Raw genomic sequence first — 230,686 nt, forward strand, 5'->3', positions numbered from 1 at the left:
TGCAGCCCGCGTACAGGCCGAACATGCCCGTGTCGGCGTGGCCGCTCGCGAACGAGTACGTCGAGTACGCGAGGCCGCGCTTCTCGCGGATCTCCTGGAAGAGGCGGGACGACATGCCCCCGCCGAGCGCGGCGTTGAGCACGGACAGCGTGAAGCGCCGCGGGTCGGTGGCGGTCAGGCACAGCCCGCCGACGATGACGTTCGCCTGCTCGGTCTGGCGCCGCACCGTCAGCTCTCGCGGGGCGGTGGGCGCGTGGGCGTCGGACGCGGTGCGCCGCGACGCCGGGGCGGTACCGGGGTCCAGCGGCCAGCCGCCCGCCGACAGCGCGTCGACGACCTGCGCGCACAGCGCGTCGTGGTCGACGCCGCCGGCGGCCGTGACGACGAGCGTCTCGGGCCGGTAGTGCTCGCGGTAGTGCTCCCAGACCGCGTCCCGCGGGACCGAGCGGATCGCCTGCGGCGTGCCGCCGATCGGGCGGCCCAGCGGCGTGTCGCCGAACACGGCCGTCGCGAACTGCTCGTGCGCGACGTCGCTCGGGTCGTCGTCGTTCATGGCGAGCTCTTCGAGGATCACGCCACGCTCGGTCTCGAGCTCGCCGGCGTCGAGCCGCGCGGAGGTCACCATGTCGGCGATGACGTCGACCGCCATGGGCACGTCGGCGTCGAGCACGCGGGCGTAGTAGCAGGTGTGCTCCTTGCCCGTGGCCGCGTTCGCCTCGCCGCCGACGGCGTCGAACGCCTCGGCGATGTCCATGGCGCTGCGGCGCGTGGTGCCCTTGAACAGCAGGTGCTCGAGGAAGTGCGTGGAGCCGTAGTGGCCCGACGTCTCGTCCCGGGAGCCCACGCCGACCCACGCCCCGACGGTGGCGGAGCGCAGGCCGGGCATGTGCTCGGTGAGCACCCGGACCCCGCCGGGCAGGACGGTGCGCCGCACGCGGGCGGCCCCGTCCTGCCCGACGACCAGCTCGGCGCCCGGCGTGTGCGGGGCGACGAGCGGGAGGTCCTGCGGCACGTCAGGCGTCGGCGCCGGCGGGCTCGGCCGCCGCGTCCTGCTCGCCCTGGGCGGCGTCGGCCTCGTCGACGACCGCGTGCAGCGACAGCTTGCCGCGCGGGTCGATCTCGCCGATCTCGACCTGGACCTTCTGGCCGATCTTGACGACGTCCTCGACGTTGTCCACGCGCTTGCCGCCGACGAGCTTGCGGATCTGCGAGATGTGGAGCAGGCCGTCCTTGCCCGGCGAGAGCGAGATGAACGCGCCGAAGGTGGTCGTCTTGACGACCGTCCCGACGAAGCGCTCGCCGATCTCGGGCATGTGCGGGTTCGCGATGGCGTTGACCGCCGCGCGTGCCGCCTCGGCGGACGGGCCGTCCGTCGCGCCGATGTAGACCGTGCCGTCGTCCTCGATGGAGATGTCGGCGCCGGTCTCCTCCTGGATCTGGTTGATCATCTTGCCCTTCGGGCCGATGACCTCGCCGATCTTGTCGACCGGCACCTTCACCGTGATGACGCGCGGTGCGAACGGGCTCATCTCGTCGGGCACGTCGATCGCCTCGGCGATGACGTCGAGGATCGCGAGGCGCGCCTCCTTGGCCTGCGTCAGCGCGCCGGCCAGGACGGACGCCGGGATGCCGTCGAGCTTGGTGTCCAGCTGGATGGCCGTGACGAACTCGCGCGTGCCGGCGACCTTGAAGTCCATGTCACCGAACGCGTCCTCGGCACCGAGGATGTCGGTCAGCGCCGCGTAGCGCGTCTCGCCGTCCACCGTGTCGGACACGAGGCCCATCGCGATGCCGGCGACGGGTGCGCGCAGCGGCACACCCGCGTTCAGCAGCGACAGGGTCGCGGCGCAGACCGAGCCCATCGACGTCGAGCCGTTGGAGCCGAGCGCCTCGGAGACCTGGCGGATCGCGTAGGGGAAGTCCTCGCGTGCCGGCAGGACCGGGACGATGGCCCGCTCGGCGAGCGCGCCGTGGCCGATCTCGCGACGCTTGGGCGACCCGACGCGACCCGTCTCACCGGTCGAGTAGGGCGGGAAGTTGTAGTGGTGCATGTACCGCTTGCGCGTCTCGGGCGACAGCGAGTCGATCTGCTGCTCCATGCGGAGCATGTTCAGCGTCGTGACGCCGAGGATCTGCGTCTCGCCGCGCTCGAACAGCGCGGAGCCGTGCGCCCGCGGGAGCACCTCGACCTCGGCCGAGAGCGTGCGGATGTCGCGCAGGCCGCGGCCGTCGATGCGGAAGCCGTCCGTGAGGATGCGCTGGCGGATGAGCGCCTTCTGCAGCGAGCGGTAGGCCGCGCCGACCTCCTTGTCGCGTCCCTCGAACTGCGCGGCGAGCTCCGACTGGACCTCGCCCTTGATCTCGTCGAGGCGGTTCTCGCGCTCCTGCTTGCCCGCGATCTGCAGCGCGGCCGAGAGTCGCTCGGTGGCGGCCTGCTCGACGGCGGCGTAGACGTCCGGCTGGTACTCCGGGAACGTCGGGAACGTCTGCGTCTCCTTCGCCGCGGAGGCGGCGAGCTGCTGCTGCGCCTCCACGAGCGCGCGGATGAACGGCTTGGCGGCCTCGAGGCCCTGCGCCACGACCTCCTCGGTCGGCGCGGTGCCGCCGCCGCCGTGGATGAGGTTCCAGGCGCCCTCGGGGGCGTCCGCCTCGATCATCGCGATCGCGACGTCGTCACCGACGACACGACCGGCGACGACGATGTCGAACGTCGAGCGCTCGCGCTCGGAGTAGCGCGGGAACGCGATCCACTGGCCGTCGACGAGCGCGAGGCGCGTCGCGGCGACCGGGCCGGAGAACGGCAGGCCCGACAGCTGCGTCGACAGCGACGCGGCGTTGATCGCGAGGACGTCGTAGGCGTCGTCGGGGTTGATCGACAGGACCGTCACGACGACCTGGACCTCGTTGCGCAGGCCCTTGACGAACAGGGGGCGCAGGGGGCGGTCGATCAGGCGGCAGGCGAGGATCGCGTCGGTCGAGGGGCGGCCCTCGCGGCGGAAGAACGAGCCGGGGATCTTGCCGGCGGCGTACTGCCGCTCCTCGACGTCGACCGTCAGCGGGAAGAAGTCGAAGCCCTCGCGCGGGTGCTTGCCGGCCGTCGTGGCCGACAGGAGCATCGTGTCGTCGTCGAGGTAGGCGACGGCGGAGCCGGCGGCCTGCTTGGCGATGCGGCCCGTCTCGAAGCGGACGGTGCGGGTGCCGAAGCGACCGTTGTCGATCGTGGCCTCGGCGAACTGGATCTCGGGACCCTCCACGGGTGCCCTCCTTTTGTCATCGAATGCGCCGGCCAGGCCCCGGCGGTCTTCGATCGAGGCCCCCGCACGCGTGGTGCGTCCCGGGGGCCACTACCGAGGACCGGACGAGCGGGTCGGCGCGGGGTTCCGTGCTGGTGGTACCGCGGCTCCGGACGGTGCCGCGTCGTGCGGGTCCTGCGCGTCGGGGGCCGCCCGTGGGCGCCCCCGATGCAGGACCAGCCCGGACCTGACGGTCCGGGCTGGTGCGGGTCGGTCAGCGACGCAGGCCGAGCCGCTCGATCAGGCTGCGGTAGCGGTTGATGTCGATCTTCTGCAGGTAGCCCAGCAGGCGACGACGACGACCGACGAGCAGCAGCAGGCCGCGGCGGCTGTGGTGGTCGTGCTTGTGGGTCTTGAGGTGCTCCGTCAGGTCCTTGATGCGCTGCGTCAGGACCGCGACCTGGACCTCGGGCGAGCCGGTGTCGCCCTCGTGGGTGGCGTACTCGGCCATGATGGACTGCTTCGTGGCAGTGTCGAGCGACACGGTGCTCCTCAGGTTCTCGTTGCGCGGTGCGCCGGGGCATGTCCACCCGGGCTCTCTCGTTCCGCGGCCGGTCGTACGGCGTGGACCACTCTACCAGGGCGGACGCACGCACCACCCCGGGCACGGACGGCGCTCGTCGCCCACTCCCCCGGGCGTCAGCCGTGCAGCACGCCCCGCACGTCCTCCACGTCGGTCGCCATCTGCGCGAGCAGCGCCTCCACGGTCCCGAAGCGCACGGTCGGACGCAGGCGCTCGACGAGGTCGAGCACGACCTCCTCGTCGTAGAGGTCCAGGTCGGTGCGGTCGAGCACGTACGCCTCCACGCGCCGGGTACGGCCGTCGAACGTGGGGTTGGTGCCGACGGACACGGCGGCGGGCAGCACGCGGTCCGGGTCGTCGGTCCCGACCGGCGTGCCGTCGGCGCGGCGCACGCGGCGCAGCCACCCGGCGTACACGCCGTCGGCCGGCACCATGCCGGACGCGTCCGCCGACAGGTTCGCCGTCGGGTACCCGAGCTCGCGGCCACGCGCGTCGCCGTGCACGACCGTGCCGCGCAGCCGGTGCGGACGCCCCAGCACGCGGGCGGCCTGGACCACGTCGCCCTCGGCGAGCAGCTCGCGCACCCAGGTCGACGACCAGCGGCGCCGCAGCGCGTCGGCGGCGCGGTCCTCCGGGCTGCCCGGGTCGGCCGCGACGGACGGCGTCACGTCGTCGATGACCTCGACCTCGAACCCGTACCGCTCCCCGAGCGCGCGCATCGCCGCCAGGTCGCCCGCGTTCTGCCACCCGAAGCGCACGTCCCGGCCCACGACGACCGTCGACGCGTGCAGCGCGTCGACGAGGTAGCGCCGGACGAACTCCTCGGGCGACTGGCGGGCGAAGTCGAGCGTGTACGTCACGAGCAGCACCGCGTCCAGGCCGGTGCCGCCGAGCAGCTCCAGCCGGTCGGCGTCCCCGAGCAGCCGCGGCGGGGCGTCGTCGGGCCGGTGCACGGCCAGCGGGTGCGGCGTGAACGTCACCGCGACGGCGTGCGCCCCCGCGGTGCGCGCGTCGGCCACCATGCGCGTGAGCACCGCCACGTGGCCGCGGTGCACGCCGTCGAAGTTGCCGATCGTGACGACCGACCGGCCCCAGTCGGCCGGCACCTGCGCCAGCTCCGTCCAGACCTGCACCCACGCTCCCGGGTCGACGTCCGCCGCGCGCCGGTCGGCACGCCCGACGGACAAGACTGCCACCTGTCCGCGCCCGGACGCGCACCGCCCGGGTCGGGCGGACGGCCGCGGGCACGCCGACGCCCGTCCCGGCCGGCACCGCGAGGGCCGGCCGGGACGGGCGGGAGGCGGTCAGCGGCCGAGGCGGACCGTGAGCCGTGCGGCCTGGGTGGCCGCGGTGCCCTCACCGTTCGTGAACACCGCCCGGTACTGCGTGCCGTACCCGAACGGCGTCACGGGCACGCGCAGCGTCGCCGAGGACGCGCCCGGCACCGGCAGCCACGGACCCGAGAACCACCGGAACTGCCAGCGCACCGTCGGCGTCGGGTACCCGGACGCCGCCGCGTCGAACGTCGCCCACGACCCGAGGCGCGCGCTCACGGCCTGCGGCTGCCGGGTCACGACCGGCGCCGAGCGCACCACCGCGACGGTGGCCTCCTGCGTCGTCGCCGTGCCGGCCGCGTTCGTGAACACCGCCCGGTAGCGGGCACCGTCCTCGGCCGCGGTCACCGTGACCTCGAGCGTGCCGGACGTCGCACCGGGCACGTCCGCCCACGCCGCGTCGCCGCGCCGCACCTGCCACTGGACGGTGGGCGCCGGCACGCCGGACGCCGCGGCCGTGAGGGTCGCCGTGGCACCCAGCGCCACGGTGGCGCCCGTCGGCTGCCCGGTCACCACCGGGGCCACGGTCGCGGGTGCGCCGTCGCCCTGGTCGGCGACGAACGACGCCACCCACGACAGGGCCGAGTTCCAGTTGATCGTGATCTCGTTGGACGCCCACGACGTGATGTCGTCGAGGTAGCACCGCGCCGGGGCGCAGCCCTCCGTGAACGCCGCCTGCATGGTCGGGTCCCACGTCCCCGTCATGGAGTTCGGACCACCGGCGAGGGAGCCCGGCGGCGGGTGCGGCAGCGCGGGGTCGAGCTGCGCGGCGAACCAGCGCGAGTGCTGGTTCTGCGAGTAGACCGTGCCCCAGCCCGTGACGTACGACTGGTTCAGGGCGTTGCGGCCGAACAGGTAGTCGAGCCCCTCGAGCACGCCGTCGAGGTGGCGGCGGTCGCCCGTCAGGTCGTAGGCGGTCGCCATGACGACGAGGATGTTGGCGACCGAGGAGTTCGAGCCCCAGTCGTACGCGCCGCCGGTGGGCGAGTAGACCGATCCGAACGCGTGGTCCGCCTGCGCCGCGAGGTACTCGTCGGACGCCGCGACGACCGAGGCCCGGACGGCGTCGCGGTCGGCGAGGGCCGTCGGCACCGTGGCGAGCGTCAGCCGGCCGAGCGCCGCCGTGCTGCCCCAGCTGAAGCCGCCGGGCCCGAAGACCTCGCCCGTGTGGTGCGGGCTCGCGGTGACGTCCGCCGCGTACCGGTCCTCACCGGTCGTGGTGAACAGCTCCGCCGCCGCCCAGTAGAACTCGTCGGTGACGTCACGGTCGTCGTAGGGACCACCGCCGTCGGACCCCGCGGCGGCCGGCGCGTAGAGGTCCGGGTGCGCCTGTGCCGCGTCGTACGCGCTGCGGGCCGCTGCGAGCAGCTCGTCGGCGAACGCGGCGTCGTACTCCCGGAACAGCCGGGCGCCCTGCGCCGCCGCGGCGGCGAGGTTGAGCGTCGCCGCCGTCGACGGTCGGTGCAGCGAGCGCACCTGCGGGTCGTCCGCCGGTGCGAGCGGCAGGCCCGTCCACCCCTCGTCGTGGATCTTGTGGTGCACCAGGCCGGCGTACTCCCCCGCCGGCGCGACCATCGTCAGCATCCACTCGAGCTCCCAGCGCGCCTCGTCGAGGACGTCCGGGACGTAGTTGCCCGTCTCCGGCAGCCGGAGCGTGCCGTCGTCGAGGGCGCCCGCCCGCGCGGTCGGCGCGGTCAGCGTGCGCTCGTACGTCGAGAGCAGCTGGGCGACGGAGATGCCGCCGTTGACCACGTACTTGCCGTGGTCGCCCGCGTCGTACCAGCCGCCGGTGACGTCGAGCGTGTAGTCGCACGTCCAGCCGTCGTAGTACTCGCGCGGACCGATGCACGGCACGTCCGTGTCGCCCTGGTTGGGCGGCACGCCGACGTGGCCGGCCTCCCGTGCGTACTCCTCACCGACGATGTCGGCCTCGATCGGCGTGCCCGACCTCGCGAGGTAGAAGTAGTTGAGCGCGTCGTAGCGCAGCTGCTCGTACAGGTCCGCGGCGATCGCAAACGGCCGGCTCGTCTCGCCGTCGGCCACGAGGGTGAACCCCTCGCCGGTGGCGTCCACGTCGGAGAAGTCGACGACGTGCACGTCGGCGTCCGCCGACGCGTCGTGCCCCGCCGGCGTCGTCGTGCCCTCGGCGACGGTGTCGCCCGCCGCGTCGAGCAGCTGCCACGCCACCGCCTCGGTGGCGTCGGTCACGAGGGTCGCGCGCTTGGGCCCCTGCGGCAGGTAGCCGACCTGGTTGACGCGCACCCGCGGGCCCGTGTCCGGCTCGTACGGCGGGGGCGGCGTGGCGGAGGTGGTCAACGACACGTCCGAGATGCAGAACTCGTACGCGCCCGACTTGCCGAGGTGGAACGCCACCTGGCCGGGTGCCGCGCCGTCGGGCGGGAACGTCAGGGTGGAGGTGAAGGCGTACTCGAGCGTGGACGCCTCGGTGCCGAGCGGCGCGGACGCCTGCTCGAACGCGGTGCGGAACGCGCCGCCACCCTCACCGACGATGACCCGCACGGGCGTCGCCGGCGTGGTGCGGGCCGTGAACGACAGCACGTAGTTCTGGTCGGCGTCGATCGGCAGGCCCGTGAACGACAGGCCCGCGTCCCAGGGGTTCGACTGCCCCCCGGGCAGGTCGACGCACATCTCGCCGTCGGCGAAGCGCGGGTCGCCGGTGCCGTACAGGCTCCACGGCCCGAGGCCCTCGGCGAAGGACGTGTGCGGCAGCAGCTCGGAGTCGCTGCTGAGCGAGACGTCGTCGAGGCAGAACGTCCACGCCTCCTCGCTCACCCCGCCGAGCTGGAACGCGATCTGACCCTCGGGCTCGTCGGCCGTCGGCGCCGCCGGGTAGCTCGCCGCCGCGGTGAAGACCTCCTCGACGGGCGTGGGCGTGCTCGTGAGCGCGGGGCTCGTGTCGAGCACCGTCCCGTACGGGGCGCCGTTCTGGCCGATCAGGGCGCGGATCGTCACGTCCGTCGACGCGGTCGCGGTGTACGCGAACGTGTAGGTCGACCCCGCCTCGATCGCGACGCCGTTGAGCACGACCCCCACGCCGTACTGCGCCGAGCCCGCGGGGACGTCCACGCAGAGCGCACCGCTGCCGGTGTCGATCTCCCCCTCGTGGCCGTAGGCGACCCACGCGCCCGGCCCGTCCTCGAAGCTGCCGTCCACGATCAGCGCGCCGGCGGCGGGCAGTGCACCCACCACCGCCAGCGCCACCGCGGCCACACCGCTCGTCAGTGCGGCACCGGTCCGGGCCGCGCGAGTCCTGCTGCGAGAAACCACGTCGTCTCCCTAGCGTAGGAGCGCTCCCACGACGCTGCGGGTGTGCGCTGTTCCGTCGTCGGAGATTAGACCCGAACCGGACGAACCGGAAGGCAGTGCCACGAAGGAGTGCACGGCCGAAAGGATTCGACCGGCGGCCGGCCCGCGGTGCCGGCCGGGCTCAGCCCGCAGGGGCGAGCACGACCTCGGGGCGCAGCAGGTCGCCGCGCCGGGACACCACGGCCACCAGCGCACCATCGGGAGCGATCGCGGCGACCGGGCCGTCCGGGGCGTCGCCGACGGGGACGCCCTGCCCGTAGGACAGTGCGCGCGCCTCGCGCTCGGTGAGCTCGCGCACCGGGAAGGCGGCGCGTGCGGCGGCGGCCATGGGGAGCACGTCGACGGCGACGTCGTCCGGTGCGGCGGCCAGGTCGTCCAGCGTCCGGGCGACGGCGAGCCCGTAGCCGCCGACCCGCGTGCGCCGCAGCGCGGTGAGGTGCCCGCCGACGCCCAGCGCGTCGCCGAGGTCGCGGGCCAGCGCCCGCACGTACGTCCCCGACGAGCAGGTGACGGCGACGTCGACGTCGAGGACCGTCACGTCGGCCCCGTCGCCACCCGTCGCGCTCGCGGTCCGCGCGGCGAGGACGTCGAACCGCGGCACCGTGACCGGCCGCGCCGCCAGCTCGACGTGCTCGCCGGCCCGGACGCGGGCGTACGCCCGCTGACCGTCGACCTTGATCGCCGACACGGCGCTCGGGACCTGCAGGAGGTCTCCCGTGAGAGCCGCGGCGGCCGCCGCGACGGCGTCGGGGGTGACGGCCGACGCGTCGACCACGCCGAGCGTCTCGCCCTCGGCGTCCTCGGTCGAGGTCCGCACGCCGAGGCGCACGGTCGCGGTGTAGTCCTTGTCGGCACCGGTCACGTACGTCAGCAGGCGCGTCGCGCGGCCCACGCCGAGGACGAGCACGCCCGTCGCCATGGGGTCGAGCGTGCCGGCGTGGCCGACCTTGCGGGTCGACGCCAGCCGCCGGACGCGCGCGACGACGTCGTGGCTCGTCCAGCCGGCGGGCTTGTCGACGACCAGCACGCCGTCGTCCGCGGTGGGCCGGCGCGGCCGGCCGTCGTCCCGCGGTCCGCGCCGCTGCCGGTCGCCCCGGCCGTCGGACGCCGGCGCGGCCGTGGCGTCGGTCATGCGTCGGTGTCGTCGTCCTCGCCGGGGCGGCGGTACGGGTCCGCGTCGCCCGCCGGGCGCGCCCGGGCGGCCAGCGCGGCCACCTCGGCGTCGCGGCGTGCCGCCTCCGAGAGCGCCGCCTCGAGGTGCGCCGCCGTCTCCGGCACCGCGTCGAGGTGGAACGCGAGGGTCGGCGTGAGCCGGATCCCCGTCTGCTTGCCGACCTCCGACCGGATGAGGCCCTTGGCGCTCTCGAGCGCCAGGGCGCTGCCGGTGCGGGCCTCCTCGTCGCCGAGGACGGTGTAGTACACGTCGGCGTGCTGGAGGTCACCGGTCACCCGCACGTCGGTGATGGTGACGAAGCCGAGCCGCGGGTCCTTGACCCGCGTGTCGATCATGCGCGCGACGACCTGCTGGATGCGCTCCGCGACCTTCCGCGCCCGAGCCGTGTCCGCCATGGCACTTCCTTTCTGCCCTCCCGGCGAGGTGCCGGGCCGTGCCTGCTGAGGACGATCGGTCCTCCGGGAGGCGCAGCGCGGGGGCGAGCCGTCGGCCCGCCCCCGCGCTGACACGTCACTTGCGCGGCTTCTCGCGCATCTCCCACGTCTCGATGACGTCCTCGACCTGGAGGTCGTTGAACGACCCGAGGCCGATACCGCACTCGAAGCCCTCGCGGACCTCCGTGGCGTCGTCCTTGAACCGCTTGAGCGACTCGATCGTGAGGTTGTCGCCCACGACCTTGCCGCGGCGCAGGACGCGCGCCTTGCTGTTCCGTCGGATCTCGCCCGAGCGGACGATCGACCCGGCGATGTTGCCGAACTTGGAGGAGCGGAAGACCTCGCGCACCTCGGCGGAACCGAGCTGCACCTCCTCGTACTCCGGCTTGAGCATGCCCTTGAGGGCCGCCTCGACGTCGTCGATCGCCTGGTAGATGACCGAGTAGAAGCGCACGTCGACGCCCTCGCGGTCGGCCAGGTCCTCGACGCGCTCCGCGAACTTCACGTTGAAGCCGATGATGATCGCGTTGTCGACCGTGGCGAGGTTGACGTCGTTCTGCGTGATGGCACCCACCCCGCGGTGGATGACGCGCAGCTCGACCTCCTCGCCCACGTCGATCTTGAGCAGGGCGTCCTCGAGCGCCTCGACGGCACCGGACACGTCGCCCTTGAGGACCAGGTTGAGGGTCTCGACCTTGCCCTGCTGCAGCGCCTGCGTGAAGTCCTCGAGGCTGATGCGCTTGCGGCGCTTGGCCAGGAGGGCGGCGCGCTCGGCGGCCTCGCGCTTCTCCGCGATCTGCCGGGCGGTGCGCTCGTCGGGCGCCACGAGGAACGTGTCGCCGGCGCTCGGGACCGACGCCAGGCCGAGGACCTGGACCGGACGTGCCGGGCCCGCCTCGGTGACGTTGTCGCCGTGCTCGTCGAACATCGCACGGACGCGGCCGTGGGCCGTGCCCGCGACGATCGCGTCGCCGACGTGCAGCGTGCCCGACTGGACGAGCACGGTCGCGACCGCACCACGCCCCTTGTCGAGGTTCGCCTCGATGGCCACGCCGCGCGCGTCCTTGTCGGGGTTCGCCCGCAGGTCGAGCGACGCGTCGGCCGTGAGCAGGACGGCCTCGAGGAGGTCCTCGATGCCCATGCGCTGCTTCGCCGACACGTTGACGAACATCGTGTCGCCGCCGTACTCCTCGGCCACGAGGTTGTACTCGGTCAGCTGCTGGCGGATCTTGTCGGGGTTGGCCCCCTCCTTGTCCACCTTGTTGACCGCCACGACGATCGGCACGTTCGCCGCCTGCGCGTGGTTGAGCGCCTCGATCGTCTGCGGCATCACGCCGTCATCGGCCGCGACCACGAGGATCGCGATGTCGGTGACCTGCGCACCACGGGCACGCATGGCGGTGAACGCCTCGTGGCCCGGGGTGTCGATGAACGTGATGGCCCGGTCCCGGCCCTCGTGCTCGGTGCGCACCTGGTAGGCACCGATGTGCTGCGTGATGCCACCGGCCTCGCCCGCGACGACGTCCGTGGAGCGGATGGCGTCGAGGAGCTTGGTCTTGCCGTGGTCGACGTGACCCATGACGGTGACGACCGGCGGACGCGCCGTGAGCTCGTCGTCGCCCTCGGCCTCGAGCTCGGCGTCGAGGTCGATGTCGAAGGACCCGAGCAGCTCGCGGTCCTCCTCCTCGGCCGACACCATCTCGATGACGTACCCGAGCTCGGTCGCGAGCGTGCCGAACGTGTCCTCGTCCAGCGACTGGGTGGCCGTGGCCATCTCGCCGAGGTGGAAGAGCACCGTCACGAGCGCCGCCGGGTTGGCGTCGATCTTGTCGGCGAAGTCGTTCAGCGACGACCCGTGCCGCAGCCGGATGACCGTCGAGCCGTTGCCGCGCGGGACGCTGACGCCACCGAGCGACGGGGCCTGCATGGCCTCGAACTCCTGGCGCTTGGCCCGCTTCGACTTCCGCCCACGGACCGGACGGCCGCCGGCACGCCCGAAGGCGCCCTGCGTGCTGCCGCGACCGGCACCGCCGGGACGACCGCCGCCACCGCCGGGACGACCGGCGAAGCCGCCACCGCCACCGGGTGCGCCGCCGCCGGGACGACCGGCGTAACCGCCGCCACCGCCCCCACGACCGCCACCGGGGCCACCGCGGCCGGGGGCCGCGGGACGCTCGCCGGGACGACCGACGCCGCTGGACGTACGGCCGGGCATCATGCCCGGGTTCGGGCGGGGACCGCCCGGACGCGGGGCCGGACGCGGACCGCCGGGACGGTCGCCCGCCGCGGCGGCGGGAGCGCCCTCGGGCGCCTGCCGGCGCTCGCCGGGACGCGGCATCCCCTGCGAGGGGGCGAACGGGTTGTTGCCCGGACGGGGACCGCCGGGACGCGGGCCGCCCGGACGCTCACCCTGGCGCGGCATGCCCTGCGAGGGCGCGAACGGGTTGTTGCCCGGACGGCCGGCGGGACGCGCACCACCGGGACGACCTGCGCCACCGCCCTGACCGCCACCCTGGCCACCGGGGCGCGGGGCGCCGGGGCGGGCAGCGGGAGCAGGACGGGCCGCGGGGGCCTGCGGCGCGCGGGGGGCGGGCGCCGGTGCTGCGGGAGCCGCCGGAGCGGGAGCCGGCGCGGGTGCCGGTGCGGACGCTGCGGGGCGCGGACCGGGAGCCGGCGCCGACGCGGCAGGAGCTGCCGGAGCCGGCGCGGAGGGTGCAGGCGCGGACGGGGCCGGGGGCGCCACCGGGGCTGCCGGAGCTGCGGGAGCCGGTGCGGACGCGGCAGGCGCCGCGGGGCGCGGTGCCGGCGCGGGGCGCGCGGCAGAGCCGTTGCCACCAGCGGCGGGATAGGTGTCGCGCAGCTTGCGCACGACGGGCGGCTCGATGGTCGAGGACGCCGAACGGACGAACTCTCCGAGCTCGCCGAGCTTGCCCATGAGGGTCTTGCTATCGACTCCGAGCTCCTTGGCGAGCTCGTAGACGCGGACCTTGGCCACATCTCTCCTGTCTCGGTCCGCCCGGACAGGTCGGACCGTCGTTAGTGCTGGGTAGTCATCGTCGGGCACTCATCGCTGCGTGCTCATCGGGTCGCCATCGGCTTCCAACCCGCTTTCCCTGTCGACGGTCGGCGTCGGTGTGGTCCCGGCGCCGTCGTGCTGCGGCTGTGGCTGCTGCTGGTCCGCGTGCCGCGTGACGGCACCGGAGACCGCCTCCGTGTCGAGCGTGCCTGCGTGTCGCAGGGCCCGCCCGAACGCCCGCCGACGGACGGCGAGCTCGAGACAGTGCGGATCGGGGTGCAGCCACGCACCCCGGCCCGGCATCCGGCGACGCTCGTCCACGACGAGCACGGGATCACCCGTGGTCTCGCGTTCCAGCACCACCCTCAGCAGGGCCGATCTCGGACCGGTCGAGCGGCACCCCACGCACGTGCGCACCGGACCCAGATCGGGCACGGGAGGCACGGGATCGGGGGTCCGCCTGCTCGGCGAGGAGAGCCGGCCTTCCGGCCCAGCCTCCGTCAGTCTACCGTGCCGCCTCACCGTGCGTGACCGGAGGTCCCGTCCGTCGCGTCCGCGGGACGGTCGTCGCGCCCGTCGCCGGACTCCTGGGCGTCGGACCGGATGTCGATCCGCCAGCCCGTCAGCTTGGCGGCGAGGCGCGCGTTCTGGCCCTCCTTGCCGATCGCGAGGGACAGCTGGTAGTCCGGCACGACCACCCGGGCGGCGCGCGCCTCGGGGTCGACGACCGTGACGGACAGCACACGGGCCGGTGAGAGCGCGTGGGCCACCATCGCGGCCGGGTCGTCCGCGTGGTCGACGATGTCGATCTTCTCGCCGTGCAGCTCGGTCATGACGGCCCGCACGCGCCCGCCCATCGGGCCGATGCAGGCGCCCTTGGCGTTGACGCCGGGCAGGGTCGCGCGCACGGCCATCTTGCTGCGGTGCCCCGCCTCGCGCGCCAGCGCGGTGATCTCGACCGTGCCGTCGGCGATCTCCGGGACCTCGAGCGCGAACAGCTTGCGGACCAGGTTCGGGTGCGTGCGCGACAGCGTGATCTGCGGGCCGCGCGCGCCCCGCGCGACGTCGAGGACGTACGCGCGCAGCCGCTCGCCGTGCACGTACTTCTCGCCCGGCACCTGCTCGTGCTGCGGCAGCACCCCCTCGACGCCCCCCAGGTCCACCAGCACGGTGCGCGGGTCGCGGCCCTGCTGGATGACGCCGCCGAGCACCTCCCCCGCCTTGCCGCGGAACTGCCCGAGCACCTGGTCGTCCTCGGCGTCGCGCAGGCGCTGCACGATCACCTGGCGCGCGGTCGCGGTCGCGATGCGGCCGAAGCCCGCGGGGGTGTCCTCGTACTCCGGCGTCTCGGCGTCCGGCTGCTCCGGGTCGACCGGGTCCTTCGCCCACACGGTCACGTGCCCCGAGCGGCGGTCCACCTCGACCCGGGCCCGCTGCTGCGCCCCCGGCGTGCGGTGGTACGCCGAGAGCAGCGCCTGCTCGATCGCCTCGACGAGCACGTCGAGGCTGATCTCCCGCTCGCGCTCGATCAGGCGCAGCGCCTGCATGTCGATGTCCACGTCAGTCCTCGGTCTCCACGTCGTCGTCCTGGCCGGCCGCGCCGCTCAGGTCCACCTCCACCCGTCCCGACCGCACGTCGGGCCAGGGCACCGCGACGGGCGCCCCCTCCTTCGGCCGGCGACCCTTCCCGGGGTCGGTCACGGGCACGACCACGACGTCCGGGGCCGCGCCGGCGCCCACCTCGGTGAGGCGCCCGGCCACGACCGTGCCGTCCGCGCGGACGAGCGTGACGGACCGGCCGACCGCGCGCCGCCAGTGCCGCGGCTCCGTCAGGGGCCGGTCGACCCCGGGGCTGCTGACCTCGAGCGTGTAGGCGTCGGGGAGCACGTCGGTCGCGTCGAGCGCGTCGGACACGGCCTGCGTCACCTCGCCGATGCGGTCCAGGTCGAGCTCGCGCTCGTCCTCGGCCGTCTGGTCGACGACCACGCGGACCACGGTCCGGGAACCCGCGCCGGCGACGTGCAGGCCCTCCAGCAGGAGCCCGGCAGCCGTGACGGCGGGCTCCACGACCTCCCGCACCCGGGGTGCGGCTGCTGGCGCGACCATGACACGGCCTCCTGTCGGCTCTCGGCGTGGGCGGCACGAGCGGCGACCCTGGTGACGTTGTGGGCCCCCAGCGTAACGACTCGGGCGGCACCCTCCGTCCCCGGGGCGGTGCCGTGCTGCGCCTCGCGCCCGCACGCGCATGGGAGGATCGCGCCCGATGGACCGTCCCGCTGCCCCCGCCCCGGCCCGCCGCCCGCGCACCCGCGCGCGCCTGCGTGCCGCGGTCGCCCTCGCCGCGGTGCTGCCGCTGGCGGCCTGCGGGCTGCGGCTCGAGACGCCGCCGCCGGTCGAGCCGTCCCCGGACGCGCTCGAGCAGGTGCGCGCGCGCACCGTGGCCGACGCGCTGGACCTCGCCGCCGACGCCGACGCCCTTGCGGCCGTCGTCCCGGAGGGTCCGGAGCGCACGGTCCTGCTGGACGTCGCGGCGTTCTCCGCGCGGCACGCCGAGGCGGCCGGCGGCGTCTACGACTCGGGGCTGCCCGACCCGGCGCCCACGGCCTCGGCCTCGACCTCGACCACCACGACACCCGCCGGTGCCCCCGACGCGGCGACCCTGCTGGCCGAGCTCGTCGACGACGCGGCCGTCGCGGCCGACGACGCCGACACCGTGACCGACGGTCCCCTGGCCCGGCTCGTCGCCTCCGTCGCCACGTCCCGCGACGAGCTCGCCGACCGCCTGTCCGCCGCCACGGCGCTGCCGCGACCCGCGGCCGGCGCCGCGGCGGACGGGGCGCCGGACGGTTCGGCGGACGAGGCGGACCAGGCCACGCCCGGGGTGACGCCCGGGGCGACCGCGAGTGCGTCGTCGTCCCCGGGCGGTGAGGCGCCCGGGACGGGCACCGCCGCCCTGGTGGCCCTCGCCCTCGCGCACGACGAGGCCGCCTACGGGTACGAGGTGGTCGCCGCGCGCGTCTCCGACGACGCGCGCGCGCGGGCCGTCGAGGCCGCGGCGCGCCACCGCGCCGACGCGAACCGGTGGGCTGCGACGGCCGGCGTCGCGGGACGCGCCGGCGACCCGCGGCGCGCGGCGTACGCGCTGCCGGGGGGCCTGGACGACCCGGCCGTCCTCGACGACCTCGTGCGCCGCCTGGAGTCGGGCGTCGCCGACGCGTACGCCGCCGCCGTGGCCGCGGCCGCCCCCGGGTCGCGCGCCGACCTCGTCGCCGGCCTGCGCCAGGCGCACGCCGCGGCGGCCGCGCGCGGTGCGGCGTCCGTGCCGTTCCCCGGCGTCCCGGAGCTGGCAACCGAGACGCTCGGCTGAGCGTCCGCGCGTCGAGCCGCCGCGGAGCCGTCACCCGTCCCCGTAGGGCGGGCGCACGGCAGCCCGGCGCTGACCCCGGCGCCGCGGTGCCCCTCCCGGGATCAGCCGGCGAGGAGCCCGTCCACGAGCTCGGCGACGCGGTCCGCCGCGGCGTGCACCGAGACCTGCTCGGCGGTCCCGCCGGCCCGCGGGCGCACCTCGACGACGCCGTCCGCGAGACCGCGCCCGACCACCACGACGAGCGGGACGCCGAGCAGCTCGGCGTCGGCGAACTTCACGCCAGGCGACACCTTCGGCCGGTCGTCGTAGAGGACCTCGACGCCGCGCGCGGAGAGGGTCGTGGCGAGCGCCTCGGCGGCCGCGAACACCGCCTCGTCCTTGCCGGTCGCGACCACGTGCACGTGGGCCGGTGCGACGTGCGCGGGCCATGCGAGGCCGCGCTCGTCGTGGTGGGCCTCGGCGAGCGCCGCCAGCACGCGCGTGACGCCGATGCCGTAGGACCCCATGGTGACGACGACGGACTTGCCGTTCCGGTCGAGCACCGTCAGCCCCAGCGCCTGCGCGTACTTGCGGCCGAGCTGGAAGATGTGGCCGATCTCGATGCCCCGCGCGAGCTCGAGCGGGCCCGAGCCGTCGGGGGCCGGGTCGCCGGCACGCACCTCGGCGGCCTCCACGGTGCCGTCCGCCGTGAAGTCGCGGCCCGCGACGAGGTCGAAGACGTGCCGCCCCGGCTCGTTCGCGCCCGTGATCCACCGGGTGCCGGGCACGACGCGCGGGTCGAGCATGTAGCGCACCGACGCCCGCTCGCCGTCCGGCCCGGCGGGCGCGTTCGGCCCCACCGCCCCGGGGCCGAGGTACCCGCGCACCAGCTCCGGGTGCGCGGCGAAGTCCGCGTCCCCGGCGGGCTCGACCTCGGCGGGCGCGACGCCCGCCTCGAGGCGCTTGAGGTCGACCTCGCGGTCGCCGGGGAGGCCCACGACGACGAGCTCGCGCTCACCCGTCGGGTGCACGAGCGCGAGGACCACGTTCTTCAGCGTGTCGGCCGCCGTCCACGGGCGGTCCGCACGCGCCTGGTGGGCGTTCGCGTGCGCGACCAGCGAGTCGATCGTGGGCGTGTCCGGCGTGTCCTCGACGTGGGCGGCGGGCGCGTCGGAGAGGTCCACGGGCTCGGGCACCGGCGTGGTGACGGCCTCGACGTTGGCCGCGTACCCGCCCGCCGAGCGGACGAAGGTGTCCTCGCCGATCGCGGTCGGCGTGAGGAACTCCTCGGACCGGGAGCCGCCCATCGCGCCGGACGTGGCGGCGACGATCACGAACTCGAGGCCGAGACGCCGGAAGATGCGCTGGTAGGCGGCCCGCTGGGCCTCGTACGCCCGCGCGAGGCCCTCGTCGTCCACGTCGAACGAGTACGCGTCCTTCATGACGAACTCGCGGCCGCGGATGAGGCCGGCGCGGGGGCGGGCCTCGTCGCGGTACTTGGTCTGGATCTGGTACAGCGCGAGCGGCAGGTCCTTGTACGACGAGTACAGGTCCTTGACCAGGAGGGTGAACAGCTCCTCGTGCGTGGGCGCGAGGAGGTAGTCGGCCCCCTTGCGGTCCTTCAGGCGGAAGATGTTCGGGCCGTACTCGGCCCAGCGGCCCGTGGCCTCGTAGGGCTCCTTGGGCAGCAGCGCCGGGAAGTGCACCTCCTGGGCGCCGATGGCGTCCATCTCCTCGCGGACCACGCGCTCGACCTTCGCCAGCACCCGCAGCCCGAGCGGCAGCCAGGTGTAGATGCCGGGCGCGGCACGGCGGATGTACCCCGCGCGCACGAGGAGCCTGTGGCTCGCCACCTCGGCGTCGGCGGGGTCCTCGCGCAGGGTGCGGACGAAGAGCGTGGACATGCGCAGGAGCATGGGAGCGAGCCTAGTGGGCGCCGTGCCGACCCCCGTCCGCGGGGCCGGAGGGGTGCGGGCGCGCAGGCCCTGGGCCAGGATGGGCCCGTGCCGGAGCTGCCCGAGGTCGAGGCGCTCGCGCAGTACCTGCGCGGGCGGACGGTCGGGCGCACGGTCACCCGGGTCGAGGTCGCCGCGATCAGCGCGCTGAAGACGTTCCGCCCGGCGCCGACCGCGCTGCGCGGGGGCACGGTGCTCGACGTCGGGCGCCACGGGAAGTGGCTGGACACGGTCGTCGAGACGCCCGCCGACGGTGTCCTGCACCTCGTCTGGCACCTGTCCCGCGCCGGCTGGGTGCGCTGGTACGACGCGCTGACCGACCGGCCGGCGCGCCCGGGCAAGTCCCCCATCGCGCTGCGCGTCGGCTTCGACGACGGCTCCGGCTTCGACCTGACCGAGGCGGGCACCCGCAAGCGGCTGGCGGTGCACGTGGTCGCCGACCCCGCCGAGGTGCCGCAGATCGCGACGCTGGGCGTCGAGCCGCTCTCCGACGCGTTCACCCCCGAGCGCCTGGGCGAGCTGCTCGCGGCACGCAACCAGCAGGTCAAGGGCCTGCTGCGCGACCAGGGCACGATCGCCGGCATCGGCAACGCCTACTCCGACGAGATCCTGCTGGTGACGCGCACGAGCCCGTTCGCACCGACGCGCTCCTACGACGACGCGCGCACGCAGCGCCTGCACGAGGCGATCCGGACCGTGCTGACCGAGGCGGTCGAGGCCGCGTCCGGCAAGCCCGCCGCGGACCTCAAGGACGCCAAGCGGCAGGGGATGCGCGTGCACGGGCGCACCGGGCTGCCGTGCCCCGGCTGGGACGGCACGCCGTGCGGCGACACCGTGCACGAGGTGTCGTTCGCCGACTCCTCGCTGCAGTACTGCCCGACGTGCCAGACCGGCGGGAAGCCGCTCGCGGACCGGCGGCTGTCGCGGTTGCTGCGCTGAGCCGTCCCGCCACGTCGGTCAGAACAGGACCGTGGCGTACTCCCCCACCTGGCGGAAGCCGACCGCCTGGTAGGCCCGGACCGCGCGCGTGTTGTACCCGTTGACGTAGAGCGACACCGTCGAGGCGATGTCGGCCCGGGTGGCCTGCACGACCGCCGCCATGCCGGTCTCCGAGAGCCGCTCCCCGCGCCGTTCGGGGTCGACCCACACGCCCTGGACCTGGGCGACGCCGCCGGCGACGGCCGGGACCTCGGCCTTGAACACGACGCGCGGGCGCCGCCACGTGCCGGCGGGCCGCTCGACCCGGACGAACGAACGCCCTTGCTCGATGAGCGCCCGGACCCGCTGCTCGTACGGACCGCCCGGCCCGCTGACCGGCGAGTACCCGACCTCCTCCGTGAACATCCGCACGCAGGCCGGGAGCACGGCGTCGTACTCCTCCGGCACCGAGCGGCGCACCGCGGGGTCGGGGACGACGGCGGGGTCGCCGTCGATGACCATGGAGGGCTGGCTCGCCCGGATCTCCCGCTCGAGCGGCCACGCGCCGCGCAGCCGCGACCAGAGCCCGAGGACCGCGTCCGCGGGACCGACGATCGAGGAGCACCGCCGCCCGCGCGTGCGTCCCAGCGCGGCGAACGCCGCCAGCGCGCGCGACGCCGACGCGTCGTCGTCGGTCGCGAGGACCGGCACGAGGTTCGCCCCGGCCCAGCAGATTGCCCGCAGCTCGTCGTCCTCGGCGTAGCCCCACAGCTCGCCGCCGGCCCGGCGCAGCCCGGTGGCGGCGGCCTGCTCGAGCCGGCTCGCGGCGAGCACGGACCCGACGGGGTCGCTCGCACAGACGGCCAGCGCCGCCGCGACGTCGCCGTCGTCGAGGACCGCGGCCCCCGTGCGTCCCCCGCGCGCCGTCGCGCGCACAGCCGTCATGGCCCGATTGTGCCCCACGTCACACTTCGGTGCCCGGTCGTCGGCGTGCCGGGTACCGGGCGCGTCGGACCCCATCGCGGTCGTGGCGGACGGTCCCGTCAACCGACGGTGACGACCGGCGCGCCCGCGCCGCTCTCCACGGGGTCCATGGCGTCCGCGATCCGCATGGCCTCCTCGATGAGGGTCTCGACGATCATCGACTCCGGCACGGTCTTGACGATCTCGCCCTTGACGAAGATCTGCCCCTTGCCGTTGCCGGACGCCACCCCGAGGTCCGCCTCGCGCGCCTCGCCGGGCCCGTTGACGACGCAGCCCATCACGGCGACGCGCAGCGGCACCTCCATGCCCTCGAGGCCGGCGGTCACCTTCTCCGCGAGCGTGTAGACGTCGACCTGCGCGCGCCCGCACGACGGGCACGACACGATCTCCAGCTTGCGCGGCCGCAGGTTCAGCGACTGCAGGATCTGGATGCCGACCTTGACCTCCTCGACCGGGGGCGCCGACAGCGAGACGCGGATCGTGTCCCCGATGCCCTTGCTCAGCAGCGCACCGAAGGCGGTCGCGGACTTGATCGTCCCCTGGAACGCCGGGCCCGCCTCGGTCACGCCGAGGTGCAGCGGCCAGTCGCCGCGCGCGGCGAGGAGCTCGTACGCCCGCACCATCACGACGGGGTCGTTGTGCTTGACGCTGATCTTGAAGTCGTGGAACCCGTGCTCCTCGAACAGGGACGCCTCCCAGACGGCCGACTCGACGAGCGCCTCCGGCGTCGCCTTGCCGTACTTGGCCAGCAGGCGGGGGTCGAGGGAGCCGGCGTTGACACCGATGCGGATCGAGACGCCGGCGTCGGTGGCCGCGCGGGCGATCTCCCTCACCTGGTCGTCGAACTTGCGGATGTTGCCGGGGTTCACGCGCACGGCCGCGCAGCCGGCGTCGATCGCGGCGAACACGTACTTCGGCTGGAAGTGGATGTCGGCGATGACCGGGATCTGCGACTTGCGCGCGATGATCGGCAGCGCCTCGGCGTCGTCCTGGCTGGGGACGGCGACGCGCACGATGTCGCACCCGGAGGCGGTCAGCTCGGCGATCTGCTGGAGCGTCGCGTTGACGTCGGTCGTCGGGGTCGTGGTCATCGACTGCACCGACACGGGTGCGTCGCCGCCGACCTCGACCTTGCCGACGCGGATCTTGCGGGACGGCCGGCGCGGGGCCAGGACCGGAACCGGTGCCTGCGGCATGCCGAGGCTGATCGGGGTGCTCACGTCCCCATCATCCCACCGACCGGCGGCACACCCGGATCGGCGACGCCGACGTTCACCGAGCCCTCACCCGCGACCCCCGGTGGCGCCCACACCCGCGTGGCGCCGCTCACAGCACCGACACCGGGTTCACGACGTCCGCGTAGACCAGCAGCAGCCCGACCGCCCCGAGGACCAGGAAGACCGAGTACGCGAGCGGCACGAGCCGCGCGGTGTCGAAGGGTGCGGGCCGCGTGCCGCCGCGCACGCGCGCGACCTGCCGGCGCGCGCCCTCCCACAGGGCCGCGGCCACGTGACCGCCGTCGAGCGGCGGCAGCGGGATGAGGTTGAAGACGAAGAGCGCGAGGTTGAGCATCGCGAGCGTCGAGAGCAGCCCCGCCGCGCGCGACGCGAGCGTCTCGTCCTCCAGGGACGCGATCTCGCCCGCGAACCGGCCGACCCCCACGACGCCGACCATCGAGTCCGGGTCGCGCTCGCCGCCCGTGACGGTGGTCTCCACGAGGTCCGCGACCCGCCCCGGGAGCGTGCTGACGACCGAGACCGTGTCCCACGTGCGCGCGGCCGTGAACGCGAGGGCGTCGCCGACCGACTGGCGCTGCGTCTCCTCCTGCGGCGACACCCCGAGGAACCCGACGGGGCGCGTGACGACCTCGCCGTCGTCGTCGGTCACGAACGTGCCGTCGTCCGCGACCACGGGGCGCTCGGCGACGACGGGCGTGACCGTCAGCTCGACCTCGTCGCCGGCGCGCTCCACGACGACCGGCACCGGCTGCTCGCCGGACCCCCGGATCAGCCCGGTGAGCTGGTCCCAGGACCCGACCGGCGCGCCGTCGTAGGACACGACGCGGTCGCCGGGGCGCAGGCCCGCGGCGGCACCGGGCGCGGCCGGGTCCTCCGGGCGGCAGCCGCGGTCGGCCGGCGCGTCCGCCGGCACGACGCACTCGGACACCGAGGAGAGCGTCAGGCCGGGGGTCGGCAGGCCGATGCCGACGTACGCGACGAGGACGAGGACGACCGCGATGACCAGGTTCATCACCGGCCCGCCGAGCATGACGACGAGCTTCTTCGGCGTCGACAGGCGGTAGAAGGCGCGGTGGTCCTCGCCGGGGCGGATCTCCTCCGCGCTCGCGGCGCGGGCGTCGGCCGCGAGGCGCTGGGCCCACGTGCGCGGCTCGCGCGCACCGACGGCCTGCGCCGGCGGGTACATCCCGATGAGCCGGACGAACCCGCCCAGCGGGATCGCCTTGACGCCGTACTCGGTCTCACCCTTCGTCCGCGACCACAGGGTCGGCCCGAAGCCGACCATGTACTGGCTGACACGGACCCCGAACCGCTTGGCCGGGACCATGTGCCCGACCTCGTGCAGCGCGATCGACGCGAGCAGCACGACGACGAACACGAGCACGCCGACCAGCGCCTCCACGGCTCCACCTCCTCGGCTCCGGGGCACCGCCGCCGGACCGCCACGTGCGGGGGCGACGGGTCCGTCGCCCGTCGCGCGGACAGGGTATGCCCGTGGGCGGCATCGTCGCCGCGGGACCTGGGAGCGCGCTGAGAGGTCCACCCGGACGGCCGGGCGCCGGACGGCCACGACCCCGGTGACCGGACGGCGCCGACGGCCCTGGTGGCCCGGCCGGTGCGCGACCCGTCACTCCGACGGCCGGTACGTTGGATCGGTGCACGACCACGACGGCCCGGCCCCGACGACCGACCCGCTGCGCCGCGTCCTGTGGTGGGACCGGCTCCTCGCCGACGACCCCGGTGCCGCGCCGCCCCGCCCGCCGCTCGACGGCGACACGACGGCCGACGTCGTCGTCGTCGGAGCGGGTCTGACCGGGCTGTGGGCGGCGTACTACCTGCTGGACGCCGACCCCTCCCTCGACGTGCTGGTGGTCGACGCCGGCCGCTCGGGTGCGGGCACCGCCGGACGCTCGACCGGCGCGGCGCCGGCCGGCCGGCCGGCCGCGGTCGCGCACGCCCCCGCGGCGGAGCGCGAGCTGCGCGCGGCGCTCCGCGACTCGGTCGTCGAGCTCGGCGGCGTCCTGGCCGCCGAGGAGATCGACGCCGGCTTCCTCTACGGCGGCCTCGTGCGGCTCGCCCGGACGGGCCCGGCGGTCGACCGGCTGGCGGCGGACGCCGCCGCGGCGCCGCAGCGGGGCGACGAGGTGCACCTGCTCGACCCCGTCGCCGCCGGCCGGTACGTCCACGCGGACGGCGTCCTCGCCGCCACCTGGACGCCCGACGCGGCCCACGTCGACCCGCTGCGGCTCGTGCGCGGGCTCGCCCACGTGGTCGAGCTGCGCGGCGGGCGCGTCGCCGAGCACACCCGGGCGCTGCGTGTGGCGCCCCGGGCCGTCGTGACCGACCAGGGCACGGTCCGGGCCCGGCACGTCGTCGTCACCGGCGGCGCGCTCGCCGTCCCGGGGTCGCCCGTCCCGGTGGTGCGGCGACCGGTGCGGCTGCTCGCCACGGGGGCGCTGCCGGGGGACGTCTGGGACGCACTCGGGCTGCGCACGGGCGTGACCGTCGTCGAGGACCGGAACCGCCCCCTGACCCTCGTGCGCACGGCGGACGACCGCCTCGTGGCCGGCGGCGCACCGGGCGTGCCGGAGCGGGTCCCGCAGCTGCTGCCCGCACTCCACGACCACGCCGTGCGCCACACCTGGGACGCCGCGGTGACGACGGCGGCCGACGGGCGGCGGACCGTCGGGCTGGACCGGGGCACCGGGCTGGCGTGGTCCGTCGGCGGCGGCCCCGACGGGCACGACGGCGCGGCCGTGACGAACCTCGCGGGCCGGGTGCTCGCGGACCTGCTCACCGGGACCGAGTCGCCGCTCGTGGGGCTGCCGTGGGTCGCGACGGCGCCCGCAGCGGGGCACCGGCCCGGCGTGCGGACCGCCGTCCCGCGTGCCGCCGTGCGCGGCGCCGCCGCCGCGTGGGCGGACCGCGTGGAGGAGCGGCGCGGCCGCACCAGCGCGCCGGCCGAGCGCGTGCTCGACGCGACCGGCGGCTGAGCCGCGGCGTGGCTCAGCGCGCCGCGAGCCGCTCCCGGGCGCGTGCACGCGCCCAGTCCTCGGCGGCGAGCACGGCGTCCAGCGTGAGCGCCGCGGCCGGCGTCCCGTCGTGCTCGGCCAGGACGCGCTGCACCGTGTCCACCACGTCGCCGAACCCGATCCGCCCGCCCAGGAACGCGGCCACCGCCTCCTCGTTCGCGGCGTTGTAGACGGCGGGGTGGGTGGGCGAGGCCGCGACCGCCTCGCGCGCGAGCCGCACGGCAGGGAAGACGTCCTCGTCGAGCGGCTCGAACGTCCACGCCGTCGCCGAGGCCCAGTCGCACGCCGCCGCGGCGCCCGGGACGCGGTCCGGCCACGCGAGCCCGAGCGCGATGGGCAGGCGCATGTCCGGCGGCGACGCCTGGGCGATCGTCGAGCCGTCGACGAACTCGACCATGGAGTGCACGACCGACTGCGGGTGCACGACGACCGCGATGTCGTCGACCGGGACGTCGAAGAGCAGGTGCGCCTCGATGAGCTCGAGCCCCTTGTTGACCAGGCTCGCCGAGTTGACGGTGACCACCGGGCCCATCGCCCACGTCGGGTGCGCGAGGGCCTGCTGCGGCGTCGCCGCCTTCACCTCGTCGGCCGACCAGCCCCGGAACGGGCCGCCCGAGGCGGTCAGCACGAGCCGGCGGACCTCCGCACGGTCACCGGCGCGCAGGGCCTGCGCGAGCGCCGAGTGCTCGGAGTCGACCGGCACGATCTGCCCCGGCCGCACGGCGGCCGCGTGCACGAGCGCGCCGCCGACGACGAGCGACTCCTTGTTCGCGAGCGCCAGCGTGCTGCCCCCGCGCAGCGCGGCGAGCGTCGGCAGCAGGCCGACCGACCCGGTGATCCCGTTGAGGACGACGTCGGCGCCCGAGCCAGCCAGCTCGGTCGCCGCGTCGGGACCGGCCAGCACGGTGGTGCCCGGCAGCGCATCCCGCAGCCCCTGCGCCGCCGCGGGGTCCGCGACCGCGACGACCGGCACCCGGTGCGCGCGTGCCTGCGCGACGAGCAGCTCCGGGTGGGCGCCGCCCGCGGACAGGCCCGTCACGGTGAAGCGGTCCGGGTTGCGGGCCACGATGTCGAGGGCCTGCGTCCCGATGGAACCGGTGGACCCGAGGACGACGACGCTGCGCTGGCTCACGCCGGCCATCCTCGCAGAGCGCACGGGCGCCGCCGGACGGGCCGGGCCGCGCGCACGCCCCTCACTCGACGCCGAGCAGGACCTCCACCGCCCGGGCGACGAACGCGTCGACGGGGGCCTCCGCGTAGCCGTTGCGGCCGTTGCGCCGCCGGAACGTCGCCGCGCGCAGCTCACCGGCCGTCAGGGGCGCACCCGTGTCGAAGTACGCGATGAGCCGGTGGCACAGCGCGTCCACGTCGGCGGGCTCGTACCCGGGCTCACGGCCCTCCGGCGGGGCGAAGCGGTCGCCGTCGGGGCGCCCGAGACGTCCGTAGAGCGTCCGGGCCTGCGCACCGAGCTGCGACATCCACGCGTCCTGGCCCTTGTCCGCGACGTACTGGGCGCGCTGCCGGGCCACGAACGCCGCCTCGAGGCGGTCCAGCGCGGCGTCGACGGCCGCGGTGACATAGCCGCCCCGGACCATGTCGAACGCGACGTGCCGCACCTCGGCCCCCGACAGCGCGGTCGCGGGGCCCTGCTCGTACAGGGAGCGCGCGTGGGCGAAGAACCCGTCGACCTCGTCGGGGTCGTACCCGCGGCGCAGTCCGGAGACGGTGCGGAACATCCCGTCGCTCACTCGTCCTCCTCCGCGGCGAGCTGGCCGCACGCCCCGTCGATGTCGCTGCCCCGCGTGTCCCGGATGGTCGTGGGGATGCCGTGCGCGCGCAAGCGTGCCACGAACTCCCGCTCCACCTCGGGATCGCTCGCCGTCCAGCGCGAACCCGGCGTCGGGTTCAGCGGGATCGGGTTGCAGTGCACCCAGCCGGTGCCGCCGCGGGCGACGAGCTTCTCCCCCAGCAGGTCCGCCCGCCAGGCGTGGTCGTTGACGTCCCGGATGAGGGCGTACTCGATCGACACCCGCCGGCCCGTCACGTCGAAGTAGCGGCGTGCGGAGTTGAGCGCCTCGTCGACCGTCCACCGGGTGTTCACCGGCACGAGCTCGCTGCGCAGCTCGTCGTCGGGGGCGTGCAACGACAGCGCGAGCGTCACGGGGATGCCCTCGCCCGCGAGCTTGTCCATCGCGGGCACGAGACCCACCGTCGAGACGGTGACGTTGCGCGCGGACATGCCGAGCCCGTCCGGGGTCGGCGCCACGAGCCGGCGGACCGTGCCCATGACCGCCTTGTAGTTCGCGAGCGGCTCGCCCATCCCCATGAACACGACGTTCGTCAGGCGTGTCGCCCCGCCGGGGATCTCACCGGCGGCCAGCGCGCGCGCCGCCTGGCGCACCTGCTCCACGATCTCCGCCGTCGAGAGGTTGCGCGTCAGCCCCATCTGGCCCGTGGCGCAGAACGAGCAGGCGAGGCCGCAGCCGACCTGGCTCGACACGCACAGCGTCGCGCGGTTGGTGTACCGCATGAGGACCGACTCGACCTTGGCGCCGTCGAACAGGTGGTAGAGCGTCTTGACGGTCGCGCCCTGGTCCGCGGTGAGCGTGCGGCTCTCCGTCAGCAGCGGCGGGAACAGGTCCGCGACGAGCACGTCGCGCGTGGCGGCCGGCAGGTCCGTCATCGCCGCGGGGTCGGCGGTGAGGTGCGTGAAGTAGTGCGTCGCGAGCTGCTTGGCGCGGAAGGGCTTCTCCCCCAGCGCCTGCACCGCCTCGACGCGCTCCTCGGGCGTCAGGTCGACGAAGTGGCGCGGCGGCTTGCCGCGCGCACCACGCGTGGGTGCGCTCAGGTCCAGACGGACGGGTGTGGGGTTCACGACGAGCTCCTCTCCCGCGGGTGGCGGACGGGGGCGGACGGCGGGCGGGCCCGGTCGGGGCCCGGTGGGCCGCACGCCCTGGTGAGCGGCGGCCCGGTTCTGCGGTGGGCCCTCGCGGGCCGGTGGGCGCGGCTCAGCCGGCCGGCAGCAGCACGGTCAGGAGGACCCAGACCGTCGGGGCGGTGAGCACGAGCGAGTCGAGCCGGTCGAGGACGCCGCCGTGCCCGGGCAGGAGGCGACCCATGTCCTTGAGCTCCAGGTCGCGCTTCAGCATGGACTCGGCGAGGTCCCCGAGCGTCGCGCTGACGACCGTGCCCAGCCCCAGCAGCACGCCGACGAGCGGATCGCCCTCGAACGCGATCTGCACGCCGACGACGCCGACCACGCTCGCGAGGACGATCGAGCCGAGCAGGCCCTCCCACGACTTCTTCGGGCTGACGGTCGGCGCCATCGGGTGCCGGCCGAGCAGGGTGCCCACGACGTACCCGCCGGTGTCGCACGCGACGGCCAGCAGGATGAACATGACCACGCGCGCGGGCCCGTCGGGCTCCGCGAGCAGGAGCATCACGAACCCGCCGAGGAACGGCAGGTACGCCGCGGCGAACGTCGCCGCGGTGACGTCGCGCAGCGCCGGCTCGCCGCTGCCGTCGAGCACCCGCCACACGACTGCGCCGCCGACCGTCAGCAGGAACGCGACGAACTGCGCCTCGGGCCCGGCGGTGTACGCCGAGACGAGGATCCCGGCGGCCCCGACCAGCAGCGGCAGCAGCGGCAGGTGGATCGAGCGCCGGGTGAGCGCCTGCGCGAGCTCCCACGTCGCGGCGCCCACGGCCAGCACCGCGAGGACGACGAACGCCTCCTTGCGGATGAACAGCGACGCCGCCACGGCGCCGAGGAGCACGACGCCGACCGCGACCGCGGCGGGGAGGTCGCGTCCGGGGCTGGTGGTGCGAGGAGCGGCGAGCTGTGTCATCAGACCTCGAGCAGCTCGCTCTCCTTGGACGCGAGCAGCTGGTCGACCAGGTCGACGTGGCGCTTCGTCAGCGCCTCGAGCTCCTTCTCGGCGCGTGCGACCTCGTCCTCGCCCGCCTCGCCGTCCTTCGCGATGCGGTCGAGCTCCTCCTTGGCGCGCCGGCGCACCGAGCGCACCGAGATGCGCGCGTCCTCGGCCTTGGACTTCGCGAGCTTGACGAAGTCCTTGCGACGCTCGGCCGTCAGGGCCGGCAGCACGACGCGGATCACGTTGCCGTCGTTCGTCGGGTTCACACCCAGGTCGGAGTCGCGCAGCGCCTTCTCGATCGCCGTCGTCGACGACTTGTCGAACGGCGAGACGAGGATGGTGCGCGCCTCGACGACGTTGAACGACGCGAGCTGCTGCAGCGGGGTCGGCGAGCCGTAGTAGTCGACGAACACCTTGGCGAACATCGCGGCGTTCGCACGGCCGGTGCGGATCGCCGCGAAGTCCTCCTTCGCGACCTCCACGGCCTTGTCCATCTTCTCCTCGGCCTCGAGGAGTGTGTCGTCGATCACCGGTGCTCCTTCGTCGATGTCGGTGCGGCCGCGGGGGTGCCGCGGGCGCGGTGCGGTTCGGGTGCGGCGCGGTTCTGCTGCGGCGCGGGGGTGCGCTCAGCTCGCGGTGACCAGCGTGCCGATCTTCTCACCCTCGAGCGCGCGCGTGACGTTGCCGTGCTCCTCGAGCCCGAACACGCGCATCGGCACGTCGTTGTCGCGGCACAGGCTCAGCGCCGACGTGTCCATCACGCCGAGCTCCCCGACGATCGCGTCGGTGTACGTCAGGTGGTCGAGCTTGCGGGCGTCGGGGTCCCGGCGCGGGTCGGCCGTGTACACCCCGTCGACGCCGTTCTTGCCCATGAGGACCTCCTGGCAGTGCGTCTCGAGCGCCCGCTGCACCGCGACCGTGTCCGTCGAGAAGTACGGCAGCCCCGCACCCGCGCCGAAGATCACGACGCGGCCCTTCTCGAGGTGCCGGATCGCGCGCAGCGGGATGTACGGCTCGGCGACCTGCCCCATCGTGATGGCGGTCTGCACGCGCGTGCTCACGCCCGCCTGCTCGAGGAAGTCCTGCAGCGCGAGGCAGTTCATGACCGTGCCGAGCATGCCCATGTAGTCGGCGCGGGCCCGGTCCATGCCGCCGACCTGCAGCTCGGCGCCGCGGAAGAAGTTCCCCCCGCCGACGACGATCGCCACCTGGACGCCCCCGCGCACGGCCGCCGCGATCTCCCCCGCGATCCGCCGGACGACCGGGACCGCGAGACCGACCGAGCCGCCGCCGAAGCTCTCGCCCGAGAGCTTGAGCAGGACGCGCCGGCCCTCCACCTGGTCGGCGCTGCGCGGCGCGTGGAGCGTGCCGGGCGCGGTGCCGGCCTGCGGGCCGTCGGTGGGGTGCTCGGTCACGGGTCCTCCTGGTTCGGGGCGCCGGGGCGCAGGGGGCCGCTGGACGGACGCGGACGCCCGGCGGACCGCGGGCGCCCAGTGCGGCTGTGGCCCCGGTCCGTGAGGACCGGGGCCACCGCCGTCACGACGTGGTCAGGCTCCGACGCGGTAGCGCACGAAGCCGGTGACGGTGCCGCCGACCTCGGCCAGCACCTGGCCGACCGTCTTCTTCGGGTCCTTCGCGAAGGCCTGGTCGACGAGGACCGTCTCCTTGAAGTACCCGTTGAGGCGACCCTCGACGATCTTCGACAGCGCGCCCTCGGGCTTGCCCTCGTTGCGGGCGGTCTCCTCGGCGATGCGACGCTCGTTCTCGACGACGTCCGTCGGGACCTCGTCGCGCGTCAGGTACGTCGGCGAGTACGCCGCGACGTGCGTCGCGACGTCGCGGGCGACGCCGGCGCCGGCCGCGTCCGTGGCGACGAGGACGCCGACCTGGGGCGGGAGGTCCTTGTTGACCTTGTGCAGGTACACCTCGACGTGCTCGCCGGCGAGGCGTGCGACGCGGCGGACCACGACCTTCTCACCGAGCGTGGCGGCCGTCTCGTCGACGACCGTCTGCAGCGGGGTGCCGTCGGAGTCCGCGGCCAGCAGCGCGTCGGCGTCCGCGGCACCCGAGGTGACCGCCGTCGCCAGCACCCGCTGGGCGAGCGAGATGAACGTCTGGTTCTTCGCGACGAAGTCCGTCTCCGAGTTGACCTCGACGAGCACGCCCGTCTGGCCCTCGCCGTCGGGCGTCGGCGAGACCTCGGCCGCGACGAGACCGTCGGAGGCGGAGCGTCCCTCGCGCTTGCCGACACCCTTCAGGCCCTTGACGCGGATGATCTCGAGCGCCTTGTCGACGTCGCCGTCGGCCTCCTCGAGCGCCTTCTTCACGTCGAGCATGCCGGCACCGGTCCGCTCGCGGAGCGCCTTGATGTCGGCCAGCGAGTAGTTCGCCATCAGTTCCGTCCGTCCTTGGGGTCTTCCTGCCGGTCCCGCAGGTCCGCGGGCCGGGGCGGGTGCGGCGCGGTCGGGCGCGCCGCACCCGCGGGAGTGCGTCGGTGCGTCAGGCCTGCTCGTCCTGCGCGGGCGCCTCGGCCGGAGCCTCGGCCTGCGCCGGAGCCTCGTCCTGCGCCGGAGCCTCGTCCTGCACGGCGGCCTCCTCGCGCGCCTCGGCCGCGGCAGCGGCCTCGACGGCGGGCGCGGCGTCCTGACCCGGGGCGACGGCCGACTCGTCGGGGCGTGCCCCGCCGACCGGCTGCTGCGCGTCGCCCGCGGTCGCGGCCGCGGCGTCGACGGCCTCCGGCGCGAGCGCCGGGTCCTGCAGACCGGCCTCGGCACCGGCGAGGAGCTCGCGCTCCCACTCGGCGAGCGGCTCGGCGTCGGCGTCGGCGCCCTGCGTGGCGGCGGCACCGCCCGAGTGGCGCTTCATGAGGCCGTCGGCGGCCGCGTCGGCGATCACGCGGGTGAGCAGCTGCACGGCACGGATCGCGTCGTCGTTGCCCGGGATCGGGTAGTCGACGACGTCCGGGTCGCAGTTCGTGTCGAGGATCGCGACGACGGGGATCCCGAGCTTGCGCGCCTCGTCGACCGCGAGGTGCTCCTTGTTCGTGTCGACGATCCACACGGCCGAGGGGACCCTGGCCATGTCACGGATGCCGCCGAGCGTCTTCGTGAGCTTGTCCTTCTCGCGACGCAGGACGAGCAGCTCCTTCTTCGTCAGGCCCGAGGCCGCGACGTCGTCGAAGTCGACCTGCTCGAGCTCCTTGAGGCGCTGCAGGCGCTTGTGGACCGTCGAGAAGTTGGTGAGCATGCCACCCAGCCAGCGCTGGTTGACGTAGGGCATGCCGACACGCGCGGCCTGCTCGGCCACCGGCTCCTGCGCCTGCTTCTTCGTGCCGACGAAGAGGATCGAGCCACCGTGCGAGACGGTCTGGCTGACGAAGTCGTACGCGCGGTCGATGTAGGACAGCGACTGCTGCAGGTCGACGATGTAGATGCCGTTGCGCTCGGTGAAGATGAAGCGCTTCATCTTGGGGTTCCAGCGGCGGGTCTGGTGCCCGAAGTGGACACCGCTCTCGAGCAGCTGGCGCATGGTGACGACGGCCATGTGACGTCCTCCCGGCGCACGCCGGCCAGGCGTGCGCGCTCGTGCGGGCCTGCGGCCCGCGGTCTCGGTTGTGGTCCGGCCGGCGGCCGGTCCCCTGGTGCCACCCGTCGTCCGCACCGGGCACGAGGCCCGGACCGTGCAGGACGACGTCCGGTCGGCGACCGGGTCATGGCACGCGAATTCGACCGGCACGGGCCGGTCGTAGGTGAAGTCTAGCCCACGCACGACGGTGGCCCGCGCCCCCGGTCCCGCGCCGTCCTGCCACGCTCGCCCGACCACAGCCCGGCGCACCGCAGGGCCCCCCACCGGTCGCCGCGTACGCGTGCTGCGGCGACCGGCGTGGCGGCAGCCTGCCGCCATGTCGCCGACCCCCGCCGCCCCCGCCGCGCCCGCACCTGCCGTGCCCATGCCGCGCCGCCGCGAGCCGCGCCGCCGGGGACGGGAGCGGGCCGGAGCCCTGGTCTCAGCGGTCGCCCTCGCGCTGGCAGGGGCGGCCGCGGCGGCGCAGCCGTCCGCCGCGGGCGTCGGCGCGCCGCCCGCACCCTCCGCCTACCGGGCCCCCGTGCACCCACCGGTCCTCGCGCGGGCATTCGTGGCGCCGCCGGAGCCGTGGGCCGCGGGGCACCGCGGCGTCGACCTGCTCGCCGCGGCCGGTGCGGACGTCGTGTCACCCGCGGACGGCATCGTGTCGTTCACCGGGCCCGTGGCGGGGCGCGGCGTCGTCACGGTCCTGCACCCGGACGGGCGCCGCAGCAGCGTCGAGCCCGTCGTACCCCACGTGACGGCGGGCGACCCGGTCCGCGCCGGGGAGCGGCTCGGCACGGTGGGCGAGGGCGGCCACTGCGCGGGTACGTGCGTGCACTGGGGCGTCCGTGAGGGGGACCGCTACGTCGACCCGTGGTCGCTGCTCGCCGGCGCCGGCCCCGTGGTGCTGCTGCCGGTGCGGTGACGTGGCGCCACGTCCCGCACCCGGCGCGGGCCGTGGGTCAGGCGCGCTCGGCGTCGAGCAGGCGCGTGCGCAGCCGGACCATCGCCGCCGTGTGGATCTGCGAGATGCGGGACTCGGTGACGCCCAGGACCCGGCCGATCTCCGCGAGCGTCATGCTCTCGTAGTAGTAGAGGACGACGACGAGCCGCTCGCGCTCGCCCAGGCACTCGATGGCGCGGGCCAGCAGGTACTTGGTCTCCTGCGCCTCGAGCGAGCCGGCGGGGTCCTCGGTGCGCCGGTCGCCCAGCGTGTCCGCGAGGGTGGCGGCGCCGGGGCGGTCGTCCGAACCCGACAGCATCTCGTCCAGTGCGGCGATGTTGACGGCCGCGAGCTGGGTGTACACGGCGCGCAGCTCGGTGACGGGGACCTCGAGGCGCTGGGCGACCTCGGCCTCCGTGGGGGCCCGGTGCAGGCTGGACTCGAGCTCGCCGTACGCGCGGTCGACCGCGCGGGCCTTCGTGCGGACGGAGCGCGGGACCCAGTCCATCGCCCGCAGCTCGTCGATGATGGCGCCGCGGATGCGGGACGAGGCGTACGACTCGAACTTCACCGCGCGGTCGGTGCGGTACTTCTCGATCGCGTCGATGAGGCCGAACATGCCGTAGGAGACGAGGTCGGCGTGCTCGACGGTCGACGGCAGGCGCATCCCGAGGCGGCCCGCGACGGCGGTGACCAGGGGCACGTAGAGCATGATCAGGCGCTCCCGCGTGCGGGGGCACCGCTCGACGGTGAAGCGCTCCCACAGGGCCGCGACCTCGTCCGCGGTCGCCGCCGGTGCGGAGCCGGCCCGGGCGGGGACGCCGCCCTGGACCGTGCGCTGCTGCGGCACCAGGCCGGCGGGTGCGGTGCCCGGACGGTAGGCACGGAGGGGGGCGGGGGCCGGGGTCCCGACGGTGGCGTCCTGCAGTGCCGTCATCGTCGGCTCCGTCTCTGTGGTGGTGCCTGCGTGCGCGGGCGTGGTGGGGCGGGCGGTGGCGGGTCGCGGGGCGGGTCTCGCGGGCGACGCGGTGGTGGTGCTCACGCCCGTGGATGGGCGAGGCGGTAGGCCGAGCGCAGCCGCTCGGCGGAGACGTGGGTGTAGCGCTGCGTCGTCGCGAGGCTCGAGTGGCCGAGGATCTCCTGCACGGACCGCAGGTCCGACCCGCCCTCGAGCAGGTGCGTCGCGGCCGTGTGCCGCAGCGCGTGCGGGGCGATGTCCTCGACGCCGACCGCGGCGGCGAGGTCGTGGACGACGGTGCGCAGCTGGCGCTGGTCGACACGGCCTCCGCGCCGGCCGAGCAGGAGCGCGGGCGGCGTGCCGTCCCGCACGAGGCGCGGCCGTGCCACGTCCAGCCACGCGGCGACCGCACGGGCGGCCGGCACGCCGAACGGGACGACGCGGTCCTTGCCGCCCTTGCCCACGACGCGCAGCGTCCGCGTGGCGAGGTCGACGTCGGGCACGTCGGCGCCGCACAGCTCCCCCACCCGCGCGCCCGTGCCGTACAGCAGCTCCACCGCGGCCCAGTCGCGCACGTGCACGGGGTCGTCGTCGCGGGCGCGCTCCCGCGCCGCGTCGAGCAGCCGCGTGACGGGCTCGACGGCCAGCACCGTGGGCAGCGGTGCGCCGGCGCGCGCCGAGGCGAGCCGCAGCGTCGGGTCGGTCGCCAGCCGGCTGGTGTGCACGGCCCAGCGGAAGAACGTGCGCGCCGCCGCGGACCGCCGCGCGAGGGTCGCGCGGCTGCGGTCGGCGCCCGCCATCGCGGCGAGCCAGCCCCGCAGGACCGCGAGGTCGATCTGGTCGAGGCGCGTGGCGCCGTACCGGACCGCGTGCCCGAAGAGGTGGTCGAGGTCCCCGAGGTACGCCCGCAGGGTGTGCTCGGAGAGCGCGCGCTGGGCGCGCAGGTGGAGGGCGAAGTCGGCGACGAGCTGGGCCCGCTCGGGGGCCCCCGCCGTGATCTCCGCCATGAACATGCTCCTAAGGTGGCGGGCGCCACTGGTGCGCCACAAGACGCACAGGAAACTACAAGAATGCCCAGTGACGGAATTCGCCGACAATGTCCGGTTCGCTGGCGCGGATTCCCCCTAACGCGGCTTTTTTTCACCCGGGTCGCTGCTCATCCGCTTCGAGCACCCAGCCGCCCCCGACCCTGCGGACCAGCCCGTCGAGCTCGAGCAGGCCGAGCATGTCACGCGCCTCCGCGTGGGTCGTGCCGCCGCGCACGGCCACGTCGTCGACGGTGCGTCCACCGCGCCGCGGCACCGCGTCGAGCACGCGACGCGCGAGCGGTGCGAGCCCGTCCCCCGGCGCCCCGACCTGCGTCGGGGCCTGCGCGGCGTCCGCTCCGACGTCGCCGGCGAGCTCGACGACCTCCGCGGCGTCGGTCACGCACACCGCCACCCCGTCGCGCAGGAGACGGTGGCAGCCGGCGGACGCCGCGGACGTCACGGGGCCCGGCACGGCACCGACCGGCCGCAGCAGCCGGGCCGCGTGGTGCGCCGTGCTCGCGGCCCCGGACCGCCACGCCGCCTCGACCACCACGGTGGCGCGTGCCGTCGCCGCGATCAGCCGGTTGCGCTGCAGGAACCGGCTGCGGGTGGGCGCCGCTCCGGGTGGGACCTCGCTGATGACCGCGCCGCCCGTGTGCACGGCCTCCTCCAGCAGTCGCGCGTTGCCGACGGGGTAGGCGCGGTCGACCCCACCGGCGAGGACGACGAGCGTGGACCCCTCGGCGACGAGGGCGCCCCGGTGTGCGGCCGCGTCGATGCCGTACGCACCCCCGGAGACGACCTGCCACCCGCGGCGCGCCAGGTCGACCGCGAGGTCGACCGCCACGCGTTCGCCGTACCCCGTGCAGGCGCGCGCCCCCACGAGCGCGACCGACCGACGGCGGTGCAGGCCGTCGCCGCGCACCCACAGCGCGAACGGGGCCGCCGTGCCCAGGTCGTCCAGCCCCGTGGGCCACTGCGGGTCACCGGGCACCACGACCCGTGCGCCGACGTGCGCCGCCGCATCGGCGTCGCGGTCGGCGTCGACGTGCGGCCGCCGGACGGCCCATCGCCGCAACGCGGTGCTCACCCGTCGGCGGACGACCTCGCCGCCGGTGCCGGCGTGCGCACCCAGCGCAGCCCAGTCCGGGCGTCCCGTCACGGCGGCGTCCACCCACGCGAGGGCGTCGTGGGCGCCGCACGCCTGGACCAGCGCCCCCGCGACCTCGTCCCCCGGCTCGACGAGCGCACTCCACGTCGCCCGGGCGCGGCGGTCGGCCTCCGCGGTGCTCACGCCCCGTGCCCCCGCGTGCGCAGGGCCAGTGCGCGCGCGACGTCCGGGCGCGCCGGGGCCGCCCGTCCGTCCAGGTCCGCGAGCGTCCACGCGACGCGCAGGACCCGGTCGGCGCCACGCAGGGTCAGCGTCCCGCGGTCGACCGCCCGGTGCAGGTCCGCCAGCAGGCGGGCGTCGGCGCCGAGCGCCGCGTGCAGCGCACGGGCGGGCACCTCGCCGTTCGTGCGCCAGCCACCCGCGCGCCAGCGCTCCCGCTGGGTCTCGCGCGCGTCCCGCACGCGCGCCGCCACGGCCGCGCTCCCCTCCCCCGGCGCGTCGGCCGAGCGTGAGGGCGGGACCTCCAGCTGGAGGTCGACCCGGTCGAGGAGCGGACCCGACAGCTTGCCGAAGTACCGGCGGCGCTGCTCGGGGCGGCACGTGCAGTCGAGCCCCTTGCCCACGGCGCGCCCGCACGGGCACGGGTTGGCCGCGAGGACGAGCTGGAACCGGGCCGGGTACCGCGCGGTCCCCCCGGCGCGGTGCAGCACGAGCTCGCCGTGCTCGAGCGGCTGGCGCAGCGTCTGCAGGACCCCGGTCGTGAACTCGGGCGCCTCGTCGAGGAACAGGACGCCGCGGTGCGCACGCGAGGCGGCCCCGGGTCGAGGCAGCCCCGACCCGCCGCCCACCACACTCGCCGCGGTCGCGGTGTGGTGCGGGTCCTCGAACGGCGGCCGGCGCAGGAGGCCGTGCGCCGGGTCGAACGTGCCGGCCACGGAGTGCACGGCCGTCACCTCCACGGCGTCCGCCTCGCCGAGGTCGGGCAGCAGACCCGGCAGGCGGGCCGCCAGCATCGTCTTGCCCGTGCCGGGCGGCCCGACGAGAAGCAGGTGGTGCCCGCCCGCCGCGGCGACCTCGACGCCGAGGCGGGCGTCCTCCTGCCCGCGCACGTCGGCGAGGTCGAGCACCTCGACGGCACCCCGCCGGGGCGGGACGTCGGGCACGGGCTCCACCTCGGGCACCACCACGTCGGCCCCGTGCCGGGCCGCCACCTGCGCGAGGTGCTCGGCCGCCAGGACCTCGGCACCCGGGACGAGCCGCGCCTCGGCCGCGTTGCCCGCCGGCACGACCACGCGTGGCCGCCCGGCGGCGACCGCGGCCGCCACGGCGGGCAGCACGCCGCGCACCGGCCGCACGCGCCCGTCCAGCCCCAGCTCACCGACGTGCACCCACGCAGCCACGGACGTCGCGTCCACCACGCCGGCGCCCGCCAGGGTCGCCACCGCCACGGCCAGGTCGAACCCGGAGCCCGTCTTGGGCAGCGTCGCGGGCGAGAGGTTCACGGTGATGCGGCGGTTCGGCCACGCCAGCCCGGACGACGTGACGGCGGCCCGGACGCGGTCCCGCGACTCCGCGAGTGACGCGTCGGGCAGGCCGACGAGGCTGAACGCGGGCAGCGACGTGGCCAGGTGGGCCTCCACCTCGACCACGTGGCCGTGCAGGCCGACCAGCGCGACGGCGCACGTGCGCCCGAGCACTCAGACCACCCCCGCCAGGTGCTCGACCGTGGGGCGCCCCCGGGCCTGCAGGGTGACCGCCACGACGTCGACGCGCACCGATCGCGCCGCCACGTCGTGCGCGCTCAGCCAGGCTGCGGTGAGGCGCCGCAGGCGTGCGAGCTTGCGCGCCGTCACCGCCTCCGCGGGGTGCCCGTAGGCGACCGACCGCCGCGTCTTCACCTCGACGGCGACCAGCTCGTCGCCGTCGAGCGCCACGATGTCGAGCTCCCCCTCGGCGCACCGCCAGTTGCGGTCGAGCACCGTCCAGCCCGCCGCCGTGACGAAGCGCGCCGCCACGTCCTCCCCGTACCGTCCCACCGCGTCCGTCGCACGCACGTCGACCACCTCCGGCGCCGACCCTGACGGGTGGCGCGCCACGGCGGACGGGCGCCGGCCGGGACCGGTGCGCCCGGCGTCTGGGGCCGGGGCTGTGGGCGGCTCGCGGGATCGCGCAGGGCCCGCATCAGCGCGGGAAGGCGGCTCCCGAGCCCAGGTCGAGCTCGGCCTTGGCCAGCTCCTCGACGTTGACGTCCTTGAACGTCACCACGCGCACCGACTTCACGAACCGCGCGGACCGGTAGACGTCCCACACCCACGCGTCGACGAGCGAGAGCTCGAAGTACACCTCGCCCGCCGCCGACCGCACCTGCAGGTCGACGTGGTTCGCGAGGTAGAACCGGCGCTCCGTCTCCACCACGTACGAGAAGAGCCCGACGACGTCGCGGTACTCGCGGTACAGCGCGAGCTCCATGTCGGTCTCGTAGTTCTCCAGGTCCTCGGCGCTCACGCGTCCATCATCCCCCATCGCACCCGGCGGCACTGCCGCGGGCCTGGTGACAGCCCGAGGCCGGCGTCAGGGCAGCAGCAGGTCGTCCGCGAGCAGGCCGTCGATCCGCCAGCCCGGACCGCTCGTGGCGGGCGGCGGCGCGACCGTCTCCGGGAGCCGCCACGACCGGCGGTGCAGGGGGCTGGGCCCGTGCAGCCGCAGCGCGGCGAGGTGCTCGGGGGCCGCGTACCCCTTGTTCTCGTCCCAGCGGTACTGCGGGTGGTCCTCGGCGTGCCGGACCATGAGCTCGTCGCGCTCGCACTTCGCCAGCACGCTCGCGGCGGCGACGCTCGCGCACGTGCGGTCCGCCTTCACCCGCTTGTGCACCCGCGGCACGGCGACGGTGTGCAGGTCCCCGAAGAGCTCGTCCTGCGTGCCGAAGAGGTCGGGGGACGGGGGCGTGAGCCAGTCGTGGGAGCCGTCCAGGACCACGACGTCCACGCGCTCGACGACCGTCACGACCGCCGCCAGCGCGCGGGTCCCGGCGAGGCGGAGGGCCGCGATGATGCCGCGTTCGTCGATCTCCTGGGGGCTCGCGTGCCCGACCGCGCGCGCCACGCCCCAGCGCCCGAGGGCGGGGAGGAGCTGACGGCGGGCCGCCGGCGTCAGCAGCTTGGAGTCGGCGACCCCGCGCGGGGCGGACCGCGTGCCGGCGTCCACGACGACGACGCCGACCGACACCGGTCCGGCGAGCGAGCCGCGGCCCACCTCGTCCATGCCGGCGACGAACGTGTGCCCGTCCCGCAGCAGCGCACGCTCGTGCCGCAGGTGCGGGGCGGGCCGCGCCGACGTGCGGCCCGCGCGCGCGGTGGGACGCAGGGCGGGAGCCGGCGCGGTGCCGGCGGACGCGACGTCGGGGACGGCGGTGCTGGTCGTGTCGGCGACGGTCATGCGGCAGCGGGACCTCGGGTCGGGGCGGTCAGGACGGGTCGGGCACGCCGGCGAACGTGTCGGACGGGTTGCGCAGCACGGTCACGCGGTCGACGGGCCACACGGTGACGAACGCGACCCCCACGATGTTGTCGACCGGCACGGAGCCGCCGCCGGGGCGGCCCTGGTTGTAGCGCGAGTCGGCCGAGTGCTGGCGGTTGTCGCCCATCACCCACACCGAGCCCTCCGGCACCACGACGTCGAACGCCTTCTCGCTCGGCTGCGAGCCTGCGGCGAGGTACGGCTCGTCGATCGGGACGCCGTTCACGGTGACCGGCTCGCCGGGCCCCGTGCACGCGACCCGGTCGCCGGGCAGCCCGATGACGCGCTTGACGAGGTGCTCCCCCGCGTCCTGCGGCAGCAGCCCGATCCACGTCAGCCCGTCGTTGAGCGCCTCGCCGACGGGGCCGCGCTCCGGCTGGACGACGGGCTGCAGCCAGCCGCCGGGGTCCTTGAACACGACGATGTCCCCGCGCTGCAGGTCGCGCGGGCCGGGGGTCAGCTTGCTGACGAGGATGCGGTCGTTCTCGACGAGCGTCTCGTGCATCGACTGCGACGGGATGAAGAACGCCTGCACGAGGAACGTCTTGACGACGAGCGAGAGCACGAGCGCGCTGACGAGGATGATCGCCGTCTCGCGGACCCACGACCACGCGGTCGACCGGCCGCGGCGGTCGGTGTCGCGGTCGTGACGACCGCGCCGCCGCTCGCGCGGGGCGTCCTGCTCACGCGCACCCCGGGGGGCGCCGTCGTCGCCGGCCCCCATGCGCGTGGGGGCCCACAGGGGCCGCCCGTCCCCGGCGTGGGCGTCGGCGCCCTGCCCCGGGCCCGGCACCGGCCCCAGCTCCTCGGCGCGTCGCTCGCTCACCGACACACTCTCCCACGCGCACGCCCGCGGCGGGGCACGCGCCCGCTGCGCCCACCCGGCCCCGGCACGCCGACGGGCGGCCACCGCAGCTGCGGTGACCGCCCGTCGGGACGTGCGTGGAAGGCGTGGTGCTCAGCGCTTGCCGGCCGGAACCTGCTGGCGCTTCTCCTTGATCTTCGCCTTCTTGCCGCGCAGCGCGCGCAGGTAGTACAGCTTCGCGCGGCGGACGTCACCACGGGTGACGACCTCCACCGAGTCGAGCGACGGCGAGTGGACGGGGAACGTGCGCTCCACGCCGACGCCGAAGCTGACCTTGCGGACCGTGAAGGTCTCCCGCACGCCGGCACCCTGGCGGGCGATGACCACGCCCTGGAACGCCTGGACGCGGGAGCGGTTGCCCTCGACGACCTTCACGTTGACCTTCAGGGTGTCGCCGGGACGGAAATCCGGGACGTCGGTGCGCAGCGATGCTGCGTCGATCGCGTCGAGCGTCTGCATGACGTATCACTTCCCCGCCCTGCCGCAGGTCAGGAGCGTGATCGACGGGCGCACGCGCTGCCGGGGCAGGGCACGCACCCGTGGGGGCTCGGATCGGGTGGCGGACCGCGGCCGGGGCCGGGTCCGTGCGTCGTGGGCGCTCTCCCCTGCGGCAGAGAGGCGGCCGACGCGCACCGACCGACCAGTCTGCCACAGCCGAGGCCACCGGCCGAATCAGCACCTCGTGCACGTACCGCGCCGACGGGAGGCGCGGCCCCGGTCGGATCGCGTCGCGGCTGGGATCAGGCGTCGCCGGCCGCACGGACGAGGCGTCCGCCGTCCACCACCCAGCCGAGGTCCGCGAGGAGCGCGACGTCGTGCCGGTCGAGCGCCGCCGGGTCGAGGGCCGCGACGAGGTCCGGCCGGCGCTCCGCGGTCCGCTCGAGGGCGCGGTCACGCCGCCAGCGCTCGATGCGTGCGTGGTGCCCCGACAGCAGCACGTCCGGCACGGCGTGGCCGGCCCACTCGGCGGGCTTGGTGTACACCGGGTACTCGAGCAGCCCCGCCGCCCCGTGCGACTCCTCGACGAGCGACGCCGGGTTGCCCACGACCCCCGGCAGCAGCCGCGCGACGGCCTCCACGACGACCAGCGCCGCGACCTCGCCACCGTTGAGCACGTAGTCGCCGAGCGACAGCTCGGTCACCCGGACCCGGCCGGCGTAGTGCTCGGCGACGCGCGCGTCGATGCCCTCGTAGCGTCCGCACGCCACGACCAGGTGCTCCTCGCCCGCGAGCCGCTCGGCGGTCCGCTGCGTGAACACCTCCCCCGCCGGTGAGGGGACGACGAGGTGCGCGCCGTCGTCGAGCACGTCGTCGAGCGCGCGACCCCACACGTCGGGGCGCATCACCATGCCGGCACCGCCCCCGAACGGCGTGTCGTCGACCGTGCGGTGGCGGTCGTCCGTCCACGCGCGCAGGTCGTGCACCCGCAGGTCCAGCAGGCCCGCCGTGCGCGCCTTCCCGACGAGCGACAGGTCGAGGGCGGCGAGGTACTCCGGGAAGATCGAGACGACGTCGACGCGCACGGGTCAGCCCTCGTCGTCCGGGCGCTCGCCGGGCGCGGGGAGGTCCACGACGAGCCGGGCGGCGTCGGCGGCGAGCAGGCCGCCCGGCGGGTCGAGCACGACCCGCCCGCCCGGCACGTCCACGACGGGCACGATCGCCTCGACGAACGGCACGAGCGTGCGCGTCCCGTCGGGCTCGCGGACCACGAGGAGGTCCTGCGCGGGCAGGTGCTCGAGACCGACCACCTCCCCGAGCACGCGGCCGTCGGTGACGTGCTCGGCGCGCAGGCCGACGAGCTCGTGCTCGTACCAGCCGTCGTCGTCCGCCTCGGCGGCGTCGACCTCGACGACGAGCTCGATCCCGCGCAGCGCCTCGACCGCGGTGCGGTCCGACGCCTCCGCGAATGTCACGTACCAGCGCTCCTGCGCGCGGCGGACCTGGGCCAGCGTGAGCGGCCCCGCCGCGGGCGGCTCGGTGTCCAGCCGGGCGCCCACCGTCAGGCGCCGCTCGGGCGCGTCGGTGCGCACGTCGAGCGCGACCTCGCCGCGCAGTCCGTGCGGCCGGCCGATCCGGGCCACCGTCAGCTGCATCCTGCTCTCCTTCCCCCGCCGGTCGTCCGACCTGGCGGGGCTCGTCCGGCACCGGGCGCACGTGCCCGGTGACGCCGACGGCCCGGCCCCTCGCAGGAGGGACCGGGCCGTGGGTGTGGCTCTCAGCGCCGGTCGACGTCGACCACGTCGACGCGGACCGGGCCCTCGGTGGACAGCGCGCCGACGACCGTGCGCAGGGCACGAGCCGTCCGGCCGCCGCGACCGATGACGCGCCCGAGGTCCTCGGGGTGCACACGCACCTCGAGCGTCTCCCCGCGGCGCAGCGGCGACGTGCGCACGCGCACGTCGTCCGGGTGGTCGACGATGCCCCGCACCAGGTGCTCGAGCGCGTCGGCGAGCATCAGGCCTGCTCGGCCTCGGCGGACGCCTCGGCCGGCGCCTCGACGACGGTCGCCTTCTTCTCCGACGCCGACGCCTTGACCTTCTCGGCGTCGAGCGCGGCGGCGTCCACGGCAGCCTGGGCGTCGGCCTTGGGGGCCTTCGTCCGCAGCGTGCCCTCGGCACCCGGCAGGCCCTTGAACTTCTGCCAGTCACCGGTGATCTTGAGGAGCACGAGCACCTGCTCCGACGGCTGCGCGCCGACGCCGAGCCAGTACTGCGCCCGCTCGGAGCTGATGTCGATGAGCGACGGCTCCTCGGTCGGGTGGTACTTGCCGATCTCCTCGATCACGCGGCCGTCGCGCTTGGTGCGCGAGTCGGCGACGACGACGCGGTAGTACGGCGCACGGATCTTGCCCATGCGCTTGAGGCGGATCTTCGTTGCCACGAGGTGGTGTCTCCTGATGTCTGCTGGGGTGGCCCGACCCTCGCTGCTCGTGGGGAGAGCGCGCCGGTCCGGCCGAAGGACGCAACGGGCACAGGTAGAGGGGCTGTGCGCGCCGAGTACAGCCGACCATTGTGCCAGATCCCCGGGGCTCCGCGCGCACGTGCCTCGCACCGCTCCCGCGCCACCTGTGACGGCGCTCGACGCCGGCCGTCGCTACCGGACGCGGACGCCGCGCAGCACCACCGCGGCCGGCTCGGCGAGCACGCGCACGTCGCGCCGCGGGTCCGCGGCGTAGACCACGACGTCGGCGCTCGCGCCCTCCGCGATCCCGTCCGCGCCCAGCCACGCGCGCGTGCGCCAGCTCGCCGCCGCGACGACGTCACGCGCGGGGATTCCCGCGGCCACCATCTCGGCCGCCTCGTCGGCGATGCGCCCGTGGCCGATCGTGCCGCCGGCGTCCGTGCCGACGAGGACGCGCACGCCGGCGTCGTGCAGGTCCCGCACGTGCGCGTGCCGGCGCGCGTGCATGCGCCGCATGCGCGCGGCGAAGCGCGGGTAGCGCGCCTCCCCCTGCGCCGCGATCGCCTCGAACTGGGCGACCTGCAGGAGGGTCGCCGTGACCGGCACCCCCGCGGCGGCGATCCGCTCCACCTGCTGCGCGGTGGCGCCCGTGGCGTGCTCGAGGCAGTCGACGCCGGCGTCGAGGAGGGCGTCGAGCGACTCGGTCGCGAACGTGTGCGCGGTGACCCGGGCCCCCGCCGCGTGCGCGGCGGCGACGGCGTCGGCCAGCACGTCGTCGGGCCACAGCGGGCGCAGGTCGCCGTCGGGCCCGAGGTCGCGGTCGATCCAGTCGGCGACGAGCTTGACCCAGCCGTCACCACGCGCGGCCTCCTCGCGGACCGCGGCCGGCAGCTCCTCGACGGTCGCCAGCTCGCGGCCGTACCGCCGCAGGTACCGCTTGGGCCGCGCCAGGTGGCGGCCCGCACGCAGCAGCCGCGGCAGGTCGGCGCGCTCGTGCACCCACGCGGTGTCCGCCGGCGAGCCTGCGTCCCGGATCAGCAGGACGCCCGCGTCGCGGTCGGCGACCGCCTGCGCCTCCGCCGTGGCGTCGTCCACCGGCCCGTCGGACGCGAGCCCGACGTGGCAGTGCACGTCGACGAGCCCGGGCAGCACCCAGCCGTCGAGCACGGCGTCGGGCACACCGGCCGGCCGCTCGAGCGTGAGCCGGTCGCCGACGACCCACGCCTCGCCGACCTCGTGCTCGTCGCCGAGCACGACCGTGCCGCGCAGGTGGGTGACGGCCACGGCGGGGCTCAGCGGCCGCCGAAGAGCTTGTCGAGGCCGGCCGGCAGCTGCAGGTCCGTCGGCTCCGGCTCGGCGGGCGCGGCGCCGCCGAGCCCGAACGCCGACCCCGCCGGACCGCCGGGCTGCGCGGCGGCGCGCGCCGCGGCGGCGCGCTCCTGCTCGGCCCGCTTGGCGGGGTTGCCCGACCGGGCGCCCTTGGCGCGCTTGGCCGGCGCCTGCTTCCCGCGCGACTTCTTGCCACCCATGCCCGGCAGGTTGCCCATGCCCGGCATGCCGCCGGGCATCCCGGGCACGCCGCCGCCCTTGGCCATCTGGCGCATCATCTTCTTCGCGCCGTCGAACCGCTCGAGCAGCTGGTTGATCTCGCTCGGGGTGGTGCCGGAGCCGCGGGCGATGCGGGCGCGGCGCGAGCCGTTGATGATCTTGGGGTTCTGGCGCTCGCCGGGCGTCATGGAGCGGATCATCGCCTCGATGCGGTCGACCTCGCGCTCGTCGAAGTTCTCGAGCGCCTCGCGCATCTGGCCCATGCCGGGCAGCATCCCGAACATCTTCTTGATCGAGCCCATGTTGCGCAGCTGCTGCATCTGCACGAGGAAGTCCTCGAGCGTGAAGTCCTCGCCGCCGACGAGCTTGCCGGCCATCTTCTCGGCCTGGTCGGCGTCGAACGCCTTCTCGGCCTGCTCGATCAGCGTGAGGACGTCACCCATGTCCAGGATGCGCGACGCCATCCGGTCGGGGTGGAAGACCTCGAAGTCGGTGAGCTTCTCGCCCGTGGAGGCGAACATGATCGGGCGCCCGGTCACGCTGGCGATCGACAGCGCCGCACCACCGCGCGCGTCGCCGTCGAGCTTGGACAGCACGACACCCGTGAAGCCCACGCCGTCCTGGAACGCCTGCGCCGTCGTGACGGCGTCCTGGCCGATCATCGCGTCGACGACGAACAGGATCTCGTCCGGGTCCACCGCGTCCCGGATGTCGGCGGCCTGCGACATGAGCTCGGCGTCGACGCCGAGGCGTCCGGCCGTGTCGACGATCAGGACGTCGTGCTGGCGCTGGCGCGCCGCCTCGAGGCCGGAGCGGGCGACCGACACCGGGTCCGCACCGGCGGGCAGCACGTCGTCCGCGCCCTGGTTGCCGGGGTGCGGCGCGTGCACGGGCACGCCGGCGCGCTCGCCGACGACCTGCAGCTGCGTCACCGCGTTGGGGCGCTGGAGGTCCGCCGCGACGAGCATCGGCGTGTGGCCCGAGCTCTTCAGCCAGTGGGCGAGCTTGCCGGCGAGCGTCGTCTTGCCCGCACCCTGCAGGCCCGCGAGCAGGATCACCGTGGGCGGCTGCTTCGCGAACGTCACGGTGCGCGTCTGGCCGCCGAGGATCGCGACGAGCTCCTCGTTCACGACCTTGACGACCTGCTGCGCCGGGTTGAGGGCGCGCGACACCTCGGCCGAGAGCGCGCGCTCCCGCACGGCACCGGTGAACTGGCGGACGACCGGGACCGCCACGTCGGCGTCGAGCAGCGCGCGGCGGATCTCGCGGATGGTCGCGTCGATGTCGGCCTCGGAGAGCCTGCCCTTCGTGCGCAGGTTCTTGAAGGTCGACGTGAGTCGGTCGGAGAGGGTGGCGAACACCGGACCTCGCTGCTGGACGCGGACGGGCTACGGACGGTCCAGGGTACCTGCCAGGGCGCGCAGCCCTCGGGCGGTGAGGTCGTCGACGAGCGTCGCGCGCCACGTCGTCCAGGCCGTCGGCCCCGCCGCGGACGCGTCCGCCTCGGTGAGCGCCCGCAGCAGCGCCAGGAGGTCGCTGCGGTGGTCGACCGCGTCGAGCAGCCGTGCCAGCGTCGCCGGGTCGTCGTGGTCGGCGCCCGTGGCGAGGTCCGCGAGCGTCAGGTGCTCGCGGACGAGCCGGGTCACGTCGGCGGCGACCTCGGGGCCGAAGCCCATGCGCTGCACGACCGGACCCGCCAGGCGGGCGCCCTCGACGGAGTGGTCCCCCGCCCCGGCGCGCTTGCCGATGTCGTGCAGCAGCGCGGCGAGCAGGAGGGTCTCGGGGGCGTCGACCGTGCGACGGTCCCGACCCGCGCGCGCCACCGTCTCGACGAGGTGCCGGTCGACGGTGTGCCGGTGGATCGGCGAGCGCTGCGGCCGGTTGCGCACCCCAGCCCACTCGGGGACCCACGTCGTCACGACGCCGGCCAGGTCGAGGGCCTCCCACACCGGCACCTGCGCGGGCCCCGAACCGAGCAGGTGCACGAGCTGCTGACGCGCGGCACGGGGCCACGGGGTCGGCAGGGGCGGCGTCGCCTCCAGGCTGGCCACGGTCACCGGGGACAGCACCAGACCGGTGCGGGCGGCGGTCGCGGCGGCGCGCAGGGACAGCACCGGGTCGTCGGCGGGGCGCGCGTCGACCGACAGGACCAGCTCGCCGTCGTGCTCGACCAGCCCCTCGGCGATCTGCCGCAGCCGCGGGGGCGTGCGGCGCCCGCGCACGAGGACGGGTCGGCGCGCGGGCCGCTGCAGGGCCTGGCGCGCGTTGCGGGCCGTGGTGTCCAGCGCGTACGAGATGACCCGGCCGGCCTCGGCGACCGACGCGAGCAGGTCGTCACGGTCGGCGAAGCCGACGAGCGCCGCGACCTCGTCCTGGTCCGCCAGCAGCAGGCGGTTGGTGTGCCGGCGCGTGACGACCTGCACGGCGTCGCGCACGTCCAGCAGGTGCGCGTACGCGTGGTCCACCGCGCCGTGCGGGCGGTCGGTGAGCCACGTCGCGGCGAGCGCGGACAGCACCACCGCGTCGCGGATGCCGCCGCGCGCCTCCTTGAGGTCCGGCTCGATGAGGTACGCGAGCTCGCCGTGCCGGTCGGCGCGCTGCCGGGTGGACGCGAGCAGCTCGGGCAGGCGGCGGCGGGCCGCGGAGCGCCAGTCCGCCAGCAGCGCCGACCGCGCGCGGGCCACGACGAGCCCGTCCCCCGCGACCGGCTGCAGCTCGAGCAGGCCCACCGCGGCGGGCAGGTCCTTCGACGCGACCTGGCGGCACTGCGCGAGCGAGCGCACCGAGTGGTCGAGGTCGAGGTTGGCGTCCCAGATCGGGTACCAGAGGCGCTGCGCCAGGTCGGCGAGCGCGTCGGCGCCGTGCCCGCGCCCCTCGTGGACGAGCAGCAGGTCGAGGTCGGAGACGGGGCTCGCGTCGCCGCGCCCGACGCTGCCGACGACGCCGAGCGCGACGCCGGGGACCTCACGGCCCTCCGTGACCTCGTCCCAGAGCCGACCGAGGGCCCCGACGACGAGGTCCGCGACGGCGCGGCGGCGGGCGACGCCGTCCGTGCCCGGTCCCGTGGTGCGCGCGGCGAGCTCGAGCCGAGCGGCACGCAGGTCCCGCACCCCGAGGGGGTGCGGGACCTGCGGCGACCCGGCCGACCCGGTGGCGGGCGGCCGTCCTGTCGTCATGTGCTGTGCGTGACCGTCCTGCTCAGAGGGCGTCGTCGCCGTGCTCACCGGTGCGGACGCGGGCCACGTCCTCGACCGGGACGACCCAGACCTTGCCGTCGCCGATCTTGCCGGTCTGCGCCGCGCGCACGATCACCTCGGTCACCGCCGCCGAGTCGCCGTCGGCGACCAGGACGTCGATCTTCACCTTCGGCACCAGGTCGACCGTGTACTCCGCGCCGCGGTACACCTCGGTGTGGCCACGCTGACGGCCGTAGCCGCTCGCCTCGCTCACCGTCAGGCCGCGGACCCCTGCCGCCTCGAGGGCGGACTTCACATCGTCCAGCCGGTGCGGCTGGATGACCGCCGTCACGAGCTTCGTCATCACTTCACCTCCGTCACGACGCGGGCACCCGCGCCCAGCGACTCGTACGCCGTCTCGCCGTGGACCGTCAGGTCGAGACCGGACACCTCCTGCTCCTCGGTGGCACGCATGCCGATCGTCGCCTTGAGGATGAGCGCGATCACGAGCGTCACGAGGCCGCTGAACACCATCGCCAGCAGGGCGACGATGATCTGCGTGCCGAGCTGGCCCGCACCGCCACCGTAGAGCAGACCGTTGGACGCGCCCTCGGGGTACCAGGTCGCGTCGGTGTCCGTCGCGAAGAGGCCGATGAGGATCGTGCCGACGAGACCGCCGACCAGGTGGACACCCACGACGTCGAGGGAGTCGTCGTAGCCGAACCGGTACTTCAGGCCCACGGCCAGCGCGCACAGCACGCCGGCGACCAGGCCGATGGCGATGGCACCCCACGTGTCGACCGCTGCGGCGGCGGGCGTGACGGCCACCAGGCCGGCGACGATGCCGGACGCGGCGCCGAGCGACGTCGCGTGGCCGTCGCGGACCTTCTCCGTGCCGATCCAGGCGAGCAGCGCGACCGCCGCGGCGACCGTCGTGTTCACCCAGGCGCGCCCGGCCGTGCCGTCCGCGGCGAACTCCGAGCCGGCGTTGAAGCCGAACCAGCCGAACCACAGGAGCGCGGCGCCCAGCATCACGAAGGGCAGGTTGTGCGGGCGCATCGGCTCACGGCCGAAGCCCTTGCGCTTGCCGAGCACGATCGCGAGCACCAGGCCGGCGATGCCGGCGTTGATGTGCACCACGGTGCCGCCGGCGAAGTCGATCGGCAGGGGCAGCGCGTCGGCGAGGAACCAGCCGCCGCCGAGGAGGCCGCCGCCCCACACCATGTGCGCCAGGGGCAGGTACGCGAACGTCACCCACAGGCCGGCGAACACGAGCCACGCGCCGAACTTGATGCGGTCGGCCACGGCACCCGAGACGAGCGCGACCGTGATGACCGCGAACGTCAGCTGGTAGCCCGCGGCGACGAGGAACGGCACCCCGGTCGCCGCCATGAGGCTCTGGTCGTCCGTCGCGCCCTGGAGGCCGAGGAAGTCGGCGGGGTTGCCGATGAAGCCGCCGACGTCGGTGCCGAAGGCCGTCGAGTAGCCGTAGAGCACCCAGATGAGCGAGACGAGGCCCAGGGCCCCGAAGCTCATCATCATCATGTTCAGCACGCTCTTGCCGCGGACCATGCCGCCGTAGAAGAACGCCAGTGCGGGCGTCATCAGGAACACCAGTGATGCGGCGATGATGATGAACGCGGTGTTGCCACTGTCCAGCTCGAATTCCATGGAAGGTCGCCTCTCCGCTCGCCACCGGGCGTGGCTGGTCGGCGACAACCGTCGCGGAGGGGCGTTTCACACGCGCACGCGGCGCGTTACCGCGAGGTGACAAGCACCGCCCCTGTGTGAACATCGTGTTTCGACCCGGGCGATCGTCCAGCACTCGGGACGATCGGTCCGCCCGGCGGCACCGGACGCGGCGCGGCGCGGGTCCCGTGGGGACCCGCACCGGCGCGCGTCACCGGGCGGCCGGCGCCGGCGTCACCGCCCGCACCACCGCCCGTGTCACTGCCCGAGCAGGCCGTCCACGAACGCCTCCGGGTCGAACGGCGCGAGGTCGTCCGGGCCCTCGCCGAGCCCCACGAGCTTGACCGGCACCCCGAGCTCGCGCTGCACCGCCACGACGATGCCGCCCTTGGCGGTGCCGTCGAGCTTCGTCAGGACGATGCCCGTGACGCCCGCGACCTCGCCGAACACGCGCGCCTGCTGCATCCCGTTCTGCCCCGTGGTCGCGTCCAGCACGAGCAGCACCTCGGACAGGGGCGCGTCGCGGCTCAGCACGCGCGTGATCTTGCCGAGCTCGTCCATGAGCCCGGCCTTGTTCTGCAGCCGGCCCGCGGTGTCCACGAGGACGACGTCGGCACCCTCGGCGCGGCCGGTGCGCAGCGCGTCGAACGCGACGGACGCCGGGTCGGCGCCGTCCCGGTCCGAACGCACGGTCGGCACGCCGACGCGCGACCCCCACGTCTGGAGCTGGTCGGCCGCGGCGGCGCGGAACGTGTCCGCCGCGCCGAGCACGACGGACCGGCCGTCCGCCACGAGGACGCGCGCGAGCTTGCCGACCGTCGTCGTCTTGCCGGTGCCGTTGACGCCGACCACGAGGACGACGGCCGGGGCGGGCGTGCCGTCGGCCGCCGTGACCGGCTCCGTGCGCAGCGACCGGTCGAGGGACGGGTCGACGAGCGCCAGCAGCTGCTCGCGCAGCACCTCGCGCGCCTGGCCGGGCGCCGAGAGGCCCTCGACCCGCACCCGGGTGCGCAGCGCCTGGATGATCTCGTCGGTGGGCCCGGCACCGACGTCGGCGAGCAGGAGGGTCTCCTCGAGCTCGTCCCAGTCGTCCTCGGTCAGCGTGTCGCGCGAGAGGACCGACAGCAGCCGCGCACCCAGCGGGGAGCCGGACCGCGCGAGGCGCTCGCGCAGCCGGCGCAGGCGGCCCGCGCTCGGCGCCGGCGTCTCGAGCGGCGGCGCGGCCAGGTCGTCGACGGACAGGTCGTCGGAGACCGTGCCCTCGAGGGCGCCGCCGGTGCCGTCGACCGCGACGTCGGGCGGGAGCACGGGCGTCGGCACGACGGGCCGGTCGGCGACATCCGTCGCGGTGCGCGCGGAGCCGGTCCCGGCGTCCGGACGGAGGTCGGACGTGCTGTCGGGGCGCCGGCGCCGGCGCACGAGCAGCGCCGCGGCCGCGCCCGCGACCAGCACGGGCGCACCGACGAGGTAGGGCAGGAGGTCGTTGAGGTCCACGACGACAGTCTGTCGGCGTCAGGCGCCGCGGCGCACGCGCAGGGTCTGCGCGGCGCGGTGCAGGTCCTCGGTGAGCTCCTCGACGTGCAGGTAGCCGTCCCCCTCCTGCACGTTCGCACGCAGGAAGTCGGCGAGCGACACGTCCCGGGGCTCGACGGCCGCCGCGGCGGCGGCCTGGGCCTGCTCGGCGTCGGGCTCGCGGCGGGCCCGCAGGCCGCGCCGGAACGACTCCCACGGCGACTCGTCGCCGGCCGCGGCGTCCTCGCTGCTCGCCCTCGCGAGCAGCAGCACGGCACCGGCGGCGAGGAGAGCCAGGAGGACCACGGGCACCAGAGTCATAGGACCATTTTTCCGCCGTCGACGCACCGGCGCACGGCGCCGCGCAGCCGCGGCGTGACCTCTCACACGACCTTCACAGCAGCGCACCCGCGCGCGGCGGACGACGCACTCGAGCGCCCGCCGGGGGCTCGCGTCCGGCGCTCAGGCCGGCTGGTCCTCGCGCATCCGCTGGCTGATGACGGTCGTGACGCCGTCGCCGCGCATCGTGATGCCGTACAGCGCGTCCGCGATCTCCATCGTGCGCTTCTGGTGCGTCACGACGATGAGCTGGGAGTCGTCCTGCAGCTCGCGGAAGATCTCCAGCAGGCGCCCCAGGTTCGCGTCGTCGAGCGCGGCCTCCACCTCGTCCATGACGTAGAACGGGCTGGGGCGTGCCTTGAAGATCGCGACGAGCAGCGCGACGGCCGTGAGCGACCGCTCGCCGCCCGACAGCAGCGACAGCCGCTTGACCCTCTTGCCCGCGGGCCGCGCCTCCACCTCGATGCCGGTCGTCAGCATGTCGTCCGGGTCGGTGAGGACGAGGCGGCCCTCGCCCCCGGGGAACAGGCGCGGGAACACGTCGTCGAAGGCCGCGGCCGTGTCCCGGTAGGCCTCCGTGAAGACCTGCTCGACCCGCTCGTCGATCTCCTTGACGATCTCCAGCAGGTCGGCGCGCGACTTCTTCAGGTCGGCGAGCTGCTCGGTCAGGAAGCGGTGGCGCTCCTCCAGCGCGGCGAACTCCTCGAGCGCCAGGGGGTTGACGCGTCCGAGCAGCGCGAGCCCGCGCTCGGCGGCGCGCAGCCGCTTCTCCTGCTCGGCACGCACGTAGGGGACGGCATCCGGCGCCCCCGGCTCGGGCTCGGTGCCCGGCGGGAGCACGACCGGGACGTCCTGGTGCGGGCCGAACTCCTCGAGGAGGACCGCCGGGTCGAGGCCGAGGTCCTCGACCGCGCGGGTCTCCAGCTGCTCGATGCGCAGCCGCTGCTGCGTCCGGGCCACCTCGTCCTTGTGCGCGACGTCCGTGAGCTCGGCGAGGTCGCGCGCGAGGGCGTCGACCTGGCTGCGGACCGCCGCGAGGTCGCGGTCCCGCTCCGCGCGGGCCGCCTCGGCGGCGTCCCGCTCGTCCGACGCCCGGCGCAGCGCACGCTCGAGCTGGGCGGTCGCACGGACGGCGCCCTCGTGCACCGCGGCGGCGACACCGGCCTGCCGACGCCGCTCCCGCTCGCGGGCGGCGGCCCGTTCGCGCGCGGCCCGCTCCGTGGCGGCGGCGCGCTCGAGCCCCTCCGCGCGCCCGGACAGCGCACGCGCCCGCTCCTCCCCCGTACGCAGCGTCAGGCGGGCCTCGGTCTCGCGGGATCGGGCCGCGGTCGCCTCGGCCGCCGCGGCGTCCCGGCGCTGCGTGGCCTGCGCGATCGCGGCCTCGGCGTCCTCCGGCTGCTCCTGCGCCGCGGCGAGGCGCTGCGTGAGCTCGGCGAGCAGCGCGTGGTCCTCCGCGAGCGTCGCACCGGCCGCGTCGAGGGACGTCTGCGCACGCTCGGCCTCCGCGCGGGCGGACCGGGCCGCGGAACCGAGGTGCCCCAGCTGCTCGGCGACGGCCGCGAGCGCGGCGTCCGACTCGTTGAGGCGCTCGAGCGTCGCGTCCACGGCCTCCTGCGCCGACGTCCGGGCCGCGCGTGCGGCGGCGAGCTCGAAGCGCAGGCGCTCGGCCGTCGCCGCGGCGTGCGCACCCGCCTCCCGCGCCGTCTCCAGCGCGGCCTGCAGGTGCAGCGCGGACGGCGCCGACGCCGACCCGCCGGACGCGCGGAACCGGGAGAGCACGTCACCGGTGCGGGTCGCCACCACGACGTCGGGGTGCGCCGCGACGAGCGGACGCGCGGCCGCCAGGTCGTCCACCACGACGACGTCGGCGAGCAGCGCGTGCACGGCGTCGCGCACGGCCGCGGGCGCCTGCACGAGGTCGACCGCGCGGTCGGCGCCGGCCGGGAGCTCCACCGTGCGGCCCGGGCCCGCGCCGGCCACGAGGAGCGTCGCGCGGCCCGCGTCCTCGGTGCGCAGGTGCCGGATCGCGTCGACCGCCGCCTCGACCGACTCGACGGCGACCGCGTCGGCGACGGCGCCCAGCGCCGCCACGACGGCGTCCTCGTCGCGCGCGTCGACCTGCAGCAGGGCCGCCACCGAGCCGAGCACGCCGGGCAGCGCGTCCGCCGCCAGCAGCGTCCCCGCGCCGTCCTTGCGCGACAGCGACATCTCGAGCGTCTCGGCCCGCGACGCCTGCTGCTCGCGCTCACGCTCGGCCGCCCGCAGGCCGTCCTCGAGGTCGGCGACGCGGGCGACCGCGGCGTCGAGCGCCTCGGCGGCCGCCTCGTGCTCCGCGTCGAGACCCTCCTCGCCCTCCTCGACGCCCGCGACCTGCGTCTCGAGGGCGGCGAACCGCGTCGACGCGTCGCGGGCCCGCTCCTCGGCGGCCGCCAGCGCGTCCCGCAGGCGGCCGATCTCCGCCTCCGTCGCCTCGACCCGGCTGCGCCGCGCGGCGACCTGCCCGGCGAGGCGCGCGACGCCCTCGCGCCGGTCCGCCGCGCCCCGCTGCAGGTCCGCCAGCGCCTTCTCGGCCGCGCTGGCGGCCGCCTCGGCCTCCTGCCGCGCGGTCGTCGCGCCCCCGACCGCCGCCCGGGCGACGTCCACCTCGGCGGCGAGCTCCTGCTCGGCGGTGCGGACGCGCTGGGCCTGCGCCTCCAGGTCGTCCGGGTCCTGCCCCGGCGCGCGCTCCTGCGTCGGGGCGCCGAGCAGCCGCGCGCGGTCGGCGGCGAGCGACGCCGTGCCGCGCAGGCGCTCGCGCAACGACGACAGCCGGTACCAGACCTCGCTGGCCTCGCTCACGGCCGGGGCCGCGAGCGCGGCCTCCCCCTCGAGCGCGACGAGCCGCTCGCGCGCCGCCGTCAGCCGGCCCTCGACGTCCGCCCGGCGCTCCCGCAGCGCCGACTCGTCGGCGATCTCCTGCTCGAGCTGCGCCGTCAGCTGCGCGAGGTCGTCGGCGAGGAGCCGGGCGCGCGCGTCCCGCAGGTCCGCCTGCACGACCGCGGCCTTGCGCGCGACCTCCGCCTGCCGGCCGAGGGGGCCCAGCTGCCGGCGGATCTCCGCCGTGAGGTCCCCGAGGCGGGTGAGGTTGCCCTGCATCGCCTCGAGCTTGCGCAGCGCCTTCTCCTTGCGCTTGCGGTGCTTGAGGACGCCTGCGGCCTCCTCGATGAAGCCGCGGCGCTCCTCGGGCGTCGCCCGCAGCACCGCGTCGAGCTGCCCCTGCCCGACGATGACGTGCATCTCGCGGCCGAGGCCCGTGTCGGACAGCAGGTCCTGGATGTCGAGCAGCCGGCACGGGCGGCCGTTGATCGCGTACTCCGACCCGCCGTTGCGGAACAGCGTCCGCGAGATCGTCACCTCGGAGTACTCGATGGGCAGCGCGCCGTCGGTGTTGTCGATCGTCAGCGACACCTCGGCCCGGCCGAGGGGCGGGCGTCCCGACGTCCCGGCGAAGATGACGTCCTCCATCTTCCCGCCGCGCAGCGACTTCGCGCCCTGCTCCCCCATCACCCACGCGAGGGCGTCGACCACGTTCGACTTGCCGGAGCCGTTCGGCCCGACGACGCACGTGATGCCCGGCTCGAAGCTCAGCGTCGTCGCCGAGGCGAACGACTTGAACCCGCGCAGGGTCAGGGTCTTGAGGTGCACGGGCTGAGCCTAGGCACCGCCGGCCCCGGCACGGCGACGCCCCGCCCACCGGGCGTAGGCCGGATGGGCGAGGCGTGCGGCGGGGGTGTGGGTCAGAGGGCGGGGAACCAGAGCCCGATCTCGCGGGCGGCGGACTCCTCGCCGTCCGAGCCGTGCACGATGTTCTCGATCAGCTTCGTGCCCCAGTCGCGCGCGAGGTCGCCGCGGATGGTGCCCGGCGCGGCGACGGTCGGGTCGGTCGCGCCGGCGAGCGAGCGGAAGCCCTCGATGACGCGGTGGCCCTCGACGACCGCGGCGAGCACGGGGCCGGACCGCATGAAGTCGATCAGCGCCTGCACGAACGGCTTGCCCGCGTGCTCGGCGTAGTGCTCGGCGAGCAGGGCCTCGTCGGCGCGCCGCAGCTCGGCCGCCACGAGCGTGTAGCCCTTCGCCTCGATGCGGCGCAGGACCTCGCCGACGTGCCCGCGGCGGACGCCGTCGGGCTTGACGAGGACGAGGGTGCGCTGCGGGAGGGGTGCGTCTGCCATGGCCGTCACCCTAGTGGTGGCACGGTGGGGGCAGGGCAGGCACAGGAGGTGCCTCAGGCCTGCGGGTGGGCCGCGTCGTACTCCGCCCGCTCCCGGTCGATGCGCCCACCCAGGCGCAGCGAGACCACCCACAGCACGACGAAGAGGCCGCCGACGACGAACATCATCGGCACCAGCACGCCGAACGCCAGGACCACGACCTGTGCGGCGGAGCCGGCGACGTAGCCGCCCGGGCGCCCGACGTAGCCGGCGATGAGGAGCAGCACGAGGGCGGTCACGCCGCCCACGACCCACACGGTGGCGGGCGGGGCGACCCGCAGGCCGTAGGCCACGAGGGTCGCGAAGAACACCAGGAGCGCCTCGAGGATCAGCGTCATCTGCGTGAACTGCGGCTTGGCCGGCCGCTTGCGACCGCCCCGGCCGCCACCGTGCATGCTCATCGCACCAGGCTAGCCGCGCGGGGACGGGGCTCCGACGGACGCCCGCCCCGTGGCCCCGCCCTCGTCGTGCCCGGCGGTCGGCGCCGCGCCCGCAGGCGCCGGTGCCGTCGCACCCGGCTCCCCGGTGCGGCCGGCGCGCGCCGGGTCCGCGACCGCCTCGCCGCGCGCCACCATGCCGGCGACGTCGGAGAGCGTCACCTCGCGCAGGAAGAGCGAGAGCACGAACCCGAGCACCACGAGCGGCACGAGGTACCAGAACGCGGGTGCGAGGGCGTCGGCAAAGGCGTCGACGACCCCGGACCGCACGGGCTCCGGCAGCGCCTCGACGGCCGCCGGCGTCAGGCCGGACGACTCGGGGGCGGTGCCGGCCGGCGCGTCGCCGAAGGCGCCGGCCAGCCGGTCGCTGAGGCGCGAGGTGAAGATGGTCGAGAACAGGGCCGTGCCGACGGCCGCGCCGATCTCCCGGAAGAAGTTGTTGGCGCTCGTGGCCGTGCCGATCTCGGACGGGTCGACCGAGTTCTGCACCGCCAGCACGACGGTCTGCATGACGAGGCCCATGCCGGCGCCGAGGACGAAGATCATCGCGCCGAACAGCCACATCGACATGTCGCCCGTGATGCGCGTCAGCCAGATCAGGCCGAGCACCGTGACGCCGAGGCCCACGACGGGGAACGCCTTGTACCGGCCGGTGCGCGTGATCGCGAGCCCCGACGCGATGGACGTGATCATGACGCCGGCCATCATCGGCAGCATGAGGAAGCCGGACTGGGTGACGCCCGCGCCGGTCGCCATCTGCAGGAACGTCGGCAGGAACGCGAGGGCGGAGAACATGCCCATCCCGAGCACGAGGCCGATGCTCGTCGCGATGGTGAACGTCGGGTTGCGGAACAGGCGCAGCGGCAGGATCGGCTCGACGGCCCGCAGCTCGACCGCGACGAACGCCGCGGTGGACGCGAGCGTGCCGAGGACCAGGCCGAGCAGGCGCCAGTCGCTCCAGTCGTAGCCGGCGCCGCCGCTGAACGACTCCCAGCTCGTGGCGAGGACCAGGCCCGAGGTCGCCAGGACCAGGAAGAGGATCCCCGCGACGTCGACCGGCCGCTCGGAGCGGCGCGACGGCAGCTTGAGCGCCATCCACGCGACGACGAACGCCGCGACGCCGATCGGGATGTTGATCCAGAACGCCCAGCGCCAGTCCGCGTGGTCCGTGAAGAGGCCGCCGAGCAGGGGGCCGGTGACCGCGGCGATGCCGAAGAGCGCGCCCATCGGGCCGAGGTACTTGCCGCGCTCCTTGGCGGGCACGATGTCGGCGATGATCGCCTGGGACAGGATCATCAGGCCACCGCCCCCGAGGCCCTGCACGAAGCGCCACGCCACGAGCGCGCCGAACGAGTCGGCGAAGCCGGCGCCCGCCGACGCGAGCGTGAAGACGCCGATCGCGAACAGGAACGGCCAGCGGCGCCCGTACAGGTCGCCGAACTTGCCGTACAGCGGCATGACGATCGCGATGGCCAGGATGTAGGCCGTCACGACCCAGCCCTGGTGCTCGACGCCGTTCAGCTCCCCCACGATCGTCGGCATCGCGGTGCCGACGATGGACTGGTCGAGCGACGACAGGAACATCGACGCCATCAGGGCGCCGAAGATGAGCCACACCGTGCGGGGTGTGAGCACGACGAGCGGCGCGTCGTCCGCGCGGCCCGGTGCGGTGGCGGTGGCCATGGGGGGTGCCTCGTCCTTCTGGTGGTGGGTCGTGCGGGGGCGGCGACGCCGCGCGGGGTCGCCGGAGCGTGGGTGCCGCGGCAGGTCAGGCGGTGACGACCGCGCGCAGGTCGGCGACGACGGCGCGGGCGTGCTCCTCGGCCTCGCCCGTGCCGCCCGCGGCCTCCCAGCGCACGAACGTGCTGTGGACCAGCACCAGCACCAGCCCGGTGACCGTGTCCGCGAGCTGCGGCGACGCGTCGCCGAGCCGCGAGCGGACCACGTCGAGCAGGCGGTCCTTCTGCTGGTCCATCCACGCGACGTGGTGCGCCATGAGCCGCGGGTGCTCGGTCGCGAGCTCGAGCGCCCGGTGCATGCGCTCCCGCCCGAGCGGCGGGTCGTCGAGCACGGGCGCGAGCAGCGTCACGAGGTCGTCCAGCAGGTGCCCCGACGGGCCCCCCGCGGCGAAGACGGCGGCGGCACCGGGGTCGAGCGTCCACGGCGAGTGGCCGAGCAGCGCGTCGTCCTTCGTGGCGAAGTAGTTGAAGAACGTGCGGGGCGACACGCCCGCCTCGGCGCACACGAGCTCGACCGTCACGCCGTCCAGGCCGTGCTCGGCGACGAGGCGGTGCGTCGCGTCGACGAGCGCGGCGCGGCGCTGGGCCTTCTTCCGCTCGCGCAGGCCGGGCGCGGCCTGCGGGGTGCCTCCGGTGGGGCTGGGTGCGGCAGTCACGGGCCACACCATGCACCGACTGCAACTTTGCAGTCAATGCACATCGAGGTGAGCGTGGTTACTCCTCGCCGAACCCGTCCTCGACGGCCGTCACGAGCCGGTGGACGGCCTCGGCGGCCTGGGGCCCCTCGGCCACGACCTCCAGGCTGTCCCCCTGCTGGGCGCCGAGCTTCATCAGCTCCAGGACGCTCGCGCCGTTCGCGCCGTTGACCCGCACCCGTGCGTCGTACGCGGCCAGCGCGCGGGCGAGCACCGCCGCGGGCCGCGCGTGCAGCCCCAGACGGTTGCGCAGGACCGCGGTCGCCCGCACGGCGCCGTCGGGGACGGCGGGCGGCACCCCGCCGGCTGCCCCCTCCGGGCGCGCGTCGCCCTGCCCCGGCGCCCAGCCGGCGAACGTGCCGCCCGCGTCGTGCGCCGACGCGAGCACCGCGTCGAGGTCGCCGCCGCCGTGCGCGGTGACGCCCGCGGCCACGGCGCCCTCGACGAACGGCGCGTCCGCGAGCCGCACGCGCCCCGCCACGTCCGCGTCCGCCAGGTCCAGCACGGACTCGGTCGTCATCACGGCCGACCCCAGGTCCGTGAGCACGACGACGGACCGGCCGTCCGCCGAGGCCTCGGCGACGGCACGCTCGACGCGGGCGTAGCTCGTCCCCACGCCGCCGTCGTCGAGCCCGCCCGCGGGCACGATGAGCACCCCGGGCGCCATCTGCCCCGCGACCTCCGCTGCGCCCTCCGCGAGCGCCCGCGAGTGCGACACCAGCACGAGCGCGACCTGCGCCCACCGTGGACCCATCGAGCGGCCCTCTCCTTCTCGTTCGTCCAGCGACGTCGTGGTCACGCGTCCACCACGTCCCTCAGTCCGCCGCCGCGGCGGACTGCGCCGCCGCGACGAGGATCAGCTCGCTCGACCGCGCCCCGGGGTCGAGGTGGCCCACGGACCGCTCGCCCAGGTAGCTGGCGCGGCCCTTGGTCGCGACGAGCGAGACGGTCGCCTCGGCGCCCTCGTGCGCGGCTCGCGCCGCTGCGGCGAGCACCTCCGACGGCGGCGCGCCGTGGTCCGCCGCCTCGACCGCCGCGGCCACCGCCGGCGTCCAGGCGTCGACCATCGTCTTCTCGCCCGGGCCGGCCTTGCCGCGGGTCACGACGCCGTCGAGCGCGGCCTCGAGCATGGCCACGACGCCGCCGCTGTCGAGCGCGTCCGTCGCGGTGGCCTTCGAGGCGCGCAGGTACGCGGTCCCGTACAGGGGCCCGGCCGCGCCGCCGACCGTCGACATGAGGGTCGTGGCGACGAGCCGCAGCACGTCACCGACCTGGGCGGGCGGCTCCGTCAGCGCGTCGAGCCTGCCGAGGACCGCCCGGAAGCCGCGCGCGAGGTTCTCGCCGTGGTCACCGTCGCCGATGAGCCGGTCGAGCTCGACGAGCTCGTCGCGGTTCTCCGTCACGGTCGCCGCGGACCGGCGCACCCAGTCCAGCGCCCATGCCACGTCCAGCGTCATCGGCCCTCCTCCTCACGTCGCGCGCCCACGGCGGCAGCCGCCGTCACCAGCGCAGTGCGGCGGTGTTCACGGGGGCGTCCCAGAGCGCGGTCAGCTCGTCGTCCAGACGCAGGACGGTGACCGACGCACCCTGCATCTCCAGCGATGTCACGTAGTTGCCGACGAGCGAGCGGGTCACCTCGACCCCGCGCTCCGCGAGCAACGCGCGTGCCCGACCATAGACGACGTACAGCTCGGAGGCGGGCGTCCCCCCCATGCCGTTGACGAGCAGCAGCACGCGCTCGCCACCGGTCAGGCCGAGGTCCTCGACCACGGGCGTCAGCAGCATCCCGGTGATCTCGTCGGCGCTCGCCAGGGGCACCCGGCGCCGGCCCGGCTCGCCGTGGATGCCGATGCCCAGCTCGATCTCGTCGTCGGCGAGGTCGAAGCTGGGGCGGCCGGCGTGCGGCACCGTGCACGCGGTCAGGGCCACGCCCATCGACCGGACGTTCGCGACGACGCGCTCCGCCACGGCGGTGACCGCGTCGAGGTCGTCGCCGCGCTCGGCGGCGGCGCCCGCGATCTTCTCGACCGCCACGGTGCCCGCGACGCCGCGCCGTCCCGCCGTGTAGAGCGAGTTCTCGACGGCGACGTCATCGTCGACGAGGACCGAGCGCACGGTGACCCCGTCCGCCTCGGCCAGCTCGGCGGCCGTCTCGAAGTTGAGCACGTCGCCCGTGTAGTTCTTCACGATCGTCAGGACGCCCGCGCCGGAGTCCGCGGCGGCGACCGCGGGGGCCACCTGGTCGGGGGTCGGGGACGTGAACATCGCGCCGGGCACCGCCGCGTCGAGCATGCCGACCCCGACGAACCCCGCGTGCAGCGGCTCGTGGCCGCTCCCGCCCCCGCTGACGAGGCCGACCTTGCCCGGCACGGCACCCCCCGCGCGCGCCACGAACAGCGGGTCGTGGTGCACGCGTACGAGGTCGGCGTGGGCGAGACCGAACCCCCGGACCGACTCGACGACGACGTCCTGCGGGTCGTTGATGAGCTTCTTCACTCGCGTCCTCCTCCACGTGCCGCCAGGGGGCGCCGTCGGCCCGCACCGCCCACCTTCCGGCGGTGCCGGACGCGGGTCAAGCGGACCCGCCCCCGCCGGTGAGCGCGCCACCGTCGGCCGCGCGGTACAGGTCGCGCAGCAGGGCGATCTCGGCGCCGTGGTGGAGCACCTCCTGGTTGACCCACCACACGACCTCGAGGAACGGCACCTCGCCGTCGCTGCCGTACGGGTACGTGCTGCGGCCGACCTCGTCGAGCGCCGCGTCGTCGACCGACGTCAGCGCCTCCCGCCACGCGCCGACCGCGCCGGCGAGGTCCGCGACGGCCGTCGCCGCGTCGGTCGGGACGACGATCTCCTCCTCGGTGAGCCGCCGCGCGCCGGCGGTCCAGTCGGCCCGGCCGAGCAGCAGCTCGGTCACGTGGTGCAGCCGCCAGCCGATCGTCGTGACGGGCGGCGGGTACGGGTGCGGCCGGCCGCCGTCGCGGCCCCACTCCCCCGCACCGACGAGGACGGTGGCCCCCGTGCCGGGGCCGTCCGCGTGCCGGCGGACCGACCACGCGCCGGGCACGGGCTCCCACAGGCGCTCGGCGTCGGTGAGGGCGTCCACGGCGACGGGCGTGCCGTCGCCGCTGTCGTGCTCCGGCCCTCGCAGCCGGGTCAGAAGCCGCGTGGTCGCGTCGTCGTACTGCGCGAGGAGCGGGGCAAGCCGGGCCGGCGTCGTCATCGGCCCATCATGGCCCCGCCCGGCCGCGCGCGGGGGGACGGCGCGGCCGGACCCGGGGTGCGCCGGTCGGTGCGGGCGGCGCCGGGGCCGCCCGCACCGCCCGTCAGCCGCGGCCCAGCAGCACGCGCACCTCCGCGACCAGCAGGATCGAGCCGGTCACGAGGACGCCCGAGCCGTGCTCGGCCTCGCTCTCGGCACGCTGCACGGCGATGTCGATCGCGTCGGGCAGGCGCGGCGCGACGTGCACCCGGTCCTCGCCGAAGACGTCGACCGCGATCTCCGCGAGGTCGTCGGCGTCGAGCGCGCGGTCGGACGACGCCTGCGTGACGACGATCTCGGCCAGCACGGGCTCGAGCACGGACAGCATGCCCTCGGGGTCCTTGTCGGCCATGACGCCGACCACGCCCACGAGGCGCTCGAACGCGAACACCTCCTCGAGGCCGGCGACGAGCGCCTCGGTGCCGGCCGGGTTGTGCGCCCCGTCGACGATGATCGTCGGGCTGGAGCGCACGACCTCGAGCCGGCCCGGCGACGTCATGTCGGCGAACGCGGTGCCGACGACGTCGGCGCCGAGCGCCGCCCCGCCGGTCAGCAGCGCCTCCGTGGCGACGAGGGCGAGCAGCGCGTTGTGCGCCTGGTGCTCGCCGTGCAGGGGCAGGTAGACGTCCGCGTAGACGCCGCCCATGCCGCGCAGCACCATCATCTGGCCGCCCACGGCGACCTGCCGCTCGACCACCGCGATGTCGACGCCCTCGCGCACGACGCGGGCGCCGCGCTCGGCGGCCGCCGTCAGCACGACGCCCTCCACGTCCTCGTGCTGCTGCGCGAGCACGAGCGTGGCGCCGTCCTTGACGATCCCGACCTTCTCCGACGCGATCTCCACGAGCGTGTGCCCGAGGTAGCGCTCGTGGTCCATCGCGATCGGCGTGATGACGGCGACCTCCGCGTCGAGCACGTTGGTCGCGTCCCAGCGCCCGCCCATGCCGACCTCGACGACCGCGACGTCGACGGGCGCGTCGGCGAACGCGGCGTACGCCATGACGACGAACACCTCGAAGAACGACAGCCGCGGCTCGCCGCGCTCGGCGGACTGCGCGTCGACCATGTGCACGTACGGGGCCACGTCCTGCCAGACCTCGACGAAGCGCTCGTCGCTGATGGGCTCGCCGTCGATCGCGATGCGCTCGTTCACGCGGGTCAGGTGCGGGCTGGTGAAGCGCCCGGTGCGCAGGCCGTGCTCGCGCAGCAGCCGCTCGACCATGCGCGCGGTGGACGTCTTGCCGTTCGTCCCGGTCACGTGCACCGAGCGGAACGCGCGCTGCGGGTCGCCCAGCAGGTCGAGCACCGCCCGCACGCGCGACAGCTCGGGGTCGATGTCGTGCTCGGGCGCGCGGGCGAGGATGCCGCGGTAGACCTCGTCGGCGGCCTCGCGCGCGGCGCGGGCCGCGGCGTCGCGCAGGTGGTCGGCCCCGCCCGGCCGTGCGGCGCTCACGCCTGCTCCCCCGCCCGTGCGACGTGCACCTGCAGCGCGCCGTCGCCGGCGACCACCGACACCCCCGTCGCGAGCGTCTCCGCCGCGACGAACTGCCGGTGCGCCTCGACCGCGGCGACGTGCTCGGCCGGCACGGTGAGCGTGAGGTCGATGCGGTCCGCGACGTGCAGGCCGGCCGCCTTGCGGGCGTCCTGCACGGCGCGCACGACGTCGCGCGCGTACCCCTCGGCGCGCAGCGCGTCGTCGAGCGCGAGGTCGAGCACGACGAACGCGCCCCCGGGCAGGACGGTCGCGGCCACCGTGGCGTCCGTGCCGTCGCCGCCGGCCACGACCGTGGTCAGCTCGTACTCGGCCGGCTCGAGCGTCACGTCGCCCTCGTCGGTGGTCACGACCACGTCGTCCCCCTCCTGCCGCCAGGCGCCCGCCCGGGCGGCCTTGATGACCGCCTGCACGCCGCGGCCGAGCCGCGGGCCGGCGGCCCGGGCGTTGACCGCGAGGCGCTGCGTGATGCCGAAGCGCTCGGCGGTGGCCAGGTCGGCCGTCACCGTCTCGACGTGCTTGACGTTGAGCTCCGCCGCCAGCAGGTCGGTGTACGGGGCGAGCGCCGCCGGGTCGGCGACCGCGACCGTGAGCCGGCGCAGCGGCTGGCGCACGCGCACCTGGTGGGCCTTGCGCAGACCGAGGGCCGCGGAGACGGCCGCACGGACCTCGTCCACGGCGGCGACGAGCGAGAAGGAGCCGACCAGGTAGTCGTCCGCGCGGGCGTACCCGACGTCCGGCCAGTCAGCGAGGTGGACCGATCGCCCGCCGGTGAGCCCGCGCCACACCTCCTCCGTCACGAGCGGTGCCAGCGGTGCCATCAGGCGCGTCAACACCTCGAGTGCCGTCCACAGGGTGTCGAAGGCATCGGCGTCCTCGGACCAGAAGCGGTCGCGCTGCGTGCGCACGTACCAGTTGGTCAGCACGTCGAGGTGCTCGCGCACGCTCTCGCACGCGGCCGGGATGTCGTACGCGTCGAGCTGCTCCGTGAGCCGTGTCGCAAGATCCCGGGTGCGCGCCAGCAGGTACCGGTCCATCGCCGGCAGGTCGGCGACCCGCTCGGCGGTGACGCGCTGCGCGGTGTACCCGCGCCCGGAGTCCGCCGCGCCCGCGTAGAGCGCGAAGAAGTAGTACGTGCTCCACAGGGGCAGCAGGACCTGCCGGACGCCGTCGCGGATGCCCTCCTCCGTCACGACGAGGTTGCCGCCGCGCAGGATCGAGGACGACATGAGGCTCCAGCGCACCGCGTCCGAGCCGTACGCGTCCCACATCTGCGCCGGGTCCGGGAAGTTGCGCAGCGACTTGCTCGCCTTGCGGCCGTCGTCCCCGAGCACGATGCCGTGGCACATGCAGTTGCGGAACGCGGCGCGGTCGAACAGCGCCGTGGCCAGCACGTGCAGCGTGTAGAACCACCCGCGGGTCTGCCCGATGTACTCGACGATGAAGTCGCCCGGGTAGTGGTGCTCGAACCACTCGCGGTTCTCGAACGGGTAGTGCACCTGCGCGAACGGCATCGACCCCGAGTCGAACCACACGTCGAGGACGTCCGGGATGCGGCGCATGGTCGACGCGCCCGTCGGGTCGTCCGGGTTGGGGCGCGTGAGCTCGTCGATGAACGGCCGGTGCAGGTCCGGCTCGCCCTGCTCGTTCGTCGGCACGCGGCCGAAGTCGGCCTCCAGCTCGGCGAACGAGCCGTACACGTCCACGCGCGGGTACGCGGGGTCGTCGCTCACCCACACCGGGATCGGCGTGCCCCAGTACCGGTTGCGGCTGATGGACCAGTCGCGCGCGTTCTCGAGCCACTTGCCGAACTGGCCGTCCTTGATGTGGCCGGGGATCCAGGTGATCTCCTGGTTCAGCTCGACCATGCGGTCCTTGAACGCGGACACGCGCACGAACCACGACGAGACGGCCTTGTAGATCAGCGGGTTCCGGCACCGCCAGCAGTGCGGGTAGGAGTGCTCGTACGTCTCGTGCCGCACGAGCGCCGGGCGCACGTCGGCGGCGGCGCGCGCGAGCGGGCCCGTGCCCGCCTTGAGGTCGGCGATGATCTGCTTGTTCGCCTCGAACACCTGCACGCCCGCGTAGTCCGGGACGAGCGCGGTGAACCGGCCCTTGGAGTCGACCGGCACGACCGGCGGGATGCCGGCGGCGTCGCACGCGGCCATGTCGTCCTCGCCGAACGCGGGCGCGAGGTGCACGACGCCCGTGCCGTCCTCGGTGGTCACGAAGTCCGCCGCGAGCACGCGGTGCGCGTTCTCGTGGCCGGCGAAGAAGTCGAACGGCGGCGTGTAGGACCGGCCGACGAGGTCGGCACCCGTCAGGCGCTCGACGACGACCGGCTCGGCGCCGAGCTCGCGGGCGTACGCGGCCAGGCGCGAGGCCGCGAGCACGACGCGCTCGCCCGCGTGCGCCGCGGCGAACGGGGAGCCCTCCTGCGCCTCGACCACGACGTACTCGATGTCCGGGCCCACGGCGACGGCCAGGTTGGACGGCAGCGTCCACGGCGTCGTCGTCCAGACCAGCAGCAGCTCGCCCGTCGCGAGGCGGAAGCCGACCGTGAGCGCCGGGTCCTGGCGCGACGCGTACACGTCGTCGTCCATGCGCAGCTCGTGGTTCGACAGCGGTGTCTCGTCGCGCCAGCAGTACGGCAGGACGCGGTAGCCCTCGTAGGCCAGGCCCTTGTCGTACAGCCGCTTGAACGCCCAGACGACCGACTCCATGAACGTCGGGTCGAGCGTCTTGTAGTCGTGCTCGAAGTCGACCCAGCGCGCCTGGCGGGTGACGTAGTCCTGCCACTCCTGCGTGTAGGTGAGCACCGAGGTCCGGCACGCCTCGTTGAACGCGGCGATGCCCATCTCGTCGATCTGCGACTTGTCGGTGATGCCGAGCTTGCGCTCCGCCTCGAGCTCGGCGGGCAGGCCGTGCGTGTCCCAGCCGAACCGGCGCTCGACCCGCTTGCCGCGCATCGTCTGGTAGCGCGGGACGACGTCCTTCGCGTAGCCGGTCAGCAGGTGGCCGTAGTGCGGCAGGCCGTTCGCGAACGGCGGGCCGTCGTAGAAGACGTACTCGTTCGCGCCGTTCTCCCCCGCGGGCCGCTGGTCGACGGACGCCTGGAAGGTCCCGTCGGCGTCCCAGTGCGCGAGGACGTCCCGCTCGAGCGCGGGCAGGTCCGGGGACGCGGGGACGGGACTGTCGGGGCGGTGCAGCGGGTACGCCACGGGCGGTGCTCCTGGTCTCGCCCGTCCTCGCGGACGGGCAACGGTCGGACCACGAGGACGACGACACCCGGACGACCCGGGCGGCACCGCGGTACCACCTCGCTTGCCCGCGCGCCGGGGCGCGCGGACCACTCTCGCTGCGGCTGTGACGGGCCTGCCCCGTCCGGCTCTACTGAGGACGCGCCTGCTGCGACGCGGTTCCCGTTCTTCCGGAGGCTCACCGGTGATGGCCGGGTCGACGCCTGTGCGCCCATCGTAGCGACGCGTGCGCCGCGCGCGTCCACGAGAATGGACCGCGATGACCCACCCGCCCCTCCCCGCCCCCCGCCCGCTCGTCCTGCTCGACCTCGACGGCACGCTCATGGACTCCGCGCCCGGGGTGCTGTCCTCGGTGCGGGCCGCCTACGGCCACCTCGGCGTGCCGGCCCCCGCCGACGCGGTGATGCGCACGTTCGTCGGGCCACCCATCCGGCGCTCGTTCACCGCGCACGGCGTCGCCGCCGAGCACCTGGCCGACGTGGTCGCGGTCTACAACGAGCACTTCGGGCGCGTCGGCGTGTGGGACACGACCGTCTTCGACGGCGTCCCCGAGGCCCTGCGGACCCTGCGCGACGCCGGTGCGCTGCTCGTCGTCGCGACCGCCAAGCCCGTCGCGTGGGCCGTGCCGATCTGCGCCGAGGTCGGCCTCACGCCGCTGCTCGACGCGGTCGTCGGAGCGCCCGCCGACGAGTCGGAGTCGAAGGCGCAGATCATGGGCCGCGCGATCGCGTGGGTGCGGTCGACGACCGGGGTGGACCCCGACCCGGCCCGCACGGTCATGGTCGGCGACCGCGAGCACGACGTCGAGGGCGCGCACGCGCACGGCATCGCGTGCGTCGGCGTCGGCTGGGGCTACGGCGGCGAGGAGGAGCTGCTGCGCGCCGGTGCGGCCGAGGTCGTGCACGACGTGGCCGACCTGGCCCCGCGCCTGCTCCACCGTCTCGGCCTCCCGGCCCCGGCACGCCCGCCGTCCTGACCCCCACGCGGCCGCGACCAGGTACGACACGCCGCTGCGCGGCCGGGACGGGTGTGCGACGCTCGCAGGGTGAGCACCACCACGCCCGACCCCTCGGACGCGCTGTTCCCCGGGCGGCAGTTCATCAGCACGGTCCTCGAGTCCCTCGAGACGAAGACGACCATGTCGGGGCGGCTCACGCGCCGCTACCTGCAGCGCGCCGCGATGGCGGGCGTCATCATCGGCCTGCTGTACGGCACGCACTACGCCGTCGTGGCCGCGTTCGCGTCGATCGAGGTGGGCGGGGGGACGACGCTGCAGCCCGTCGGCCGGATGGTCGGCGCCGTGGCGTTCGGGTGGGCGCTGGTGTTCATCTACTACTCGCGCTCCGAGCTGCTGACGTCGAACATGATGATCGTCTCCATCGGCGCGTACCACCGGCGCACGGGCTGGGGGCGGGCGCTGCGCCTGCTCGGCCTGTGCTACCTCGGCAACCTCGTCGGCGGGCTGTTCGTCGCGGGCCTGCTGCGGTTCTCCACGCTCGTCGAGGGGGCGGCGCTCGACCAGATGGTCGCGGCCGTGGACCACAAGCTCGACTACGTCACCGCCGGGCCCGGCGGCTGGGCCGACCTGCTCGTGCGCGCGATCCTGTGCAACTTCTGCATCAACCTCGCGATGCTGCTCGCCTACAACGGCCTCATCAAGGACGACCTGACGAAGTCGCTGGTCATGATCGTCTCGGTGTTCATCTTCGCGTTCCTCGGCCTCGAGCACTCGGTCGCCAACACGGTGCTGTTCTCCATCGTCGGGCTCCGCGAGGGCATCGACCTCGGGCTCGCGGCGGGCAACCTCGCGCTCGCCCTCGTCGGGAACTTCATCGGCGGCGGGCTCCTCATCGGCCTGTACTACGCGTGGGTCAACGACGACTCGCGGTGGAGGCCGGCGGCCTAAGGCGCCGCCCGCGTCGGCGCGCCGTGGGTCGCGGCGCCGGCGAGCGGCAGCGCGGACCGGGCGCACGTCCCGTCAGGGCGTCCGCGTGGCCGGGTCCAGGGCCGTGCTGAACCGGTGCGGCTTGCCGTGGCCGGTCGCGGACCGGTCCGCGACGCGCAGGTCCACCGGGCGGCCCAGCCACTCCCGGACCGCACGCGCCGCACGGTCGGCCGCGCCGGGGTGCGCGGGCACGGCCGTCAGACGCACCCCGCCCGTCGCGTCCTGGTGCAGGTGCCACGCCAGCAGGTCTGCGGCCTGCAGCACCTGCGTCGCGTCGACCGAGGGACGCCACCGGCCGGCCGCGTCGGCGAACCGCACCGGCGCGCGCCCCTCGAGCCCCACGAGCACCGTGCCGCGCGCGTCGCGGCGCAGCGCCGCGTGGTCGCCCGTGCGGTACCGCAGCAGCGGCAGGTAGGGGTTCTCGTCCACGGTCACGACGACCTCGCCGCGCGCGCCGTCGGGCACGGGCGCACCCGACGCGTCCAGCACCTCGACGTGCACGCGGCGGTCCACGACGACGTGGTCGCCGTCGTCGAGGGCCGCCGCGACCGGGCCCGTCTCGCGCAGGCCGTACAGGTCGACGAGCGGCGCGCCCCACGTCGCGCGGACCGCGGCGCGGACCGCGGGGGTCACGTGCGTGGCGCCGTTGACCACCGCGACGGGGTGCAGCTCGAGGCCGGCCCCGGCGAGCTCGAGCAGGTGCAGGAGCGGCAGGGCGCTCGTGCTCACCACCTGCGGGTCGACGTCCGCGAGCCACCGCTCGCGGTCCCCCGGCCGGCGCCACGCCGACGCGTCGAGGTTCACGCGCGCCATCAGCGGGACCGGCGTCCCGGCGGGCCGCGGGAACGCCGACATCGCCGAGACGTACGTGAACGCCGTGCGCTGGTCGACGAGGTTGAGCAGTCCCAGCCGGTCGGGGTCCGCGAACCACGTGCCGCCCGCCGCCGCGACGAGGTCGTGCAGCAGGAGCAGGTCCGCCGCGACCCAGCGGGGGTGCAGCGGCACGCGCAGCGCGGCACCGGTGCTGCCCGAGCTCGTGCCCTCGAGCACGCGGTCGAGCGGCACGTCGACCGGCACGTGCGCGGCCAGGTCGGCGACGAGGTCGGCGCGCGTGACGGTGGGCAGCGCGTGCAGCGGCGTCGAGGCGCCGCTCGTGCCGGCGCGCGCCGCGGAGCGGTACCGGGGCACGGTGGCGTGGGCGCGGGCCACGAGCGCGGCGACCCAGGACGGGGGGCCGTCGGGTGGACCGGCCGGCCCCGTGCCGGGCGACCCCGCGCGGGCGTCGCCGGCCGGGTGGGCCTGCCGCCGTGCCGCGAGCGCCGCGAGGTCGCCGGCGTCGAGCCGGTCGCCCGTCGCGTGCACCCACACGGGCGCCGCGGGGTGCGCGCGGCCGGCCGTGACCCGGTCGAGGTCCGCGTCCGCGAGCGCGGGCCAGCGCTCGTGGTCGGCGAGCGTGGCCGCACCCATGGCCGCGTACTCGGCGAGCAGGTCGTCCGGGACGTCCGGCGGGGCGGCGGCCGCGGGTGTGTCAGTAGTTCGCATACTGCGCCGCCGCCTCCTTCGCGCGCTCCGCCGCGAGCCGGGCCGCGAGCTCGCGCGCGCGCCGCTGCTCCTGCGCCGTCTCGGCCGCCATGCGACGCCGGTGGACCGTGCTGACCGCCACCCACGCGTCGAGCGCGAGGGCGTCGTCCTCCCCGGCGGCCCGCAGACCGGCGACGGCGAGGAACGCGCGCACCAGCTCCTCGCGCGCGAGGTCGTCGGCGAGCCAGGCGGCGCCCGCGCGCAGCCCCGCGAGCGCGTCCGGGAGGACCGTCGCGACCGCGTAGAGCCACAGGGCCGCGCCGCCCGCGTCGGCGGCGGCCGCGCGGGTGCCGGGATCGGCGCGCACGGCCGGGTCGGCGACGAGCCAGCACGCGAGCAGCGCGGGCACCGCGCGGTCGCGGTCCACCAGCGCACCGTCCAGCACGCCCAGCCGCGCGGGGTCGAGCACGGTGCCGTCGAGGGCGACGGCGAGGTCCGCGACGACCGCGGGTGCCGCCACCGCGTCGTCGAACAGCTCGGCGGGCGTCTGCGCGAGCCGGTGCAGGAGCGTCTCGAGGCCAGGACCGTCCCGGCGGGCACCCGGCACGACGGCGGCGGGCACCGCGCCCGTCGCGCCCGGAGCGGCCGGCGTCATCGCGCACCTCCGACCGGCGACCACGTCCGGCGCGCGAAGTCCGCGGCGAAGTCGACGAGCCGCGCGTCGGCGTCCACCCAGTACACGTCGACCCCGTCGGGCACGGCCGCCGTCACGGCCGCCCGGCGCCGCTCGGGCACGTCGAGCAGCAGCGAGGCGCCGCCGCCCGCGCGCGCGAGCGAGCGCACGGCGACGTCGTCGTCCGGGTCCGCGCGGTGGCGCCCGTCCGGGCCCCGGCGGACCGGCTGGAACATCGTCAGCACGCCGTCGTCGGACACCACGGCCACGTGGGTCGGCCCGGTGGCCGTCGGGCCGTGGTCCGCGTCGCCCAGGTACGTGCGCTCCAGGAGCGCCAGCGGGAACGCGGTGCCGCTGCCGAAGAACGCGACGACCGCGCGCAGCACCGCGTCGGCGTCCCGCGTGAAGCCGTCCGTGCCGGCGACCTGGTGCGGTCCGCTCCACGTGGTCGCCTGCACGCGCGCCCCCACGCGCAGGGCGGACAGCGCCAGCACCGCGCCCGCGAGCGCGACGTGCGAGAACTGCTTCGGGTCGGGCATGGAGCCCGACGAGTCGAGGTAGAGGTCGAGGTCGACGGGGCGCACCAGCGGCGTGGCGGGCGTGTCGTCGAGCACCTGGCGGCGCACGGTCGTGATGCCCGGGACCACGACCGGCGACGCCGACACGGTGCCGGTCCAGTCGACGTCGGCGAGGTCGTCCCCCACGTCCCACTGCTCGTACCCGCCGAGCAGCGGGTCGGGCACGCTCTCGCGCCGGTCGACCGGGAACGGCACCAGGTGCGCCGACGCGCGCTCCCGATACCACGCCACGGCGACGTCCTCCAGGGTCGACGTGTCGCCGAGGGCCTGCAGGACCGCGTGCAGGTCGGCGGGCAGGAGCAGGTTCCCGTCGGCGCCGGCCGCGCTGCCGGTCGCGGCCGCGACCGGGGCGTCGGGCTCGTCCCGCGCCGTCGCGGCGTCACCGACGACGGCCGGGTCGAGCGCGGGGTGCACGACGGGGCCGCCGAGGGCGGCGTCGCCCGCGAGCCCGTACGGCAGGCCCGCGGCGTCGCCCTCGTCGGTGCACACGACGCGCAGGACACGCTCCGCCAGGCCGGCGTCCTCGAGGTCGTGCTGCGCGAGCGTCGTCCGCACCAGGCTCGCGAAGCCGCCGGCTCCGCCGACCGGGTCGCGCGCGTAGACGCGGACGAGCCGCGCGCACAGCCAGGCGGCGGACTCGTCGACCGCCGCGTCGCCGGCGAGCGTCCCGCGCGGCAGGCGCCACAGCACCTCGTCGGCGCGCAGGACGAGGGCCATGAGCGGGTCGGCGGGCGGGCCGAGCGCCCGCCACACCGCGGCCAGGTCGGCCGCTCCGGTGCGCTGCAGGCGGTCGTTGATCAGCAGGTCGCTCCACAGGTTGGCGACCGGTCCGACCAGCCGGTCCTGGTCCACGAGACCTGCCCGCACGCGCGCCGCGATCCGCACGCGCGTGCGGTGGTCCACCGGGGACAGCAGGTGGTGGCCGACCTCGTGCGCGAGGACCGCGACGGCGTGGTCGGCCAGGCCGCGCGCCACGGCGTCGGCGAGGTCCACATGCACCTCGACCCGCCGGCCGTCGTACCAGGCGAAGGAGCCGACGTCGGGGGCGTCGTCCGTGTGCAGCACGGGCGCGTGCATGCGCGACGCGCGGCCCCACGCGGCGAGCGCGTCGGGCCACGCCGCACGCCAGCGGTCGGCGACGGCGTCGAGGTCGGGGCCGTCGCCGGGGGCGCGCGCGCCGCGCGCCGGCGCCGTGGCGTCCGCGCTCATGCGGCCCGGCCCTGCGGCGCCGTGCGCACGACGTCGAGCGCGTAGGAGTGGGCCCGGCTGACGAGCACGACGTCCGCGGGGCCGGCGGGGGCGGGGACCACGCCGGTGACGGTGTCGGACCAGGGCACCGGGAGCGCCGCGGGCACCGGCGGCTCCCGGCGCGCGGGCACGGTCGCGTCGCCCGCGGGGCCGGGCTCGGTCGTGAGCTCGGCGTCGAGCGCGACGACCGCGGACCCGTGCACGTCCGCGACCACCGCCCACCGCCGCCCGTCCGCGAGCGCGAGCCACCCCGAGGGTCCGCCGGGCACGGCGCGCGGCAGCCCGACCCACGGCCCGCCCAGCGGCAGGAACCCGCCGACGCGCGCGACGACCCCGGGGTCGGTCGCCGCACCGGGCCACCACCACCGGTCGGCCCGGTGCCGCTCCAGCACGGTCGCGACGTCGACGTCGCCCGGCAGTGCCAGGAGCGGGCCCGCGAGCTCCGCGGGCAGGTGCGCGGCCGCGTCGAGCGCGGCGTCGCGGTACCGGACGAGGCCGCAGCGCCACGCGGCGACGAGCATCGCGCCACGCACGTGCACCGGGTCCGCGGGTGCCGGCGCCGCGGCCACCAGCCCGGCCCACCGCTCGACGGGGACCCGCCGGCCGACGACCGCCGCGGCGGCGACGCACGCGTCGACCACCGCGTCGGGGTGCGCGTCCCACCAGCCGCGCAGCAGCGGCAGCGCGCGCAGCACGGCGGCGCGCTGCGGGTGGTCCCCGGCCCAGCGTCCGCGGGCCACCAGGTCCAGCGTCACGCGCACGACGGGGAGCGTGCGGCGGGCGTCACCGGTGGCCGCCACGACCGGCTCGAGCTCGGCCAGCGCGGCTCGGACGGCGGATCCGCTCGCGCCGGCGGCGGCCGCGCGCCGCAGCCACCCGTCGACCGTGCCGGCGTGGTCGCGCAGAACCCGCCCGAGCGGAGCGTCGGGTCCGGCGCGGTGGTCACGCGCCGCTCCAGCGCAGCCAGTCGAGGTAGGCGGAGTACCGCTGGTGGGCGTACTTCAACGCGAGCGCGTCCTCCCACACGTCGCCGTGCAGCTTGGTGGTCGACTGCCAGCGGGCGAGCAGGCCCTCCACGTGCGCGAGGCGCGCGCGGACGGTCCGCTCGTCGACGCCGTCGAGGCCCCGCGCGAGCTCGGCCAGCACGTCGCCGACCGGGTCGTCGCCGTCGAGGCCGGCGGTGTCGTACTGGCGGCACGCCGCGTCGAACATGTCGCGGACCCACGACACGCGGTCCGTGCGCAGCGGCTCGCGCTCGGGGTCGTCGAACGCCGGTGCCTGCAGGTCCGGCTGGAGCTTGTCGTGCAGCACGAAGGGCAGCACGCCGCGCAGGTCGTCGAGCGTGACCTCGGCGTTGCCGCGGAAGTACGCCATCGCCTTCGCGTAGGCGATGAGCGACTGCAGCGCGCGCACCGACAACCCGTTGAGCGTCTGCGCGCCGACGTCCTGCGTGCGGTCCCGTCCGTCGTCCGCCGCGGCCAGCAGGTGCGGATCCACACCGGCGAGGCGCGCCGTGTCCTTGGTGCGGTACTCCAGCTGCCACGCGGCGCGCTCCAGCAGCTCGAGCTGCGCGGCGAAGTGCTCGAGGCGGCGCCGCACGGGCGCGGGGAACGGCACCCGCAGCACCTCGGCGTGCAGGCGGTCGTGCTCGTCGGCGTCGAACACGATGCCGGGCGGCACGTTCTCCTCGGGACGCAGCCGGCGCTCGGCGCGCGTCACGAGGTCGCCGAGGAACCGGCTGTTGAACGACAGCGCCTTGACGACCACGTCGATCCGGTCGCGCAGGGCGTCGACGACCTGGAACGTCCCCCCGCCCGCGTCGTCGTTGGCGGTGAGGTACCAGGCGGACGCACCCGTCTCGTAGATCTGGTCGAACACCTCGACGTAGCCGTCCGCGAGGACCGTCAGCAGCGCCGACTGCGTGCGGGTGGGGATGCGGTTGTACTCGTCGACGATCTTCACGCGCATGCCCAGCCACGAGCGCCACGCGACGTCGATGTCCGACAGCCTCTCGGCGCCGATGAGGTCGCGCGGCAGCGGCGTCCCGAACATGTCCTGCACCGTCAGCTGCGGGTGCCCGTGCTGCATGGCGCGGCGCACGTCGCGCACCGGGTAGCCGGCGATGACGCCCATGAGGACGGCCGAGGCGGTCTTGCCGCGACCCGGCCCGCCGACCAGCAGGCAACGGCCCCGCACCGCGAACGTGAGCAGCGGCAGCAGGACGAACGACGAGTACGACTGGTCGGTCGGCAGCTCGACGGCCGCCCGCGAGTCGCCGACGCGGTAGGTCGTGCGCGGGCGCGCCGCGTCGTGGAACTCGAGGTCGTAGTGCGGGCTGATGATCGCGTGGTTGACCATCCAGAAGTACGCCTGGCGCAGCTTCTCGTCGAGCGGGGTGCCGGCCGGTGCCGCGGAGCCCACGGACGCGTCGGCGAACAGGTGCGCGACGTCCAGCGCGACGTCGGCGCCGTGGCGGGAACGTGCGCCCGCCCTGGTCGGGGCCGCGGAGACGTGGGTCAGGCCGGGGTCGCCGGCGGGCTCGTCGCTCACGCGTCGGAGTGTGGCACGCGGTCGGTCGTTGCCCCGGGCAGCGCAGCCCGGGTGTCGCGCGCCCCCGTGCGCGCCCCGACGACGCGACCGTCGACGATCCGCACCGCGTCCCCGCCGAGGTGCACGACGTCCCCGTTGGCCTGCGGCATCGGGTCGGCGAGCGGTCGCGGCGTCGCGAGCAGCGGGCGCACGAGCGCGGCCGCCGCCTCGAGCCGGGTCGCGCGGTCGCCCCGCAGCTCGACCCACGGGGCGCCGCCGGCCGCCGCCTGGTCGGCGAGCACCTCCCGGAACCGGTCCTGCATCGCGTGCCGGACGTGCTCGCCGTCGCGCAGGCCGTCCTGCACGAACGGGATCTCGTCGCCCGTGAGCAGGTACAGGTCGGGCACGCGCGCCGCCGCGAGCGCGCGGACGCTGGGCGAGGGCGTGCCGACGTAGCGCTCGTGCCAGAGCGTCGTGGCCAGGACGTCGGTGTCGCAGACGAGCAGCGGGACGGGCGTGCGGCGGGCCGCGTCGTCCTCCCGGCGGGCCTGCTCGCGCGCGACCAGGTCGAACTCGGCCGTGTGCCACGGGGCGTCGAGGCCGCCGGGACGCTCCGCCGACCACTCGCGGCCGAACTCCGCGACGGCCGGCAGCCCGAACAGGGCCGTGAGGTCCTCCGCGAGCGTCGTCGTGCCGGTCGACTCGGCGCCGGTCACGACGACACGGCGCACGTACCAGGCGCGCACGGGCGCCGGCAGGGCCCACCAGTGCGCGGCCGGGTCGGCCCGCACGGCCGTGCCCGAGACCGGCACGCCCCGGCGTCCCGGGTCGGCCTGGAGCCACGTCGCGCCGAGGCGCCGGGCGAGCTCCGCGCCGTACGCGTCGGACGTCGCGACGGCGTCGACGGGCGCGTCGAGCAGCGACCGCATCACGGCGACGTGCGCGTCCCACGCGGCCGGGTCGGCGTAGTCCACCGGTGCGTCGTCGAGGCCGTGCACGACGTGCGCGGTCGGCAGCTCCTCGCGCAGCCACGCGGCGCGGGTCTCGGCCGGCAGCGACTCCGCCGACGACGCGAGCACCTGCACGGTCACGCGGTCGCACCGCGCGAGGGCGTGCCGGACCAGGGCGAGGTGGCCGGCGTGCGGCGGGTAGAACTTGCCGATCACGAGGCCGTGGCGGTACCGCCGCTCGCTCACGCGGGCACGCCGGGCGCCGCCGTCGCCGGCGCGGCGTCGTCCTCCTGCGACCCGGTCCGCAGGTCCCGCGACCACGCGCGCCAGCCCTGCACGCACAGCGCGATGAGCAGCACGTACAGGGCCGCGGTCAGGTACAGCCCGAGGCTCAGGTAGAGGCCGATCAGCAGCACGTCGGTGACGATCCACACCGCCCAGCTGCCCACCCACTTGCGGCCGAGCATGAGCTGCGCGACGAGGCTCAGCGCGGTCGTCCCGCCGTCCCACAGCGGCTGGACGGAGGCGCCCGTCGCGTCGAGCACGCGCGCGAGCGCGACGGTGCCGAGCACCACCACGACCGCGGCGACGGGCCACACGGCGCGCGGCGTGCGCCGCACGGGCAGCGTCGAGCGGTCGGGGCCGCCGCGGACCCACCAGTACCAGCCGAGCGCGCCGAGCACGAGGTAGACGACCTGCAGGGCGGCGTTCGCGCCGATGCCCGCCTGCCAGAACAGCACGACGAACACGAGGTTGTTGGCGATGCCGACCGGGAAGTTCGCGACGTGCTGCCGAGCCGCCAGCCACACGCACGCGGCGCCCGTCACGAACCCGATGACCTCGACCCAGTCCACGGTCGCAGAGGCTAGCCCGGCGCGGACCGGACGCCCGTGCACGACCCTCCGTCCGGCGGGGTTGACCTTGACGCGGCGTCAACTCCTACCGTGGAGCGAGTCCGCCGAGGGGCGGGCACGGACGAGCGGGAGGGAGGAGCCGTGGAGGCGTCCATCCAGGAGGTGGCGCGGCTGACCGGCACGACCAGCCGCACGCTGCGCCACTACGACGCGGTCGGGCTGCTGCAGCCCAGCCGCGTCGGCCGGAACGGGTACCGCTGGTACGACGACGACGCGCTCGTGCGCCTCCAGCGCATCCTCCTGCTGCGCGACCTGGGGCTCGGGCTCACCGAGATCCGGCGCGTCCTCGACCGGGAGACCGACGAGGCGGCGGCCCTGCGCCGCCACCTCGCCCGGCTCCGCGCCGAGCAGGACCGCCTGGCCCGCCAGGCGGCGTCCGTGCACCGCACGCTCACCGCACGAGAGAACGGAGCAGGGCTCATGGCCGCAGACATCTTCGACGGCTTCGACCACACGCAGTACCGGGAGGAGGTGGAGCAGCGCTGGGGCGCCGAGGCGTACGCCGCGTCGGACGCCTGGTGGCGCGGCCTGTCCGACGCCGACCGCGCGGGGTGGAAGGCCGAGACCGAGCGGCTCGGCGCCGACTGGGCGGCGGCCGCGCGGTCGGGCGTCGACCCGACGTCCGACGAGGCGCAGGAGCTCGCGCGGCGGCACGTCGCCTGGCTCGGCTCGGTCCCCGGCACGCCGGGGCACGGCGCGTCGCCCGTCGCCGCGTACGTGACCGGGCTGGCCGACATGTACGTCGCCGACCCGCGCTTCGCGGCGAGCTACGGCGGCGAGGAGGGGGCGACGCTCGTCCGCGACGCGCTGCACGCGTACGCCGCACGCCACCTCTGACCGCGCCGGTGACCGCGCGCGGTCGTCCACCGCGGTGACGCACCCCGGCGCACCGGAGCAGCGTGGCCCCGCCCGTCCTGCGACGGGCGGGGCCACGCACGTCAGGTGCTGCGCAGGGACTCCTGCCACTGCGCGTGCAGCGAGGCGAACCGGCCGCCGTGCGCGACCAGCTGCTCGGGGCTGCCGTCCTCGACGACCCGGCCGTCATCGACCACGAGCACGCGGTCGGCGTGCATGACGGTCGAGAGACGGTGCGCGATGACGACGGCCGTGCGCCCGGTGAGGAGCGTGCGCAGGCCCTCCTGGACGAGCTGCTCCCCGGGGATGTCCAGCGAGCTCGTCGCCTCGTCGAGGACGAGGACGGCCGGGTCGGCGAGGAACGCGCGCGCGAACGACACGAGCTGCCGCTGCCCCGCGGACAGCCGCACGCCGCGGGTGTCGACGCCGGTGTCGTAGCCCTCGGGCAGGGCCGCGATCAGGTCGTGCACGCCGACCGCGCGCGCGGCGGCCTCGATCTCGGCGGGCGTCGCGTCCGGACGGCCCAGCGCGATGTTCGCGCCCACCGACCCGGAGAACAGGTACGCCTCCTGCGTCACCATGACGACGGCCCGGCGCAGGTCCACCGGGTCGAGGTCGCGCAGGTCCACGCCGTCGAGGCGCACCGCGCCCTCGCGGGGGTCGTAGAACCGGGCCAGCAGCTTGGCGACGGTCGACTTGCCCGCACCGGTCTCGCCGACCAGCGCGACGGTCTGCCCGGCCGGCAGGTGCAGGTCGAGGTGCGGCAGCACCGTGGGGCCGGTGCCGTAGCCGAACTCCACGCCGTCGAAGCGCACGTCGCCCGTCGCGGCCGGGAGGCGCACCGGCCGCTCGGGGTCCGGCACGGTGGGCTCCTCGGCGAGCAGCGCCGACAGCTTCTCGAGCGCCGCCGTCGCGGACTGGAAGCTGTTGTAGAACATGCCGATCTGGGCGAGGGGGGCGAAGAACCGCCGGGCGTAGAGCACCGCCGCGACGAGCACCCCGACGGCCATGTCGCCGTCGAGCACGCGCAGGCCGCCGACGAGCAGCACCCCGGCGACCGTGACGTTGCCGATGAGCACGAGTCCGGTGTCGAAGACGCCGTTGACCCGGATCGCCTCCGCGTTGGCCTCGCGGTACTCCTCGGTGAGGTCGTCGTAGACCTCGGCGACCTGCGTCTCGCGCCGGAACGCCTGGACCGCGCGGATGCCGGTCATCGTCTCGACGAACCGCACGATCACCCGCGCGACCGCGGTCCGGCTGCGCCGGTACTGCGCCTGCGAGCGGACCTGGAACCAGCGCGTGAGCAGCACGCCCGGCACGACCGCGACGAGGAGGACCCCGCCGCTGCGCCAGTCGAGCAGCACGAGGCTGGCCGCCGTGAACACCATGGCGAGGCCGCTCGCGGCGAGCGTGGTGACGCCGCCGTCGAGCAGCTCGCGCAGGGCCTCGACGTCGGAGGTCTGCCGCGAGATGACGCGGCCGGACGTGTAGCGCTCGTGGAACTCGAGGCTGAGGCGCTGGGTGTGCCGGAACACGCGCCGGCGCAGGTCCAGCAGCACGGCCTGGCTGACGCGCGCGGCGAACCGCACGGTCGCGGCGGTCAGCACGCCCGCGACGAGCGCCGCGACGGCGTACGCGGCGGCCGTGGTCAGCAGCGGGGCGGCGTCGCCGTCGCGCAGGGCGGGCAGGCCGCGGTCGATGCCGAGGGCGACCAGCGCCGGGCCGGCGACGAGCGCGAGCTGCGCCCCGACGACCACGAGCGCCGTCCCCCACACGCGGCGGGAGACCGGGCGCAGCAGCGACCCGAGCAGGGCCAGCGAGCGGCGCCGCACGTCGCGCGGGTGCAGCGCGAGGTCGCCGTCCTCGTCGTGGGTGGCGTCCGGGCGCGGCGACCCCGCGGCCGGCGGGCGGGGGGCGGTCGTGCTCATCGCGCCACCTCCGTGGGCTCGCCGCGCCGGAGCGGCTCGTCCGCGTCGTCGGGAACACTCCCCGGCCGGCTGTCCGGGCCGCCCTCGGCCGTGAGCACGTAGCGGTAGTGCGGGTGCGTCGCGAGCAGGTCCCCGTGCCGCCCGACGCCCGTGACCCGGCCGTCCTCGAGCACGGCGACGCGGTCGGCGAGCGCGACGGTCGACGTGCGGTGCGCGACGACGAGCGTGGTCGTGCCGGTGAGCATGCGCCGCAGCCCGGCGGTGACCTCGGCCTCGGTCGCGACGTCGAGCGCCGAGAGGGGGTCGTCCAGCACGAGGACCCGGGGCCGGCCGGCGATCGCCCGCGCCAGCGCGACGCGCTGACGCTGGCCGCCGGACAGCGACAGCCCCTCCTCGCCGATGACGGTGTCGAGCCCGGCCGGGAGGCGGCGCACGAAGGCGGCCCGGGCCACGTCGAGGGCCTCGTCCACGAGCGCGTCCGTCTCGGCGGCGGACATCCGCGCGAGCTCCTCCTCCGGCACGCCCATCAGCACGTTGTCGCGCACGGACGCGGAGAACAGGATCGGGTCCTCGAACGCGACGGACACGGCGCTGCGCAGGTCGCGGCGCGTCAGGTCCCGCACGTCCACGCCGTCGAGCCGGACTGCACCGCCCGTGACGTCGTAGAGCCGCGGGACGAGCTGCAGCAGGGTCGTCTTGCCGCTGCCGGTGAGGCCGACGAGCGCCATCGTCTCCCCCGGCTCGAGCACGAGGTCGACGCCGCGGAGCACCTCGGCCTCCTGGGCGCCGTGCGCGAACCGGACGCCGGCGAGCTCCACGCGGGAGCCGCCCGCCGGTGCGGGCGGCAGCGCCACCGGGTGCTGCGGGTCGCGCACCGCCGGTGCCGTGTCCATGACCTCGAAGAACCGGTCGGTGCCGGCGCGGGCGTCGAGCGTCATCGCGAGCAGCTGGCCGAGGCTCTCCACCGGGCGGTTCATCACGGCCGCCGTGGCGAAGAACGCCACGAGCGCGCCGACGCTCACGCGGTCGGACGCCGCGAGCCACACGCCCAGGCCGAGCGCGATCGCCAGCGTGGTCTCGGGGATCCACGCCAGGGCGAACGACATGCGCGACTGCGCGCGCGCCTTGTCGAGCTCCGTCTCGCGCAGGCCGTCGGCGAGGCGCGCGAAGTCGTCGAGCGCGTCCTCGCCGCGGCCGAACGCCTTGAGCACGCGGATGCCGTGCACGGACTCCTCGACCGACGTGGCGAGGTCGCCCGCCTGGTCGCGGGCCCGCCGCGCCACGACCTTGTAGTCCTGCCGGAACGCGAAGCCGAGCCACACCACCGGCAGGGCGCCCGCCAGGTAGACCAGCCCCAGCAGCGGGCTCGTGGCGATCATCAGGCCCGCACCGACGAGCACGGTGGTCGCGGAGACGACGAGCTGGACGAGCCCGAAGACCATCCACCGCCGCACGGTGTGCAGGTCGCCCATCGACCGCTGCAGCAGCTGCCCGCCGGACCAGCGGTCGTGGAACGCGACCGGCAGGTCCAGCAGGTGGCGGAACAGGTCGGTGCGCATGTTCCGCTCGACGCCCGTGCCCGGCGTGGCGATGAGCGCGCGGCGGCACCAGACGAGGAACGCCTCGAGCACGCCGAGCGCGAGCACGAGCAGCGCGGCGTTCACGACCGCCGACCGGTTGCCGTCCGTGAGGAGCGGCCCGTTGACGACCCCGCGCAGCACCTGCGGCACCGCGAGGGCGAGCAGGCTCGCGGCGAGGGTCGCGAGGCCGCCCGCGACGACGCGCGGCACGGCGGGTCGCGCCCAGCGGATCAGGCGCGCGAGCGCCCGGGTGGTCGAGACGGACCCGCTGGTCGGAGCGGGTGTGGAGGGGGTGGGCACCGGTGCAGCGTAAGCACGCGCGCCGACATCGCACCCGGCGGTGTCCGGATGCTGAGCCGACCTCACCTGTCGACGCGGTGCCGCCCGGGGGCGGGGCGCCTCAGCCCTGCGTGCGGGCGATCGTCGTGTTGTTGGCCTGCGCGCGCGGACGCACCACCAGCAGGTCCACGTTCACGTGCGCCGGCCGCGTGAGCGCCCAGGCGATCGCGTCGGCGACGTCGTCCGCGACGAGCGGCTCGTAGCCCGCGTACACCTGGGCCGCGCGATCGGCGTCGCCGTCGAAGCGCACGAGCGAGAACTCCTCGGTCGCGACGGCGCCCGGCGCGATCTCGATGACGCGGATCGGCTCGCCGACGATCTCCCAGCGCAACGTCTCGCTGAGCATCCGCTCGCCGTGCTTGGCCGCGGTGTACCCCGCGCCGCCGGGGTAGGCGCCGTGCGCCGCGGTGGACGTCACGACGACGACGTCGCCGGCGCCGCGCTCGCGCAGCAGGGGCAGCACGCCCTGCGTCACGCGCAGGGTGCCGAGCACGTTCAGCTCGTACATGGCGCGCCACTGGGCGACGTCGGCCGACGCGACCGGGTCGAGCCCGAACGCCCCGCCCGCGTTGTTCACCACGGCGTCCACGCCGCCGGTGTCGCGCACGTGCGCGACCAGTGCGGCGACGTCCGCGTCCTGCGTCACGTCCGCGACGAACGTCGTGGCGCCGGTCTCCGCGGCGAGCGCGTCCAGCCGGTCGGCGCGACGGGCGGTGGCGACCACGTCCCAGCCGTCCGCGCGCAGGCGGCGCACGGTGGCGGCGCCGATGCCGGACGAGGCGCCCGTGACCAGGGCGCGGCGGGGACGGTCGACGGGCGTCGTCATGCGGGCTCCTGAGGTGCGGCGGGGCGCGACGGGCGGTGGCGCAGCGCGGGACGGCGCCGCGCCCGAGCATCGCACCTGTCACGGGCGCGCGCGGGACGGACCACGGGGCCGCCGGTTGCGTGCACCCCCCGTGCGGTGCCTAGGGTGGCGCCTCGGAACCCGGCCCCTGATGGCCGGGTGGCACCGCCCCGGGCTGGGACGGTCCTCCGCGACGCGACGTGCGCCGACTCCCACCCCCACCGCGCCCGACGGCGTGCGCGGCGCCTCGCCACCCCGGAGACCCCGATGCCCCCGCGCGCCCGCACCCTGCTCGTCACCGCCCTGCTGCCCGTCGCCGCCCTCACCGCGTGCGCCGACGGGAGCGCCACCTCCCCCGCCACGCCGTCGGGCGGCTCGTCGTCCGCCGCGGCCTCGCCGACGGCCGGCTACCCCGTGACCGTGGACAACTGCGGCACCGAGGTCACGCTCGAGCGGGCGCCCGAGCGCATCGTCACGATCAAGTCCTCGACCACGGAGATGGTCGCCGCCCTGGGCCTGGCCGACCGGCTCGTCGGCACGGCCTTCAGCGACGGCCCCCCGCCCGAGGCGTGGGCGGACGCCCTCGCCGACGTGCCCGTCCTGTCGGACAAGGTGCCCGGCCAGGAGGCGCTGCTCGAGGTCGAGCCGGACTTCGTCTACGCCGGCTGGGAGTCGAACTTCGCGCCCGACGCGGCGGGCGACCGGGCGACGCTGGCGCAGCTCGGCATCGGCACCTACGTGTCGCCGGCCGCGTGCAAGGAGGAGGGCTTCCAGCCCGACCCGCTGACGTTCGAGGCGGTCTTCAAGGAGATCCGCCAGACCGGTGCCCTGCTCGGCGCGCCCGACGCGGCCGAGGACGTGGTCGCCGAGCAGCAGGCGACGCTCGACGCGGTGGAACCGCTCGACGGCCCCACGGCCGTGTGGTGGTCGTCCGGCACGGACACCCCGTATGTCGGCGCGGGCATCGGCGCACCGCAGATGATGCTCGAGGCCGCGGGCATGACCAACGTCTTCGCCGACGTGCACGACACGTGGTCCTCGGTCGGCTGGGAGCAGGTCGTCGCGGCGGACCCTGACGTGCTGGTCCTCGTCGACTCGGCGTGGAACACCGCGGACGCCAAGAAGGCGGCGCTCGCGGCCAACCCCGCGACCGCGCAGCTCACCGCGGTGCGCGAGGGCCGCTACGCCGTCGTCCCGTTCGCCGCCTCCGAGGCGGGCGTGCGCAACGCCGACACGGTGGCGGACCTCGTCGACCAGGTGCGGGCGCTGGGCGTCGGCGCGTGACGCGCCGCTGACGTGACACCCGTGGACCGTCCTCCCCTGCGCCCGCCCCTGGTGCTGCTGCTCGCCGTAGGGCTCGCCCTGCTCGTCGTCAGCCTGCTCGTCACCGTGACGATCGGTCCCGCGGACCTGTCCGTCGCGGAGGTCGCGCGCGCGGTCGGCGGCCACCTGGGGCTGCCCGTGGCGGACGTGTCCCGGCTGCACGACGCGATCGTGTGGGACCTGCGCCTGCCCCGCGTGCTCACGGCGGCGGCCGTCGGGGCGGGTCTCGCCGTCTCGGGCGCGGTCATGCAGTCCCTCACGCGCAACCCGCTGGCGGACCCGTACCTGCTCGGGCTGTCGTCGGGGGCGTCGCTCGGGGCGGTCGCGGTGCTCGTGGTCGGCGTGGCGGTGCTGCTGCCGGTGGCGGCGTTCGCGGGCGCGCTGGCCGCGCTGGTCGCGACCCTGACGCTCGCGCGCACGAGCGGCACCCTCACACCGTCGCGCGCCGTGCTCGCGGGCCTCGCGGTGTCGCAGCTCGCGGCCGCGGGGACGTCGTTCGTCATCTTCTGGAGCGCGACCGGCGACTCCTACCGGGAGATCCTGTCGTGGCTCATGGGGTCCCTCGCCGGCGCGACGTGGTCGTCGGTCGCGATCGCGGGCGGCGGGCTCGTGGTGGTCGGGTCGGTGCTCGTGGCGGCGGCGACGCGGCTCGACGCGTTCGCGTTCGGGGATACGTCCGCCGCGGCGCTCGGCATCGCGGTCGACCGCACGCGCTGGACGCTCATGACGCTCGTCGCCCTGCTGACGGGCGCGATGGTCGCGGTCAGCGGCGCGATCGGGTTCGTCGGGTTGATCCTCCCGCACGCGGTCTCCGTGGTGACCGGGCCGGCGCACCGGCGCCTGCTGCCCGTCGCGGCGGTCACGGGGGCGGTGTTCCTGGTGTGGGCGGACACGCTCGCGCGCACCGTGTTCGACCCGCGGGAGCTGCCGGTCGGCATCGTCACGGCGCTCATCGGCGTGCCGGTCTTCGCGGTGCTGCTGCGCCGGGGGCGGGGGACGGCGTGGAGCTGAGGATCGACGGCGTCGCGACGCGCCTGGGCGGCCGGTGGGTCGTCGACGGCATCGACGCCACTCCCCCGCCCGGCGCGCTCACGGGCCTGCTCGGGCCCAACGGCGCGGGCAAGACGACGCTGCTGCGCCTGGTCGCCGGGCTCCTGCCACCGGAGCGCGGCGCGGTGCTCGTCACCGACCCGGACGCGCCGTCCGGCGCGCCCGCCGTCCCCGTGCACGCCCTGCCCCGCCGCCGCCGCGCCCGGCACGTCGCGCTCCTCGAGCAGGAGTCGAACGCGACCGTCCCGCTCAGCGTGCGCGAGGTCGTCGCGCTCGGGCGCATCCCGTACCGCTCGCTGTGGGGCACGGACGTCGACGACGGCGCCGTCGACCGCGCGCTCGGCGCCGCGTCGGCCGCGCACCTGGCCGACCGCGCCTGGTCGACGCTCTCCGGCGGCGAGCGCCAGCGCGTGCAGATCGCGCGCGCGCTCGCGCAGGAGCCGGACCTGCTGCTGCTCGACGAGCCCACGAACCACCTCGACGTCAGCGCCCAGCTCTCGCTGCTCGCGTTCGTCCGCGACCTCGGCGTCACCACCGTCGCGGCGCTGCACGACCTCAACCTCGCCGCGGCGTTCTGCACGCACGTGCTGGTGCTGTCCGAGGGCCGGCTCGCTGCGGCGGGCGCGCCGGCGGACGTCCTGACGCCCGCGCTGCTGCGCGCCGTCTACCGGGTGGAGGCGGAGGTGCTGCGGCACCCGACCACCGGGCGCCCGGTGATCGCGCTGACCGGCGGCAGCGCGGAGGCAGACCGGTGAGGGTCACCGTGCTGTCGGGCGGCGTCGGCGGCGTGCTGGACGCGTGGCTCGTCGACGACGCGGACGCCTCCGCCGTGCCCGCGCTGCGCTCGGACGGCTGGACGGTCGCGGCCGCGCCGACCCTCATGACGGACGTCCCGGCGACCGCCGCGATCGCCGCCCGCGCCCTGGCCCTCGTGGACCGCCTGCCGTGACCGGCTGGTGGGTCGTCGTCCCGGTCAAGGACGCCCGCCGCGGCAAGACGCGCCTCGCCGGCGTCCTGGACGACGCCGCGCGCACGGCGTTGGTGCGGTCGATGGCGCTGGACACGCTCGCCGCCGTGCTGGCCGCTCCCTCGGTGGCCGGCGCCGTCCTCGTCACGGCCGACCGCGACCTCGCCGCGGCCGCCCCGGGGCTCGGCGTGGTGCCGCTCGACGAGCCCGCCGCCGCCGCCGCGACGCACGCCGGCGAGGCCGGCCTGGACGCGGCCGTGCTCGCGGGCGCCGCGCACGCGCGCGGCCTGGCCCCGCACGCGCCCGTCGCCGTGGTCCTGGGCGACCTGCCGCGCCTCGACCCCACGGACCTCGACGCGGCCCCGGCGTCGGCGGCGGGGCACGCTCGGGCCCACGTGCCCGACGCGGCGGGCACCGGCACGACGCTCCTGACCGCGAGCACGGGACGCACCCTGCGACCCCGGTTCGGGGCCGGCTCGTCGCACCGCCACGCGGCGGCCGGGCACGTCCGCCTCGACGTCCCGCGGTCCTCGTCGCTCCGCCACGACGTGGACCACCCCGCCGACCTCGTCCTCCTCGCAGGTCAGGACGCCTGGCCGTCCGCGCTGCCCGAGAAGTAGTCGATCAGGCCCGACCGCACCTGCAGGTAGAGCGAGCGCGTCGAGGTCCCCTCGCCGCGCACGGCCCGGCGTGCCCACTCGTCGTAGGCCAGCCGCACGGAGGTGCCGATCGCGGTGACCACGGTCCGGGCGCGGATCTCGTCGACGTGGGGCGGGTCGCCGGCGCGCAGGACGAGGGTGGTGAGCTCCTGCACGTGCTCGTCCTCGAGGGCGAGGGCGCGGGCGAGCAGGCCCGGGTCGGCGAGGACCAGGCGACGCACCCGCAGGACGCGGGCGTGGCCCTCGGGGGGATCCGCGTCGAAGGCGTCGATCTGCGCGAGGTAGGCCTGCTCGATCGCGCGGATGACCGTGGGTGCCGTCTGGTCGACGGCACGCACGCGCGCGACGAGCCGTTCCATGGCGTCGTCGTCGACGAAGAGGGCGTTCTCCTTCGTCACCGCGTGGCGGTAGAAGGTGCGCGGGGCGATGCCGGCGGCGTCGGCGATCGCCTCGCACGTGGTGGCAGAGACCCCCTGGCGCTCGAAGAGGTCGAGCGCGGCGTCGGCGATGGCGCGCCGCGTCTCGCGGCGGCGCTGCTCCCGCGGGCCGTCGTGGGCGCGGGAGGCGTCGCGGGCGCCGTGGGCGTCACGCTGCCGGTCGTCGAGCATCCGCACAGTGTCACATCACGTGGACCGATATTGGCAGTGACTGCCATATGCTGCCGCCGGCGGTGTGCGACTCCTCAGGCGTGCCGTCCCGACCTCCGCCCTGCCGACAGAAAGCCCTTCATGACGCTCGAGCACGACCGCCCGACCGCACCGCTCCCCGCGCCCGGCGGCCCCGCGCCCCGCACCGGACCCGTGATCGCCCTCCTCGTGGCGTCCGCCTTCGTCGTGGTCCTCAACGAGACGATCATGGGTGTCGCCCTGCCGCGGCTCATGGTCGACCTGGAGATCACCGCGGCGACCGGGCAGTGGCTGACCACCGGCTTCCTGCTGACCATGGCGATCGTCATCCCCTGCACCGGCTTCCTGCTGGCCCGGTTCCCGCTGCGCAGGCTGTTCTTCACCGCGATGTCGCTCTTCGCCGCCGGGACCCTCGTCGCCGCGCTCGCTCCCGGCTTCGAGATGCTGCTCGCCGGGCGCGTGGTGCAGGCGTCCGGCACCGCGATCATGATGCCGCTGCTGTTCACGACCGTGCTCAACGTCGTGCCGGCGACCCACCGTGGGCGGATGATGGGCGTCATCTCGATCGTCATCGCCGTCGCCCCGGCGATCGGCCCGACGGCCGCCGGCGCCATCCTGTCGGCGCTGGACTGGCGCTGGATGTTCTGGCTCGTGCTCCCCGTCGCGCTCCTCGCCCTCGCTCTCGGCGCCGTGTGGGTGCGCGACGTCACCGAGACCTCCCCCGCGTCGTTCGACCTGCCCTCCGCGGTGCTCGCCGCGCTCGGCTTCGGCGGGCTCATCTACGGGCTGAGCCTCATCGGCGAGTCGGCGTCGGGTCACGCACCGGTCCCGGTCTGGATCCCGCTCACGGTCGGGGTCGTCGCGCTCGCCGTGTTCGTGCGGCGCCAGCTGTCGCTGCAGCGGACGGACTCCGCGTTCCTCGACCTGCGGACCTTCACCTCGCGCTCCTTCAGCCTCGCCGTCGTGCTCGTCGTCGTCGTGATGTCGGCGCTCTTCGGCTCGCTCATCCTCCTGCCGCTGTACCTGCAGCAGGCGCTCGTGCTCGACACGCTCACGGTCGGCCTGATGATGCTGCCCGGCGGTGTCCTCATGGGCGTGATCGCACCGGTCGTCGGGTCGCTCTTCGACCGCTTCGGGCCGCGGCCGCTCGTCCTGCCGGGCATGGTCGTCGCGGCGGCCGCGCTGTGGGGCATGACCACGTTCGGCACGGACACCGAGATCTGGTGGATCGTGCTCGTGCACATGACCCTCAACCTGGGGCTGGGCTTCGTCTTCACCCCGCTGCTCACGTCGGCGCTCGGGTCGCTGCCGCGCGCCCTGTACTCCCACGGCAGTGCGATCACGAGCACCCTGCAGCAGGTCGCCGGCGCCGCCGGCACCGCCCTGTTCGTCACGCTCATGTCCGTCGGGGCCGCCGGTGCGGCCACCGCGGGCGCCGACCCCGCCGAGGCGATGACCGCCGGCGTGCACGACGCGTTCGTCCTCGGCGCGGTCATCGCCAGCGTCGCCGTCGTGCTCACGCTCTTCGTGCGCAGGCCGGCCGAGGTCGACGAGGCACGCCCCGAGCTCGTCGTCCACTAGGGGAACCACCTCGACGACCGCGTCCGGACGCCGGCCGGGCGGTGCGGCCAGCGCCCACCGCCCGGCCGGGTGTCCGCGGTGACGACGAGGTCGCCGTGGGTCGGTCCACGTCGTCGCGGTCGAGGACGACCGGTGTGTCCGGCCCGGGTGTGTCGAGCAGTCGGTGACAGGCTTCGTCGACGGGTGCCCTCCGGCAGCCGACGGAGTCCCCTCCGGCGTCGCCGGCAGACGAGGAGCATCGATGGCCTGGAGCACGAGCGAGCTCGCCCACCTGGCGGGGACGACCGTCAACACGATCCGGCACTACCACCGGATCGGGCTCCTGGACGAGCCCGACCGCAGGTACAACGGCTACAAGAAGTACGGCGTGCCGCACCTGGTGCGCCTGCTGCAGATCCGGCGCCTCGTCGAGCTGGGTGTGCCGCTCTCCGAGGTCGACGGGGTGGCCGAGAGCACGAGCGCGGCGGACAGGCTGCTCGAGGTGGACGCCGACCTCGCGGCGAGGGTCGAACGCCTGCAGCACGCCCGGGCCGAGATCGCGGCGATCCTGAGCAACGGTGCACCGGCCGACGTGCCCGCCGGGTTCGCGTCCGTCGCGGAGCACCTGTCGCAGGCCGACCGGTCCGTCCTCCACATCTACTCGAAGCTCTACGACGAGGAGGCGATGGCGGACCTGCGGGACATGGTCGAGGAGGACGCCCAGGTCGGGGACGTCGGCAAGGAGCTCGACGCGCTGCCGCCCGACGCGGACGAACCGACGCGGCAGCGGCTCGCGGAACAGCTCGCGCAGGGCATCGCGCGCAACCTCGTCGACTACCCGTGGCTCAGCGACCCGGCGGGCCACCTGGCGACGAGCCGGCGCGTCGCCCAGGAGACGTTCCTCGAGGCGGTCATGGAGCTGTACAACCCCGCCCAGCGTGACGTCCTGACCCGCGCCGGCCTGCTCGGGCACCGGCTCGCGCAGGCGGTCCTGGCGGCCCGCGACGACCCCGGCCGGACGGGCCCGCCCGCGACCGCTTGACCCTGTTCCGACAACACGGTGTCCCCTCGGGTCGTGATCGAGAACCGCTCGATCCACGACCCGCAAGGAGACGACATCATGACCCCTCTCCAGGAGCTCATCAGCAGGTTCCAGGAGCTCGTGGCCCAGGTGCCCGAGATCTTCCAGCCCTTCATCGTCGTGCTCGCCGGCGCGGTGCCGTTCGTCGAGGGTGAGCTCGCCGCGATGGTCGGCCTCGTCGCCGGCCTTCATCCCGTCGTCGCGGGCGTCGCCGCAGCCACCGGGAACTTCCTCTCCGTGGCCCTCGTGGTGGCACTCACCGCACGGGCTCGCACGGCGGTCGTCCACCGGAGCAGGACCCGCGTGGGCGCGACAGTCGGCGGCTCGGGCACGCCGGGGTCCGCAGACGTCGGGACCGTCGACGCGTTCGGCGAGCCGGCGCCGACCCAGCCGCTGTCGAGGGGCCGCCAGCGCGTCCAGACGTGGCTCGTGCGCTTCGGCGTCCCGGGAGCGAGCATCCTCGGCCCGCTCGCGATCCCGACGCAGTTCACCACGGCGATCCTCGTCGCCGGCGGGGCGTCCCGCCGCTGGGTGCTGCTGTGGCAGGCGGTCGCGATCGCCCTGTGGACGACCGTGTCGACGGTGTCGGTCTGGGCCGCACTCACCTACGTCGTGGGGGTCTGACCGACATGGCACAGCGGGCCGAGCACCCAGCGCAGCGATGTCGCCGTCGCCGCCGCGGCCACCAGGGCCGCGGCGGCGCACGCACGCCGGAACCGGAGGACACCCAGGAGGAGACATGGCACGCACGAACGGGACGGTGCAGCCCGGGGACGGGCACGCGCTCACGCCCTACCGCTGGTGGCAGCTGTTCACCCGCTCCCTCTTCCACCTGGACCTGACGGGCCCGGCCGGTGCACGGCAGACCTGGTCCGTCGACGTCCGCCACGGCGGCGACGACGACGGCGAGGTGCGGGCGCGCCTCTACGTCGACGGTCTGCACCACGCCCGAGCGACGCTCCCCGCCGCGTTCCCGGTGCCGGGAGGCACCATCGAGGTCGCGGCCAGCGGGTACGGGCTCCGGCGTATCCAGTACGTGGCCGCCGACGGTTCGGCGCGGCAGCTCGTGCCCGACCCGGCCTCAGGCGAAGGTCGCCGTGCCCACCTCGACAGGACCCGCCCGGCGCTGAGCCGGGCCCTCGCACTCACGTCGGTGGGCGTGCTGCTCGTCGCGCTCGTGCTCGGCGTCCCGCAGATCGTGGAGCAGCTCACGCAGATCCCGCCCGTGGCGCAGACCATCGGTGTGTGGGTCAGCCCGCTCCGGCTGCCGGACGCGCTGAACATCTCGCTCGTGGTGGCCACGATCGCCGCGAGCACCGAGCGCGGGCTCCGGCTGCGCTACAGCCGGGTCCTCGACGGCGGCTTCTTCGGCGGCGGCGAGTAGCGACCCGGCGTCGACGCCGCTGCGGGTCGGTACGGCCAGCGCGCCCGCAGGTCCTCGGCGCTGCTGCCGGGGATGCCGCCGGTCCGTGCGGCGACGACGAGGGCGTCGGCGGGCTCGTGGGGCTCCACCGCGGTGCCGCCCGCACCCCCCGACCGGTCCGCGCGCCCCGCATCCTCGTCAACGACTACGCGGGATGCCGGCTGAGGACGAAGCACTGCCGGGTCGTGTGATCGGGGGGCTCGTCCACGACCCGGCAGTGCACCTCGTACGAACGCGGTCGACCCCGGGGCCGACGGCGTTCGTCGTCTCAGTCCGCCCGTCCCTCCCACGGGGCGGGGACGCCGACCGCGGCGGCGAGCGCCTCGAGCGACGCCCGGACGTCGTCCGGCAGGGGGACCCCGTCGGACACGGCCCGGTCGTGATGGCGCCACTCGAGCTGGCCGGGGTGCAGCACCTCGTCCGAGCCGTCGGCCAGCGGCACGCCGTGGAGCCGGTCGAGGAACCCGTCGACCCGGTCCGCGTAGGGTGCCGCGCCGCCCAGGAGCGCCGGGTCGACCACGACGAACACGTGCGAGACGTCGTTCGGCCGGTCCATGTCGAAGAGCCAGCTCGGCACCTGGTCCGACGTCGGCGCGTCGGCGAGCACCCCGGTCAGGGCGTCGACCAGCAGCGCCAGACCGTAGCCCTTGTGCGCGGCCATCGGCATCATCGCGCCCTCGTCCGGGTAGCGGGAGGGGTCGGTCGTGGGCCGGCCGGACCCGTCGACGATCCACCCCTCAGGGACGCTCGACCCCTCGTCCCGCGCCTTGACGACCTTGAGCGAGGCCACGGCGCTGAGCGCGACGTCGAACATCACCGGGCGATGCGTCTCGCCCGCGGGCAGCGCGTAGGCGAGCGGGTTGTTGCCGATCACCTTGCCGCGGGCACCGGGGACCGTCATGTTCGGGTCCACGTTGCTCGCGGTGATCCCGATCATGCCTGCCTCGGCAGCCATGAGCGCGTACATGCCGGCGGCACCGTAGTGGGTGGAGCGGCGCACGACGACGATGGCGACACCGAAGACCCTCGCCTTCTCGATCGCCGTCCGCACGGCCGTCACCCCGCTGACCATGCCCAGCCCGTTGCGCCCGTCGAGCAGCGCGAAGGCCGGCCCGTCGACGAGGGCCACCGGCTCGGCGTCGAGGTCCAACGCTCCACGGCGCGCCTTCTCGATGTACCCGCCGAGGTTCTTGAGCCCGTGCGAGTGGATCCCGAACGTCTCCGTGCGGGTGAGGACCTGTGCCGTCATCTCGGCCCGCTCGCGGCTCGCGCCGGCCGCGACCAGGCAGTCGACGGCGAACCGCTCCAGGTCGGTCGCGGGGACCAGGAGGGAGTTGCTCGTGGAGGTGCTCACATCGTCATCCCGCCGTCGATGACCAGGACGGACCCGGTCATGTAGCCGACCTCCGGGGACGCGGCGAACGCGATCGCGTGGGCGATCTCGCTCGGGTACCCCAGCCGCCCGATCGGCTGACGCCCCACGAACGCCTGCTCGGCCGCGGCCGGGTCCGGAGCGCTGGCGATCTTCTGCTCGATCGCCGGAGTCATGGTGGTGCCCGGGCACACGCAGTTCACCCGGATGTTCTCGCCGATGTGGTCGGCCGCCATCGACCGGGTCAGGGCCACGACGGCACCCTTGGTCGCGGCGTACGCGGCCCGGTCCGTGTGGCCCTTGATCGCCGCCACGGAACCGGTGTTGACGATCACGCCACCGCCGTTCTGGCGCATCGCCGGCACCGCGGCCCGGGACATGCTGAACACGCCCTTGACGTTCACCGCCAGCATCGTGTCGAGCGCCTCGTCGGACGTGGTCTCGACGGTTCCGGGGAGCACCACCCCGGCGTTGTTGACGAGCACGTCGAGCCCGCCGAGCTCGCCGACCGTGGTCTCCACCACGGTGCGGCAGGCCTCGGGGTCGGAGACGTCACCGGGCACGAACAGGGCGCGTCCGCCGGCGGCGACGATCTCGTCGACCGTCTCCTGTCCCCCGTGCGCGGCGCCCTCGAGCGCGTTCACGACGACGGCGGCACCGTGGCGGGCGAGCAGGAGGGCGGTCTCCCGACCGATGCCCGCACCTGCCCCCGTGACGATGACCCGTCTTCCTTCGAAGTTGAGCACAGCGTTGGTCCTTAGGTGTAGAGGAGGCCCGGCAGCCACGTCGCGATGCCCGGCACGAGGATGAGGAGGACGATCAGCGCGATGAGCGCGAGGAACAGGTACTTCGAGTGCTTGAAGTACTCGGAGACCGTCGTCTTGAAGCTCTGGCACACGATGAGCATCACGATGCCGACAGGTGGGGTGAGCAGCCCGAGCGTCAGGGTGAGGACCATGACGATGCCGAAGTGGATCGGGTCCAGGCCCACCTGCTGGGCGACGGGGACGAGCATCGTCGTGAGCAGGAGGATGAGGACGGTCGAGTCCATGAACATCCCGGCGATGAGCAGCGCCACCACGAGGATCGCCATGATCGCGATCGGGTTCTCGGTGATGCCGAGGAGCACACTCATGATCTGCTGCGGGACCCGGTCCCAGGTGAGGCCGTAGGCCCACATACCGGAGACGGCGATGAGGAACATGATCATGCCGACGTCGGTCATCGTGGACCGCAGGGCGCGCTGGAACTTCTCCCACGTCAGCTCGCGGTAGGCGAAGAGGCCGACGGCGAGGCCGTACACGACGGCGAAGGCACCCGCCTCCGACGGCGTGAAGAGCCCGAAGCGGAGCCCGAGGATGAGGATCACCGGGAACAGCAGCGCCCAGATGCTCTGGACCCCCTTGCGCGCGACCTCACCGGCGGGCGTTCGCGTCGCGCGCTCCGGCGGGTAGCCACGGCGGCGTGCGGTGAGGGAGATCGCCCCCATGAGCATGATCGTCATGAGGATGCCGGGGATGATCCCCGCAGCGAAGAGCTGCCCGATCGAGACCTCGCCGAGCGTCCCGTAGAGGATCAGGCCGGTCCCGGGCGGGACCATCGTGACGATGATCGAGGTCGTCCCGACGACGCCCGCGGAGAAGCCGGGCTGGTAGCCCCGCGCCGTCATGCTCGGGCCCAGGACGCGGCTGAACATCGTCGCGTCGCCGATGGCCGAGCTGGTGACGCCGCCCATCATGAACGAGCTCACGGCACCGACGTGACCCAGCCCGGCACGCATGTGACCGGTGAGCGCCGAGGCGAAGTCCATGAGACGCCGGGTCATGCCCGTCTCGTTGAGGCAGTTCCCCGCGAGCACGAAGAGCGGGATGGCGAGCATCGCGAAGTTCTGCGTCTGGGTGAGGGTGACCTGCGCCGGGATGGTGAGGTTCAGCGTCTCCTGGGAGAGGAAGAAGACGAACCCCGAGATCCCGATGGCGAAGGCGATGGGCATCCCGATCGCGACGAGCACCAGGAAGATGACGAAGACGAGCGTCATCGGGTCACCTCCCGCTGGGCGCGGACGACGCCGCGGAGCTTGTGGCACGACGTGTAGAGCATGAGCAGGCACCCGACGGGCACCGCGAGCGTGACCCACGAGTAGCTGAGCCACGGCAGGCCGCTGAAGCTGCGGTCCGACGTCGTCTGCACGAGCTGGAGGCCCGTGACGACCATCGCCGCGAGGAACACGATGATGAGGACCCAGTTCAGGACCGCGAGGCCGCGCTGGACGCCCGCCGGGAACCGCTCGGCGAGGATCCCGATGTTGACCATCTTGTCGCGGCGCAGTGCGATGTCCGCGCTGACGAAGACGGTCCAGGCGAAGGCGAAGGTCGCCAGGTCGACGGCCCACGAGACGGGGCTGCCGGCCGTGCGCGCGATGGCCGAGACGAGGACGAGAACCGTCATGAGCACCAGGAACACCTGGGCGACCCTGACCTCGACCCGGTCGAGCGCGTGGTAGAACCCGCGCCCGACCGGTGCCGCACCCTCGTCCGTCTCCTCGGCGCCGGCCCCGTGCGGGCCGCGGGGAGGAGTCGTGCTCATGACTTGTCGATCTCCGACCAGATGGCCTGCTTGACCTCCGTGAGGCCGAGGGTCTCGTACGCCGCCTCGCCGGCCTCCTGGAAGGCCTCGACGTCCGGGTTCTCGTTGACCGTCAGCCCGGCGTCGACCAGCTCCTGCCGGATGGTCTCGATCTCGGACTCCATGGTCTCGGACGCCGCGAGACCCGCCTTGTCCGCCTCCTCGACCAGGATCTCCTGGTACTCCGTGGGCAGGGAGTTGAACCAGTCGGCGCTCACGACCTCGAAGTTGATGAGGAGGATGTGCCCCGTCTCGGTCGCGTGCGAGAGGACCTCGTTGAGCTTGCCGCCCGGGATGTTCGCGTAGACCAGCTCGGCGCCGTCGATGGCGCCCTGCTGGATGCCGGAGTACATCTCTCCGAAGCCCATCGCGACGGGCTCGGCGCCGAGCGCGCGGATCGACTCCTGCCAGATCGGCGACCCGGGGGTCCGGATGCGCAGGCCCGCGAGGTCGTCGGGGTTGTTGATCTCCTTGTTGGTGAAGAAGTGCCGGTGCGTCTGGACCCAGTTGAAGGACAGGACCTTCAGGCCCTCCTCCTCCTCGAGCTGGGTCAGCATCTCCTGGACGGTCTCGCTCTCCTGGAGCCGCTGCACCTCGTCGAGGTCCTCGACGAAGTACGGCCCGTTCATGACCGCGAGGTCCTCGACGTACATGCCGAGGCGTGCGGAGTCGGTGTTCTGGCCGACGTTCGCACCCGTGCGGGCCTGCTCGATGATGTCCTCCTCGACACCGAGCTGGCCGGCGGGGTAGACGTCGATCGTCAGGCCGCCGTCGGTCCGCTCCTCGACGGCCTCCGCCCAGGCCGTGAAGCCGGCGTGGAACGGCTCGCTCTCGGCGAGGACGTGGTTGAAGCGGAGGTTGTACTTCTCCCCCTCGGCGTCGCCACTCGCCTCGCCGCCACCCGCGGTGCCGCTGCAGGCGACGAGGGCGAGTGCGATGGCCCCGCTCGCAATAGGTACTACCAGTGAGTGCTTGCGACGCTGCATGCTGGTTCCTTTTCTACGTGATGGGCACCGGGGCCGAGGTGGCTCACCGACCCGCTCAGGCTGCTGGGAGAGCGCCCGGTTCATCCCGCTCCGCGCTGCGATGCGTCAGAGTCCTGCCTAGTCACACTCATATATCCGCCGCGACAGCGATGTCGCCCGACGTCACTGAGCCGGTGGCCGGTGGGCCGGTCGACGCACCGGACGGCCGACGACGGTGGGCGCGCCGAGAATGCTGACACATGAGCCGCCGGTCGGCAACGTAATCCCATTAAGGTCACCCGCGACCGCAGGCGGGCACGCCGGTGGACGGACGAGCGGGTGCGCGCGCTCAGGCGCGGCGGGCGGCCACAGCCGGGCTCACGACGGTCGAGTCGGGCAGCACGAGCTCGGCGCGGACGCGCGTCACGAGACTGCGGCAGCAGACCTCCGCCGCCTCGGGCATGCGTGCCGCCACGGCGCGCGCGGTGGTGTCGTGGTGGTCGAGGACCTCGCCGACGGGCACCTGCGGCGAGTAGCCGTGCCGCGTCCTGCCCACGAGGACCGCCTCGACCACGCCGTCGAGCGCAGCCAGCATCTCGTTGCCGCTCGCGCGCAGCAGCGTCTGGTGCCAGCCGACGTCGGCGCGCAGGTACTCCTCACTCTCGCCGAGCCCTCGCCCGCCCATGTCGCGCAGCGCCTCGGTGAGCTCGAGCAATCGCTCGCGCTGCTCGTCCGAGGCGTTGAGCGCCGCGAGGCGAGCCGCCGTCGGCTCGACCGCGATGCGCAGGTCGAGGAGCGACCGGAGCTGCGCCTCCCGGCCGGGCCCGGCGAGGCGCCACTCGATCACGCGGGGGTTGAGCACGTCCCAGTGGCTCTCGTCCGCGACGATCAGCCCGACGCGCCGCCGCACCTCCACCATCCCGAGGGACTCGAGCAGGCGCATCGCCTCACGCGCCACCGTCCGCGAGATCCCGAACTCCGCCTCGATGTCCGCGAGGTTGACGATCTCGCCGGGGCCCAGCGCGCGACTCACCAGTCGCTGCCCGAGGACGTCGGTGACGTGGGTGTGCATCAGGGCCGACGCCATCACGCCCCTCCGTCTCTCACCGGTCGAGCCCACTCGGCCCACCGAACTAGGCTATCGGCCATGCTCGCCGGGGAGACGACGCCGTGACGCCACCGCTCAACCGCGACGACCACGGACGCCCGGTCGCCCCCGTGAGGATCGTGCACCTGGGGCTGGGCAACTTCGCCCGCGCGCACCAGTTCTGGTACACGGAGCACGCGCCCGACGCCGGCGACTGGGGGGTCGCGGCGTTCACCGGACGCCGGCCGGACGCGGCCGACCAGCTGCGCGGCCAGGACGGCCTGTACTCCCTGATCACGCGCGGCGAGGACCGCGAGGACATCGAGGTCGTCTCGGCGATCTCCGCCCTCCACGCCTCCGCCGAGCACGACGCGTTCCTGGCACACCTGGCCCACCCCGACGTCCGCGTCGTCACCACGACCGTGACCGAGGCGGGCTACCTCCGCGGCGCCGACGGCGGCCTCCACCTCGGGGACGCGGCGGTGGCCGCGGACCTCGCCGCCGTCTCGCACGACCGCGGCGCCGCGGCGCGGACCGTCCCGGTCCGGCTCGCCGCCGGCCTCGACGCCCGGCGCCGGGCGGGTGCCGGCAGCCTCACGGTGGTCCCCTGCGACAACCTCTCGCACAACGGCGCCGTCCTGGCGCGCGTCGTCCTGGACGCCGCCGAGCACATCGACCCCGCTCTCGCCGAGTGGATCGGCGGCTCCGTCTCCTGGGTCACGTCGATGGTCGACCGCATCACGCCCGCGACCACCGACCAGGACCGGGCCGACGTGGCGGCGGCACGCGGCTACGTCGACGCCTCACCCGTGTCCACGGAGCCGTTCTCCGAGTGGGTGCTCGCCGGGGCGTTCCCCGGCGGTCGGCCGGACTGGGAGGCCGCCGGGGCGCTCGTCGTCGACGACGTCGCGCCCTTCGAGGAGCGCAAGCTCCGCATGCTCAACGGCGCACACTCCCTCATGGCGTACGGGGCGTCGGTGCGCGGCCACCGCACGGTCGCCGAGGCCATCGCGGACCCCGTGGTCCGCAGCTGGGTCGAGGAGTGGTGGGCGGCCACCGCACGGCACCTGACGGTGCCGACCGACGACTACCGGGCCGCACTCCTCGAGCGGTTCTCGAACGCCCGCATCCAGCACCTGCTCGCGCAGATCGCGGCCGACGGCTCTCAGAAGCTGCCCGTCCGCGTGATCCCCGTCGTCCGTGCCGAGCTCGAGGCCCGCAGCGCCGGCGCCGACGGCGCGCTGCGGCCCGTCGCGGCATGGGTCCAGCACCTCCGCGGCCACGGCGCCCCCGTGCAGGACGCCGGCCTGCCGGAGTCCCTCGTCACGCCGGCCTCCGACCTCGAGGACGCCGTGACGACCGTCCTGCGGCACCTCGCGCCGGACCTCGCCGCCGAGCGAGCCGTGGTGGACCGGGTCACGACGCTCGCCCGCGAGATCGCCTGACCCACGGGTCTCGGCATGCTGACTCGGCCCTCGCTCCGCAGTCACCGAGGCCCAGCCGGCCCCGGATCCCACCGGTCACCGTCCGGGGCAGGAGGTATTCCTCACCCGAGGCCGCGAGACGGAACCGCGGCTTTCGCTCCGCTGACCGGCGGCACGCGCTCCCAGGGCGCCTCCGTCGCGCCCGTCGGACCGCTTCCCGCAGCGTCGGGGCCGCAGCGCGGGCCCGACGCACACGGACCACGGACCACGGACCACGGACCGTCAGACGGTGAGCGGGTACCCGACGAACTCGAGGGCCTCGACCACATGCCGCCGGACGAGGTCGGACGGACCATCCGCGATGGCACGATGGATGACCTGCTTCGCGAGCTCGGCGTCGGCCGGCACGAGCTGTCCGTACGCGAGGAGATCCAACGCGGCCTTGGCACGTCCGAACTGCTCCAGGTCCGGCGTATCGGGTGACATGCGCACGCGGTGCTCAAGCAGGACAAGAAGAAGATCGCGGTGGCTCGTGACCGACTCGACGAATGGCAGCGTGTGGGCACGGAAGTCCTCGCTGAACGCCTCTAGCTGTCCCGCGACGCCCATCTCGTACCGGTCCGTCCCCCGCTGAAAGGACTGGTGGAACGCGAAGAGCCCCATCGCGATCCTGCCGTTCTTCACAGCTGTCCCCGGGTTGGCGAACGTGACGATCCAGTCGTACTCCGGCCCTGTGCCGGCCTGCGGGTTCGGGTACTTCACCAACGACACCTGGCACGGGATCGGCCGGGCCCTGGCCGCGTCGTTCTTCGTCGCCTCAAAATCGCGCGCGACGAGTTCGTACACACACGACCGGACAGCGCTCGCAATGGCGCGCCGGTGCACCGCCTCACCCATGGCCGGACCTCCTGCTCAATGACGTCGGGCGAGCTTCCCCCGAACGCGGGCACGCTATCGCACCCTCCTGTACGACACGACGCCAGTGCTGCTAACGCGGTAGGCCCAGAGCTCACCTCGCTTGTTTGCAGCTCGCTCGTACCGGGCGAGCTGGCGCACGCCGCGCGCGATCACTCGTGGATTGTCGGGTTTGAGCTCAACCGGGCGCCCTAGCCGAGTGGCGTCGGGAATTCCTCGAAGGCCGGTCCCAGGGTCAATACCGACGCGCCCTGACCAGTAAACCTGGCGCGCCATGTCGCGCACGAAACGCTGATGCACCTGCTGCCGAGGCCCTTGGACGCTGACCGGCGGATGTGACCACCGCAGGCACTGTCGCGGCTTCCTCGATGAGTACCGAAGGCGCGGCAAGTCCGACGCCCAGCCCTGAAGCTGCCCCCCTCAGATGAGTTCAGCTCCTTGGTGATCAGACTGCCTCGGTGTCGACACTTCCGCCGTCTACTCAAGCTTGGCGGAGGCGCTGCACCGCCGCCGCAACCCGCTGGTCGTCACGAACGGGGACGTCGGCGTTACCAGCTCGCGAGCAGTGGACGGAACGGCCCCGCGTCACCAGAGCCCACGGCGGCGGCCATGACCAGGGATGCCTCTCCGGGCCACTCGAGAACAGCCTTCTCCAGTCGACCCGGCCCTTGCTCTGTGACCGATCGACGCTCCTGCAGCGGTTCGCGCACCGGACTGCGGGCGTGCCGTACCGACGCTCGGGTCCGGTGGGGCGCCATCGCCGGGTCCGCTGGTAATCACGCCGGTGACGCTGCCGACCAAACGCCGGGCGACCAGTCGCGCGCGTACCGGCCGGGCGGAGGGGAACTCCGACGCGAGACGACGAGAACGCCGCACCGCTACCCGGCCGCCACGGATCCCGGTGCCACCAGCCACTCCCTGACCCGGAGCGCCGACGCGCGGACCCGCCGCGGCGTGTCCGCCGAGAAGCGCAGCTCGTACGGCACGGCACGGCCGACGACGTCGAGCGCCACCATCGAGACGAGACGCGAGTCGCTGAAGCGGGTGGCGAATCCGGAGTAGCTGATCGGTCGGGCATCCGAGATCACGCGTCGGGGAGCGCGATACGTACGGAGCCACGACCGGACGACGACGTCGTCCTCACGTAAGTAGCACCCGACCACGCAAGCGCGCGCAGCGAGCGCAAGAGCGATGGCAAGAAGCGTGAGAGGCAGCGGCGCCAGGAGTTCGGCCGAGCTTGCGACGGCAATCGCAAGCAGCAGTTCGAGGAGAAGCCCGAAGAAGACTGCTGCACGACCGAGTCCGACGTCAGGCCGCCGCACTGCTCTCATCGCCACCGCTTCCCGATCTCGTAGACATTGACACCTCGTACCACAGTCCGGTCGTGACCGGCGGATGGCGCGGTACGCCGCCGCCAACTACGCCCCGGCTACCGCGGTCCCCGCCTCGCCCATCGCGGTTGCCGAGCGTACGCAGCGGCGGAGACAGCGTCGCGCGCGGGGCCGATCGCTCCCCGGGAGAGAGGGCGCTTTCTGGATGCGCTTCGCGACTGCAACCATAACTGCGGGCACCTTCGCCCCGAAGGGTCACAGCACGAGTTGTGCGCCTTGCCTCGCGGGGCCCTCGCACCGCCTCCCGGCGGTGATTCACTTCAGGAGAGCCTCGCGGAGGATGAACCACTCACCGGGATCGAAGTCGCGCTCGTACAGGAGCACCCAGTCCTGGCCGGGCCCGAACGACATCCCCTCGCCACGCAGCGCACGGATCGTCAGGGCGAGGACGGCGTTGTTCTCCTCCAACGCGCGTAGTACGGGCGCGTCCGCCTCGGATCGTTGCAGCACCAGCTGGGTCGCCCCGTGGTCGAACGTGTTCTGCCGCCAGTCCACCCCGTCGACGAACCCGACGCCGTAGACCTGGCGGAAGTCGTTGCCGACCACACGAACGCGGCCGCTCGCGGTGAAGTTGCCGTCCCACGTGCCCGAGAACACGCAGCCCGTCACGCTGAGGCCGAAGGCTGTGCCCGTGGCGACCTTCACGTCGACGTCGAGGAGCGTGCACTCGTCCAGCGTGCAGTGGGCGTCGAGCCCGCGGGTCGCCAGCCCGGAGAAGTCGCACCGCCGGAACGTCGACGCCGTGTCCTTCCCGAGGGCGACCGTCCCCAGCGCCCTCCAGAACGACTCCTCGCCCGACACGATGAGGCTCGACCACCGGATGCGTCGGCAGTCCGCGTCCTCGACGAGCGCCTTCCCGTGCAGGTACAGCGAGTCGCCCCTCGTGCCGGCGTAGTCGGCGACGTTCACGACCGAGGCACGCCTCTCGCGCCGTGAATCACGCGGCGGCATGACGACTAAGCCCTCGCTCGACGGCCACCGAGACCCAGCCGGCCCCGGATCTCACCGGCCACCGACCGGCGCAGGACGTATTCCTCACCTGAGTCCGCGAGACGGACCGCGCGTGTCCGGCGGCCTCCCCGTGCCGCGACCGCCACCCCTCCTTCGGTCAGATGGGTGACTGCCAGGCGAACATGGAGAGCGACGATCCGCCTCACGTCCTCGGGCGGCGTCTCCTCCTCGAAACGGTCCAAGGAGAAACCGCCGTCGATCTCGAGGGAGAACCACCTGTCGCCCGGTGTGCTGACGACGGCCCAACGTTCGGGAGCAGCGGCTCGGCGCAGCCGGAGGTAGGCCACGTCCCCACGTGTCCCGACCTCCGAGGAGAGACCGCCGACGCGGGGTGCGAGTTCTGCGAGGAGATCCTCTGTCGCGCCGTTACCCATTCCGTTGACCCCAGATTCTCCATGAGGTGCTGCTCGAACACTGTGAACACGCGGCGTCACGGGACTGCCGTCGGCACCCGAGGGCGTGTGTCCGCGCACTCTCACTCGTCGAGCGGCATCGTCGCACCTTCCCCTCCGCCGTGTACGGCGATCTCCATGACCGTGCGCCCTCACTCGCCCCCCTGGGTCCTCACCCACGTCCACCCGTCGCCGCGCCGGGGCTGCGACCGGCCTCGACCAGCGTCCCCGCCAGCTCGTGCGGCTCCACCTCGACCCCCCGCGCCCGCATGCCCGACCAGTCGACGCCGACGCGCAGCCCGTCGCGGCCGAGCCCGGGCAGCCAGCGCGCGAGGAACGCCTCCAGGTCGACCGGCTCGGGCACGAGGCGGCGGTCGGCGGGTGCGCGCCGTGTCACGGTCGCGGCGAGGGACCGGCCGGACCAGAACGGCATCGCGCCGCGCCCGCCGTCCGCACCCGCCACCGAGACGTAGCCGTCGCCGTCGCGCAGCACCCACACGCACCCGGCCGCGACGGCGGCGACGCAGAACGCGCCCACGCTCGCGCTCACGCCCGCTCCACCGGCGCCTCCCCCAGCCTCGCGCGCGTGCGCCGGTACCCCGGCAGCGAGCCCGCGAGCCGGTCCAGCCAGGCGCCGCCGGGCCCACCGGTGAAGCCGTCGCCGGCGCCGTCCTCGAGCCACGACCCGGACGCCAGCCGCCCGATGCGCCACCGTACGAGCCACAGGTCGCCCGCGACGGCCGCGGCGAGCAGCCGCACGACCGTGCCAACGCTCGCGTCGTGCGTCTCGAAGCCGTGCCCGTGCGGCTCCACGAGGACGGCCCAGCAGCCGTCGAGGTCCTCCGCCTCCACGGTCCACCCGTGGCGCGGCACGGCCACGCGCCACAGAGGCCCGTCCCAGTGCTCCTCGACAAGGTCGTCCGGCCAGCGCCGCAGCACCTGCTCGCGCAGGGCGACGACGCGGGCGGCCCTCAGCGACTCCACCGTCGGCGCCGGGACCGGGTGGGCCGGTCCTCCTCCTGCGTCATACCGCCCCCTGACTCGTGTTCAGCACCGCTCCGACCGATGCGCGGTCGCCAGTGTGCCGGGGACCGGCTGCCCGCGGTAGCACGGTGCGCGAGGATGACCCGTATGGCGCTGTGGATGACGGGTGACGAGGCGGCGGACCGACTGCTCGACGAGGACCCCTTCGCACTCCTCCTCGGGATGCTCCTCGACCAGCAGGTCGCGATGGAGACGGCCTTCGCGGGGCCGGCGAAGATCGCCGACCGACTCGGCGACCTCGACCCCCGGCACGTCGCCGACGCCGACCCCGACGCGTTCGCCGCGCTCTGCGCGACGCCGCCGGCGGTGCACCGCTACCCCGGGTCGATGGCGGGCCGCATCCAGGCGGTCGCGCGCGCCGTCGTGGACGAGTACGACGGGGACGTCACCCGCCTGTGGACCGACGGCGACCCGGACGGCGCCACCGTCCTCAAGCGGCTGAAGGCCCTGCCCGGGTTCGGCGACCAGAAGGCGCGCATCTTCCTGGCCCTGCTCGGCAAGCAGCGCGGCGTGACCCCCGCCGGGTGGCGCGAGGCGGCCGGGGCGTACGGCGAGGAGGGCGCGCGCCGGTCGATCGCCGACGTCACGGACCTGACGTCGCTCGGCGAGGTGCGCGAGACCAAGCGTGCCGCCAAGGCAGCCGCCCGCGCGGCACGCTGAACCGCGCCGCCCGTCCCCCTTCGTCGCCGCCGGCGCCCGTCCCCCTCCGTCGCGCGGCGGACCCGCGGACCCGTCTCGCGGCCGAGGCGGTGCCCGGTCGTCGTTGGCGAGGATGTCCCCCATGACGACGTCCCCGCCGCCGCCCGCCGTCGCGCCGCCCGCGCCGGCGCCGCAGGTCACGCCCGTCCCGGCCGCCGAGCGCGCCGTCGCGCCCGACGTCGCGCGCGGGCTCGCGCTGCTGGGCATCGCGATCGCGAACGCGGTCGGCCACCTGTGGGGCGTCGCGACCGGCCCCGGCGGGCGCCCGGTCGACGGGTCCACGCTCGACCGCATCGTCGACGGGGTCGTCGCGCTGTTCGTCGACCGGCGCACCATGCCGATGTTCGCGCTGCTCTACGGGTACGGGATCGGGGTCGTCGTGCGCCGCCGCGCGGCGGCGTGGGTGCCCTGGCCCGCCTGCCGCGCCGACCTGCTGCGCCGCGCCGGCTGGCTCGTCGCGTTCGGCGTCGCGCACATCGTGCTGCTGTGGGAGGGCGACATCCTCGCCACCTACGGCCTCACCGGGCTGCTGGCGGTCGCGTTCGTCCGCGTGCCGGGCCGCGTGCTCGCCGTGGTCGCCGTGGTGACGCTCCTGCTCTCGGGCCTCCTCAACGGCGCGCTCGAGTCGCTCTCCCTCCTCTCCGGCGGGGAGGCGGCGGGGCTCGAGGGCGCCGAGACGTCCCCCTGGGTGGCGCTGCTGGTGCGCCTCGCGGCGCTCCTCGTCGCGCCCCTGGGCGTGCTCGTCGCGCTCCCGCTCGTCCTCGCCGGCCTGTGGGCCGCGCGCCGCTCGGTCCTCGAGCGACCGGCCGAGCACCTGCCGCTCCTGCGCCGCTGGGCGCTCGGCGGGCTCGCCGTCAGCGTGGTCGGCGGGCTCCCGATGGCGCTCGCGGTCGCCCGCGTCTGGGAGCCGTCGCCGGCGCAGCTGTTCTGGCCCGGGACGCTGCACATGGTCTCCGGGGCGTTCGGCGGCGTCGCGTTCGCGGCGCTCGTCGCCTGGGTCGTCGCGGCGCGCGGCACGACGCTCACGACGCTGGGCCCGGTGGGACGCGCGCTGCGCGCCGTCGGGACGCGCTCCCTCTCCTGCTACCTGCTGCAGTCCGTGCTGTTCGTCGTGCCGCTCGCCGCCTGGACGCTCGGCCTCGGGCAGCACCTGTCGTCCGCGCAGGTCGTGGCCTGGGCCGTCGGGGTGTGGCTCGTCACGGTGGCGTTCGCCGTCGTCCTCGAGCGGTCGGGGCGCCGCGGGCCGGTGGAGGCGGTCTACCGCCGCCTCGTCTACCGGTCGCCCGCGCCCGCTCCCGCCCGCTGAGCACCCCGCGCGCGCCGGGCGCCGGGCGCCGATCGCCGGGCGCAGGGCGCCGGGACAAGGCCGGGACGGACCCGCCGGTCAGCGCTCCTCGGCGGCGAGCGCGTCCTTCCAGCCCTGCGCGTACGCCTCCGCGGACCCCTGGTGGAACATGTCGTCGGGGCCGGTGCGGACCAGCAGGCGCGCGCCCGGACCGTCGTCGTCCGTCACCACGTGGCCGAGGCCGCGCACCACGGCGACGGGACGCCCCGACGCCTTGCCCTTGACGAGCTCGGCGGCGCTCGCGACCTCGTCGGCCACGGCGGCGACGGTCATCGTCAGCGGGCGGCCGAACGTGTCGAGCTGCCCGCGCAGGTCGTCGAGCACCTGCACGCCCGCGGCGCCGATCGCGAGGTCCGTCACGCCCTGCCGCCACGGCCGCCCGGCGGTGTCCGTGACCAGCACCCCGATCCGCACGCCGAACGCCGCCGCCAGCCCCGCCCGCAGCGCGCGCGCCGACGCGTCGGGGTCCACCGGCAGCAGCAGCACCGTGCCCTCGGGGGTGTTCGACGCGTCGACCCCGGCCGCCGCCATGACCAGGCCGAGGTGGTTCTCGACGATCCGGGTGACCCCGCCCGGATGCTCGCGTGTCGCGACCACCCGCACCGTCTCGTCGGTGATCGCCCGCTCGCGGTCGTCGGCGGCGACCACGCGCCCCTCGGCCTTGGAGACGACCTTGCTGGTGACCACGAGCACGTCCCCGTCGGCGAGCGCGTGCGACGGCTCCGCGTCCGCGTCCGTGCGCAGCGCCGCCGTGAGCAGCGCGACGAGATCGTCCCCGGGGACGACCTCCGGCACGCCGTCGGGCGCCCAGACGCGCAGCTCGCCCACCCCTGCGGTCACCGCGCCAGCTTCGGCAGCACGTCGCGCCCGAAGACCTCGATCCACTCGCGCTGGTTGCGGCCGACGTTGTGCAGGTAGATGCGGTCGAAGCCGAGGTCGACGTACTTCTGGATCTCGGCGCGGTGCACGTCCGGGTCGGCGGAGATCACCATGCGGCCGGTGAAGTCCTCGGGCCGCACGAGCTTGGCCATCTGCTCGAAGTCGAACGGCGAGCGGATGTCGGCCTTGGGGAACTTCATGCCGCCGTTGGGCCACTCGTGCATCGCGTTGGCGAGCGCCTGCTCGTCGGTCTCGGCCCACGAGAGGTGCAGCTGCAGGACCTTCGGCATGGTGTCCGGGTCCTTGCCGGCCTCGCGCGCACCGTCGGCGAACTTGCCGAACAGGCCGGAGATCTTCTCCAGCGGCGCGCCGACCGTGATGATCCCGTCCGCGTGCTTGCCGGTGCGCTTGGCGGTGACCGGGCCGGCGGTCGCCACGAGGATCTCGGGCGCCTCCTCCGGCATCGTCCACAGGCGCGTCGACTCGAGCTTGTAGAACTGCCCGGCGTGCTTGACGTCCTTGCCCGCGAGCGACGACGAGAACAGCTTCTTGATGACCTCGATGGCCTCGAACATGCGGTTGATGCGCTCGGGCGCCTCGGGCCAGTACCCCGCCACGACGTGCTCGTTCAGGGCCTCGCCGGACCCGAGCCCGAGCCAGTGCCGCCCGGGGTACATCGCCGCGAGCGTCGCGGAGGCCTGGGCCACCATCGCGGGGTGCCAGCGGAACGTCGGCGCCGTCACGCCCGGGCCCATGTCGCCGCTGGTGCGCTCACCGATCGCGGTCAGCACGTTCCACACGAACGACGACTGCCCCTGTGCGGGCACCCACGGCTGGAAGTGGTCGGCGGCCATCACGCCGGAGAACCCGTTCCCCTCGGCGTACGCCGACAGCTCGACCGCCTCGCGCGGGTGGAACTGCTCCAGCATCGCCGCGTACCCGATCGTCAACCCCGACACGTGGTGCCCTCTCGCTGGTGTTCTGGTGCGCCGTCGAGCCTAACCCCGCCCCGGCGCGGCGCACGCGGCGGGGCGGGGCGGCGCCGGGCACCCGTCCTGAAGCGATTCAGGGAGCCGCGGGGATTGCCAGGCCGGGCGCCGACCGACCATCGTCGAGCGCACGCGCCCGAGAGGACCCACGATGACGCCCGCGACGCCCCCCGCCCGCCTGCTCGCGCACTCCCACCGCCCACGCCCCCGGCACGCCCGGCTCCTCGCAGGCCTCGTGGCCGCGGCCCTGGCGGTGCTCCTCGTCCCGGCCGCGGCGGGCCCTGCGGCCGCGGCGACCGTCGAGCCCGGCCGCTGGTACGTCCTCGTGAACCGGGCCAGCGGCAAGGCGCTGGACGTCGCGGGGTCCGCCACGACCGAGGGCGCGGCGATCGTGCAGCGGACGCGCGACGACCGGACGTCCCAGCAGTGGCGGTTCGTGGCGGCCGGGGACGGCTGGTACCGCCTCCAGGCCCGCCACTCCGGCAGGGCCCTCGACATCACGGGCGCCTCCAGGGCCGACGGGGCCCGTGCGGTCCAGTGGACGGACCGGTCCGCGGCCCACCAGCAGGTCCGCCTCGCCGACTCCGCCGGGGGCTACGTGCGGCTGGTGGTCCGGCACAGCGGCAAGGCGCTCGACGTCCTGAACGCCTCGCTGGCCGACGGTGCGCCGGTCGTCCAGTGGACGGACCGCGGGCAGACGAACCAGCAGTGGCAGCTCGTCCCGCTCGGCGCGTCCACGGACACCTCCGCCCCCACCCCGCCCGGAGGGCTGCGCACCACGGGCCTGACGTGCACCGCCGTCACGCTGTCGTGGACCGCCTCGACCGACAACGTGGGCGTGGCCGCCTACGACATCTACCACGACGGTCAGCAGATGACCTCGGTGCCCGGCACCGCCACGTCGGCCGTCCTCACGCTGTCGCCGGGAGTCACCTGGGGCATGTACGTCAACGCCCGGGACGCCGCCGGCAACGTGTCCCAGGCGAGCCCGACGCTCGAGCTCACGGTGCCGCCGTGCCAGACCGACACCGCAGCGCCCACGACCCCGACGGGGGTCACCGCGAGCGCGGACGGCACGTCCGCGACCGTGCGCTGGACCGCGTCCACCGACGACGTGGGCGTCACCGGGTACGAGGTGCTGCGCGGCGGCGTGGTCGTGGGGACGGTCCCCGGGTCCGCCACGTCGTTCGTCGACGCCGGCCTCGCCGCCGGGACGGCGTACTCCTACGCCGTGCGCGCCCGGGACCAGGCGGGCAACCGCTCGCCCGCCTCGGCGGCCGTCACCGTCACCACCGGCGCCACGTGCACCGGCGCGGGCGTGATCTGCTCCGTCCGCCAGGTCGCGACGGACCGCGACCTGCCCTGGGGCCTCGTCGAGCTGCCCGACGGATCCGTGCTGTACGGCCGGCGCGACGCGGGCCGCGTCGTCCGCCTCGACCCCGCGACGGGCACCACGACCGTCGTCGCGGGCACCTTCCCGGGCATGGCCGGGACCGACGGCGAGGGCGGGCTCATGGGCCTGGCCGTCGCGCCGGACTTCGCCACCGACCCGTGGCTGTACGTCATGCACACCACCGCCACGGACAACCGCGTGGTGCGCGTCCGGTACGTCGACGGCGCCCTCTCGGGCACGCCGCAGGTGCTGGTCCAGGGCATCCCGCGGAACAAGTACCACAACGGCGGCCGGCTGCGCTTCGGGCCCGACGGCATGCTGTACGTCGCGACGGGCGACGGCCAGAACCCGCAGTGGGCGCAGGACACCGCGAACCTCGCCGGCAAGGTGCTGCGGATCCACCCCGACGGGCGCGTGCCGGCCGACAACCCGTTCGGCAACGCGGTGTGGAGCTACGGGCACCGCAACCCGCAGGGCCTGGCGTTCGACTCCCGCGGCCGGCTGTGGCAGCAGGAGTTCGGCAACTCCCTCATGGACGAGACCAACCTCGTGGTGCGCGGCGGCAACTACGGGTGGCCGCAGTGCGAGGGCACCAGCGGGAGCTGCTCGGACGCCGGTCTGGTGGCGCCGAAGCTGACGATGTCGACCGCGGCGGCGTCGTGCTCCGGCATCGCGGTCGTCGGCGACTCCCTGTGGATCGCGTGCCTGCGCGGCACCCGGCTGTACCGCGCGACGATCACGGCGGACGGCTCCCTCACGGGGGTGCAGTCGCTGCTCCAGGGCACCTACGGGCGGCTGCGGACGGTGGAGCCGAGCGCCGACGGCGGCCTGTGGGTCACGACGAGCACGCGGGGCGACAAGGACTCCGTGGCGAACAACAGCGACGAGCGGATCCTGAAGATCACGCTCGGGCGCTGACCCGGCGGCCGGCTCGCGGCTCGCGCCTCCCTCGGGGGCGGCGCGTCCGCGGGCCCGCCGTCGGGTTCACGGGTGCACGGTCGCCGGGCGTTCGCCGGGAGTCGGCGCCGTGTCGGCGGCGGGCGCGGTGCCGGCGGCGGGCGCCGGGGCGGTTCCCGCGCCGACGTCGCGGTCGGCGCCCCGGCGCACGACCGCGACCCCGAGGACGACGAGCGCGGCGCCGACGACCTGCACGCCGCGCGGCGCCTCGGCGAGCAGCACCCACGCCAGCAGCACGGCGAAGAGCACCTCGGACAGCGCGAGGAAGGACGCGACGCGCTCCCCCAGCAGCCGCACCGACACGGCGGACACGCCGTAGGCGAGCGCGGTGGGCACGACCCCGACGACGGCGAGCGGCACGGCCCAGTGCACCGTCGCGCCGAGCACCTCGACCCGCACGTCGGGCGCCGCGAGCGGCAGCACGCCCACGAGCGCGAGCACCGCGACCGTCACGGCGCCGACCGCCATCGCGGCGCCGGCGAGCGTGACGGGCGGCAGCGCGAGCGGCCGCGCGGTGAGGGCGAAGTACGCCGCGTTGCCGACGGCGGCGCCGAGGGCGAACAGCAGCCCCACGGGGTCGAGCGCGAGCGACCCCGTGACGTCGAGCACGAGCACGAGGCCGCCCATGGCGAGCGCCGCCCCGACGAGGGTCGTGCGCGACGGCGCCCGGCGCGTGCGCGCCCAGCCCCACAGGACGAGCAGCAGCGGCCCGGTGTACTCGACCAGCAGCGCGACGGCGACGGGCAGCCGGTCCACCGCGAGGAAGTACAGCGTGGAGGCGCCCGCGACGCCGAGCAGCCCGAGCCCGACGACGGTGGCGGCGTCGGCGCGCAGCGCGGACCAGCGTCCGTGCAGGGCCCACAGCGCGGGGCCGGCCAGGAGCAGGGCCCCCAGCGTGAGGCGCACGAGGATCGCCGCCCCCGGCGACCACCCCGCGGCGAGCAGCGGCTTGACCACCGGCCCGCTCGTGGCGAACGCGAGGGCGGCCAGCAGCCCCGCGGCGATCCCTGCGCTGCGCGCACGCGTGCCCTGCACGTCGTCTCCCGACACCCCGGCCCGCGCGACGCGGGCGGACGGACGCGGCGCCCGGCGGTCGTCGCGACGAGGCGGTCCCGCGCCCCGGGATCGCCGGTGTCAGGGGTCATCCGCTCCTATGCTCATGACGCTACGGCCTCGTCCCGACAGGAGTCAACGTGCCTTTCGCCCATGACACGGAGGCGAACCTCCGGGCCGCCGCGGACCTGGTCAACACGGCGCGGCGGCTCGACGGCACCGACGCCCTGACGACCCCCGAGGACCTGCGCGCCTTCCGCACCCGCTGGCGCTACACCGGGCGCCACGACGGCGACGCGGCCGAGCTCGCCGCCGTGCGCCGGGCCCGCACGCGCGTCGGCGCGCTCTGGGCCGCGGACCGGGACGCGGCGGCCGACCAGGTCAACGCGATGCTGCGCGACGCCGACGCGGTACCCTCCCTCGCCCGGCACGACCACATGGACTGGCACCTGCACGCGACCGCGGACGACGCGCCGCTCGCGTCGGTCGTGCTCGCCGAGACGGCCCTCGCCGCCGCGGACCTCGTGCGCTCCGACGAGTGGGACCGCATGGGCACGTGCGCCGCGGAGGACTGCGACGCCGTGCTCCTGGACCTGTCGCGCAACCGGTCCCGACGGTTCTGCGACGTCAACGGGTGCGCGAACCGGGCGCACGTGGCCGCCTACCGGGCGCGCCGCGCCGCACGCACCGACGCCTGACCCGGCCGCCACGGGCCCCCGGCCGGCCGGTCCGCGGCCGCACACGGGGCGCCGGCGCGGCGTAGGGACGTCGCGGTACGCGTGGAAAGATGTGTGCCCATGACCGACCTGACCGCACGTGCCGATGCCCCGACGAGCGCGCCCGCCCGCCAGGTACCGGACAAGGTCACCGTCGACGGGCTCGAGGAGCGCTGGGACGGCGCCTGGACGGCGGCCGGCACGTACTCCTTCGACCGCTCGCAGGAGCGCGCGCAGGTCTACTCCATCGACACCCCGCCGCCCACGGTGTCCGGCTCGTTGCACGTGGGCCACGTCTTCTCGTACACGCACACCGACGTCGTGGCGCGCTACCGCCGCATGCGTGGGTACGAGGTGTTCTACCCGATGGGCTGGGACGACAACGGCCTGCCGACCGAGCGGCGCGTGCAGAACTACTACGGCGTGCGCTGCGACCCGTCCCTCCCGTACGACCCGGACTTCACCCCGCCGCACGAGGGCACGGACGGCAAGGCGGTCAAGCCGGGCGACCAGGTGCCGGTCTCGCGCCGGAACTTCATCGAGCTGTGCGAGCGGCTCTCCGCGCAGGACGAGCAGCAGTTCGAGCACCTGTGGCGCCGGCTCGGCCTCTCCGTCGACTGGTCGATGACCTACCAGACGATCGGCAGCACGGCCCGGGCCGTGTCGCAGCGCGCGTTCCTGCGCAACCTCGAGCGCGGCGAGGCCTACCAGGCCGAGGCGCCCGGCCTGTGGGACGTCACGTTCCAGACGGCGGTCGCGCAGGCCGAGCTCGAGGCGCGCGACTACCCCGGCGCGTTCCACAAGGTCGCGTTCCACCGCCCCGACGGCGAGGCCGTCGTCATCGAGACCACGCGCCCGGAGCTGCTGCCGGCGTGCGTCGCCCTCATCGCCCACCCGGACGACGAGCGCTACCAGCACCTGTTCGGCACCACCGTGACGAGCCCCCTGTTCGGCGTCGAGCTCCCCGTCCTGGCGCACCCGGCCGCGGAGCCCGACAAGGGCGCCGGCATCGCGATGTGCTGCACGTTCGGCGACCTCACCGACGTGCAGTGGTGGCGCGAGCTGCGCCTGCCCACGCGGTCGGTGGTCGGCCGCGACGGCCGCGTGCTGCGCGACACCCCGGAGTGGATCGCCACCGAGGCCGGCCGCGCGCGCTACGCGGAGATCGCCGGCAAGACCACCTTCTCGGCACGTGAGGCCCTCGTCGCCGCGCTGCGCGAGTCCGGCGACCTGCTCGGCGAGCCCGTCGCCACGCAGCGCAAGGCGAACTTCTACGAGAAGGGTGACAAGCCCCTCGAGATCGTCACCAGCCGGCAGTGGTACCTGCGCAACGGCGGCCGGGACGAGGCCCTGCGCACGGCCCTGCTCGCCCGCGGCCAGGAGCTCGGCTTCCACCCGGACTTCATGCGGGTGCGCTACGACAACTGGGTCGGCGGCCTCAACGGCGACTGGCTCGTCTCGCGCCAGCGCTTCTTCGGCGTGCCGTTCCCGGTCTGGTACCCGCTCGACGAGGACGGGCAGCCGCGCTACGACGCGCCGATCGTCCCGGACGAGGCGGCCCTGCCCGTCGACCCGACGAGCGACGTCCCGCCGGGGTACGCGGCGGAGCAGCGCGGCGTGGCGGGCGGCTTCGTCGCCGACCCCGACGTCATGGACACCTGGGCGACGAGCTCGCTGACGCCGCAGATCGTCTGCGGGTGGCTCGACGACCCCGACCTGTTCGCCCGCACGTTCCCGATGGACCTGCGCCCCCAGGGTCAGGACATCATCCGCACCTGGCTGTTCTCGTCGGTCGTGCGCGCCCACCTGGAGAACGGGTCCCTCCCGTGGACCGACGCCGCGATCAGCGGCTGGATCCTCGACCCCGACCGCAAGAAGATGAGCAAGTCCAAGGGCAACGTCGTGACGCCGCTGGCCCTGCTCGAGGAGCACGGCTCGGACGCGGTGCGCTACTGGGCCGCCTCGGCCCGCCTGGGCACCGACGCGGCCTTCGAGGTCGGCCAGATGAAGATCGGCCGCCGCCTGGCGATCAAGGTCCTCAACGCGAGCAAGTTCGTGCTCTCGTTCGGCGCGGCCGACGAGCCGGTCCTGCTCGACCCGGCCCTCGTCACCGAGACGCTCGACCGCGCGATGCTCGCCGGGCTCGCCCAGGTCGTCGAGACCGCGACCGCGGCGCTCGAGTCCTACGACCACACCCGGGCCCTGGAGACCACCGAGACGTTCTTCTGGACGTTCTGCGACGACTACCTCGAGCTGGTCAAGGACCGTGCGTACGGTGCCGGCGCCGCGGCCGGCGACGTGCCGGCCGCGACGGCGTCGGCACGCGCCGCGCTCGGCATCGCGCTCGACACGCTGCTGCGCCTGTTCGCCCCCGTGCTGCCGTTCGCGACCGAGGAGGTCTGGTCCTGGTGGCGCGAGGGCACGGTGCACCGTGCGCCGTGGCCGACGGCCGAGCCGCTGCGCGCGGCGGCCGGTGACGCGGACGCCGGCGTGGTCACCGCGGCGGGCGCCGCGCTCGCCGCGCTGCGCAAGGTGAAGTCCGAGGCGAAGGCGTCGATGCGCACGCCGATCGAGCACGCGGTGCTCGCGGTGCCCGCCGCGCTGCGGGCGGCCGTGGAGGTCGCCCTCGACGACGTCCGCTCGGCGGGCCGCGCCACGGGCACGCTCGAGCTCGTGGACGCGGAGGACGAGACGCTCGTCGCGCGTGACGCCCGGCTCGGCGAGGCGGTCGCGCGGACCTGAGTCGACGCGCCCGGTCGGGCGCTGCCGCACCGACGGCCCGGGACCCAGGTCCCGGGCCGGGACGATTCTGTATAACCATGCTGGTGCACGTATACTCATCCGCGCTCCAGCACGGAAGGAAACCCATGCGTCACCTGCTGCCCACCACCGCCCTCGTCGCGGCGGCCGCCCTCGCCCTCGGTGCCTGCTCCGGCGGGCTCGGCTCCGACGAGGCGTCCCCCGCGGCCACCGACGGCGTCGCCCTGGTCGAGCCCGGCACGCTCACGGTCTGCACCAACCCGCCGTTCGAGCCCTTCGAGTACGAGGACGAGAGCGGCGAGATCGTCGGCCTCGACATGGACATCGCGCGGGAGGTGGCCGAGGACCTGGGCGTCGAGCTCGCGGTGAAGGTCACGCCGTTCGACACCATCCAGTCCGGCACCGACCTCGACACGGGCACGTGCGACATCGTCGCGTCGGGGCTGACCATCACCGAGGAGCGCCAGGCGAAGTTCGACTTCTCCGACCCGTACTTCGACGCCGACCAGGGCCTGCTCGTGCCGGCGGGCTCCGACCTCTCGACGGTGGAGTCGCTCGCCGACAAGCGCGTCGGCGTGCAGCTCGCCACCACCGGCGAGACCTGGGCGACCGAGGAGGGCCTCGAGACGGTCCAGTTCGAGGACCTGGGCCTTCAGGTCCAGGCCCTGACGACCGGCCAGGTCGACGCCGTCGTCAACGACATCGCGGTGCTCGGCCCGTGGATCGACGAGGGCTTCGAGGTCGCCGCCACGTTCCCGACGGGCGAGCAGTACGGCCTCGGCGTCAAGAAGGGCAACACCGCCCTGCTCGAGGAGATCAACTCCACCCTCGTGCGCATCGCCGGCGACGGCACGTACGAGGAGATCTACACCACGCACATCGGCACCGCGCCCGACGAGGGCTGACGCCCGTGACGGGCGGGCGCGCCGGTGCTGCACCGGGTGCCCGCCCGTCGCCGTGACAGCCCGCGACGGACGGCCCACCGCGACGGAGACCGCATGACCACCGCACAGCAGACCCTCGAGATGCCGCCGGGCCGGCGGCGCATGAGCCCCCGCCGGCGCGCCCAGGTGGTGCGCGGCGTCCAGTACGGCGTGCTCGTCGTCGCGGTGCTCGTGATCGCGCTCCTCACGGACTGGTCGCGGGTGGGCGACCAGCTGTTCAACCCCGCGGTCGCCGCCGACCTCGCCGCGAAGCTCCCGATCGGCGTGCTCAACACGCTCAGGTACACGCTGGGGGCGTTCGCCGTCGGGCTCCCCCTCGGGGCGCTCCTGGCGTTCATGAAGCTGTCGTCGGTCGCGGTCTACCGCGCGATCGCCACCGTGTGGATCGAGTTCTTCCGCGGCATCCCCGCCCTGCTCGTCGTGCTGTCGGTCGGCTACGCGGTCCCGATCGCGTTCGGCGTGTCCATCCCGTCCGTGCTCGCCAAGGCGTCGATCGCGCTCGGTGTCGTCGCGTCCGCGTACATCGCCGAGACGCTGCGCGCCGGCATCCAGGCGGTCCCGGCGGGGCAGATCGAGGCGGCCCGGTCCCTCGGCATGTCGCACACGCGGACGATGCTGCAGGTCGTGGCCCCGCAGGCGTTCCGGATCGTCCTGCCGCCCATGACCAACGAGATCATCCTGCTCACGAAGGACACCTCGCTGGTCTTCCTCGTCGGGCTCACGCTCGCGGAGTACGACATCACCAAGATCGGCCGCGACGCGCTGAACTCCGCCGCGGGCGGCCTCACGGCCCTGTTCGTGACCGGCGCCTGCTACCTCCTCATCACCCTGCCGCTGGGCTGGCTCACCCGCCGCCTCGAGCGCCGCACCGGCACGAAGGGACGCCGCGCATGAGCCGGCCCGTCGTCACGATCTCCGGCCTGCACAAGTCGTTCGGCCCGCGCGAGGTGCTGCGGGGCATCGACCTCGAGGTCGCCGCCGGCGAGGTCGTCTGCATCATCGGCCCGTCCGGGTCGGGCAAGTCGACGCTGCTGCGCTGCGTCAACCTGCTCGAGCAGCCGACCGCGGGGCGCATCGACCTGCTCGGCGTCGAGGTGACCGACCCCGACGTCGACATCGACCGGGTGCGGACCCACGTCGGCATGGTGTTCCAGCAGTTCAACCTGTTCAGCCACCGCAGCGTCCTCGACAACTGCACGATGGCCCAGCGCACCGTTCTGCGCCGCTCGCGCGAGGAGGCCGAGCGGGCCGCGCTCGCCAACCTCGAGCGCGTCGGCCTGGCGGACCGTGCGCAGGCGATGCCCGCGCAGCTGTCGGGCGGCCAGCAGCAGCGCGTCGCCATCGCCCGCGCGCTGTCGATGGACCCGCAGCTCATGCTGTTCGACGAGCCCACGTCCGCGCTCGACCCCGAGCTGGTCGGTGACGTCCTCGGCGTCATGCGCGACCTCGCCGACGCCGGCATGACCATGCTGGTCGTCACGCACGAGATGGCGTTCGCCCGCGAGGTCGGCGACCGCGTCGTGTTCATGGACGAGGGCCAGATCGTCGAGGTGGGCCCCGCGGGCCGGGTGATCGGCGACCCGCAAGAGCCGCGCACGCGGGAGTTCCTCCAGCGGGTGCTCGACCCGACGCACCGCCACGACGCGTCCGGCACCGCGGGAGCGCCCCCGCAGGTCTAGGGTCGAGCCACCCCTCGCCGCCGTCCCGGAGCCGACCATGCCCGAGTCCCACTCCCCCGCCCTCGTCCCCGCCGACCCCGGGGCGTCGATCCCCCGGATGCTCGCCGCCCGCCTGGCGCGCGACGCCCGCGGCACGTTCATCGAGCGGCAGGCCGCCCTCGGCGGGCTGTGGCAGCCCGTCACCGTCGAGGCGTTCGTCGCCGAGGTGACCGCCGTCGCCAAGGGCATCATCGCCTCGGGCGTCGAGCCCGGCGACCGCGTCGCGATCATGTCCCGTACCCGGTACGAGTGGACGCTCGTCGACTTCGCCGTGTGGGCCGCGGGTGCGGTGGGCGTGCCGGTGTACGAGACGTCGTCCCCCGAGCAGGTGCGCTGGATCGCCTCCGACTCCGGCGTGCGCATGGCGGTCGTCGAGACGCCCGCCCACGCGGCCACCGTCACCCTGGTGCGCGACGACCTCCCCGGTCTCCGGGAGGTGCTCGTGCTCGACGAGGGCGCCGTGACCACGCTCGTGCAGCGCGGCACCGACCTCACGGACGAGGACGTCGCCCGGCGCTGGCGCGCGACGCGCGCGGACGACCTCGCGACCGTGATCTACACGTCGGGCACCACCGGGCGCCCCAAGGGTGTCGAGCTCACGCACGGCAACTTCGTGGAGCTGGTCCGCAACGGCGCCGTCGGCCTGGGCGAGGTCGTCTCCAAGCCCACGTCGCGCACGCTGCTGTTCATGCCGCTCGCCCACGTCTTCGCGCGGTTCATCCAGGTGCTGTGCGTCGAGTCGGGCGCGGTCCTCGGGCACACGCCGGACACCCGCAACCTGCTGCCGGACCTCGCGTCGTTCCAGCCGACGTTCGTGCTGGCCGTGCCGCGGGTCTTCGAGAAGGTCTACAACTCCGCCGAGCAGAAGGCCGGGACCGGCGGCAAGCTGCGCCTGTTCCGGTGGGCCGCCAAGGTGGCCATCGCCTACTCCCGCGCGCTGGACACCCCGGCCGGTCCGGGTGCCGCCCTGACGGCGCAGCACCGGCTGGCGGGTGCGCTCGTGCACAAGCGCCTGCGCGCCGCGCTGGGCGGCCGTGCGGAGTTCGCCGTGTCCGGCGGCGCGCCGCTCGGTGAGCGGCTCGGCCACTTCTACCGCGGCATCGGCGTGCACGTCCTCGAGGGGTACGGCCTCACGGAGACCACGGCGGCGACCGCCGTGAACCGGCCCGAGCTCACGAAGATCGGGACGGTCGGCCCGGCGTTCCCGGGCGCCTCGCTGCGCGTCGACGACGACGGCCAGATCTGGGTGAAGGGCCCGCACGTCTTCCGGGGCTACCGCCACCAGGCCGAGGCGACCGCCGAGGTGCTCGTCGACGGGTGGTTCAAGACCGGCGACCTCGGGACGCTCGACGAGGACGGCTGCCTGCGGATCACCGGCCGCAGCAAGGAGATCATCGTCACCGCCGGCGGCAAGAACGTCGCCCCCGCGGCGCTCGAGGACCGGCTGCGCGGGCACCCGCTCGTGAGCCAGGTCGTCGTCGTCGGTGACCAGCGTCCCTTCATCGGCGCGCTCGTCACCCTCGACGCCGAGATGCTCCCCGGGTGGCTCGCGTCGCACGGCCTGCCGCCCATGGACGTCGTCACGGCGTCGACGCACCCGCAGGTCCTCCAGGCGCTCGACCGCGCCGTCGACCGCGCGAACGAGTCCGTGTCCCGGGCGGAGTCCATCCGCAAGATCCGCGTGCTGACGATGGACTTCACCGAGGCCAACGGCTACCTCACGCCGTCGCTGAAGGTGAAGCGCGCGAAGGTGCTCGCCGACCTCGCGGCCGACGTCGACGCGCTGTACGTCGACACCCGCGACTGACGACCGGCCCAGGCACGCCGCCGGCGCGGGCCCACCCGGGCCCGCGCCGTCGCGCCGTGCGGCGGGGTGCGGTCAGATGACGTTGTGGATGCGGCCGCTGTCGGCCGACTGGCTGAGCACCGACTCGCGCGGCGTCGACTCGTCGCTCCACCGCAGGAGCGCCCCGACGCCGTCGACGAGGTCGACCGCGCCCTCGTCCGCGAACGTCAGGCCCGCGTCCTGCCCCACGGCCGCGCGCACCAGCGCCACGTCCGCGGGCATCTGCCGCGCACCGTCGGCGACGCCGATCGTGGCCAGGTCGTCCTTGCCGAGCGTGAGCTCGAGCGGACCGTCCCCGACCCAGAGCTGCCGGTCGGCGAGCCGCCCCGGGCTGCCGGCCGGCGGCTCGCCGAGCACGAGCTCCGACACCTGACCCCGCTGCAGCACGGCGACCACGTCGGCGAGGGACGTCACCGCCTCCTCCTCGCGGCCCTGCTCCTGGCGGAACCGGTCGAGCACGGCCTCGCGCCGGCGGGCGCGGTACTCGGTCAGCACCGCGTCGAGGCGCTCGTGGAACGCCGCCTCGTTGACGCCCTCGGCCCGGGACCCGCCGGGCACCTCGACGAGCACCTCCCGGACCTCCTGGCCGACCGCGTCCTTGAGCAGCGCCACCGCGCGCACGTCCCCGGTGAGGACCACCAGCTCGGGCTTGCGCTCGGTCACCTGCCGGTCGAGGTCGGCCGCGACGACGTCCACGTTGCGCTCCCACGAGTCCTGCACGCGCTGCTGCCAGCGGCGGTGCGCCCAGCCGCCGCCCTGGACCTTGTGCATCTCGTCGTGGTCGCCCTCGACGGCCTCGCTGTCCACCCCGAGCGGCCCGGCACCGTCGGTCCACGTCAGGTCCGCGCCCTGGCGGTTGAGCTCCACGAGCAGGAACCGCGTCGCCTCGTCCGCCGCCCGCGCTGCCGGCAGCAGCAGCGGCACCGGCCCGCACGCCGCGGTCGACTGCGCCGGGGGCTCGGTGAGCAGGCGGTCGACGAGGACCTCGCGCGCGTCGGCCACGAGCACGCGCCCGTGCGGCCCCACGGCGTGCGTGGGGCGGGCCACGAGCTCGTCCAGCAGGGCGAGCACCTGCGTCGGCGAGCCGTCGTGCTCGAGCTGACGGCGCAGCACCTTCCAGCGGGACTGCACGTCTGCCGCCCCCGTCGCATCGTCATGCGTGGCGTCGAGGTACACGGTGGTGAAGGGCGCCGAGCGCCCCAGCAGCGGCTTGAGCCAGTGCAGGTCCATCAGGCAGGTCTCCTCGCGTCGGGGTCCCGTCCGGGCATCGGTGCCCCGGCCGCCCGAACGGGTCTGACCCCTCCACCATCCGCCAGCGGGGACGGACCCGCCACCGCGCGGACGCGAGCCGTCACCCGCGAGGCGGACGCGACCGCGCCGGCTCAGGCGTGCCCGACGCTCGCGTCCTGCGCGGTCGCCTGCGTGCTGCCCGTGTGCGCGTGGTCCTGGGCGATCGCCTCGTGGTGGCGGATGACCTCCTCGACGATGAAGGCGAGGAACTTCTCCGCGAACACCGGGTCGAGGTCCGCGTCCTGCGCGAGCGCGCGCAGCCGGGCGACCTGCGCGGCCTCACGGCCCGGGTCGGACGGGGGCAGGTCGAGCTGCGCCTTGAGCAGACCCACCTGCTGCGTGGCCTTGAAGCGCTCGGCGAGCAGGTGCACGAGCGCCGCGTCGATGTTGTCGATGGTCCGGCGGAGCCGGGCGAGATCCGGCGGGACGGGCGCGGGCAGGTCGCTCACGCGCTCTTCTCGCGGGGCGCGCGCTTGTCGCGGCCGACCTCGCGGGGCACGAGCGTCGGGTTGACGTTGTCGAGGACGACGTCGCGCGTGATGACGACGCGGGCGACGTCGTCGCGCGACGGCACCTCGAACATCACCTGCTGGAGGACCTCCTCCATGATGGCCCGCAGGCCGCGCGCACCCGTGCCGCGCAGCAGCGCCTGGTCCGCGATCGCCGCCACGGCGTCGTCCTCGAAGTCCAGCTCCACGCCGTCGATCCCGAACATGCGCTGGTACTGCTTGATCAGCGCGTTGCGCGGCTCGGTGAGGATGCGCACGAGGGCGTCGCGGTCGAGCGGCGACACGGTGGTGATGACGGGGACGCGACCGATGAACTCGGGGATCAGCCCAAACTTGAGCAGGTCCTCGGGCATGACGTCGCCGTAGACGTCCTTGTCGTCGGCCGTGTGCAGCGGCGCCCCGAAGCCGATGCCTCGGCGCCCGGAACGCGACGTGATGATCTCGTCGAGGCCCGCGAACGCGCCCGCGACGATGAACAGCACGTTCGTCGTGTCGATCTGGATGAACTCCTGGTGCGGGTGCTTGCGCCCGCCCTGCGGCGGCACCGACGCGGTGGTGCCCTCGAGGATCTTCAGGAGCGCCTGCTGCACGCCCTCACCGGACACGTCGCGCGTGATCGACGGGTTCTCGCTCTTGCGGGCGATCTTGTCGATCTCGTCGATGTAGATGATGCCGGTCTCGGCCTTCTTGACGTCGTAGTCGGCCGACTGGATCAGCTTGAGGAGGATGTTCTCGACGTCCTCGCCGACGTAGCCCGCCTCGGTGAGCGCCGTCGCGTCGGCGATCGCGAACGGGACGTTCAGCATCTTCGCGAGCGTCTGCGCCAGGTACGTCTTGCCGCAGCCCGTGGGGCCGATCAGCAGGATGTTCGACTTGGCGATGTCGACGTGCTCGTCGCCGGCGGCACGGGCGCCCTCACCGGCCTGGATGCGCTTGTAGTGGTTGTACACCGCGACGGCGAGCGACCGCTTGGCCGGCTCCTGCCCGACGATGTACTGCTCGAGGAACTCGAAGATCTCCTTCGGCTTCGGCAGCTCGACCATGCCCACCTCGGTGGCCTCGGCGAGCTCCTCCTCGATGATCTCGTTGCACAGCTCGATGCACTCGTCGCAGATGTAGACCCCGGGGCCCGCGATGAGCTTCTTGACCTGCTTCTGGGACTTGCCGCAGAAGGAGCACTTGAGGAGGTCCGCCCCGTCCCCGATCCTCGCCACGTGGGTCCCCTTCCTCGGGTGGCCCCGCCGTGCGGCGGGAGCCGTTGCTCGTGCACACCCGCCCCGGGGAGTCACGTTCCCCCATTGCACACCACGGGGGCTCCCGTGTCAGCCGAACGGGTGGGGCGGGTCGCGGCGTGTCCTGGGCGACACGCCGCCGCGACGCTCCCCGTAACACGGGGCGGCGTCGTGGATGCCGGACGGACGTCCGGCCCCGACGCGAGGGCGTCGGGGCCGGACGGTGCGTCACTCGGCGGCGGGCTGCACCACCGTGGGCTGCACGCCCTTGCGGCTCGCGAGCACCTGGTCGACGATCCCGTACTCCGCGGCCTGCGCGGCCGTCAGGATCTTGTCGCGCTCGATGTCCACCCGGACCTGCTCGATCGGGCGGCCCGTGTGGTGCGCGAGCGCCTGCTCGAGCCACTCGCGGATGCGGATGAGCTCGTTGGCGTGGATCTCGATGTCGGACGCCTGCGCGTAGCCGCCGCCCTCCATCGCGGGCTGGTGGATCAGCACGCGCGCGTTCGGCAGCGCCAGGCGCTTGCCCGGCGAGCCGGCCGCGAGCAGCACGGCCGCCGCCGAGGCGGCCTGCCCGAGGCAGACCGTCTGGATGTGCGGCTTGATGTACTGCATCGTGTCGTAGATCGCCGTCAGCGCCGTGAACGAGCCGCCGGGCGAGTTGATGTAGAGGGTGATGTCGCGGTCCGGGTCGGTCGACTCCAGGACCAGCAGCTGCGCCATCACGTCGTCCGCCGAGGCGTCGTCCACCTGCACGCCGAGGAAGATGATGCGGTCCTCGAACAGCTTGGTGTACGGGTCCTGGCGCTTGTAGCCGTAGGCCGTGCGCTCCTCGAACTGCGGCAGCACGTACCGGCCCGTGGGGGACGCGGGTGCCGTGCCGCCGGCCAGGCGCCCGGCGCGGGCGATGAACTGGGACTCCATGCTCACGAAGGTTCTCCTCGCTGGTTCTCTGCGGGTCGCCCGGCCGTCAGGCCGAGGTCCCGGTGCCGTCGGGCGCGCCGTCGGCGTCGGGGGCGGTGCCCCCGCCGCCCGTGACCGAGCCGGCGCTGCTGACCACGTGGTCGATGAAGCCGTACTCGAGCGCCTCCGGCGCCGTGAACCAGCGGTCACGGTCGGAGTCGGCGTTGATCTGCTCGACGCTCCTGCCCGTCTGCTCGGCGATCAGCTCGGCCAGCACCTTCTTCATGTGCAGGATGAGCTGCGCGTTGATGCGCACGTCGGTGGCGGTGCCGCCGATGCCGCCCGAGGGCTGGTGCATCATGACGCGCGCGTGCGGGGTGGCGTAGCGCTTGCCCTTGGCGCCGGACGACAGCAGGAACTGCCCCATCGAGGCGGCCATGCCCATCGCGATCGTGGCGACGTCCGGCTTGATGTACTGCATCGTGTCGTAGATCGCCATGCCGGCCGTGATCGACCCGCCGGGCGAGTTGATGTAGAGCCAGATGTCCTTGTCGGGGTCCTCCGCGGCCAGCAGCATCATCTGCGCGCAGATGGCGTTGGCGTTCTCGTCGCGGACCTCGGACCCGAGCCAGATGATCCGCTCACGGAGCAGACGGTTGTAGATGCTGTCGTTGAGGCCGAGTCCTACGGACTCCGCCCGTGCGATGGCCGGGACCTGCTCGTTCACGAAGGCTCCTTCGTCTGGCTGCGTCGTGCGGCGGGCCGGTGCGGTGCTCGTGCACGTCCGGCCGTGCGTTGCAGCGACCCTAACGCCCGGACCAGCCGCGACACGTCCCGCCGCCGCGTCGTTTCGCTGTCGGCGCAGCGGCGTCGCCGGGATGCCACCCGGGACGCACGACGGCCCCGCGACGTGGTGTCGCGGGGCCGTCGGCTGCGTGCGGTGGTGCTCAGGCCTTGGCGTCCTGCTCGCCGGCCTCGTCGGCGACGGGCTGCGCCTGCGCGTCCTCGGCGGCGCCCGCCTCGGTCTCGGCCTGCTCGACCGCTGCGTCGTCCTCGTCGGAGCCGATGAACTCCGACAGGTCCACCGTGGCACCCGACTGCTCGGTGACGGTGATGCGGCGCAGGGCGACGGCCAGGGCCTTGGAGCGGGCGACCTCCGCGACCATCGCCGGGATCTGGCCCTGCTCGTCCAGCGTGCGGATGAACGTGTTCGGGTCCATGCCGTACTGGCGGGACGCGTTCACGAGGTAGTCGATGAGCTCGCCCTGGCCCACCTTGACCCCGAGCTGCTCGGCGAGCGTGTCGAGGAGGATCTGGTTGCGCAGCGCGGTCTGCGCCTGCTCCGTCACCTCGGCACGGTGCTCGTCGTCCTCCAGGCGGCCCTCGCCCTCGAGGTGGCGGTGCACCTCGGCCTCGACGACGCCCGACGGCACGGGGATCTCGACGGCCTCGACGAGCTGCTCGAGCAGCAGGTCGCGGGCCTGCACGGCCTGGTTGGACGCCTTGATGCGGGCGGCCTGCTCGCGCAGGTCGGCCGTGAGCTCGTCCAACGTGTCGAACTCGCTCGCGAGCTGCGCGAACTCGTCGTCGGCGTCGGGCAGCTGGCGCTCCTTGACGGCCGTCGCGGTCACGGAGACCTGCGCCTGCTCGCCCGCGCGCTCGCCGCCGGCGAGCGCCGTCTCGAACGTCGTGGACTCGCCCGACGACAGGCCGGTGAGCGCCTCGTCGAGGCCCTCCAGCATGTTGCCGGAGCCGATCTGGTAGCTCACGCCGGAGACCTGGTCGACCTGCTCGTCGCCGATCGTCGCGGTCAGGTCGAGGACGACGTAGTCCCCCTCGACGGCGGGGCGGTCGACACCGACCAGCGAGCCGAAGCGCTCGCGCAGCGCGTCCAGGCGGCCCGTGACGTCCTCGTCGTCCACGGCGACGTCGTCGACCGTGACCGACAGGCCGTCGAGCGCGGGCAGCGTGATCTCCGGGCGCACCTCGACCTCGGCGGTGAAGTGCAGCTCGCCGTCCTCGCCCTGCGGCGCGGCGGACAGGCCGGGGACCTTCGTCACCTGCACGTCCGGCTGGCCCAGCGGGCGCAGCTCGTTCTCGCGCACGGCCTCGGCGTAGAAGCCGGACAGGCCCTCGTTGATCGCGTGCTCCAGCACGGCGGGGCGACCCACGCGCTGGTCGATGATGCGCGGCGGCACCTTGCCCTTGCGGAAGCCCGGCACCGTCACCTGCTCCGCGATGTGCTTGTACGCGTGGTCGATGCTCGGCTTGAGCTCGTCGTACGTCACCTCGACGGTCAGCTTGACCTTGGTCGGATCCAGGGTCTCGACGGCGCTCTTCACTTCGATGGTCTCCCACTGGTCATGGCCATGCGCCGGCGGGTCCGACGGGCTGGCACGGTCGGCGCGCCGGTTGGGCGCGCGGTTCGGGCGCTGGTGTCGCGGGCGGCAGCGCGCAGCTGGCAGAGCAGCACAGCACCGGCGCACTCGCGACCCTCGATGCTACGTCACCGCGCCGATCGGCCCCAAAGCGGGGCCGGCGACCGCCGGGCGGCACGCCTGGCGTGGTCCGGCGTCGGCGCCGTGGTCGGTCCATGGTCGGGCCGTGGCCGGGCCGTGGTCGGGATGGCGGGATTCGAACCCGCGACCTTCCGCTCCCAAAGCGGACGCGCTACCAACCTGCGCCACATCCCGTGGGCGCACGTCCGGCGCCCTGCCGACGACGGTGGACCCGCCTCGGTGCGCCCGCCCGTGCGCGTCGCGCCCGGTGGCACCCGCTACCCTGGGTGCCGCGGTCCGAGGGCCGCCGGTCCCGCTGCACGTCACAGGTGCGGGCACGGCGACGCGGCGGACCTGCGCGGACGTAGCTCAATGGTAGAGCCCCAGTCTTCCAAACTGGCTACGCGGGTTCGATTCCCGTCGTCCGCTCCGACGCCCGTCCCGGTGCCCGAACCCGCACCGTCCGTCCTGCCCACCGCGCCACGACGCCCGCGCGCGCCGCCCCCGGTCCGCGGCTCCGCCCCCGTTTCCGTCTGCGGCCCGCGCGTGCTGAGGTAGCGCCCGTGACGACGACGTTCCTGCGCCCCGGCGACCGCGTGCTCCTGACCGGCGACTCCATCACCGAGTGGGGGCGCGACCGCGACGACCCGACGAGCCTCGGCCACGGGTACGCCGGCGTCGTTGCCGCGCTGGCCGGTGCCCGGCTGCCGGAGCACGACCTGGAGTTCCTCAACCGCGGCGTCGGGGGCGACACGGCGCGGCTGCTGCGCGAGCGCTGGGACGTCGACGGCCTCGCGCTCGAGCCGACCGTCGTGTCGGTGCTGATCGGCGTCAACGACACGTGGCGGCGGTTCGCGGGCGGCACGGTGACGACGGCCGAGGAGTACGAGGAGCACCTGCGCGCCGTCCTCACCTCGGCGCGGGAGCGCCTCGACGCCCGGCTCGTGCTGATCGAGCCGTTCGTGGTCCCCGTGACGCCCGAGCAGCACCTGTGGCGCGCGGACCTGGACCCGCGCATCGCCGTCGTGCGCCGGGTCGCGGCCGAGCTGCGCGCGGTGCTCGTGCCCGCCGACGGCCTGGTCGCGGCGGCCGCCGTGCGCACCTCGCCGGAGCGGTGGGCGTACGACGGCGTGCACCCGACGCCCGCCGGGCACGGCCTGCTCGCCGAGGCGTGGCTGAGCGCGGTCGGCGCCCTGCCCGGCGCCGCCTGACCCGCACGACACGTCCGGCGCGGCCCGCGCCGGGCACGCCGCGCGGGCGTCGATCCGCGGACGACCTTTGCGGGGGCGCCCTGCGCCCGCTACGGTCGGGCCGACCGGCGCCTCGTGCACCGGTCACACGCCACGACACCGGGGGGCGGGCCCACGCGCCGCGCCCCGACCGACGAGGAGAGCGATGAGCGCGCACCACGCCGCCGCCGCCCCCGTCCTGCGCGCCCGCACGGCGTGCTGTCGCTGTCGGTAGAGCGCTGGCTGCCCGCGCGCCCCACGGCGCGCACCCGCACCCGCACCACCCCGTGCGCCAGCGCTCGCCCCGGCAGGCCGTCGTCCGGCACCCCGCCCGTTCCTCCCGCACGATGGGACCGACCGGCGCGCGGCCCGCACCCCGCACCACCCGTCGCGGCCCCCGCGACCGCAGCCCCGCACCGTCCCCCACTGCCGCCCGCGGCGGCCCCGACCGAAGAGGAACCATGGCACGCATCTACGAGGACGCGACCGCGCTCGTCGGCAACACCCCGCTGGTTCGCATCAACAAGCTCACGGAGGGTGCCGGCGCCACGGTCGTCGGCAAGCTCGAGTTCTACAACCCCGCCAACTCGGTCAAGGACCGCATCGGCGTCGCGATCGTCGACGCGGCCGAGCGGTCCGGTGAGCTGAAGCCGGGCGGCACGATCGTCGAGGCCACCTCCGGCAACACGGGCATCGCGCTCGCGTTCGTCGGCGCGGCCCGCGGCTACGACGTCGTGCTGACCATGCCCGAGACGATGTCGAAGGAGCGCCGCGCGCTGCTGCGCGCGTTCGGCGCCGAGCTCATCCTCACGCCGGGCTCCGAGGGCATGAAGGGGGCCGTCAACCGGGCGACCGAGATCGTCGCGGAGCGGCCGGGCGCGATCCTGGCCCGCCAGTTCGCCAACGAGGCCAACCCCGAGGTGCACCGGCGCACCACGGCCGAGGAGATCTGGGCCGACACGGACGGCGAGATCGACATCCTCGTCGCCGGCATCGGCACGGGCGGCACCATCACGGGCGTCGGCCAGGTGCTCAAGGAGCGCAAGCCGGGCGTGCAGGTCGTCGGCGTCGAGCCGGCCGAGTCGCCGATCCTCAACGGCGGCGCGCCGGGCCCGCACAAGATCCAGGGCATCGGCGCGAACTTCGTGCCCGACATCCTCGACACCTCGATCTACGACGAGATCCTCGACGTCGACGCGGAGACGGCCGTCGCCTGGGCGCGCCGCGCGGCGCGCGAGGAGGGCCTGCTCGTGGGCATCTCGTCCGGCGCGGCGCTGTACGCGGCGGTGGAGCTGGCCAAGCGCCCCGAGAACGCCGGGAAGCTGATCGTCACGATCATCCCCTCGTTCGGCGAGCGCTACCTCACCTCGGTGCTCTACGCCGACCTGCTCGACTGACACCGCCGCCCGGCCGCCGTCCCACCACGGCGGCCGGGCGTCGTCATCCCGCGTCCCCACGCGACCCCCGCCGACGGAGCTACCCCATGCGACACCTGACCGACTTCCTGCGCGTGCTGCGCGACGACCTCGACGCGGCGCACGGTCACGACCCCGCGGCGCGCTCGCTCCTCGAGGTGGCGCTCGGCTACCCGGGCGTGCACGCGATCTGGGTGTACCGGCTGGCGCACCGCATGTGGCAGGTGGTGCCGCTGCGGCTGCCCGCGCGGCTCCTCTCGCAGGCGGCACGTGCCGCGACGGGCGTCGAGATCCACCCCGCCGCACGCATCGGCGCGCGCCTGTTCATCGACCACGGCATGGGCGTGGTGATCGGCGAGACGGCCGAGGTCGGGGACGACGTCGTCCTGTTCCACGGCTCGACGCTCGGCGGCAAGGCCATGCGGCGCGGCAAGCGCCACCCCACGCTCGGTGACCGCGTGGTCGTCGGCGCGGGCGCGAAGGTGCTCGGGCCGGTGTGGATCGGCGACGGTGCGCAGGTCGGCGCGAACGCGGTCGTCATCACGGACGTCCCGGCCGGTGCGATCGCCGTCGGCGTGCCCGCGCAGGTGCGGCGCCGGCCGCTCGCGGCGCCGTTCGACGCCGAGGTCGACGACCCCGCGATCTTCATCTGACGCACCACGTCGCTCGGGCGTCGCCCTGCCCGTCGGCGGCGACGGGCGGTTCACCTCGCCGGGCCCTGCCCGGGCCGGGGTGCACGTCGTCGTCCCGGCGCGGCCGCACCAGGGTTGTTATAGATGTTGCGTAACTACTAGACTGGCACCGTGCTCTTCCGCATCGACACCGCCTCCGGCGAGCCGCTGTACGCGCAGCTCGCCGACCAGGTCCGCTCCGGCGTGGCGCGCGGCGACCTGCGCGCGGGCGAGCGGCTGCCGTCGGCCCGCGAGCTCGCCGCCGCCCTGGACGTCAACCTGCACACCGTGCTGCACGCCTACCAGGACCTGCGCGACGAGGGCGTGATCGAGCTGCACCGCGGACGCGGGGCGGTCGTCGCGGCCCGCGCGGGCGGCGACTGGGACGAGCTGCACGACGCCGTCGGCCGGGTGGCCCAGGTCGCCCGGCGGCTCGGCGTCGCACCCGAGACCGTGACCACCCTCGTCAAGGAGGCCCTGCGATGACCGCCGGCCGCACCCTCGCCACCGACGCCCGGCCGACCACGCACCGCCTCGCGTCGGTGCTGCTGTGCGCCGTCGCCCCGCTCGTGATCGCCGCGGCCGCCGCGGTGGTCGCCCTGTCGTGGGCGCCGGAGCTGCCCTCCCCCGTCGCGACGCACTGGGGCCCCTCGGGCCCCGACGGGTTCGGCTCCGTCACCGGACTCGTGGTCGGCACAACAGTGGTCACGCTGGTGCTGGCCGCCGCCGCCACCGCGCTCGCCCTGGCGGTCGACCGCCAGGTCACCGCGCGCCGGATGTCTGCGGGCCTGGCCACCGGGGTGGCCGCCGCCCTCGCCACGGTGCTCCTGGGCACGCTGCACGCGCAGCGCGGGCTCGCCGACGCCCGGGACGCGGGCGGCGTCGGCGCGACCGTCGCCGCCATGGTCGCCGTGGGCCTCCTCGCCGGGTGCCTCGCCGCCTGGGCCACGCCGGGTGACACCCCGCTGCCCGCGGGCGGCGGGGTGGACCCCGCGGCCCCCCGCGTCCCGCTCGCCGCGCACGAGCGCGCCGCGTGGACACGGACGGCCACCGGCCGGCCGGGGATCGTGATCGGCGGCACCGCCGTCGTGCTGGTCACCGGCGCCGCCCTCGCGACCCGGACCCCCGGGCTCCTGGCGCTGGTCGCCGCCCTCGTCGCCCTCCTGGGCTGCATGACGGTGTTCCGCGTCCGGGTCGACGCGCACGGCCTCACCGCACGGTCGGCGCTCGGCTGGCCGGCGCTGCACGTCCCGCTCGAGGAGGTCGAGGCGGCGCGCGTCGTCGACGTGCACCCCCTGCGCGACTTCGGCGGCTGGGGCTACCGCATCAGCCTCGGCGGCCGCGTCGGCGTCGTGCTGCGCCGGGGCGAGGCCGTCGAGGTGCACCGCAGCGGGGACCGCGTCGTGGTCGTGACGGTCGACGACGCCGCGACGGGCGCGGCGCTGCTCAACACGCTGGCCGACCGGTCCCGGAGCGCTGCCCCCGAGTAGCGTGGCCGCTCGTGCGCCGGCGGACGGGCGGTGCGTCGACGGCGACGGAGGACCACGGATGCGGCTGGGCTACCACACGGGCTACTGGTCGGCGGGTCCGCCGCCCGGCGCGCGCGAGGCGGTCCACGCCGCCGACGCGCTCGGCCTCGACTCGGTGTGGACGGCCGAGGCGTACGGGTCGGACGCCTTCACCCCGCTGGCGTGGTGGGGCGCCGGCACGCGCCGCGTCCGGCTCGGCACCGCGATCGCGCAGATGTCCGCACGCACCCCCACCGCCACCGCGATGGCGGCCCTCACGCTCGACCACCTCTCGGGCGGACGGTTCGTGCTCGGGCTCGGTGCGTCCGGGCCGCAGGTCGTCGAGGGGTGGTACGGGCAGCCGTACCCCCGGCCGCTCGCCCGCACGCGCGAGTACGTCGCCGTCGTCCGGCAGGTCCTGGCCCGCGAGGCGCCCGTCCGGTTCGACGGCGAGTTCTACCGCCTCCCGTTGCCGGCCGACGAGGGTGCCGGCCTCGGCAAGGCCCTGCGGTCCACGGTGCACCCGCTGCGCGCCGACCTCCCGATCCACCTGGCCGCCGAGGGGCCGAAGAACGTCGCGCTCGCGGCCGAGGTCGCGGACGGCTGGCTGCCGCTCTTCTACTCCCCGCGCATGGACGCCGAGTACCGCACGCGGCTCGCGGACGGCTTCGCGCGGCGGTCCCCTGCACTGCGGCCCGCCGCCGCGTTCGAGGTGGTCGCGACCGTGCCGGTCGTGCTCGCGGGGTCCGTCGAGGAGGCCGCCGACGTCGTGCGGCCGTTCGTCGCGCTGTACGCGGGCGGCATGGGAGCCAAGGGCGCGAACTTCCACCGCGACGTCCTGGACCGCCTCGGCTACGCCGAGGCCTGCGACGAGGTCCAGGCGCACTTCCTGGCGGGCGACCGGGCCCGCGCGGCCGCCGCCGTGCCGACCGAGCTCGTGCGGGACGTCGCGCTGGTCGGCACGGAGCACGACGTGCGGGCCCAGCTGCCCACCTGGCGGGAGACGGCCGTGACGACCGTGCTCGCCCAGGCGGACGCGCGCACGCTGCCGCGGCTCGCCGACCTGTGGGCGGAGAGCGGCGCCGACGCCGCCGCGCCCGCACGCCCCGACGCGGGGCCGTCCGCGGGCTGAGCCAGGAGGTCCGGCGGCGGCGGGGGCCGTCCGCCTCGTTCCGCGCGCCCGGAGGACGGACGTGCATTGCCGCCGTGGCGGAGGTCTGGCTAGAGTGCGTCCGAGACGTGGTCACCGCGTCTCATGATGTGAGAAGCCACCGACGGACGAAGGAGGACGCGATGACCGCCACCCGCGCGCTCACCTCCTCCGCGACCGTCATGTGCCGGTGCTGTCGGTCGTGCTGCCGCACGCCCCGCACCGGCGCCCGCTGACCCCCAGCGCGCCGACCCGCCCCCGCGGGTCTCCGCCGGTGCCCGCCCCTCGCGGGTGCCCGGCCCCCCGGACGCCCGCGCCCTGCCCCCCGGGACGTCCCCATGGCCCTCACCACCCCGGCCCGCCCGCGCGCCGACCGCCCCGCGCACGGCGTCGTGCTGCAGGACGTGCACCGCACGTTCGCGACGCCCTCCGGCGCGCGGCCCGTCCTGCGCGCCGTCGACGTCGAGCTGGACGCGGGCGAGATCGTCGCCCTCGTCGGCCCGTCCGGCTGCGGCAAGTCGACGCTCCTGCGCCAGGTCAGCGGGCTGGACACACCCGACGGGGGCCGCGTGCTGCTCGACGGCACGCCCGTGACGGGCATCGACCGCCGCACCGCCGTGGCGTTCCAGGAGCCCCGCCTGCTGCCGTGGCGCACGCTGGCGCAGAACGTCGCGCTCGGGCTGCCGGCGGGCACGCCCAAGGACGCCGGTCGCGCCCGCGTCGCGGAGCTGCTGCGGCTGGTGGGGCTCGAGGAGTCGGCCCGGCTGCGGCCGCGGCAGGTCTCCGGCGGCATGGCCCAGCGCGCGTCGCTGGCGCGCGCGCTCGCCCGCAACCCCGGCGTGCTCCTGCTCGACGAGCCGTTCGGCGCGCTCGACGCGCTCACCCGCCTGCGCATGCAGGACCTGCTGCTCGACGTGCACGCCGCCGAGCCGGCGACGGTCGTCCTGGTCACCCACGACGTCGAGGAGGCGCTCTACCTCGCCGACCGCGTGCTGCTGCTGCGGTCGCTCGGCGCCGGGCCGGACGACGAGCCGAGCGTCGCACGCGTGATCGACGTGCCGGGCAGCCGCCCCCGCGACCGCGCCGACCAGCGCCTCGCGGAGCTGCGCGCCGAGCTCCTCGAGGGCCTCGGCGTCGCGACGCACCACGTCCGCGCCGCCGACGCCGACGGCCACCACTCGATCTGACCCACCCCACCCCCTCCCCTCCCCCGGCCGCCCGGCCGGGCTCCCCGAAGGACCACCGATGACCCTGCGCACCACGGACCTGCACCGGCCCGCCGCCGCCACCGCCCTCGCCCTGGCGACCGCCCTGGCGCTGGCGGGCTGCGTGCCCGGCGAGGGCTCGGCCCCGGCGGCCGCCGACCCGACCGCCGCGTCGAGCGACGACGCCGGCTGGAGCACCGACACGCTCGACATCGACTTCGCCACGTACAACCCGCTCAGCCTGGTCATCAAGGAGCAGGGCTGGCTCGAGGAGACGCTGGGCGACGACGTCACCGTCACCTGGGTGCAGTCCGCCGGCTCGAACAAGGCGAACGAGGCCCTGCGCGCCGGTGCGGTCGACGTCGGCTCGACGGCCGGCTCGGCCGCGCTGCTCGCGCGGTCCAACGGCTCGCCGATCCGCACGATCGACATCTACTCCCAGCCGGAGTGGGCGGCGATCGTCGTGCCGGCCGGCTCCGACATCACGTCGGTCGCGGACCTCGCCGGCACGTCCGTCGCCGCGACCAAGGGCACCGACCCCTACTTCTTCCTGCTGCAGGCGCTCGGCGAGGCGGGCGTGCCGCTCGACCAGGTCGAGGTGCAGAACCTCCAGCACGCCGACGGCCGCACCGCGCTGGAGCAGGGCTCCGTCGCGGCGTGGTCCGGGCTCGACCCGATCATGGCCGCGAGCGAGGCCGAGTCCGGCACGCAGCTGATCTACCGCAACGTCGACTTCAACTCCTACGGGTTCCTCAACGCGACGGAGGAGTTCCTCGAGACCAGCCCCGACGTGGCGCAGGTCGTCGTCGACACCTACGAGAAGGCGCGCGCCTGGGCCCAGGAGAACCCGGACGAGGTCGTCGCGATCCTCGCCGAGGTGGCCGGCATCGACCCCGCCGTCGCCGCCCGCGTCATCGGGGAGCGCACGAACCTCGCGGTCGACCCGGTCCCGGGCGACGCGCAGCGCGAGGTGCTCGAGGTCGTCGGGCCCATCTTCGTCGAGTCCGGCGACGTGGCGAGCCAGGACGACATCGACCGCGCGCTCGACGAGCTCTTCGAGCCCACGTACGCCCAGGACGCCGACCCGGCCCGCGTCGACGGCTGACCCCCACCGCGGCGCCCCCCGGCGGGGCGCCGCGGCACCTACCCCCTCCTCGTCCCCCGGGAGCAGTCATGTCCGAGCACGTCGCCGGCGTCGGCGCCGGCCCCGTCACCGACCGGGCCGGCCGGCCGCTGCGCGCGCTGAACCCGTTCGACGCCGCACGCGGCGCCGACGCGGTGCCCGCGGCCGGGCCGGCGCCCGCGGCGCGCCCGCGCGGCTTCTGGTCGCGCCCGGTCGTGCGCGTGGTCGGCGGCGCGCTGCTGCCGGTGCTGCTGCTCGCGGTCTGGCACGCCGTGACGACGGGCGGCCTCGTCCCGCCCTACCAGCTCCCCGCGCCCGCGGCGGTGTGGGGCGCGGCCGGGGACCTGCTCGCGCGCGGCGACCTGCAGACGCACGTGGCGATCTCGGTGCAGCGCGTGCTCGTCGGGTTCGTCGTCGGCGCGGGCGTCGGGCTGGTCCTGGGGTCGCTCGTCGGCCTGTCCCGGGCCGCCGACGTGCTCCTCGCGCCGCTGCTCGGCGCGGTGCGCGCGGTGCCGTCGCTCGCGTGGGTGCCGCTCCTCATCCTGTGGCTGAAGATCGGTGAGGAGTCGAAGGTGACGCTCATCGCGATCGGCGCGTTCTTCCCGGTCTACACCACCGTCGCGGCCGCGCTCCGCCACGTGGACCCGCAGCTCGTGGAGGCGGGCCGTGCGTTCGGCCTGCGCGGCGTGCGGCTCCTGCAGAGGGTGCAGCTGCCCGCCGTGCTGCCCTCGGTGCTGGCCGGGCTGCGGCTCGCGCTCGCGCAGGCGTGGCTGTTCCTCGTCGCGGCCGAGCTCATCGCGTCGTCGATGGGCCTCGGCTTCCTGCTCAACGACTCCCAGCAGAACGGCCGCGTCGACCGCATCCTGCTCGCGATCGTGCTGCTCGCGCTGCTCGGCAAGCTGTCCGACTCCCTCGTCGCCCTGGGCGAGCGGACCCTGCTGCGGAGGTACGCATGAGCACGATCACGGCCCTGCAGACCGAGACCCGCACCTACGCGCCGCCCGCGGACCTCGCGGCGGCCGCGAACGTCGGTCCCGACGCGTGGGAGCGGGCGGACGCCGACCCCGTGGCGTTCTGGGAGGACGCGGCGCGCCGGCTGCGGTGGGACGCGCCATGGCACACCGCGCACACGTGGGCACCCCCGGTCCCCGCGCCCGGCGGCGGGGACGACGCGCTCACGGTGCCCGAGGCGCGGTGGTTCCTCGGCGGGCGGCTCAACGTCGCCGTCAACTGCGTGGACCGGCACGTCGACGCGGGGCGCGGGGACGTCGTCGCGCTGCACGTCGAGGGCGAGCGCGGCGACCGGCGCACCCTGACCTACGCCGACCTGCAGCGCGAGGTGTCCCGTGCGGCGAACGCGCTGACGGCGCTGGGGATCGGACCGGGCGACCGCGTCGTCGTCTACCTGCCGGTGCTCGCCGAGACGGTGGTCGTGACGCTCGCGATCGCGCGCGTCGGCGCGGTGCACTCGCTCGTGTTCGGGGGGTTCTCCGCCGAGGCGCTGCGGTTCCGCGTGCAGGACACGGGCGCGAAGCTGCTGGTCACGAGCGACGGCCAGGTGCGGCGCGGCACCGACGTGGAGGTGAAGTCCACCGCCGACGCGGCCGTCGCGGGCCTCGACCACGTCGAGCACGTGCTCGTCGTGCGCCGCACCGGGCAGGACGTGCCCTGGACCGACGGGCGCGACGTCTGGTGGCACGACGTCGTCGACACCGCACCGGACGTGCACGAGGCCGAGTCGTTCGACGCCGAGCACCCGCTGTTCGTCATCTACACCTCGGGCACCACGGGCAGGCCCAAGGGCCTCGTGCACACCTCCGGCGGGTACCTGACGCACGCCGCCTGGTCGCACTGGGCGGCCTTCGACCACAAGCCGGACGACGTGCACTGGTGCACCGCCGACCTCGCGTGGGTCACGGCGCACACGTACGTGCTCTACGGGCCGCTCGCGAACGGCGCGACGCAGGTCATCTACGAGGGCGTCCCGGACGCCCCGCACCGGGCCCGGCACCTCGAGGTGATCGAGCGGTACGGCGTCACGACGTACTACACCGCGCCGACGCTGATCCGGACGTTCATGACCTGGTTCGGCGACGACCTCCCGGTCCGCGCGGACGGCGTGCCCCACGACCTGTCGACCATCCGCCTGCTCGGCACCGTCGGCGAGGCGGTCAACCCCGAGGCGTGGGTGTGGTTCCGGCGCACGTTCGGCGCCGACCGCGCGCCGGTCGTCGACACCTGGTGGCAGTCGGAGACGGGCGCCGCGATGATCGCGCCGCTGCCCGGGGTCACGACCCTCAAGCCGGGGTCGGCGACGCGGCCGCTGCCGGGGATCGCCGCCAAGGTCGTCGACGACGCGGGCGTCGAGGTCGGCCCCGGCGAGGGCGGCTACCTCGTCGTCGAGCGGCCCTGGCCCGGGATGGCCCGGACCGTGTGGCGCGACCCGCAGCGGTACCTCGACGCGTACTGGCGGCGGTTCGCCGGCCACGGGCCCGCGGGCGCCTACTTCCTCGCCGGCGACGGCGCGTCCTACGACGAGGACGGGTACGTGTGGCTGCTCGGCCGCATCGACGACGTCGTCAACGTCTCGGGCCACCGGCTGTCGACCATCGAGGTGGAGTCCGCGCTCGTCGCCCACCCGGCCGTCGGCGAGGCCGGCGTGGCCGGGGGGGCGGACCCGGTGACCGGCCAGGCCGTCGCGGCGTTCGTGGTGCCGACCACGCCCCCCGGACCGGTCGACGACCACGCCGCGTGGCTCGCCGCCACCGGTGAGCTGCGGGACGCGCTGCGCGCGCACGTCTCCGCCGCGATCGGGCCCGTGGCCCGGCCGCGTCACGTGCTGGTCGTCCCCGAGGTGCCCAAGACCCGGTCCGGCAAGATCATGCGGCGGCTGCTCGCGCAGCTCGTCGACGGCACCCCCCTGGGCGACACGACGTCGCTGCAGAACCCCTGGGCGGTGGACCAGGTGGCCGCGCTCGTGGCCGCCGCCGGACTGCGCACGACCCCGTAGTGACCCGACCCCGCCCCACCGAGCCTGCGCGACCGTCCCGCACCGCCCGAACCGTCCCCCGAGGAGCACCGTGAGCGAGCACCGCTTCGGCTTCCGCACCCGCGCCCTGCACGCCGGCGGCATCCCCGACGCCGCGACCGGGGCCCGGGCCGTGCCGATCTACCAGACGACGTCCTTCGTCTTCCAGGACACCGCCGACGCCGCGAACCTGTTCGCCCTGCAGAAGTACGGGAACATCTACTCCCGCATCGGCAACCCCACCGTCGCCGCCCTCGAGGAGCGCATCGCCTCGCTCGAGGGCGGGATCGGCGCGGTCGCGACGTCGTCCGGCATGGCGGCGGAGTTCATCACGTTCGCCGCGCTGCTCGGCGCCGGCGACCACGTCGTCGCGTCGGCGCAGCTGTACGGCGGCACCGTGACGCAGCTCGACGTGACGCTGCGGCGGTTCGGCGTCGAGACGACGTTCGTGGCGGGCACCGACCCGGCCGACTACGCCGCGGCGATCCGCCCCGAGACCAAGGTCGTGTACACCGAGGTCGTCGCGAACCCCTCCGGCGACGTCGCGGACCTGCGCGGGCTGGCCGACGTCGCGCACGCCGCCGGCGTCCCGCTCGTGGTCGACTCCACCCTCACCACCCCCTACCTGATCCGGCCCATCGAGCACGGCGCCGACATCGTGATCCACTCGGCCACCAAGTTCCTCGGCGGGCACGGCACGACGCTCGGCGGCGTCGTCGTCGAGTCCGGCCGGTTCGACTGGGGCAACGGGAAGTTCCCGCAGATGACGGAGCCCGTCGCGTCGTACGGGGGCGTGCGGTGGTGGGAGAACTTCGGCGAGTACGGGTTCCTCACCAAGCTGCGGTCCGAGCAGCTGCGCGACATCGGCCCGGCGCTCGCGCCGCAGTCGGCGTTCCAGCTGCTGCAGGGCGTCGAGACGCTCCCGCAGCGCCTCGACGCGCACCTCGTGAACGCGCGGGTCGTCGCCGAGTGGCTCGAGCCCGACCCGCGCGTGGCGTACGTGCTGTGGGCGGGCCTGCCGTCGCACCCCCACCACGCGCGTGCGCAGGAGTACCTCCCGCTCGGTCCCGGCTCGGTGTTCGCGTTCGGGCTGCGGGCGACCGCACAGCTGTCCGGCCGCGAGGTCGGCCGCCGGTTCATCGAGGGGCTGCAGCTCGCCAGCCACCTCGCCAACGTGGGCGACGCCCGCACCCTCGTCATCCACCCCGGCTCGACGACGCACCAGCAGCTGTCGGCCGACCAGCTCCGCACGGCGGGCGTCCCCGAGGACCTCGTGCGCATCAGCGTCGGCCTCGAGGACGCCGACGACATCGTGTGGGACATCGACCAGGCGCTCACTCTCGCGACCGGGCTCGACCGGTCCGGCACCCCGGTCGCGACGGCGCCCGACGCGACGGCACCCCACCCGACGGCACCCCACCCGACGGCACCCCACGCGACGGCACCCGCGGCGACGGCGGTGGCCCGGTGAGCGCGCGCACGTGGCAGGGGCCGAGCGCCCCGGAGCGCCTGCAGATCCTGCGCGGCACCCGCTCGGTCGCGATCGTCGGCGCGTCGGCCAACCCGGCGCGTGCGTCGTACTTCGTCTCGACCTACCTGCTGTCGAGCTCGCCGTACGACGTGTACTTCGTCAACCCCCGCGCGACCGAGATCCTCGGGCGGCCGGTGTACCCGTCGCTCGACGCCCTGCCGGTCGTGCCGGACCTCGTCGACGTGTTCCGCCGCCACGACGACCTGCCGACCGTGCTGGACGAGACGGTCGCGGTCGGCGCGCGCACGCTGTGGCTGCAGCTCGGGTCGTGGCACGAGGACGTCGCGCGCGGGGGCGAGGAGGCGGGCCTGCAGGTGGTGATGGACCGCTGCGTGAAGATCGAGCACGCCCGGTTCCACGGGGGGCTGCACCTGGCCGGCTTCGACACGGGGGTCGTCAGCTCGCGCCGCGCGCTCGGCTGACCGGCGTCGGCGGGTCCCGCCCCGCTCACTCCTGCGGGAACCACACGGCCGCGCGCAGCCGCACCCGCGTGCCGTCCGGCGTGAGCGGGGTGCCCTCGGCGCGCAGGTGCGCGAGCGCGCGGCCGAGGTGGTGGGCCGGCGGCGAGCCGGCCGCGGTCACGACGCGCCACCAGGGCACGTCGGCGTCGGCCCGGGCGAGCACCCGGCCGACCTGCCGGGGCCCGCCGCGGACCGGCCGGCCCGCCGCCAGCGCACGGTCGGCGACGACCTCGGCGACGAGGCCGTACGTGATGGCGCGCCCCGGCGGCACGGCGGCGACGACGGCGAGCACCTCGGCCACGTACGCGTCGTCCACGCTCACCGCCGCCGGACCACCACGACCGCACGGTCGTCGTCCTCGGCCGCCCGAGCGCCCGCGAGGACGGCGGACGCGCTGCCGCCGCGCGCGGACACGACCTGCTCCACGACGCCCAGCAGCCGGTCGATGCCCTGGTCGACGTCGCGGCCCGGCGACTCCACGAGCCCGTCGGTGTACAGGACGATCGCGTCACCGCGCGCGAACGTGCCCGTGCGCACCTCCGGGCGGATCGCGTCGACCACGCCGAGCGCGGGACCGGCCGCGGTGGTGAGCAGCTCCAGCCGGCCGGACGCCGCGTCCAGCCGGATCGGGGGCGGGTGACCCGCCGACGCGACCGACCAGCCACCGGTGCGCAGGTCGACGGCGAGGTGCACCGCGGTGGCGAAGCCCTCGTCCCAGCGCTGGTCGAGCAGGTAGTCGTTGGCCGCGGGCAGGAACCGCGGGGGCGACATGGCGCCCAGCAGCCCGCCGAGCGCACCCGACAGCTGCAGGGACCGCACGCCCGCCGCCTGCCCCTTGCCCGACACGTCCACGAGCGCGATCTCGAGGCGGTGCCCCTCGGCGAGGCGCGTGACCACGAAGTCGCCCGAGAACCCGGCGCCGTGGGCGGAGCGGACCTCGACGTCCACGTGCCAGCCCACGGGCAGGGGCGGCACGCGCCCGCCCGCGGAGAGCCGGTCGCGCAGGTCCACCAGCATGAGCGCGCCCGGCGCGCCCTGCAGGCCGAGCCGCTCGCGCTCCCACGCGAACACGAGCACCGCGGCGCAGGCCAGCAGGAGCACGACGACGGCGCCCGGCGTGAGCGTCGGCACGGCGGCGAGCGCGAGGGCCGTCGCCAGGACCAGCACCGCGGCCACGACGACCACCAGCGTCCGCCAGCGCAGCACCGACGTGGCGACCAGGAGCAGGAGCACGAACACGGACGGCGAGAACCACCGCGGGTCGCGCTCGACGCCGGCCGCGAGCGCGAACGCCAGGACCAGGAAGACGGCCGTGAGCACCCCCTGCGTGCCGAGCGCGCGGACGCGCCGCAGCCCGCGGCGCACGCGCGCGGACGCGGCGTCCCTGTCCCGGTCGGCTCTCACGGTGCCGAGGCTACGGGTCACGCGGGGCCGGCGTGGCCGCCGGGGAGCGTGGCGCGAATGCAGGTGCCGCACCGGCGCCACCTGCTCCACGATGGCGTCATGAGCACCCTCCCCGACGGGTACCGCCTCCTGCAGGTGCCGGCCCAGCGCCAGGACGAGTTCGTGGCAGTCGACCGGCTCGCCTTCGTCGTGCCGGCCGACCCCGCGGTCGACGACGTCGTCCCGTTCGCCGTGCCCGACGACCGCATGGTCGCGGTCGAGGCCCCCGACGGCGAGTTCGCCGCGGTGCACGGGTCCTTCCCGTTCCGGCTGCCGGTGCCCGGCGGCGCCGTGCCGTGCGCCGGCCTGACCTGGGTGGGCGTGCGGCCGGACCACCGGCGGCGCGGCCTGCTGCGCGCGATGGTCCGCGCGCACCTCGACCGCGCGCTGGAGCGGGGCGAGGTCGTCTCGGCGCTGTTCGCCTCGGAGCCTGTGATCTACGGCCGGTTCGGCTACGGGTGCGCGGCCGACAACCTGCGCATGACGCTCCCCCGGGGCGCCGCGCTGCGTGCCGTCCCGGGCAGCGCCGACCTCGTCGTCCGCCTCGAGGCCGCCGACGAGACCCGGCACGGCGCCCTCGTCCACGACCTGCACGAGCGGGTCGCCGCCGCCCGGCCCGGCTGGGCGACGCGGACCACGCCGGCGCTGCGCGTGCGGGCGCTGGCGGACCCGCCGCCGTGGCGCGACGGTGCCGAGCCGCTGCTCGTCGCGACCGTCACCGACGCGACGGGTGCGGTGCGGGGCGCCGCGACGTTCGCGCGCAAGGCCGCGTGGGAGCCGACCGGGCCCGCGTTCGTCGTGCGCGTGCGCCAGCTGCTCGCGCTCGACGCGGCGGCCACGCACCGGCTCTGGTCGTTCCTGCTGGACCTCGACCTCACCGCGACGGTCGAGACGCCGATGCTGCCCGTCGACGACCCCCTCACCCACCTGCTCGTCGACCCGCGCCCGGCGCGGACCCGCCTCGAGGACAACGTGTGGGTGCGCGTGCTCGACCTGCCGGTCGCGCTCGCCGCCCGGCGGTACGCGGCGCCCGTCGACGTGGTGCTCGACGTGCGCGACGCGCTGCTGCCCGCCAACGCCGGCCGCTGGCGCCTCGTCGCAGGCGCGTCGGGCGCCGCCGAGGTCACCCGCACCGGCGCCGAGCCGGACGTCACGCTCGACGTGCGCGAGCTCGGCGCGCTGTACCTCGGCGGGCGCTCGCTCGCCGCACAGGCCGCCGCGGGCCTCGTGCAGGTGCGCGGGGGCGCCGACGTCGCCGCCGTGGCGGCCGCGTTCGCGTGGCCGGTCGCGCCGGTGTGCAGCTGGATCTTCTGACGTCCGGCGCGAGGCGGGTCGCGGCGGGTCGCCCGGACGTCAGGCGCGCGAGCGCTCGTACGCGGCGAGCTCGTCGATCCGGCGCTGGTGACGCGGGTCCCCGCTGAAGGGCTCCGCGAGGAACGCGTCCACGAGGGCCAGCGCCTCGTCGACCGGGTGCTGGCGCGCACCGATGGCCACGACGTTCGCGTCGTTGTGCTGGCGGCCCAGGCGCGCCGTCTCGGCGTTCCAGGCGAGTGCGGCGCGCACGCCGACCACCTTGTTGGCGGCGATCTGCTCGCCGTTGCCCGAGCCGCCGATCACGACGCCCAGCGAGCCGGGGTCCGCGACGACGGCCTCCCCCGCCGCGGTGCAGAAGGGCGGGTAGTCGTCCTGGGGGTCGTACTCGTGCGCGCCGTGGTCCACGACCTCGTGGTCGGCGGCGCGCAGGTGCTCGACGAGCGCGACCTTGAGCTCGTACCCGGCGTGGTCGGCGGCGACGTGGATGCGCATGCGCTCATCCTGCCGCAGGCTGCGGGCCCCGAGCCGCACGCGTCCGTAGGCTGTCGCGCATGACCCGCAGCGGACTTCCCCTGGAGGACCTGGACCCGGCCGCGCGCCCCCAGGACGACCTGTACGCGCACGTGAACGGCCGCTGGGCCGCGGCGCACGTCATCCCGCCGGACCGCGCCATGGACGGCACGTTCCGCGCCCTCTACGACGAGGCGGAGCGCCAGGTCCGCGACATCATCACGGACGCCGCCCGGACCGCCCTCGACGCCGCCGACGCCGGCGGCGTCGAGGCGAAGATCGGCGCGCTGTACGCGAGCTTCATGGACACCGGCGCGGTCGAGGCGGCCGGCCTGGAGCCGCTGCGCACCGACCTCGCGCTCGTCGACGGGGCGACGTCGGCCGCCGAGCTGACCGACGCGCTCGGTGAGCTGCAGCGCACCGGTGCCGCCGGCGTCGTGGAGTTCTACGTCGACAACGACGCGAAGGACCCCGAGACCTACGTCGTGCACCTCGTGCAGGGCGGCCTCGGGCTGCCCGACGAGGCGTACTACCGCGAGGAGCAGCACGCGGCCGTGCGCGGGGCCTACGCGCCGCACGTCGCGCGCGTGCTCGGCCTCGTGCGCGACGTCTCGGGCGTCGTCGCGGCCGGCGACCCCGAGGAGCTGGCCGCGCGCGTCGTCGCGCTCGAGACCCGCCTCGCGGCGGACCACTGGGACGTCGTGAAGGACCGCGACGCGGACCTCACGTACAACGCCATGACGCTCGCCGAGCTCGCGGACCGCGCACCGGGCTTCGACTGGCGCGCGTGGGCCGCGGCGCTCGGCGCACCGGAGGGCGCGCTCGACCGGCTCGTCGTGCGGGAGCCGTCGTTCGCGGAGGCGTTCGCGCAGGCGTGGACCGACGTGCCGCTCGCCGACTGGCAGGCGTGGGCGACGTACCACGCGGCGTCGTCGCGCGCCCCGTACCTGACCGACGAGCTCGTGCAGGCGAACTTCGACTTCTACGGGCGCACGCTGACCGGCACGCAGGAGATCCGCGACCGCTGGAAGCGCGGCGTCGGCCTCGTGCAGGGCGCGCTCGGCGAGGCGGTCGGCAAGGTGTACGTCGAGCGGCACTTCCCGCCCACGCACAAGGAGCGCATGGACGCCCTGGTCGCGCACCTCGTCGAGGCGTACCGCGAGTCGATCTCCCGCCTCGACTGGATGGGCGAGGAGACCCGCGCCAAGGCGCTCGCCAAGCTCGACGCGTTCACGCCGAAGATCGGGTACCCGGTGCGGTGGCGCGACTACTCGGCGCTCGAGGTCCGCGCCGACGACCTGGTCGGCAACGTCCGGCGCGCGAACGCGTTCGAGCAGGACCGCGAGCTCGCCAAGATCGGGAAGCCGATCGACCGCGACGAGTGGTTCATGACGCCGCAGACGGTCAACGCCTACTACAACCCCGGCATGAACGAGATCGTCTTCCCCGCCGCGATCCTGCAGCCGCCGTTCTTCGACGCCGACGCGGACGACGCCGTGAACTTCGGCGGCATCGGCGCGGTCATCGGCCACGAGATCGGCCACGGCTTCGACGACCAGGGGTCCAAGTACGACGGCGACGGCCGGCTCGAGGACTGGTGGACCGCGGAGGACCGGGCGGAGTTCGAGCGCCGCACGAAGGCGCTGGTCGACCAGTACTCGGCGTACTCCCCCGCGCAGCTCGGCGGCAGCCACCACGTCAACGGCGAGCTCACCGTCGGCGAGAACATCGGCGACCTCGGCGGCCTCGCGATCGCCATCACGGCCTACCGCATCGCGCTCGGCCGGCCGCTGGAGGAGGCGCCGGTGCTGGACGGGTACACGGGCCTGCAGCGCGTGTTCCTCGGCTGGGCCCAGTCCTGGCGCACGAAGGGCCGCGACGAGGAGGTCGTCCGCCGCCTCGCGATCGACCCGCACGCGCCGGACGAGTTCCGCTGCAACGGGGTCGTGCGCAACATCGACGAGTTCTACGCGGCGTTCGACGTGCAGCCCGGCGACGCGCTCTGGCTCGACCCCGCGGACCGCGTGCACATCTGGTGACGGCACCGGCCGGTGCCGTCACCCCGAGGGGGGCGGCACCGGCCGGGCACGTCAGGCCGTGGCCGTCAGGGCAGCTCGGTCCAGTCGGCCCGCGCGAGGCGGAAGCCCACGCCGCCGGCCCCGGAGCAGGTGACGCCGTCGGTGCCGGACCGGCACGTGTACTCGCCGGCCGTCTCCTGCGACCCGTACTCGAGCACCGGGACGTCCGCCCCGGCCGTGGCCGGCGGGTCGCCCTCGACGCACACGAACGCGAAGCCCTGCGCGTCCAGGCGCACGACGTTGCCCGTCGCGCCCTCGCAGCCGGCCACCTCGGGCGCGGCGTACGTGAAGCTCGCGATCCGGCACTCGACGCCACCGGCGCTCATGTCGCACGCGATGTTGCCGCTCGGCAGCGCGAACGCGACCGCCTCGGCCGGCGTCGCCTCGGGCGCCGGGGCCGCGGTACCGCTCGGGGTCGGCGTGGCCGCCGCGCCGGCGTCCCCGTCGTCCCCACCGCGCTGGACGACGACGAACAGCAGCACGAGCAGCACGACGAGGACGGCGTCCACCGCGAGGAACGCCTTCATGCCGGGAGTGAGCCCGGCGAACCCGCGCCCGGCCATCAGGAGACCCGCGCGGCCGCCGCGTCCCCGTCGGTGAGGATCGGCCCGACGGTTCGGGTGCGCTTGAGCTCGTAGAAGCCGGGCACGCTCGTGACCAGCGCGAGGCCGTCGAACAGGCGGCCCGCGTCCTCGCCCTTCGGCGCGGGGGTGATGACGGGGCCGAAGAAGCCGACGCCGTCGATCGCCACGACCGGCGTGCCGACGTCGTCCCCGACGATCTCGATCGCGCGGGCGTGCGACGCGCGCAGCAGGTCGTCCACGTCCTGCGTGCCGGCGACGTCCGCGAGGGACGCCGGCAGACCGACCTCGGCGAGCGACTCCGCGACGATCGCGTCGGTGTCGTGCCGACCCCCGGGGTGGCGGCGCGTGCCCATCGCGTCGTACAGCGGCTTGAGCACCTCGTCGCCGTGGTCGCGCGCGGCAGCGACGAGCACGCGCACCGGGCCCCACGCCGCGTCCATCGAGCGGCGGTACTCCTCGGGCAGGTCGCGTCCCTCGTTGAGGACCGACAGGCTCATGACGTGCCAGCGGACGTCGACGTCGCGCACGCGCGTGACCTCGTCCATCCACCGCGACGTCATCCACGCCCACGGGCAGGCGGGGTCGAACCAGAAGTCGACGACGGGCACGGGCACTCCTTCCGACGGGGCGACGGGCGCCCTCGGGCGGGGCGCCGGCGTCGCGCGGGGGCAAGCCCATCACACCGGGCCAGGAGCCGCGAAACCGGCGCGACGGGAGGTACCGCCGGTCGGAGCCGGGGAACCCGGCCCGGCGGGGCGCACGTGCCCGGGCCGGGCGCGGGTGGCGTGGCATGATCGTGCCCGGTCGCCCACGCGACCCGCACGACCGGCACGGCCGAGCCCGTTCTGACCGCCCCCGCCGCGTGCCCGGTCCGCCACGGCGCCCCGGCGCCGCGCCCGCGACGCGGCCAGGTCGACGCCGACCCGCTCGGTCGCCGCAGCACCTCCTCGCGGCCACCGCCGCCGACCGATCGGAGCCGATCCGTGCCCGGAGAGAACCTCACCCGCGCCGAGGCCGCCGAGCGCGCCTCCCTCGTGCGCACCCACGCGTACGACGTCGCGCTGGACCTGACGACGAGGCCCCGGACGTTCGGGTCGACCACGACGGTGCGGTTCTCCGCCACGCCCGGGGCCAGCACGTTCGTCGACCTCATCGCGCCGCAGGTGCACGAGGTGGTCCTCAACGGCCGCCGCCTCGACCCCGCGGACGTGGTCTCCGACGCGCGCATCCGCCTCGACGACCTCGCCGAGGAGAACGAGCTGCGGGTCGTCGCGGACTGCGCCTACATGCAGACCGGCGAGGGCCTGCACCGGTTCGTCGACCCCGTCGACGACGAGGTGTACCTGTACAGCCAGTTCGAGGTCGCCGACTCGCGCCGCGTGTTCGCGGTGTTCGAGCAGCCCGACCTCAAGGCCACGTTCACGTTCACCGTGACGGCGCCGGCGCACTGGACCGTCGTGTCGAACTACCCGCAGGTCGGCGAGCCCGAGCCCGTCGAGGGCGGGCGCAACCTCAACGGCGGGCGTGACGCCGGCACCGCGACGTGGCGCTTCGAGACGACGCCGCGCCTGGCGTCCTACGTCACCGCCGTCATCGCCGGCCCGTACCACGGTGAGCACTCCGAGCTGACGAGCGCCGACGGCCGCACGGTCCCGCTCGGCGTCTACTGCCGCGCGTCGCTGGCCCAGCACCTCGACACGGACAACATCCTCGACGTCACGCGCGCGGGCTTCACGTTCTACGAGGAGCGGTTCGGCGTGCCGTACCCGTTCGCCAAGTACGACCAGCTCTTCGTGCCGGAGTTCAACGCGGGCGCGATGGAGAACGCCGGCGCGGTGACGTTCCTCGAGTCCTACGTCTTCCGCTCCAAGGTCCCCGAGGCGACGGTCGAGCGCCGCGCCGTGACGATCCTCCACGAGCTCGCGCACATGTGGTTCGGCGACCTGGTGACCATGCGCTGGTTGGACGACCTGTGGCTGAACGAGTCGTTCGCGGAGTACGCGTCGACGCTCGCGACGGCCGAGGCGACGCCCTGGACGGCCGCGTGGACGACGTTCTCCTCGCTCGAGAAGTCGTGGGCGTACCGGCAGGACCAGCTGCCGTCGACGCACCCGATCGTGGCGGACATGCGCGACCTCGAGGACGTCGAGGTCAACTTCGACGGCATCACGTACGCCAAGGGCGCCTCGGTGCTCAAGCAGCTGGTCGCGTGGGTCGGCCAGGACCAGTTCTTCGCCGGTGTGCGGGCGTACTTCGCGAAGCACGCCTGGGGCAACACGCAGCTGCGCGACCTGCTCGCGGAGCTCGAGGAGACCAGCGGCCGCGACCTGTCGGCGTGGTCCGCCCTGTGGCTCGAGAAGGCCGGCGTCACGCTGCTGCGGCCCGAGCTCGAGGTGGACGACGCGGGCACGATCACGTCGTTCGCGGTGCTCCAGGAGGTCCCCACCGAGCACCCGACGCAGCGGCCCCACCGCCTCGCGGTCGCCGGGTACGACCTGCAGGACGTCGACGGCGCCACGCGCCTGGTGCGCACCGTCCGCGTCGAGCTCGACGTCGACGGCCCGCGCACCGAGGTGCCGGAGCTCGTCGGCCGGGTGCGCCCCGACCTGCTGCTGGTCAACGACGACGACCTCGCGTACGCGAAGGTCCGCCTCGACGCGCAGTCGATGGCGACCGCCATCGCGCACCTGGGCGCCTTCACCGACTCGCTCCCCCGCACGCTCGTGTGGGCGGCGGCCTGGGACGCCACGCGCGACGGCGAGACGCCCGCGCGCGACTTCGTCGACCTGGTGCTCGGCAACGTGGCGCACGAGACGGACTCGTCGGTGGTGCTCGTGCTGCTGCGGCAGCTCGCCACCACCCTGGACCTGTACGTCGCCCCCGAGCACCGCGACGCCACGCAGGTGACGGCCGCGGACCGCCTGCTCGGGCTCGCGGAGGCGGCCGCGGCCGGCTCCGACGCCCAGCTCCAGCTCGTCAAGGCGTTCGCGGGCCGCGCCCGCACGGACGCCCAGCTCGACGCGGTCACGGATTTGCTGGACGGCCGCCGGACGCTCGAGGGCCTGTCGGTCGACACCGACCTGCGCTGGGAGCTGCTGACCGCGCTCGTCGCGGGCGGCCGCGCCGACGAGACCGCCGTCGCCGCGGAGCTCTCGCGGGACGCCACCGCCACGGGCCAGCGGGCCGCCGCGGCCGCGCGTGCGGCCCTGCCGACGCCCGAGGCGAAGGAGCGTGCGTGGGCCGCCGTCGTCACCGGCGACGAGCTGCCCAACGCCCTGCAGGCCGCGACGATCAGCGGGTTCGCCCGCGTGCACGACGTCGCGCTGCTGCTGCCGTGGGTCGAGCCGTACTTCGCCGACCTCGAGCGCGTGTGGTCCGCGAAGACGAACGAGATGGCGCAGAACGTCGTCCTCGGGCTCTACCCGACGCTGCTCGCCGACCACGCGGACGTCGACGTGCTCGGTGCGACCGACGCGTGGCTCGCCGCGCACCCCGACGCGGCGCCCGCGCTGCGCCGGCTCGTCGCCGAGTCGCGCGACGGGGTCCGCCGGGCGCTCGCGGCGCAGGAGGCGGACCGCCGGCGCGCCTGACGCCCGGGCAGCACCGACGCCCGCAGCACGGCACGAGGGGCGACGCACCGACCGGTGCGTCGCCCCTCGTCGTTCCTCGACCGCTCGGCGGGCGTCGGCTCAGCGGCCGGCCCAGCGGCTCAGCCCGCTGGTCGGCCGGCTCGGCTGCCCGGGGCTCGTGCGGCCCTCACCGCGTCCCGCGCGCGTCGGCGACCGCGCGCAGGAACACGGCGGCGTCGCGCGGCGAGCCGAGCCGGACGACCCGCGTGGTCCCCGACGCCGCGAGCGCGGCGTAGCGCGCGCGGTAGGCGCCGTGCATCGTCCACGCCCACCGCACGATGTTCTCCTCGGGGTCGCGGCGCAGCAGGTTCGTCAGCCGTTCGCGGTTGCCGTGCCACAGCTCCTGCCGGGTGAGGCCGCGGCGCAGGGTGCGGCGCACGACGCGCGCCATGACGGTCCGCCGGTCGTAGTCGAGCCACACCACCGTGTCGGCGTCGTCGAGCATGCCGTCGAGCCGGGACCGCCAGTTGCCGTCGACGACCCAGCCGTCCGCGCCCGCGAGCCGCCCGGCCAGGTCGGCCCGACCCTCGGCGGCGTCGCGGTGCACCCAGCCGGGGGCCCAGAAGACCTCGTCGAGCTCCACGTGCGGGACGCCGAGTGCCGCGGCGAGAGCGCGGGCGTACGTCGTCTTGCCGGCACCCGAGTTCCCGACGACCCGCACGCGGCGCGGGAGGGGGTCGGGCACGGGCACGGGCGGCCCGCTCACCCCTCGTTCATGACGCGCGCGAGCGAGGCCAGCCGCGCGCTGGTGACGAGGTCGTCGAGGAGCACCACGTTGCCTGAGCCGTCGGCCAGCGGCACCTTCCAGTTCGGGTACTCCTGGTCCGTACCCGGCTGGTTCTGCGCGCGCCGCTCGCCCACCGCGTCGGCCAGCGAGACGCCCACCAGCACCGACGGGGTCGCGAGCACCCAGCGGTGCAGCGCCTCGATGACCTCGCGCTCGGACGGGTCCGGCCCGACCAGGCCCCGCTCGCGCAGCGCGTCGAGCATGCGCTCACGCTCCGCGTCGGCCTCGGCCTGGACCTCGCGCACCGGCCGGGTCAGCAGGCCGAGCCGCTCGCGCAGCTGCACGTGCTCGCCGGCGAGGTAGCCGGCGGTCGGCGGCAGGTCGTGCGTCGTGACGGTGGCGAGGACCTCGCGGCGGTAGCGCTCGGGCGGCAGCGGGCCGTCCGGCGTCTGCTCGAACCACAGCACGGACGTGCCGAGCACACCGCGGTCGGCCAGGTAGTCGCGCACCCACGGCTCGACGGTGCCGAGGTCCTCGCCGATGACCACCGCGCCGGCGCGGTGCGCCTCGAGGGCCAGGATCCCCACGAGCGCCTCGTGGTCGTAGCGCACGTACGCGCCCTCGGCCGCGCTGTTGCCCTCCGGCACCCACCAGAGGCGGAACAGGCCGATGACGTGGTCGATGCGGATGGCGCCCGCGTGCCGCAGCACCGTCCGGAGCATGTCGCGGTACGGCCGGTAGGCGGCGCGGGCCAGCTCGGCCGGGTGCCACGGCGGCTGCGACCAGTCCTGGCCCTGCTGGTTGTACATGTCGGGCGGGGCACCGACGGACGCGCCGTTGGCCAGCACGTCGCGCAGGGCCCACGAGTCCGCGCCGGCGGGGTGCACGCCGACCGCCAGGTCGTGCATGATCCCGAGCGCCATGCCGCTGTCGAGCGCCGCCTGCTGCGCCCGGCCGAGCTGCTCGTCCGCCACCCACTGCAGCCACGACCAGAAGCGCACCCGGTCGGCGAGCTCGACCGCCGCGGCCACGACCTCGTCCGAGTACGGGTCGTTCAGCGGCGCGGGCCACGTCTCGGGGGCGCCGTGCCGCTCGACGAGCGCGCACCACAGCGCGAACGTGCGCAGGCCCTCGCCCTGCTCCTCGACGAACGCGTCGAGCGCGGCCTGCCGCGCCGCGGACCGCGGCTGCGCGAAGACGACCTCGAGCGCGGCGCGCTTCGCCGCCCACGCGGCGTCGCGGTCGATGGGCCCCGGGTCCGTGTCGAGCGGCTGGACGGGCTCGGCCGCCCACTCGACGAGCGCCCGGTCGGCGGCCGACAGGTACGCCGTCTCCCGCACGTCCTCGACCCGGACGTACAGCGGGTTCACGAAGCGCCGGGTCGTCGGCAGGTACGGGCTCGGCGTCAGCGGCTCGACCGGCTCCGCAGCGTGCAGCGGGTTGATCAGCAGGAAGTCCGCACCCAGCCGGCCCGAGAGCCAGCCGAGGTCGGCGAGGTCGGCGAGGTCGCCGATGCCCCAGGACGCCCGCGAGCGCACCGAGTACAGCTGCGCCATGAGGCCCCACACGTGCCCCTCCCGCAGCGCCTCGGGCAGCGCGAGCCGGGCCGGGGTCACGACGACGGGGCTGTGCGCCTGCGCGCTCGGGCCCTCGGCCCGGATCTCGTGCCACCCGAGCGGCAGGTCGCCGGGCAGGGTGAACGTCGCGCGGCCGACGACCCGGCCGTCGACCGTGCGCGGCTCGACGTACACGTCCGCCTGCGCGAGGTCGCGGCGCCCGCCACCGGCCTCGGGGTCCAGCTCGACCCACACCTCGACCGGGTCGCCGTGGGTGACGTGCACCGGCACGTCGACGCTCCTGCCCTCCCGCGCCACCACGACCGGCGGCAGCGTGCGGCGCCACGGCATGTTCTCGACGTGGGCGAGGGCCAGGGCGATGCGCTCCGGCGACGACGCGTCGACGCCGAGCGCCGCGAGCACCGCGCGCAGGGTGTGCGCGCTGGACTCGTGGTGCTCACCGTCGTGGCCCTGGTAGCGGGCCTCGATGTCGTACGCCTCCGCGAGGCGCAGGAGGTCGTCGGACGGGCGGTCGGCGGAGTGGAGGGGCTGTTCAGGCACGCGTCGATCCTCGCACGCACGTCCCTGACCTGCCCGGACAGGGCGGGTGTTCGCGTGCGCCGGACGAGCGCCGGTCCGGGCCGGCCGCGGGTCGCGGGCGCGGGAGCACGGCAACGGTCCGTAGCCTGTCGCACCATGACCGACGCCGCCACGCCGACCCCCCTGGCCTACCCGCCCGCACCGCGCGAGGACCTCGCGGAGGACCTGCACGGACGCACCGTCGCGGACCCGTACCGCCGCCTCGAGGACCCGCGGGACCCCGCCACGGAGGCGTGGTCGGCGGCGCAGGACGCGCTGTACGCCGCGTACCGCGGACGCGCGGAGCGGGCTGCGGCCGGCGGGCCGTTCGCCACCGACGCGCTGCGCGACCGGCTCGGCGCGCTGCTGGGCGCCGGCTTCGTCAGCGCACCCGCGTGGCGCGGCGACCGCCGGTTCGTCTCGCGGCGGGCCGGTGACCAGGAGCACGCCGTCGTGGTGGTCGTCGAGCCGGACGGCGGCGGCGGGGAGCGCGAGCGCGTGCTCGTCGACCCCCTCGCCCTCGACCCCGCGGGCACCACGACGCTCGACGCGTGGCAGCCGTCCAAGGAGGGCGACCTGCTCGCCTACCAGGTGTCCTCGGGCGGTACCGAGGAGAGCGTGCTGCACGTGCTCGACGTCGCGACGGGCGAGGTCGTCGACGGGCCGGTCGACCGTGCGCGCTACTCCCCCGTCGCGTGGCTGCCCGGCGGCGAGGCGTTCTTCTACGTGCGCCGGCTCGCGCCCGCGCTGCTGCCGGCGGACGAGCAGCAGTACCACCGGCGGGTGTGGCTGCACCGCGTCGGCACCTCGCCCGAGCAGGACGTCGAGGTGTTCGGCGCCGGACTGGACATGACGAGCTACTACGGCGTCTCGGTGAGCCGCGACGGACGCTGGCTCATCGTCTCCGCGTCGGCCGGCACGGCCCCGCGCACGGACGTGTGGATCGCGGACCTCACGGCCGGCGGCGGGACCGAGGCACCGTCGTTCGCCGAGGTCGCCGTGGGCCTCGACGCCGAGGTGGGTGCGTGGGTGGGCCGCGACGGGCGCCTGTACGTCCACACCGACCTCGACGCTCCGCGCGGGCGGGTGTGCGTGACCGACCCGACCGCGCCGGGCGTGGCGCACTGGACGACGCTCGTGGCGCAGGACGACGAGGCGGTCCTCGAGGACGTCGCGCTGCTCGACGGCGGGGGCGACGACACGACGCCGACGCTGCTGGTCGCGTCGTGGCGGCGGCACGCCGTGAGCGAGGTCACACTGCACGACCCGACGACGGGCGCGCGGCACGCCGGCGACGCGGGCCGGCTGGCGCTGCACGGCCTCGGCTCGGTGTCCGGGCTCGTCACGCGGCCCGACGGCGGCACGTCCCTGTGGTTCTCCTACACCGACCACGTGACGGTCCCGCGGGTGTACCGCTTCGACGCGACGACGGGCGCCCTCACGGTGTGGGCGACCCCGCCCGGCGCCGTGCCCCACCTGCCCGACGTGCGGGCGCGGCAGGTCGAGGTCACCAGCGCCGACGGCACGACCGTGCGCGCGTTCGTCCTGGCGCGCGCCGACCGGCTCGACGCCGACGGGCACCCCCTCGCCCCCGCGCCGACCGTGCTCTACGGGTACGGCGGCTTCCAGATCTCCCTCGACCCCGCGTACTCGGCGAGCACGCTCGCGTGGGTCGAGGCCGGCGGCGTCTACGTCGTCGCGAACCTGCGCGGCGGTGGCGAGGAGGGCGAGGAGTGGCACCGCGCCGGCATGCGCGCGCACAAGCAGAACGTCTTCGACGACCTGTTCGCGGTCGCCGAGCACCTCGTCGCGGGCGGCTGGACCACGACGGACCGGCTCGCCGTGTGGGGCGGGTCGAACGGCGGCCTGCTCGTCGGCGCCGCCGTGACGCAGCGCCCGGACCTGTGGGCAGCGGCCGTCTGCTCCGCCCCCCTGCTCGACATGGTGCGCTACCAGCGCTTCGGCCTCGGCGTGACGTGGACCGAGGAGTACGGGGACGCGGACGTGCCCGAGGAGCTCGACTGGCTGCTCGGGTACTCCCCGTACCACCGGGTCGTCGAGGGCACCGCCTACCCGGCCGTGCTGTTCACGGTCTTCGAGGGCGACACCCGCGTCGACCCGCTGCACGCACGCAAGCTCGGCGCGGCGCTGCAGGCGGCGACGTCGTCCGACGTCGACGACCGGCCGGTCCTCGTGCGCCGGGAGATCGGCGTCGGGCACGGCGGACGCGCGCTGTCGCGGACCATCGGCCTGTCCGTCGAGCAGCTGCAGTTCGTCGCCGACCGCACGGGCCTGCTCGCCGGCCTCGCCGGGGCCGACCGGGCGGAGGGGGCCGCGTGACGCCGCTCGTGCTCGGCGCCCCGACGCCCTCGTCCACCGGGACGGACCACCCCGGGTTCGTCCCCGCCGTGCCGGAGGACCGCACGGACGTGGCGGCGTGGGCCGCGTCGTTCTGGGACTGGTTCGTGGGCCTCCCGCTGCGGATCGTCCTCATCGTCGTCATCAGCGCGCTCGTGCTCGCCGCGCTGCGCCACCTCATCGGCACCGTCGCCGACCACATCGCCACGGGCGACTCCCTGCTCGAGCGCGGCGTGCTCAAGCCGCTCGGCGGCACCGAGATGCGCTCCGTGCTGCAGCGCGCGAACCCCGTGACGGCCGTGCGGCGCGCGCAACGGGCCCGCACGATCGGGTCGGTGCTGCGCTCGACGGCGTCGATCGTCGTCGGCTCGATCACGGTCGTGCTGGTCCTGGACGCGCTCGGCGTGAACATCGCGCCCCTCATCGCGTCGGCCGGCATCGTCGGCGTCGCGGTCGGATTCGGCGCGCAGGCGCTCGTCAAGGACTTCCTGTCCGGCCTGTTCATGCTGCTCGAGGACCAGTACGGCGTCGGCGACGTCGTCGACGTGGGGGCCGCGACCGGCACGGTCGAGGCCGTGGGCCTGCGCGTGACCAAGGTGCGCGACGGCGACGGGACGCTCTGGTACGTCCCGAACGGGTCGATGCTGCGCGTCGGCAACAAGACCCAGGGCTTCGGCACGGCGACGGTCGAGATCGACGTCGACTACTTCGCCGACCTCGACGAGGTGCGCGGCGTCCTCGAGCAGGCGGCGGCCGAGGTCGCCGCCGCGCCCGTGGTCGGCGCGTTCGTGCAGGGCTCGCCCACGATCACCGGCGCCGAGCGGCTCAGCGCCGAGGCCGTCACGGTCAAGCTGAGCCTGCGCACCGAGCCGGGCAAGCAGTGGGAGGTCGGCCGGCAGCTGCGGGCGTCGGTGCGCCGCCGGCTCGCCGAGGCGGGCGTCCCGCTCGGTGGCCAGCGGGACCTGCTGGCGGCGCACCGCGCGGCGAGCGAGGGTCCGGGCGAGGCGGTCCCGGCGGGGGCCGACGTCGACGCGCCGGACGCGGGCGGGGGCGGGGGTGCGCAGGGGGGTGTGGACGCGGGCGCGGACGCCGGCGGCGCCGCGGCCGAGCCCGACGCCGCCCGCCCCGCCACCGACCCGGCCGCCGTGCCGGACGGACGCGACCCGCACGACACGCCCGTGCACGACGCGCTGCACCCCGACCCGGGCCGCAGCGAGCGCGCCTGAGAGGGCACGGCCCCGTCCGCACCGGCGGACGGGGCCGTGCGCGCGCAGGGCTCGGCTCAGCCCTCCGGTGCCCAGTCCAGCAGCGGCCGGCCGGGGTCCACCCGTGCGCCGTCGGGGACGAGGTGCGTGAGCGTCGCCGGGTCGCCCTGGAGCACGACGACGGGGCACACGGTCGCCAGCCCCGCGGCGGCGACGTCGAGGGGCGACCACGTCAGCACGCGGTCCCCAGCACGGACGTGTGCGCCGGCCTCGACGTGCACCTCGAAGCCCTCGCCCTTGAGGCCGACGGTGTCGATGCCCACGTGCACGAGCACGGCGCGGTCCGCGCCCAGGTCCAGGGCGAACGCGTGCGGGTGCAGCGCGCCGACGACGCCGTCGCACGGCGCGAGGACGTCCTGACGGGCGACCGGGTCGGGCTGGACGGCGACGCCCGGGCCGACCATCTCCCCCGCGAACACGGGGTCCGGCACGTCGGCGAGGGGGCGGACGGTGCCGGCCACGGGGCTGAGCAGCCGGACGGCGGTCACGTCGGCGCCCTCAGGTCGGCGGGCTCGTCGGCGCGGTCCACCGGGCACCGTCGTCTCGTCGGCACCGGTCGTCCCGTCGGTCGTCTCAGCGTCGGTCGTCTCTGCGCCGGTCGTCTCTGCGCCGGTCGCTCAGCGCAGCGTGTCGAGCTCGGCCGCGAGGTTGTCGGCCTCCGGGCCGACGATGACCTGGACGATGTGGCCGGAACGCACCACGCCGAACGCGCCGCTGGCCTTGAGGGCGGCCTCGTCGACGAGCTCCGCGTCGCCCACCTCGACCCGCAGCCGCGTGATGCAGGGCTCGAGGTCGACCACGTTGGTCTCCCCGCCCAGGGCGGCCAGGATCTGCTGTGCCTTGCTCAAGTGGTTCTCCCCAGGGGTTGTCGCGACGCCGCACGTCCCGCGCACCGCCTCGGCGCGGGCGCACGTCCCGTGCGTACCCCCAAGGCTACCGCCGCCGCCGCGGCCGTACCCACCGGTCCGGCCCTTCGGCCGTGGCGCAGGACCACCGCGTGTGCTCGGGCCCGGCCGCCGCTGCGCGGGCCAGGTCGGTGGCGCGCGTGTCGGCGCTGGCACGCGGGGCGCGGTCCACGACAGACTGCCCACGCACCGACGCCGTCGTCGGTGCGGTGCCGCGTCCGCACCCGGGCCACGCCCGGGGCGGCCGGGGCACCGCGAGCAGCGAGGAGGTACGCGTGGGCAGCACGACCGTCGTCACCGGCATCGGTGTGAGCCCGGGACGCGTCGTCGCACCGGCCGCGCACCTGCCCGAGGCCGTCGCCGAGCCGCCCGCCGGACGCCGCCTGCCGCCCGGCGCCGACACCGAGGCCGCCGCCGCGCGCGTGGCCGAGGCCGCCGAGGACGTGCGGGCAGGGCTCGACGCTGCCGCGGAGGCCGCCGAGGGCGCGAGCGCCGCGCTGCTGTTCGCCACGGCGGCGATGGCCGCGGACCCGTCGCTCGTCGCCGACGCGCAGGAGCGCGTGCGCGTCGACCACCTCGTGCCCGAGCGCGCCGTGTGGGAGGCCGCCGACGCCGTCGCCGCGCAGCTCGCCGAGCTCGGCGGGTACCTGGCCGAGCGCGTGCGCGACATCCACGACGTGCGCGACCGGCTCGTCGCACGGCTCACCGGGCGCCCCGCCCCCGGCCTGCCGGCCCTCCCGCACCCCTACGTGCTCGTGGCGCACGACCTCGCACCCGCCCTGACCGCGACGCTGGACCCGGCGCGCGTCCTCGCGGTCGTCACGACCGCGGGCGGCCCGACGTCGCACACCGCGATCCTCGCCCGCGCCCGCGGGATCCCTGCCGTCGTGGCCGCGGCGGGGGCGGCCGGCGTGGCGGAGGGCACCACGCTGCTCGTCGACGGCGCGGCCGGCACCGTGACGCTCGACCCGTCCGACGACGTGGTGCAGCGCGTCCGGGCGCTCGCCGCCGCCGTGCGGACGTTCGACGGGGAGGGCCGGACCGCCGACGGCCAGCGCGTCGAGCTGCTCGCCAACGTCGGCGACCCGGCGGAGGCCGAGGCCGCAGCCGCGTCCGGGGCACAGGGCGTCGGCCTGTTCCGCACCGAGTTCGCGTTCCTCGACCGGACCGAGGCGCCGACGGTCGAGGAGCAGGTGGCGGCGTACGGGCGCGTGCTCGCCGCGTTCGAGGGCCGCAAGGTCGTGGTCCGCACGCTCGACGCGGGCGCCGACAAGCCGCTGCCGTTCCTGCGCGCCGCGCCCGAGGCGAACCCGGCCCTCGGCGTGCGCGGCCTGCGGGTCGCCGAGACGCACCCCCACGTGCTCGAGGACCAGCTCACGGCCATCGCGCGGGCCGCGGCGGACCACCCCGGCACGACGACGTGGGTCATGGCGCCGATGGTCGCGACCGTGGACGAGGCGGAGGGCTTCGTCGCGGCGTGCGCCCGCCACGGGCTCGGCACCGCCGGGATCATGATCGAGGTGCCGAGCGCCGCGCTGCTCGCGGCGCCGATGCTCGCGCACGCCGCGTTCGCGAGCGTCGGCACGAACGACCTCACGCAGTACACGATGGCCGCCGACCGGCTGCTGGGCGCCGTCGCGCGCCTGTCCGACGCCTGGCAGCCCGCGGTCCTGCGACTCGTCGAGATGGCGGCGGCGGGCGGCGCCGCGCAGGGCCGCCCCGTCGGCGTGTGCGGCGAGGCCGCCGCCGACCCCGCGCTGGCCGTGGTGCTCGTCGGCCTCGGCGTGACGTCGCTGTCCATGACGCCGCGCGCGCTGCCGGACGTCGCGGCCGTGCTCGCGGCCACGACGTCGCAGGAGTGCCGGCGGCTCGCCCGGCTCGCGGTGACCGCGCCCGGCGCGGACCACGCGCGGTCGGTCGTCCGCGGGGGGCTGACGGTCCTCGACGAGCTGGGCCTGTGACGCGCCACGGCCCGCACGTGCCGCCTCGGCGGTCGGCGCGAGCAGCCGGGGCGCCGCGCCGCACCGTGTGAGGTGCGCCCGCGGGCGCCGCGGAGCGGGCCGCCTCGGGCGGGCGCGTGTGAGGATGGGCGCCGTGAGAGCCGACTCGTTCTACGAGGCCGTCGGCGGGCACGAGACCTTCGTCCGGCTCGTCGACGAGTTCTACCGCGGCGTCGCCACCGACCCCGTCCTCAAGCCGATGTACCCGGAGGAGGACCTCGGCCCCGCCGCCGAGCGCCTCACCGGGTTCCTCGAGCAGTACTGGGGCGGGCCTGGCACCTACTCCGAGCAGCGCGGCCACCCCCGCCTGCGCATGCGGCACGCGCCCTACAAGGTCAACCCGGACGCGCGCGACCGCTGGCTCGCGCACATGCGCACCGCGGTCGACAGCCTCGACCTCGCCCCCCTGCACCGCGCGCAGCTCTGGGACTACCTCGAGCGCGCCGCGTTCTCCATGCTCAACACGTTCGAGGACTGACGGGACCACCGCCCCCATGACGCACCCCACCCCCGACCCCGCGGACGGCGTCCCGGCCGACGCGCCCGCCGACGCGCCCGCCGACGACCCGACCGCGGCCGTGCTCGGCGTGCTCGACGTCACGGCGGACCCCGAGACGCCCGACCTGTTCCACGCCCGGAGCCTCGCCCAGCCCGGCGGACGCGTGTTCGGCGGCCAGGTGCTGGCCCAGGCCCTGCTCGCGGCGGGCCGCACCGTGCCCGCCGACCGCCTGCCGCACTCGCTGCACGGCTACTTCCTGCGCCCGGGCGACGTGCGCAAGCCGATCGCGCTGACGGTCGAGCGCCTGCGCGACGGGCGCTCGTTCACCGCACGCCGCACGCACGCGCTGCAGGACGGCCAGCCGATCCTCTCGATGATCGCGTCCTTCCAGGAGGACCAGCCCGGCGTCGCGTACGCCGAGGAGATGCCGGCGGACGTGCCCGCCCCCGAGGACGTCGTCTCGGCGCTCGACCAGCTCGAGGGCATCGACCACCCCGTCGCGAAGTTCTGGACGCAGGAGGCCGCGTTCGACGTGCGGCACGTCGGCGGCTCGCTGTACCTGGGCGCCGACCCGGAGCCGGGCCTCGGCCGGCAGATGGTGTGGATGCGCTCGCGCACGCCGCTGCCCGGCGGCCAGCTGCTCCACCGCGCGCTGCTGGCGTACGCGTGCGACCAGGTCATGCTCGAGCCGGTGCTGCGGCGCACCGGCCGGTCCTGGGCCGCCCCCGGGCTGGCGATGGCGAGCCTGGACCACGCCATGTGGTGGCACCGCGACGTGCGCGTCGACGACTGGCTGCTCTACGTGCAGTCGACGCCGAGCGCTCAGGGCGGGCGCGGCCTCGGCGCCGCACGCGTCTTCACGCGCGACGGGACCCTCGTCGCGTCCGTGGCCCAGGAGGGCATGGTGCGCCTGCCGGGGTGACGCCCGGCACGGCAAGGACGGGGCCGCGGTCCGCGCTCGGCGAGCGCCCCGGCACCGCCCGGGTGAGACTCCCGCCATGGTCCGGCTCCGACGTGTGCGCATCGACCAGCCCGGCTGGACGCGGCGACGGGCGGGCCGCGGCTTCGTCTACCTCGACCTCGACCGCCGGCGCATCGACGACCCCGAGCACCTCGAGCGGGTGTCGACGCTCGCGATCCCGCCGGCCTGGAAGGACGTGTGGATCTGCCCGTGGCCGAACGGGCACATCCAGGCCGCCGGCTTCGACGACGCGCAGCGCCGCCAGTACCTGTACCACCAGCAGTGGCACACGCGGCGGGCGCGGCTCAAGCACGACCACGTGCTCGACGTCGCGCGGCGCCTGCCAGGTGCCCGGCGGCGCGTGCAGGCCGACCTCGCGCTCGACGGCATGCCGCGGGACAAGGCGCTCGCGCTGGCGTTCCGGCTGCTCGACCGCGCGTACCTGCGCGTCGGCGGCGAGGGGTACGCACGCCGCAACGGGTCGTTCGGGCTCGCGACGCTGCGCCGCGACCACGTGCAGGTGCTCGCGCCCGCGCACGACGCGGACCCCGGCGCCGTGCACCTCGTCTTCCCGGCCAAGTCGGGGCAGGTGCGCGACACGATCGTCGAGGACGAGGTCGTCGCCGCGCTGTGCCGCACGCTGCTGCGCCGCCGCGACCCGAGCCCCGAGCTGCTCGCGTGGCGCGACGACGCCGGCTGGCACGACGTCACGAGCAGCGACGTCGCCGGGTACGTGAAGGACCGGCTCGGGGACGCCTCGCCGAAGGACTTCCGCACGTGGCACGCCACCGTGCTCGCCGCCCGCGGGTTCGCGCAGGCCGGGCCGACGCCCGCGAGCGACCGCGGCCGGCGGCGCGTGGTGGCGTCCGTGGTGAAGGCGGTGTCGGAGGAGCTGGGCAACACGCCGGCGGTGGCCCGCTCGTCGTACGTGGACCCGCGGGTGATCGAGCTGTGGGAGCGCGGGGAGACGATCGCCCCGACGCGGTCGCAGGCGGTCGCCGAGAAGCGGACGCTCGCCATGCTCGCGCCCTGACGCCGGCCCGGGCGGACGGTCCGCGCGCCGGCGCGCGCCCACGGCCGGTGCGCACCGGGCACCGACGGCTCCGGGTGCGGCCCCCGGGCCGCGGCCGCAGACTGCCCGGGTGAGGCGAGACGACGACGTTCCCGAGCCCGGCCGCGCCGCCGAGCCCGGGCTCGCCCCCGAGCCCGTCGCCCGCTCGCTCAGCGGGCTCGTGCCCGGGCCGGGTCCCGACGGCAGGCCGCGGCCCGACGCGCCGCTCGTCGCGGTCACCGGGGTCACGGGGTACGTCGGCGGCCGGCTCGTGCCCGAGCTGCTGGCGGCCGGGTACCGCGTCCGGGCGGTCGCCCGCCACCCCGACCGGCTGCGCGGACGCCCGTGGTTCGGCGACGTCGAGGCCGTCGAGGGCGACGCCTCCGACCTCGACGGCATCCGCGCCGCGCTCGACGGCGCCGACGTCGCGTACTACCTCATCCACTCCCTCGGTTCCGGGAGCTCGTTCGAGCAACGGGATCGCCGCACGGCGCTGACGTTCGCGCAGGCGGCGCGCGAGGCCGGGGTCGGGCGGGTCGTCTACCTCGGCGGCCTGTACCCGGAGGGCGAGGAGCTCTCGCCGCACCTGGCCTCGCGCACGGAGGTGGGCGAGATCCTCCTCGCGTCCGGCGTGCCGACCACCGTGCTGCGGGCGGCCGTGGTCCTCGGGTCGGGGTCGGCGTCGTTCGAGATGATGCGCTACCTCACCGAGCGCCTCCCCGCGATGACGGTGCCGACGTGGGTCGACAACCGCATCCAGCCGATCGCGATCCGGGACGTCCTCCGCTACCTCGTCGGGTCCGCGGCGATGCCCGCGGACGTGTCGCGTGCGTTCGACATCGGCGGGCCGGACGTGCTGACGTACCGGCAGATGATGCAGCGGTACGCGGCGATCGCGGACCTGCCGCGGCGCGTCATCGTCGGCGTGCCCGTGCTGAGCCCGCGCCTGTCGAGCCACTGGGTGTCGCTCGTGACGCCCGTGCCCGGCGGGCTCGCGCGGCCGCTCGTCGAGTCCCTCGTGCACGAGGTCGTGTGCGACGAGCACGACATCGCCCGGTACGTCCCCGACCCGCCCGACGGGCTGATCGGGTTCGACCGCGCCGTGCGGCTCGCGCTCGCCCGGATCCAGGGGGCAGGCGTCACGACCCGGTGGTCGTCGGCCGCCGTGCCGGGCGCACCCAGCGACCCGCTGCCGTCCGACCCGGACTGGGCGGGCGGCTCGCTCCACGTCGACGAGCGGCGCGTCGACGTCGACGCCTCCCCCGCCGCGCTGTGGCGGGTGATCGAGGCGGTCGGGGGCGAGCGCGGCTGGTTCTCGTGGTCGCTCGCGTGGCGCGTGCGTGGCCTCCTCGACCGGATCGTGGGCGGGCCGGGCCTGCGCCGCGGGCGGCGCGACCCCAGCCGGCTGGTGCTGGACGACGCCGTCGACTTCTGGCGGGTCGAGGCGCTCGAGCCGGGGCGCCTGCTGCGCCTGCGCGCGGAGATGCGGCTGCCCGGGCTGGCGTGGCTCGAGCTGCGGGTGGAGCCGACGGAGCGGACGGGCGACGCCGGTGGTGGCGATGTCGATGCCGCGGCGGACGCAACGGACGCGGGCGACGCGGCGGACGCGGGGACGGCCGGCGACCCCGCGACGCGGCCGCCGACCGTGTTCGCGCAGCGCGCGCTCTTCCACCCGCACGGCCTCGCGGGCCAGCTCTACTGGTGGGCGGTGTACCCGTTCCACGGCATCGTCTTCGGCGGCATGCAGCGCAACATCGCGCGCGCCGCCGAGACCGCCGAGCGCGCCCGCACCGACGTGCCGCGGACCGCCGACCGCCGGCGCTGACCGCGGGCGCCGACCGGGGCCGGTGACCGGCGGCGATGACCGGCGGCGATGACCGGCGGCGATGAAGCTCCGGCGACCGGTCCGCGGGCCGCCGCGCGGCCCGGCACACCCGCGCGCCTCAGCGGCGACGGCGCAGCTGCACGGGCTCCTCGACGAACGGCTCCCAGGCCGTCCGCTGCTCCGCGGCGATGCGCTGCGGCGCACCGGTGGCGGCGTCGACCAGGACGAGCGTCGTCACGGCCCGTGCGTAGGGCGCCGACGCGTCGGCCGCGGCCGGTGCGTCCCGCACCTCGTAGCAGACGTCGAGGGATGCGCCGCCGAGGTGGCCGATCCACATCTCCACGACCACCGGCGACCGGCGGTAGCCGAGCGGGCGGACGTACTCGATCTCCTGGCGGGCGACGAGCGTGGCGAGACCCGTGCCGGGACCGGCGTCGAGCACGGCGGTGGGCCACGCGCCGTCGGGGCGGGTGCCGTCCGGGCCCGCGGGGTGGCTCCAGAAGGCCTCGATGCGCGCCTCCTCGAGCAGCCGCAGCATCTCGACGTTGTTCACGTGGCCGTACGCGTCCATGTCCGACCAGCGCAGCTGCACCGGTACCTCGAGCCGAGCCATCCGCGTCCTCTCCTCGGCACCCTCGTGCCGGCCGGCGGCGCCCCGTCGGTCGGTGCGCCGTGCGTGCATGGTGCATCGCCGTGCCGCCGGGGCTGCCTCCGGGGCTGTCGCCCCCTCGCGGATCGACCCGTCGGCACCCCGCCCTCAGCGTCGCCGGCGCGTCCCGTCCCCGGCCGCCCGACGCGCCAGGTCGCGGCACGAGCGCCACCGGGCGAGCTCCGTGGTGACCGGGTCGACGACGCGCACGGTGGCGACCCGCGCCACCGACGCGCGCAACCGCCGCCGGGCCCGTGCCGACTGGCGGCGGCCCTCGGCCCACGCGCCGACCGTGCCCAGCAGCGTCAGCAGCAGACCGAGCGCGAGCCCGCCCACCACGAGCGCCGTCGGCGCGGGCAGGGGCCCCCACTCGGGCGTGGTCGGCTCCGGCAGGCGCAGGTACGCCGTGCCCGCGAGCACGCCGAGCCAGACGAGCCCGCCGACGAGCGCGACCACGCCGGCCCACTGCAGCACGTCGACGGTGCGGGCCCACCACGGCGCCCGCGCGGGCAGCAGGGTCGTCGAGGCGACGGCCACGTCGAGGTCGTCGGCCAGTCCGCCCGTGCGCACGTCGGCGCGCACCGCGAGCACCCACGCGTCCGGCAGGCCCGTCGTCGCCTCGTCGAGCCAGCCACGCACGGCGTTCGCGGCCTGGGCCTGCACCTGCGGACCGGCCGGGGGCAGCGACGTACGGTCGGCGGCGTCGCCGTCACGCGCGCCGGGCTGCAGGTGCAGGCGACGCAGCGGGTCGGGTCGCACGCGCCCGAGGGCGCGCAGCGGCGGCCAGCCGGTCCGCGCGCGCACGCGGCGGGCGGCGGACCGACGCACCGCGTCGACGACGGTCGGCACGCCGGCTGCGTGCTCGAGCGCGGTGACGAGCCGGTCGGCGGGGGGCACGTCGCGCCGCACGTCGGCGCCGCCGTCGAGCGCGGCGGCGACCGCGGACCCGATGCGGGAGACGTCGGCACGCAGGCGGTCGGCCGCCGCGCGGCGCCGCTCCGCCGCGCGCGCGAGCAGGGCGCGGAGCTCGTCCACGCCCTCCCCCGTGCGCGCGCTGACGGGCACGACGGGCACGTCGTCGAGGCCGTCCTGCACCGCGAGCCGCCGCACGTCGTCCCGCCACGCGACACGCTCGCCGGGCGCGAGGCGGTCCGCCTGGTTGAGGGCGAGCACCATGACGGCCGCGTGGCCGGAGAGCGGTCGCAGGTACCGCTCGTGCAGCACCGCGTCGGCGTACTTCTGCGGGTCGAGCACCCACACGAGCAGGTCGGCGCGTTCGTAGAGGCGCTCGGCCGTGGCGCGGTGCTCGACGACGACCGAGTCGTGGTCCGGCAGGTCGAGCAGCACGAGCCCGGTCGGCAGGCCGCGTGCCGTGGGGTTGTCGGCCGGGAGCGCGTGCCGGTCCCCCACCTCGAGCCAGTCGAGCAGCGCGTGCACGTCCTCGTCCGTCGCGACCGCCGCGAGGGGCCGCGACGTCGTCGGGCGCAGCGTGCCCGGGCGGGCGACGTCCGCGCCCGCGAGGGCGTTGAACAGCGACGACTTGCCGGACCCGGTCGCCCCCGCGAGCGCCACGACGGTGGTCGACGGCGCCAGCGCCAGGCGTTCGCGGACGTGCGCTACGACGCGCGCCCCCTCGGCTGCGAGCGCGGGGTCGAGCCGGTGCCCGGCCGTGCGCAACAGCCCGTCGAGGGCGTCGGTCCGCTCCGCCAGGTCGTCCGGGCGGCTCACCGGGCGTCCTCGTCGCGGCCCGTGACGCGGCGCCACCAGCCCCGCAGCCCACCCGCGGCGGGTGCCTCGGCCGGCGACGGACCGTCCGGGCGGGCACCCGGGCGGCGCGCGCCCACGCCCCGGAGGGCGCCGGTGCGTGCCGGCGAGGCGTCGTCGCCGTGTCCCGGCGCGGGCGAGCCGGCGGCGCCGTCGGCCCCGGGCACGGTGGACGGCGTGTCGAGCACGGGGACGGCGGCGACCCGCGCCGCCGCCGCGCGCACGCCCGCACCACCGGCGTCGGCCGTGCCGAGCGCGTCGAGCTGGGCGGTGAAGCGTGCGGCCTCGGCGTCGAGCACGCCGTGCACGCGGGCGAGCAGGCGCTCGTGCGCGCTCTGCGTGAGCCGCCGCACGGCGTCGTCGCCGAACACCGCCTCCAGCAGGCGCTGCGCGAGCACGGCCGTGCCGCCCGCGATGCCCAGCTCCGCGCCGGTCAGCCCGCCCGTGGAGGCGAACACCGCGAGCATGAGCGCCGCGCCGAGCCCGTTGACGCCGAAGGACAGCGCGCGCGCCTGCGTGCGCCGGTCGGCGCCCTCGTCGGCGACGAGCGCGAGCACGTCGTCCTGCCAGGCCCGGACCTGTGCGGCGATCTCCTCGCGCAGCCGGGCCGACGACCGCGACAGCGCCAGGCCGTCGAGCAGCGCGGCACCGCCGGGGTCGGACCGCCACGCGGCGTACGCGCGCTCGGCGGCCTGCTCGGCGGCGTCGAGGACGACCGCGTCGAGGCTGCGCCCGATGGCGTCGGCCAGTGCCGGCTCCTCTGCACGGCGTCCGCGCACGGCGGACGTGAGCCGGTCGCGCCAGCGCGCGACGCGCTCCTCGACGGACCGCATGAACTCGCCCGTGCCGACGACGTCCTGCCACCGGGCCAGGACCTCCCCGCGCAGCAAGCGCCCGTCCGACGTCGCGCGCTCCACGTCGACGAGGGCCGCGCCGTAGGCCGTCCGGACGGCGGCCCGCAGGCGCGCGTCGGCGGCCTCCTGCGCGTCCGCCGCGTCGGCGACCAGGCCGGCCCGGACGACGAGGTCCGCCACGAGCCCGTCGCGCGTGCGCTCGACGACCCCGCGCCGTGCGGCGGGGTCGGCGGCCAGGCGCGTCAGCCACTCCGCGACCGGAGCCACGGCCCACCCCGGCAGCAGCCCGTCCTCGGGCTCCACCTCGGGCACGACCAGGACGGGCGTCCCCCCGAGCCCGTGCTCGGCGAGCATCGCCGTCAGGTGCGTCCGGACGGCGTCCTCCTCGCCCGGGTCGACGCGGTCGAGCACGAGCGCGAGCTCGACGCGGCGCTGCGCGGCCGTGGCGAGCAGCTCCCAGGGCACCGCGTCGGCGTAGCGGGCGGCCGTGGTCACGAAGAGCCAGAGGTCCGCCGCGCCCAGGAGCTGGCGGGCCAACGCCCGGTTCTCGTCGACCACGGAGTCGATGTCGGGCGCGTCGAGCAGGGCGAGGCCCTGCGGCACGGCGTCGCTGGCCACCAGCCGCAGGCCGGCGTGACCGGCCGCCGTCCCCGTGGTGTCCGGCGTACCCCCGTCCACGGCACGGCTGGTCCCGCGGTCCGCGACGAGCCGGGCGAGCCCGGGCAGGACGCGGTCCGTGGTGAACCAGCGGCCGTCCAGCGGGTGGTGCACGAGGACCGGCCAGCGCGTCGTCGGGCGCAGCACCCCCGCCGTCGACACCGGTGCCCCGAGCAGCGAGTTCACGAGCGTCGACTTGCCGGCACCGGTGGACCCGCCGAGCACCGCGAGCACGGGAGCCGCCACGGCGCGCAGGCGCGGGAGCAGGTAGTCGTCGAGCTGTTCGACGGCCTGCCGGCGGACCGCGCGCGCCTCGGCGACACCGGTGCCCTCGAGCGGCAGCTCGACCTGACCGAGGCGCAGCCCCAGCAGCTCGAGCGCCTCCACGAGACCCCCGCCGGGCGCGCCGTCCGCGACGCCGGGCACGCCCTCCGCGACGGCCGGCGCACCCGACCGCCCCGCCGGACCGTCGGGGTCCGGCAGGTCGGGGCGGCCGGGCGCGTCGTCGCTCATGGTCGTGTCCTCAGTCCCGGCGCAGCTTGCGGTAGGTCACGCGGTGCGGGCGCGCCGCGTCGGCGCCGAGGCGCTGGACCTTGTTCTCCTCGTAGGCGGCGAAGTTGCCCTCGAACCAGTACCAGCTCGCGGGGTCCTCCTCCGTGCCCTCGTACGCGAGGATGTGCGTCGCGACGCGGTCGAGGAACCACCGGTCGTGGGAGACCACGACGGCGCAGCCCGGGAACTCGAGCAGCGCGTTCTCGAGGGAGCCGAGCGTCTCGACGTCGAGGTCGTTGGTCGGCTCGTCGAGCAGCAGCAGGTTGCCGCCCTGCTTGAGCGTGAGCGCGAGGTTGAGGCGGTTGCGCTCACCGCCGGACAGCACGCCTGCGGGCTTCTGCTGGTCGGGGCCCTTGAAGCCGAACGCGGCGACGTACGCGCGCGACGGCATCTCGACGTTGCCGACCTTGAGGAAGTCGAGCCCGTCGGACACGACCTCCCACAGCGTCTTCTTCGGGTCGATCCCGCCGCGGCTCTGGTCGACGTAGGAGATGGACACCGTCTCGCCGACCTTGAGGTCGCCGCCGTCGAGCGGCTCGAGCCCGACGATCGTCTTGAACAGGGTCGTCTTGCCGACGCCGTTGGGGCCGATGACGCCGACGATGCCGTTGCGGGGCAGCGTGAACGACAGCCCGTCGATGAGCGTCCGCCCGTCGAAGCCCTTCTGCAGGTCCTTCGCCTCGAGGACGATCGAGCCCAGGCGCGGGCCCGGCGGGATCTGGATCTCCTCGAAGTCGAGCTTGCGCGTGCGGTCCGCCTCGGCGGCCATCTCCTCGTAGCGCGCGAGACGCGACTTCGACTTGGTCTGGCGGCCCTTGGCGTTGGACCGGACCCACTCGAGCTCGTCCTTGAGGCGCTTGGCGAGCTTGGCGTCCTTCTTGCCCTGGACCGCCAGGCGCTCCTGCTTCTTCTCCAGGTACGTGGAGTAGTTGCCCTCGTACGGGTAGAGACGGCCGCGGTCGACCTCGCAGATCCACTCCGCGACGTGGTCGAGGAAGTACCGGTCGTGGGTGACCGCGAGGATGGCACCGGGGTACTGCTGCAGGTGCTGCTCGAGCCACAGCACGGACTCGGCGTCCAGGTGGTTGGTCGGCTCGTCGAGCAGCAGCAGGTCGGGCTTCTCGAGCAGGAGCTTGCACAGCGCCACCCGGCGGCGCTCACCACCGGACAGGACGTTGACGTCGGCGTCCGGCGGCGGGCAGCGCAGCGCGTCCATCGCCTGCTCGAGCTGCGCGTCGAGGTCCCACGCGTCGGCGGCGTCGATCGCCTCCTGGAGCTGGCCCATCTCGGCCAGCAGCGCGTCGAAGTCCGCGTCGGGCTCGGCCATGAGGGCCGAGATCTCGTTGTAGCGGTCGAGCTTGCCCTTGATCTCGGCGACGCCCTCCTCGACGTTGCCGAGGACGGTCTTGTCGTCGTTCAGGGGCGGCTCCTGCTGGAGGATGCCGACCGTGTAGCCGGGCGACAGGCGCGCCTCGCCGTTGGACGGCTGGTCGAGCCCGGCCATGATCTTGAGGATCGTCGACTTGCCTGCGCCGTTAGGGCCGACGACGCCGATCTTGGCGCCGGGCAGGAAGTTCAGGGAGACGTCGTCGAGGATGACCTTGTCGCCGTGCGCCTTGCGCGCCTTGTACATGGAGTAGATGAACTCAGCCACTGACTGCTCGTCCGCCTCGGGTCGCTTTCGGTGGGGACGCCGCCGGTCGGGGCGCGCGGTGCCGGGCCGGGCGGTGCACCCGACCGGTCGCGCGCGCCGACCTGCGGCGCGTTCGTTGCCGATCCACCAGCCTAGGCGATCACCCGCGTCCGACCAGCGCGAGACCGGCCCCGGTCTCGCGCGGGGCCGGTGCGTCCGCCGCGCCGGGGTCGTCCGGCGTGCCGGTCCCCTCCCCGGGGGCCGCGTCGTCGTGCAGGTCCACGGGTGCCTGCGCCCACGGGTCGTCCGCGATCGCCTCGCCGGCGTGCACGTCTCCGGCGTGGTCGTCGCCCGCGTGCTCCTCACCCGCGCGCCCGGTGGTCCCCGCGGCCGCGGCACCGCCGCCGACGCGCGCCGTGCCGCCGCGCGTGCTGCGCGCGAACGCCGTCGAGCCGAACACGAGGTCGTGCCCGAGCGCGACGGCCTCGAGCACGAGCTCGGTCCGCGGGCCGTCGGGCGACGTCCACTCCGACGTGCCGACCCTGCCGACGACCACCACCGGGTCCCCCTTGTGCAGGGACCGCGCGACGTTGTCCGCCACCTGCCGCCACGCCTTCACGGTCCACCAGACCGTCGGACCGTCGCGGTAGGTGCCGGTGTCGCGGTCGTGGACCCGCCGCGTCGACGCGAGCCGGAACTGCGCGTACGGGGTCCCGCCGCCGTCGAGGTGGTAGGCCCGCACGTCGGAGCCGACCCAGCCGACGACCGTCACGTCCTGGGTGTGTGCGCCCATGAGCTGTCCTGTCTGCCGTGGCCCCGCGAGCGGCGGGGCGTGTGGCGACATCGTGCGGTCGCCGGGCCCCGCGGCCGGTGGCCCCGTCGCGCCCTCGTGGACCGGCCGGGCGACGTCAGGGGCTGGGGTCTGCTCAGCGCGTCGCGGGTGCCCCGGCCGCCTGCGCGACGAGCTCGCGCACGCGGCGGTGCTCGGCCAGCACGTCCTGCGTGGGCGCGAGCAGACGCGCACGGGCGACCGACTCGATCGCCGACCGTCCCTCCGCGAGCACCCGCTCGGCGCGCTGGGCCGCGGACCGGCGCCGCGCCGCCGACGCGAGGAGCCCCACGACGAGCGCGGCACCGAGCAGCGCGGCGACGACGACGCCGGGCGGCACCCACCCCGGGTCCGCCCCCAGGGCGTCGGCGACGACGAGACCGGCGCCCACCAGCCCGAGGACCCCCAGGACGACCGCGAGCACCGACAGCACGCGTGCGACCGGCGACGCCCGCGCCGTCACCGTGACGTGCGTGAGCGCGTCGGTGACGGCGAGCCGCAGCTCCGGAGTCGTCGCCACCCGGTGGCGCAGGTCGTCGGCCCAGCGGGACGGCAGGCCCTGCGTCACGCTCGTCAGCCAGGCCGAGCGTGCGAGACCCACGCCGTCGCCGTGCACGTCGCCCAGGCGCGGGGGGCGGGAACTGCCGCCCCGCACGACCGCGGCGACCGCCGCCGCGACGGCGGGCAGCCCGGCTGCCGACGCGAGCTTGTCCACGACCGTCCCCAGGGCGAGCTGCGACGGCGCGGGCTCGCGCGTGCCGACCTGCGTGGCCGCGAGACGGGCCGCCTGCGCCACCTCCGCGTCGGCGTGCGCGGCCGCCACGGACCGGCGAGCGACGGCGTCCGCGAGGGCGTCCCGCAGGTCGGCCACGCCGTCGCCGGTCGTCGCGGACACGCCGTGCACCCGCACGTCCGGCAGGCCGTCCTCCGCCAGCAGGCGGTGCACGTCGGCGAGCAGCTCGCCGCGGACCTCGGGCGCGACCGTGTCGACCTGGTTCATCACGAGCAGCATGGAGGCGTCGCGACCGGCGAGGTGGCGCAGGTAGCCGGAGTGCAGCGCGTCGTCGGCGTACTTCTGCGGGTCGACCACCCACACCAGCAGGTCGACCTGCGGCAGCACGCGGTCGACGACCTCGCGGTGCTCGGGCGCGATGGAGTCGTGGTCGGGCAGGTCCAGGAGCACGAGGCCGCGCAGCGCCGCCTCGTGGTCGGCGTCGAGGACGCTCTCCCGCTCGATGCGGTTCTCGACGTCGACCCCGAGCCAGTCGAGCAGCGCGTCGCCGTCCGCGCCCCAGACGCACGCGGTGACGCGCGACGTCGTGGGACGGCGCACGCCGACGTCCGCGAACCGCAGGCCGCTCACCGCGTTGAACAGGCTCGACTTGCCGGAGCCCGTGCCGCCGACGAGCGCCACGACCGTGTGGTCGACGCCGATGACCAGCCGGTCGCGCACGCGGTCGACCGCGGCGCCGACGGATGCGACGACGTCCGGGTCGGCCCGCTCGCCGCTGATCGTCAGCGCCCCCTCGAGGGCGTCGACCCGCGCGGTGAGCGCCGCGGTGTCCGCGCCGCGCACGGCCGCGTCGAGGTGGTGCCGGCCCCGCGCGCCGGGGGCCGCCGCGGTCACCTCGGCCGCGTCGGGCCCCGGGTCGTCGCCGACCATCTCCGGCTCGGCGTCGGCCGCCACGCGGGCCGCGGGGTCGGTCCGCACCGCGGCCGGCAGGACCGCGGGGACGGGCGCCGGGACGGAGGGCGGTGTGACGTCGTCGGTGCTCATGTCAGCCCCTTGAGGACGGCGAGCCGCAGCCGCAGGCGCGAGGACGCGTCGGCGGCGAGGTCGGGATCGGCGAGCGCCGCGTCGGCGCCGGCGCGCTCGACGTCCACCTGGGCCCGGGCCCGGCGCACGAGGTCGGCGCGGAGGTCCTCGACGAGGGCGTCCGCGGCGTCGGGCACCAGCGTGCGCAGCGCCTCGTGGGCCTCGTCGAGCCCGGCCGCCGCGGCGAGCGCGAGCGCCGCCAGCCCGTCCTCCCCCACCGCGCGCGTGACGTCGCGCCGGCGGGCCGCGACGGCGTCGTCCGGCGCGGCGGCGGCCAGCGCCGCCCGGGCGGCACGGGACCCTTCCGCGGTCCAGGCGCGCGCGGCGCGTTCGGCCGCGGCGACGCGGGCCTGGTCGCCGGCCCCCCAGCGCACGACCAGCGACGGCCCGCCCGCCGGCGCGCCCGGGCCCGTGAGGGTCGCCCGCAGGGAGTCCTCCGCGCGGCCCCCGACGGCGACGAGCACGGCGGCCGCCGACTCGGTCAGCTCGCCGAGCAAGGGCTCGACCGCCACCGCCCGGGTGCGCGCGAGGCGCGCACCACCGCGGACCCGGCCCGAGCGGCGCACGAGCCTCGCGAACGGCCCGCCCCGCGCGGTCAGCTCCGCCCACCGCGCGCGGACGGCACCGTCGGCGACCGCACCGGCGCGGACGGTCGCCTCCGCCTCGCTGCGCGGGCCGTCGACGGCGTCGTCGAGGGCGCGCGCGATGCCGGCCGCCGCGTCCGCCTGGTCCTGCACGGCGTCGGCCAGCTCGTCGACCCACGGGCGCAGCGCCGCGAGCGCCCCGCGCAGCGTGCGGCCGACGACCGTGCGCGCGCGGTCCGGCCCCGCCAGCATCGTCAGCCAGCGCAGCACGGGCGCCACGACGCGCTGCTCGAGCAGCCCCTCGTGCGGCCCGACGTCGGGGATGACGAACAGCGGGGAGCCGGCCAGGCCGTGCGCGCGGAGCCGGTCCAGCAGGTCGCCGCGCACCGTCGGCAGGCTCGCCGGGGGCACGCGGTTGAGGACCATCGCGATCGACGTCGAGCGCTCCACGGCCGCCTCGAGCACGCGCCACGGCAGGGCGTCCCCGTACCGGGCGGCGGTCGTGACGAAGAGCCAGAGGTCGGCGGCCTCCAGGAGGCGGTGCGCCGACTCGCGGTTGGACTCCAGCACCGAGTCGAGGTCGGGCGCGTCCAGCAGGGCGATGCCGCGCGGCACGGAGTCGGCGGCGACGGCCTCGACGCTGTCGAGCACCGGGTGGTGCGACAGCAGGTCGGCGTCGAGCGGGTGGTGCACGAGGACCGGCTCGCGTGTCGTCGGCCGCAGGACGCCGGCGGCGCTCACCTCGCGCCCCACGAGGGAGTTGACGAGCGTCGACTTGCCGGCGCCGGTCGAGCCGGCGACGACCACGACCGCCGGTGCGGACAGCTCGGTGAGCCGTGGCACGAGGTGCTCGCCGAGCTGGTCGACCAGCCGTGCCCGCGACGCCCGCGCCTGCTCGATGCCGTCGAGCTCCAGCGGGAACGACGTCGCCTCGACGTCCCGCCGCAGGTCACGCACCGCGTCGAGCAGGGACGTCTGTGCCAGCGGACGCACGAGGACGTCGGCGGCCGCGCTCGCGCCGGCCGCGGGCACGCCTGCGTGGCGCCCCGGCGTGGGCGCGGACGTCCGGGCTGGCACGAAGCCGGGCTGGGCGCTCACGCGCCCATTGTCGCCTCCCTGCGATGACCAGGCCAAACGCGGCACGCGGGTGACGTGCCACGAGTCCGTCCCGGTCGACCCGCCGGGCCGCTCCCCGGGGCGGGCGCAGGTGGCGCCACTAGGCTGGCCGGGTCCGCCCCCGTAGCTCAACGGATAGAGCAACGGCCTTCTAATCCGTCGGTTGCAGGTTCGAGTCCTGCCGGGGGCGCCACTCCCCTTCCGTGCGCACCCGCGCGGCGCCGCGCGGGACCGCGCCCCGGGGCCGGGCGCGCCACGCGTGCCGACGAGAACCCGCCCCGGGCCCCGATCCCCCTGCCGCCGCCGGCCGGCCGGACAAATGCGGTGACACGGTGCGTCGGCGCTGGTGGGATGGCTCCACCGACCCATCGAGCGACCACCCCGTGACCCGGGGTGCGCCGCCGCACGCCCAGGAGGCACCACCATGCACCCGCTCAGCACCTACGACGTCGTCCGCTCCGACCACCGGCTGCGGCTCACCGCGTCGGCGAGGCTCCGTACCCGCGCGCAGCGCCGCGCGTCACGCCGGACGGACGCCTCCGGTCGCCCGCCCGAACGGCCGCAGTCCCGCCCGGTGCCCGTGCCGGTGCACGCGCACGGCTGGACGCTGACGTCCTGACCGCCGCCGTGCACCTGACGGCCACGACACCAGCGCCCCACCGAACCAGCGCCCCACCGAACCGGCCCGACGGCCCCTGCTCCCGCTCTCCCGGGACGGGGGCCGTCGTCGTGCGGGCGCCCACCAGGGCCGGCAGACGCCCTGCGCGCGCCGCGCGATCACCCGTCCACGCGGGCTGCCCGGCCACCCGGCCGTGCCACCATGGCGCCCATGAGCCCGTCCGCCCGCCGTCGCGACGCCACGTCAGCGGGCACGCCGGACGAGCCGGCCGGTCGGACGACGGGGCGCGTCTGATGGGTCGGCACGCCGGCGGCGCCCAGCCGACCCCGCCGTGGCCCCGCCGCCTCGGCGCGGCCGCCCTGCGCTGGGGTGGTCGCCTCCTGCTCGGGGTCGTGGCGGCCGGGGTCGTCCTGCTCGCCCTGCGCTGGACCGGCGTCACCGGGACCTCGGCGCGCGCACTGGCCGCGGCCGCCGGCCTGCTCGTCGTCGTCGCCGCGGCCCTCGCCGCGACCGTTCCGCCGGCCGCCGCTCCCCCGACCCGCCCCGACTCCATCGACGGCCCGGCGCACGGTCCAGGGTCGCGCGGTCGCTGACGCGGCAGCCCTACGCTGTCGGGCGTGAGTACCGCAGGGACGTCCCCGAGCAGCGACCGCGCCGACACCGCGTCGCCCACCGCACCGGCGCCGGCCGGCAGCCAGAGCAGCAACGACCGCATCGTGTGGGTCGACTGCGAGATGACCGGCCTCGACCTCGAGCACGACGCGCTCGTCGAGGTCGCCGCCGTCGTCACCGACTCCGAGCTGCGGGTCCTCGGCGACGGCGTCGACGTCGTCATCGCGCCCCCGCCCGCGGCCCTGGAGCAGATGGGCGAGTTCGTCCGCAGCATGCACACGACGTCCGGGCTGCTCCCGGCGCTCGAGCACGGCGTGACGCTCGAGGAGGCGCAGGAGCAGGTCCTCGCGTACGTGCGGCAGTGGGTGCCCGAGCCGGGCAAGGCACCGCTCGCGGGCAACTCGGTGGGCACCGACAAGACGTTCCTCGACCGTGACATGCCCGAGCTGGTGGGCCACCTGCACTACCGGGTCGTCGACGTGTCCTCGATCAAGGAGCTGGCCCGCCGCTGGTACCCGCGCGTGTACTTCGCGGCGCCGGAGAAGAACGGGGGCCACCGTGCCCTCGCCGACATCCTCGAGAGCATCGACGAGCTGCGGTACTACCGCGCGGCGCTGATGCCGGCGGGCGCGGGGCCGGACTCGGCGACCGCCCGCCGCGCGGCCGCCGAGGTCGTCGCGACGAGCGTCAAGCGGGGCGTCCTCGCCGAGTGAGTCCGGGAGGTCGGTGCCCGCGGAGCGATCCACGGGCACCGACGTCCTGCGACGACGCGTCCTGCGACGACGCATGCCCGGAACGACGCGTCCCGGGAACGACGCAGGGCGCCGGCCTGAGGCCGACGCCCTGCGAGAGGGTGGCTAACGGGACTTGAACCCGCGACCCCCTGGACCACAACCAGGTGCTCTACCAGGCTGAGCTATAGCCACCACGTCGGGCACGCGAACGCGCCCCGGCCCGCCGCTGACGCGGTGGGCCGTCAGAAAGTGTAGCGGAGCAGAACCGGCCTCCGGACACGCCCGGCCCACCGCCCACCGTGGGCGCCGTCACAGCCGCGCCGCGACCGCCTCCGCGAAGCGCTCCACGGCACCCTCCGCCTGGTCGAAGAACAGCGACGGCTCCGTGAGCTCGACCTCCAGCACCACGGGCTCTCCCGCGTCGTCGGGGATGAGGTCGACGCGCGTGTAGAGCAGCGGTGCCCGGTCCGGGAAGATCTCCGCGATCGCGGCGACGGCCCGGTCGGCCAGCGCACGCTCGGCGTCCGTGGCGTCCCGCGGCGTCATGGCCTCGTCGCGGTACAGCACGCCCTCGGCGTCGGCCGCCCGGTACGGCCCCTCGAGGAGCGGCCCCTTGCGGACCGAGTGGCTGAACTCCCCGTCGACGTACACCAGCGCGGTCTCACCCTCGGTGTCGACCCGGGTGAGGTAGCGCTGCAGCATCACGTGCCGGCCCACGGCGAGCAGGTTCTTGGCGTGCGTGATGGCGAGCGAGCGGGACGGCGTGACGCCCGCGTCGTAGCGCCCCGTGTCGCGCGAGCCCGCACTGACCGTGGGCTTGATGACGAAGTCGCCGAACGCGGGGAACCGCGTGTGGATCGCCCGCGAGTTGAGCTGCCGCTCGGGGTCGAGCCAGATGGTCGGCACGATCGGGATGCCGCGCTGCTCGAGGTCGCGCAGGTACGTCTTGTCGATGTTCCACGCCACCACGTCGGACGGGTTGATCAGCGTGGACGTGCGCTCGACGCGCCGCGTCCACTCGATGAACTGCGCGGGGCGGTCCGTGTAGTCCCACGTCGAGCGGATGAGCACGTGCGGGTAGGCCCCCCAGTCGACGGTCGGGTCGTCCCAGACGACGACGTCCGACGGCACGCCCCGCGCGCTCAGCGCGGCGCGCAGCGTGTGGTCGTCCGCGTCCAGCTTGGGCAGCTCGGCACAGGTCGCCAGGGCCAGGCGTGCGGTGGGTTCGCTCACGAGGGGCACTGTACCCAGGGCGTGTGACACCGTGGCGCGGCGACGCCCGCGGCGGCGTGCTCGGCGCTCAGCCCGTACCCGCGGCGTCGTCCGTGAGGCGGTGCAGCGCACGGACGACCGACTGGGCGGTGACCGTCCCCACCACGACCCCGTCGTCGACGACCGGCACGGCCGTGAGCGCCGTCCCACGGGCGTCCACCGCGCGCGTCAGCACCGTGACCACGTCCCCCAGCTCCGCGCCGAGCCGGACCGCGTCCGCGCCCAGCCGGACCCCGTCCGCGGTCGGCGCCGCACGGCCGCGCGTGCCCGGCCCGCCCTCGCGGCCGTCGTCCGGGACGGGCTCGAGGTCCGCCCGCTCGAGGCGGCCGAGGGCGAGCAGCCGCGCGACGCGCCCGCGCCCCACCAGGTCCGCCACGGCCGCGGACGCGGGCCGCGCCACGACCTCGAGCGGGGGTGCCACCTGCTCGACGTGGGCGCCGGCGCCCAGCACCACGACGCGGTCCGCCATCCGCACGGCCTCGTCGATGTCGTGGGTCACCATCATCACGGTCGTGCCGAGCTCGCGCTGCAGGCGCAGGAACTCGGTCTGCAGCCGCGCCCGGCCCACGGGGTCGACGGCGCCGAACGGCTCGTCCATGAGCAGCACGGGCGGGTCGGCCGCGAGCGCCCGCGCCACGCCGACGCGCTGCCGCTCGCCGCCCGACAGCTCGTGGGGCCAGCGGCGTGCGTACCGGTCCGGCGCCAGCCCGACGAGCTCCAGCAGCTCGTCGACGCGCCGGCGCGTGCGCCCGCGGTCCCAGCCGAGGAGCCCGGGCACGGTGGCGACGTTCTGCGCGACGGTGCGGTGGGGGAACAGCCCGACGTGCTGGATGACGTAGCCGATGCGGCGCCGCAGCCGGACCGGGTCGGCCCGCGTCACGTCCTCCTCGCCCAGGAGGATGCGGCCCGACGTCGGCTCGACGAGCCGGTTCGCCATGCGCAGGGTGGTCGACTTGCCGCAGCCCGACGGCCCCACGAGGACGAGCATCTCGTGCTCGCCGACCGCGAGGGAGAGGTTGTCGACCGCCACCGAGCCGGCGTACTCCTTGCGGACCGCCTCGAACGTGATGGCCGGCGCCGAGCCGGGCGCCGGCGGCACGGGCACGGCCCCGCCGCCCTCGGTATCCGTCACGGCGAAGGACGCTACTGGTGCCCTCCGACAGCCGCGAACGGACGTCGGCCGCAGCGGCCGGTGCACCGCGAGGACGGTGCGGCGGCACGGCCCCGCCGCGCGCCGCCGGGAGGGCGCCGGAGGATGGCCCGGGGGCGCGTGTCGGACCCTCCCAGTAGCGTCGTCGCGTGTCCCCCGGCCCGGTCGCCACCGCCGTCGCCAACCCGTGGTTCTCGTGGACGTACCTCGAACGCAACGGGCAGGACGTGCTGCGCCATCTGGAGCAGCACGCCGCCCTGACGGCGCAGGCCGTGCTCCTCGCGCTCGCCGTCGCCCTCCCCCTGGCGGCCCTCGCCCACGTGCGGCCGCGCCTGGCGGGCGTCGTGCTCGCGGGCACGGGCGTCCTGTACACCGTCCCGTCCCTGGCGCTGTTCGCCGTCCTCGCGCCGTACACCGGCATCGGCCGCAGGACCGTGCTCATCGGGCTCGTGGTCTACGCGCTGCTCGTGCTCGTGCGCAACGTGCTCGTCGGCCTGCAGGGTGTCGACCCCGCGGTGCGAGACGCGGCGCGCGGCATGGGCTACGGGCGGGTGCGCATGCTGCTCGCGGTCGAGCTCCCGCAGGCGGTGCCGGCGGTGGTCACGGGCCTGCGGCTGGCGACGGTCAGCACCGTCGCGCTCGTGACCGTCGGCGTCGTGGTGGGCTACGGCGGCCTGGGTCAGCTGATGTTCCGCGGCTTCCGCAGCAACTACCGGGCCGAGGTCGTCACCGCGACCGTGCTGTGCCTGCTGCTGGCGCTGGTCGCCGACCTGCTGCTCGCGACGCTGGGGCGCCTGCTCACACCGTGGCACCGGTCGTCGCGCCGGGGGCGCGGCGCGTCCCCGGACGCGTCGGGGCCGACGGCACCCGGGCCGGCGGCCGCGGCCGCCCCGGCCCGTCGGGTGCCCGGAGAGGAGGCGGCGTGGACGTCCTGACCGAGGCCGTGCGCTGGCTGAACGACCCCCTGAACTGGACGGGGCGCCGCGGCGTGCTGGCGCTGACGGTCGACCACCTGCAGGTGTCGGCCGTCGCGGTGCTGATCGCGCTCGTCGTCGCGCTGCCGGTGGGGCTGTGGCTGGGTCACCGCGGGCGCGGTGCGACCGTCGGCGTCGTGGTGGCCAACACGACGCGGGCCCTGCCGACGCTCGCGCTGCTCATGCTGCTGGCGGCCAGCGGGTTCTTCGGGAACACCGCCACGGCCGTCGCGTGCGCCGTGTTCGCGGTCCCGCCGATCCTCGCGAACGCGGTCACCGGCGTCGCGGGCGTGGAGCCGGAGGTGCGCGACGCCGCCCGCGGCATCGGCATGTCCGCCGCGCGGGTGCTGTGGTCCGTCGAGATCCCGAACGCCGTCCCCCTGGTCGCGGCGGGGATCCGCACCGGGGCCGTGCAGGTGCTCGCGACGGTCCCGCTCGCGGCCCTCGTCGGCGGCACGAGCCTGGGCACCGTGGTCGTCACGGGCTTCGGCACCCAGCAGTACGGCCAGGCGCTCGCCGGAGGGCTGCTCGTGGCCGGGCTGTGCCTGCTCGTCGAGGCGCTCCTCGCGCTGGCGCAGCGCGCCGTCACGCCGGCGGGCCTGCGCGCCCGTGAGCGCGCCGGACGCGGTCAGCCGGCCCGCCGCCCCGGCCGCCGCCTCGCACACCGCCCGCGAGCCGCCGCGCTTGCCGGGGGCGCGGGCAGCGGGTCGAATGGGGACGATCACGCGCGGTGAGGCGCCGTGCGCGCCCGACCCGCCCGCAGGGCCGTCCGCGACGGCCGCCGTTCCCGAACGCCTGCGGCCCACCCGACCTGCGACCCCGGGGCCACCGCCCCGCTCGACGCCGACACACACGCCCACCCGCCGACCCGACGACCGGGCGGACGCCCTACCGACAGGAGCACCTCATGCGCACAGCACGGCGCACCCGCACCACCGCGCTCGCCGCGCTCGCCGTCGCGACCCTCGCCGTCGCCGGCTGCGGCGCTCCGGGCTCGGGCGGCGGCGAGGCCGAGCCGTCCGCCACGAGCACCTCCGGTCTCGCCGCCTGCGATCCCGTCGCCGGCGAGAGCCTGGTCGTTCTCGAGGACGACCTGGGCCTGCAGAACGCGGACAACGTCATCCCGGTCGTCAACGCCGAGGTCGCGCAGCAGAACCCCGCCGTCGTCGAGCTGCTCGACAGCGTGTCCGCCGCGCTCGACACGGACACGCTAATCCAGCTCAACAAGGCCGTCGACATCGACCGGCGCACCTCGAGCGAGGTGGCGCGGGAGTTCGTCGAGGAGGAGGGTCTCGCGGCGTCCGAGCAGACCGGCACGGGCACCGCCCTGACCGTCGGTGCCGCGAACTTCTCGGAGAGCCTCACCCTCGCCGAGATCTACGCCGAGGTGCTGCGCAGCGCCGGCTTCGACGCCCAGGCGCAGAGCATCGGCTCGCGGGAGACGTACCTCCCGGCCCTGCAGGACGGCACGCTGGCCGTGGTGCCCGAGTACGCCGCCACGCTCACGACCTACCTCAGCTCGCAGGTGAACGGCCCCGACGCCGAGTCCGGGGCGTCGGCCGACGTCGACGAGACCGTCGCGGCCCTGACGCCGCTCGCGGAGCAGAGCGGGCTCGTGGTCGGGCAGGCCTCGGCCGCCCAGGACCAGAACGCGTTCGCCGTCACCGCCGAGTTCGCGCAGGAGCACGACGTGCAGACGCTGTCCGAGCTGGCCGAGGCCTGCGGCGGCCTCGTGCTCGCCGGCCCCCCGGAGTGCCCGGAGCGCCCGTTCTGCCAGCCCGGCCTCGAGGAGACGTACGGCCTGGAGATCGGGGACTTCCAGTCCTACGAGCTCTCGCTGATCGGCCCGGCCGTGCGGCAGGGCGAGGCGGCGATCGGCCTGGTCCTGTCCTCCGACGGCTCGCTGGCGAGCACCGAGGACTGACGACCGACGACCGCGGGTGGGCGCGTCGCACGACGCGCCCACCCGCGGCGTGCGTGTCCCCGCATCCGTCCCCGGGCCGGCGGCTCAGCGCCCGTCGGCCTCGAGCAGTCGCAGCCACACCTCGCTGAGCGTGGGGTACGACGGCACGGCGTGCCACAACCGGTGCAGCGGGACCTCGCCCACCACCGCCACGGTCGCCGCGTGCAGCATGTCCGCCACGTCGGGCCCCACGAACGTCGCACCCACCAGCACGTCGCGCGCACGGTCGACGACGACCTGGACGCGGCCCTCGTAGTGCTCCCCGGTCACGCTCGCACCCGCCACGCCGCCCAGGTCGTAGCCGACCACGCCGACGTCGAGGCCCGCCCTTCGCGCCTCCTCCTCCGTGGGCCCCACCCAGGCCACCTGCGGCCGCGTGAAGACGACCTGCGGCACGGCGGCGGCGTCGGCGGTCGCGCGGTACCGGCTCCACGGCCCGGCGCCGGCCTCACCCTCGCGCGAGAGCCCGCGCGGCACCTGCGGGCCGTCCACGCCGCCGCCGGGGCGCGGGTCGAAGCGGGCGGCCAGCACGTCGCCGACGACGCGCGCGTCGTACTTGCCCTGGTGGGTGGTCCCGGTCCGCCCCGTGACGTCGCCGACGGCGAACAGCCACCCGCCCTCGACGCCCTGGACCTGCAGGGCGTCGTCGACCTCGAGAGCGCCGCCGGGCGTGAGGCCGACGGTCTCCAGGCCGAGGTCCTCGGTGGCGGGCCGCCGGCCCGTGGCGACGAGCACCTCGTCGGCCACGAGCTGCTCCGTCCCGGCGGAGGCGTCGCGCGGCTCGTGCTCGACGGTGAGGTGCACGCCCGCGTCGTCACGCGACGCCGCGACGACCGACGCGCGCAGCGCGACCCGCACCCCGCGGTCCACCAGCGCCCGGGCCAGGGCCTCCCCCGCGAACGGCTCGGCCCGGGGCAGCAGCCGGTCGCCCCGCACGAGCAGCGTCACCTCGCTGCCGAGGTCCGCGAACGCGGTGGCCATCTCGACGCCCACGACGCCGCCGCCGACGACGGCGAGGCGCGGCGGCACCGTGTGCGCGCTGGTCGCCTCGCGGCTCGTCCAGGGCCGCACGTCGGCGAGCCCGCCCGCACGCGGGACGGCGGCGACGGACCCGGTCGCCACGACGACGGCGTGCCGGGCGAGGACGCGCGTGTCGGTGTCCTCGTGCGTCAGGACGAGCTCCCGCGCGCCCGTGAGGCGGGCATGGCCGCGCAGCAGCGTCAGGCCCGCTCCCTCGACCCACCGGACCTGGCCGGCGTCGTCCCAGTGGGACGTCACCTCGTCACGCCGCGCGAGGACCGCCGCGACGTCGACGCCACCGGTCACGGCCGCGGCCGCGCCCGGGACGTCGCGGGCGGCGGCGAGCGCGTCGCCGGCCCGCAGCAGCGCCTTGGACGGCATGCACGCCCAGTAGGAGCACTCCCCACCGACCAGCTGCGACTCCACGAGCGCCACGGACAGCCCCGTGCGGGACGCGCGGTCGGCCGCGTTCTCGCCGACCGCGCCGGCACCGAGCACCACGACGTCGAACTCCTGCACCTCGTTGCTCACGTTGCCTCCTCGCCGCGGGCGGCCGGTCCGCCGTCCCCGACAGCGTCGCAGCGCGCGCCCGGGAGCACCACGGTCACCGAGCGCCGAGCTGCTGGTCGGCATGGGCGACGCTGCGGGGCGCCGCACCGCCGCCCCGCGGGTCCGCCGCTGCGGGAGGTGGGAAGCGGTCCGGGTACGACGAAGCCCCGTCAGGTCGGTGACCTGACGGGGCTTCGTGGCTGGTACGCCCCCCGGGACTCGAACCCGGAACCCGCTGATTAAGAGTCAGCTGCTCTGCCAGTTGAGCTAGAGGCGCGCGGCTCGTAGAGATTACCAGGGCCGGGGCGCCGGTTGCGAACTCATGCCGCTCCCGGGGGCCCGCTGTGACGACGCTCACCTGCGACACCGCTGCCGGCGGGCCCGATCGCGCTCGTCACGGTGCCGGCGGCCTCGGCACGTCACCGGGTGCGGCGGCGCCGTCCTGCCACCACGCGTCCTCGGGCAGCCCCTCCGCTGCGAGCAGGTCGGCGGACGTGTCGCCGGTGGGCGTGAGCAGGTCGACGAGCAGCGCCAGGGGGACGTGCTCGGCGAGCAGCTCCTGCGCGTGCTGCATCGCGTCGACGCCCCGCAGGCTCACGGCCTGCTCGAGCACCTGCACCGACGGCGGCGCCGCCGCCTCGTCCGCCGTGGGGACGGGCGACCCGGGGACGGTGGCGGCTGCCATCGCCGGGTCCGCCGGGTCCGTCGTGCCACCGTCCGCGGTCATCCGCTGCTCGTCCACCGAGTCTCCTCGTCCAGGGTCGTCCTGCGCCGCCCGTCGTGCGCCGCGCCCATCATCCGTCGCCGCCGGGGCCGCTGTGCCGTGCGCGGGGGTCTCCCGGTCCGACGTCACAGGTACAGGCCGGTTCCCTCACCGGTCCCGCGCGGCTCCGCGACGCCGTGCACGTCCTTCTCGCGCAGCAGCAGGTACGTGCTGCCCGCGAGCTCGACCTCCGCGCGGTCGTCGGGGTCGAACAGCACGCGGTCGCCGACCTCGACCTGCCGGACCTGCTGGCCGACCGCGACGACGTCGGCCCAGGCGAGCCGCTTGCCCATCGCCGCGGTGGCGGGGATGACGATGCCGGCGGTCGACCGACGCTCGGCCGGGTCGCCCTCGAGGGCGACGAGCAGGCGGTCGTTCAGCATGCGGATGGGCAGGTCGCCGGTGCTGCCCGGGGTCGGTGCGCTCACACCGCCGACGCTACCCGCGCACGTAGGGTGGTCGCCGTCCCGTCCACCGCTCACGCACAGGAGCGCCCGTGCCCCGCCTCGCCGTCGGCGACACCGCCCCCGACTTCACGCTGCCCACCGCGGACGGCGGCACCGTCACGCTCTCCGCCCTCCGGGGGCAGCGCGTCGTCGTGTACTTCTACCCGGCGGCGGCCACGCCGGGCTGCACCACGCAGGCCTGCGACTTCCGCGACTCGCTCGCGTCGCTGCAGGGCGCGGGCTACGCCGTCGTCGGCGTCTCCCCGGACGAGGTCCCGAAGCTCGCCGCGTTCGCCGAGGCCGAGCACCTGACGTTCCCGCTCGCGTCGGACCCGTCGCACGCCGTGCTCGAGGCGTGGGGCGCCTGGGGCGAGAAGCAGAACTACGGCCGCACGGTCACGGGCGTGATCCGGTCGACGGTCGTCGTCGACGCCGAGGGCGTCGTGACGCTCGCGCAGTACAACGTGCGCGCGACCGGCCACGTCGCCAAGCTGCGGCGCGACCTCGGCCTGGACTGACGGGACGGGCCCGGGCCTCGTCGGCCGGTCCCCGTCGGCCGGTCCCGGCACCCGCGGCGGGCGCACCCGCGTGTGCCAGACTCGACCGGCCGCGGGAGTGGTGAAACGGCAGCCACGCCAGGTTTAGGTCCTGGTGCCCGAGAGGGCGTGCGGGTTCGACTCCCGTCTCCCGCACGACGGGCTCCCGGAGCCGCGGGCCGGACGTGCGCGAGGGGCGTCCGCCGGTACGGCGGACGCCCCTCGGACGTCGTGCGGTGCGACCGTGCGGTCGCGGCGGCCGGGACGTGCCCGGCGCCCGGGTCAGGCGTCGGCGGTCGCGCCCTGGCGGCCGGCGATCTGGGCACGGACCTCGTCCATGTCCAGGTCCCGCACCGCGGTGACGACCTGCTCCAGGGCGGGCGCGGGCAGCGCACCGGCCTGGTTGAAGACGAGGATGCCGTCGCGGAACGCCATGAGCGTCGGGATCGACGTGATCTGCAGCTCGGCGGCCAGCTGCTGCTCGGCCTCGGTGTCGACCTTCGCGTGCACGATCTCCGGGTGCTGCTCGGACGACGCCTCGAACACCGGGCCGAACTGGCGGCACGGGCCGCACCAGGACGCCCAGAAGTCGACCAGCACGATCTCGTTGTCCTTGATGGTGTCCGCGATCGTGTCGACGGTCAGCGCTGTCGTAGCCATGTGTCTCTCCTCCTGGCGGTTGCGTGCGGTACAGCGCCCCGGGACTGCGGGGTATTCCCCGGCCCCGCGGCCCGAGGTGGTCGACGTCCCGCGCGCCGCTCGCGCGGACACGGCCCGGCACGGGTAGAACTGCACGGTGACCGCGTCCGCCGAGTACCCCCGCGAGCCCGACCGCCCCGCCGGATGGCTGAGCCCCGAGCAGATCGCCACCGTCCGCAGCCAGGTGCCCGTCCTCTACGTGGACGCCGTGCCCGTCCGGGTCGACGACTCGGGCGACGTGGTCGCCGTCGGCCTGCTGCTGCGCGTGACGCCCGAGGGGGTCATGTCGCGGGCGCTCGTCTCCGGGCGGGTCATGCACCACGAGCGGGTGCGGGACGCGCTGCTGCGCCACATCGAGAAGGACCTCGGCCCGATGGCGCTGCCCCAGGTGCCGGCGTCGCCCCAGCCGTTCACCGTCGCCGAGTACTTCCCGACCCCCGGCGTGACGCCCTACCACGACCCCCGCCAGCACGCGGTCTCGCTCGCCTACGTGGTGCCCGTCACCGGCGACTGCCGCCCCCAGCAGGACGCGCTCGACCTCGCGTGGCTGACCCCCGAGGAGGCGTGCACCGAGGCCGTCCAGGTCGAGATGAACGGCGGCCAGGGCCTCCTGCTGCGTCAGGCGATGGCCTGGGTCGGTCGCCTGCCGTGACCGGCGACGCGCCGGCTGCACCCGGCGCACCCGGGCGCGGGCAGGTCGGCTGAGCCACCGCGCCCGCGGCCGCCGCGTCAGCCGAGCTCGAGCTGCGGCCAGTCGGCCAGGTCCGCGCGCAGCGCACGGTCGTGGGTCGCGACGACCACCGCGGCCGACGTCGCCCGCAGCGCCGCCGTCAGCTCGTCCACGAGACCGACCGACAGGTGGTTGGTCGGCTCGTCGAGGACCAGCACGTGCGGGGCGGCGAGCAGCGCGCACGCGAGGTCGAACCGGCGTCGCTGACCGAGCGAGAGCTCCCGAAGCGGTCGCTCGAGGTCCTCCTCGGTGAGCAGGCCGAGCGCCGCGACCGGCACGAGGCGGTCCGGGTCGAGCACGCCCGCGTCCAGCAGCCGCAGCGCGTGGCGCGCGTAGGCGTCGAACGCCGTGAGCGGCGCCTCACCGGCCACGGGCGGCGCGATGTGCTCCGCGGGGCCCTCCTGCGACAGCACGCCGAGCCGCACGTGCGGCCCGACCGCCCGGGTGCCCCGGTCGAGGGCGACCGCGCCGACGAGCGCCGCGAGCAGCGTCGACTTGCCCGAGCCGTTCGGCCCCGTGACCAGCAGACGCCCGGCGGGCGGCACCTCGACGCGACGGCCGGGCAGGTCGAGCCGACCGGCGACGCGTGGTGCCCGCAGGTCGAGGAGCGGGCCGCCGGGCCAGTCGGGCGGCACCGACGGCAGGTCGGGGAACGTCAGCGTCGGCGGCGGCACCGGGACCTCGACGGCGTCCCGCTCGAGCTGCTGCACGAGGCGGTCGGCGGCCTTGACGTGCGTGCGTGCCCGCGTGCCGCGACGGTGCTTCTGCGAGCCCTTCGGCGGGCGCCACTCGTCGGACAGGCCCTCGTAGGACGCGTCGAGGCGTGCGGCGAGCACCGCCGCGCGCTTGCGCTCCGCGCGGTAGCGGGCACGCCACCGCCGCAGCATCTGGTCGCGCGCGAACCGGTAGTCGGCGTAGCGCGCGGCGCCGTACAGCACGGGCCGCCCGTCCATCGAGGGGTCCATGTCGAGGATCCCCGTCATGACGTCGTCGAGCAGGCGGCGGTCGTGCGTGACGATGACGAGCCCGCCCTGCCAGCCGCGCAGCCGCTCGGTGAGGTGCTCGATGCCCGCGACGTCCAGGTGGTTGGTCGGCTCGTCGAGGAGCAGCAGGTCGGTGCGCTCCGCGATGCGGCACGCCAGCCGCACGCGGTAGCGCTCGCCGACGCTCAGCGCGTCGAGCGGGCGGTCCCGGTCGCGCGGCGCGCCGAACCGCGCGAGCGCCTCGTCGACCCGGCGGTCGACGTCCCACGCGGCCAGGTGCTCGTACCGGGCGATCGCGGCGGACAGCCAGGTGACGTCGCCGCCGTCGTGGTCGAACGCGTCGATCGCGGCCTGCAGCCCGTCGGCGGCCGTGCGGGCCGCCGTGAGGGTCGCGTCCACCAGGGAGCCGATCGTCTCGCCCGGTCGCACGTCGAGCTCCTGCTCGACCACCGCGAGCGACCCGTGCCGGCGCACGCGTCCCTGCTGCGGGACGAGCCGACCCGCCAGCACCGCCAGCAGCGTCGACTTGCCCGCGCCGTTCTCGCCGACGAGCCCGATGCGGTCGCCGGCGGAGACGCTCAGGTCGAGGGCGTCGAGCACCGGCCGGCCCGGGTAGCCGAACGTGACGCCCTCGGCGACGAGCTGCACGTCGCCCGGGCGTCCCGACGGGTCCGGGACGGGTGCGGTCATCGGCGCGGTGCTCCTCCGTGCGGGGGTCCGCCGAGCGCGGCCACGACCGCCGGGACGAGCGCGCGGAACGCCCGGCCACGGTGGCTGATGGCGTTCTTCTCCGCGGGCGTCAGCTCGGCGCACGTGCGCGTGTCGCCGGCCGGGACCAGCACGGGGTCGTAGCCGAAGCCGCCCGCACCCAGCGGCGCGGTCGCGAGCGTGCCCTCGAGCGTGCCGACCTCGACGTGCTCCGTGCCGTCCGGCGTCACCAGCGCCGCGGCGCACACGAACCGCGCACCACGGTGCTCCGGGCGCACGTCGGCCAGCTGCGCGAGCAGGAGAGCCAGGTTGGCGGCGTCGTCGCCGTGCCGGCCGGACCAGCGGGCGGAGAAGATGCCGGGCGCGCCGCCGAGCACGTCGACGGCGAGGCCCGAGTCGTCCGCGACCGCGGGCAGACCGGTGTACGCCGCGAGCGCGCGCGCCTTGATGAGCGCGTTCTCCGCGAACGTCACCCCGTCCTCGACCGGCTCCGGGGCGCCGACGTCGCGCGCGCCGAGGATCGCCGCCGGGTCGAGGCCCGGCAGCACCGGGGCGAGGATCGCGCGCAGCTCGCCGACCTTGTGCTGGTTGTGCGTCGCCAGGACGAGGCGCGCACCGGCGGGCACGCTCACGCCGTCGCCGCCGCGTCCGCCGTCCCGTCCCCGGCCGACCGGGTCGCCGAGCCGTCGGACGGGTCCGCGGCCAGCGCGGCCACCTGCAGGCGCGTCAGCTCCGCGGTGCCCGCGAGTGCCAGGTCGAGCAGCGCGTCGAGCTCGGCGCGGTCGAACGGTGCGTGCTCGGCGGTCCCCTGCACCTCGACGAACGTGCCCGAGCCGGTGACGACGACGTTCATGTCGGTCTCCGCGCGCACGTCCTCCTCGTACGGGAGGTCCAGCACCGGCCGGCCACCGACCACGCCCACGCTCACGGCGGCCACCGAGTCCGTGAGGACCTGCCTGCCCGGCTTCACGAGCCGCTTGCCCTGCGCCCACGCGACGGCGTCCGCGAGCGCCACGTACGCGCCCGTGATCGCGGCCGTGCGGGTGCCGCCGTCCGCCTGCAGGACGTCGCAGTCGAGCACGATCGTGTTCTCGCCGAGCGCCGCGACGTCGATGACCGCGCGCAGCGACCGGCCGATCAGCCGCGAGATCTCGTGCGTCCGCCCGCCGACGCGCCCCTTGACCGACTCGCGGTCCGACCGGCTGCTCGTCGCGCGCGGCAGCATCGCGTACTCGGCCGTCACCCAGCCCTCGCCGGAGCCCTTGCGCCAGCGCGGCACACCCTCGGTGAAGGAGGCGACGCACAGCACCTTCGTGCCGCCGAACTCGACCAGCACGCTGCCCTCCCCCGCGTCGAGGAAGCGCCGCGTGATCGTCACGGGTCGCAGCTGGTCGGCGCGCCGTCCGTCGGCACGCACGAGGAGGTCAGAGGTCGAAGCACCCATGCCACGACCCTACGTGCCCGGACCCCACCGCCCGGAACCGGCCCGCCCCACCGTCGTCGCGCGAGCGCACCCCTCGTCGCGCGGGCGCACCCGTCGTACCGGGGGCAGTCGACCGACGACGGGTGCGCCCGACGTCAGCGCACGCCGGCCCGGCGCAGGAGCGCGACGAGCGGACGTCCCGCCCACGCCTCCCGCCACGTCCAGCGGACCACCGTCACGCCGGTCGCACGTATCCGGTCCTCCCGGACCTTCTCGCGCCACACCACCTCCGCCGGGTCGGCCCCGTCGTCGCCACGGTACTTCGTGCGACCGTCGAACTCCCCGACGACCCGTGCGGCCGGCCACCAGAAGTCGACGCGGCCCGCCTCCCCGTGGACGTCGCGCACGACGTGCTGCAGCACGGGCGCGGTCAGACCGCCCTCGTCCATCCGGACCCGGCTCAGCGACTCCCCCGGCGACTCGGACCGCGCGTCGAGCAGGCCGACGGCGCGCCGGGCCTCCCGCGCTCCCCGGGCACGCGGTGGCAGCGACCCGAGCTCGGCCTCCAGCTCCGCGAGGCGCACCCGACCGACCCGGAGCGCGTGATCGCCCGCGACGACGGCAGCGGCGGCGCCGCCCACGCGTGCCACGTCGAGGATCGTCCGCGCCACGCTGGTGGCCGGCACGCCGTCGACGAGCACGGGCGCGAACGGCAGGGCCGTGGTGTGCCGGACGAGGTCCCGGCGCGACCGTCCACCCGTCGCTGCGGCGCGCACCGTGTGCACGCGGTCGTCGACGCGTCCGACGACCGGCAGACCGTGCAGCACGGCCGCCGACCAGTGCGACAGCACCGGTGGCTCCTGCGCCACCGCGAGCACGGCCGCGATGCGCGCCCGGTGCCGGGTGGCGGCGTCCCAGCCCGACCAGTCGGACGCGAGCACGTAGGCGCCCCGCCGCACCCTCCGCAGCTCGGGGCTGCCGGGACCGCGTACGACCTCGTCGTACGAGCGGGGCCGCCCGTCCCCCGGTGCCCCGCCGACGTGCACGACCGGCGGCAGGCCCGCACCCGCCGGTCGCAGGAGCGACCCGCCCGCCGGCGCACGTGCCGCTCCCGCCCTCGGCGTGCCCCGCCACCCGTCGACCGCCCGCTGCCCGTCCACGGGCGGCACCTTCCCAGCGCACCCGCAGACGCGTGGCCGACGATCCACAGCCACCACCGGTGCACCGGTCGGGCACGAGTGCAGCCGGCGGCGCGAGCGCACCTGTCCTCGCCCGAGCGCGCCCGGTACGACGGGTGCGCTCGACCGACGAGGGGTGCGCTCGGCGCGGGGCGGACGTGCGCGCGGTGGGCGTGCCCGCGGCGGGGCGGGCGTGCGCGCGGTGGGGCGGGCCGGTGCGAACGGGGCGGTCAGAGGGGGATCGTGAGGCCCGGCTGGGCCAGGGTGACCGGGCCCGCGTAGGCAGCGCTCGCCTCGGCGAGCGGGACGTGCGGGTCGTTCCAGGCCGGGATGTGCGTGAGCACCAGCCGGCGCGCTCCCCCGCGCGCCGCTGCCTCGCCCGCGCGCCGCCCGGTGAGGTGCACGCCGCGCAGGTGGTCGTCGCGGCCCTCCACGTAGGCGGCCTCGGCGAGGAGCACGTCCGCGTCGGTGGCGAGGGCGTCGAGGCCCGGGCAGGCGTCCGTGTCGCCGCTGTAGGCCAGGGTGACCGTGCGCGCCGGGTCGTCCTCGGACGGCCCGGTGACGCGCATGCCGAACGCCGGGATCGGGTGCACCACCGGGACGGGCTCGAGGGTCAGGGGCCCGACGGTCACGGGCCGTCCCGGTGCCCACGCCTCGACGGCGAACTGCTCGGCGGTGTGCGTGGCGGGGTCCTTGCCGGCGAGCTGGGCGAGTCGCTCGACGGTCCCCTCGGGCCCGAGCACGCGCAGCGGGGGCAGGGCGCCCGCCGGGTGGTAGCGGCGCAGCACGCCCAGCACGGCCATGTCGGCGACGTGGTCGGCGTGCAGGTGCGAGAGCGCCACGGCGTCGAGCGCCGTGGGGTCGCCGTACCGCTGCAGCGGCCCGAGCGCGCCGTTGCCCAGGTCGAGCACGACGGACCACGTGCGCCCGTCGGCGTCCTCCGCCTGCACGAGGTACGACGAGGCGGCGGAGTCCGGCGCGGGGAACGAGCCGGCGCTGCCGAGCACGACGAGCCTCACCGCAGCGCCCCCCGCAGCGCCACGCGCGGCTCGACGGCGTCGACCTCGGGGCCCAGGAACCGGCGCGCGAGCGTCGTGAACGACACCGGGTCGCCCGTGGCGAGGAAGCGGTGCGTGGGCGGGCCCGCCGCCGGGTCGCGCTCGAGGTCGTGCGCGACGAGCTGGCGGTACACGTCCTTGGCGGTCTCCTCGGCGCTCGACACGAGGGTCACGTCGTCCCCCATGACGTAGGAGATGGCGCCGGTGAGCAGGGGGTAGTGGGTGCAGCCGAGGACGAGCGTGTCGACGCCCGCGGCACGCACCGGGTCGAGGTACCGGTGCGCGACGGCGAGCACCTCGGGCCCCGACGTCACACCGGCCTCGACGAGCTCGACGAACCGCGGGCACGCCTGCGTCGTCAGCTCGACGCGGGCCACCGCGAACGCGTCGTCGTACGCGCGGGACTCGATCGTCGCGCGCGTGCCGATCACCCCGATCCGACCGTTGCGGGTCGCGGCGACCGCCCGGCGCGCGGCCGGGAGGATCACCTCGACCACCGGCAGACCGCGACGCACGGTGTACCGCTCGCGGGCGTCGCGCAGCACCGCGGACGACGCGCTGTTGCACGCGATGACGAGCATCTTCACGCCCGCGTCCACGAGGTCGTCCATGATCTCGAGCGCGTGCGCGCGCACCGCCGCGAGGGGCTGCGGGCCGTACGGGCCGTTGCGGGTGTCGCCGATGTACAGCGTGGACTCCGTCGGCAGCTGGTCGAGCACGGAGCGCGCGACCGTGAGGCCTCCCACGCCGGAGTCGAAGATGCCGATGGGGGCGTCGTTCACCCCGCCGACACTAGTCGTCGGAGCGGCCACGTCCTCCGCGACGCTCGTCGTGTGCGGTGAGCATCACAGCGAGCAGCGACTCCTGCAGCCACGACAGCGCGCCGTAGACCGACGCGAGGTAGGCGCGCACGTCGTCCTCCGCGCCGGTCGCCAGGCCGTCGTAGAGCGCCTCGGAGTCGGCGTCCGTGCGGATCTCGAGGCGGTCGGCCAGCACGAGGCGCAGGTCCGTGAGGGTCGCGGCGACCTCGTCCGCCGACGCGGGGGCCACGACGAACGCGTCGTCGGGCCAGCCCGGCTCGCCGTGCACGAGCGCGGTCCAGAGGCAGCGCAGGCGGCCGATCTTGCGGGCCCGCAGGTCGTCCTCCGTGAGGCGGCGGAACTCGGCCGCGACCTCCGGGTCGTCGCGCGAGGCGTCGGGCAGCAGGCGGCGCACGGCGGAGTCGTCGGGCGGGGGCAGCGGCGACGTGCGGACGGTCCACGGCGTGCTCTGCGTGCCGGGCGCGCCGTCCGCGGCACCGGCGCCCGCGTGCGGGCCCTGCCCGCCCGGCGGCACGCCGTCCTCGAAGCGGCCGGCACCCAGGAGCTCGGCGACGTCCGCGACGACGGAGGCGACGACGGCGCGCTCGCCCGCGTCCATGCGCGCGACGTACCGGCCCTTCTGCCGGCGGAACGCCCGCATCACTCGCCGCCGCGCTGCAGCGTCGCCCACAGGCCGTACCCGTGCATCGCCTGCACGTCGACCTCCATCGCCTCGCGGTTGCCGGTCGACACCACGGCCCGGCCCTCCTCGTGCACCTGGCGCATGAGGCGTTCGGCCTTCTCGCGCGGGTAGCGGAAGTACGTCTGGAAGACGTACGACACGTACGACATCAGGTTCACGGGGTCGTTCCAGACGAGGGTGACCCAGGCGTCCGCGAGACCGGTGACCTCGTCGGCCTCGACGGTCGTGTCGGGGACAGTGGTCGGGGCGGGCACGCCACCACTGTAGGTGCGGCCACCGACGCGCCGCCCCGACGGGCCGTCGCGGAGGCGGGTGCGGGCGTGTGCCCTCCGTCACCGCCGTCTACGTTGACGCCATGACCGACACGCGCGAGCGCGGCGCCGTCGCGCCCCTGCCCACGACCGACACCGCGACAGGCACCACGCCCGGCACGGCGCCCGGCACGGCGCCCGGCGGCGGCGCCCTCGCGGCGAGCACGGCGCTGCTCACGGACCGCTACGAGCTGACGATGCTGCAGGCGGCGCTCGCCGACGGCACCGCGCACCGGCGCTGCGTGTTCGAGGTCTTCACCCGCCGCCTGCCGCACGGCCGCCGCTACGGCGTCCTGGCCGGCACGGGCCGCGTGCTCGAGGCGCTCGACACCTTCCGGTTCGGCACCGCGGAGCTCGACTGGCTCGCCGACGAGCGCGTGGTCGACGACGCCACGCTCGAGTTCCTCGCCGGCTACCGGTTCACGGGCTCGGCCGTCGGCTACGCGGAGGGCGAGATGTTCTTCCCGCAGTCCCCCGTGCTCGTCGTCGAGGGCACGTTCGCCGAGGCGGTGCTGCTCGAGACCCTCATCCTGTCGGTGCTCAACTACGACTCGGCGATCGCGTCCGCCGCCTCCCGCATGACCAGCGCCGCGGTCGACCGGCCGTGCCTCGAGATGGGCGCGCGCCGGGCGCACGAGCAGGCCGCCGTGGCAGCCGCGCGCGCCGCGGTCGTCGCGGGCTTCGCGGGGACGTCGAACCTCGAGGCCGGGCGCCGCTACGGGCTGCCGACCATCGGCACCGCCGCGCACGCGTACACGCTGCTGCACGACGACGAGCCCTCGGCGTTCGCGTCCCAGGTCGCCTCCCAGGGCCCGGGGACGACGCTCCTGGTCGACACGTACGACGTGCGCCGCGGCGTCGAGAACGCGCTGGCCGCCGCGGGCACCGGCCTGGGGGCGGTCCGGCTCGACTCGGGCGACCTGGGGGTGCTCGCGCACGAGGTCCGGGCGCAGCTCGACGCGGCGGGGGCCCGCGACACGCAGATCGTCGTCACGTCCGACCTCGACGAGCACGCGATCGCCTCCCTCGCCGTGGCGCCGGTCGACTCCTACGGCGTCGGGACGGCGCTCGTCACGGGCTCCGGCGCGCCGACGTGCGGCATGGTCTACAAGCTGGTGGCCCGCGAGGACCGGGACGGTGCGCTGCAGCCGGTCGCGAAGGCGGCGCGGTCGAAGACGAGCCTCGGGGGGCGCAAGTCCGCCGCGCGCCGGCTGGACGCCGGCGGCCGGGCGGTCGAGGAGGTGCTCGTCACCGGCCCCGAGGACGCGGTGGTGGCGTGGGCGCAGGCGCAGGACCGCGAGCCGAGCCCCGACCTGCGGCCGTTGCACGTGCCGCTGGTCGTCGACGGCGAGGTCACGCCGGGCACGACGGGCGTCGCCGGTGTGCAGGCGGCGGCACGCCGGCACCGGGCGTCCCGGGAGGAGCTGCCGCGCGGCGCGCGGCGGCTGTCCGCCGACGAGGCCGCCGTGCCGACCGTCGAGCTGCGCGTGGGCGGCTGAGGGCGGCCGGTCGACCGGTCGGGCCGCCGCACCGCGGCCGGACCGCGGTGACAGCAGGGAACGCGACGGGCCGGGACGCACATGGCGTCCCGGCCCGTCGTGGGTCGCAGCAGGCGGAGGGGGTGCCGGCCGCGGGGGCCGCTCGCGACGGGCCGGCCGTGCCGGCGGCGCGAGCGGCGGTGCTCAGATGCGGGCGCGACCCCGGCCGCGGCCGACCAGGCCGAGGATCAGGCTGACGACCAGCACGATGGCACCGATCCAGATCAGGAACTCGCCGATGCCGGTGGCGACACCGAGCACGAGCAGCACGACGCCGACGAGGATGAGGATGAGCCATGCAGGCATGTGGACACCTCTTTCTAGGTCCCCGGCGGCGTGACGTCGCCGGGCTTCCGCATGTGAGGACCCGGGGGCCCCGGGTCCGGTTTATGACGGCTAGAGCCTGCCAGCGCACGCGCCCATCGGCATTCGGAACGGTCGACTTGCGACGTCAAGACGTCCTGGTATGTGGTCACGCGTCCAGCGATCTGACCTGCGCTCTCATCCCCGTCTCATCGTCCGCATGGTGAGACGGGCCGGCTCGGGCGCGAGCGCCGGCGCCCGTCAGCGCTTGCCGACGAACCACCCACGGAGCATCGCGACGCGGGCCTGGAGCTCGTCCGGTGCGGCCAGCGCCACCTCCGGGCCGCCGCACCGGCGCCGCAGCTCGGCGTGCACGGTCGCGTGCGGCTGCCCGCTGCGCCGCGCCCACGCCCCGACGAGCTGCGCGAGCTCCTTGCGCAGCTCGGCCTGCTTGCGGTGGTCCATCTCGGCGGGGGCGACCGCGGCCGGGCCACGGGCGCGGCGCGCGCCCTGCTGGTCCGCCTGGCGCTGACGCAGCAGCGTCGTCACCTGGTCCGCGTCGAGCAGGCCGGGCAGGCCCAGGAAGTCGAGCTCCTCGTCCGAGCCGACCTCAGCGCCGGTGCCGAACTCGCCGCCGTCGAAGAGCACGCGGTCGAACGACGCCTGCGCCTCGAGCGCCTCGAACGCGCCCGCCACCCCGTCCTTGCCCACCGCGTCGGGCGTCGACGTCTCGCGCTCGGCCGCGGCGAGCAGCGCCGCCTCGGGGTCGGCGTCGTCCTTGGTCGGGCGGTCGAGCGCGTGGTCCCGCTCCACCTCCATGGTCGAGGCCAGCTCGAGCAGCTGCGGCACGCTCGGCAGGAACACCGACGCCGTCTCCCCGCGCCGCCGCGCCCGGACGAAGCGCCCGATCACCTGCGCGAAGAACAGCGGCGTCGCGGCGCTCGTGGCGTACACGCCGACCGCCAGGCGGGGCACGTCGACGCCCTCGGACACCATGCGGACCGCGACGAGCCAGCGGGCGTCGCTCGCCCCGAACTCCTCGATCCGGTCGCTCGCGCCCTCGTCGTCGGAGAGCACGACCGTCGGGGACTCCCCCGTGATCCGCGCGATGTGGCCGGCGTACGCACGGGCGTCCGTCTGGTCGGTGGCGATGATCATCGCGCCCGCGTCGGGGACGGTCCGGCGGACCTCCGTGAGGCGGCGGTCGGCCGCGGTGATGACGGACGGGATCCACTCGCCGTTGGGGTCCAGCGCCGTGCGCCACGCCTGCGCCGTCATGTCCTTCGTCAGTGGCTCGCCCAGCCGGGCGGCGATCTCGTCGCCGGCGCGCGTGCGCCACCGCATCGAGCCGGAGTACGACATGAACAGCACGGGCCGCACGACGTGGTCGCGCAGCGCGTCGCCGTAGCCGTAGGTGAAGTCGGCCACCGACCGCCGGATCCCGTGCCCGTCGGCGGCGTACGTGACGAACGGGATCGGCGCGGTGTCGGAGCGGAAGGGCGTGCCGGTGAGCGCGAGGCGCCGCGTGGCACCCTCGAACGCCTCCCGCACGGCGTCACCCCACGAGAGGGCGTCGCCGCCGTGGTGCACCTCGTCGAGGATGACGAGCGTGCGCTCGGCGCCCGTGCGGGCCGCGTGCAGCGCGGGCTTGCTCGCCACCTGCGCATAGGTGACCGCCACGCCGTCGTACCCGGCACCGTGCCGCCCCTGCGCGTTCGTGAACCGGGGGTCGAGGCGGATCCCGACGCGTGCGGCCGCGTCCGCCCACTGCTTCTTCAGGTGCTCGGTCGGGGCCACCACGGTGACCCTGCGCACGACGCGCGCCTCGAGCAGCTCGGTGGCGATGCGCAGCGCGAACGTCGTCTTGCCCGCGCCGGGCGTCGCGACGGCGAGGAAGTCGCGCGGCGAGGTCTGCCGGTACTGCTCGATCGCCTCCGCCTGCCAGGCCCGCAGGCTCCCCGCCGCGCCCCAGGGCGCGCGCGCCGGGAACGCCGGCGGCAGCTGCGACGCTGCCGACGAGGACGGGTGCTGGGGGGTGGTGGACGGGCGCGCGGGCGCGCTCACGCGCCGCCCGACCCGGAGCCCGTGCCGCGGCCGAAGCCCCAGCGCCGGCCGGAGCCGAACCCTGCGCCACCGGACCCCGCGCCACCGGAGCCCTGGCCACCGGAGCCGTCCCCGCCGTCCTGCGGCTCGCGCAGGCCCTCGAAGATCTCCTTGCACACCGGGCAGACCGGGAACTTCTTCGGGTCGCGGCCCGGCACCCACACCTTGCCGCAGAGCGCGACGACGGGCCGGCCGTTGAGGGCCGACTCCATGATCTTCTCCTTGCGCACGTAGTGCGCGAAGCGCTCGTGGTCGCCGGGCTCGACCTGCTCGGTCGCCTCGGTGCGCTCGAGGAGCGACGTGCCCCCCCGGGTGTCCGGGCCGAACGGGTCGTCGGGTCCGGAGGGCGGCGGGGTCGGGTCGCTCATGGCCCCCATGCTACGTCGGGGGTCCGACGGACCGGCGTGGCGCCGGCCGGACGCGCGGTTGACACGACGGCGACACATGTATCAATGTATTGATACTTTGAACCAGGAAGGGAGACGCCGTGTCGGGTCATCTGCTGCTCGTGCTGGTCGTCCTGCTCGGGACCGCGCTCGCGCTCGCCGTCGTCGTGGGGCTCGTGGCCGCGTCGCGCACGGCCGGCGAGCCGCCGGGCACCGTGGACGTCGCCCGGGCGCCGGCCGCGTACCGGCACGCGCGGCGGCACGCCGGCGTCGTGGCGGTGGTGGCGTGGGCGGCGCTGCTCGTCGTCGCGCTCACCGGGCCCGTCCTGGCCGCGCACGGCCGGTGGCAGGGCGTGCTGCTCGGCAGCATCCCGGCCGCGGCGGGCCTGGCCTTCCTGCTCGTCGGCGCCGTCGGCGAGCGGACGTGGCCACGCCCCGACGGCACCGTGCGGCGCGCGCCGCTGCGCCCCCGGCGCGTCGCGGACGTCGCACCGCCGGCGCTGCGCCGGCTGACGTGGGCCTGGACCGGCGGGCTCGCCCTGGCGACGCTCGCGTTCGGTGCCACCGCCGGCCCCGACGGACGCTCCGTCGCGCTGACCTACGCCGCCGGGCACAGCGCCGCCGCCGGCCCCTACCCGGGCTGGACCTACGGCGTCCCGCTCACGCTGGCGGCACTCCTGGTGCTCGGCGCCGGGGAGGGCGTCCTGCGGCTCGTGACCGCGCGCCCCGTGGTCGCGGCCACGACGCAGGACGACGACGCCCGGCTGCGGCGCGCCTCGGCGCGGCGCCTGCTCGCCGGCACGCAGCTCGTGCTGGGCGGGACGCTCGCCGGCGTGCTCGGGGCGGGCGGTGCGGCCCTGCGGTCCGTCGGGCGGGCGCACGAGTACGCCGCCGACGGCGTGGCGTACTCGCTGGGCGCGCCGTGGGTGGTCGCCGCCGGCACGGCGGCACTGGTGGCCGGCCTGGCCGTCGGCGTCACCGCGCTGGTCGTCGCGGCTCGCGCGCTGCACCGCGCGGCACGCGACGCCGGCGCTCCCGTCGTCCCCGTCCCCGTCCCCGTTCCCCGGCTCCCGTGAGCGTCCAGCTCGAGGTCGACCTGGCCTCCGGTGTCCCCGTCTACGAGCAGGTGCGCGCCCAGGTCGTCGCGCACGTCGCCGCCGGGCGGCTGAGCCCGGGCGACCGGCTGCCGACGATCCGCGCCCTCGCGACCGACCTCGGCGTGGCACCGGGGACGGTCGCCCGCGCCTTCCGCGAGCTCGAGGCCGCCGGGGTCGTGGTCACGCGCCGGCGGGCCGGCACCCAGGTCGCCGCGGGGGCGGCGCCCGCCGACGCCGCGCCGCGCGCCGCGGCCCTCGCCTACGCCGACGTCGCCCGGGCCGCGGGCCTGACGCCGGACGAGGCGCTCGACCTCGTCCGCGGCGCCCTGCTCGCCCCGACCGCCCCGCGGGACCCCGGCGGGCGCTGACGGTCACCGGCACGGACCCGCCGAACGAGCAGCCCGGGCGGCCGCGCCGCACCCCGAGGGGCTAGATGCCCTGCCACGGCGGCTTCGACGCCCAGGTCTCCCGGTAGTAGCCGGCGAGCTGCAGGCGGCTCGCCGCGGGCTCGTCGACCAGGACCGTGACGTGCGGGTGCATCTGCAGCACGGTCGCCGGCCACATCGCGCTGACCGGCCCCTCGACGAGCTGGTGCACCGCCTCCGCCTTGTGCCGGCCCTGCGCGAGGAGCACGAGGTGCCGGGCCGACAGGATCGTCGCGAGGCCCTGCGTGAGGCAGTGCGTGGGCACCGCGTCGAGGTCGTCGCCGAAGAACCGCGCGTTGTCCTCGCGCGTCTGCCGCGTGAGCGTCTTGATGCGCGTGCGCGAGGCGAGGGACGAGCCGGGCTCGTTGAACGCGACGTGCCCGTCGGTGCCGATGCCGAGCAGCTGCAGGTCGACCCCGCCGGCGTCGGCGATCGCCCGCTCGTACGACGCGCACGCGCCCGCGAGGTCCGCCGCGAGCCCGTCGGGCCCGTGCACCGCGCCGGGCGCGAGGTCAACGCGCGAGACCAGGTCGCGCTCGATGACGTTGCGGTACCGCTCCGGGTGGTCGGCCGGCAGGCCGACGTACTCGTCCAGCATGAACGCCCGCGCCCGCGCGAACGTCAGGCCCTCCTCCGCGTGCCGGCGCGCGAGCTCGTCGTAGACCGCCAGCGGGCTCGACCCGGTGGCCAGGCCGAGGACGGCCTCGGGCCGGGCGGTGAGCAGGCGCTGGACGGCGTCGGCGGCGAGGCGTGCGAGCTCCGCGACCGGCGCGACGACGACCTCCATCAGACGACCTCCCCCCGCCCCACCAGCGCGGCACCCACCGCACCCACCGGCACGCCGGCCGGCGCGAGCCGCACCCGGTCGGCCAGGCGCAGCGACGCGAGGAACGGCGAGCCGGCCGCCTCGGCGTCCAGCGCGCGGCGCACGGCCTGCAGCAGCGGCTCCCCCACGTTGCTCACGCCGCCCCCGACGACGACGCGGTCCACGTCGCAGGTGAGCACCAGGATCCGCACGGCCGCGCCGACGGCCCACGCGTAGCGGTCGCGCAGACGCACCGCCGCCGGGTCGCCGGCCGCCGCCGCCTCGAACAGGGCCGCGGGCGCAGGGCGGCCGTCGGTCGACGGCCACGCGGCGTCGAGCGCGCTGCCCGACGCGTACTGCTCGACGCACCCGCGCTGCCCGCACTTGCACGCCAGCCCGTCGGGCACGAGCGTCAGGTGCCCCACCTCGCCGGCCGCGCGGTGCGTCCCGCGGCGCAGCTGCCCGTCGAGCAGCAGGCCCGCGGCGACGCCCGTGCCGAGCGCCAGGAACGCGAGGTCCCGGGCGTGGCCCGCGCGGTCCGGGCCGGGCACGGTGTGCGCGGCGCCGAGCACGGCGACGTTGAGGTCGTTCTCGACGCGTACGGGCGTGCGGCCGCCGAGCACCGCGGACACCGCCGCGGCCAGCGCGAACGGCCGGTCGACGCCGACGTTGACGGCGTGCTCGAGGGTGCCCGTCAGCGGGTCCACGACGCCGGGGATGCCGATGCCGACCCCGGCGAGCCGCTCGAGCGGGACGCCGTGCGCGGTCGCGAGCGACTGCACGGCCGTCGCGACGACGTCGAGCAGGCCGTCGGGCCCGGGGACGGTCGACGCCCGGTGGGTGCGGGCCACGCGGCCGTCGCCGTCGAGCAGGACAGCGAGCACCTTGGTCCCGCCGACGTCGACACCGACGGCCCAGTCGGGCGGACGGGCGGGTGCGAGCACGGCCCGCACGCCGTCGGGGGCGCCGGCCGGGCCGGCGCGCAGCGGCGCGGGCCCCCCGGCACCGAGGGTGGTCGTCTCCATCGCTCAGCCCTTGACCGCTCCCGAGACGAGCCCGCCGGTCATCCGTCCCTGCACGACGAGGAAGAAGACGATCACGGGCACCGCCACGAGCACCGAGCCCGCCATGAGCGCCCCCCAGTCCGTCGCCTTCGTCGCCTGCTGGAACGTGCGCAGCCACACGGGCAGCGTCATCTGCTCGGGCCGCGTCATGATGATGAGCGCCATCATGAACTCGTTCCAGGCCTGCAGGAACGCGAACACGCCCGTGGCGACGAGGCCGGGTGCGAGCAGCGGGAACGTCACCTTCCAGAACGCACGTCCCCGCGAGCAGCCGTCGATCATGGCCGCCTCCTCCAGCTCGACCGGCACGCCGTTGACGAACCCGCGCAGCGTCCACAGCGTGAACGGCAGCACGCCGGCGAGGTAGACGACGCCCAGGCCGACGACCGTGTTGAGCAGGCGCCACCCGTCGACCAGCTGGAAGACGCTGATCATCATGGCCTCGCCCGGGATCATCTGGACGACCAGGATCGAGAGCACGAACGCGCGCCGGCCCCGGAAGCGGAACCGCGTCACCGCGAGCGCACCGACGAACGCGAACACCATCGACGTGACGAGCACGAGGAACGTCACGGACAGCGACGTGCCGAGCGCCGGCAGGAACGGTGAGCGCTCCTGCTCGAAGATCGCCGTCTCGTAGTTGCGCAGCGTGAGCTGGTCGGGCCAGAGGTGCACGCGCGGGCCGATGATCTCGTTCGTCGGCAGCAGCGACGTGTTGACCATCCAGTAGACGGGGAAGGCGAACGCGGCGGCGACCAGCAGCGCCACGACGCGCCACCCCCACTGCGACGCGCGCCGGCGGGCCGAGCGGCGGCGCGGCGGCACGACGGCGCGCACCGCCAGGGGGCGCGGGTCGGCGCTGACGGCCGGCGCGGCGCCGGCGGCTGCGATGCTCACAGCTCCTCCTCCTTGACGGTCGCGCGCACGTAGTAGGCCGAGATCGCGAGCATGATGACCGTGAAGACGACGGCGATGGCGCTGGCCGTGCCGTAGTGGCCCTGCGCCATGCCCATCTCGTAGATGTAGACGCCGAGCGTGTTCGTCTCGGACTTCACGCCCCCGATGCCCTGCAGCACGAAGATCTGCGTGAACACCTTCAGGTCCCAGATCATCGACAGCACGATGAGGACCGTGTAGACCGGCTTCACGTACGGCACCTGGATGCGGAAGAAGCGCTTCGCCGCGTTCGCGCCGTCGATCTGGGCGGCCTCGACGACCTCGTGCGGGATCTGCGTGAACCCCGCGTAGAGCGTGAAGGCCACGAACGGGATCGCGCCCCAGACGATGACGAGCGTCGCGACGGCGAAGAACTGCAGCGGCTCGATGAGCCAGGAGTGCCCCATCCAGCTGGTCCCCGTCACGGACGTGAGCAGGTGGTTCACGACGCCGTACTGCGTGTCGAACATCCAGCCCCACACGAGCATCGCCGCGAGCGGCGGCATGGCCCACGCGAGCAGCAGCCCGACGGACAGCACGAGCCGCATCACGCGCCCGAGCCTCATGAGCAGCAGGGCGACGAGCGTGCCGAGCGTGATGGTGAGGACGACGCACACGACCATCAGCGCGAAGCTGCGCACCGTGACGGTCCAGAACCTCGGATCCGTCAGCGTGTCGGTGTAGTTCTGCAGCCCCACCCACTCGGCCGGCACGCCCATCAGCTGGGCGCGCTCGTACTCCTGGAACGACAGCCACAGCATCCGCACGAGCGGCCAGCCGGTCACGACGACGAGGGCGGCCAGGCTCGGGGCGAGCAGCAGCCACGGCAGCAGCCGGGCCGGGGTGATCGCGCGCGAGGCGCGGGGGGCGGGCGCCGCCGAGGGCGGCGCGGCCTGGAGCGAGGTGGAGCTCATGGGGGTCCTTCCCGCGCCGCGCCGGGTCCCGCCCCGCCCTGGGGGCGGGACCCGGCGCGTGCGATCAGCCGTTGAGGATGGACTCGATCGTGGAGTCGAGCTCCTCGGCGACCGTCGGGACGTCCTCACCCTGGGCGATCCGCACGAGCGCGTCCTGCATGACCTTCTGCGCCTCGACGTCGCCCCACTTGGGCGTGGCCGGCGTGAGCCGCGCGTTCGCCGCGGCAGCGGCCGCGGCCGCGGTGATCTCGTCGTCCGGCAGCGCGTCGGCGAGCGAGACCTTCGCCGGGATCAGGCCGTTCTCGGCGAGGATCGTCTGGTACTCGTCGGAGAGCATGATCGCCAGCGCCTCCGTGGCGAGGTCGGGGTTCGCCGACTTCGCCGCGACGGCGATGTTCGAGCCGCCGGCGAACACCGTCGCCGCTCCGCCGTCCTTGCCGGGCAGCGGGAAGGCGTGCAGGTCGGCGCCGTAGGTCTCGGGGCAGCCCGGGACCTCCGCGTCGGCCTCCGCGAGGATCGACCACTTGATCCAGCTCGGTGCCGAGAGGAAGGTCGTGGCGCCCTCGCAGAAGGGCACCTGCAGGTTCGTCTCGTCGCCGTCCTTGGGGGCGTTGGACGCGTTCTGGAACAGGTCCTGGACCTGCTGGAGGCCCGCGACGCCGCCCTCCGAGGAGAACCCGGCCTCCCACTGGTCGCCCTCCTGCTCGGCGATGAAGCCGCCGTTCTCCCAGACGAACGGGAGCATGTTGTACCAGTCCTGGCCCGGGAACCACACGCCGGAGTGGCCGTCGGTGCGGGCCTGCGTCGCGGTGGCGACGTACTCGTCGAGCGTCGTGGGGACCGGTGCGCCGCCGAGGATCTGCTCGCTGTAGAACACGACGCGCGAGCCGGCGTAGTACGGCGCGGCGTAGAACGTGTCCTCCCAGGTGCCCGACTCCACGAAGCCCGGCAGCAGGTCGTCGCCGCCGAGGTCCTCGGCGACGTCGTCGAGCGGCGCGAAGTAGCCGGCCGACGTGAACGTGGGCGCCTGCGTGTTGCCCACCTCGACGACGTCGGGGCTGTCGGAGCCCGACAGCGACGTCGTCAGCTTGTCGACGAGGCCGGTCCAGGACTGCTCCTGGATCACCAGGGTCGAGCCCGGGTTCTCCTCCTCGAACGTCTCCTTCAGGTAGTCGCGGGCGTCCTGCGGCGTGTCCGACCCGACGAGCCAGACGCGGATCTCGGCCCCCTCCGAGCCCCCGCCCTCTGCGTCGGTGGAGCCACCGGCCGAACCGGACGAGCACGCCGTCAGCGTGAGCGCCGCCGCGAAGCCGGCGGCCGCGAAACGTAGGATCTTCACGTTGGGGTTCCTCCCATGAGCGAGGCGGTCGTCACACCGACGACGCCGGGGGTAGCTGCCGACCTGGTGACGGTCGGCTCGGGGTCGTCACGTGACCCCGGGCCGGCCCGTCGCCCGGGACCGTCACGTGATCCCGAGCTGACCGGAGAGCACGAGCACCGCGGCGCCCGCGAGCGCCGCGTCCTCGTCGAGAGCCGCCATCCGCAGTGCGAGCTCGTGCCCGATGACGGGCATGGTGCGGGCGCGGACGGTGGCCAGCGCCGCCTCCCGCAGAGGTCCGTCGAGCAGCTCCGGCGGGCCGGAGAGCAGGACCTCGGCGAGGTTGAGCGCACTGGCGACGGGTGCCAGGGCGCGCCCCAGCATCCGTCCGACCGACGCCAGCGCGGCGTCGGAGTCCTCGGGGGTGAGACCGGCGACGCGGCGGCGCAGGGCCGGCGCGCTCAGCACGGTCTCGAGGCAGCCGCGGCGGCCGCACGCGCACTCCTGCGCGTCCTCGCCGGGCGTCGTCTCGTCCACGACGGTGACGTGCCCGATCTCCCCCGCGGCGTGGCCGCGGCCGCGCACGAGCGAGCCGTCGACCAGCAGCCCGGCGCCGACGCCCTGGCCCACCGTGACGATCATCGTGCTGGCGTCCGCACCGCCGTACGTGAACTCGCCGAGGGCGCGGGTGTTCGCGTCGTTGGCGACGTGCACGGGCACGCCGAGGCCGGCGGTCAGCCGGGCGGCGAGCGGCACGTCGAACCAGCCGCGGTTGGGCGCCTCGAGCACGGTGCCCGTGTCGTCGATGACGCCGGGCGAGGAGATGCCGACGCCGATCACGGGGCACGTGGCGCCCTCGAGGAGCCGGCGGCACACGTCCTCGACCAGGTCGACGGCCGCCGCACCGGTGGTGCCGCCGCTCGGCTCGTGGATCCGGGTGACGACCCCGGCGTCGAGCGTCATGACGGCGCCGTGCACGGTCTCGTCGTCCGTGAGGTCGACCGTGACGACGTGGTGGTCGGCGGACCGCAGGCCCACGAGCGTGGCGGGCTTGCCGACGCGCGCCTCCGAGCGCACGCCGAGCTCGGCCACGAGGCCCTCCCCCAGCAGCGCGGCCACGAGGTCGGAGACGGTGACCCGGGTGAGCCCCGTGCTGCGCGCGATGTCGGCGCGGGACGAGGGGCCCTCGTGGAACAGGTGGCCGAGGACGAGCGACCGGTTGTGCGCACGGGCGTGCTCCGGGAGCACCTTCACGGTGGGCCGCAGGCCGCGCCGCACGGGGTTGGTCGCGGGGCCGCCGGCCGACCGCGTCGTCGTCGTCACGGTGATTAGTAGACCTTCCTTACAAAAGGCCGGTCAAGACGGTCCCGTGACCGTGATCACATCGTGACCGCCGGTTCACGGGCCCGTAGCACGCGCGCCCCGGCGTCCCCGGCCCGTCGCGCGACGACCGCCCCGGCGGTCGGCTCAGCCCGCGGCGGGCGCGCCGCGCAGCGCGGCGAGCCACCCGCGCGCGCCGCGGTGCTCGACGGACAGGGTGGCGCAGCGCACCCCCTCGGCCAGCGCGGGGAGCGGCGCGGCACCGCGGACCAGGGCCGCCGCCATGGCGCCGTGCAGCACGTCCCCGGCGCCCACCGTGTCGACGACCGCCCCCGGCACGAGCCGAGCGGGACGCACGACCGAGCGCCGCACGCCGTCCCCTCCCGCCAGGATCGACCGCACGCGCACCGGGCCGGGGCCGGCCGAGCGCGCGACGAACCCCGGTCCGTACGCCGCGACCGCGTCGAGCAGCGCGTCGACGTCCTCGTCGGGCACGCGTGCGCCGCCGTGGGCCGGCTGCCCCACCTCGGCCGGCAGCGCGAAGTCCGCCGACAGCACGGCGAGGTCGACGTGGGCGAGCAGCGCCGCCGTGCCGGGCTTCCAGCTGCCGCCGTCGAGGAGCACGGGCACACCGGCCGCGCGGGCGGCCGCCGCGACCGCGGTGGCCACGCCGGCGAGGTGCCCGTCGACCAGCACGACCGCGGCGCCGTCGAGCAGCGCGTCGACCGGCCCGGCCGGCACGACCCCGCCCGCCCGCGTCCCGTTCACCGACGCGACCGCGCGCGCCCCCGTGGCACGCGTCACGAGGACCGTGGAGACGGGCAGCACGTCCGGCCGGCCGGCCGCGACGTCGACGACGTCCACGCCCGCGGCCGCCAGCCCGGCGCGCGCGACGTCCGCCAGCGGCCCGGTGCCGAGCGCGGTGACGAGCCGGGTGGGCACACCCAGCGCGACGGCGACGGCGGCCGCGTTCGCCGCCGGACCGCCGAACGTCACCTCAAGGTCGCTGGCGACCACCTTCTCGTCCGGGCCGGGGACGGCCTCGACGGTCTGCTGGACGTCCAGCGTCGTCAGGCCGCAGCACACGAGCGCGCCGCTCCCCCGCGCCGTCCGCACCGTCACCCCTCGATCGTCGCAGCGGTCCGGGCCCGGCGCACACCCGCGGCACGTCCCCGCTCCCCCGAGCGGGCCCGTCCGCCGCACCTACCCGCCGCCGCACCTACCGCCGGCGCACCTACCGCCGACGCACCACGGCGGCCCGCGCCCGCGGCCGGTCGACGACCGCCCACGTCGTCGCACCGAGCACCGCGGCGGCCAGCAGGACCGCCGTCCACGGCCCGAGCGCGTCGGCCGCCACGTGGGACAGCACGAACGCGGCCACGGCGACGAGCAGCACCGCCGCGGCGGCACCCCACCCGACGCGGCGGACCGCGCGCCAGGCGCACCACGCGCCGCCGGCCAGCAGCACCGCACCGCCGAGGGCCCGCACGCCGGTGCCCTGGGCGAGGGCGAAGGCGAGCAGGAGGGTCACGGTGGCGACCGGCCAGACGGGGAGGCGGCTCATGCCGCCACTGTAGGCAGCACCGTGCGCGGCTCCGGGCGGCCGGAGTCCCGTGCGGGCGCCGCCCCACCGGCCCTACGGTGGACCGTGGTCGGCACCGCCCGCGTCACGCGGCGCGGGCCGCGACCGCCGCAGGCCAGCACCCATCGCGCACCCGGAGGCCCACGTGCCCACGCCGCCCATCGACCCGACGACCACCAGCGCCTGGCAGGGCCTCTCGGAGCACGGGAGCGCGTTCCGGCCGGACCTGCGCGGCTGGTTCGCCGCCGACCCCGGCCGCGCGGGCCGCCTGACGTTCGGGCTCGGGGACCTGACCGTCGACCTGTCGAAGAACCTCGTCACCGACGAGACCCTGGCGCTGCTCGTCCGGCTGGGCGAGGAGGTGCAGCTGACCGACCGGTTCGCCGCGATGCTCGCCGGTGAGCACATCAACGTCACCGAGGACCGCGCCGTGCTGCACACGGCCCTGCGCCGCCCCGCCGACGCCGAGCCCCCGCTCGTGGTGGACGGCCAGCACGTCGACGACGACGTGCAGCAGGTGCTCGGGGAGGTCTTCGCGTTCGCGGAGCAGGTGCGCTCGGGCGAGTGGACGGGTGTGACCGGCGAGCGCGTGCGCACCGTGGTCAACATCGGCATCGGCGGCTCGGACCTCGGGCCGGTCATGGTGTACGAGGCGCTCGAGCCGTACGTCGCGGACGACCTCGAGGTGCGGTTCGTCTCCAACATCGACCCGACCGACATCGCGCAGAAGACGTCGGACCTCGACCCGGCGACCACGCTGTTCATCGTCGCGTCGAAGACGTTCACCACCCTGGAGACGCTCACCAACGCGCGGCTCGCGCGGCAGTGGCTGTGGGACCGCCTGGCCGCCGACGGGCACCTCGAGGACTCCGACGAGGCTCGGCGCGACGCCGTGGCGAAGCACTTCGTCGCCGTGTCCACCGCCCTGGACAAGGTCGCGGACTTCGGCATCGACCCGGACAACGCGTTCGGCTTCTGGGACTGGGTCGGGGGGCGCTACTCCGTCGACTCGGCCATCGGCACGTCGCTCGCGATCGCCGTCGGCCCGGACGCCTTCGGCGACCTCCTCGAGGGCTTCCACGCCGTCGACGAGCACGCGCGCACCACCCCGCTCGAGCGGAACGTGCCGTTCCTCATGGGGCTGCTCAACGTCTGGTACGTCAACTTCCTCGGCGCGCACACGCACGCCGTGCTGCCCTACGCGCAGCAGCTGCACCGCTTCCCCGCGTACCTGCAGCAGCTCACGATGGAGTCGAACGGCAAGTCCGTCCGCTGGGACGGCACGCCGGTGACGACGCAGACGGGCGAGGTCTTCTGGGGCGAGCCCGGCACGAACGGGCAGCACGCGTTCTACCAGCTCATCCACCAGGGCACGCGCCTGATCCCGGCCGACTTCATCGCGGTCGCGAACCCGGCGTACCCGCTGCACGACGCCGGGACCGACGTGCACGCCCTCTTCCTCGCGAACTTCTTCGCGCAGACCAAGGCGCTCGCGTTCGGCAGGACCGCCGACGAGGTGCGCGCGGAGGGCACGGCCGAGGAGATCGTCCCCGCGCGCGTGTTCCCGGGGAACCGCCCGACCACGTCGGTCCTCGCCCCGGCGCTCACCCCGTCGGTGGTCGGCCAGCTCATCGCGCTGTACGAGCACATCACCTTCGCGCAGGGCATCGTCTGGGGCATCGACTCGTTCGACCAGTGGGGCGTCGAGCTCGGCAAGAAGCTCGCGACGGAGATCGCACCCGCGGTGCAGGGCGACGCGGCCGCACTCGACGCGCAGGACCCGTCGACGCGCGCGCTCATCGCCCGCTACCTCGAGCTGCGCGCCTGACGCGGGCCCGACCGGATGCGCCGACGGCGCCGACCCCCGCGGGGGCGGCGCCGTCGGCGTACCGGGCCGGAGGTAGTCAGGCCGGAGGTAGTCAGGCCGGAGGTGGTCAGGCCGTGAACCGCTCCGCGCGCTCGACGACGCGGCCCACGCCGGCCTCGGCATCCCACCTGTAGACCGTCCGGCCCTCGATGAGCACGTGCTCGACGCGCGCGTGCACGTCCAGCGGGTCGGCGGACCACACGACGACGTCGCCGTCGCGGCCCGGCTCCAGCGCGCCCACGCGGCCCTCGAGGCCGAAGAACGAGGCGGGGTTGACCGTGAGGGCCTCGAGCGCGGTCTGCGGCGGCAGCCCCTCCTTGACGGCGAGCGTCGCCTGGTGGACGAGGAAGTTGATCGGCACGACCGGGTGGTCGGTCGTGATGGCCACGCGCACGCCGGCGGCCGCGAGCGCGGCGAGGTTGCCGATCGCGCGGTCGCGCAGCTCCACCTTGGAGCGGCTCGTGAACATCGGGCCGAAGATCACGGGCACGTCGCGCTCCGCGAGCACGTCGGCGAGCTTGTGGCCCTCGGTGCCGTGGTTGATGACGAGCCGGTACCCGAACTCGTCGGCCAGGCGCAGGGCGGTCGCGATGTCGTCGTGCCGGTGGGTGTGCTGGTCCCAGACCAGCTCGCCGTCGAGGACGCGGACGAGCGTCTCGAGCGCCAGGTCGGGGGCGAACGGCTCGCCCTTGGTCGCGGCGGCGGCGCGGGCGGCCGCGTAGTGGCGGGCCTTGGCGAACGCCTCGCGGATGACCAGCGCGGTGCCGAGGCGCGTGGACGGCAGCTGCTTGCGCTCGCCGTAGACCCGCTTCGGGTTCTCCCCCAGCGCCGACTTCACCGACACCGACGCGGCGATGACCTGCTCGTCGACCGTGCGCCCACCCCACGTCTTCATCGCCACCGACTGGCCGCCGATCGGGTTGCCCGAGCCCGGCTTGACGACGACCGACGTGATTCCGCCGGACAGCGCGTCGCGGAAGCCCTCGTCCTCGACGTTGACGGCGTCGATCGCGCGCACGGCCGCCGCGTTGGGCACGGTCATCTCGTTCGTGTCGTTGCCCGCGACGCCCTCGCCCTCCTCGTGCAGGCCGACGTGCCCGTGCGCCTCGACGAAGCCGGGCAGCACCCACCGGCCCGTCGCGTCGACGACGCGTGCGCCGGCCGGCACGACGACGTCCGCACCGACGGCCGTGATGCGGCCGTCCTCGACCAGCACGGTCCCGCCCTCGACGGGCGGGCCGACGACGGGCACCACGTACCCGCCGGTGATCGCGACGACGGACGGACGGACGGTGGTCCCAGAGGTCATGGGCACCACCGTACGGCCGTGCGCGGGGCGCGCCCGGCGCTGCTCAGGACGCCCGCCTCAGGACGCCGGCGTCGCGACGCACCGCACGCGGGGCGTCCCCGGCGACCCCGTGCCCTGGTACCCGAGCTCGGTCGTGCCACCGGCGGCGAGCCGCCCGTTCCACGCGGCGTTCGTGAACCCGCCGCCGGTGGAGGTCGAGCTCCACGCGTGCGCGACCGTGGGCGCGGGACCGCCGACGAACTCCACGCGCCAGCCGGACACGGCGGCCGACCCCGCCTCGACGCGCACGGTCGCGACCCAGCCGCCGGGCCACGCGCTGGTCACGGTGTGCGTGGCGTGGCAGCCGTCGTCGGTGGTCGGCGGGACCGTCCAGGACGGGGTGGGGGTCGGGGTCGGTGTGGGCGTCGGGGTCGGTGTGGGCGTCGGGGTCGGGGTCGCCGTGGGCGCCGGGCCCTGCCCGCCGACGATCTTGAGCGCGCGCACGACCGCCGGGAACCAGGCGGCCGCCATCCGCGCGAAGCCGCCGGCGTGCGGGTGCACGCCGTCGTCCGTGTCGCGCGCGGGGTCCCAGCCGGTCCACTGGTCGACGACCAGCACGGGCGAGCGGTCGGTCGACGTGGCGGCGGCCCAGCCGGGCACCTGCGCGTTGAGCGCCCGCGTGCGCTCGGGGCACTCGGCGCACGTGGGCGGCGCGACGGGGATGATCTGCGCGACGACGAGCACCACCTCGGGGTCGACGGCGCGCGCCTGGCGCACGAGGGTCGTCCACGCGTCGAGCACCTGCGCCGGTGTCCGCGCGCTCCACACGTCGTTGGTCGCGAAGTGCAGCAGGACGACCTGGGGCCGCGCCGCGGCGAACCACCCCGCCGCCTGCCCGGACGCGGCGACGTCCGTCACCAGGGCCCCGCCGTGGCCCTCGTTGTCGCCGTCGTGCGCGATGCCGCAGCCCTGGGCCGGCAGGGACCCGACCATGTCGACGGCGTGACCGGCGGCGGTGAGGTCGCGGTGCAGCATCGCGCGCCAGCAGCCGGGGTTCCCGGTGATCGAGTCGCCCAGCGCCATGACGCGCACGGGTGGCGACGAGGCCGCCGCGGGCCGCGGCGCGGCCGTGCCCGGCACGGCGGCGAGCGCGCACGCGGCGAGCGCCGCGGCGAGGGCGCAGAGGACGGCGAGGACGCGGCGCAGCGGGTGGGTCGGCATGCGGACGGCTCCTTCGGCGCGGGCGGCCCGCGCTCCGGCACGGGCGGGCCCGGCACGGCGGCCGGGCGCCAGCAGCCTCCCGTGGCGGCGGCACCCGGTGGCACCGTCGAAGCGTTTCACCGACGCGACCCCCTGCCACCCGCCGTGCGGGCCGGGTGCGCGCGGCCGGCGCGTCCTCCGGGGCCGGCGCGTGGCAGGCTGGCGGTCCGGCAGCGGGAGGGAGACGACCATGGCCGAGCCGCTCGGACGCGTGCGCGTCGACGCCTGGACGTGGGCGGTGCGCCTGTTCCCGACCCGGTCCGCGGCCGCCGCCGCGTGCCGCGCGGGGCACGTGCGCGTCAACGGGGAGCGCGCCAAGCCCGCGACGCAGGTCGTGCCCGGCGACGAGGTGCTGGTCCGGGGTGGCGAGCGCGAGCGCCTCGTCGTGGTGCAGCGGATGCTCGTCAAGCGGGTCTCCGCGGAGGTCGCGCAGGCGTCCTACCTGGACCGCTCCCCGGCGCCCGTCCCGCGCGAGCGGGTCGCCGTCGCGGCGGCGCGCGACCGCGGCGCCGGGCGGCCCACCAAGCGCGACCGGCGCGAGATCGACCGCCTCCGCGGGCGCTGACCGGCCCGGCGCCCGCGCCCTGCGCCCCGACGGCGGCTCAGCGCCGCGCGCCCTGCGGGGTCGACGCGGCCAGGTGGTCCATCCACGCGCGCACGCCGGTCTGGTCGAGCAGCTCCTCGACGGGCCGGCTCAGGGCCTCGACGTGCACGGGCAGGCCCCGCTCGGCCGCGTCGCGCACGAGCCGCACGACGACGGACAGGCCGCTCGAGTCGAGGAACGACACGTCGGCGGCGTCCAGCGCGACCGCGTGCACGTCCGGGCCGGCGAGCTGCGCCCACAGCACCGGTGCGTCCTGCTCACGCACCTGGAGGTCGACCGCGCCGTGCAGCACGACGCGCAGCATGCCGCCGTCGCGGCGCACGTCGAGGCGCCCGGCCCGGTCCGCGCCGGGCCGGTCCGCACCACCGGGCACCGACGTCACGGCGGCAGTCTGCCCCGCACGCCACGCGACCGGCGACACCGACCCGCCGTCCCGCGCGCGGCGCCTGCCCGGGTGCGTCCCCCGGCGGGTGCATCCTGGTGCCGTGCCGCCGCCCGTCCCCGCAGCCGCCCCCGCCGTCGCGGGCACCGCAGGCGCGGGCACCGCAGGCACGGGCACCGCAGGCACGGGCACGGCAGGCGCGGGCACGGCAGGCGGCGCCCGGGCACCCGCGCCGCCGGCCGGCCGCACCGCCGTCAGCCGCCGCGTCGCCGCGCACGCGGTGCCCCGTGCCCCGACCGGGGACGTGCACGCCCTGGTCCCCCTGCCCGCGGACGTCGACGTGCGCCGCACCGTCGGGCGCCTGCGCCGCGGCGCCGGCGACCCGACGTGGGTGCACGACGCCGACGGCACCGTGTGGCACGCCGTCCGCCGGCCCACCGGCACCGCCACGCTGCGCCTGCGTCCGGTCCGCGGCGGCGTCCGCGTGGACGCGTGGGGCGCGGGCGCGGCGCAGGCGCTCGCCGACGCGCCGGGGCTCCTGGGCGCACTCGACGACCCCCGCGGGTTCGCCGACCACCTGCACCCGGCGGTGGCGCGCGCCCGCCGCACGTACGGCGGCGTCCGGCTGGCCCGCAGCGGCGACGTGTGGGACGCCGTCGTCACGGCCGTGCTCGAGCAGCGGGTCGTCGGCCTCGACGCGCAGGCGTCGTGGCGACGGCTCGTCGCGGCGCACGGCGAGCCCGCCCCAGGGCCCGCCCCGGCGCGGCTGCGCGTGGCTCCCCCGCCGGGCGCCTGGGCGACCCTGCCCGTGTGGGAGTGGCGGCGCGCGGGCGTCGACGCGCAGCGGTCCGACACGGTGCGCCGGGCGGCGCGCGTCGCGCACGCGCTGAGCCCCGCGCTGGACCCCGACGAGCTCGCGCGGCGGCTGCGCACCGTGCCGGGCATCGGCCCGTGGACCGTCGCCGAGGTGACCTCCCGGGCGCTCGGCGACCCGGACGCGGTGTCGGTGGGCGACGCGCACCTGTGCCACCTCGTCGGCTGGGCGCTCACCGGCCGCCGCGCGGACGACGCCGGCATGCTGCGCCTCCTCGAGCCCTGGCGCGGGCACCGGCAGCGCGTCCTGGTGCTGCTCGAGCTCGCCTACCGTGGCGGGATGCCGGCGTACGGCCCGCGCGCACCGCGCGCACGCGCCCTGGTCTGACGCGCCCGGATGCCCGATCCCGGCCCGCGCGGCGATACTGGGGCCGGCACGCGGGCGCACCGCGGGCGAGGACGACGCAGGAGGACCGATGGCGTACGACACGACCGAGCCGCACCAGGACGCACCCCCGGAGGCCCCCAGCCGGGTGGCGGCGGGCGTGCTGTCGCTCGTCTTCTTCTTCGGCTCGTTCGCGCTCATCGCGTGGGGCTTCGACATCGACGGCGCGCTCGGCATGACCATCGCGGCCGCGGGGATCCTCACGTTCGCCCTCGCCTACGCGATCCCGACGGCGATCGTCCCCGCGCTCGACCGCGGCGGACGGCGCTGACCGCCGTGAGCGCGGGCACGCCCGCACCCACGTCCCTCGTCCTCGTCCGGCACGGCGAGAGCGTCGGGAACCTCGCCGCGGCACGTGCCGAGCAGGCCGGTGCCGAGGTCGTCGAGATCGACACCCGCGACGCCGACACGCTGCTGTCCGACCGCGGCCTCGAGCAGGCGCGGGCCCTGGGTGTGTGGCTCGGCGGGCTGCCCGCCGACGAGCGTCCCGAGGTGGTGTGGTGCTCGCCGTACGTGCGCACGCGGCAGACGGCGGCGACCGCGCTCGAGGCCGCCGGGATCGACCTGCCCGTCGTCGTCGACGAGCGGCTCCGCGACCGCGAGCTCGGCGTGCTGGACCGGCTCACCCGCGCCGGGGTCGAGGCGCGCCACCCCGGCGAGGCGGAGCGCCGCCGGCTGCTCGGCAAGATGTACCACCGGCCGCCGGGTGGCGAGTCCTGGGCCGACGTGGCGCTGCGCCTGCGCTCGCTGCTGCGCGACCTCGCCGAGCGCGAGGACGGCCGCCGCGTCCTGGTGGTCGCGCACGACGCGGTGGTCATGCTGCTGCGGTACGTGCTCGAGGGGATGGACGAGGACGAGCTGATGGCGATCATCCGCGAGCGCAGCGTGCGCAACGCATCGGTCACGCGGCTCGACCGGGTCGACGGCGCGTGGCTGCTCACGGCGTTCGACGAGGTCGGGCACCTCGCGGCGCTCGACGCGCCCGTGACCGAGCACGAGGGGACGGACGACTCCGGTGGCTGAGGACGGCGGTGTCCTGACCCCGGCGCGGCTGCGCGGCTGGCCGCTGCCCGAGCCCACGGGCGGCAAGGACGCGCGCGGCAGCGTGTGCGTCGTCGGCGGTGCCCGCGGGACTCCCGGTGCGGCGATGCTCACGGGGCTCGCGGCGCTGCGGGTGGGTGCCGGGCGCCTCACCCTCGCGGTCGCGGGCTCGGTGGCGCCGCACGTGGCCGTCGCGGTGCCCGAGGCGGGCGTCGTGGCGCTGCCCGAGGACGCGGCCGGCTCGGTGACGGGCACGGACGACGACGGCGCGCTCGCCCGCGAGCTCGCCCGGGCGGACGTCGTGGTGGTCGGTCCCGGCCTGGACTCCCCCGAGGGCACGCTCGCGGTGCTGCGCGCGGTCGTGGACGGAGCCGGCGACGACGTGCCGCTGGTGCTCGACGCCTTCGCCCTCGGCGTGCTGCGCGACGCCGACGACCTGCGCGACGCGGTGCGCGGGCGCGCGGTCCTGACGCCGAACGCGACCGAGGTGCGGTACCTGCTCGGCGACGACGACGGCCCGGCGGAGGGCGAGGGTGCGCTCGACGGCGCCGCCGCCCGCGCCGCCGACCGGTACGGCGTCGTCGTGGCGTGCTCGGGCAGCGTGGCCGCGCCCGACGGCCGCCGGTGGCAGTCGTCCACGGGCTACTCGGGGCTCGGCACGTCGGGCAGCGGCGACGTGCTCGCGGGTGCCGTCGGCGGGCTGCTGGCCCGCGGGGCCGACCCGGCCCACGCGGCGTGCTTCGGCGTCGAGGCGCACGGCACGGCCGGCGACCGGCTCGCGGCGCGCGTCGGGCCGCACGGGTACCTCGCGCGCGAGCTGCTCGAGGAGCTGCCGCGCGTGCTCGTCGAGCTGCGCGCCCGCTGACGCGCCCCGGTCCGGCGACCACCCGCCGGACCGGGCCGCGCGCCCGCCGGCCGATGGCGCAGACTGGGGACGTGGACACCCCTCGCATGAATGTCGAGTCGTTCAACCTCGACCACCGGACCGTCGCCGCGCCGTACATCCGCCTCGCGGACCTCAAGCAGCTCCCCCACGGCGACGTGATCAGCAAGTTCGACGTGCGCCTCGCGCAGCCGAACCACGGGCACGTCGAGATGCCCGCCGTGCACTCGCTCGAGCACCTCTTCGCCGAGCACTCCCGCAACCACAGCGACCGCGTGCTCGACTTCTCCCCCATGGGCTGCCAGACGGGGTTCTACCTCATGCTCGAGGGCCGCTGGGAGCAGTCGGAGGTCGAGGAGCTCGTGGCCGCGACGCTCGAGGACGTCGTGGGCGCGCACGAGGTGCCCGCCGCCAACGAGGTGCAGTGCGGCTGGGGCGCCAACCACACGCTCGAGGGCGCCCAGGAGGTCGCGCGCGCGTTCCTCGCCCAGCGCGCGGGTTGGTCGCAGGTCACCGCGTGAGCGTCGACGCCGTCGTCGTCACGGCGATGGGCGTCGAGGCGACGCCGTTCCTCGACCGCGCCACGTCCGTCGGGGACGAGACCGAGGTCGCCGGTGCCCGCCGGCGCCTGCTGCACGTCGGCGACAGCCGCGTGCTGCTCGTGACGTGCGGCATCGGCCTGGTGAACTCGGCGACGGCCGCGGCGCTCGTCCTCGCCGAGCACACGCCGCGGCTCGTCGTGAGCGCCGGCTCGGCCGGTGGCATGGGGCTGCAGGTGCGCGTCGGCGACGTCGTCGTCGGTGCCTCGACGGTCTACGCCGCGGCCGACGCCCGCGTCTTCGGCTACGCGCTCGGCCAGGTGCCGGGCATGCCGGCCCGCTACGACGCCGACCCGGCCCTCCTCGCCGCCGCAGCCGCGGCGCAGGCACCGGGCCTCACGGTGCGCACGGGGACCATCCTGTCGAGCGACGTGTTCGTCGACGCCGAGCGCGTCGAGCCGCTGCGCACCGCCTTCCCCGACGCCCTCGCGTGCGACATGGAGTCGGCCGCGCTCGCGCAGGCCGCGCACCTGTTCGGCGTGCCGTTCCTGTCGGTCCGGGGCATCTCGGACCTGTGCGGTCCCATCGCGGGGGTCGACTTCGACGCGCACGTCGACGACGCCGCCGAGCGCTCGGCCACGGTCGTCCTCGGCGTGCTCGACGCGGCGCTCGCGCCCGCGCGCTGAGCCCTCCGGGCACCTCGTCGGGGGCGGTGGCACGGATCCGTGCCCACCGCCCCCGATGACTTGTGCGCCGGCACCGGGTCGGCACCACTGCGGCGACGCGCCCGCGGCGGAATCCCGTCGACGTCCGCGCGGTTGTCGCCAGAGACTTCGGTCCTCCCCGCCGACGACGCCGCCCCGGCGACCCACGCGCGCCGGCGCACCGCACGACCGCCCACCCGCACGACCGCCCACCCGCACGACCCGACCCGACAGGTGGCCCCGTGACCGACCAGCACCTCGACGCCTCGACCGCGACGGTCGAGGAACCGCCGGCGAGCCCGGCCCCCGCACCGTCCGGGCCGACCGCCGCCGCCGGGGGCACCGCCGCCGGCACGATGTCCGCGCGCGACCGTCTCGCGGTCACGCTCCTCCTGGTGTCGACGTTCGTCGTCATCCTCAACGAGACGATCATGGGCGTCGCGCTGCCGCGGCTGCGCGACGACCTCGGCGTCACCGCGTCCGCCGCGCAGTGGCTGACGACGGGCTTCCTCCTGACGATGGCCGTCGTCATCCCGGTCACCGGCTTCCTGCTCCAGCGGCTGACGACGCGTGCCGCCTTCCTCGGTGCCATGACCGCGTTCTCGGTCGGCACCACGGTGTGCGCGCTCGCCCCCGGGTTCGAGGTGCTGCTCGCCGGTCGCGTCGTGCAGGCCCTCGGCACCGCCGTCATGCTGCCGCTGCTCATGACGACCGTCATGAACGTGACGCCGCCCGAGGGGCGCGGACGCACCATGGGCAACATCTCCGTCGTCATCTCGGTCGCCCCGGCCATCGGCCCGACCGTGTCCGGCCTGATCCTGTCCGTGCTGGACTGGCGGTGGATGTTCGGGCTCGTGCTGCCGATCGCCCTGACCGCGCTCGTCCTCGGCGCGCTGCGCCTGCCGAACGTCACCGAGCCGCGCTGGGCGCGCGTCGACGTGCCGTCGGTCGTGCTGTCCGCGATCGGGTTCGGCGGTCTGGTGTTCGGGCTGTCGCACGTCGGCGAGGCGGCGCAGGGCGGCGTGGACCCGACCACGGTCGGCGCGCTCGCCGTCGGCGTCGTCGGGCTCGGCGTCTTCGTCGCGCGCCAGCTGCGCCTGCAGCGCCGCGACGACGCCCTCCTGGACCTGCGCACGTTCCGGGTGCGGACCTTCGCCGTCGGCGTCGCGCTGATGGCGGTCATGATGATGTCGCTGTTCGGCTCGATCATCATGCTGCCCATCTACGCGCAGGACGTGCTCGGGCTCGACACCCTGCGCACCGGCCTGCTGCTCCTGCCGGGCGGTCTGCTCATGGGCCTGCTCGCCCCGATCGTGGGGCGCGCGTACGACCGCCTCGGCCCGCGTCCGCTGCTGGTCCCGGGCACGGTGCTCGTCTCCCTCGCCGTGTGGGCGATGGCGCTGCTGCTGCGCGAGGGCGGCACGCCGTGGGTCGTCGTGGGCGCCCACCTGACGATGTCCGCGGGCCTCGCGCTCGTGTTCACGCCGCTGTTCACGTCGGCGCTCGGCGCCGTGCCGAAGCCGCTGTACTCGCACGGCAGCGCCGTCATCGGCACGGTGCAGCAGGTGGCCGGCGCGGCGGGCACGGCGGTGTTCGTCACCGTGCTCACGGCCGTGTCGGCGGGCCTGGTGGCCGACGGCGCCGACGCGGTCACCGCGACGGCGGGCGGCGTGCGCGGGGCGTTCCTGCTCGGCGCGATCCTGTCCCTGCCCGCGATCGGCGCCGCGCTGCTCGTGCGGCCGGCGCCGCCCGGTGCGGAGCGCCCCGTCGGGCACTGAGGCGCCCGCACCCCGCGCTCAGGCGGAGGTCCCCCGCGGCCCGTCGACGTCCGCGTCGGCGGGCCGCGCCGCGTCCGGACCCGTCGGCCGGTGCGCCGGGTCGTGGGTCGCCGCGCCGGTCGGCGCACGGTTCGGCGCGTCCGCCGGCGAGCCGGGCCCCGCCGCCGCGGCCTCGACGACCTCCACCGCGGTCGCGACCATCCCGGAGCCCGCCAGGCCGCCCGTGCCCGGCACGCCCTGCGCCGCGCGCACGGCGTCGACGGCGGCGGCGCTCGGCGGCACGTGGGAGCGGCACTCCCACGCGGCGGCGAGCTCGCGGACGCCGTCGAGCACGGCGGCGTGCACGCGCGGGTCGGCCAGCGGCCGGAAGTGCCCGTCCACGGGCAGCCGCACGTTCACCGCACCGGGCAGCTCGCTGCCGCCCGGCACGTGCGGGTCGAACCGCGCGAACACCGACCGGATGCGCCCGTTGGCCGCCACCTGGCGCGCGAGCGCGAGGATCTGCGGGTCGAGCGGCGACAGGGCGCGCACCGCCCGCACGGGGAACCACCGCGCGTACACCGAGCCCGAGAAGGGCGTGTTCACCGCGACCATCCCGGCGATGCGGTCGCCGGCACCGGGCGTGCCGAGCACGAGCTTGCCGATGAGGCCGCCCTTGGAGTGCGCGACCAGCACCACCTCGTCGAGGTCGAGCTCCGCGAGCCGGTCGACGACGCGCTGCGCGGACTCCTCGAGGCCGCGGCCGTTGTAGCCGAGCGCGGGGACGGTGTGCACCGGGTGCCCGGCGTCGTGCAGGTGCCGGACGAGGCCGTCCATGACCGGCCACGTCTCGTAGATCCCGGGGAGCAGCAGCACGGGCGTGCGCGTGCCCGTCGCGAGGTCGTCGGGCGGCGGCGGGCGCACGGTCGCGTGCGCCTGCGCCGCGGCGATCCACGCGTAGTCCCGTCCCCACGCGACCGCCTGCTCCAGGCGCCGGCGCCAGCCGGTCGGCACGGCGTCCTGCACCGGCACCCCGCGGACGTCGGAGCGCGCGTCCGTCATCGGTCCTGGTGCTCGCGGACGAGGGCGGCGACCTCGGCGGCGTGGTCGGCGAAGGCGGCGTGCGCGGCGTCGGGGACCTCGGCCCACCGGCCGTCGGGTGCCGCGGCGGCGACCCGCTGCACCCAGGCGCGCGGCGCGACGGCATCGCGCTCCCCGCGGACGACGAGGACGGGCACCGGCACCTGCGCGATGCGCTCCTCGGTGCGGTAGGCCAGCATGCTCGGCAGCACCTGCGCGTACCAGTACGGCCCCGACAGCAGGTAGTCGAGCGTGAGCGTGTGCCGCGTGCGCGCCGCCTCGGACAGCGTCGCCCGGGCCAGGCGGGCACCCTGACGCACCGCGGAGCGCGCCGACGCGTCCGTCGTCGGGCCCACGAGCACGGCGTGCCCCGCGACGTCCGGGGACTTGGCCAGCAGCTCCGTGACGATCTGTGCGCCCATCGAGTGCCCGAGGACCGTCGGCCGGACGAGGCCCTCGTGCCGCACCCACCGCTCGACGACGGCCGCGAAGTCCTCGACGGCGAGCCGCCGGTCGGGCCGCGGCACGTCGCCGAAGCCCGGCAGGTCGATGAGGTGGACCACGCCGCGGTCCGCGAGCTCGGACGCGAGCGGGCCGAAGTAGCGCGAGCTCACGCCGAGCCCGTGCACGAGCACGACGTCGTGGCGCTCCTGCGGCGGCACGCGGTCCATCCCGTCGCGCCAGGTGGTCCACGTGCGCACCGGCAGCCCGTCGTGGCGCCAGCGGTCGATCCGGATGTTGAGTCCGCTCGGCAGGGGGATCACAGGGCTCCTAGCACGTCGTCAGCCAGTGGGTCGGGGGTACCGAAGCGGTGCGCGGTCACGCTGACCGCCTGCTCGCGCACGAAGGGCAGCAGCTCGACGAGCCCGGAGGACGTGACCGCCGCGCCGTGCACGGTCAGGTCGGCCCGCCCCTCGGCCGCGCGGGCGGCGGCCGCCGCGTCGCCGCCCACGAGCCGGACCCGGCCGGCGGGCAGGTGCGGCAGGTCGGCCGCCCACGCCTCGTCGTCCTGCACGTGGACCTCGAAGCCCGCCGCGGCGAGCGCGGCCGTGACGGCGCCGGGCAGCGCCGCCGGGACGCTGACCTCGCCGGTCGCCCCCGCCACCAGCGCGGCGGCGAGCACCCGCAGCAGGTCGGCGACGGGCGCCGCCGCGGCGAGGCGCACGTGCACCGGCACGGGCAGGTGCCGCAGGACGTTGCGCTCCGGCTCCAGGCCGGTGACGTCCCGGGGGACGCCCAGGTCCGTGGTCCACGCGTGCGCGGCCGCCGCCGCGGCGGCGCGCACCGTGCCCGCGTCCGCGGGCCACGCCGCGGCCGCCGCCTCGACCAGCGCCGCGACGGGGGCGGGCAGCGGCACGTCCGGCGACGTGGCGGTCGCGGGCTCGTCGTGCCACGTGCCGAAGCCGTGCAGGTAGTGCGGGCCCCCCGCCTTGGTGGTCGGGCCCACGACCGAGCGCTTCCAGCCGCCGAACGGCTGGCGCTGCACCACCGCGCCCGTGATGCCCCGGTTGACGTAGACGTTGCCGGCCTCGACCCCCGCGAGCCAGCGCGCGACCTCGTCGGCGTCGAGCGAGTGCAGGCCGGCCGTGAGGCCGTAGTCCACCTCGTTCTGCAGGGCGATCGCCTCGTCGAGCGTGCGCGCGGTCATCACGGCGAGCACGGGGCCGAACCACTCGGTCCGGTGCGCCTGCGAGCCGCGCCGCACCCCCACCCGGACGCCGGGCGTCCACAGCCGACCCTCGGCGTCGAGGCGGCGTGGCTCGACAGCCCACCGCTCCCCGGGGCCGAGCGTCGTCAGGCCGTCCAGCAGCTTGCCGGCAGCGGGCTCCACCAGCGGACCCATCTGCGTCGCCGGGTCGTCCGGCGGGCCGACGCGCAACGACGTCACGGCGTCGAGGAGCTGCGTGCGGAAGCGCCGCGAGCGGGCCACCGACCCGACGAGGACCACGAGCGACGCGGCCGAGCACTTCTGCCCCGCGTGCCCGAACGCCGAGGTCACGACGTCCCTCACCGCGAGGTCGAGGTCCGCGGACGGCGTCACGACGATCGCGTTCTTGCCGGAGGTCTCGGCGAGCAGCGGCAGGTCGGGGCGCATCGAGCGGAACAGCTCGGCGGTCTCCCACGAGCCCGTGAGCACGACCCGGTCGACCCGGGGGTCGGCGACGAGCGCGGAGCCGAGCGTGGACTCGTCCACGTCGACGAGGTGCAGCACGTCACGCGGCACGCCCGCCGCCCACAACGTCTCGGCGAGCACGGCGCCGCAGCGGCGGGCGGGCGGCGCCGGCTTGAGCACGACCGACGACCCCGCGGCCAGCGCGGCGAGCACCGAGCCGGCCGGGATCGCCACCGGGAAGTTCCAGGGCGGGGTGACGACCGTGAGGCGGGCAGGCGCGAAGCGTGCGCCGGGCACCCGCTCGAGCCCCGGCGCCCGGTCGGCGTAGTACCGGGCGAAGTCGACGGCCTCGGACACCTCGGGGTCGCCCTGGTCGAGGGTCTTGCCGGCCTCCGCGGCCATGACCTCGAGCAGGTCGGCGCGGCGGGCCTCGAGCGCGTCGGCGGCGGCGCGCAGCACGGCCCGGCGGCCGGCGCCGCCACGCGCCGCCCACGCGTCCGCGGCGGTCACGGCGGTCGCGAGCACCGCGTCGAGCGCGTCGGCGTCCTCGAGCCGGGCCGCCGCGAGGGTGTCCGTGCCGAGGCGGGACCCCGGCACGCGCGCGAGCACCGCACGCCCCCAGTCCCGGTTCGCGGGCAGGGCCGGGTCGGTGTCGGGCGCGTTGGCGAACGGCGCGTCGCCGACCGGCTCCGGCGGACGCGCGCGGTCCTGCGTGCGCCGCGGGCTGGGCACCGTGTCGTCGAGCGCACGCAGGGACGCGGAGAACCGGGCACGCTCCCGCTCGAACGCCGCCGCGTCCTCGCCGAGGTCGTACGCCGCCGACATGAAGTTCTCCGGGCTCGCGCCCTCCTCGAGCCGGCGCACCAGGTACGCGACGGCGACGTCGAACTCGCGCGGGTGCACGACCGGCACGTACAGCAGGAGGCGGCCGACGTCCCGGCGCACCGCCTCGGCCTGCGCCTGCGCCATGCCGAGGAGCATCTCGACGTCCATCGCGTCCTCGACGCCGCGCGAGCGGGCGAGCAGCCACGCCAGCGCGAGGTCGAACAGGTTGTGGCCCGCCACGCCGAGGCGGACGGCGTCGACCGCACCCGGGCGCAGGCCGACGTCGAGCACCCGCTTGTACTGCGTGTCCGTCTCCTGCTTGGTGGCCCACGTCGCGGCGGGCCACCCGTGCACCGCCGCCTCGACGCGCTCCATCGGGAGGTTCGCTCCCTTGACGAGCCGCACCTTCACGGGGGCGCCGCCGCGCGCACGCCGCGCCGCGGCCCACTCCTGCAGCCGCAGCATCGCGTCGACCGCGTCCGGCAGGTACGCCTGCAGGACGATGCCGCCGGACCAGGCGAGCAGCTCCGGCCGGTCGAGCAGCCGCGTGAACACCGCCACCGTCAGGTCGAGGTCGCGGTACTCCTCCATGTCGAGGTTGACGAACGTGCCCGTCGCGGCCGCACGGTCGTACAGCGGCGCCAGCCGCTCGACGACCTCGTCGACCGCCTCGTCGAAGGCGTACGGCGCGTGCGGCGCCACCGCGGCGGAGACCTTCACCGACACGTAGTCGACGTCCTCGCGCTCGACGAGCGCGCGGATGCCCGCGAGCCGCCGGTCGGCCTCCCGGCGCCCCAGCACGGCCTCACCGAGCAGGTTGAGGTTGAGCTGCACGCCCGGGCGGCGCAGCCGTGCGATCGCGGCGCCCAGGCGCGCGTCGGACGCGTCGACCAGGAGGTGCCCGACCATCGCGCGCAGCGCGCGGCGCACCACCGGCACGACGAGACCGGGCGCCACCCGCGCGGCCACCGCACCCGCTCGCACGCCCAGGCGCAGGTGCGGCGCGAGGAAGGACGGCGCCCGCGACGCCAGGGCGGCGAGCTCGCGCGCCGCGACGGCGTCGTCCTCGGGCCGGACCACCCGGTCGACGAAGCCGACCGTGAACGCGAGGCCGTCCGGGTCGGCGAGCACGTCCGCGAGCTGCTGGGCCGCGCGGTCGACCGGCTCGTCGGCGCTCGCGTCGAGCCAGCGCCGCACGAGCGCGACCGCGTCGTCCTCGAGGCGGCGCAGGTCCTGGGGGCCGTGGCGGTCGTCGGCGGTCGTGCGGGGCTCAGCGGCCGGGCGCGCCGCGGTGCGGGGCGGGTCGGTGCGGGGCGGGTCCGTGCGGGGCGGGTCGGTGGCGTGCGGGTCCGTGCGGGGCCCGGTGCCGCCGGGCCCGGTGGGGCCGCTGCTGCGGGGGTCGGGCCGGTGGTCGACGGTCACGTGCGCTCCGGGGTCGGGGTGCGCGGGGGTCGCCCGCGGGTCCCACCATCATCCGTCACCGACGTGGACCCCCGCACGCGGGGCCTGCGCGCGCAGGGCCGGGAGGGTGACGACCGCCCGCAGGCCGCCCGCCGGCGCCTCGCCGAGCACCACGTCGCCGCCGAGCTCGCGCGCCACCTCGCGGGCGATCGCGAGGCCGAGCCCCGTCCCGCCGGCGTCGCGCTCGCGCGCGTCGTCGAGGCGGACGAACCGCTCGAAGACGCGCTCACGGTCCGCCGCCGGGATGCCCGGGCCGTCGTCGTCCACGCTCACCCGCGCGTCGGTGACGGTCACCTCGACGGCCATCGCCGCGTGCCGCGCGGCGTTCGCCACGAGGTTGCGCAGCACGCGGCGCACCGCGTCGTCCGTGCCGAGCGCGGCGCCGGCGCCGCGCACGTCGACCCGCACCCCGCGTGCTGCGGCGACCGGTGCCGCCGACCCGGCGGCCTCCTGCGCGGCCGCGCCGAGGTCCACGCGCACGCGCGGCACGGGCGCCGCGCCGACGCGCGCGAGCACGAGCAGGTCGTCGACGAGCGCCTGCATGCGCTCGACCTCCGGTGCGAGGTCGGCGACGAGGTCGTCGACCGGGTACGCGTCGGGGTGCGCGCGCGCCACCTCGACGGCCGCGCGCACCGCGGCGACCGGCGAGCGCAGCTCGTGCGCGGCGTCGCCGACGAACGTGCGCTGCCGCGCCGCCGACGCCTCGAGCCGGTCGAGCATGGCGTTCAGGGTCCGGGCCAGCGCGGCCAGCTCGTCGTCGGCCGCCGGCACCGGCAGCGACCCGGGCCCGCCCGCGAGCGCGACGCGGTCGGCCGCGGCACGCAGGTCCTCGACCGGGGCGAGCGCGCGCCCCAGCAGGGTCCGCACGAGCAGGGCGACGCCGAGCGTGAGCACCGGCACGACGAGCAGCAGGGCCAGGCGCGTCGCGTCGAGCACGCCGCGCACCTCGTCGAGGGGCACGCTCGTCACGACGGTCGCGGGCGCGCCGTCGAGCACGACCGCCTGCACCGCGACGCGGGCCTGCGCGTCGTAGGCGCTGCGGTCGGTCGTCCGGACCAGGACGTCGTCGCCGGCCTCCGCACGCCACGCGGCGACGGTCCCGGCGTCGAGGACCGGGAGCGTCCGGCTCGCCGTGGCCGAGGACGCGAGCACGCCGCCGTCGGCGTCGAGGACCTGCGCCACCTCGCCGGGCTCGGCGACGGGCAGCGGGTCGGGCACGCGGTCGTCGCCGACGAGGGCGGCGACCGTCGCGGCCCGGGCGCGGACGACCTCGTCGAGCGCCGCGACCCGGCCGGCGCCCAGCACGGCCGACAGCGCGAGCGCACCCACGACGAGCGCGACCGCGACGACACCCGTGGCGAGCAGCGTCAGCCGGTCCCGCAGCGACATCGCCGGGCCGGCGCGGCGGGACGGGCGTGCCGGGCCGGCGCCCGCCCGGGCGCGCGCCGGCGGTCCGCCGGGTGCCGCGCTCACGGGTCCGGCACGACCGGTGCCGCGGTGCCGATCCGGTAGCCCGCTCCGCGCACGGTCGCCACGGCGTCCTTGCCGAGCTTGCGGCGCAGGTAGCCGACGTAGACCTCGACGACGTTGGGGTCCTCCCCGCCGGTGTCGAAGACGTGGTCGAGCAGCTCGAGCTTGCCGACGACGCGGTCGCCGTGGCGCAGCAGGTACTCGAGCAGGGCCGTCTCGCGTGCGGTGAGGTCGACCGCGCGCTCGCCGCGCGAGACCTCGCGCGTGGCGGGGTCGAGCATCAGCTCGCCGGCGCGCAGCACGGCGGGGCGGGGCGCGACGGGCCGGCGCACGAGTGCGCGCAGCCGGGCCACGAGCACGACGAACGAGAACGGCTTGGTGAGGTAGTCGTCGGCGCCCACGTCGAGCCCGTCGGCGACGTCGTGCTCACCGTCCTTGGCGGAGAGCATGAGCACGGGCGTCCACACCTCGCGCTCGCGCAGGGTCGTCACGACGTCGTACCCGTGCCGGCGCGGGAGCATGACGTCGACGACGAGGACGTCGTACTCGCCGTCGGTGGCCATGCGCAGTCCCGTGTCGCCGTCGTGCGCGACGTCGACGGTGAAGCCCTCGGCGCCGAGCCCGCGGCGCAGCGCGCGCGTCAGCCCGACCTCGTCGTCCACCAGGAGCACCCGCACCCCGGCAGCATCCCACCGCGGACGACGCGCGGCCGCAGGCGTGCCCGGGCACCTCTCAGGGTGTGCTCAGCGCACCCGGGCCACAGTGGTCGGCATGGACACCAGCACCCCCGCACCCGGCCCCCGGGACGACGCCGACTCCCCCGCCCCCGTGCGCCGGCACCGCGCGCGGTGGGCCGTCCCGGCCGTCGCCGCCGCAGCCGTCGCGGCGGCGTTCGCCGCGCCGCCGCTGCTCGCGACCGCGGGCACCGCCGGCCTGCCGGAGGTCACGCCCGACGAGCTGCTGGCGCGCGTCGCCGCGGCCGAGCCGCAGGCGCTGTCCGGCACGGTCGTGCACACGGCCCGCCTGGGCCTGCCGGACCTCTCGCTCGTCGAGGTCGGCGGCGCCGACCCCGTCGCCCTGCTGGGCGGCTCGTCGACGCTGCGCGTGTGGAGCGACGGCGGTGAGCGCTCGCGCGTGTCGCTGCTCGGCCAGGCCTCGGAGTACTCGGTCGTCGCGGACGGGCCCGAGGCCTGGACGTACTCGTCCGCCGACGACGAGGTCGTGCACTACGCCCTGTCCGACGCCGACCGCACGCGGCTCGAGGCGGCGGCCGAGCAGCACGCGGCGGCACCGCCCGTCGCGGGCGACCTGCCCACGCCCGAGGAGCTCGGCCGGGCGGCGCTCGAGCGTGCCGAGCAGCACGCGACCGTCGGGGTCGACGCGGCCACGACCGTCGCCGGGCGCGACGCGTACCAGGTGGTCCTCACGCCGCGCGGCGACGCCACGCTGCTCGGCCGGGTCGTCGTGGCGGTGGACGCCGAGACGTGGACGCCGCTGCGCGTGCAGGTGTGGAGCAGCGACGACGCGGCGACGCCCGCCCTCGAGCTCGGCTTCACCGACGTGACGTTCGCGGCGCCGTCCGACGCGGTGCTCGCGTTCTCCCCGCCGCCCGGCGCGAGCGTGCGCGACGTCGTCGTGCCGCTGCCCGAGCAGCCCGCGCCGGCCGGCGTCGCCGGCGCCGACGACGCGCAGGCCCTGGCCGACGCGCTCGAGGACCCGGCGGCGACGCCGCCGCTGCCCGAGGGCGTGACCGTGACGGGTGACGGCTGGGACGCGGTCGTGCAGGTCGCGGGCGTCGACGTGGCGGGCCTGCTCGCCGCCGACCCGGCGGCGCTGGCGGAGATGTCGATGCCGGACAAGAGCATCGGCTCCTCCGAGGGCGCGCAGGAGCTCTTCGACCAGTTCGTGCCCGCCGAGGGCGAGGGCCCCGTCCCCGACCTCGACCAGCAGGCGCTGTACGACCAGCTGACGACGCCCGTCGCGGGCGGTCGGCTGCTGGAGTCCTCGCTGCTGTCGGTGCTGGTGCTCGACGACGGCCGCGTGCTGGCCGGCGCGGTGCCCGCGCAGACGCTGCTCGACCTGGCCGGCTGAGCCGGCCGTGACCACGACGGGTGCGGCAGGCGCGCGCGCGGCGGCGACCGCGGGGCAGTCTGGTGCGGTGACCGCTGCGCAGGACTCCCCGCGGCCCGTCGACGCGCGACCCACGACGGGGCAGCCGCGCGCGGGCGGGGACCGCACGCCGGACGACGCCGCCGCCGCGGTCCGCACGCGGGGGCTGACGAAGCGGTTCGCGACCGGCCAGGTCGCCGTCGACGGGCTCGACCTGCACGTGCCGCGCGGTGCGGTGTTCGGCTTCCTCGGCCCCAACGGGTCGGGCAAGACGACGACGATCCGCATGCTGCTGGGGCTCGTGCGACCCACCGCCGGCACGGTGCACCTGCTCGGCGCCCCCATGCCGGACGCCGCCGGGCGCGTGCTGCCCCGGGTCGGGGCGCTCGTCGAGGGGCCCGCGTTCCACCCGTACCTGTCCGGCCGCGCCAACCTCGCACGACTCGACGCCGCGGACGCGACGACGGACCCGCGCACCCGCGTGCACCGCACGGGCGAGGCGCTCGAGCGCGTGGGCCTCGGCGCGGCGGCGGACAAGCGCTACCGCCAGTACTCGCTCGGCATGAAGCAGCGGCTGGGCCTCGCGGCGGCGCTGCTGCGCCCCCGGGACCTGCTGGTGCTCGACGAGCCGACGAACGGCCTCGACCCGCAGGGCACGCGCGAGGTGCGCCACCTGGTGCGCGAGCTCGCGGACGGGGGCGCGACCGTGCTCGTCTCGTCGCACCTGCTGACGGAGATCGAGCAGGTCTGCACGCACGTCGGGATCATGGGCCGCGGCCGCCTGCTGCTGCAGGGGCCGCGTGCCGAGCTCACCGCGCGCCGCGGCGTGCACGTCGTGGTCCGCACGACCCCGCGCGGCGTGCAGCCCGGGCTCGCGGAGCTGCGCCGGCTGGGCCTGCCCGACGTCCGGGTCGACGGGCACGCCGCGGCCCCGGCGGACGAGCCGACCCTCGTCGCCGGCCTGCCGGACGACGCGCCGCCGCCGCAGGCCGTCGCCGCCGCGCTCGTGCGCGCGGGCGTCGACCTCGTCGCGTTCGAGGTGCGCCGGCCGTCGCTCGAGGAGCTGTTCGTCGAGCTCACCGGGGAGGGATTCGATGTCGCTCGCTGACACCACGACCACCGCCGCCGGCCCCGACGCCGCGGACCTCGGGACGTCCGGCCCGCGCCGCGGCGCCCTCGGCCGGCTCGTGCGCTCGGAGCTGCGCCTCGTCCTGGGGCGCCGGCGCAACGTCGTGCTGCTGGTCGGCCTGGCGCTGGTCCCCGTGCTGCTCGCCACCGTGCTCTTCCTCACGCAGGACTCGGCCCTCGGCGGGCAGGGCCCGCCGTTCGTGGCGCGCGTCACCGGCAACGGGCTGTTCCTCGTGGTGGCGTCCCTGTTCCTGTGCCTGCCGTTCCTGCTGCCGCTGACGATCGGCATCGCGTCGGGTGACGCGGTGGCGGGCGAGGCCGCCGCGGGGACGCTGCGCTACCTGCTCGTCGTGCCGGTGGGCCGGACGCGGCTGCTGCTGGTCAAGGCGGCGGCCGCCCTCGCGTTCGCCGCGGCGGCCGTGCTGGCGATCGCGGTGGTCGGGCTCGTGGTCGGCGGCGCGCTGTTCGGGCTGGGCGACCTCACGCTGCTGTCGGGCGACACGATCCCGCTGTCCGCGGGCGTGCTGCGGGTCGCGGGCGTGGTCGCGTACGTGGGCCTGTCGATGACGGGCCTCGTCGCGGTCGGGCTGTTCTTCTCGACGCTCACGGAGGTGCCGGTGGGCGCGATGGCGGCGACCGTCGTCGTCGCGGTCGTCTCGAGCGTCCTCACGCAGCTGCCGCAGCTCGCCGCGATCCACCCGGCGCTGCTGACCACGCACTGGTTCGACTTCGCCGAGATGCTGCGGATCCAGCCGGACGCGGGCGTCCTGCTCGAGGGGCTCGCGGTGCAGGCGGGCTGGGTCGCGGTGTTCGGCTCGCTCGCCTGGGCGCGGTTCACGACTGCCGACGTCTCGTCGTGACCACCCGTCGGGCGCCGGGCGCGGTGCCAGACTCGGGCGCATGACGATCTTCGGGACCGACGTCGACCGCACCGAGGGGCTGACCTACGCCGTCGTCCTCACCCGCGCCGGCCGCGACGCGGTGCTCGCGGCGCTCACGGCGGAGCGGTTCTCGGGCTGGGTCGGCCCCGCGGACGAGTGGGTCGTCGTCGTCCCCCAGACGCCGCTCGGCCACGTCGCCGCCCGGCGCCAGCACGTCGAGGAGCTCGGTCGCACGCTGTCCCTGGCGGTCGGCGCGCCCGTCGTCGTGGTGGTCGTGACGAGGGACGAGCTGCTGCAGCTGTGGGCGTGGGACGGTGCGACGCTCGTGGCCGAGTACGTCTCCGACCCGTCCGTGGCGGACCCGGACGACGAGACCGCGGCCTGGTCGGGCCCGACGGGCGCGCACCGGGCGCCGGCGCTGGCCGCGCTCGCCGGGCGGCCCGACGCCGCCGAGGAGGTCGGGGAGCTGCTCGGCGAGGAGCTGGGCGAGTCCGAGCAGGAGTCGGAGCGGCTCGTGGCGCTCGCGCGGCTGCTGGGCTGGCCGGACTGGCTCGTCGCCGTCGACTCGCTGCCGCGCCGCGTGCCCGGCGGCCCCGACGCCGACGCCTTCCAGCGCCTGCGCGTCGGGCGGACGGGCGCCGCGGGCGTGCTGGCCGCGCGGGCGGCGCGCGTCGTGCGCCGCGAGTCGTGACGCCCGGGCGCCGCGAGACCCTGGGCAGCGGCGCCCGCGCGCGGCAGGCTGGACCCGTGACCGCCGAGCCGCCGACCAGTGCGACCGCCGCGCGGCTGCGCGAGCTGGTGCTCCTGCGCCGGGTCCGCGACCGCATGGACCGCGACTACGCCCAGCCGCTCGACGTCGAGGCGCTCGCGCGCGACGTCCACCTGTCGGCCGGGCACCTGAGCCGGCGGTTCCGTGCCGTGTTCGGGGAGTCCCCCCACAGCTACCTGATGACCCGGCGGATCGAGCGCGCGATGACGCTCCTGCGGCGCGGCGACCTGTCCGTCACGGACGTGTGCTTCGCGGTGGGCTGCTCGTCGCTCGGGACCTTCAGCACGCGGTTCTCCGAGCTCGTCGGCATGTCCCCGAGCGCGTACCGGCGGCTCGCCGCCGACGAGGGCCGGGGCCTGCCCGGCTGCGTCGCCAAGCAGGTCATGCGACCCGTCAGGAATCGAGAAGCACGACCGGCGCGCGGCTCCCTAGCGTGAGCGGCATGGACCTCATCATCAGCTCGACGTTCCTGCCGGCCGACGACCCGGAGACGTCCCTGGCCTTCTACCGCGACGTGCTCGGCTTCGAGGTGCGCCTCGACGTCGGCTACGGCGACATGCGCTGGATCACGGTCGGCGCCCCCGAGCAGCCGCAGACGTCCGTCGTGCTGCACCCCCCGGGCGCCGACCCCGGCCTCACGGACGACGAGCGCCGCACGATCGCCGAGCTCATGGCCAAGGGCAGCTACGCCTCGATCGTCCTGGGCACCTCGGACGTCGACGCGACCTTCGCCCGCGTGGAGGCCGCCGGCGGCGAGGTCGTGCAGGAGCCGACGGACCAGCCGTACGGCCTGCGCGACTGCGCGTTCCGCGACCCCGCCGGCAACATGATCCGCATCAACCAGCTGACCTGACGCCGCGGGCGGGGCGCGCCCGGGGGCGTCGACGCCGCCCGCACCCGCGACGCAGGGCAGGATGGGCGCGTGAGCGTCACCGGTACCGATCAGCCCCGCGTCCTGCGCAGTGCCCTCCTCGTCGACTTCGACAACGTCTACATCGGCCTCAAGCGGCTCGACCCCGCCGCGGCCGAGGCGTTCGCCACCGACCCGGCCCACTGGCTCGCCGAGCTCGCGCAGGGCTCCGACACGGACGGCGAGCTGACCCGCCGGTTCCTCGTGCGCGCCTGCTACCTCAACCCGTCGGTGTACTCGCGGTACCGCCCCAACTTCACGCGCGCCGGGTTCCGGGTCGTCGACTGCCCGTCGCTGACGCAGCAGGGCAAGAGCAGCGCCGACATCAACCTGGTCCTCGACGCGGTCGACGCGCTCGCCGCGCCGACGCGGTACGACGAGTTCGTCATCGTCTCGGCCGACGCGGACTTCACCCCGCTCGCCCAGCGGTGCCGCGCCGACGACCGCCGCGTCACGATCATCACCGCGAGCCCCGCGGCCAGCGCGTACCGCGCGGTCGCCGACACCGTCGTGGGCGCCGACGCGCTCGCCGACCTCGTGACCCAGACCTTGTCCCCGCTGGACGCGGACCAGGCCGTGACGCCCGACGCGGCCGCCGGCCTGCCGGTCGAGGCGCCGGCGACGCAGCGCCCCGCGACGGGCACCGCGGCCGCGGGCCCGGCGCCCGTCGCGGCGGCCCCCACGGCGGCCGCCACGGACGCGACCACTCCGGGGACCGCGGCCGGCGGCACGGACCACGTGACCGGCCCCGCCGCCGTGCAGCCGAGCCAGGCCGAGGCCCGCGCGCGCCGCGCCGTGCTCCGCCACGTGCGCACCGCGGACGGACCCGTGCCGCTCGGCGCGGTCGCACAGGCCGCACTCACGGCCGACCCGAGCATGACGGCGACGCAGTGGGCCGGCGCGGGCGGGTTCACGGCGTGGCTCACGCGCACGCTGCCCGAGCTCGGCGTCTCGACCCGCCCGCCGGGTCACGTGTGGGACGCCCGCCGGTT

At 75.7% G+C, this 230,686-nt stretch carries 210 protein-coding genes and 6 tRNA genes (2 of these 216 cut by a window edge); 78 read left to right on the forward strand and 138 right to left on the reverse strand.

What is annotated here, in order from left to right; translation table 11 throughout:
* From E5225_RS10625 to E5225_RS10675, 11 genes are all read right to left on the reverse strand, one after another.
* On the reverse strand, positions 1–1,012 hold the 5' portion of the coding sequence (locus E5225_RS10625) for a M16 family metallopeptidase (protein WP_135972529.1). 314 nt of this gene lie to the left of the window's left edge; 1,012 of the gene's 1,326 nt are visible here — the first part of the coding sequence; it begins with the start codon at positions 1,010–1,012; its stop codon lies off the left edge, out of view.
* 1 nt (position 1,013) lies between these two features.
* A complete protein-coding gene (locus E5225_RS10630; RefSeq protein WP_135972530.1) occupies positions 1,014–3,254 on the reverse strand; it encodes a polyribonucleotide nucleotidyltransferase in 2,241 nt (746 codons plus the stop codon).
* A 253-nt stretch (positions 3,255–3,507) separates the two neighbouring features.
* On the reverse strand, positions 3,508–3,777 hold the full coding sequence (gene rpsO / locus E5225_RS10635) for a 30S ribosomal protein S15 (protein ID WP_135972531.1): 270 nt from the start codon (positions 3,775–3,777) through the stop codon (positions 3,508–3,510).
* Between the two features lie 155 nt (positions 3,778–3,932).
* Positions 3,933–4,949, reverse strand: a complete 1,017-nt coding sequence (locus E5225_RS10640; protein ID WP_135972543.1) for a bifunctional riboflavin kinase/FAD synthetase — start codon at positions 4,947–4,949, stop codon at positions 3,933–3,935.
* Positions 4,950–5,120: 171 nt separating this feature from the next.
* Entirely contained in the window at positions 5,121–8,438 is a 3,318-nt protein-coding gene (locus E5225_RS10645) for a glycoside hydrolase family 9 protein (RefSeq protein ID WP_135972532.1), read from the reverse strand.
* Positions 8,439–8,598: 160 nt separating this feature from the next.
* The gene (gene truB, locus E5225_RS10650; RefSeq protein ID WP_135972533.1) at positions 8,599–9,609 is read right to left on the reverse strand and encodes a tRNA pseudouridine(55) synthase TruB; all 1,011 of its coding nucleotides are present in this window, start codon (positions 9,607–9,609) and stop codon (positions 8,599–8,601) included.
* Entirely contained in the window at positions 9,606–10,046 is a 441-nt protein-coding gene (gene rbfA / locus E5225_RS10655) for a 30S ribosome-binding factor RbfA (RefSeq protein WP_135972534.1), read from the reverse strand. The genes truB and rbfA overlap by 4 nt, the downstream gene beginning before the upstream one ends.
* Positions 10,047–10,161: 115 nt before the next feature.
* Positions 10,162–13,080: a translation initiation factor IF-2 gene (gene infB, locus E5225_RS10660; RefSeq protein WP_136225414.1), complete on the reverse strand. Its 2,919-nt coding sequence runs from the start codon at positions 13,078–13,080 to the stop codon at positions 10,162–10,164.
* Positions 13,081–13,149: 69 nt separating this feature from the next.
* The gene (locus tag E5225_RS10665; RefSeq protein WP_135975583.1) at positions 13,150–13,623 is read right to left on the reverse strand and encodes a YlxR family protein; all 474 of its coding nucleotides are present in this window, start codon (positions 13,621–13,623) and stop codon (positions 13,150–13,152) included.
* On the reverse strand, positions 13,620–14,660 hold the full coding sequence (gene nusA, locus E5225_RS10670; RefSeq protein ID WP_135975581.1) for a transcription termination factor NusA: 1,041 nt from the start codon (positions 14,658–14,660) through the stop codon (positions 13,620–13,622). The genes E5225_RS10665 and nusA overlap by 4 nt, the downstream gene beginning before the upstream one ends.
* A gap of 1 nt (position 14,661) precedes the next feature.
* The gene (locus E5225_RS10675; RefSeq protein ID WP_135975579.1) at positions 14,662–15,207 is read right to left on the reverse strand and encodes a ribosome maturation factor RimP; all 546 of its coding nucleotides are present in this window, start codon (positions 15,205–15,207) and stop codon (positions 14,662–14,664) included.
* A gap of 157 nt (positions 15,208–15,364) precedes the next feature.
* On the opposite strand from E5225_RS10675, the gene E5225_RS10680 reads away from it, so the two are divergent.
* Positions 15,365–16,468: a DUF4439 domain-containing protein gene (locus E5225_RS10680; protein ID WP_136225416.1), complete on the forward strand. Its 1,104-nt coding sequence runs from the start codon at positions 15,365–15,367 to the stop codon at positions 16,466–16,468.
* A gap of 101 nt (positions 16,469–16,569) precedes the next feature.
* Here E5225_RS10680 and E5225_RS10685 read toward each other — a convergent pair whose 3' ends face one another.
* Entirely contained in the window at positions 16,570–18,363 is a 1,794-nt protein-coding gene (locus E5225_RS10685) for a proline--tRNA ligase (RefSeq protein ID WP_135975275.1), read from the reverse strand.
* Between the two features lie 87 nt (positions 18,364–18,450).
* On the opposite strand from E5225_RS10685, the gene E5225_RS10690 reads away from it, so the two are divergent.
* A complete protein-coding gene (locus E5225_RS10690; protein WP_135975273.1) occupies positions 18,451–19,341 on the forward strand; it encodes an Fpg/Nei family DNA glycosylase in 891 nt (296 codons plus the stop codon).
* A gap of 18 nt (positions 19,342–19,359) precedes the next feature.
* Here the strand turns inward: E5225_RS10690 and E5225_RS10695 are convergent, their stop codons facing one another.
* The 3 genes from E5225_RS10695 to E5225_RS10705 all read right to left on the reverse strand — a co-directional run bounded on the left by E5225_RS10695 (position 19,360) and on the right by E5225_RS10705 (position 22,944).
* Positions 19,360–20,265, reverse strand: coding sequence for a GNAT family N-acetyltransferase (locus E5225_RS10695; RefSeq protein WP_135975270.1), 906 nt, complete (start codon positions 20,263–20,265; stop codon positions 19,360–19,362).
* Positions 20,266–20,363: 98 nt separating this feature from the next.
* Complete coding sequence (gene ispG, locus E5225_RS10700) at positions 20,364–21,500, reverse strand: flavodoxin-dependent (E)-4-hydroxy-3-methylbut-2-enyl-diphosphate synthase (protein WP_208012633.1); 1,137 nt, start codon at positions 21,498–21,500, stop codon at positions 20,364–20,366.
* A gap of 130 nt (positions 21,501–21,630) precedes the next feature.
* Complete coding sequence (locus tag E5225_RS10705; RefSeq protein ID WP_135975266.1) at positions 21,631–22,944, reverse strand: M50 family metallopeptidase; 1,314 nt, start codon at positions 22,942–22,944, stop codon at positions 21,631–21,633.
* A 253-nt stretch (positions 22,945–23,197) separates the two neighbouring features.
* On the opposite strand from E5225_RS10705, the gene E5225_RS10710 reads away from it, so the two are divergent.
* A complete protein-coding gene (locus E5225_RS10710; protein ID WP_167306018.1) occupies positions 23,198–24,535 on the forward strand; it encodes an NAD(P)/FAD-dependent oxidoreductase in 1,338 nt (445 codons plus the stop codon).
* 13 nt (positions 24,536–24,548) lie between these two features.
* On the opposite strand, the gene dxr is transcribed toward E5225_RS10710, so the two are convergent.
* The 8 genes from dxr to rpsB form a co-directional block, all read right to left on the reverse strand.
* On the reverse strand, positions 24,549–25,715 hold the full coding sequence (gene dxr, locus E5225_RS10715; RefSeq protein ID WP_135974399.1) for a 1-deoxy-D-xylulose-5-phosphate reductoisomerase: 1,167 nt from the start codon (positions 25,713–25,715) through the stop codon (positions 24,549–24,551).
* A 52-nt stretch (positions 25,716–25,767) separates the two neighbouring features.
* Positions 25,768–26,322: a DivIVA domain-containing protein gene (locus tag E5225_RS10720; protein ID WP_135974397.1), complete on the reverse strand. Its 555-nt coding sequence runs from the start codon at positions 26,320–26,322 to the stop codon at positions 25,768–25,770.
* Complete coding sequence (gene rlmN / locus E5225_RS10725) at positions 26,319–27,449, reverse strand: dual-specificity RNA methyltransferase RlmN (protein WP_135974395.1); 1,131 nt, start codon at positions 27,447–27,449, stop codon at positions 26,319–26,321. Before rlmN ends, E5225_RS10720 begins: the two co-directional genes overlap by 4 nt.
* 133 nt (positions 27,450–27,582) lie before the next feature.
* Positions 27,583–28,422, reverse strand: a complete 840-nt coding sequence (locus tag E5225_RS10730; RefSeq protein WP_135974393.1) for a phosphatidate cytidylyltransferase — start codon at positions 28,420–28,422, stop codon at positions 27,583–27,585.
* Entirely contained in the window at positions 28,422–28,979 is a 558-nt protein-coding gene (gene frr, locus E5225_RS10735) for a ribosome recycling factor (protein ID WP_135974391.1), read from the reverse strand. The genes E5225_RS10730 and frr overlap by 1 nt, the downstream gene beginning before the upstream one ends.
* Before the next feature lie 96 nt (positions 28,980–29,075).
* Positions 29,076–29,786, reverse strand: a complete 711-nt coding sequence (pyrH, locus tag E5225_RS10740) for a UMP kinase (RefSeq protein WP_135974405.1) — start codon at positions 29,784–29,786, stop codon at positions 29,076–29,078.
* Positions 29,787–29,996: 210 nt separating this feature from the next.
* Entirely contained in the window at positions 29,997–30,842 is an 846-nt protein-coding gene (gene tsf / locus E5225_RS10745; RefSeq protein WP_135974389.1) for a translation elongation factor Ts, read from the reverse strand.
* Between the two features lie 106 nt (positions 30,843–30,948).
* Positions 30,949–31,992 (reverse strand): 30S ribosomal protein S2, encoded by a 1,044-nt coding sequence (gene rpsB, locus E5225_RS10750; protein WP_135974387.1) that lies wholly within the window; start codon positions 31,990–31,992, stop codon positions 30,949–30,951.
* A 358-nt stretch (positions 31,993–32,350) separates the two neighbouring features.
* On the opposite strand from rpsB, the gene E5225_RS10755 reads away from it, so the two are divergent.
* Complete coding sequence (locus tag E5225_RS10755) at positions 32,351–32,941, forward strand: murein hydrolase activator EnvC family protein (RefSeq protein WP_243738344.1); 591 nt, start codon at positions 32,351–32,353, stop codon at positions 32,939–32,941.
* Positions 32,942–32,978: 37 nt separating this feature from the next.
* Here the strand turns inward: E5225_RS10755 and E5225_RS10760 are convergent, their stop codons facing one another.
* The 31 genes from E5225_RS10760 to ileS all read right to left on the reverse strand — a co-directional run bounded on the left by E5225_RS10760 (position 32,979) and on the right by ileS (position 66,695).
* Positions 32,979–33,896, reverse strand: coding sequence for a FliA/WhiG family RNA polymerase sigma factor (locus tag E5225_RS10760; protein WP_135974385.1), 918 nt, complete (start codon positions 33,894–33,896; stop codon positions 32,979–32,981).
* A 101-nt stretch (positions 33,897–33,997) separates the two neighbouring features.
* Complete coding sequence (locus E5225_RS10765; RefSeq protein WP_135974383.1) at positions 33,998–34,924, reverse strand: tyrosine recombinase XerC; 927 nt, start codon at positions 34,922–34,924, stop codon at positions 33,998–34,000.
* Between the two features lie 133 nt (positions 34,925–35,057).
* Positions 35,058–36,239, reverse strand: coding sequence for a DNA-processing protein DprA (dprA, locus tag E5225_RS10770; RefSeq protein WP_135974381.1), 1,182 nt, complete (start codon positions 36,237–36,239; stop codon positions 35,058–35,060).
* Complete coding sequence (locus tag E5225_RS10775) at positions 36,236–37,753, reverse strand: YifB family Mg chelatase-like AAA ATPase (protein ID WP_135974379.1); 1,518 nt, start codon at positions 37,751–37,753, stop codon at positions 36,236–36,238. Before E5225_RS10775 ends, dprA begins: the two co-directional genes overlap by 4 nt.
* Positions 37,754–38,110: a YraN family protein gene (locus E5225_RS10780; protein ID WP_135974377.1), complete on the reverse strand. Its 357-nt coding sequence runs from the start codon at positions 38,108–38,110 to the stop codon at positions 37,754–37,756.
* A 127-nt stretch (positions 38,111–38,237) separates the two neighbouring features.
* Positions 38,238–38,561 carry a DUF2469 domain-containing protein gene (locus E5225_RS10785; protein WP_135974375.1) on the reverse strand — a complete coding sequence of 108 codons (324 nt, stop codon included), beginning with the start codon at positions 38,559–38,561 and terminating at the stop codon, positions 38,238–38,240.
* A gap of 66 nt (positions 38,562–38,627) precedes the next feature.
* Positions 38,628–39,491, reverse strand: coding sequence for a ribonuclease HII (locus tag E5225_RS10790; protein ID WP_135974373.1), 864 nt, complete (start codon positions 39,489–39,491; stop codon positions 38,628–38,630).
* A gap of 28 nt (positions 39,492–39,519) precedes the next feature.
* On the reverse strand, positions 39,520–40,398 hold the full coding sequence (lepB, locus tag E5225_RS10795) for a signal peptidase I (protein ID WP_243738343.1): 879 nt from the start codon (positions 40,396–40,398) through the stop codon (positions 39,520–39,522).
* A gap of 132 nt (positions 40,399–40,530) precedes the next feature.
* Complete coding sequence (rplS, locus tag E5225_RS10800) at positions 40,531–40,896, reverse strand: 50S ribosomal protein L19 (protein WP_135974372.1); 366 nt, start codon at positions 40,894–40,896, stop codon at positions 40,531–40,533.
* Positions 40,897–41,177: 281 nt separating this feature from the next.
* Complete coding sequence (gene trmD / locus E5225_RS10805; protein WP_135974370.1) at positions 41,178–41,960, reverse strand: tRNA (guanosine(37)-N1)-methyltransferase TrmD; 783 nt, start codon at positions 41,958–41,960, stop codon at positions 41,178–41,180.
* A 3-nt stretch (positions 41,961–41,963) separates the two neighbouring features.
* A complete protein-coding gene (gene rimM, locus E5225_RS10810) occupies positions 41,964–42,530 on the reverse strand; it encodes a ribosome maturation factor RimM (protein ID WP_135974368.1) in 567 nt (188 codons plus the stop codon).
* Between the two features lie 122 nt (positions 42,531–42,652).
* Positions 42,653–42,892, reverse strand: a complete 240-nt coding sequence (locus E5225_RS10815; protein ID WP_135974366.1) for an RNA-binding protein — start codon at positions 42,890–42,892, stop codon at positions 42,653–42,655.
* Positions 42,892–43,317: a 30S ribosomal protein S16 gene (gene rpsP, locus E5225_RS10820; RefSeq protein ID WP_135974365.1), complete on the reverse strand. Its 426-nt coding sequence runs from the start codon at positions 43,315–43,317 to the stop codon at positions 42,892–42,894. The genes E5225_RS10815 and rpsP overlap by 1 nt, the downstream gene beginning before the upstream one ends.
* 213 nt (positions 43,318–43,530) lie before the next feature.
* Positions 43,531–44,622, reverse strand: coding sequence for an amidohydrolase family protein (locus tag E5225_RS10825; protein WP_135974364.1), 1,092 nt, complete (start codon positions 44,620–44,622; stop codon positions 43,531–43,533).
* Between the two features lie 8 nt (positions 44,623–44,630).
* Positions 44,631–46,247: a signal recognition particle protein gene (ffh, locus tag E5225_RS10830; RefSeq protein ID WP_136225420.1), complete on the reverse strand. Its 1,617-nt coding sequence runs from the start codon at positions 46,245–46,247 to the stop codon at positions 44,631–44,633.
* 27 nt (positions 46,248–46,274) lie between these two features.
* Positions 46,275–48,062, reverse strand: a complete 1,788-nt coding sequence (locus E5225_RS10835; RefSeq protein WP_135974134.1) for a [protein-PII] uridylyltransferase — start codon at positions 48,060–48,062, stop codon at positions 46,275–46,277.
* Between the two features lie 22 nt (positions 48,063–48,084).
* Positions 48,085–48,426, reverse strand: a complete 342-nt coding sequence (locus E5225_RS10840) for a P-II family nitrogen regulator (RefSeq protein ID WP_135974133.1) — start codon at positions 48,424–48,426, stop codon at positions 48,085–48,087.
* Positions 48,426–49,733 (reverse strand): ammonium transporter, encoded by a 1,308-nt coding sequence (locus E5225_RS10845; RefSeq protein WP_135974132.1) that lies wholly within the window; start codon positions 49,731–49,733, stop codon positions 48,426–48,428. The genes E5225_RS10840 and E5225_RS10845 overlap by 1 nt, the downstream gene beginning before the upstream one ends.
* Positions 49,734–50,009: 276 nt before the next feature.
* Positions 50,010–51,245 (reverse strand): signal recognition particle-docking protein FtsY, encoded by a 1,236-nt coding sequence (gene ftsY / locus E5225_RS10850; RefSeq protein WP_135974131.1) that lies wholly within the window; start codon positions 51,243–51,245, stop codon positions 50,010–50,012.
* An 18-nt stretch (positions 51,246–51,263) separates the two neighbouring features.
* A complete protein-coding gene (locus tag E5225_RS10855) occupies positions 51,264–51,584 on the reverse strand; it encodes a hypothetical protein (RefSeq protein WP_135974130.1) in 321 nt (106 codons plus the stop codon).
* A 141-nt stretch (positions 51,585–51,725) separates the two neighbouring features.
* The gene (gene smc, locus E5225_RS10860; RefSeq protein ID WP_208012570.1) at positions 51,726–55,286 is read right to left on the reverse strand and encodes a chromosome segregation protein SMC; all 3,561 of its coding nucleotides are present in this window, start codon (positions 55,284–55,286) and stop codon (positions 51,726–51,728) included.
* Between the two features lie 92 nt (positions 55,287–55,378).
* Positions 55,379–55,813 carry a nucleoside-diphosphate kinase gene (gene ndk, locus E5225_RS10865; protein WP_135974129.1) on the reverse strand — a complete coding sequence of 145 codons (435 nt, stop codon included), beginning with the start codon at positions 55,811–55,813 and terminating at the stop codon, positions 55,379–55,381.
* Between the two features lie 53 nt (positions 55,814–55,866).
* Positions 55,867–56,253, reverse strand: coding sequence for a DUF4233 domain-containing protein (locus tag E5225_RS10870; RefSeq protein ID WP_135974128.1), 387 nt, complete (start codon positions 56,251–56,253; stop codon positions 55,867–55,869).
* A gap of 9 nt (positions 56,254–56,262) precedes the next feature.
* A complete protein-coding gene (locus E5225_RS10875) occupies positions 56,263–57,972 on the reverse strand; it encodes an MDR family MFS transporter (RefSeq protein WP_135974127.1) in 1,710 nt (569 codons plus the stop codon).
* 85 nt (positions 57,973–58,057) lie between these two features.
* Positions 58,058–58,684, reverse strand: coding sequence for a TetR/AcrR family transcriptional regulator (locus E5225_RS17745; RefSeq protein ID WP_243738313.1), 627 nt, complete (start codon positions 58,682–58,684; stop codon positions 58,058–58,060).
* A 58-nt stretch (positions 58,685–58,742) separates the two neighbouring features.
* A complete protein-coding gene (dhaM, locus tag E5225_RS10885; RefSeq protein WP_135974136.1) occupies positions 58,743–59,477 on the reverse strand; it encodes a dihydroxyacetone kinase phosphoryl donor subunit DhaM in 735 nt (244 codons plus the stop codon).
* 61 nt (positions 59,478–59,538) lie between these two features.
* Positions 59,539–60,180: a dihydroxyacetone kinase subunit DhaL gene (gene dhaL, locus E5225_RS10890; RefSeq protein WP_135974126.1), complete on the reverse strand. Its 642-nt coding sequence runs from the start codon at positions 60,178–60,180 to the stop codon at positions 59,539–59,541.
* Positions 60,181–60,223: 43 nt separating this feature from the next.
* A complete protein-coding gene (gene dhaK / locus E5225_RS10895; protein WP_135974125.1) occupies positions 60,224–61,219 on the reverse strand; it encodes a dihydroxyacetone kinase subunit DhaK in 996 nt (331 codons plus the stop codon).
* 76 nt (positions 61,220–61,295) lie between these two features.
* On the reverse strand, positions 61,296–61,943 hold the full coding sequence (locus tag E5225_RS10900; RefSeq protein WP_135974124.1) for a DinB family protein: 648 nt from the start codon (positions 61,941–61,943) through the stop codon (positions 61,296–61,298).
* 103 nt (positions 61,944–62,046) lie between these two features.
* The gene (locus E5225_RS10905; RefSeq protein WP_135974123.1) at positions 62,047–63,435 is read right to left on the reverse strand and encodes a bifunctional folylpolyglutamate synthase/dihydrofolate synthase; all 1,389 of its coding nucleotides are present in this window, start codon (positions 63,433–63,435) and stop codon (positions 62,047–62,049) included.
* On the reverse strand, positions 63,432–66,695 hold the full coding sequence (gene ileS / locus E5225_RS10910; protein ID WP_135974122.1) for an isoleucine--tRNA ligase: 3,264 nt from the start codon (positions 66,693–66,695) through the stop codon (positions 63,432–63,434). The genes E5225_RS10905 and ileS overlap by 4 nt, the downstream gene beginning before the upstream one ends.
* A 298-nt stretch (positions 66,696–66,993) precedes the next feature.
* On the opposite strand from ileS, the gene E5225_RS10915 reads away from it, so the two are divergent.
* Both E5225_RS10915 and E5225_RS10920 read left to right on the forward strand, forming a co-directional pair.
* On the forward strand, positions 66,994–67,710 hold the full coding sequence (locus E5225_RS10915) for an HAD hydrolase-like protein (protein ID WP_135974121.1): 717 nt from the start codon (positions 66,994–66,996) through the stop codon (positions 67,708–67,710).
* 69 nt (positions 67,711–67,779) lie between these two features.
* The gene (locus tag E5225_RS10920; protein ID WP_135974120.1) at positions 67,780–68,640 is read left to right on the forward strand and encodes a formate/nitrite transporter family protein; all 861 of its coding nucleotides are present in this window, start codon (positions 67,780–67,782) and stop codon (positions 68,638–68,640) included.
* 72 nt (positions 68,641–68,712) lie between these two features.
* Here E5225_RS10920 and E5225_RS10925 read toward each other — a convergent pair whose 3' ends face one another.
* The 7 genes from E5225_RS10925 to pnuC form a co-directional block, all read right to left on the reverse strand.
* On the reverse strand, positions 68,713–70,221 hold the full coding sequence (locus E5225_RS10925) for an AMP-binding protein (RefSeq protein WP_136225422.1): 1,509 nt from the start codon (positions 70,219–70,221) through the stop codon (positions 68,713–68,715).
* Entirely contained in the window at positions 70,208–70,855 is a 648-nt protein-coding gene (locus E5225_RS10930) for a hypothetical protein (RefSeq protein ID WP_135974732.1), read from the reverse strand. The genes E5225_RS10925 and E5225_RS10930 overlap by 14 nt, the downstream gene beginning before the upstream one ends.
* A complete protein-coding gene (locus tag E5225_RS10935; protein WP_135974730.1) occupies positions 70,852–72,660 on the reverse strand; it encodes a hypothetical protein in 1,809 nt (602 codons plus the stop codon). Before E5225_RS10935 ends, E5225_RS10930 begins: the two co-directional genes overlap by 4 nt.
* A complete protein-coding gene (locus E5225_RS10940) occupies positions 72,657–73,499 on the reverse strand; it encodes a hypothetical protein (protein WP_135974728.1) in 843 nt (280 codons plus the stop codon). The genes E5225_RS10935 and E5225_RS10940 overlap by 4 nt, the downstream gene beginning before the upstream one ends.
* 142 nt (positions 73,500–73,641) lie before the next feature.
* Entirely contained in the window at positions 73,642–75,249 is a 1,608-nt protein-coding gene (locus tag E5225_RS10945) for a MoxR family ATPase (RefSeq protein WP_243738366.1), read from the reverse strand.
* Positions 75,246–76,424: an AAA family ATPase gene (locus E5225_RS10950; RefSeq protein ID WP_135974726.1), complete on the reverse strand. Its 1,179-nt coding sequence runs from the start codon at positions 76,422–76,424 to the stop codon at positions 75,246–75,248. Before E5225_RS10950 ends, E5225_RS10945 begins: the two co-directional genes overlap by 4 nt.
* Complete coding sequence (pnuC, locus tag E5225_RS10955) at positions 76,421–77,032, reverse strand: nicotinamide riboside transporter PnuC (protein WP_135974724.1); 612 nt, start codon at positions 77,030–77,032, stop codon at positions 76,421–76,423. Before pnuC ends, E5225_RS10950 begins: the two co-directional genes overlap by 4 nt.
* Before the next feature lie 141 nt (positions 77,033–77,173).
* Between pnuC and E5225_RS10960 the strand changes: the two genes are divergently transcribed.
* Positions 77,174–77,929 carry a MerR family transcriptional regulator gene (locus tag E5225_RS10960; protein ID WP_135974722.1) on the forward strand — a complete coding sequence of 252 codons (756 nt, stop codon included), beginning with the start codon at positions 77,174–77,176 and terminating at the stop codon, positions 77,927–77,929.
* 101 nt (positions 77,930–78,030) lie between these two features.
* On the opposite strand, the gene E5225_RS10965 is transcribed toward E5225_RS10960, so the two are convergent.
* The 3 genes from E5225_RS10965 to E5225_RS10975 form a co-directional block, all read right to left on the reverse strand.
* A complete protein-coding gene (locus E5225_RS10965) occupies positions 78,031–79,875 on the reverse strand; it encodes an ABC transporter ATP-binding protein (protein WP_135974720.1) in 1,845 nt (614 codons plus the stop codon).
* On the reverse strand, positions 79,872–81,755 hold the full coding sequence (locus tag E5225_RS10970; RefSeq protein ID WP_166436028.1) for an ABC transporter ATP-binding protein: 1,884 nt from the start codon (positions 81,753–81,755) through the stop codon (positions 79,872–79,874). Before E5225_RS10970 ends, E5225_RS10965 begins: the two co-directional genes overlap by 4 nt.
* Positions 81,756–81,855: 100 nt before the next feature.
* Positions 81,856–82,620, reverse strand: a complete 765-nt coding sequence (locus E5225_RS10975) for an SDR family oxidoreductase (protein WP_135974718.1) — start codon at positions 82,618–82,620, stop codon at positions 81,856–81,858.
* 285 nt (positions 82,621–82,905) lie between these two features.
* On the opposite strand from E5225_RS10975, the gene E5225_RS10980 reads away from it, so the two are divergent.
* The 5 genes from E5225_RS10980 to cofC are packed head-to-tail and all read left to right on the forward strand — an operon-like array spanning position 82,906 to position 86,598.
* Complete coding sequence (locus E5225_RS10980; RefSeq protein ID WP_135974716.1) at positions 82,906–83,922, forward strand: putative F420-0 ABC transporter substrate-binding protein; 1,017 nt, start codon at positions 82,906–82,908, stop codon at positions 83,920–83,922.
* 21 nt (positions 83,923–83,943) lie between these two features.
* Positions 83,944–84,972, forward strand: coding sequence for a putative F420-0 ABC transporter permease subunit (locus tag E5225_RS10985; RefSeq protein ID WP_243738365.1), 1,029 nt, complete (start codon positions 83,944–83,946; stop codon positions 84,970–84,972).
* Complete coding sequence (locus E5225_RS10990; protein WP_135974714.1) at positions 84,963–85,766, forward strand: putative F420-0 ABC transporter ATP-binding protein; 804 nt, start codon at positions 84,963–84,965, stop codon at positions 85,764–85,766. The genes E5225_RS10985 and E5225_RS10990 overlap by 10 nt, the downstream gene beginning before the upstream one ends.
* Entirely contained in the window at positions 85,763–85,960 is a 198-nt protein-coding gene (locus E5225_RS10995) for a hypothetical protein (protein WP_243738364.1), read from the forward strand. Before E5225_RS10990 ends, E5225_RS10995 begins: the two co-directional genes overlap by 4 nt.
* Positions 85,957–86,598 (forward strand): 2-phospho-L-lactate guanylyltransferase, encoded by a 642-nt coding sequence (gene cofC, locus E5225_RS11000; protein ID WP_136225424.1) that lies wholly within the window; start codon positions 85,957–85,959, stop codon positions 86,596–86,598. Before E5225_RS10995 ends, cofC begins: the two co-directional genes overlap by 4 nt.
* Here cofC and E5225_RS11005 read toward each other — a convergent pair.
* A complete protein-coding gene (locus tag E5225_RS11005) occupies positions 86,562–87,245 on the reverse strand; it encodes a TetR/AcrR family transcriptional regulator (protein ID WP_135972722.1) in 684 nt (227 codons plus the stop codon). The genes cofC and E5225_RS11005 overlap by 37 nt on opposite strands.
* Positions 87,246–87,365: 120 nt before the next feature.
* On the opposite strand from E5225_RS11005, the gene E5225_RS11010 reads away from it, so the two are divergent.
* The 4 genes from E5225_RS11010 to E5225_RS11025 all read left to right on the forward strand — a co-directional run bounded on the left by E5225_RS11010 (position 87,366) and on the right by E5225_RS11025 (position 91,288).
* Positions 87,366–88,844 carry an MDR family MFS transporter gene (locus E5225_RS11010; protein WP_135972721.1) on the forward strand — a complete coding sequence of 493 codons (1,479 nt, stop codon included), beginning with the start codon at positions 87,366–87,368 and terminating at the stop codon, positions 88,842–88,844.
* Positions 88,845–89,085: 241 nt separating this feature from the next.
* Positions 89,086–89,865, forward strand: coding sequence for a MerR family transcriptional regulator (locus E5225_RS11015; RefSeq protein ID WP_135972720.1), 780 nt, complete (start codon positions 89,086–89,088; stop codon positions 89,863–89,865).
* Between the two features lie 78 nt (positions 89,866–89,943).
* Positions 89,944–90,528 carry a small multidrug efflux protein gene (locus E5225_RS11020; protein WP_208012488.1) on the forward strand — a complete coding sequence of 195 codons (585 nt, stop codon included), beginning with the start codon at positions 89,944–89,946 and terminating at the stop codon, positions 90,526–90,528.
* A 115-nt stretch (positions 90,529–90,643) separates the two neighbouring features.
* Positions 90,644–91,288 carry a hypothetical protein gene (locus E5225_RS11025; RefSeq protein ID WP_135972719.1) on the forward strand — a complete coding sequence of 215 codons (645 nt, stop codon included), beginning with the start codon at positions 90,644–90,646 and terminating at the stop codon, positions 91,286–91,288.
* Between the two features lie 307 nt (positions 91,289–91,595).
* Here the strand turns inward: E5225_RS11025 and E5225_RS11030 are convergent, their stop codons facing one another.
* The 6 genes from E5225_RS11030 to E5225_RS11055 all read right to left on the reverse strand — a co-directional run bounded on the left by E5225_RS11030 (position 91,596) and on the right by E5225_RS11055 (position 97,376).
* Positions 91,596–92,681, reverse strand: a complete 1,086-nt coding sequence (locus E5225_RS11030) for an Ldh family oxidoreductase (protein WP_135972718.1) — start codon at positions 92,679–92,681, stop codon at positions 91,596–91,598.
* The gene (locus E5225_RS11035) at positions 92,678–93,445 is read right to left on the reverse strand and encodes an SDR family NAD(P)-dependent oxidoreductase (protein WP_135972717.1); all 768 of its coding nucleotides are present in this window, start codon (positions 93,443–93,445) and stop codon (positions 92,678–92,680) included. The genes E5225_RS11030 and E5225_RS11035 overlap by 4 nt, the downstream gene beginning before the upstream one ends.
* A gap of 11 nt (positions 93,446–93,456) precedes the next feature.
* Positions 93,457–94,737: a TRAP transporter large permease gene (locus E5225_RS11040; protein WP_135972716.1), complete on the reverse strand. Its 1,281-nt coding sequence runs from the start codon at positions 94,735–94,737 to the stop codon at positions 93,457–93,459.
* Positions 94,734–95,285, reverse strand: coding sequence for a TRAP transporter small permease (locus E5225_RS11045; RefSeq protein ID WP_135972715.1), 552 nt, complete (start codon positions 95,283–95,285; stop codon positions 94,734–94,736). Before E5225_RS11045 ends, E5225_RS11040 begins: the two co-directional genes overlap by 4 nt.
* Positions 95,282–96,310, reverse strand: a complete 1,029-nt coding sequence (locus tag E5225_RS11050) for a C4-dicarboxylate TRAP transporter substrate-binding protein (RefSeq protein ID WP_135972714.1) — start codon at positions 96,308–96,310, stop codon at positions 95,282–95,284. The genes E5225_RS11045 and E5225_RS11050 overlap by 4 nt, the downstream gene beginning before the upstream one ends.
* 328 nt (positions 96,311–96,638) lie before the next feature.
* Entirely contained in the window at positions 96,639–97,376 is a 738-nt protein-coding gene (locus E5225_RS11055; RefSeq protein ID WP_135972713.1) for a FadR/GntR family transcriptional regulator, read from the reverse strand.
* 131 nt (positions 97,377–97,507) lie between these two features.
* Here E5225_RS11055 and E5225_RS11060 point away from each other — a divergent pair, with 131 nt between their 5' ends.
* Positions 97,508–98,821 carry a mannitol dehydrogenase family protein gene (locus E5225_RS11060; protein ID WP_135972712.1) on the forward strand — a complete coding sequence of 438 codons (1,314 nt, stop codon included), beginning with the start codon at positions 97,508–97,510 and terminating at the stop codon, positions 98,819–98,821.
* Positions 98,822–99,082: 261 nt separating this feature from the next.
* Here E5225_RS11060 and E5225_RS11065 read toward each other — a convergent pair whose 3' ends face one another.
* From E5225_RS11065 to E5225_RS17540, 6 genes are all read right to left on the reverse strand, one after another.
* The gene (locus tag E5225_RS11065) at positions 99,083–99,697 is read right to left on the reverse strand and encodes a hypothetical protein (protein WP_135972711.1); all 615 of its coding nucleotides are present in this window, start codon (positions 99,695–99,697) and stop codon (positions 99,083–99,085) included.
* Between the two features lie 54 nt (positions 99,698–99,751).
* Entirely contained in the window at positions 99,752–99,991 is a 240-nt protein-coding gene (locus E5225_RS18275) for a hypothetical protein (protein ID WP_424945122.1), read from the reverse strand.
* A 602-nt stretch (positions 99,992–100,593) separates the two neighbouring features.
* Positions 100,594–101,046, reverse strand: a complete 453-nt coding sequence (locus E5225_RS11075) for a hypothetical protein (RefSeq protein WP_135972709.1) — start codon at positions 101,044–101,046, stop codon at positions 100,594–100,596.
* 315 nt (positions 101,047–101,361) lie between these two features.
* Positions 101,362–102,015: a hypothetical protein gene (locus tag E5225_RS11080; RefSeq protein WP_135972708.1), complete on the reverse strand. Its 654-nt coding sequence runs from the start codon at positions 102,013–102,015 to the stop codon at positions 101,362–101,364.
* Positions 102,016–102,681: 666 nt separating this feature from the next.
* Complete coding sequence (locus E5225_RS17535) at positions 102,682–103,059, reverse strand: DUF2750 domain-containing protein (RefSeq protein ID WP_166435919.1); 378 nt, start codon at positions 103,057–103,059, stop codon at positions 102,682–102,684.
* On the reverse strand, positions 103,056–103,493 hold the full coding sequence (locus E5225_RS17540) for a hypothetical protein (RefSeq protein ID WP_166435918.1): 438 nt from the start codon (positions 103,491–103,493) through the stop codon (positions 103,056–103,058). Before E5225_RS17540 ends, E5225_RS17535 begins: the two co-directional genes overlap by 4 nt.
* Positions 103,494–103,640: 147 nt before the next feature.
* Between E5225_RS17540 and E5225_RS11090 the strand changes: the two genes are divergently transcribed.
* Together E5225_RS11090 and E5225_RS11095 are read left to right on the forward strand one after the other, a co-directional pair.
* Positions 103,641–104,213 carry an HhH-GPD-type base excision DNA repair protein gene (locus tag E5225_RS11090; RefSeq protein ID WP_135972730.1) on the forward strand — a complete coding sequence of 191 codons (573 nt, stop codon included), beginning with the start codon at positions 103,641–103,643 and terminating at the stop codon, positions 104,211–104,213.
* 121 nt (positions 104,214–104,334) lie between these two features.
* Positions 104,335–105,558, forward strand: a complete 1,224-nt coding sequence (locus tag E5225_RS11095) for a DUF418 domain-containing protein (RefSeq protein WP_135972706.1) — start codon at positions 104,335–104,337, stop codon at positions 105,556–105,558.
* A gap of 78 nt (positions 105,559–105,636) precedes the next feature.
* Here E5225_RS11095 and E5225_RS11100 read toward each other — a convergent pair whose 3' ends face one another.
* Both E5225_RS11100 and E5225_RS11105 read right to left on the reverse strand, forming a co-directional pair.
* A complete protein-coding gene (locus E5225_RS11100; RefSeq protein WP_243738134.1) occupies positions 105,637–106,437 on the reverse strand; it encodes a coenzyme F420-0:L-glutamate ligase in 801 nt (266 codons plus the stop codon).
* On the reverse strand, positions 106,434–107,405 hold the full coding sequence (locus tag E5225_RS11105) for a TIGR03557 family F420-dependent LLM class oxidoreductase (protein WP_135972728.1): 972 nt from the start codon (positions 107,403–107,405) through the stop codon (positions 106,434–106,436). Before E5225_RS11105 ends, E5225_RS11100 begins: the two co-directional genes overlap by 4 nt.
* Before the next feature lie 211 nt (positions 107,406–107,616).
* Here E5225_RS11105 and E5225_RS11110 point away from each other — a divergent pair, with 211 nt between their 5' ends.
* A complete protein-coding gene (locus E5225_RS11110; protein WP_135972705.1) occupies positions 107,617–109,776 on the forward strand; it encodes a PQQ-dependent sugar dehydrogenase in 2,160 nt (719 codons plus the stop codon).
* A 66-nt stretch (positions 109,777–109,842) separates the two neighbouring features.
* Here the strand turns inward: E5225_RS11110 and E5225_RS11115 are convergent, their stop codons facing one another.
* On the reverse strand, positions 109,843–110,850 hold the full coding sequence (locus tag E5225_RS11115; protein WP_135972704.1) for an EamA family transporter: 1,008 nt from the start codon (positions 110,848–110,850) through the stop codon (positions 109,843–109,845).
* A gap of 158 nt (positions 110,851–111,008) precedes the next feature.
* Here E5225_RS11115 and E5225_RS11120 point away from each other — a divergent pair, with 158 nt between their 5' ends.
* The 6 genes from E5225_RS11120 (at position 111,009) to E5225_RS11145 (ending at position 118,813) form a co-directional block, all read left to right on the forward strand.
* A complete protein-coding gene (locus E5225_RS11120; RefSeq protein ID WP_135972703.1) occupies positions 111,009–111,566 on the forward strand; it encodes a CGNR zinc finger domain-containing protein in 558 nt (185 codons plus the stop codon).
* A gap of 99 nt (positions 111,567–111,665) precedes the next feature.
* Positions 111,666–114,326: a valine--tRNA ligase gene (valS, locus tag E5225_RS11125; protein WP_135972702.1), complete on the forward strand. Its 2,661-nt coding sequence runs from the start codon at positions 111,666–111,668 to the stop codon at positions 114,324–114,326.
* A gap of 125 nt (positions 114,327–114,451) precedes the next feature.
* Entirely contained in the window at positions 114,452–115,249 is a 798-nt protein-coding gene (locus E5225_RS11130; protein WP_135972701.1) for a transporter substrate-binding domain-containing protein, read from the forward strand.
* A gap of 93 nt (positions 115,250–115,342) precedes the next feature.
* Positions 115,343–116,182 (forward strand): amino acid ABC transporter permease, encoded by an 840-nt coding sequence (locus E5225_RS11135; protein ID WP_243738133.1) that lies wholly within the window; start codon positions 115,343–115,345, stop codon positions 116,180–116,182.
* Positions 116,179–116,967 carry an amino acid ABC transporter ATP-binding protein gene (locus tag E5225_RS11140; RefSeq protein ID WP_135972700.1) on the forward strand — a complete coding sequence of 263 codons (789 nt, stop codon included), beginning with the start codon at positions 116,179–116,181 and terminating at the stop codon, positions 116,965–116,967. The genes E5225_RS11135 and E5225_RS11140 overlap by 4 nt, the downstream gene beginning before the upstream one ends.
* Before the next feature lie 37 nt (positions 116,968–117,004).
* Complete coding sequence (locus E5225_RS11145) at positions 117,005–118,813, forward strand: AMP-dependent synthetase/ligase (RefSeq protein WP_135972699.1); 1,809 nt, start codon at positions 117,005–117,007, stop codon at positions 118,811–118,813.
* A 72-nt stretch (positions 118,814–118,885) separates the two neighbouring features.
* Here the strand turns inward: E5225_RS11145 and E5225_RS11150 are convergent, their stop codons facing one another.
* The 7 genes from E5225_RS11150 to E5225_RS11180 all read right to left on the reverse strand — a co-directional run bounded on the left by E5225_RS11150 (position 118,886) and on the right by E5225_RS11180 (position 125,479).
* Positions 118,886–120,082, reverse strand: coding sequence for a baeRF2 domain-containing protein (locus tag E5225_RS11150; protein ID WP_135972698.1), 1,197 nt, complete (start codon positions 120,080–120,082; stop codon positions 118,886–118,888).
* Between the two features lie 152 nt (positions 120,083–120,234).
* Positions 120,235–120,591 (reverse strand): chorismate mutase, encoded by a 357-nt coding sequence (locus E5225_RS11155; protein ID WP_135972697.1) that lies wholly within the window; start codon positions 120,589–120,591, stop codon positions 120,235–120,237.
* Complete coding sequence (gene clpX / locus E5225_RS11160; protein WP_135972696.1) at positions 120,588–121,865, reverse strand: ATP-dependent Clp protease ATP-binding subunit ClpX; 1,278 nt, start codon at positions 121,863–121,865, stop codon at positions 120,588–120,590. Before clpX ends, E5225_RS11155 begins: the two co-directional genes overlap by 4 nt.
* 246 nt (positions 121,866–122,111) lie before the next feature.
* Positions 122,112–122,813, reverse strand: coding sequence for an ATP-dependent Clp protease proteolytic subunit (locus E5225_RS11165; RefSeq protein ID WP_135972695.1), 702 nt, complete (start codon positions 122,811–122,813; stop codon positions 122,112–122,114).
* 40 nt (positions 122,814–122,853) lie between these two features.
* Positions 122,854–123,513: an ATP-dependent Clp protease proteolytic subunit gene (locus E5225_RS11170; protein WP_135972694.1), complete on the reverse strand. Its 660-nt coding sequence runs from the start codon at positions 123,511–123,513 to the stop codon at positions 122,854–122,856.
* A gap of 220 nt (positions 123,514–123,733) precedes the next feature.
* Complete coding sequence (gene tig / locus E5225_RS11175) at positions 123,734–125,128, reverse strand: trigger factor (RefSeq protein ID WP_135972693.1); 1,395 nt, start codon at positions 125,126–125,128, stop codon at positions 123,734–123,736.
* A gap of 274 nt (positions 125,129–125,402) precedes the next feature.
* Positions 125,403–125,479: transfer RNA gene (locus E5225_RS11180), tRNA-Pro, on the reverse strand.
* Positions 125,480–125,642: 163 nt separating this feature from the next.
* On the opposite strand from E5225_RS11180, the gene E5225_RS11185 reads away from it, so the two are divergent.
* The 13 genes from E5225_RS11185 to E5225_RS11245 all read left to right on the forward strand — a co-directional run bounded on the left by E5225_RS11185 (position 125,643) and on the right by E5225_RS11245 (position 138,566).
* Positions 125,643–125,713, forward strand: a tRNA-Gly gene (locus tag E5225_RS11185).
* A gap of 134 nt (positions 125,714–125,847) precedes the next feature.
* Complete coding sequence (locus E5225_RS11190; RefSeq protein ID WP_135972692.1) at positions 125,848–126,495, forward strand: SGNH/GDSL hydrolase family protein; 648 nt, start codon at positions 125,848–125,850, stop codon at positions 126,493–126,495.
* Between the two features lie 479 nt (positions 126,496–126,974).
* Entirely contained in the window at positions 126,975–127,910 is a 936-nt protein-coding gene (cysK, locus tag E5225_RS11195; protein WP_135972691.1) for a cysteine synthase A, read from the forward strand.
* 86 nt (positions 127,911–127,996) lie between these two features.
* Complete coding sequence (epsC, locus tag E5225_RS11200) at positions 127,997–128,581, forward strand: serine O-acetyltransferase EpsC (RefSeq protein ID WP_135972690.1); 585 nt, start codon at positions 127,997–127,999, stop codon at positions 128,579–128,581.
* 150 nt (positions 128,582–128,731) lie between these two features.
* The gene (locus E5225_RS11205) at positions 128,732–129,085 is read left to right on the forward strand and encodes a GntR family transcriptional regulator (protein ID WP_135972689.1); all 354 of its coding nucleotides are present in this window, start codon (positions 128,732–128,734) and stop codon (positions 129,083–129,085) included.
* Entirely contained in the window at positions 129,082–130,089 is a 1,008-nt protein-coding gene (locus tag E5225_RS11210) for a DUF1648 domain-containing protein (protein WP_135972688.1), read from the forward strand. The genes E5225_RS11205 and E5225_RS11210 overlap by 4 nt, the downstream gene beginning before the upstream one ends.
* A 58-nt stretch (positions 130,090–130,147) precedes the next feature.
* Entirely contained in the window at positions 130,148–131,239 is a 1,092-nt protein-coding gene (locus E5225_RS11215) for an LLM class F420-dependent oxidoreductase (protein ID WP_135972687.1), read from the forward strand.
* A 356-nt stretch (positions 131,240–131,595) separates the two neighbouring features.
* On the forward strand, positions 131,596–132,444 hold the full coding sequence (locus E5225_RS11220) for an ABC transporter ATP-binding protein (protein ID WP_135972686.1): 849 nt from the start codon (positions 131,596–131,598) through the stop codon (positions 132,442–132,444).
* A 58-nt stretch (positions 132,445–132,502) separates the two neighbouring features.
* Positions 132,503–133,567, forward strand: a complete 1,065-nt coding sequence (locus E5225_RS11225; RefSeq protein WP_135972685.1) for an aliphatic sulfonate ABC transporter substrate-binding protein — start codon at positions 132,503–132,505, stop codon at positions 133,565–133,567.
* 68 nt (positions 133,568–133,635) lie between these two features.
* Positions 133,636–134,541 (forward strand): ABC transporter permease, encoded by a 906-nt coding sequence (locus E5225_RS11230; RefSeq protein ID WP_135972684.1) that lies wholly within the window; start codon positions 133,636–133,638, stop codon positions 134,539–134,541.
* Positions 134,538–136,595: an acetate--CoA ligase gene (acs, locus tag E5225_RS11235; RefSeq protein WP_135972683.1), complete on the forward strand. Its 2,058-nt coding sequence runs from the start codon at positions 134,538–134,540 to the stop codon at positions 136,593–136,595. The genes E5225_RS11230 and acs overlap by 4 nt, the downstream gene beginning before the upstream one ends.
* Positions 136,596–136,665: 70 nt before the next feature.
* Positions 136,666–138,084, forward strand: a complete 1,419-nt coding sequence (locus E5225_RS11240) for an O-acetylhomoserine aminocarboxypropyltransferase/cysteine synthase family protein (protein WP_135972682.1) — start codon at positions 136,666–136,668, stop codon at positions 138,082–138,084.
* Positions 138,081–138,566 carry a CoA-binding protein gene (locus E5225_RS11245; protein ID WP_135972681.1) on the forward strand — a complete coding sequence of 162 codons (486 nt, stop codon included), beginning with the start codon at positions 138,081–138,083 and terminating at the stop codon, positions 138,564–138,566. Before E5225_RS11240 ends, E5225_RS11245 begins: the two co-directional genes overlap by 4 nt.
* A gap of 25 nt (positions 138,567–138,591) precedes the next feature.
* Here E5225_RS11245 and E5225_RS11250 read toward each other — a convergent pair whose 3' ends face one another.
* The gene (locus E5225_RS11250; protein ID WP_135972726.1) at positions 138,592–138,921 is read right to left on the reverse strand and encodes an MGMT family protein; all 330 of its coding nucleotides are present in this window, start codon (positions 138,919–138,921) and stop codon (positions 138,592–138,594) included.
* A 2-nt stretch (positions 138,922–138,923) separates the two neighbouring features.
* A complete protein-coding gene (locus tag E5225_RS11255) occupies positions 138,924–140,009 on the reverse strand; it encodes a PP2C family protein-serine/threonine phosphatase (RefSeq protein WP_243738132.1) in 1,086 nt (361 codons plus the stop codon).
* Positions 140,010–140,108: 99 nt separating this feature from the next.
* Between E5225_RS11255 and E5225_RS11260 the strand changes: the two genes are divergently transcribed.
* Entirely contained in the window at positions 140,109–141,362 is a 1,254-nt protein-coding gene (locus E5225_RS11260; RefSeq protein WP_135972680.1) for a GNAT family N-acetyltransferase, read from the forward strand.
* Between the two features lie 39 nt (positions 141,363–141,401).
* Here the strand turns inward: E5225_RS11260 and E5225_RS11265 are convergent, their stop codons facing one another.
* On the reverse strand, positions 141,402–141,854 hold the full coding sequence (locus tag E5225_RS11265) for a ribose-5-phosphate isomerase (protein ID WP_135972679.1): 453 nt from the start codon (positions 141,852–141,854) through the stop codon (positions 141,402–141,404).
* A 59-nt stretch (positions 141,855–141,913) separates the two neighbouring features.
* Between E5225_RS11265 and E5225_RS11270 the strand changes: the two genes are divergently transcribed.
* Positions 141,914–143,911, forward strand: a complete 1,998-nt coding sequence (locus E5225_RS11270) for a M13 family metallopeptidase (RefSeq protein ID WP_135972678.1) — start codon at positions 141,914–141,916, stop codon at positions 143,909–143,911.
* 65 nt (positions 143,912–143,976) lie between these two features.
* Here the strand turns inward: E5225_RS11270 and E5225_RS11275 are convergent, their stop codons facing one another.
* Together E5225_RS11275 and E5225_RS11280 are read right to left on the reverse strand one after the other, a co-directional pair.
* Positions 143,977–144,513, reverse strand: coding sequence for a hypothetical protein (locus E5225_RS11275; RefSeq protein WP_135972677.1), 537 nt, complete (start codon positions 144,511–144,513; stop codon positions 143,977–143,979).
* Positions 144,513–145,142: a mycothiol-dependent nitroreductase Rv2466c family protein gene (locus E5225_RS11280; RefSeq protein WP_135972676.1), complete on the reverse strand. Its 630-nt coding sequence runs from the start codon at positions 145,140–145,142 to the stop codon at positions 144,513–144,515. The genes E5225_RS11275 and E5225_RS11280 overlap by 1 nt, the downstream gene beginning before the upstream one ends.
* 375 nt (positions 145,143–145,517) lie before the next feature.
* Here E5225_RS11280 and pepN point away from each other — a divergent pair, with 375 nt between their 5' ends.
* Positions 145,518–148,124, forward strand: coding sequence for an aminopeptidase N (gene pepN, locus E5225_RS11285; RefSeq protein ID WP_135972675.1), 2,607 nt, complete (start codon positions 145,518–145,520; stop codon positions 148,122–148,124).
* A gap of 166 nt (positions 148,125–148,290) precedes the next feature.
* Here the strand turns inward: pepN and E5225_RS11290 are convergent, their stop codons facing one another.
* Positions 148,291–148,869 carry a P-loop NTPase family protein gene (locus E5225_RS11290; RefSeq protein ID WP_243738131.1) on the reverse strand — a complete coding sequence of 193 codons (579 nt, stop codon included), beginning with the start codon at positions 148,867–148,869 and terminating at the stop codon, positions 148,291–148,293.
* The gene (gene malQ, locus E5225_RS11295) at positions 148,866–151,007 is read right to left on the reverse strand and encodes a 4-alpha-glucanotransferase (protein ID WP_135972674.1); all 2,142 of its coding nucleotides are present in this window, start codon (positions 151,005–151,007) and stop codon (positions 148,866–148,868) included. Before malQ ends, E5225_RS11290 begins: the two co-directional genes overlap by 4 nt.
* A gap of 135 nt (positions 151,008–151,142) precedes the next feature.
* Between malQ and E5225_RS11300 the strand changes: the two genes are divergently transcribed.
* Positions 151,143–153,365: a prolyl oligopeptidase family serine peptidase gene (locus E5225_RS11300; RefSeq protein ID WP_135972673.1), complete on the forward strand. Its 2,223-nt coding sequence runs from the start codon at positions 151,143–151,145 to the stop codon at positions 153,363–153,365.
* Positions 153,362–154,609 (forward strand): mechanosensitive ion channel family protein, encoded by a 1,248-nt coding sequence (locus tag E5225_RS11305; protein ID WP_244243662.1) that lies wholly within the window; start codon positions 153,362–153,364, stop codon positions 154,607–154,609. The genes E5225_RS11300 and E5225_RS11305 overlap by 4 nt, the downstream gene beginning before the upstream one ends.
* A gap of 56 nt (positions 154,610–154,665) precedes the next feature.
* On the opposite strand, the gene E5225_RS11310 is transcribed toward E5225_RS11305, so the two are convergent.
* Together E5225_RS11310 and E5225_RS11315 are read right to left on the reverse strand one after the other, a co-directional pair.
* Entirely contained in the window at positions 154,666–155,136 is a 471-nt protein-coding gene (locus tag E5225_RS11310) for a PTS sugar transporter subunit IIA (protein WP_135975165.1), read from the reverse strand.
* Between the two features lie 129 nt (positions 155,137–155,265).
* Positions 155,266–155,541: a PTS sugar transporter subunit IIB gene (locus E5225_RS11315; protein ID WP_135975167.1), complete on the reverse strand. Its 276-nt coding sequence runs from the start codon at positions 155,539–155,541 to the stop codon at positions 155,266–155,268.
* Positions 155,542–155,828: 287 nt separating this feature from the next.
* On the opposite strand from E5225_RS11315, the gene ptsP reads away from it, so the two are divergent.
* From ptsP to E5225_RS11340, 5 genes are all read left to right on the forward strand, one after another.
* Positions 155,829–157,514, forward strand: a complete 1,686-nt coding sequence (gene ptsP / locus E5225_RS11320) for a phosphoenolpyruvate--protein phosphotransferase (RefSeq protein WP_135975169.1) — start codon at positions 155,829–155,831, stop codon at positions 157,512–157,514.
* A gap of 133 nt (positions 157,515–157,647) precedes the next feature.
* Positions 157,648–158,031, forward strand: a complete 384-nt coding sequence (locus E5225_RS11325) for a globin (protein ID WP_135975170.1) — start codon at positions 157,648–157,650, stop codon at positions 158,029–158,031.
* Between the two features lie 16 nt (positions 158,032–158,047).
* Positions 158,048–158,974, forward strand: a complete 927-nt coding sequence (locus E5225_RS11330) for an acyl-CoA thioesterase (protein ID WP_135975172.1) — start codon at positions 158,048–158,050, stop codon at positions 158,972–158,974.
* 76 nt (positions 158,975–159,050) lie between these two features.
* Positions 159,051–160,046 (forward strand): DNA topoisomerase IB, encoded by a 996-nt coding sequence (locus tag E5225_RS11335; protein ID WP_135975174.1) that lies wholly within the window; start codon positions 159,051–159,053, stop codon positions 160,044–160,046.
* Positions 160,047–160,155: 109 nt separating this feature from the next.
* Positions 160,156–161,889 (forward strand): SDR family oxidoreductase, encoded by a 1,734-nt coding sequence (locus E5225_RS11340; RefSeq protein ID WP_135975176.1) that lies wholly within the window; start codon positions 160,156–160,158, stop codon positions 161,887–161,889.
* A gap of 118 nt (positions 161,890–162,007) precedes the next feature.
* On the opposite strand, the gene E5225_RS11345 is transcribed toward E5225_RS11340, so the two are convergent.
* From E5225_RS11345 to E5225_RS17545, 7 genes are all read right to left on the reverse strand, one after another.
* Positions 162,008–162,502, reverse strand: a complete 495-nt coding sequence (locus tag E5225_RS11345) for an acyl-CoA thioesterase (RefSeq protein WP_135975178.1) — start codon at positions 162,500–162,502, stop codon at positions 162,008–162,010.
* 144 nt (positions 162,503–162,646) lie between these two features.
* Entirely contained in the window at positions 162,647–164,266 is a 1,620-nt protein-coding gene (locus E5225_RS11350; RefSeq protein ID WP_135975180.1) for a GTPase, read from the reverse strand.
* Positions 164,263–166,326, reverse strand: a complete 2,064-nt coding sequence (locus E5225_RS11355) for a GTPase domain-containing protein (protein WP_136225428.1) — start codon at positions 166,324–166,326, stop codon at positions 164,263–164,265. The genes E5225_RS11350 and E5225_RS11355 overlap by 4 nt, the downstream gene beginning before the upstream one ends.
* Positions 166,327–166,336: 10 nt before the next feature.
* Positions 166,337–168,019, reverse strand: a complete 1,683-nt coding sequence (gene ettA / locus E5225_RS11360; protein WP_135975435.1) for an energy-dependent translational throttle protein EttA — start codon at positions 168,017–168,019, stop codon at positions 166,337–166,339.
* 139 nt (positions 168,020–168,158) lie between these two features.
* The gene (locus E5225_RS11365) at positions 168,159–168,791 is read right to left on the reverse strand and encodes a single-stranded DNA-binding protein (protein ID WP_166436064.1); all 633 of its coding nucleotides are present in this window, start codon (positions 168,789–168,791) and stop codon (positions 168,159–168,161) included.
* A gap of 133 nt (positions 168,792–168,924) precedes the next feature.
* A complete protein-coding gene (locus E5225_RS11370; protein ID WP_243738412.1) occupies positions 168,925–170,604 on the reverse strand; it encodes a GTPase in 1,680 nt (559 codons plus the stop codon).
* On the reverse strand, positions 170,601–172,325 hold the full coding sequence (locus E5225_RS17545) for a GTPase domain-containing protein (RefSeq protein WP_167306019.1): 1,725 nt from the start codon (positions 172,323–172,325) through the stop codon (positions 170,601–170,603). Before E5225_RS17545 ends, E5225_RS11370 begins: the two co-directional genes overlap by 4 nt.
* A 135-nt stretch (positions 172,326–172,460) precedes the next feature.
* On the opposite strand from E5225_RS17545, the gene E5225_RS11380 reads away from it, so the two are divergent.
* The 4 genes from E5225_RS11380 (at position 172,461) to orn (ending at position 174,287) form a co-directional block, all read left to right on the forward strand.
* Positions 172,461–172,536: transfer RNA gene (locus tag E5225_RS11380), tRNA-Arg, on the forward strand.
* Between the two features lie 231 nt (positions 172,537–172,767).
* On the forward strand, positions 172,768–172,962 hold the full coding sequence (locus E5225_RS11385) for a hypothetical protein (RefSeq protein WP_135973994.1): 195 nt from the start codon (positions 172,768–172,770) through the stop codon (positions 172,960–172,962).
* 293 nt (positions 172,963–173,255) lie between these two features.
* Positions 173,256–173,555, forward strand: a complete 300-nt coding sequence (locus E5225_RS11390) for a hypothetical protein (protein ID WP_135973993.1) — start codon at positions 173,256–173,258, stop codon at positions 173,553–173,555.
* Between the two features lie 24 nt (positions 173,556–173,579).
* Complete coding sequence (gene orn, locus E5225_RS11395) at positions 173,580–174,287, forward strand: oligoribonuclease (protein WP_135973992.1); 708 nt, start codon at positions 173,580–173,582, stop codon at positions 174,285–174,287.
* Positions 174,288–174,426: 139 nt separating this feature from the next.
* Here orn and E5225_RS11400 read toward each other — a convergent pair.
* The 3 genes from E5225_RS11400 to E5225_RS11410 all read right to left on the reverse strand — a co-directional run bounded on the left by E5225_RS11400 (position 174,427) and on the right by E5225_RS11410 (position 176,679).
* Positions 174,427–174,500 (reverse strand) — tRNA-His (locus tag E5225_RS11400).
* A gap of 117 nt (positions 174,501–174,617) precedes the next feature.
* A complete protein-coding gene (locus E5225_RS11405; protein WP_166435986.1) occupies positions 174,618–175,541 on the reverse strand; it encodes an ATP-grasp domain-containing protein in 924 nt (307 codons plus the stop codon).
* Positions 175,542–175,608: 67 nt separating this feature from the next.
* Positions 175,609–176,679: an ABC transporter ATP-binding protein gene (locus E5225_RS11410; RefSeq protein WP_135973997.1), complete on the reverse strand. Its 1,071-nt coding sequence runs from the start codon at positions 176,677–176,679 to the stop codon at positions 175,609–175,611.
* Between the two features lie 200 nt (positions 176,680–176,879).
* On the opposite strand from E5225_RS11410, the gene E5225_RS11415 reads away from it, so the two are divergent.
* From E5225_RS11415 to E5225_RS11425, 3 genes are all read left to right on the forward strand, one after another.
* A complete protein-coding gene (locus E5225_RS11415; protein WP_135973990.1) occupies positions 176,880–177,665 on the forward strand; it encodes an ABC transporter permease subunit in 786 nt (261 codons plus the stop codon).
* Positions 177,653–178,438 (forward strand): ABC transporter permease, encoded by a 786-nt coding sequence (locus E5225_RS11420; RefSeq protein ID WP_135973989.1) that lies wholly within the window; start codon positions 177,653–177,655, stop codon positions 178,436–178,438. The genes E5225_RS11415 and E5225_RS11420 overlap by 13 nt, the downstream gene beginning before the upstream one ends.
* Before the next feature lie 173 nt (positions 178,439–178,611).
* Positions 178,612–179,628: a glycine betaine ABC transporter substrate-binding protein gene (locus tag E5225_RS11425; protein WP_135973988.1), complete on the forward strand. Its 1,017-nt coding sequence runs from the start codon at positions 178,612–178,614 to the stop codon at positions 179,626–179,628.
* 84 nt (positions 179,629–179,712) lie between these two features.
* Here the strand turns inward: E5225_RS11425 and E5225_RS11430 are convergent, their stop codons facing one another.
* From E5225_RS11430 to E5225_RS11445, 4 genes are all read right to left on the reverse strand, one after another.
* Entirely contained in the window at positions 179,713–181,218 is a 1,506-nt protein-coding gene (locus E5225_RS11430; protein WP_243738290.1) for a dihydrolipoyl dehydrogenase family protein, read from the reverse strand.
* Positions 181,219–181,437: 219 nt separating this feature from the next.
* Positions 181,438–181,513, reverse strand: a tRNA-Lys gene (locus E5225_RS11435).
* 117 nt (positions 181,514–181,630) lie between these two features.
* Positions 181,631–181,978, reverse strand: a complete 348-nt coding sequence (locus tag E5225_RS11440) for a hypothetical protein (RefSeq protein WP_135973986.1) — start codon at positions 181,976–181,978, stop codon at positions 181,631–181,633.
* Positions 181,979–182,085: 107 nt separating this feature from the next.
* Positions 182,086–182,382 carry a GroES family chaperonin gene (locus E5225_RS11445; RefSeq protein ID WP_135973996.1) on the reverse strand — a complete coding sequence of 99 codons (297 nt, stop codon included), beginning with the start codon at positions 182,380–182,382 and terminating at the stop codon, positions 182,086–182,088.
* Between the two features lie 113 nt (positions 182,383–182,495).
* Here E5225_RS11445 and bcp point away from each other — a divergent pair, with 113 nt between their 5' ends.
* Both bcp and E5225_RS11455 read left to right on the forward strand, forming a co-directional pair.
* Positions 182,496–182,963, forward strand: coding sequence for a thioredoxin-dependent thiol peroxidase (bcp, locus tag E5225_RS11450; RefSeq protein ID WP_135973985.1), 468 nt, complete (start codon positions 182,496–182,498; stop codon positions 182,961–182,963).
* 91 nt (positions 182,964–183,054) lie between these two features.
* Positions 183,055–183,137 (forward strand) — tRNA-Leu (locus tag E5225_RS11455).
* Between the two features lie 126 nt (positions 183,138–183,263).
* On the opposite strand, the gene trxA is transcribed toward E5225_RS11455, so the two are convergent.
* A complete protein-coding gene (trxA, locus tag E5225_RS11460) occupies positions 183,264–183,641 on the reverse strand; it encodes a thioredoxin (RefSeq protein ID WP_135973984.1) in 378 nt (125 codons plus the stop codon).
* Positions 183,642–183,777: 136 nt separating this feature from the next.
* On the opposite strand from trxA, the gene E5225_RS11465 reads away from it, so the two are divergent.
* Positions 183,778–184,332 (forward strand): NUDIX hydrolase family protein, encoded by a 555-nt coding sequence (locus tag E5225_RS11465; RefSeq protein ID WP_135973983.1) that lies wholly within the window; start codon positions 183,778–183,780, stop codon positions 184,330–184,332.
* Positions 184,333–184,409: 77 nt separating this feature from the next.
* On the opposite strand, the gene E5225_RS11470 is transcribed toward E5225_RS11465, so the two are convergent.
* From E5225_RS11470 to clpS, 8 genes are all read right to left on the reverse strand, one after another.
* Entirely contained in the window at positions 184,410–186,083 is a 1,674-nt protein-coding gene (locus tag E5225_RS11470) for an ABC-F family ATP-binding cassette domain-containing protein (protein WP_135973982.1), read from the reverse strand.
* Positions 186,080–186,733 carry an RdgB/HAM1 family non-canonical purine NTP pyrophosphatase gene (gene rdgB, locus E5225_RS11475; protein ID WP_135973981.1) on the reverse strand — a complete coding sequence of 218 codons (654 nt, stop codon included), beginning with the start codon at positions 186,731–186,733 and terminating at the stop codon, positions 186,080–186,082. The genes E5225_RS11470 and rdgB overlap by 4 nt, the downstream gene beginning before the upstream one ends.
* Positions 186,730–187,545 (reverse strand): ribonuclease PH, encoded by an 816-nt coding sequence (gene rph / locus E5225_RS11480; RefSeq protein WP_135973980.1) that lies wholly within the window; start codon positions 187,543–187,545, stop codon positions 186,730–186,732. Before rph ends, rdgB begins: the two co-directional genes overlap by 4 nt.
* A 134-nt stretch (positions 187,546–187,679) precedes the next feature.
* Positions 187,680–188,684, reverse strand: coding sequence for a hypothetical protein (locus E5225_RS11485; protein ID WP_135973979.1), 1,005 nt, complete (start codon positions 188,682–188,684; stop codon positions 187,680–187,682).
* A gap of 248 nt (positions 188,685–188,932) precedes the next feature.
* Positions 188,933–189,721 (reverse strand): MBL fold metallo-hydrolase, encoded by a 789-nt coding sequence (locus E5225_RS11490; RefSeq protein ID WP_135973978.1) that lies wholly within the window; start codon positions 189,719–189,721, stop codon positions 188,933–188,935.
* On the reverse strand, positions 189,718–190,542 hold the full coding sequence (gene murI / locus E5225_RS11495; RefSeq protein WP_135973977.1) for a glutamate racemase: 825 nt from the start codon (positions 190,540–190,542) through the stop codon (positions 189,718–189,720). Before murI ends, E5225_RS11490 begins: the two co-directional genes overlap by 4 nt.
* A gap of 10 nt (positions 190,543–190,552) precedes the next feature.
* Positions 190,553–191,221 carry a DUF2017 domain-containing protein gene (locus E5225_RS11500; protein WP_135973976.1) on the reverse strand — a complete coding sequence of 223 codons (669 nt, stop codon included), beginning with the start codon at positions 191,219–191,221 and terminating at the stop codon, positions 190,553–190,555.
* Complete coding sequence (gene clpS / locus E5225_RS11505; RefSeq protein ID WP_135973975.1) at positions 191,221–191,517, reverse strand: ATP-dependent Clp protease adapter ClpS; 297 nt, start codon at positions 191,515–191,517, stop codon at positions 191,221–191,223. The genes E5225_RS11500 and clpS overlap by 1 nt, the downstream gene beginning before the upstream one ends.
* Before the next feature lie 101 nt (positions 191,518–191,618).
* Here clpS and E5225_RS11510 point away from each other — a divergent pair, with 101 nt between their 5' ends.
* Positions 191,619–193,073, forward strand: a complete 1,455-nt coding sequence (locus tag E5225_RS11510; RefSeq protein ID WP_135973974.1) for a nicotinate phosphoribosyltransferase — start codon at positions 191,619–191,621, stop codon at positions 193,071–193,073.
* Positions 193,074–193,256: 183 nt separating this feature from the next.
* Here E5225_RS11510 and E5225_RS17550 read toward each other — a convergent pair whose 3' ends face one another.
* The 3 genes from E5225_RS17550 to E5225_RS11520 form a co-directional block, all read right to left on the reverse strand.
* Complete coding sequence (locus E5225_RS17550) at positions 193,257–193,418, reverse strand: hypothetical protein (RefSeq protein ID WP_166435985.1); 162 nt, start codon at positions 193,416–193,418, stop codon at positions 193,257–193,259.
* 258 nt (positions 193,419–193,676) lie between these two features.
* Positions 193,677–195,479 (reverse strand): DEAD/DEAH box helicase, encoded by a 1,803-nt coding sequence (locus E5225_RS11515; protein ID WP_135973973.1) that lies wholly within the window; start codon positions 195,477–195,479, stop codon positions 193,677–193,679.
* Entirely contained in the window at positions 195,476–195,886 is a 411-nt protein-coding gene (locus E5225_RS11520; protein ID WP_135973972.1) for a DUF3039 domain-containing protein, read from the reverse strand. The genes E5225_RS11515 and E5225_RS11520 overlap by 4 nt, the downstream gene beginning before the upstream one ends.
* A 119-nt stretch (positions 195,887–196,005) precedes the next feature.
* Here E5225_RS11520 and E5225_RS11525 point away from each other — a divergent pair, with 119 nt between their 5' ends.
* Both E5225_RS11525 and E5225_RS11530 read left to right on the forward strand, forming a co-directional pair.
* Positions 196,006–196,980, forward strand: coding sequence for a hypothetical protein (locus E5225_RS11525; RefSeq protein ID WP_135973971.1), 975 nt, complete (start codon positions 196,006–196,008; stop codon positions 196,978–196,980).
* Complete coding sequence (locus E5225_RS11530) at positions 196,977–197,369, forward strand: GntR family transcriptional regulator (RefSeq protein WP_135973970.1); 393 nt, start codon at positions 196,977–196,979, stop codon at positions 197,367–197,369. The genes E5225_RS11525 and E5225_RS11530 overlap by 4 nt, the downstream gene beginning before the upstream one ends.
* A 61-nt stretch (positions 197,370–197,430) precedes the next feature.
* Here the strand turns inward: E5225_RS11530 and nagB are convergent, their stop codons facing one another.
* The 8 genes from nagB to E5225_RS11570 form a co-directional block, all read right to left on the reverse strand.
* Positions 197,431–198,213 (reverse strand): glucosamine-6-phosphate deaminase, encoded by a 783-nt coding sequence (gene nagB / locus E5225_RS11535; protein WP_135973969.1) that lies wholly within the window; start codon positions 198,211–198,213, stop codon positions 197,431–197,433.
* Positions 198,213–199,256, reverse strand: a complete 1,044-nt coding sequence (locus E5225_RS11540; protein ID WP_135973968.1) for an ROK family protein — start codon at positions 199,254–199,256, stop codon at positions 198,213–198,215. Before E5225_RS11540 ends, nagB begins: the two co-directional genes overlap by 1 nt.
* Before the next feature lie 3 nt (positions 199,257–199,259).
* Positions 199,260–200,120 carry a carbohydrate ABC transporter permease gene (locus E5225_RS11545; protein ID WP_425267387.1) on the reverse strand — a complete coding sequence of 287 codons (861 nt, stop codon included), beginning with the start codon at positions 200,118–200,120 and terminating at the stop codon, positions 199,260–199,262.
* Positions 200,121–200,188: 68 nt separating this feature from the next.
* Positions 200,189–201,145 (reverse strand): carbohydrate ABC transporter permease, encoded by a 957-nt coding sequence (locus tag E5225_RS11550; protein ID WP_135975558.1) that lies wholly within the window; start codon positions 201,143–201,145, stop codon positions 200,189–200,191.
* Positions 201,146–201,209: 64 nt separating this feature from the next.
* On the reverse strand, positions 201,210–202,484 hold the full coding sequence (locus E5225_RS11555; RefSeq protein WP_135975560.1) for an extracellular solute-binding protein: 1,275 nt from the start codon (positions 202,482–202,484) through the stop codon (positions 201,210–201,212).
* 123 nt (positions 202,485–202,607) lie between these two features.
* On the reverse strand, positions 202,608–203,786 hold the full coding sequence (locus E5225_RS11560; RefSeq protein WP_135975562.1) for an ROK family transcriptional regulator: 1,179 nt from the start codon (positions 203,784–203,786) through the stop codon (positions 202,608–202,610).
* Between the two features lie 144 nt (positions 203,787–203,930).
* On the reverse strand, positions 203,931–204,905 hold the full coding sequence (locus tag E5225_RS11565) for a PfkB family carbohydrate kinase (RefSeq protein WP_243738409.1): 975 nt from the start codon (positions 204,903–204,905) through the stop codon (positions 203,931–203,933).
* A 112-nt stretch (positions 204,906–205,017) separates the two neighbouring features.
* A complete protein-coding gene (locus E5225_RS11570; protein ID WP_135975393.1) occupies positions 205,018–205,347 on the reverse strand; it encodes a hypothetical protein in 330 nt (109 codons plus the stop codon).
* Positions 205,348–205,510: 163 nt separating this feature from the next.
* Between E5225_RS11570 and pgi the strand changes: the two genes are divergently transcribed.
* Positions 205,511–207,193, forward strand: a complete 1,683-nt coding sequence (pgi, locus tag E5225_RS11575; RefSeq protein ID WP_135975391.1) for a glucose-6-phosphate isomerase — start codon at positions 205,511–205,513, stop codon at positions 207,191–207,193.
* A gap of 106 nt (positions 207,194–207,299) precedes the next feature.
* Here pgi and E5225_RS11580 read toward each other — a convergent pair whose 3' ends face one another.
* Both E5225_RS11580 and E5225_RS11585 read right to left on the reverse strand, forming a co-directional pair.
* On the reverse strand, positions 207,300–208,541 hold the full coding sequence (locus E5225_RS11580) for an amidohydrolase (RefSeq protein ID WP_135975389.1): 1,242 nt from the start codon (positions 208,539–208,541) through the stop codon (positions 207,300–207,302).
* 57 nt (positions 208,542–208,598) lie between these two features.
* Positions 208,599–209,741 carry a GDSL-type esterase/lipase family protein gene (locus E5225_RS11585; protein WP_135975388.1) on the reverse strand — a complete coding sequence of 381 codons (1,143 nt, stop codon included), beginning with the start codon at positions 209,739–209,741 and terminating at the stop codon, positions 208,599–208,601.
* 229 nt (positions 209,742–209,970) lie between these two features.
* Here E5225_RS11585 and E5225_RS11590 point away from each other — a divergent pair, with 229 nt between their 5' ends.
* Positions 209,971–210,345 (forward strand): RNA-binding S4 domain-containing protein, encoded by a 375-nt coding sequence (locus tag E5225_RS11590; protein WP_135975386.1) that lies wholly within the window; start codon positions 209,971–209,973, stop codon positions 210,343–210,345.
* Positions 210,346–210,382: 37 nt separating this feature from the next.
* Here the strand turns inward: E5225_RS11590 and E5225_RS11595 are convergent, their stop codons facing one another.
* On the reverse strand, positions 210,383–210,766 hold the full coding sequence (locus E5225_RS11595) for an STAS domain-containing protein (RefSeq protein ID WP_136225430.1): 384 nt from the start codon (positions 210,764–210,766) through the stop codon (positions 210,383–210,385).
* 103 nt (positions 210,767–210,869) lie between these two features.
* On the opposite strand from E5225_RS11595, the gene E5225_RS11600 reads away from it, so the two are divergent.
* The 7 genes from E5225_RS11600 to E5225_RS11625 all read left to right on the forward strand — a co-directional run bounded on the left by E5225_RS11600 (position 210,870) and on the right by E5225_RS11625 (position 216,969).
* Positions 210,870–211,967 carry a DNA-3-methyladenine glycosylase family protein gene (locus E5225_RS11600; protein ID WP_341867938.1) on the forward strand — a complete coding sequence of 366 codons (1,098 nt, stop codon included), beginning with the start codon at positions 210,870–210,872 and terminating at the stop codon, positions 211,965–211,967.
* Positions 211,968–212,055: 88 nt separating this feature from the next.
* Complete coding sequence (locus E5225_RS17950; RefSeq protein ID WP_243738397.1) at positions 212,056–212,295, forward strand: hypothetical protein; 240 nt, start codon at positions 212,056–212,058, stop codon at positions 212,293–212,295.
* A gap of 5 nt (positions 212,296–212,300) precedes the next feature.
* Positions 212,301–213,047, forward strand: a complete 747-nt coding sequence (locus E5225_RS11605; protein ID WP_243738396.1) for a histidine phosphatase family protein — start codon at positions 212,301–212,303, stop codon at positions 213,045–213,047.
* Positions 213,040–213,930, forward strand: coding sequence for an NAD(P)H-hydrate dehydratase (locus E5225_RS11610; protein ID WP_208012630.1), 891 nt, complete (start codon positions 213,040–213,042; stop codon positions 213,928–213,930). The genes E5225_RS11605 and E5225_RS11610 overlap by 8 nt, the downstream gene beginning before the upstream one ends.
* An 86-nt stretch (positions 213,931–214,016) precedes the next feature.
* Entirely contained in the window at positions 214,017–214,469 is a 453-nt protein-coding gene (locus E5225_RS11615; protein WP_135975243.1) for an S-ribosylhomocysteine lyase, read from the forward strand.
* Positions 214,466–215,173 carry a 5'-methylthioadenosine/S-adenosylhomocysteine nucleosidase gene (gene mtnN, locus E5225_RS11620; protein WP_243738395.1) on the forward strand — a complete coding sequence of 236 codons (708 nt, stop codon included), beginning with the start codon at positions 214,466–214,468 and terminating at the stop codon, positions 215,171–215,173. Before E5225_RS11615 ends, mtnN begins: the two co-directional genes overlap by 4 nt.
* 374 nt (positions 215,174–215,547) lie before the next feature.
* A complete protein-coding gene (locus tag E5225_RS11625; RefSeq protein ID WP_135975241.1) occupies positions 215,548–216,969 on the forward strand; it encodes an MDR family MFS transporter in 1,422 nt (473 codons plus the stop codon).
* An 18-nt stretch (positions 216,970–216,987) separates the two neighbouring features.
* Here the strand turns inward: E5225_RS11625 and E5225_RS17750 are convergent, their stop codons facing one another.
* The 5 genes from E5225_RS17750 to E5225_RS11650 all read right to left on the reverse strand — a co-directional run bounded on the left by E5225_RS17750 (position 216,988) and on the right by E5225_RS11650 (position 224,574).
* Positions 216,988–218,010 (reverse strand): esterase/lipase family protein, encoded by a 1,023-nt coding sequence (locus E5225_RS17750; protein WP_208012629.1) that lies wholly within the window; start codon positions 218,008–218,010, stop codon positions 216,988–216,990.
* Positions 218,007–218,792: an alpha/beta fold hydrolase gene (locus tag E5225_RS11635; protein WP_135975237.1), complete on the reverse strand. Its 786-nt coding sequence runs from the start codon at positions 218,790–218,792 to the stop codon at positions 218,007–218,009. The genes E5225_RS17750 and E5225_RS11635 overlap by 4 nt, the downstream gene beginning before the upstream one ends.
* Positions 218,789–222,196: a bifunctional proline dehydrogenase/L-glutamate gamma-semialdehyde dehydrogenase gene (locus E5225_RS11640; RefSeq protein ID WP_136225558.1), complete on the reverse strand. Its 3,408-nt coding sequence runs from the start codon at positions 222,194–222,196 to the stop codon at positions 218,789–218,791. The genes E5225_RS11635 and E5225_RS11640 overlap by 4 nt, the downstream gene beginning before the upstream one ends.
* Positions 222,197–222,436: 240 nt before the next feature.
* On the reverse strand, positions 222,437–223,900 hold the full coding sequence (locus tag E5225_RS11645; RefSeq protein ID WP_243738401.1) for a sensor histidine kinase: 1,464 nt from the start codon (positions 223,898–223,900) through the stop codon (positions 222,437–222,439).
* Entirely contained in the window at positions 223,897–224,574 is a 678-nt protein-coding gene (locus E5225_RS11650) for a response regulator transcription factor (RefSeq protein ID WP_135975309.1), read from the reverse strand. Before E5225_RS11650 ends, E5225_RS11645 begins: the two co-directional genes overlap by 4 nt.
* A gap of 94 nt (positions 224,575–224,668) precedes the next feature.
* Between E5225_RS11650 and E5225_RS11655 the strand changes: the two genes are divergently transcribed.
* The 7 genes from E5225_RS11655 to E5225_RS17755 all read left to right on the forward strand — a co-directional run.
* The gene (locus E5225_RS11655; RefSeq protein WP_135975307.1) at positions 224,669–225,988 is read left to right on the forward strand and encodes a LolA family protein; all 1,320 of its coding nucleotides are present in this window, start codon (positions 224,669–224,671) and stop codon (positions 225,986–225,988) included.
* Positions 225,989–226,055: 67 nt separating this feature from the next.
* Complete coding sequence (locus E5225_RS11660; protein WP_208012636.1) at positions 226,056–227,114, forward strand: ABC transporter ATP-binding protein; 1,059 nt, start codon at positions 226,056–226,058, stop codon at positions 227,112–227,114.
* The gene (locus E5225_RS11665; RefSeq protein ID WP_135975304.1) at positions 227,101–227,994 is read left to right on the forward strand and encodes an ABC transporter permease subunit; all 894 of its coding nucleotides are present in this window, start codon (positions 227,101–227,103) and stop codon (positions 227,992–227,994) included. The genes E5225_RS11660 and E5225_RS11665 overlap by 14 nt, the downstream gene beginning before the upstream one ends.
* A 40-nt stretch (positions 227,995–228,034) precedes the next feature.
* Positions 228,035–228,706 carry a hypothetical protein gene (locus E5225_RS11670; protein WP_136225432.1) on the forward strand — a complete coding sequence of 224 codons (672 nt, stop codon included), beginning with the start codon at positions 228,035–228,037 and terminating at the stop codon, positions 228,704–228,706.
* Between the two features lie 134 nt (positions 228,707–228,840).
* A complete protein-coding gene (locus E5225_RS11675; RefSeq protein ID WP_135975652.1) occupies positions 228,841–229,221 on the forward strand; it encodes a helix-turn-helix transcriptional regulator in 381 nt (126 codons plus the stop codon).
* Positions 229,222–229,226: 5 nt separating this feature from the next.
* Entirely contained in the window at positions 229,227–229,637 is a 411-nt protein-coding gene (locus E5225_RS11680; RefSeq protein ID WP_208012664.1) for a VOC family protein, read from the forward strand.
* Positions 229,638–229,706: 69 nt separating this feature from the next.
* Positions 229,707–230,686: the 5' portion of an NYN domain-containing protein gene (locus E5225_RS17755; RefSeq protein ID WP_208543831.1), read on the forward strand. The gene runs 415 nt beyond the window's last position; only the first 980 of its 1,395 coding nucleotides appear in the window; it begins with the start codon at positions 229,707–229,709; the stop codon falls past the right edge of the window.

This window comes from Cellulomonas shaoxiangyii (assembly GCF_004798685.1).
Taxonomy (GTDB): domain Bacteria; phylum Actinomycetota; class Actinomycetes; order Actinomycetales; family Cellulomonadaceae; genus Cellulomonas; species Cellulomonas shaoxiangyii.

Coding starts and splice junctions, on each gene's coding strand:
- truB (WP_135972533.1), bottom strand. CDS start 9,609: ATGACCGACGCCACGGCCGCGCCGGCGTCCGACGGCCGGGGCGACCGG.
- rbfA (WP_135972534.1), bottom strand. CDS start 10,046: ATGGCGGACACGGCTCGGGCGCGGAAGGTCGCGGAGCGCATCCAGCAG.
- E5225_RS10675 (WP_135975579.1), bottom strand. CDS start 15,207: ATGGTCGCGCCAGCAGCCGCACCCCGGGTGCGGGAGGTCGTGGAGCCC.
- E5225_RS10680 (WP_136225416.1), top strand. CDS start 15,365: ATGGACCGTCCCGCTGCCCCCGCCCCGGCCCGCCGCCCGCGCACCCGC.
- E5225_RS10685 (WP_135975275.1), bottom strand. CDS start 18,363: ATGCTCCTGCGCATGTCCACGCTCTTCGTCCGCACCCTGCGCGAGGAC.
- E5225_RS10695 (WP_135975270.1), bottom strand. CDS start 20,265: ATGACGGCTGTGCGCGCGACGGCGCGCGGGGGACGCACGGGGGCCGCG.
- ispG (WP_208012633.1), bottom strand. CDS start 21,500: ATGCCGCAGGCACCGGTTCCGGTCCTGGCCCCGCGCCGGCCGTCCCGC.
- dxr (WP_135974399.1), bottom strand. CDS start 25,715: ATGGCCGGCGTGAGCCAGCGCAGCGTCGTCGTCCTCGGGTCCACCGGT.
- E5225_RS10730 (WP_135974393.1), bottom strand. CDS start 28,422: ATGACACAGCTCGCCGCTCCTCGCACCACCAGCCCCGGACGCGACCTC.
- tsf (WP_135974389.1), bottom strand. CDS start 30,842: ATGGCGAACTACTCGCTGGCCGACATCAAGGCGCTCCGCGAGCGGACC.
- rpsB (WP_135974387.1), bottom strand. CDS start 31,992: ATGGCCGTCGTCACCATGCGCCAGCTGCTCGAGAGCGGTGTCCACTTC.
- E5225_RS10755 (WP_243738344.1), top strand. CDS start 32,351: ATGTCGCCGACCCCCGCCGCCCCCGCCGCGCCCGCACCTGCCGTGCCC.
- E5225_RS10760 (WP_135974385.1), bottom strand. CDS start 33,896: ATGACGGCACTGCAGGACGCCACCGTCGGGACCCCGGCCCCCGCCCCC.
- E5225_RS10765 (WP_135974383.1), bottom strand. CDS start 34,924: ATGGCGGAGATCACGGCGGGGGCCCCCGAGCGGGCCCAGCTCGTCGCC.
- E5225_RS10790 (WP_135974373.1), bottom strand. CDS start 39,491: ATGACCGTCGCCGACACGACCAGCACCGCCGTCCCCGACGTCGCGTCC.
- rplS (WP_135974372.1), bottom strand. CDS start 40,896: ATGCAGACGCTCGACGCGATCGACGCAGCATCGCTGCGCACCGACGTC.
- rimM (WP_135974368.1), bottom strand. CDS start 42,530: ATGCAGCTGACGGTGGCCCGGATCGGCCGGCCGCACGGACTGCGCGGC.
- E5225_RS10815 (WP_135974366.1), bottom strand. CDS start 42,892: ATGCTCGCCGACGCGCTCGAGCACCTGGTGCGGGGCATCGTCGACCAC.
- E5225_RS10835 (WP_135974134.1), bottom strand. CDS start 48,062: ATGACGACAGGACGGCCGCCCGCCACCGGGTCGGCCGGGTCGCCGCAG.
- E5225_RS10840 (WP_135974133.1), bottom strand. CDS start 48,426: ATGACGAAGCTCGTGACGGCGGTCATCCAGCCGCACCGGCTGGACGAT.
- E5225_RS10845 (WP_135974132.1), bottom strand. CDS start 49,733: ATGGAATTCGAGCTGGACAGTGGCAACACCGCGTTCATCATCATCGCC.
- E5225_RS10855 (WP_135974130.1), bottom strand. CDS start 51,584: ATGACTCTGGTGCCCGTGGTCCTCCTGGCTCTCCTCGCCGCCGGTGCC.
- ndk (WP_135974129.1), bottom strand. CDS start 55,813: ATGGCAGACGCACCCCTCCCGCAGCGCACCCTCGTCCTCGTCAAGCCC.
- E5225_RS10870 (WP_135974128.1), bottom strand. CDS start 56,253: ATGAGCATGCACGGTGGCGGCCGGGGCGGTCGCAAGCGGCCGGCCAAG.
- E5225_RS10875 (WP_135974127.1), bottom strand. CDS start 57,972: ATGGCCACCGCCACCGCACCGGGCCGCGCGGACGACGCGCCGCTCGTC.
- dhaM (WP_135974136.1), bottom strand. CDS start 59,477: ATGGGTCCACGGTGGGCGCAGGTCGCGCTCGTGCTGGTGTCGCACTCG.
- dhaL (WP_135974126.1), bottom strand. CDS start 60,180: ATGACGCTGGACGTGGCATGGGCGCTGGACTGGGTGCGCCGGTCCGCG.
- E5225_RS10900 (WP_135974124.1), bottom strand. CDS start 61,943: ATGACGACGCCGGCCCGGCTTGCCCCGCTCCTCGCGCAGTACGACGAC.
- E5225_RS10915 (WP_135974121.1), top strand. CDS start 66,994: ATGACCCACCCGCCCCTCCCCGCCCCCCGCCCGCTCGTCCTGCTCGAC.
- E5225_RS10925 (WP_136225422.1), bottom strand. CDS start 70,221: ATGCGAACTACTGACACACCCGCGGCCGCCGCCCCGCCGGACGTCCCG.
- E5225_RS10930 (WP_135974732.1), bottom strand. CDS start 70,855: ATGACGCCGGCCGCTCCGGGCGCGACGGGCGCGGTGCCCGCCGCCGTC.
- E5225_RS10935 (WP_135974730.1), bottom strand. CDS start 72,660: ATGAGCGCGGACGCCACGGCGCCGGCGCGCGGCGCGCGCGCCCCCGGC.
- E5225_RS10965 (WP_135974720.1), bottom strand. CDS start 79,875: ATGAGCACGACCGCCCCCCGCCCGCCGGCCGCGGGGTCGCCGCGCCCG.
- E5225_RS10975 (WP_135974718.1), bottom strand. CDS start 82,620: ATGACGACGCCCGTCGACCGTCCCCGCCGCGCCCTGGTCACGGGCGCC.
- E5225_RS10980 (WP_135974716.1), top strand. CDS start 82,906: ATGCCCCCGCGCGCCCGCACCCTGCTCGTCACCGCCCTGCTGCCCGTC.
- E5225_RS11005 (WP_135972722.1), bottom strand. CDS start 87,245: ATGCTCGACGACCGGCAGCGTGACGCCCACGGCGCCCGCGACGCCTCC.
- E5225_RS11010 (WP_135972721.1), top strand. CDS start 87,366: ATGACGCTCGAGCACGACCGCCCGACCGCACCGCTCCCCGCGCCCGGC.
- E5225_RS11015 (WP_135972720.1), top strand. CDS start 89,086: ATGGCCTGGAGCACGAGCGAGCTCGCCCACCTGGCGGGGACGACCGTC.
- E5225_RS11020 (WP_208012488.1), top strand. CDS start 89,944: ATGACCCCTCTCCAGGAGCTCATCAGCAGGTTCCAGGAGCTCGTGGCC.
- E5225_RS11025 (WP_135972719.1), top strand. CDS start 90,644: ATGGCACGCACGAACGGGACGGTGCAGCCCGGGGACGGGCACGCGCTC.
- E5225_RS11040 (WP_135972716.1), bottom strand. CDS start 94,737: ATGACGCTCGTCTTCGTCATCTTCCTGGTGCTCGTCGCGATCGGGATG.
- E5225_RS11045 (WP_135972715.1), bottom strand. CDS start 95,285: ATGAGCACGACTCCTCCCCGCGGCCCGCACGGGGCCGGCGCCGAGGAG.
- E5225_RS11050 (WP_135972714.1), bottom strand. CDS start 96,310: ATGCAGCGTCGCAAGCACTCACTGGTAGTACCTATTGCGAGCGGGGCC.
- E5225_RS11055 (WP_135972713.1), bottom strand. CDS start 97,376: ATGGCGTCGGCCCTGATGCACACCCACGTCACCGACGTCCTCGGGCAG.
- E5225_RS11065 (WP_135972711.1), bottom strand. CDS start 99,697: ATGGGTGAGGCGGTGCACCGGCGCGCCATTGCGAGCGCTGTCCGGTCG.
- E5225_RS18275 (WP_424945122.1), bottom strand. CDS start 99,991: ATGGCGCGCCAGGTTTACTGGTCAGGGCGCGTCGGTATTGACCCTGGG.
- E5225_RS11075 (WP_135972709.1), bottom strand. CDS start 101,046: ATGAGAGCAGTGCGGCGGCCTGACGTCGGACTCGGTCGTGCAGCAGTC.
- E5225_RS11090 (WP_135972730.1), top strand. CDS start 103,641: ATGGCGCTGTGGATGACGGGTGACGAGGCGGCGGACCGACTGCTCGAC.
- E5225_RS11095 (WP_135972706.1), top strand. CDS start 104,335: ATGACGACGTCCCCGCCGCCGCCCGCCGTCGCGCCGCCCGCGCCGGCG.
- E5225_RS11105 (WP_135972728.1), bottom strand. CDS start 107,405: ATGCTGGAGCAGTTCCACCCGCGCGAGGCGGTCGAGCTGTCGGCGTAC.
- E5225_RS11110 (WP_135972705.1), top strand. CDS start 107,617: ATGACGCCCGCGACGCCCCCCGCCCGCCTGCTCGCGCACTCCCACCGC.
- valS (WP_135972702.1), top strand. CDS start 111,666: ATGACCGACCTGACCGCACGTGCCGATGCCCCGACGAGCGCGCCCGCC.
- E5225_RS11130 (WP_135972701.1), top strand. CDS start 114,452: ATGCGTCACCTGCTGCCCACCACCGCCCTCGTCGCGGCGGCCGCCCTC.
- E5225_RS11135 (WP_243738133.1), top strand. CDS start 115,343: ATGACCACCGCACAGCAGACCCTCGAGATGCCGCCGGGCCGGCGGCGC.
- E5225_RS11140 (WP_135972700.1), top strand. CDS start 116,179: ATGAGCCGGCCCGTCGTCACGATCTCCGGCCTGCACAAGTCGTTCGGC.
- E5225_RS11145 (WP_135972699.1), top strand. CDS start 117,005: ATGCCCGAGTCCCACTCCCCCGCCCTCGTCCCCGCCGACCCCGGGGCG.
- E5225_RS11150 (WP_135972698.1), bottom strand. CDS start 120,082: ATGGACCTGCACTGGCTCAAGCCGCTGCTGGGGCGCTCGGCGCCCTTC.
- cysK (WP_135972691.1), top strand. CDS start 126,975: ATGGCACGCATCTACGAGGACGCGACCGCGCTCGTCGGCAACACCCCG.
- epsC (WP_135972690.1), top strand. CDS start 127,997: ATGCGACACCTGACCGACTTCCTGCGCGTGCTGCGCGACGACCTCGAC.
- E5225_RS11210 (WP_135972688.1), top strand. CDS start 129,082: ATGACCGCCGGCCGCACCCTCGCCACCGACGCCCGGCCGACCACGCAC.
- E5225_RS11215 (WP_135972687.1), top strand. CDS start 130,148: ATGCGGCTGGGCTACCACACGGGCTACTGGTCGGCGGGTCCGCCGCCC.
- E5225_RS11220 (WP_135972686.1), top strand. CDS start 131,596: ATGGCCCTCACCACCCCGGCCCGCCCGCGCGCCGACCGCCCCGCGCAC.
- E5225_RS11225 (WP_135972685.1), top strand. CDS start 132,503: ATGACCCTGCGCACCACGGACCTGCACCGGCCCGCCGCCGCCACCGCC.
- E5225_RS11230 (WP_135972684.1), top strand. CDS start 133,636: ATGTCCGAGCACGTCGCCGGCGTCGGCGCCGGCCCCGTCACCGACCGG.
- acs (WP_135972683.1), top strand. CDS start 134,538: ATGAGCACGATCACGGCCCTGCAGACCGAGACCCGCACCTACGCGCCG.
- E5225_RS11260 (WP_135972680.1), top strand. CDS start 140,109: ATGAGCACCCTCCCCGACGGGTACCGCCTCCTGCAGGTGCCGGCCCAG.
- E5225_RS11265 (WP_135972679.1), bottom strand. CDS start 141,854: ATGCGCATCCACGTCGCCGCCGACCACGCCGGGTACGAGCTCAAGGTC.
- E5225_RS11270 (WP_135972678.1), top strand. CDS start 141,914: ATGACCCGCAGCGGACTTCCCCTGGAGGACCTGGACCCGGCCGCGCGC.
- E5225_RS11275 (WP_135972677.1), bottom strand. CDS start 144,513: ATGGCCGGGCGCGGGTTCGCCGGGCTCACTCCCGGCATGAAGGCGTTC.
- E5225_RS11300 (WP_135972673.1), top strand. CDS start 151,143: ATGACCGACGCCGCCACGCCGACCCCCCTGGCCTACCCGCCCGCACCG.
- E5225_RS11330 (WP_135975172.1), top strand. CDS start 158,048: ATGACGCACCCCACCCCCGACCCCGCGGACGGCGTCCCGGCCGACGCG.
- E5225_RS11335 (WP_135975174.1), top strand. CDS start 159,051: ATGGTCCGGCTCCGACGTGTGCGCATCGACCAGCCCGGCTGGACGCGG.
- E5225_RS11345 (WP_135975178.1), bottom strand. CDS start 162,502: ATGGCTCGGCTCGAGGTACCGGTGCAGCTGCGCTGGTCGGACATGGAC.
- E5225_RS11355 (WP_136225428.1), bottom strand. CDS start 166,326: ATGAGCGACGACGCGCCCGGCCGCCCCGACCTGCCGGACCCCGACGGT.
- E5225_RS11365 (WP_166436064.1), bottom strand. CDS start 168,791: ATGGGCGCACACACCCAGGACGTGACGGTCGTCGGCTGGGTCGGCTCC.
- E5225_RS11370 (WP_243738412.1), bottom strand. CDS start 170,604: ATGAGCACCGACGACGTCACACCGCCCTCCGTCCCGGCGCCCGTCCCC.
- E5225_RS11385 (WP_135973994.1), top strand. CDS start 172,768: ATGCACCCGCTCAGCACCTACGACGTCGTCCGCTCCGACCACCGGCTG.
- E5225_RS11390 (WP_135973993.1), top strand. CDS start 173,256: ATGGGTCGGCACGCCGGCGGCGCCCAGCCGACCCCGCCGTGGCCCCGC.
- E5225_RS11425 (WP_135973988.1), top strand. CDS start 178,612: ATGCGCACAGCACGGCGCACCCGCACCACCGCGCTCGCCGCGCTCGCC.
- E5225_RS11445 (WP_135973996.1), bottom strand. CDS start 182,382: ATGCTGAACGACCGCCTGCTCGTCGCCCTCGAGGGCGACCCGGCCGAG.
- trxA (WP_135973984.1), bottom strand. CDS start 183,641: ATGGCTACGACAGCGCTGACCGTCGACACGATCGCGGACACCATCAAG.
- E5225_RS11470 (WP_135973982.1), bottom strand. CDS start 186,083: ATGACCGCACCCGTCCCGGACCCGTCGGGACGCCCGGGCGACGTGCAG.
- rph (WP_135973980.1), bottom strand. CDS start 187,545: ATGGGTGCTTCGACCTCTGACCTCCTCGTGCGTGCCGACGGACGGCGC.
- E5225_RS11500 (WP_135973976.1), bottom strand. CDS start 191,221: ATGCGGGCGTTCCGCCGGCAGAAGGGCCGGTACGTCGCGCGCATGGAC.
- E5225_RS11510 (WP_135973974.1), top strand. CDS start 191,619: ATGACCGACACGCGCGAGCGCGGCGCCGTCGCGCCCCTGCCCACGACC.
- E5225_RS17550 (WP_166435985.1), bottom strand. CDS start 193,418: ATGCCTGCATGGCTCATCCTCATCCTCGTCGGCGTCGTGCTGCTCGTG.
- E5225_RS11520 (WP_135973972.1), bottom strand. CDS start 195,886: ATGAGCGACCCGACCCCGCCGCCCTCCGGACCCGACGACCCGTTCGGC.
- nagB (WP_135973969.1), bottom strand. CDS start 198,213: ATGGAGGTCGTCGTCGCGCCGGTCGCGGAGCTCGCACGCCTCGCCGCC.
- E5225_RS11540 (WP_135973968.1), bottom strand. CDS start 199,256: ATGGAGACGACCACCCTCGGTGCCGGGGGGCCCGCGCCGCTGCGCGCC.
- E5225_RS11550 (WP_135975558.1), bottom strand. CDS start 201,145: ATGAGCTCCACCTCGCTCCAGGCCGCGCCGCCCTCGGCGGCGCCCGCC.
- E5225_RS11570 (WP_135975393.1), bottom strand. CDS start 205,347: ATGAGCCGCCTCCCCGTCTGGCCGGTCGCCACCGTGACCCTCCTGCTC.
- E5225_RS11580 (WP_135975389.1), bottom strand. CDS start 208,541: ATGACCTCTGGGACCACCGTCCGTCCGTCCGTCGTCGCGATCACCGGC.
- E5225_RS11585 (WP_135975388.1), bottom strand. CDS start 209,741: ATGCCGACCCACCCGCTGCGCCGCGTCCTCGCCGTCCTCTGCGCCCTC.
- E5225_RS11590 (WP_135975386.1), top strand. CDS start 209,971: ATGGCCGAGCCGCTCGGACGCGTGCGCGTCGACGCCTGGACGTGGGCG.
- E5225_RS17950 (WP_243738397.1), top strand. CDS start 212,056: ATGGCGTACGACACGACCGAGCCGCACCAGGACGCACCCCCGGAGGCC.
- E5225_RS11615 (WP_135975243.1), top strand. CDS start 214,017: ATGAATGTCGAGTCGTTCAACCTCGACCACCGGACCGTCGCCGCGCCG.
- E5225_RS11625 (WP_135975241.1), top strand. CDS start 215,548: ATGTCCGCGCGCGACCGTCTCGCGGTCACGCTCCTCCTGGTGTCGACG.
- E5225_RS17750 (WP_208012629.1), bottom strand. CDS start 218,010: ATGACGGACGCGCGCTCCGACGTCCGCGGGGTGCCGGTGCAGGACGCC.
- E5225_RS11655 (WP_135975307.1), top strand. CDS start 224,669: ATGGACACCAGCACCCCCGCACCCGGCCCCCGGGACGACGCCGACTCC.
- E5225_RS11665 (WP_135975304.1), top strand. CDS start 227,101: ATGTCGCTCGCTGACACCACGACCACCGCCGCCGGCCCCGACGCCGCG.
- E5225_RS11670 (WP_136225432.1), top strand. CDS start 228,035: ATGACGATCTTCGGGACCGACGTCGACCGCACCGAGGGGCTGACCTAC.
- E5225_RS11675 (WP_135975652.1), top strand. CDS start 228,841: ATGGACCGCGACTACGCCCAGCCGCTCGACGTCGAGGCGCTCGCGCGC.
- E5225_RS11680 (WP_208012664.1), top strand. CDS start 229,227: ATGGACCTCATCATCAGCTCGACGTTCCTGCCGGCCGACGACCCGGAG.